Origin of the sequence: Rhizomicrobium electricum (assembly GCF_011762045.1) — a bacterium.
Taxonomy (GTDB): Bacteria; Pseudomonadota; Alphaproteobacteria; order Micropepsales; family Micropepsaceae; genus Rhizomicrobium; species Rhizomicrobium electricum.
Window position 1 is genome coordinate 55,516 of sequence record NZ_JAASQS010000007.1, and the last position, 230,686, is coordinate 286,201.

The following is a 230,686-nucleotide window of genomic DNA, read 5'->3' on the forward strand; positions in this document are numbered from 1 at the left end:
GCACGCCTGCGGCTTTTCTTCGTCGCAGAACATGGCCAAGGCCTTCCGCCTCCACTTCGGCCGGACCCCGACCGCGTATCGCAATAGCAAGATCGGAAACATCTCCAGCAATCCCGAAGACGCGCTCGCCGCCGCCGTCGACTACTCCTCGCGCAATCAACCGATGAGGAGTGACATGAAAGCGGACATTCAAACCCTGCCGGATTACGACGTGGCCTTCGTGCGCAAGCTCGGGCCGTACGGCAAAGAGATTTGCGAAGCGGCGTTCGGCGAACTGATGGCGTGGGCGGGACCGAAAGGTTTGCTCGGGCGCGAAACGATGCTCGGGGTTTACTGGGACAATCCCGAAGTGACGCCGCCGGAGAAGTGCCGCACCGATGCTTGTCTCACCGTGCCCGCCGGTTTCCCGCGCGAGCGCCCGATGAGTTTTCAGCGCATTCCCGGCGGACCGCATGCGGTCTGTCATTTCGAGATCGGGCCGGACGGATTCGGCAAAGCGTGGGAAGATGCCTTCGCCTGGTTCGTCGCCGGCGGCTACGAATGCGCCGACCGCCCGTGTTTCGAACGCTACGGCGCCAGCCCCGAGCACAACGGCGGCCTCTGGTCGCTCGACATCTGCATCCCGCTGAAGCAGAAAGTATAGCAAAATCAGCGTTTTTTTTGCTCCTTCTTTTCTGCCCTCCACGGGCGCAAGGTTTTTCACACCGGCACTAGGACCGTGGGGGGAAGTGTCTGCGAAGCAGACGAAGGGGGGCGCCCTTGCGCGAAGATAATCTCCCCTTTGCTTCGCTTCGCTCAGCACTTCCCCCCGCGTTCTAAGTGCCAACGCAGAAAACTCGTGCGCCCGCGTGGGGCAGAAAAGAGAGAGTCGCATTCACCAATTCATCATTGTGACGCGTTTCATTCGTCCATCTTGCGGAAATTATTGCGGCTGCGTCTCGCAACTAGGTGCAGAAAAATAGTTTTCCTCACGTCTTGAATTGTTGGCACCGCATACCCACATCGAAACGCGGTGTTTGACAATGGAGGACGATCTTCGGCCGATAAGCGCGACCGGAAAAGTGTGAAACGGTTTTCCGATCCGTCGCGTGGCCTAAATTATCTGCGCAAATACAGGAGTATCGCGCCCGCACGCGCTGCAACATCCTTAGTCTCGCGAGGACACGTAAGCCCGCGTAAGACCGCTATGGCGGCAGCGGCCGCGTCACAAGGCGAACGGCTGGGGTGAGCACTCCGCAGAATAAGACCAATGCGCCTGTCGATCGCCGCCTGAAAACGGCCTCCGGAGGCGGCGGCGGGCTTGAGGCTGAAGGCGGAATTTTTCGATTCCGCCTTTGGTATAAGGAGCGCTTCGCCGAAAAGTGGTTTTCCGGTTTTCGGACCACGAAGCGCGACAAGTCAAAACCAGCGCTTCGCCGAAAACCCCGGTTTTCGGATCACGAAGCGCGACAATAAACCAGCGTTCTGCTTTACCGCAGCGAACCCGTCGCCTGGATGCGGTTCGATTGGCCGCCGAGCAGCGCCGTCAGTCCCATCACGGCGGAGAGCACCGGGCTTTGCGGGCAGGCGACCCACAGCGAGGTCTGGCGGCGCAAGGCTTCCACCACCCGCATGTCGGCGGGCACGAAACCGAGATAGGCCGGCGTCGCTTTGAGGAAGCTGCGGGCCGAGGTGGTCAGGGCGTCGGCGGTGCGTTTGGCTTCCGCCGCATTGGTCGCCATGTTGACCACGATGCCGGGGGCGCGGCCGCCGGTGCGCTTGAGCACCAGCTTGATGAAGGCATAGGCGTCGGTCAGCGCCGCCGGATCGGGCGTCATCACCGTCACCACGTCGTCGGAGACCGCGGCGAGCGTCAGCACCGCTTCGCCGATCCCGGCGCCGAGATCGACGATCACCCGGTCGTAGCACGGCACATGCCGCAGCAGGCCGCCGAGGCGTTCCACCGTCGCTTTGTCGGCATCGCCGAGAAAGCCGGTGCCGGCGGGCGCGGCGAGGAGATCGAATTTGGCATGGCCGGCGGCTTCGACCGCGGCGGTGGCCGCCTTCAGCGGCGTGCGTCCGGAAAGATAGCCGGGCAGGTCGCCGCTTTTGGCGAGGCCGAGATGCACGGCGGTGTTCGAGAGACCGAGATCGGCATCGCAGAGCAACACGCGCTCGCCGAGATCGGCGAAGGCCTGGGCCAGCGTCAGCGCGATGAAGGTCTTGCCGGTGCCGCCTTTACCCGACCCGACGGCGGTCAATCGAGGTCCAGCCAGAGTCATTGTGTACCCTCTGCGTTTTCGGTGAGCAGCCGGGCGAGCGCCAGCGGCGTCAGGGTTTCGAGTTCGCCCGCCACGAACGGCGAGCGGGTGACGAAGGCGACGGCAAGATTGGTGGTCATCGCTGCGGACGCCAGCGCGCCGTAGCGCCGTGTCATGTCGGCCTGGGTGATGACGAGACGGCTGGCGCCGATCCGGGCCAGGGCGGCGGCCATTTCACCGGCCTCTTCGCTGTCGGTCAGGCTGGAGATGATGCCGATGGTTTCGACCAGTTCGATATCGGCCAGGGCCGAGAACGCGGCCGCCGAGCGCGGCTGGCGCGGATCGAACCCGGCGGTGTCGATGATGGCCAGTGCCTGGTCGCGCGCCGCATTGCCGAGCACCGCCGCCAGCGCCATCGCCGATTCCGCGGTGACGATCTGGGCGTCGAGGTGATCGGCGAAATCTTTGAGCCGCGCCACCGCGCCGGCGCCGGTGACGTCATGGGCGATGAGGCGCACCACGCGTCCGGCCAGCCGTGCATGGGCACCGAGCTTGGCGGCGACCGCGGTCTTGCCGGCGCCGTTGGGTCCGGCGAGCAGGAACGCCTTGGCGTTCACGAAATCGATCGGCGCCGACAGCATTTTCTGGTCGATGGCGGCGGCGAGCGCCAGCGTCATGTCGGTCAGGCCGGTCTTGGCGGCCGCTTCGGCGAGGGCATGTCCCAGCGCTTCCGGCAGGCGGTTCTTGGCGAAGGACGCGAGCAATTGGGCGCGGTCGAATTTGCGCCGGCCGGGCAGGGAGGTTTTCTTTTCGCGCAGGCGCCGGATCATCGTCTGCTGGAACAGCGTGTCGATGTCTTCGGCTTTGGGCTCGGGCTTCACTTCCGCCGACGGCGGCAGATCGAGCGGAGGCTCCGGTTCTTCGAGCGCGGCCCGCACCATGACGCCGCCGCCTTTGGCCGCCTGGCTCGCCACGATCACCGCATCCGGTCCCATCTCGCTGCGAACCGCAGCGAGGGCCTCTTTCATGTCTTTGGCAAGGAAGGTGCGGAGCTGCATGGCGCGTTACACCTGTCCCAATGTTCGCAGACGGATCGAGGGATGGATTTCGTTCTGGCTCATCACCACGGTCTGGGCGCGGAAGCGTTCGATGATCGAGCGCACGAAGGGACGCGCCTGCGGGCTGGTGAGCAGCACCGGCACGTCGCCCTTGGCGGTGCCTTCCTCGAAGCGGTCGCGTACCTGGGTGATGAACTGCTGCAACTGGCTCGGCGCCATGGCGAGCTGGCGGTCTTCGCCCTGGCCGATGATGCTTTCGGCGAACGCCTGTTCCCAGGCCGGCGACATCGCGATGAGCGGCAGATAGCCGTTGGGCGACATGTTGGCGTTGCAGATCTGGCGGGCCAGTCGGGCGCGGACGTGCTCGGTGATGTAGAGCGCGTTCTTGGTGTGGCCGACCGCTTCGGCAATGCCTTCGAGAATGGCGGGCAGGTCGCGGATCGAGACGCGCTCGCCGAGCAGGGTCTGCAAGACGCGCTGCACGCCGGTGACCGAGATCTGCGACGGAATGAGTTCTTCGACCAGCTTCTTGTGCTCGGCCGGCAGCTCGTCGAGCAGCTTCTTGGTCTCCGCATAGGAGAGCAGCTCGGCCATGTGGGTCTTGAGCACTTCGGTAAGATGCGTGGTGAGCACGGTGCCGGGATCGACCACGGTATAGCCGCGGAACGATGCCTCTTCGCGCAACGACGAGGCCACCCAGGTGGCAGGCAGGCCGAACGCCGGTTCGGTGGTGTGGGTGCCGGGCAGGTCGATGGGAAGCCCGCGCGGATCCATGGCGAGCAGGCTGCCGGGATAAAGCTCGCCGCGGCCGGACTCCACTTCCTTGACCGCGATGCGGTACTCGTTGGCGCCGAGCTGCATGTTGTCGAGGATGCGCACCGCCGGCATGACGAAGCCCATTTCCTGGGCCAACTGGCGGCGCAGTGCCTTGATCTGGTCGGTGATGCGATGGCCCTTGACGTCGTTGATGAGGGTCAGAAGGGCATAGCCGAGTTCGACGCGCAGCATGTCGAGCGCCAGCGCGGCCGAGATCGGCTCTTCCTTGGTGGTCTCGGCCACTTTGATCTGCTCTTCCTCTCTGCGCTCCAGAGCCTCCTCGGCGGCTTTGTGCTTGAAGGCTTTGGTCGACAGATAGCCGACGCCGCCGGACAGCAAGGCGAAGATGATGTGCGGCATGCCGGGCAGGAGCGCCACGATGCCCATCACCGCCGACGCCATGGCAAGGCCCTGCGGGTAATTCGAAAACTGCTTGGCCATGGCCCGGTCGGTCGAGCCTTCGATGCCCGCCTTTGACACCATCAGGCCGGCGGCGATCGAAATGATCAGGGCAGGGAGCTGTGCGACCAAGCCTTCGCCGACCGACAGCAGCGTGAAGGTCTTGGTGGCGTCGCCGAAGCTCATGCCGTGCTGGACGACCGCGACGATGATGCCGCCGATCACGTTGATGCCGACGATCAGCAGGCCGGCGATGGCGTCGCCGCGGACGAACTTCGAGGCGCCGTCCATGGCGCCGAAGAAATTGGATTCCGATTCCAGGTCCTTGCGGCGGCGCCTGGCTTCCTTGTCGTCGATCAGGCCGGCCGAAAGGTCGGCGTCGATCGCCATCTGCTTGCCGGGCATGGCATCCAAGGTGAAGCGCGCCGCGACTTCCGCGATGCGCCCGGAACCCTTTGTGATGACGACGAAGTTCACGATGACGAGGATCGCGAACACGATGAAGCCGATCACGAAGTTGCCTTGCATGATCAGCTTGCCGAACGCCTCGATGACGTGGCCCGCCGCCGTGGTGCCGGTATTGCCGTGCGCGAGAATGAGGCGGGTGGAAGCGAGGTTCAGCGACAGCCGCAGCATCGTGGTGATGAGCAGCACGGCCGGGAACGAGGAGAATTCGAGCGGCCGCCGGATGAACACGGCCGTCATCAGGATCAGGATGGCGAAGCTGAGCGACAGCGCCAGCGCGAAGTCGAGCAATACCGTCGGCAGCGGCAGGATCAGCGTGACCAGGATGGCCATGATGCCGATCGCCAGCATCAGGTCGCTGCGCTTGATGAAATCCAGGATCCCGGCCGGCGTAAGGTTAATCGCCGAGGTCAAGGACGGTGTGGCAGCGCTGGTATCGGCCATCGGAACTCAACTCGCAAAAGTTACGTGTGCACTCAGCCTGCCGCCCGCTGCTCGCCGGGGCCGGGAATCGCCATGCCGGCTTGCGAGTACTCGCGCAGCTTGTTGCGCAAGGTGCGGATCGAAATGCCGAGGATGTTGGCCGCATGGGTGCGGTTGCCGAGGCAATGATCGAGCGTGTCGAGGATGAGATCGCGTTCGACATCGGCGACCGTGCGACCGACCAGTCCGCGTGTCACGGCGGCGGCGGATTCGACGGCATTGCGCACCGGGGCCGGCAGGTCGGTGGCGCCCGCCGCAAAGGTGGCGCTGCCCACCTGCTTGCCGTCCGGCAGGCGGATGGCTTCGGGGCCGATCTCGGTGCCCGACGCGAGCAACACGGCGCGATGCAACGTGTTCTCCAGTTCGCGCACATTGCCCGGCCAGGGATGCTGCACCAGGACCCGTTCGGTCGCCGGTGCGATCGGGCGGAACGCCACGCCGTTCGCTTCGGCGTATTTGCGGGCGAAATGGCGGGCCAGCGCGAGAATATCCTTGGGGCGCTCGCGCAAGGCCGGGATGCGCAGATTGACGACATTGAGCCGGTAGAGAAGGTCTTCGCGGAACGTACCTTTCTTGACGGCTTCGGCGAGGTCGCGGTTGGAGGTCGCGATAATGCGGATGTCGACCTTGACCGGGCGGGTGCCGCCGACCCGGTCGATCTCGCGTTCCTGGATGGCGCGCAGGAGCTTGGCCTGCAGGCGCGCGTCCATCTCGCTGATTTCGTCGAGCAGCAGCGTGCCGGAATTGGCTTCCTCGAACTTGCCGACGCGGCGCGCCACGGCGCCGGTGAAGGCGCCCTTCTCGTGACCGAACAGTTCGGATTCGAGCAGGTTCTCCGGGATCGCCGCACAGTTGACGGAAATGAACGGCTTGTCGGCGCGGTTCGACTTCTTATGGACGTAGCGGGCCAGCACTTCCTTGCCGACGCCGGACTCGCCGGTGAGCAGGATCGAGGCCTCCGAGGGCGCGACCTGATCGGCCATGGTGATCACGGACTGCATCGCTTCGTCCTCGAAGATCATCTGGTGCGATTCGTCGGCGACCGCCGCGAACACCGCTGCGATCAGTTCCGGATCGGGCGGCAGCGGCAGGTATTCCTTGGCGCCGGCGCGGATCGCTTCGACGGCCCGCCGGGCATCGGTACCGACGCCGCAGGCGACCACCGGCGTGCAGATGTGTTCGGCCGCGAGGCCGCGCACCAGGGCCGAGATGTCGAGAACGACGTCGCAGAGGACGAGATCCGATCCCGATCCGCCGCGCAAGGCGGCGAACGCCATTTCAATGTCGGTGGCGTGAGTCACCTTGGCGCCGCGTGCCAGGGCGATCTTGGTGGCAAGTCCGATCTGACCCGAGAGGGAGCCGACGATGAGGAGACGCATGATGAAGGTCCTTATGGTTCAGGTCAGCTTTGGCCGGCCTTGATGATTTCCGTCATGGTGACGCCGAGCCGGTCTTCCACCAGCACGACTTCCCCACGCGCGACCAGCCGGTCGTTGACATAAATATCGATCGCTTCGCCGACCTTGCGGTCGAGCTCGACGATGGTTCCCTTGGCGAGCTTCAGGAGCTGGCTCACTTCCATGGCCGACTTGCCGAGCACGGCCGAAACCGTCACCGGAACGTCGAACACCGCCTCGAGATCCTGGGCACTGTGCTTGACTTCCGCTTCGTTGCCGGCGTCGCCGTGCAGCAACGCCTGCGAAGCGCCTTCGGGTTGCTCGAGCGACAGGTCGGGCAGATCGACATCATCGTTGCCGGCCATGGCTTATCCTTTCTGTGCACTGATTTGCGAGAAGCGACGGGCGATGACTTCGCCGATTGCCTCTGCAAGATGATTCATGCTGCGCTCGGCACCGCCGCCGCGCCATTCGATGCGGCAATCCCCGTCCATCATGCCCGGCTCGGGGCTGGCGACGATGCGGCCTTCGTAGCCGCAATCGCGGGCGAGGTCTTCGAGCTTGTCCTTGATGGCGGCGACGACGTTCGGGGCGGCCCGCAAGACGATACGCGGTTCGGTGATCGCCTGATGGATGGCTTCGTAAACCGCCGCCTCGACGTCGGCTTGCGGCAAGGCGGCCACGGCTTCGGCTGCGAGCTTTCGGGCGCAAACGAGGGCGAGTTGGGCGGCTTCCTGGCGCAGTTCTTCGATCTGGTTCTGGGCCGAGCCCACCGATTGCTGCACCACGGCACAAAGCTGTTCGACCGCCGCGGCGACCTGCTCGGCGGCGCGCACCTGGCCGACCTTCATGCCGTCGTGGCGCGCGCGCGACAGCATGGCGTCGAGTTCCTCTTGGGTGAGGATCTTGCGCTGGCGGGCACGCGCGGCGTTCGAGACCAAGTCGCCTTCGGGGCGGAACTCGACGTCGAACTTGAATTTCTGCGGTTCGGCGCTCATCTCAGTACACCAGCTCGTCTTCGCCCTGCTTGGAGGCGATCATGATCTCACCCTTATTGGCGAGGTCCTTGGCGGTATTGACCATGCGCATTTGCGCTTCGTCGACGTCCTTGAGACGGACCGGGCCCATCGATTCCATGTCTTCGCGCAGGATCTTGCCGGCGCGTTCGCTCATGTTCGAGAAGAAGACGTCGCGCAAGGAGTCGGTGGCGCCCTTCATGGCCAGCGCCAGCTTGTCCTTCTCGACATGGCGCAGCAGCGTCTGGATCGAACCCGGATCGAGCTTGCCGAGATCCTCGAAGGTGAACATCAGGGCCTTGATGCGCTCGGCGGAGTCGCGGTTGCGTTCTTCCAGCGCGGTGACGAAGCGGTTCTCGGTCTGGCGGTCGAAGTTGTTGAAGATTTCGGCCATCATTTCGTGCGCGTCGCGCTTGGCGGTACGGGCGAGATTCGACATGAACTCGACGCGCAAGGTGCGTTCGACCTTGTCGAGAATGTCCTTCTGCACGCTTTCCATCCGCAGCATGCGCTGCACCACTTCGAGGGCGAATTCTTCCGGCAGCGAGGCCAGCACGCGGGCGGCGTGTTCCGGCTTGATCTTCGACAGCACCACCGCGACGGTCTGCGGGTATTCGTTCTTGAGATAGTTGGCCAGCACCGTCTCGTTGACGTTGCCGAGCTTGTCCCACATCGTGCGGCCGGCGGGACCGCGGATTTCCTCCATGATCGCGCCGACACGTTCGGCGGGCATCAGGCGCGACAGCAGCCGTTCGGTGGATTCGTAGGAACCCATCAGCGAACCGGTGCCGGAAAGCTGTCCGACGAAGTCGACCATCAGCTTTTCGACCAAGGCGGCCGAGATCGTGCCCAGATTGGACATGATCTGCGAGACTTCCTTGATCTCGTCGTCGTCCATCATCTGCCAGAGCTTGGCGGAATGTTCTTCGCCGAGCGCCAGCATGAGAATGGCGGTCCGTTCCGCTCCGGTCAGCGAGCGGATGTCGTCCTTGACGGCGGGTTTGACGGCACGTGCCATGGGTTACACCGGTTGATGCAGCCACGACCGGAGGATGGCGAGGGCCTCCTCGGGGTGGGAGCTAACGACTTCGCCGACTTTCTTGACCGACGACTCGCGCACCTGACCTTCGATGCGGCTGATGTCGATCATCGATTCCACGCGGTCCGGCGGCGGAGGCGCTTCGACAGCGGCCTCGGCCTGCGGTGCGGCAAGCTGCGCTGCGCCGGGCGCACCGCCGGGCACGCCGCCCATCATGGCGCCGCCGCCGGGGGCGAGCGGGGCGAACATCCGCTTCACCAGCGGGCGCAGCACGAAAATTCCGATCAACAAAGCGGTGAGGGCGAAGATCGCCGCCTGAATGATCTTGAACCAGGCGCCGCTGTCGAGGCCGAGCAGCGGCTTGGGCGCCTCGGTACCGACCGTGGTGTCGACGCGGGCGAACGGCATATTGACGACCTGGACCTGATCGCCGCGGGCGGCATCGAAGCCGATCGCCGACTTCACCAGACCTTCGATCTGGCTCATCTCCTGCGAGGTGCGCGCGACATATTTGCCGTTCTTCTCGGCGCTATCGACCACCACGGCGACCGACAGCTTCTTCACCGCGCCCTGGTTGACCTCCGAGGTCTTCACCGTCTTGGAGATCTCGTAATTGGTGGTCTCCTCGGTCGAGCCCGAGGTCGACTTGGTCGAGTCGCCGCCGCCGGTCTGCTGCTGCTGGCCGGGAAGCGCATTGGCGACCGACACCGGCGCCGCGCCGCCGTTGGAATCCGAGGCGTTGTGCTCTGTGGTCTGGGTCGAGCGCACGACCTTGGAATCGGGGTCGTAGGTCTCGCTGGTCTCGTTGATGTGGTTGTAATCGACGTTCGCGGTCACCTGGGCGCGGACATGGCCCTGGCCGACCACGGAGGCGACCATGCCTTCGACACGCTGGCGGATGCGGTCTTCGTAATCGGTGGTGTGCTGTTCCTGGGCAGTGGCGGCCCCTTCGGCCCCCTGCAGATCGGTGCCGCCGGCCAGAAGATTGCCCTTGTCGTCGATGATGGCGACGTGGTCGGGCGTCAGCGATGCCACCGAGGCAGCGACGAGATGCTGAATGGCCTGGACCTGGCCCTTGCCGAGAACGCCGCGGGTCTTGATGACGACCGAGGCCGATGGGTTTTGCGCATCGCGCGAGAAGATCTGGCGTTCGGGAACGACCAGATGGACGCGGGTGGATTCGATGCCTTCGATGGTCTGGATCGAACGCGCGAGTTCGCCTTCGACGGCGCGCAGGCGGTTGATGTTCTGGACGAAGGCGGTCGTGCCGAACGCGTCGGCTTTGTCGAAGATTTCATAGCCGACGCCGGCGGCCGGCAGATTCTCCTGGGCCAAGTCCATGCGCAGCTTGGTCACCTGATCGGATGGGACCAGGATGGTGCCGCCATCCTTGATTTCATACGGCGTGTTGGACGCTTCGAGCTTGGCGACCACTGCGGCGGCATCGCGCTGTTCGAGACCGGAGAACAGGATCGACTTCGGCGGAGTCGACAAAACGCCGGCCGTATACAGAAAGAACGCCGTCAGCGCGGCGGCAACACCCGCCATCACGCCGAACCGCGCCGCTCCGATCGCTTTGATGAAATCCGGCAATGCCAACTCCCTACAAAGGGTGCGGGAGGTGGGTCCCGGCCCTGGTAGGCAAACATTGCCGCCTGGGGAGTAAAGGTGTGCTTAACGCGCGGCGGAAACGCCGTAAATCCTTTCGTAAATCCCGCTTAACGGGAAGTTACCTGCTCCCGCTTGTTCTGTCCGCCGCGGGATTATCGGGTCTTTCATTTCCCGGAAAGCGAAACGCCCGGCGGTGCCGGGCGAAACGTCGCGGTCGATGCCTCTGTTATGCCAAGAGGGCCGCGGTGGTCGCGGCCCTCTGCGGATGAGGCGTTAGGCGGACAGGGCGGCCCGCCTGAAACTCAGTTGCGGTACTGCTGCACTCTGGTCGCCCGCAGGCCCGGCATGCCGAAGCGATCGATTGCGCGCTGCCAAGCGAGGAATTCCTCGACCGTCAGTGTGTAGCGGCGGCAGGCTTCATCGAGGCTCAGCAATCCGCCGCGAACGGCGGCAACCACTTCGGCCTTGCGACGGATGACCCAGCGCTTGGTGTTGGGAGGCGGCAAGTCAGCCATGGTCAGCGGGCTTCCATCCGGCCCGATGACGTAGCTCACGCGTCCCCTGCGATCTTCGCCCATGATCATGAACTCCTCACTCCACTACCCGCGCATACGGTAACTGTGCCGCCTTAAAAATTTGGCCACATGAGTGGGTAAGCAAGTGGTGAAAAAGTATTCTTGTTTTTGCCGTCATGCGCGTGGATCCGGCGCTTCTACGAAGTAAAAACGCCGGAAACCTCCGTTAACGTGCCATCTGCAGCAGTTCGTCGAGCATCGTCGATGCGGTGGTGACGATCTTCGATGCGGCCGAGTAAGCGCGCTGCGTGGTGATCAGGTTGGTAAACTCTGTGGCGAGATCGACGGTGGAACCTTCGAGGTTCTTGGCCGAGATCGTGCCGGCGGCGCCCAGATTGGCTTCCGAGATCGTCGGCGAGCCGGACTTGTTGGACGTCGTGTAGGCGTTACCCGAAATCGCCGAAAGACCGTCGGGATTGGCGAAGGTTGCCAGCGGAACCTTGTAGACCTTCTGCGACAAGCCGTTGGAGAACTGGGCCGTGACGATGCCGTCCTTGTCGACGGTGACGCCGGTCAAGCTGCCGAACAAGGCGCCGTTGACGGTCGAAGACGACAGGTTCGAGGCGCTGTCGAACTGGGTCAGACCGACCGACGAATTCAGCGGCCCGAAGTTCATGTTGACGGTCTGCTGCAACAGTCCCGAGTCCTTTTTGGGCGCCGTCACGGTGGAATTGTTGAACGGGATTGTGATGTCGAAGGCGCCGTCGACGGACGGGTTGGGGCTGATGGCGGTGCCGGTGCCGTCGGCCGGCGCAATGCCGGCGAGGGTGCCGTCGGGGTTGAACGTCGCCGTGCCGTTGGCGATCAGCGACGGCACGTTGGCGTTCGGCCCGGTGATCGTGGTTGCGTCGCCTTGATAGGTGACTTCGTATTTCCAGGTGTTCGCGCCCGTCTTGACGAACGACACCTGCAGCGGCTGCTGGCCGCCCTGGCTGTCGTAGACGTTGATGGTGCGCTGGAAGTCCGCGGTGATGGAGCCGTTGGCCATGCAGGTCGGCGGCGTGGCGGAAAGGGAATACGTCCCGGTCTCGGTCGCCGTGGAGCGCTGCAGGTTCAACTGCGCGGTCACCTTCGTCGTCGCCTCGGCCTTGCCGGTCAGCGAGTTGGCGTTGATCAAGGTCATGTTGTTGCGATCGGACGGGACATTGCCGTTGTTATCCAACCGCCAGCCGAGCAGATACATGTTGGCGGAATTCTTGAGATAACCGTTGGCATCGGCAGTGAAGCTGCCCGAGCGCGTATAGGCGCGGGTCGAGGTATCGAGCTGCGACGGCGCCACGACGAAGAAGCCGTTGCCGGAGATCGCGAGGTCGGTGGTCGACGAGGTCGTCTGCAACAGGCCTTGCTGCGACACGTTCTGGCCGGCGCTGGCCATGACGCTGCCCGACGACGTATCGGCGTTCGCCGACGCCGACGCGAGCAGGGTCGAGAAATCGGCGGTGGCGTTCTTGTAGCCGATGGTGTTGACGTTCGCGATATTGGCGGAAGCGACGCTGAGGGAGTTCGAGTAGGCGGAGAGGCCCGCGACGCCCGTCATCATTGCACCGTAGAGACTCATCTTTTACTTCCCTGCCGGGTTGCCAGGCTTCGCTGGGGTTCCGGTCTTCGAGAGGGCGGCCGTTTCTCGGCTGCTAGTTTCGGTTTCGGTTTTCGGTTCGGTGGATTGCGAAATTGCTGTTAGGGGCTTTAGCTGCTGCTGGAGCTGCTGGAGCTGCTGGAACTGGAACTACTGCTGACCGGTAGTGTGACGAGCGATACGCTGGAGAGCGGCACTTCGCCGGTTCCGACGATGAGCTGCGGGCTGGAGCCCGACAGATCGACGCCCGTGACGCCCACGCGCGAAGCGATCGAGGTCTTGATCGAGGTGCCGTCCGCGGCGGTCGAGGAGACGGTCAGCGTGTAGAGGCCGTCGGATGCGGTCTCGCCGTTGTTCTTGGTTCCGTCCCACTTGAAATCGTGCGTCCCGGCCGTGTTGCCGGCGGAGTCGGCCGTCTTGGAGTAGACGACGTTGCCGTTCGAGTCCTTGACCGTCAGCGTGGTCGCCTTGGCTCCGTTGGCGAGACCGTAGGTCCAGTCGGCGCTGCCGCCGTAAAGCTGGCCGGTGCCGTCGGAAAGCACGACGTTCTTGCCGAGATAGCTCATGGCCAGATTGCTGGTCTGGTTGCCGGAGAGCGAGATCAGCGAATCGAGCTTCGAATTGGTGTCGATCTGCTGTTCGACCTGGCTGTACATCACGAGCTGCTGAGTGAACTGATTGGAGTCCATCGGCGAGGTCGGGTCCTGGTTCTGCAGCTGGGTGGTGAGCAGCGTCAGAAAGGTCTGGAAGTTGGACGCCAGCGACTTGCTCGAAGTGGCCGTTTTGGACGCATTCGCCGCGGTCGAATTGGCTGCACTGCTGACGGCATCGGTCATGGTCTTACCTCACACGCGAATATCGAGCCGCACGCTGTTGGGCGCGTAGCTTCCGGACGGAGAACGGGAAGCGGCAGCATTTGCCGCGACGGCGGTATTGACGGACAGTCCACGGCCGCCGCGTGTCTTCTGGGACCCGCCGCCGTTTTGCTGCTGTTGCTGCTCGCGCAGCGAGAAATTGAGGCCGCTGCCGGACAGATTGAGACCGGCGTCGGTGAGGGCGCGGTTGAGTGCCGCGGCGTCGCGCTGCAGGAGTTCCAGGGCCTTCGGATTGTCGACCACCAGATTGGCCTGCGCCTGACCGGAATTGTCGATCGTGAGCTGGACATCGACGCGGCCGAGTTCGACCGGATCGAGACGGATTTCGAACTGATGCAGGCCTTCGATCGACTTGGCGGCGATGGTGACGCCGAGCTTGTCGAACGGGGTCGGCACATCGGCGGTGTGATGCTGGGCCGAGACCTGAACTTCGGTGGCCACGGTTTGCGGCTGCGCAGGCTGCGGTTGCGCGGCCGCGAGTTGGGTGGCGGCATCGTTCGCAGGAGTTTGGTGAGCGGCAGGCTGGGCGTGAGCGGCCGCCGCATGCGCGTTCGATTGCGCGTTCGACTGCGCGGTCTGCTGTTCGTTCGCCTGAAGGACGCGCGGATCGTTCGGCTGCGCCGAAGTGGCTGCGGCGGGCTGATCCGACGAGGCCGCAGCGTTCGCCGCCTGGTCGGTGGTAGCGGTCTTCGCTTTTACCGGCGCCTTGATCTTGGTGTCGCCGGTCGCGGGCTTGGCATCGGCCGAAGCTTGAGGATTGGTCCGCGCTGCCACCAGTACGGCCGCCGCATTCAACGTGGCCGTTTGTTCGGTGCCTTGCTCGGCCCGCTTCGAAGAGGTCGGCTGGCTGGCTGCGGTTTGGGCGGCTTGCTGCTGGGCGGCCTGCTGCTGGGCGGGCGTTGGTTGCGTGTTGGCCGGGGCGGCTGCCTGCTGCGTTGCGGTCTCGCGGAGATCGGGCGACGGCGTGTCTTGCTGCGGCGCCGGCGTCTGCTGGGTTCCGGTCTGCTGCACGGCCGCCGAAGCGTCCTGTTGCGCAGGCTGCGCGTTGGTCGTCGGTGCGGCGCCCTGGGCTGCAGCTAAGGTCGCAGCCGCGTTCTGCCAGGCAATCTGGTCCGCCTGAGGCGCTGCGGGTGCTGCGGTTTTCTTTTCGCTGGAACCCGTATCGTCGTTCGCAGCCGCCAATTCCGCAGCGGGCGTGGTCTCGTCCGGCTTGTCAGTGCTGGAATTTGCAGCGGCAAGCGCCGGAGCGGCGGCGTTCAGCGTGGTAGCCGGTGGAGGTGTGACCGTCGGAGCCGGTTGCGCCACGAACAGCGCCAGCATCGGATCCGTTGCTGTCTTGGCATCGCTGTCTTTGTCGTCGCCGGACTGATCGTCGCTGACGGTCGGAGTGCTATCCGGCGAAGCCGACGACGACGTGTTGGCCGTCGCTGCCGCCATGATGGCAGCAACCACCGTAGGATTCTGGGGTGCGGCCGGAATCTGGGGCTGCGGCACGCTCAAATCCGCTGCGGTATTGCGCGCATCGGTCTGTGCCGAGGTCTTGCCGGTTCCGGTCTGGATCTGGCCGGAGGGAATTTCCACCGCAGCCGGCGCGGCGGAGCCGGGCTGGGAAAGCTGGTCGGTGGCGCTCTGCAACATGCTCGCTGCCATAAAGGACGGCATGTAAGACGTGTTGGGTGGCGCGACCGCGGTGGCGGACGCGTCGGCGCTCATCTGCTGCAGGAGTGCTCCGAACACGGCGTCGATCGTCGCCGGCGTTGCTGCCGTCGTCGGTGCGGTTGCCGAAGTCACTGCCGTTACTGTTGTCACGTCGACCAAGCGCGAAGGTCCGCGAGAGTTGCGACGGGTGTGAAGCAAGGGCCGGACCACATTTCCCCCGGCCGGAAACGCTATGTTTTCCGCGCTACCGGCAGGGCGGGCCAGGTCGGAAGGGAGCGGCACCTTCTGCCGCGGGCGGCAAAAACTGCCGCACAGGGCCGGTCAAAAATCCCGGTTTTCCGCCGCAACCGGCGCCCGGAAACTGGCATGGGGCTTGCGATCAACGAAGCGGCGACAAAGTATTTTCGGGAAACACCCGTGGCCCTGAACGGAATTCTGTCTAGCGCACTGACTGCCATGCAGACCAACACGTCTGCATTGAAGGTGGTGTCGCAGAACATCTCGAACCTCAACACCGCGAACTATGCGCGGCGCGAGGTCAATCTCAGTGCGCTCGGCGCGGCCGGCATTCCCTCCGGCGTGACCATTGAAGATGTCACGCGCGTGACCAACCAGTACCTGACGCAAGAGTGCCTCGCGGCGTCGTCGTCGTCCTCGCAATATGATACGGCGAGTTCCTTCTACGACCAGATCAACGCGCTCCTGGGTTCGCCCGGAGACGGCAACTCTCTGACGTCCAAAATCTCCGATGTGTTGGGCAAGCTCGCCTCGGCGCAGCTTTCGACCAACGTCGGATCGAGCCAGGCAAGCATCGTCAGTTCGCTGAAATCGCTGACGTCGTCGGTTTCGACCATTTCGTCGTCGCTCGACAATATGGCCACGCAGGCCGACTCGCAGTTGGCGACCACGGTGACCGGCGCGTCCACCCTGATCAAGCAGATTTACGACTACAACAATCTGATCAAGGCCGCCACGCTGCAGGGCAACACCGATACCGCGTATCTCGACCAGCGCGACACGGCCTTGAAAAACCTGTCCGCGGACATGGACATCCGGGTCACGCCCCAGTCGGACGGCACCGTTCAGGTCACCACCACCGACGGCATCGGCCTCGTCGGTACCGGCAGCTATTCCGTGCTCTCGTACAAGCCCGGCACCGGCACCGGCTACGGCACCATTTCGGTCCAGGATACCAACGGCAACACCGGCCAGCCGATCGGGACGGTCCAGTCGCTCGACAGCCATCTGACGGCGGGCTCGATGCGGGGCTTGATCGATCTGCGCGACACCACCATCGCCGGTATCCAGAACGAGCTCGGCTCGCTGGCCAAAGGCATGGCCAATGCCTTCAACGAAATCCACAACGAGTCGAGCGCGTATCCGCCGCCGACCGAGCTGACCGGCCACAATACCGGGCTTCTCGCCTCCGACTCGCTCGGGTTCACCGGCAAGTCCGAGTTCGTGCTGACCAACTCGAGCGGCGTCAAGCAGCACACGATCGATTTCAATTTCGACAACTCGCCGCCTTCGCTCTCGGTCGACGGCGGCGCTGCCAGCACCTTCACCGCCACGGTTGGCGGTTTCGCCACGGCGCTCAACGGCGCGCTGTCCGGATTGGGCGGCGGCGGCTCGGCGAGCTTCGCCAACGGCGTCCTGTCGGTCGACGGCGGCAGCTACGGCGTGGTGGTCGGGGATCCCGATTCCACCCATCCGTCCTCGCGCGGCGGCGCCGGCCTATCGCAATTCTTCGGCCTCAACGACGTGCTGACGACCTCGGTCCCGTCGTTATCCAACACCGGCATGTCGGCGTCCGATGCGCTCGGTCTTGCGGCCAACGGCCAGATCAAGTTCACGGTCAAGAACCCCAACGGTTCGGTTGCGACCAGCGCCGCAGTGACGATCACCACCGGCATGACGGTCGGCCAGGCGATCACGGCGATCAATACGAGCCTTGGCGGCTACGCTTCGGTGTCGCTCGATGCCAACGGCGCGATGACGACGACGGTCAATACCAATTACCCCGGCTATTCGCTGCAAGTCACCGACGACTCGACCGCGCGCGGCACCACCGGCATTTCGGTCAGCGATCTGTTCGGGCTCGGCGCCAATGCGATCAGCAGGCTGTCGTCCGGCTTTACGGTCAATGCCGATATCGCTTCGTCGTCGAGCCGGCTGGCGCTCGCTCGGCCCAATCTTTCGCCGACCGCGACCCAGATCGTCGGATCCGGCGACTCGACGGGTTTGCAGGCCCTGCAGGCGCTGGCGAGCAAAGAGGTGTCCTTCGACAAGGTTGCCAATCTCGGCGCGCAGACCACGTCGCTGCAGAATTATGCCGCCGCGCTTTATCAGGACATCGCCACCCAGTCGGCCAACAATACGACGGCCAAGACCACGCAGGACGACCGGCTGACGGAAGCGCAGGCTCGCCTCTCCAACAATTCGGGCGTGAACCTCGATGAAGAGCTGGCGAACATGATCATCTACCAGCGCGCCTACAGCGCCGGCGCCCGGCTGTTGACCACCGTCAACCAGCTTTATGATTCCCTCTTGAGCATCCAGTGAGGTAAGCGATGAGTATCGATCGCGTCGCAACCAATAACCAGACGAGCTACATGCTTTCGCAGATCGCGAAGGCGAACGTGAAGCTGCAGCAATCCGAGTACCAGGTCACCACCGGGAAGAACTCGAGCGATTATGCCGGCATCGGCGACAAGACCGCGGCGCTCGAAGGCGCGCGGGCGGCGGCCGAACGGGCCAAAGGCTATGCCGCCTCGACGCAGCTCGCGATGACCCAGACCGACTTGCAGAATACCCAGCTCACGACCCTGACGGGTCTGGCTTCGCAGTTGCAGAAAGCGGTCCGCTCCGCCGTCTCCAAATCCGACGGCACCGGCCTGATGACGACCGCCAAGAGCATCTTCGATCAGGCGACTGCGATCCTTAACGCCAAGGACTCCAACGGCAACTACATCTATGGCGGCGAGATCTCCGATCAGCCGCCGTTCACCGCGACCAGCCTTTCCGATCTGGTGACCCAGCCTTCGGTGTCGTCGTTTTTCCAGAACGGCACGGTCAAGAAGTCCGTGACGGTGGGCGACGGCCAGACCGAGACGATCGGTGTGCTCGCCTCCGACATCGGCACCGACCTGATGAACGCGCTGAAGGCGTTGTACCAGGAGGATCAGTCGACGTCGCTTTCGGGCTCGATCACCGAAACGCAGATCGGCAATCTCTCGAACAACGTCACGCCGAAGACCGATACCGCCTACAAGAACCTGAACGCGGTGACGGCCCAGAACGGCAACACCTACACGACGCTCAAGAACGACGTGACCAATCAGCAGTCGCTGCAGAACCTCTATACCGGCTTCGTGTCGGACATCGAGGACGCCGATATGGCGACGGCCTTGACCAATCTGTCGAACAACCAGACCGCGTTGCAGGCCGTGCTCACCGTGACGTCCAAGCTGAACGATCTCACCTTGTTGAATTTCCTGCCGGCTTCGGGCTGACGGGACGCCAATCTTGCCCTCGCTGCGGCGAGCCGATAAGACGCGGTCATGATGCCTCATTCTCCAGCGCCGGCCGCCAAGCCGGTCAAGCGGATCGTCGCTGCCATGTCGGGCGGCGTCGATTCTTCGGTGACGGCCGCGCTGTTGCAGCGCGAAGGCTACGAAGTGATCGGCGTCACCTTGCAGCTCTATTCCGGCATGGCCGACCGCAAAGGCGCCTGCTGCGCCGGCAAGGACATCTACGACGCCCGCCGGGTCGCGGATAAGCTCGGCATTGCCCATTACGTGCTCGATTACGAGGACCGCTTTCGCACGTCCGTGATCGACGACTTCGTCGCCGGTTACGCGCGCGGCGAGACCCCCATTCCGTGCATCCGCTGCAACGAGCGGGTGAAGTTCGGCGATCTGATGAAGAGCGCGCGCGATCTCGGCGCCGATGCGCTCGCCACCGGCCATTATGTGCGGCGGATCGCGGGGGCGAATGGCGCCGAACTGCACACGGGCGTCGATGCGGCGCGCGACCAAAGCTATTTCCTGTTCGCCACCACGCGCGAACAGCTCGATTATCTGCGCTTTCCGCTCGGGGGTTTGAGCAAACCCAAGGTGCGCGAGATCGCCGCCGAACTCGGTCTCGTCAACGCCAAAAAGCCCGACAGCCAGGATATCTGCTTTGTGACCGGCGATTACACCGAGGTCGTCAAGCGTCTGAAGCCGGACGCCGGCCGTCCCGGCGACATCGTCGATACGGCAGGACGCGTCCTCGGACGCCACGACGGCGTCATCAATTTCACCATCGGGCAAAGGAAAGGTCTGGGCCTTTCCGGCAACGCGGCGCCCTTGTTCGTGCTTGCGATCGATGCCGAGCGCGCCCAGGTCGTGGTCGGCCCGCGCGAAGCGCTGCAAACACGCCGCATCCATCTCAAGGACGTCAATTGGCTGGCCGACCCCGAACTGGCCCGCGAATGCGTCGCCAAAGTCCGCTCGATGCGCGCGCCGGTTGCCGCCCATGTTGCGGTCACGCCCGACGGGGCGGAGGTGGAACTGCTGGAGCCGGAAATGGGCGTCGCACCCGGCCAGGCCTGCGTATTCTACAAAGACACTCAGGTTCTCGGCGGCGGCTGGATCGCCAAATCCTGAGCCGGGAACACGGAAAATCGCCCCTGCCCGCATCCCCAACAGGAGTTGATGCCGGAGCGGCAAGCAGCTTCTTGACAGCGTTCCGGTGCCCCCCTAAACCCGCGCCTCCGTGGCAGCGTAGCTCAGCGGTAGAGCAGGGGAATCATAATCCCTTGGTCGGGGGTTCAAATCCCTCCGCTGCTACCAGTCTTCTTGCAATAGAAGGCTGTCGTCGAAGTCCGTTCGACGAAGGTGGGCCCCCAGATCGGGCCGGGCCCGCCGGTCATTCCCACTACGATGGCTAATCCTCGCGCGCGGTCTGGCGCGCGCTCCGGTCCCTGATTTCTCGCCATGGCGTCATTTAAGCGTTTGTTTCCGCGAGGGAATTTGCGGCAATTCTGCAACGCATCCGGGTGATTCCGAGTAAATTGAACTGCGACTACGTTGCAATCTCCGCAATGTTTGTTAGCGTTCACAACGAAAACAGTAGGAGATAGCGCTTACCGCGCCAGTCTCCTCGATGAGGAAATGCATACGGGAAAATCATCTTCCCCTTCGTGCGAGCGGAGTTGCGCATACCGCAACTCATAAGTGCGAATGCAGCTTAGTGTGATTTTAAATTAATCGGTCGACGTACCGGCCAAGCAGGAGGGATTACAGGTGAATCGGACACGTACTCATTCGATGGCATGGATCAGGGCCAGCCTTTTCAGTGGCGCGTGCGCGGCTGCGATGCTGCCGGTCCCGGCGACCGCACAGGACCAAAGCACCGGCGAAGTCGTAGTGGTGACCGGCATCCGCGGATCGCTGCAGCGTTCGTTGGACATCAAGCGTGAATCGACGGGTATCGTCGACGCCATCAGTTCCGAGGATATCGGCAAGTTCCCCGATACCAATCTGGCGGAAGCCATGATGCGTATTCCAGGCGTCACTGTCACCCGTGGTCGCGGTACGGCGTCCGGTGGCACGGGCGGTACCTCGTCGAACGGTGAGGCCAGCGAAATCACCGTTCGTGGTTTCGGCCCGACCTTCAACGAAACGCTGTTCGACGGCCGCAGAGTTGCTACGGGTACCGGCGACCGCGCCTTTGACTTCTCGTCGGTCACTTCCGACTATGTCGGTCAGATCGCGATCATGAAGACGCCCGACGCCTCGGTGTCTTCGGGCGCCATCGGCGCGACGATCGACATCAAGTTCCCCAAGCCGTTCGACAAGCCGGGTCTTGTGGCTGCCGCCTCGTTCTCGGGCCAGATATCGCCCGAGCGGGGCAAGTGGTCGCCCAACGGATCGTTCCTGATCAGCGACACCTTCGCCCACGACACCATCGGTATCCTGGTCGCCGGGTCCTATTCGGACACCGAAACCCGCCAGAACCACATCAATATCCAGGGCTGGGAAGGCAAGATGGCCGCCAGCCAGGATACACCGACCAGCCCGATCGTCTCGCGGTATGGCAACTATCCCTCGGTGAATGGCCAAATCCTGGGGCCGCAGCAGGCGCTCACGACGCCGACGTGGTTCATCCAGGATTACGGCATCTATCACGAGCTGGAGCAGGTTGAGCGCAAGCAGGCCCGTGTCGTTCTGCAGTGGCGTCCGACGGACGCGCTGGAAATCACGGTGAACGACAATTTCTCGCGCGATAACGACCATCAGGCGCAGTACGGCTACAGCGTGTGGTTCAACACCGGCAATATGCAGAACGTGCAGCTCGACAAGAACGGCACGGTCGTCAATTTCCAGCAGACCACGCCGACCGACTTCCAGGGCCAGTACAATCCGCAGATTCTGCAGTTCAACGACTACGGCCTCAACATCAAGTGGAACGCCAGCGACAAGCTCACATTCATCCTCGACTACGATCACGCCGACGGCTGGTCGAACCCTGGCGGTGTGGTCGGCGCCGATATGGACGTCGGTTATGGCAACGGCGCGGACAATGCCGTTCTCGGCATCGCCATCCAGAACGGTCATGGCCTGCCGGTTCCGACGTCGTACGGCCCCAACAACGACAAGAGCCAGTTCGTCAATAACGGCCTCATCGGCTCGCACGTGCTGCCGATGACCATGGGCAAGAACCTGGATACGCTCAACCAGGTGAAGCTTGAGGGTATCTGGACCGATAGCGATGCGCTGTCGTTCAAGTTCGGCCTGCAATATGTCGCCGAACATAAGAATCAAGATTCGTACAGCACCTTCGTCAACAACCAATGGCAGGCCTATTCGGGCTACGGCCCGGCGTCGGGCAACTGTCCCAATCCGGCCGATCTGGCCAACTGCCACGGCGTAGCGTTGCCGCAAGATCTGTTCTCCAAGACCTTCAGCACCAAGGACTTCATCAGCGGCTGGACCGGTTCCGAGAATCTGCCGGCGAACATTCTGCAATACGATCCGTGGCCGACCATCTCCTATCTGCAAAGCTTGGGTAATCCGCAGACTACGGTCATACCGGGCGCCAACACCCATTGCTGCGATCTGCCGAAAGACAGTCTCGGCAACACGCTGCCCGCCGCGGCCGGCTTGCCGCAAAATGCCGGCAGACCCTTCACCGGCACATTCATTCCCGCTTTCGATCCGGGCTCCCACCTGGTCCTGCAGGAAAAGACCTACTCCGGCTACATTCAGAGCACGTTCAAGACCGAACTCGCCAAGATGCCGCTGCGGGTCAACTTCGGTGTACGCTATGACATCACGCAGGAGACGATGGCGGGTCTCCAGCGCGTGGTGCAGAGCTTCACCCAGCAGAGCGGCGACTTGACGTCGTGGAATGTCGGTTATGTCACCGATCCCAGTTCCGCGAACGACGTGAGCCCCGTCACCAAGGATCACAGCTATCAGTACCTGTTGCCGAACATCGACATGACCTTGTCGGTCACCGACAACTTGGATCTGCGCTTTAATGCGTCGCGTACCCTCACACGTCCGCCGATCATCAATTTGAATCCGGTGACCAATGTCGGCGCCGGGCGTCTCGGCGACGTCACGGCGAGTTCCGGTAACCCGGATCTTCTGCCGTTCCTTTCCGACAACCTCGATGTCGGCGCCCAGTGGTACTACTCCGAGAACTCCTACCTGTCGGTCGATGCCTTCGTGAAGGCGGTGGACAACTTCGTCATCACCCAGTCGAAGGGGCAGACCTATGGCCCCATCGGCCATTGTATCGACACCCATCCGGCGCCGTGTACCTTTGCCGGTCAGACCGTGGAGGTTCCGTACACGCTTTCGCAGCCGGTTAACGGTCCTGCCGCCAATGTGTACGGCCTCGAAATCGCCTGGCAGCATGTGTTCGGAGATTCCGGCTTCGGCCTCTCGATCAACGGCACCATCGTCGGGACCAACAAGCCTTACGACCAGCACAACCTCAGTGTCAGCGGGTTCTCGGTCACCGGTTTGGCGGACTCGGCGAACTTCATGGTGTTCTACGACAAGGACGGCTTCCAGGCCCGTCTTGCCGCCAACTGGCAGGACACCTACCTCGATCACTTCGGTCAGATCCAGAACGGTTCGGATTTCGGTACCGAGCCGACCTTCGTGAATACCAGCTGGAATCTCGACTTCTCGACCAGCTACGACTTCACGGAACATCTCACCGCGTATTTCTCGGCTGCGAACCTGACCGACGCGACCTACTCCACGCACGGCCGCTTCTCCAATCAGGTGTTGGACGTCGTCGACTATGGCCGCAAGTTCATCGTCGGCGTTCACTACAAACTGTAATTTGTCCTTACGTAAGCTGGCGGGGCCGCTCTTGGCGGCCCCGCTTTCTTTCAGCATGATACTCACCGGGGCAACCGATTGATGGACATGCAGCCAATACAGAACATCGTGATCGTCGGTGGCGGTACCGCGGGCTGGCTTACGGCCGCCGTCATCGCCGCGCGCCACCAGGGACGCATCAAGAAGGGTTCCTTCTCGGTCACACTGGTGGAATCGCCGAACGTGCCGATCATCGGGGTCGGCGAAGGCACTTGGCCGACCATCCGCTCGACATTGGAGAAGATCGGCGTTTCGGAAACCGACTTCTTCCGGGAGTGCGATGCCGCCTTCAAGCAGGGCGGGCGCTTTGCGCGCTGGACCACCGGCGCCGACGACGACGCCTACTACCATCCGCTCGAACTGCCCAAAGGTTTCGCCGACGTCAATCTGGTGCCGCATTGGCTGGCGCATGAAGACGGGACATCGTTCTGCGATGCGGTATGTCCGCAAGGGGCGTTGTGCGACGAGGGGCTCGCGCCCAAGACCATCGCCACGGCGGAATACCGCGGCGCCGCCAACTACGCCTACCATCTCGATGCGGGCAAGTTTGCGCCCTTCGTCCAGCGGCACGCCACATCCAAGCTCGGCGTCCGCCATGTGCAGGCCGACGTGATCAAGGTCAACCAGGCCGAGAGCGGCGACGTCGTCAGTCTCGAAACCCGTCAAGCCGGCACGGTCGAAGGCGATCTCTTCGTCGATTGCTCGGGTTTTGCGGCGCTGTTGCTCGGCCAGACGCTGGGCGTCGCCTTCAAATCGTGTCAGGACGTTCTGTTCTGCGATACCGCGCTCGCCGTGCAAGTGCCGTATCTCACGCCCGATGCGCCGATGGCGTCGCACACCAACGCCACCGCGCAGACCGCCGGCTGGATCTGGGATATCGGCCTGCCGACCCGACGCGGCATCGGCTATGTCTATTCCAGCCGCCACACCACTGGCGATGATGCCTACGAGACGCTGGCCCGCTATGTCGGTCCGCAGATCAAGTCGCTCACGGTGCGCAAGATCCCGATCCGCTCCGGCCATCGCGAGACGTTCTGGAAAAATAACGTCGTCGCGGTGGGGCTGGCCGCCGGCTTCCTTGAGCCGCTCGAATCCTCGGCCATCGTACTCGGCGAACTCTCGGCCAAGCTGATTGCCGAGCAGATGCCGGCGACGCGCGAGGTGATGGACATCGTGGCCGCACGGTTCAACGAGGTCACGACCTATCGCTGGGGCCGCATCATCGATTTCCTCAAGCTGCACTACTGCCTGACCAAGCGCACCGATACGCAGTTCTGGATCGACAATGTCGACCCGGCGGGCATTCCGCAGCGCCTGCAAAATCTGCTCAAACTGTGGAAGACGCGCGCGCCGTGGTTTCTCGATGAGTTCGACCGTCTGGAGGAAGTGTTTCCGGCGGCGTCCTACCAATACGTGCTCTACGGCATGGGCTTCAGGACCGACGTCGATCCCGACGACATCTCGGCCACCAGGGGGATGGCCGATCGCTTGATGCGCGATAATTCGATGACGATCCAGCGGCTGAAGGCGCAGATGCCCACGAACCGCGAGTTGGTGACGAAAATCCATACCTACGGGCTGCAGGCGGTCTAATGGCTAACATCGCGATTCTCAACCGGCAGACCCATCGGACGCTGTGCGTTCAGCCGGCATTTGCTGCGCCGCGCAATTTCGTCGCCGTTGTGGTGGGCGAGTTCGTCCATCTCGTCGCCCATTATCCCATCCTGATCTCGAAGGACAGCGAAACCGGCGCCTTCTATTGCGGCGCCATGCTGGGCATCGATCAGGACGAGAACCTGTTCGCCGGCGTCTCCGGCATTTATCGTCCGCTCGCTCTGCAGCGCGGGCCGTTTTTTGCGGCAGGCAGCGATCTGGCGATCGATCTCGATCATCCTGCCGTAGGCAGCGGCGAGCATCTGTTCTCCGATGCCGGCCAGCCCACGCCCTACCTGCAGTCCATCATGGCGCTGTTCCGCGACCTGGTCCCCGGAAACGAGCAGACCAAAGCGTTTCTTGGCGAGTTGACGCGGCTGAAGCTCATTGTGCCGGTGGATATCAATCTCGGTTTCGACGACGGCAGCGAACGCACCCTGGAAGGTCTTTACACCGTCGATCGCGATGGCCTGCTGCATATCGGCGACGCCGACGCGTTGATGCTGTTCCGCCGCGGCTATCTCGAACTCTGCTACATGATGTTGGCGTCGCTGAAGCAGATTCCGGTGCTGGCGGAACGCAAGAACGCGGCGCTGGTCGAGCGCGGGCGGATGGCGTTCGGCTGATGGCGGCGATTGCCGAACAGCAAGGCTGTACGCCGGAAGCGTTCGACGCGATCAAAGAGGCTTGCCGGCCGGTGGTGCTGCGCAATCTCGTCGCCGATTGGCCGGTGGTGGAGGCGGGCTCGCGTTCGCCGCAATCGCTCTGCGATTATCTTCTGCGGTTCGATACCGGCCGCACGCTGGATGCGTTCTTCGGGGCGCCGGAAATCGCCGGCAAGTACTATTACGGCGAGGACCTCGACGGCTTCAACTTCGAACGCCGCACGGTGCGGTTCGCCGAAGCGCTCGGAGCCATTCTCGACGGGCTGAAGACGCCCGGCTCGCCCACGGTTTACGCGGGTTCGTTGACGGTGGACGACTATCTGCCCGGTTTCGCGCGCGAGAATGTCATGCCGCTGGTGACCGTCGGTGCGCGCCTCTGGCTCGGTCATGCCTCGAACGTGGCGGTGCATTACGATGCGATGGACAACATCGCCTGTGTCGTTGCCGGGCGCCGCCGCTTCACGCTCTACCCGCCCGAAGCGACGGGCAAGCTCTATGTCGGCCCGATCGATCACACCATGGCGGGGCAGCCGGTCAGTCTCGCCGCCTCGTCGCCGCCCGATCCGGCGCGCTATCCTTTGTTCGAAGAGGTGCGCGCCTCCGCGCTCGTTGCCGAGCTCGAACCTGGCGATGCGCTCTATCTGCCCAAACTGTGGTGGCACGGCATCGAAGCGACGGCACCGTTCAACGGTCTCGTCAATTACTGGTGGGACGGCTTCCGCGCCGGCCCCGACGCGCCTTACACGGCGCTGCTCCTATCCATGATCGCCATCGCCGAACGCCCGCCTGCCGAGCGCGCCGCCTGGAAAGCGTATTTCGATCACTACGTCTTCCGCCCCGACGGCCACCCGCTGCGCCATCTGCCGCCCGGCAAGCACGGCATCCTCGGCCCCTTGAAACCCGACAATTACGGCCGCATCCGCGCCTGGGTGATGCATCTGCTGCGGGGCTTCAACGCTTGACAAGGCAACGCTTCACCAAGCCCACGCACGGACAGCCGTGATATTTTTCGTAGACCAGCATGCATGGGCAGTTGAAGAACAGGCCATAGACGAACATCGCCAGCAGAAGCCAGAAAAGGTAATGCGCCGGCGGCCAGATCAACGAAAACGCCCAGACCGCCACCATCATTCCGGATTTGGTGAGGTAGGAAAATCCCACCTTTTCCGGCTTGAGGCTGAAGCCGAGCCAAACATGCAACGCCACCAGCAGCGTGAGCGACGCCGCGGTGATCCCGATCCAAATGCATGTTGCTAGCACAGCGGCGGCCGCCACGCGCACAACAACGCCCGCCGTGCCGGAGAGTTTTGGCGTCAGCATGGGCGTGTTCTGGCGATAGAAGAAGTAGTCCGGATCGGCTTTCTCGAGTTCGGCTTCCTCGTCGCGGGCGCGCCGGATCATCAGCGGCAGCAACACGGCGGTGGTGATGACGAGGCTTGCCCAATTGGCCATCGCGGCGCTCGCCCCCCAGCACCACAGCAACAGCGAGGCGTACATCGGATGCCGCGCCAGCGCGTAAGGGCCTTTCGTGACGAGCGTATGGGCAGCCTTGATCTCGATTCCGTCCGACCACATGCGCCGGATCGCAAACTTGGCGGTAACGTGCCAAACGACCGCCGCTGTCATCATCGCGGCACCGACCGCGAACCAAAGCCGGTAGAAGAGAGGCGTCAGCGGCAACTGGGCGATCGAGTTCAGCCAGAACGGAACGTTGAAGAGGACGACGACGACCATCTCGCGCGTCGAGAAGAAGTGACGGCGGTTTCGCTGCAGCGGCTCGGGATGGCGGGCGTGCTCGAGAAATTTGAATCCGGCGGCGATGAGCAGCGCCAGCCCGGTCAGATAGATATACGCCATTCCGGCGATGAACAGGGCTGGGTCGCCCGCGCGTGCCGCCACCGCGTGAACCAGCTCAGGCATGGGCCGCACTCCGCCGCGCGATGATGGAGACGAACACGGGCAGGAATGCCATCGCCAAGTACTGGTAGATGGTCAGCCCCAAGGCGATGCGGGGTTCGGTCCGCACGAACTCGATCAGGAACCGCATCACCAGATAGGAGGCGAGATAGAGCGGAAACAGAAGGTCGATCCGGCCCGTTCGCTTGTAGAAGATGTATAACGCCGCAGCGGCAGCGAAATTGAAACCGCTTTCGACGAGTTGCACCGGCACGATGAAAACGCCGCCGCAGCAGCCATAGAGCCAGCAGCCGATCTTGCCGAAACCGACGCCAACTGCCAGCGGAATGGCGAACCGCCCGCCGAAAGCGGAGTCTTCCTGCCGGCTCAGGCGTTTATAGATCTGCAAGCCGAGAAATGCCCCCAGCATCGCGCCCATCACCGATTTGCCGTCGACGATCAGCGCGGGATGAAATCCGTACGACAGCCAGACCGGCAGCTTGGCGCCGATGAGAAAGCCCGCCATCGCTGCGACATACACGTCGAGGCGTGTCTTTACCGAAGGCTTCGGCAACGCGAGCGCCTTGGACGTCGCAAACGCGGCGCCCATGCCGGTCAGGGTCATCGCGCTATAGGCGAGGCTGTGAACGTCCATCCTTCGCCTATTTGAAATTAAAGAAAAGATAGATCCCGAACAGAACGACTTCGACCGCTGCCACGATGAAGCCGATGCGATAGCCGGTGCTTTCGGCGTGGTAAGCGAGCGCGGCGCAGCCGCAAACGCCTAGAAAACAGACGCCGCCGATGGCAATCGCCGGATTGGGAACGATCCACGCCAGGATCATGGTCGGAATGCACCCCGCGATCAGCAGCACGGGAACGGCGAAAATCGTCAGCAGCACCGCCGCGACGATGTTTGCGGTCAGGCTGGTCGGCTTGGGCGTGCGGTCGGGATCGAGCATGATGACCTCAATACAGATAGAGTTGAATGCCCCACACCGCGGCGGCGATGGCGGCGACCGCGATCAGGACGATGATGGCCCAACGAATGCCGGGATTTTTGGTACGCACGGCAATGCTGATGGCCGCAGCAATGAACAAGGCCGTGAACGCCAGGATGGCTATCAGAATGTGCGGTCCATTCGATATCAGTCCTATCGGCACGCAGGTTCCGACGAACAGAACCGGCAATCCGATGAGCGTGAGCACGAACGCGATGATCTTCCGGGTCAGCGGCATCTCGCCCATGGCGCATTCTCCTTGAGGGCGTTGTGCAGGCAGAAGGGCACCACCTTGCCGCCGCCGGCGGAAATGCCGGTGCAGCATTTGGTCACCCGTTCGAAATCGAAGCTGTCGGCATCCATGAAATTCTTGGTCAGGATGCGCACGATCTTCATCGCCTTGTGGCGCGAGGTGCCGCCTTCCGAGAACTCCATTAGTTTCTTGAGCAGGAACGAAGACCCCAGCACGGTACCGATGAAGCAATCGCAGATGTCGCGCTTCAGATAGTCCAGCACCGTCTTGTCGAAGGCGATGCGGTTGGAAATCTTGTCTTTGACCGCAGCGAGATCGACGTAATCGCCGAGCGAATAGACCTTGTCCTCGGTGCAGAACAGGAAACCGAGCGAGGTACAGTTCTCGTGGCTGCAGGGCAGGGGGACCATGTCCTTGTACGCCATCATGCCCGACGCGGCGATGGCGCGAAGGATGTCCTCGTGCAGCACGGTGGGAATGGCACTGTCGCGCGCGGTGCCGACCTTGGTCAGACGCTGGAAGGTGATGCCGGAGATATGCGCCGTCCGCGTGGCGAATTCCATGATCGCCGGAATCTGATCGAGATTGCCCTCAAACACCGTCACGGCGAGGCAGATCTTGATCTCCGCCGCGTTGAGCTTGTCGACGATGGCGAGCTTGTCGTTCAGCAGCGCGCGCCCGCGCAGGGTCTCGTAGACGGACTCGGAAAAGCCGTCGAACTGGAGATAGACTTCCACCCGGTCGCGATGGGCGCGCACGGCTTCAAAGGCTTGCGGGTTGCGCAGGAAGCCGAGCCCGTTGCTGTTGACGAGAATGCGGCCGATATCCTCTTTCAGGGCCTCGTCGAGCAGCGCCGGAAATTCGGGGTGGGTCAGGCATTCGCCGCCGGAAATCTGCAGCACTTCGAGCTTGCCGCCTTCGACCTTCAAGAGGGTGTCGAGCCGGGCGCGAAATTCGGCGAGGCTGATGTGATGCTTGCCCTTCGCGCCGAAATAGCAGATTGGGCACGCCAGATCGCAGCAATCGGTCACTTCGATCAGCCCGGTGCAGACATGCTGGCGATGGGCGTCGCACCAGCCGCAGTCGGCTCCGCAGTCGCCCGCGAAGGCCGTCACCGGCTGAAACGGCTTGCCGGGCAGATCGAAGGTCTTGTCGAAAAAGCGACGGGCATCCTTCGCAATTTGGACTGTGAACCGGCCATGTTCGGGACAGGTCTTGTCAAGGAACACGTCCTTGCCCTCGGTCCGCTTGCTCGCGGGAATTTTCCGAAGACATTCGGGACACAGCGACTGCGTACTGTCGGGCATCCGCACCCCCAAGGCCTGACGGAGCCATATTAGTTGAGGTTATGGCCGTTCCCGCTGCGGCATAGCCGCACCCGAATCGCCTTCAACATTGCCGCAAACGAGGGCGTCTCGCGTGCGATGCCCCACTTTTCTGCCCCACTCGGGCGCACCCCATCTGTCATCCCCGGCGGAGCTAGCGCAGCGCAGCGACGGGCGCCATAGCGCCAGCGTATTTGGCGGGACCCAGGTAAAGCCCACGGCACACTGCGCGCGGGCGTCTTCCGATCTTTTCTGCCCCACGCGGGCGCGAAATTTTTTACACCGGCACTAAGACCGTGGGGGGAAGTGGCAGCCGACGCGTAAGCGGCGGATGACGAAGGGGGGCTTATTCAGCGCGCGGACGATCCCCCCTTTGCCTCGCTACGCTCAGCACTTCCCCCCGCGTTCTGAGTGCCAACGCAAAAATCGTCGCGCCCGCGTGGGGCAGAAAAATATGCGTGGTGCAGAAATGAACGACGCGCTCTCTCCGCGTCGTTCACCTGTTCATCATTGTGACGCGTTTCATTCGTCCATCTTGCGGAAATTATTGCGTCTGCGTCGCGCAACTAGGTGCAGAAAAATAGTTTTCCTCACGTCTTGAACTGTTGGCACCGCATACCCACATCGAACTGCGGTGTTTGACAATGGAGGACGATCTTCGGCCGATAAGCGCGACCGGCAAAATGGAAATAGTTTTCCGATCCGTCGCGTGGCCTAAACTATCTGCGCAAATACAGGAGTATCGCGCCCGCACGCGCTGCAAAGGCATGACCCCCGCGAGGACCGCGTAAGCCCGTGTAAGACCGCCAAGGCGGCGTCGGCGGCGTCACAAGGCGGCGGGTTCTGTCAACGCACTCCGCAGAATGAGACCCATGCGCCTGTCGATCGCCGCCTGACAACGGCCTCCGGAGGCGGCGGCGGTGTCGAGGCTGGAGGCGGAATTTTGCGATTCCGCCTTTGGTATATGGGCTAAGTTCTTCAGCGGGAAAACTTCTCCGACAGAATGATGCTCGACACTGTGCGTGCCACGCCGGCGATGCGGCCGATATGGTCGAGCGCGGTATCGAGTTTGGCGGCGGTTTCGGCTTCGACCGTGGCGATCAGGTCCGAGGCGCCGGAGACGGCAGCCAGCGAGCGCACGTCCGGCATCTTCTTCAATTCCGCTTCGACGCGGGCGCCCCATTTGGGATCGGTGGAGATCATCACCACCGCTTTCAGGTGCCGGCTGTCTTCTTCCGCCAGCTTCACCGTATAGCCTTTGATGGCGCCTTCGCGCTCGAGCCGGGCGATGCGGTCCTGCACCGTCGAGCGCGCCAGCCCGAGCTTGCGCGCCAGCGAGGCGGTGGGTTCGCGCGCATTGGCGCGCAAGAGGGCGATCAGCTTGTTGTCGGTAGGGCGCATCGAGGGCATCCGTCGTAACGCCGTCATGATCGGCGGATCGCCGGATCTTAGCGTAGTTTCCGGCGTATTGCCGCCTCTTCGCAGCGCATTCTTTATCGGACACTTCGTGCGCGATAGCGGGAGTGCGCAGCATGAAAAACGTAATGCTCGTCGGCGGCGGCAAGATCGGTGTTGCCATCGCGGAATTCCTCAAGGGAAGCGGCGATTACCGCGTGACGGTGGCCGACCGCGACGGCGATGCGCTGGCGCGCATGCCGGGTGACGTCGAACGGCGCAAAGTGGCGATCGAAGGGGCGGAGGCGTTTGCGCGCGAAATCGCCGGCCACGACATCGTCCTGTCGGCGACGCCCTATTATCTCAACGCCACCATCGCTGCAGCGGCGCGCGCGGCGGGTGCCCATTATCTCGATCTCACCGAGGATGTCGCTTCGACCCGCGCCATCAAGGCGACGGCCGAAAGCGCCGATACCGCCTTCATTCCCCAGTGCGGCCTGGCGCCGGGCTTCATTTCGATCGTCGCCTACGATCTGGCGCGCAAGTTCGACAAGCTGCGCGACGTTTCGATGCGCGTCGGGGCGCTGCCGGTGTTTCCCACCAATGCGCTGAAATACAATCTCACCTGGTCGACCGACGGGTTGATCAATGAATACTGCAATCCGTGCGAGTCGATTCGCGATCATGTGCGCAACGAGGTTCCGGCGCTGGAAGAGATCGAGCATTTCGCGCTCGACGGTACCGCGTACGAGGCCTTCAACACCTCGGGCGGGCTCGGCACGCTGTGCGATACGCTGGAAGGGCGGGTCGAGAATCTCAATTACAAGACCGTGCGCTATCCCGGCCATCGCGACATCGTCAAGATGCTGGTGCGCGACTTGCGCCTCGGGCTTCGCCGCGATGTGCTGAAGGATGTGCTCGAAACCGCCATCCCGGTTACCTATCAGGATGTGGTGCTGATCTTCGTCACGGTGTCGGGTTTGCGCGACGGTCTGCTCACCCAGGAAAGCTTCGCCAAGAAAATCTATGCCCGCGAAATCGCCGGCCGGCTGATGAGCGCGATCCAGATCACCACCGCGGCCGGGATTTGCGCGATGTGCGATCTTCTCGCCACCGGCAAGCTGCCGCAAAAGGGATTCGTGCGGCAGGAAGAATGCCGGCTGGACGATTTCCTCGCCAACCGGTTCGGAGGTCTTTACGCATGAGTATTTCCTCGCGCCACGCCGAACTCATGACCGCATTCGGCATCGACGTGCGCGGCGACCGCTCCGTGCATTCGCCGATCGACGGCACCGAACTGGCGCGCGTGGCGTTCGACGATGCCGCTGCGGTGGATCGCAAGATTGGGGCTGCTGCGGATGCGTTCAAGAGTTGGCGCACGGTGCCGGCGCCCCGGCGCGGCGAACTGGTGAGGCTGTTCGGCGAGGAATTGCGCGCCGGCAAGGACGCGCTCGGCCGCCTCGTCACCGTCGAATGCGGCAAGATCCTCGAGGAAGGCCGCGGCGAAGTGCAGGAGATGATCGACATCTGCGATTTCGCCGTCGGTCTGTCGCGCCAGCTTTACGGGCTGACGATCGCCTCGGAGCGGCCCGGTCATCGCATGATGGAGACCTGGCATCCGGCCGGTCCCGTTGCCGTGATCTCCGCTTTCAACTTCCCGGTCGCGGTGTGGGCATGGAACGCGATGCTGGCGCTGGTGTGCGGCGACAGCGTGATCTGGAAACCGTCGGAGAAGACGCCGCTGACGGCGTTGGCGGTACAGGCGCTGTTCGAGCGCGCCGTCGCCAAGTTCGGCGCCGCGCCGCCGGCGTTGTCGCAGATCGTGCTCGGCGATCGCGCCTGCGGCGAACAGCTGGCACGGGATGCGCGCATTCCCGTCGTCAGCGCCACCGGTTCGACCGCGATGGGCCGTGCGCTGGCGCCGGCGGTGGCGAAGCGTTTCGGCCGCGCCATTCTCGAACTCGGCGGCAACAATGCGATGATCGTCTGCCCCTCGGCGCGGCTCGACCTTGCCGAGCGGGCGATCCTGTTCGCTGCGGTCGGTACCGCCGGGCAGCGCTGCACCACGCTGCGCCGCCTGTTCGTGCACGAGAGCGTTGCGGAAAAGCTGGTCGACCGGCTGACGGCGCATTATGCGCGGCTTGCCATCGGCGATCCGCTCGAAAAAGGCACGCTGATCGGTCCGCTGATCGATCGCGCCGGTTTCGATGGTATGGAACGGGCGCTGGCGCGCGCGGCCGAGGAGGGCGGTCGTGTATTCGGCGGCGGCCGCGTCCTCGCCGACCGCTATCCCGATGCCTGGTATGCCCGCCCTGCTTTGGTGCGGATGCCGCGCCAGACCGCCCTCGTCTGCGAAGAGACGTTCGCGCCGATCCTCTATGTGATGACCTGGACCGATTTCGACGCCGTGCTCGCCGAGCACAATGCCGTGCCGCAGGGCCTTTCCAGTTCGATCTTCACCCGTGATCTCGAAGAAGCCGAACGGTTCCTCGCGGCGGCCGGCTCGGACTGCGGCATCGCCAACGTCAATATCGGTCCGTCGGGAGCCGAAATCGGCGGCGCTTTTGGCGGCGAAAAGGAGACCGGCGGGGGGCGGGAATCCGGCTCGGACGCCTGGAAAGCGTATATGCGGCGGCAGACTACAACTGTAAATTACACCAACGAATTACCGCTGGCCCAGGGAATCGCGTTCGACGTGTGATTCACCTTTCATTACATCGGAGCCGGGTACCATGGATTGTCTGAAGGAGCGCATCCATGCGGATCGAAGCGGGCGACGACGTATTCGTCGATGACGACGAAAATCTCGTCGGCTACGTACGCCGGGCAAATTTGCGCGAGGTCGTCGTGTTCGTCGAGGACTGGGGCGACTTCACGCTGCCGCGCGAGCTCATCAAGACGGCGGTCTCCAATGGCATCGTCCTGCCCTGCCAAAAGCTGCCGCTCAGGATGCGCGCCGCGATCGGCCATCTGCATGGCCTCGAATACGTCGAAGACTGACGTCCCGCCGCTACGCGCGTCACCCCTGGTGACGCACTGTAGCGGAAATTCTTGTCACAGCGCGTCGCCCTGCCCTCGGCTAGGCTCGCGCGATGGACAATCCGCTTCCCCCCATCGAAGAAGGCTACGACGTTTTCGTTCATGACGGAGACGTCAAAGTCGGCGCCGTGCGCGGCGTCGATCGCCGCGAGATCCAGGTCTTTGTCGAGAACGCCGGCGACTTCCTGGTGCCGCGCTCCGCCGTCATGGAGGTGGTGGCGGGCAAGGTGGTGCTGAACTGCGGCCGGCTCGACATGGCTTTGCGGCGCGCCATCGGCCACGCCCACGATTCCGAGGATCCGCGGGCCAGGAGCGGCTGGCCGTCCGACGAAGAGGCCGATTAACCTTTTCTTAAGCATCTTCTTCGCCCCAAAACGGGACGGCGCTAGAGTGGGCGGCATGAAACGGATGCTCGCCCAGCTCGTGCAAGTGCCGAAGTTCGCACAGATCACCGGCATGATCGTGACGTCGATCGTGGTATTCGGCACCGACACCGACGTCCTTTTGGCCGTCCCGCTCGGCATTCTTGCCGGCGGCTTGGCGACGTTTTTTGTGGCGCTGTCGGACGGGCGCGAAGCGAGCCGCTGACTATTCGACTTTCGGGATATTGTTGAGCGCCTCTTCCAGTTCCTGGAAGGTGGGCTGGGCTTCGCTCGGCACGCTGCCGCGGCCGATTTCGACCGAGACTTGCGCCGCGTTGCCGTGCAAGTGGGCGACCAGAATGTCGCGGATGACGTGATAGAACAGCGCTTCCTCGTCGATGATCGATTTGAGGCGGACGCTCAAGGGGCCGACGATGCCGTAGGCCAGGAACACGCCCATGAAGGTACCGACCAGCGCCGAACCGATCATGCGGCCGAGGACTTCCGGCGGCTCCGAGATGGCGCCCATGGTCTTCACCACGCCGAGCACGGCGGCGACGATACCGAGGGCAGGCAGGCCGTCGGCCATGGTCTGCAGGGCGGTGGCGGTTTCGAGCGCTTCGTGATGGTGTTTTTCGAGCTGCTTTTCCATCGCCGCTTCGACCTGGAGCGGATCTTCCAGGCTCATGGTCATCATGCGCAGCGTGTCGCAAATGAAAGCGAGCGCGAAATGGTCCTTGGCGATCTTGGGATAGCGCTTGAAGATCGAGGATTCTTCGGGCTTTTCGATGTGCTGCTCGAGGGCGATCAGGCCCTTCGATTTCATCGTCTTGGCGAGCAGGAACAACAGGCACAACAGATCGCGGAAATCCGACGTCTTCCACTTCGGGCCGGACATGATCTTGGCGAGATCGCCGCCCACCTTTTTCAGCGAATACATCGAGGCGCCGATCAGAAGCCCGGCGAGGGCGCCGCCGCCGATGGTCAGAAGTTCGTGCGGGGCAGCCTCGATCACGACTTCGAGCTTGCCGCCTGAAATCAGGAAGCCCCCGAAGACGCAAACAAAAAGGACGACCAAGCCAATGATCTGAAGCATACGATCCCGCCCAGAATAGACCGCGATTATCGTAGGGAGGGCTTAACGGGGGCTAAATCCGGCCTGCGGCGTCCCGCGGGTTTCCAAGTCGTTAATCCGGAAGCGGACCTTTGTCGTTGTGTTCGCAATCCCGCGCCCCCAAACTCCTGCGGCCTGCAACCGGCGGGAGACTCGGCGCGCAAACGCGATTGGGCGGATAACGAGGGCGGCATGCGACGATTTTTCGAGAGAATGCTGATCGTCTTCGCGGCGCACGTTCGCGCTATGTTGCTGACGCCATGGGATGTCGGGGCGGTGGCGATCGTCGAGCAGGCCGGCCGCGTGCTGCTGGTGCGCCATTCGTACAAATCCGGATGGCTGTTTCCCGGCGGGGCCGTGAAACGCGGCGAGCCGCCGGCCGAGGCCGTAATGCGCGAGCTGAAGGAAGAGATCGGCCTGACGCAGTCGGCGTCGCCGCAACTCCTCGGCATCTACACCCGCCGCTGGCTGTGGGCGGCCAATCTGATCCTCGTTTACCGGGTACGCGATGCGGTGTTCGCGTTTCGGCCGAACTGGGAGGTGCGTGCGGTGCGGCTGATCGATCCGGTCGATCCGCCGGACGGTGTCGGGCCGGCAATCCGCCGTCGGTTGCGCGAGTTGATCGGCGACGCCGTGCCGAACGGCCACTGGTAAACCGGCCAAGCGAAGGGTTGCATTTGCCGGTCGCTGCCGTTAGCGAAAGCGGCATGAGCGACCAGAACTGGCAGATCCGGCCGGAACGCGCCGAAGACGCGCCGTTGGTCGAGCTTTTGAACGCCGTGAGTTTCGGTCCCGGCCGCTACGCCAAATCGGCCTATCGCCTGCGCGACGGCGTCGATCCAGTCGCGAGCCTCAGTTTCGTTGCGGTCGATGGCGCGAATTTGCTCGGTTCGATCCGCTTCTGGCCGGTGGTGATCGGTATGGAGCCTTCGCTGTTGCTGGGGCCGTTGGCGGTGCAGCCGGATTTGCGCGGCCGCGGCATCGGCATCGCCTTGATGAAACACGCCATCGGCGAAGCGCGCGCGCTGGGCTATCCCTCCATCGTTCTGGTCGGCGACGAGCCGTATTACGTTCGCGTCGGTTTTGCCCGGCTGGCGCCGGGACGCATCAAATTCCCCGGCCCCGTCGATCCGGCCCGCGTGCTGGGGCTGTCGCTCGCCCAGCCCAACGCGATGCTGACCATCAAAGGCGAAGTCCGCCGCGCCCGCATCGACCATCCAGTCGCGGCCGACGGCGCCGCCGTGGCTGGCTGATCAGCTGATCGCTACGAGGGCGGTCGCGGGCCCGCGTCCTTCGCGGCAATAGCTGTGTTCGGCGGTGCCGTCGAACCCGGCCGCATCGCCTTCGCCAAGTGCGATGCTGGCGTCGTCGAAGTCGATCCGGATCTGCCCTTTGATGACATAGACGAGTTCGATGCCCGGATGGTGGTGCGGGCGCGAGGCTTCGCCGGTCACCGGGAATTCGGCGAGATAGGTTTCGGTCTTGCGGTTGGTGAGCGGGAAATCGAGGCTCTCGAAGTAATAGGCCGGCGCTTCGGTGCCGGTCTTTTCGGGCAGCCGGACGCGGTCCTGTTTGCGCACCACATGGAGCAGAGGTCCCTTGTCTCCGGCATCGAAGAAGAATTCGAGGCCGACCCCGAAGGCCAGCGCGATGCGCAGCAGCGTCGGCAAGGTCGGGAACATCTGGCCGCGTTCGATCTTGGACAGAAGCGCCGGCGACAGCCCGGTCTGCTCGGCGAGTTGTTTCAGCCCCATGCTTTTCTTCAGCCGCAGGCGGCGCAGTTTGGGGCCGATGCGATAGCGCTCCAGTCCTTGAGTCAGTGTGTCCGACAGCATGAATTTCCTCCGAGGAAAAGGATGGCGGCTGAATTTCGGATCGGGAAAGCGACTTTGTGTTCTGGCCGGAATTATACTCGCAATAAAATAGATTTTCCCCATATGAATTTCGCTATGAACCCAGGGCGACCTGCCCTGGAACCCCAGAAGGAGCGAAGTCATGGGTTTGAAGAGCATTGCGATTGCGGGAGCGCTGGCCCTGGGTCTTGCCGCGGTCCCGTCCTTTGCCGGCGGCACGATCGTCGATACGGCCGTGGCGGCGGGCCAGTTCAAGACGCTTACCACGGCGCTGAAGGCTGCGGGATTGGTCGACACCTTGAAGGGGCCTGGTCCGTTCACCGTCTTTGCACCCGACGATGCGGCATTCGCCAAGCTGCCGGCGGGCACGGTCGAAAATCTGCTCAAGCCGGAAAACAAGGCGAAGCTGACGGCAATCCTCACCTATCACGTGGTGGCGGGGAAGGTGACGGCGGCCGAAGCCCGGAAGCTCTCTGAAGCCAAGACGGTCGAAGGCCAGTCCTTGCATCTGAAAGCCGTCGGAACCGGCCTGACGGTCAACGGCGCACATGTAACGAAGGCCGACATCAGCGCATCCAACGGCGTCATCCACGTCGTCGATACGGTGCTGCTCCCCCCGAACTCCTAATCCATCGAGGCAATGCACATGAAGTTTCTCACCATCATCACCCTCGTTCTCGTGATCGTCGGCGGACTCAACTGGGGTCTTGTCGGCGCGTTCAACGTCGATTTGGTGGCCGCGCTGTTCGGAGCCGGCTCACTGCTGTCGCGCATTGTCTATGTCTTGGTCGGGCTGTCGGCGCTCTGGCAGTTGAAGCCGCTGCTCGACAGCATCCGCGCGGATACGGTCGTTCCCGCAACGCACTGAGGCAAGGCGTTTGGCGGCGGGTTTTTGCGGCCCGCCGCCGTTCTGCCTCGCGTTGCGGAGTCAGTTTTGCGCGGAAGGCGCCGGAGAGGTGATCGGTGCGGGTTCGGCGAAGGCCGCATTCAGCACCGCCGCCAGCCGCAGGCCGCCTTTGGCGAGTTGGGTTGCGGTGATGGTTCCGACGCTGGACGGATAGCTTTCCGGCAGCACGATGGGAGCCAGCGTAGTCCCGGTACCGGGAAACTGCGGATAGATTTTCGTCTTGGCGATCTGGAAGCTCTCGTTCGCCCACAGGTCCGGCGTCCCGGTCGACCATTGCGCCGCCACGTCCGGCGGGATCTTCGCGGACAAGGTTGCGGCGATGTCGGCGGGTTCGGACCCGATGGCGCGGATCACCGCATTGTCCCACACCGCATGTAAATTCGATTTTTTGCCGGCCGCCATGAGGGTGATCCTGTTGCCGCCTTTGTCCTGGTTGTCGGCACAATGCATCGGCTGGTGGATGTCGCCGACGAAATGGATCAGGAATTTGAGCGCCTCGGCCCGCACCGGCTTCAACAGGGATTTGTCCTTTACGATCGCGATTTCCTTGCCGATCTGGGCGACGATGCAATCGTCATCCGGGCAATCGCGGGCCGGATCGTAGCCGTCCGACGTGACCGGGATGTCGACGTAATGCCAGTGCGAGGTGCCGTCGCGGCTGCGGCGGACCCGGTCGGCCCAATCGGCGATATCGGTCATGCCGCTGGTAGCGTCCTTGGCGTCGAACAGATCGGCAACAGCCGTTTGCGCCGCCGGACTGAGATGGCTGGCCGCGATGGTTGCGATCGTCTGATGACCGGTTTGGTCCCATGCCTGCGACGGCACGAAGGCTGCGATAAACGCCAGCGACAGGATGACTTTTCTCGTACGCATACTGGGAGACCCCGGTTCGAAATACGAAGGCCAGCATACGCGAACCGCGGGCAAATCGGCCCTGCGGTGCCTTACCGCCCCTCCTGCCGCCACGCCAGCATCAGGGTGCCGACCAGGACCAGCAGTGCAAGCCATGCGGGCAGGAGCGGGGTTTCGTCAACGCTCGTCACGCGCGAGGTCTGGTTGGCGGCAATCCCCATCCAGCCGTCGCCGGCCATGCGGCGGCTTTTTGCGGTGCGCCGGATTTCCGGCATGCCGTCCGAAAACCATGCCACGCCGCCGCCCGATTGCTCGACCACCGGCGCGAGCAGACGGTCGGTGGCGCGCATATCGGCGACTTCCTTCGGATTCAAGGCACCCGCCGCCGCGACGGCCGAGAGCGTGCCGTCGTTGACGCGATAAAGCCCCAGCGCATCGGCCTTGAGCCGTCCGCGCCACAGCCCGGCTTCGGCTTTGGCGAGCGGCAGAGGCACCTTGCTGCCGTCGGGCTTGGTCACGGTCACCGGTGGCGGCTGATTGGCCATGGTACGGCGCTCGACAACGAGATCGCCGTTGGCGATGGCTGCCGTCAGCCGTTCTTCTTCGAGTTCCGGTTCCTTCATCGACCAGTGCGCGATGCGGCGCAGAAGTTCGGCAATCGGTCCGCCGCCTTCGAAGCCGCGCGCCCACAGCCAGCCTTGATCCGACAGAAGTTCGGCGACGCGTCCCTTGCCGATGCGGTCGAGCACCAAGAGCGGCTTGTCGCCCGGCCCGCTCATCACCACATCGCCCATCACCTTCTGGGCGCCGATCTGACGGAACCAGCGGCCCCAGCTCGGCGGAGTCTTGTCGGTGTTGGCGCCGGGCAGGTCCTTGGTGATCGGATGGGCTTGACCGAGCGCCGTCACCATCGGCTTGAACGGCTTTTCGATCACTTCGCCGGTCGGCTGTGCCGGCAGCACCACCGACAACGGTGTGCGATAGATGCTGGTGTAGGTGGAAAACTCCGGCCCGGCCGAAACCAGAAGCGCGCCGCCTTCGTACACATAGCCCGACAGGTTCTGATAATAGCCGAGCGGCAGGATTCCGCGCTCGCCGTAGCGGTCGAAGATGATGAGATCGAAGCCATCGAGCTTTTCCTGGAACAGCTCGCGCTTGGGAAACTCGATCAGCGCGAGTTCGTCCATCGGCGCCGGTTCGATCTTCTCCGGATCGCGCAGAATGGTGAAATGGACGAGGTCGACGCTCGGATCGCCCTTCAGCAGGCTGCGCCAGACGCGCTCGCCGGCATTGGGTTCGCCCGAGACCAGCAGGACGCGCAGCCGGTCGCGCACGCCGTTGATCGTCACCACGGCGCGATTGTTTTCCAGCGTCAGCTCGTGCGGGCCCGGCGTGGCCTCGAGTTCGACCACGCTTTCGCCTTCGTGGGTGATCGGAATCTCGATCGGCGTGTTGCGGCCGAGCACGATATCGCGGCTGCCGGCATCGGCGCCGTCGATCCGCACCGCCAGACGTGCCAGCCCGCCCTGGCCGCCGCCAAGATCGTCGATGCGCACCACCACGCTCGCATTCTGCCCGACGATGGCGTAGCGCGAGGCATCGCTCACCGTCAGCTTGCGGTCGTTCTCGCCGCGGGTGCCGACGATGATCGCATGCACCGGGCCTTGTTTGGCCTTGGCCGGAATGTCGTGCACTTCGCCGTCGGTGACGAGGAAGGCGCCGGCGACGCGCTCCGGCTGCACATCCGCAAGCGCGGTGTTGAGCGCCGCGAAGAGTTGCGTGCCGGTATCTTCGCCCGCCGGATTGGTGGTGACGGTGACGAGGCGCACGTCGAGATTCTGTTCTTTCTTCAGCCGGTCCTTCAGTGCCGCGGCCGCCTTGTCGGCATCGGCTTTGCGGCTTCCGATCCCCATCGACTGGGAATGATCGACTACGATCGCCGCGACGTCCTTCAGCGGTTCGCGGTTCTCGCGCACCATCAAGGGATTGGCGAGCGCCAGGATCAGCGCCAGGAACGCCAGCCCGCGCGCCCAGGTACCGCGGGCGCCGATAACGAAACCGTAGGTCACGAACAAGACGGCGATGCCGATCAGGACGCCAAGCAGCGCGGCCGGAATGTGCGGGGCGAAGACGATGCTCATCTACTTCCCCAGCCGTTGCAGGATGGCTTTGACGTGGACCTGATCGGTCTTGTAGTTGCCGGTCAGGGCGTACATCACCAGATTGACGCCGAAACGGATCGCCAGTTCGCGCTGGGTCGAGCCGCCCGGCGTTACGTCGGCCAGCGGATGGCCATGGCCGTCGGTGGCCCAGGCTGCGGCCCAGTCGTTGCCGCCGATGATGATCGGCGAAACGCCGTCGCCGCCGCGGATCGGCGCATTGCCGGGCGGCAGAACCTGCGCCCACACCGTGCCGCCGTCCCAGCGGCCGGGGAAGGTCGAGATCAGGTAATAGGATTTGGTCAGCACATGGGCGGGGGGCACCGGTGCCAAAGGCGGCATGTCGAGCTTGCCGAGAAGGCGGCGCAGCGTCAGCTCGCCCGGATTGTTGGGACCGCGCACCGGCCCCAGCGTCAGGTCGCGGGTGTCGATCAGGATGGTGCCGCCGTTGCGCATGTATTCGGCGACTTTCGACACCGCGGCGGCGGAGAGATCCTTTTGGCGTGGATCCATCGGCCAATAGATGAGCGGGAAGAAGGAGAGATCGTCCTTCTCCAGATTGACGCCCATCGGCTCCTGCGGCGCATAGGTCGTGCGTTGCGCCAAGACGGTGCCGAGACCGGTCAGTCCCGCTTTGCTCATGGCATCGACATCGGCGACGCCGGTGACGACATAGGCCAGCCGCGTATCGAGCGCCGCTTTCATCGCGAAGGCATCGTCGGCGCGGGCAACGCCGGTATGCACGAGCAGCAGCAGCGCAGCGGCCGTCCCCAGCCAGCGTTTGACGTTGGGCACATAGCCGCGCAGCACCAGCGAGATCAGGAAATCGATCAGCAGCAGGAACGCGGCGGCGATCAGGAATGGTGTCTTCAGCGGCAGCGCGGCGCGGGCGGCATAGTGTGCGGTGCTGAGATCGAGGCTGTGCATCGGCATCAGCAGGGTTGAATTGTTCGCCGCATTCAGTGCCCGTTCCGCGCCGGGCGCACCGTACAGTCCCGGCGGATGCGCGCGCGACGCCTCGGTCGTGGCGATATCGCGACTCTTGATCGGCTGGGCATCGCCATCGGCGCCAAGCTTTCCGAAGCCGTCGAGCACGGAGGCGGCCGGCAGCATGGCGCCCGCGGAAAGCTCGGCCGGTTCGACGCCGGTCGACAGCGTCATCAGGCGGCGCAGCATGTCGACATAGAGGCCCGACATCGGCAGCGTCGACCAGCTTGGTGCCGCCGCAACATGGAACTGCACGATCCAGCCCTTGCCGCGGGCGGCGGCGGTGACCATCGGCGTGCCGTCCGCAAGCCGCGCCCAGGTGTGCGACGCGAGGGCGACCGAGGGCTCGGCGAGAATCTGGCGCGACACCGTCACGTCTTCGGGAATGGCAAGGCCGCTGAACGGGCTCGTTTCTGGGAAGGTGGCCAGATGCTGCGGCGAGCCCCACGACAATGCGCTGCCCAGCGTGCGTCCGCCGGCGCGCAGCGCCACCGGCACCAGATCGTCGGTGCCGCTCGCGGTATGATCGCCGGCAAAGCGGATCAACAGACCGCCGTCTTCGACGAACTTTTTCACCTGATCGTAGTTGGCGCCGGCGATCTTGCCGACATCCGACAGGATCAGCACCGAAACTTTGCGCGCGATCAGATCGGCGATGGCGCCTTTGTGCAGATCCGCGTATGGCGACAGCGCCCGTTCGAGATAGAATGTGCCCGACAGCAGCGGTTCTTCGCCTTGGGCGCCGGACACCAGGCCCACCGCCCGCCGCGGCGCGCCGCGATCGAGCAGATGCACCGCGCCCGCGCTCTTCTCGCCGAGGATTTCCAGCCGCGCCGTCTGATTGCGCATTTCGAGCGGAATGGCGAGCTTGGCGACCGTCTTGTTCCGGCCGTTCTCGATGCGGAACGGCGCCGTGCCCAAGGTCTGGCCTTGTTCGCCGAGCGCTGCGATCACGCCTTGCGCCGTGCCGTCGTCGCCGGTGCGGATCACAGTGAGTTCGAAACCGGCCGAGGTGTTGGTGGCGTTTGCAATGGCGAGTGGCCCGTTCTCCGACGCGAACAACCGTACGGACCCGAGCCGCTTCAAGCCGTCCGCCGCCTTCGCCGCCAAGCCGTCGTCGACACCGTCCGACAGCCATAGCACTTCGGCGCCGGGCTGCAGTTTGGCGAGCGCTGCGATCGCGTTCTTGCGGCTGGCAAGCCAGGGCCTCGGTTCCAGCGCCGCCGCCGCTTTCGCGGCCCGCCCGGAATCGAGATATTCGCCTTCCGAACGGTCGGCCGTCGCGATGATCGCCACCGGCCGGTTGGCGCGCGTTGCGCTGTCGACGGCTTCACGCACGAGGCCCGCGCGTGCATCCCAATTCGGCGCGGCGGTCCAGCCGTTGTCGACCAGCAGCACCAGTGGTCCGCTGCCCGTCAGTGTCAAAGTGCGTCCGATCTGCGGCTCCGACAATGCGATGATCACCGCCGCCGCCGCGATCAGGCGCAGCAGCATCAGCCACCACGGCGTGCCCGACGGCGTTTCTTCTTCGTCCTTCAAACCGAGCAACAGGCGCAGCGGCGGAAACACCACGCGCTTGGGCAGAGGCGGGGTAACGCGCAGCAGAAACCAGATCACCGGCAGCACGACGAGGCCGAGCAATATCCACGGCGCGCCGAAACTGATGTGCGGGAGAAAATCCATCACCCTGCCATCCGGTGTCCGCCCGAGAGGTCGGCGTAAAGCGCCACCAGGGCGCCTTGCGGCGAACGGTCGGTGCGATGGGCGGTATAGCTCCAGCCGAGTTTGCGCGCGAGCAGTGCCACCGCTTCGGCATGCGCCTTGAACCGGGCGCGGTATTCGCTCGCCACGCCTTCGGCCCGTCCCAGCGTGCGGGTTTGTTCACCGCTGACGGATTCGAAGCGCGTGCGGCCGAGATATGGAAAATCCTCTTCCGCCGGATCGATGATATGCACCAGCCGTCCGCCCGCGTTGGATCGCGTCAGCCGCCGTATGGTGTGCTCGATATCTTCCAGCGGCGCCAGGAAATCGCCGAACCAGACGAACTGGGCGTTGCGCGGCAACGGCGCTTCCGGCGGCAACAGATCGTCGCGTGGCGCCTGTTCGGACAGCGCAAAGCCGATCCGGCGATAGGTGGCGCGCGAATTGGCCGGCGGTTCCTTTTCGCCATAGAGCGCGATGCGTTCGCCGCCGCGCACCAACAGAATGCCGATCGCCAGCGCCAAAAGGCTGGCACGTTCCAGTTTGGTCTCGGCACCCGATCCGAACCGCATCGACGGCGCGCCGTCGCGCCAAAGCCAGACCGATTGCGCCGCCTCCCATTCGCGCTCGCGCACGTAAAGATGCTGGCTCTTGGCCGATTGCCGCCAGTCGATCGCCGTGGAGGCATCGCCGGGGCGATAGTGATGGAATTGCCAGAAGCTTTGGCCGATGCCGGCCTTGCGCCGTCCGTGCATGCCGAGCGTGACCGACGACGCCAGCCGTTCGGCCCGCACCATCAGCGCCGGCAGCGTGGCCGCAAGCGATTCGGCGCTGTCGGTCAGGCGGGTCATGCTAGAGCAGCGTCCGGCACAGCCGGTCGATCACCGTGGTCACCGTCAGTCCTTCCGACCGCGCCGCGAAATTGAGCGCCATGCGATGGCGCAGAACCGGTTGCGCCAGCGCCACCACGTCGTCGGTCGACGGCGCCAGCCGTCCTTCGATCAGGGCGCGGGCGCGGCAGGCCAGCATGAAGGCTTGGCTTGCGCGCGGGCCGGGGCCCCAGGCGATGACGTTGCGCAAGTCCGGCGCGGCGTCCGCTTCGGGACGGGCGGCCCGCACCAGACGCAGGATCGCTTCCACCACGGTGTCGCCGACGGGAATGTGGCGCACGATCGCCTGCGCCGCCATCAGATCCTCGGGCGTGCACACCGGTGCCGCGGCTTTTTCCTGGCCGAACGTGGTGGCCAGCAGCATTTGCTTTTCGGCCTCCTTGTCGGGATAGCCGATATCGATCTGGAGCAGGAAGCGGTCGAGCTGCGCTTCGGGCAAGGGATAGGTGCCTTCCTGCTCGAGCGGATTCTGCGTCGCCAGCACATGGAACGGTTTGGGCAGATCGTAGCGCGTTCCCGCTACCGTCACTTGCCGTTCCTGCATCGATTGGAGCAAAGCGCTCTGGGTGCGCGGCGAGGCGCGGTTGATTTCGTCCGCCATCAAAAGCTGGGTGAACACCGGTCCGTTGATGAAGCGGAAGGCGCGATGGCGGTCGTCGGTCTCTTCCAGCACTTCCGAGCCGATAATGTCGGCCGGCATCAGGTCGGGGGTGAACTGGACCCGCTTGAAGTCCATGCCGAGCACGATGCCCATGGCTTCGACCAGCTTAGTTTTGGCCAGACCCGGCACGCCGATCAAAAGTCCATGACCGCCCGCCAGTAGGGTGATCAAGGCCTGATCGATGACGTCGGTCTGGCCGAAGATGACCTCGCCGATGCCGGCGCGTACCGCTTTGGCGACGGCGGCGGCCCGCTCGGCGCGTTCGACGGCTGGCTGAAGGTTTTCGCCGGTCGTATCGTTCATGGAAGCTGTCCAGGTCTGTTGCAGGAAAGGCTAAGGGTTGCCTATTGTTGGCGTATCGCGCGCGGGCCCCGTTTTGTACCCCGGCGGGCCCAAGGCAACAAGGATAACGCACCGCTCGGATGATGGACGCCGGAGCTTTTCTCAACCTGGAAACATTACGGTCGCGCCTATACGCCGACCCGCCGTCGTCCGAGCCGAAGCGCAGCGACTTTGACCTCAATCCGCATGTGCGCCCGGAAGGCCGCCGGGTCTTGCGGCTTTCCGCCGTGCTGGTACCGATTGTGGCGCGCGCCGAGCCGACGGTCCTCTTCACCCGCCGCAGCATCGCCTTGTCGCGTCACGCCGGACAGGTGAGCTTTCCCGGCGGTGCCGCCGACCCCGTCGATACATCGCCGGCCGCAACCGCCCTGCGCGAGTTGCAGGAGGAAACCGGCATCGATCCGTCGTTTGTCACCGTTGCCGGCTATCTCGACGCCTACGAAACCGTTACGGGGTTTTCGGTCCTGCCGGTGGTGGGGCTGGTGGCCGAGGGTTTCGCACTGGCGCCCGATGCCCGCGAGGTTGACGCGATTTTCGAAGTTCCGCTTGCCTTCCTGCTCGATCCCGCCAACTGCCGTGAAGACAAGGCCGAGTTCAAAGGCAGCACGCGCCGGTTCTACGTCTTCGAGTACGAAAGCCATTATATCTGGGGTGCTACCGCTGCTATGCTGAGGGCTCTTGCCGGACGGCTCCAATGACGCGCCTTTCTCCGCAGCCATTCATGACCAACCCCGAGACCGTGAAGCTGATGGCGGTCCTGGGTGAGGCGCGCTTCGTCGGCGGCGTGGTGCGCAATGCGCTGCTTGGCAAGCCGGTCAGCGACATCGACGTAGCGACGCCGCATCCGCCGGAAAAAGTGCGCGCCTTGCTCGAAGCGGCAGGGCTCAAGGCGGTGCCGACTGGCATCGAGCACGGCACGATTACCGCCGTCGTGAACGGCAAGCCGTTCGAAGTCACCACCTTGCGCCGCGATGTCGAGACCGACGGACGCCGTGCGGTGGTCGCCTTCACCACCGATTGGGCGGAAGATGCTCAGCGGCGCGATTTCACCATGAACGCGCTCTACGCCGATCGCGACGGCGAGGTCTACGATCACGTCGGCGGCGTTGCCGATCTCGAAGCCGGCCGGGTGCGGTTTGTCGGCGATCCCGCGGCGCGCATTCGCGAGGATTACTTGCGCATCCTGCGTCTGTTCCGCTTTCATGCTTGGTATGGCCAAGGCGGGCTCGACGTCGATGCGCTGGTTGCGGTCGAGCAGGAAAAAGCCGGCCTTGCCAAGCTCTCGGGCGAGCGCATCGCCAAGGAGATGCTGAAGCTCCTGGAAGCCGCCAATCCGGTTGCGGTGCTGGTGGCCATGGGCGAGACCGGCGTGCTCGCCGAAGTGCTGCCGGGCGCGCCCGATATCATGCGCCTCAAGCGCCTCGCCGCCGCCGATGCTTCCGCCGCGTTGCCGCCCGACGGCGTTCTGCGTCTCGCGGCCTTGCTGCCGCGCGATAAGGCCGTGGCGCAGGCAGTGGCCAAGCGGTGGAAACTCTCCAACGCGCATACCGACCGCCTGACGGATCTGGCGGAGGCGGGCGAGACGGTGACGCCCTATCTTTCGACTCACGACGTCGCCAAGCTGCTCTACAAGCTCGGGCCCGAGCGGTTCCGCGATCGTGTCCGGCTGGCCTGGGCCGAGGCGCCGCAAGCCTTCGTGCAATGGCGCACCTTCCTCGCCAGCGCCAACGAATGGCAGCGGCCGGTATTTCCGCTCTCGGGCGACGATGTGATGGCGGCGGGCGTGGTCAAAGGTCGGGCGGTCGGGCAGGTGCTTTCCGAGGTCGAATCCTGGTGGATCGAAAACGGCTTTACGGCGGATATCGCGGCGGTGCAGAACGCATTGCGCCGTGCCGTCGAGAAGGTCCGCTGATGCCGTTCGAAGTTATCGAGTCCCTCAGCCTTCCGGGCGATCCGCAAAAGCCGAACGAAGATGCGTTTGCCGCCGAGCCGTTCGCGGCGCTGGTGCTGGATGGCGCCACCATGGTGTCGGAAAACCTGATGCCGGGCCGCAGCGACGCCGCCTGGATCGCGTCGTTCGGCGCCCGCCGGCTGATGGCACATTTGAAAGAGGGGATCTCGCCGCGTGCCGCGTTGCGCCATGCGCTTGCCGATGCCGAGCGATCGTTTGCCGGCCTCAGGCGCCGCGCGCCGCAACAGCCTTGGGAGTATCCGCTCGCCTCGATGACGCTGGCGGTGCCGGAGGACGACGGTTTCGGTCTGCTCTGGTACGGCGATTGCGCCGCGCTGATGCTCACGCCCGATGGCGCCACTTCGGTGGTCGGACCGGCGCTCGAACGCAAAGCGGGAGAAACCTCGGCGGCGCAGCGTTTTCTCGACGAAACCGGCCTCGGCCCGGTCGAGGCCCTCAAGGGCGACACCTACCTGCCGCTGTTCCGCGCCGGGCGTGAGAAGGCCAATACCGCGGCGGGTGAATGGCTGTTTTCGCCGGTGGCGGCGGCCTCCGAGCATGTCTTCCGCGCCCGTTATCGCGCACCGGCCGGTACGCTGGTTCTTCTATGCTCGGACGGTTTTCTGGCGCTGGCCTCGGCCTACAATGCCATGACGGCGGACGAACTGGTTGCGGCGGCGCGCGACGGCGGCCTCAAGGCACTCGGTGAACGCCTGCGCGGCATCGAAGACGGCGACCCCGAGGGCCGCCGCTATCCGCGCTTCAAGAAGAGCGACGATGCCACGGCGGTATTGGTCCGCGTGATTTAGCTCACGCCCATCGCGTGCGCGGCGCCGTCGATCCAGCCGCTGTTGTGCAGGCGTTCGAAGCCTTCCCAGATCATGCGCAGCGCCACGAACAGCACGATGAACACGCCGGCGTAGCTGATCCAGGGATATTTGTGCAGCAGCTTGGCGATCAGGGTCGCGGCCGCGCCCATCAGGGCGATCGACAGCAACAGACCGATGATCAGCACTTCCTTGTGCTCGCGGGCCGCACCGGCCACCGCCAGCACGTTGTCGAGCGACATCGAGACGTCGGCCAGCGCGATCGAAAGGATGGCGCGCCGCACCAGCTTGGCGTGGCATTGCTTGGCTTCCAGCGTACTGCAAGCCGGTTCCGGCACGTCGTGGCCGTTTTCGCCCGCCAGGATCTTCTGGGCGTGGTGTTCCTTGTTGGCCTGCCAGACGTCGCGTCCCAGACGCCAAGTGACCCAGAGTAGGAGGATGCCGCCCAGGATCACCAGCGGCACGAACTGCATCATCTCGATGGCGAAAAAGGCGAGCAGGATGCGCAGCACAACCGCGGTGGCGAGGCCCCAGAAGATCACGGTCTTGCGGTCGGCCTTGGCGACATTGGCCGCGCTCATGCCGATCACGACAGCGTTGTCGCCGGCCAGAACGATGTCGATCAGGAGAACTTGGAGCAGTGCAAAGAGCCCGCCCTGGGTGAAAATGTCCAGCGGGTTGAAGAATTCCAACGGTGATTACCTCGTGCGGGCCAGGGAACTGATGTGGGATGCGCCAGGTCGAATTGCCAGGGCCAATAACGCTTATACGCGAAAACCCTCATTCTTTGCCTTAAGGAAATTGACGCTCAGCGGGTTTGGCGCAAGGCCTCCGACAGGACGATGGCGCCGGCCATGGCGACATTGAGCGAGCGGAGCCCGGCTCGCATCGGGATCAGGAGCCGCGCGTCGGCCGCATCGTGGACCTCGGGCGGCACGCCGGCGCTCTCGCGGCCGAGCAGCAGGATATCGGAGGGCGCAAAGGCGAAATCGAGGTAGGAGACTGCCCCCTTTGTGGTCAGGAGCACCAAACGGGCACCGGTCTGCGCCGCCCGAAAGCGGCCCCAACTCGCGTGGCGCGTGATGTCGGCCTCGCCGAGATAGTCCATGCCGGCGCGTTTGAGCTTGGGCTCGCTCCACAGAAAGCCGCACGGCTCGATGATGTCGACGGGGACGCCGAAACAGGCGCCCAGCCGGATCAACGCACCGGTGTTCTGCGGGATATCGGGTTCGAAAAGCGCTAGTCGCATGCTTCCGTATAGGTAATTGTTGATGGTGCCTGTAGGATAATTTTTCTATGGGTCCTGCGCATAAAAGCGCGGGGCGCCTGAAGATTTATGCGGCATCGTGCCGCAATCCCCTTCATAATCGACTCTCTATTTTGGCCTTTTCCTCCTATGGGCCGCGCTATTTTATCGCGGGGGCCCGCTTAGCCACGACAGACGAGGACACAACCTTGGCGAATGCAACTTCCCCCGAGCCGACGCGGCGTGACTTCCTTTACATCGCGACCGGGGCGGCGGCCACCGTCGGCGTCGGTCTGGCCGCCTGGCCGTTTGTCGATCAGATGAATCCGACCAGCGCCGTGCTGGCGATGGCCTCGATCGAGGTCGACGTGTCCGCGATCCGGCCGGGTCAGCAGGTGATCTTCAAGTGGCGCGGGCATCCCTTGTTCGTGCGCCGCCGCACCGCGAAGGAAGTCGCCGAGGCCCGTGCCGTCCCGCCTTCGGACCTGCCGGACGGGTTGGCGCGCAATGCCAATCTCACCGACACCGCGCCTGCGACCGATGCCAACCGCACCATCAAGCCGGAATGGCTGGTTGTGGTCGGCGTCTGCACCCATCTCGGCTGCACCCCGACGGTGTCGACGCCGCAATCGCCGCAAGGCTCGTACGGCGGCTGGCTGTGCCATTGCCACGGTTCGGAGTACGACACCGCCGGGCGCATCCGCAAAGGTCCGGCGCCGCAGAATCTGGCCGTCCCGCCCTATGCCTTCACCGGCCCCACCAAGATCAAGATCGGCTAAGGGAACCTCACGATGGCGCATCAATCGTCCTATGTTCCCAAGACGGGCTTCACCCGCTGGCTCGACCAGCGTCTGCCGATCATCCGGCTGGTGAACGACTCCTTCGTCACTTATCCGACACCGCGCAATCTGAACTTCTGGTACGTGTTCGGCGGCATTCTTGCCGTCATGCTGGTGGTGCAGATCGTCTCCGGCATCGTGCTGTCCATGCATTATGTGCCCAACGCCGATCTCGCTTTCGGCTCGGTCGAGCAGCGCATCATGCGCGAAGTGAATTACGGCTGGCTGCTCCGCTACATCCACGCCAACGGCGCCTCGATGTTCTTCCTCGCGGTCTATGTCCACATCTTCCGCGGGCTCTATTACGGGTCCTACAAGGCGCCGCGCGAGATCCTCTGGATTCTCGGCGTCTTCATCTACCTTTTGATGATGGCGACGGCGTTCTTCGGTTACGTCCTGCCGTGGGGCCAGATGAGCTTCTGGGGCGCCACCGTCATCACCTCGCTGTTCAGTGCCATCGATCAGGTCATCCCCAATCTCGGCACTGCCATCACCCATTGGCTGTGGGGCGACTTCGCGGTCGGCGACGCCACCCTCAACCGCTTCTTCTCGCTGCACTATCTGTTGCCGTTCGTGATCGCCGGCGTGGTCGGCCTGCACATCTGGGCGCTGCATGTGCCGGGCAACAACAATCCGCTCGGCATCGACGTCAAAGGCCCGCAGGACACCGTGCCGTTCCATCCCTTCTACACGGTGAAGGACGGCTTCTACATGGTGCTGTTCTTCATCGTGTTCCTCGGCTTCGTGTTCTACGCGCCGAACTTCTTCGGCAATCCCGACAACTACATCCAGGCCAATCCGTTGGTGACGCCGCCCGACATTGTGCCGGAATGGTATCTGTTGCCGTTCTACGCGATGCTGCGTGCCATTCCGTCCAAGCTGATCGGCGTCCTGGTGCTGGTCGGTTCGCTGCTGACGCTGCTGGTCGTTCCCTGGCTCGACACTTCCAAGGTGCGCTCGTGCCGGTTCCGGCCGCTGATGAAGCAGCTGTTCTGGGTGTTCGTCGCCGACTGCCTCCTGCTCGGTTATGTCGGTTCGCAGACTGCCGATGCGGCGTGGCATTTCGGCGAGGCCGAGCTGCCGCTGGTCTGGCTGGCGCGGCTCGGCACGCTCTACTACTTCGGCTTCTTCTGGGTGCTTATGCCGTGGATCGGCAAAAAAGAAGTGACGCGGCCGCTGCCCGAGAGCATTGCGCAATCGGTTCTCGCCAAAGGGGGGCATTGATGAAACGGTCGCTTCTTGCGCTTCTCGCCCTCACGGTTCCCGCGTTTGCCGCGGAGGATCTGACCCAGCCGCTGGCGCCGCAGAAACAGGCATGGTCGTTCGACGGCGTGACCGGCGCTTATGACCGCGGCGCGCTGCAACGCGGCTTTCAGATCTACAAAGAGGTCTGCGCCGCCTGTCACAGCCTGAACATGGTGGCCTTCCACGATCTGGCCGCGCCCGGCGGTCCCGGCTTCACCGAAGCGCAAGCCAAGGTGATTGCCGCGTCGTACAAAATTCCCGCCGAACCCAACGACCGCGGCGAAATCTTCGACGAAAAGGGCAACCGGCTGACGCGCCCCGGCATTCTCGCCGATCATTTCCCGCCGCCGTTTGCCAACGAACAGGCCGCGCGCGCGTCCAACGGCGGGGCGTTGCCGCCCGACCTGTCGCTGATCGTCAAGGCGCGCCAGGGCGGGCCGGATTACGTCTATTCGATTATTACCGGCTTCAACCAGAAGCCGCCGCGCGGCTTCGCGGTGCAAGAAGGCAAGTACTACAACCCCTATTTTGCGGGCCGGAACATCTCGATGCCGCCGCCCCTGAACCAGGGCTCCGTGACGTTCAGCGACGGCACGCCGCCGACGGTGGCGAACGAAGCCAAGGCGGTGGTGACGTTCCTTTCCTGGGCCTCCGAACCGCAGCTCGAAGCCCGTCACCGCCTCGGCATGCAGGTGCTGGCCTTCCTCGTTCTCGTCGCCGGACTGCTGTTCCTCAGCTACCGCAAGATCTGGCACGGCAAGCCGGAGGACGAAGGCGTCGCCCACGACCTGCCGGGTTCACCCACCGAAAAGGCGGAGGTGGGTGACCCCGATACGCTGTCGGGCGGCTGATTACTCGACCCGCCAGATCACACTGCCGTGCGCGGGCAGGGCGGCCTTGATGCCGTCCGGCGCCGGCTTCTTCTTGCCGGTGAAGAGATCGCGCAGGGCGCGGCCTTTGACGCCGAGGTCTTTCCAGGTCGCCGTCACGGTCATTGGCTTGTCCGAGAGATTGAACGCGGCGACGTTGGCGACCGGCTTTTCGCGCGATCCCGTCAGCGCCACCCAGATGCGCGCGTCGGTCTGCTTCAGGCCTTCGACCGGATAGCTCTCCCACGCCGTCTGATTGACCGCGATGACGTCCTTGCTGGTGACGAGCGCCTTCAGGCTGGCATCCATCTTGGTGAGATTGGCGCCCAGCATCAGCGGCGAACGGGCGACCGCCCACAGCGTGAACCAGGTGCGGGTTTCGTCGGGCGTCAGGCGCGACGGACGCGGCTCGCCCCAGCCGGGGTGCGGCGTCAGCGATCCGAACGGCAGCATGTCGGCATCGGGCCAGCTACCCGGCTTGGCATAGGCATGCCATTCGGCGAGTTTCCTGAAGCCGGTGAGAATCCCGTTCGGCCAGTCCGCCGGCTTGAAGTCCCAGCCGTCCCACTGGTCGTCGGCGATGCGCCAGAGCTCGGCGTATTGTCCGACTTCGCCGGCATGAATGATGTTGGTCGGTCCGGGCGACAGGCTGAGCACGATATCGCGGCCCGATTTCTTGATCGCGTCGTGCACCTGGCGGATTTCCGCGCCCTTGTAGGGATGGTCGGCGATGCAGTCGATCTTGATGTAATCGACATTCCACGACGCATAGAGCTTCATCGCCGAGTCGTAATAGGCCTGCCCGGCGGCGTTATCCTTGACGCCGTAATAGCCGTCATTCCACGAGCAGGTATCGCCGACATCGGCGGCCTCGCTGGTGCGATAGCTGCTCCCGTCGATCGGCATATTCTTCGCGACGGCCTCTTTGGGGATGCCGCGCATGATGTGAATGCCGAATTTGAGACCCTTGGCGTGGGCCCAGTCGGCCAGCGGCTTGAAGCCGGCACCGTTCGCTGCGGACGGGAACAGATTGACCGCTGGAATGACGCGGCCGTTCGCATCGAGTTGATGGTCCTGGTCGGCGGTCTTTTCGCCCAGGGGCTTTGCCATGTACCAGCCCATGTCGACGATGGCATAGGTCCAGCCGGCGTCTTTGATCTGCGCCAGCACCTCGGCATTGGCCTTGTACTCTGTTTCGGTCAGCGTGAAGCCGTAGGCGTCCCACGAATTCCATCCCATCGGCGGGGTGGGGGCGAGTTTGGCATCGCCGGCAAAGGCGACGGTGGTCAGCGCGACGGCAGCCAGCAAGCTATGACGGAGCATCGGTTTCCTCGTCTTCTTTCTTCTTTTTTCAGTGTGCCAGCAGGACGTCTTTGGTCTCGCCGGTCGAAACGTGCACGCGCTGCATCAACGAGCCGCCGTTCTCGATTCCGAACGTGCGTTCGCGCCATGTCACGGTTGCGACGAGATAGTAATCGCCGTCGGGCAGTTCGCTGAAGGAAAATCGGCCGCGGGCGTCGCAGCGCGTCGTCTTGGCCGTCGCCATGTATCCCGGATCGTCGCCGCCGAAATCGGCCGGCTTGCCGCCGACCAGCGGATTGAAGCCTTCGTTCTCGGATTCGTAGAGATGGCGGATCCGTTCGCGGGCATAGGCCGAAACCGGAAACAGCGTCACCGGCAGGGCGGCGCAGGTTTTCACCTTGCCGGCGGCGCTGCGCAGGATCGCACTGCCGAGGATGGTGTTGGTGCCGCGCACCGAAAACCAGGCGACTTCGTTCGGATCGAAGCGGCTTTGCAGGGTGACCTCGCCCCCGCCGCAACCGGTGAGGACCAAAACCGCCAGAATGGCTACTGCGCGCATTTCACCCCCCGATGAAACCCGCCTGAGGCTACCAGCAGCGCGGGAACCGGTCCACGCCCCGCCGCTTGCCCCCCGGCCCCCGCGTGCTAAAACCCCGGCCGGAAAAGTGAGGGCAAGATGGCCAAGCGCGTTCTGGGAATCATCGGCGGCAGCGGGGTTTACGACATCGACGGGCTCGAATGGGCGGAATGGCAGCGGGTGGTGACCCCGTTCGGCGCCCCCTCCGACGAGTTGTTGTTCGGCCGCTATGCCGGGGTCGACATGGTGTTCCTGCCGCGCCACGGCCGCGGCCATGTCCAGACGCCCTCGACCATCAACTACCGCGCCAATATCGACGCCATGAAGCGCGCCGGCGTCACCGACATCATTTCGATTTCGGCTTGCGGTTCGCTGAAGGAGGAGTTGCCGCCCGGCACCTTCGTGATCGTCGACCAGTTCATCGACCGCACCTTCTTGCGCCAGAACACGTTCTTCGGCCCCGGCCTTGTCGCCCATGTGCCGATGGCCCATCCGGTCTGTCCGGCGCTCGCCACTGCGCTCGAGGAAGCCGCCACGGCCGAGAACATCCGCCATGCCCGCGGCGGCACTTACATCTGCATCGAGGGTCCGCAGTTCTCGACGCTGGCCGAATCCCGCCTCTACCGCCAGTGGGGCTGCTCGGTGATCGGCATGACCGCAGCGACCGAGGCCAAGCTCGCGCGCGAAGCCGAAATCCCCTACGCCCTGGTGGCGATGGTGACCGATTACGATTGCTGGCACCCGGATCACGAGCATGTCACGGTCGATGCGGTGATCAAGGTGCTGCACGAGAACGCCGCCAATGCGCGCAAGATCGTCACTGCCGTGGCCGAGCGCCTGGGTCCGGAGCGCAAGCCGTCGCCGCTGGGTGTGGAGACGGTGCTCGACGTCGCCATCATGACCGCGCCCGACAAGCGCGATCCGAATCTGGTCGCCAAGCTCGACGCCGTCGCCGGACGGGTACTCAAGAAATAGGCTTGCGTGCCCGCCACCACACCGCTGCGACGCCTAGCGCGTACCCGATCGGGTAGGTCCACGGGATTACGTGGAGCCAGTCTTCCGGCATCCAGTAAATATCCCGGACCCAGGCATGGGTACCGGTCAGCGCCTGCGCGGCGTTTTGCAGCGGGCAGGCCATGCCGTTCAGGGCCATTAAGGTCAGATTGGCGAGCGGCCAAGCCAGCGCGAAAACCAGCAGCTTATCGGTCCCCGGCCGGCGGCGGCGCCAGGCGGCCCAGGCAAGGTAGAACAGGCAGGCGGTCGACACCGCTCCGATAAGGGTGTGAACCGCCATCAGAATATGCAATAGAGTGGCGGTCATCGTGCCGGGTACCCTCGGCGGCGGACGTTGCAGCCTGTTTGGGAGCCTAGCACGGGAATGGATTTCAAGCCCTATATCCGCACGATTCCGGACCACCCCAAAAAGGGGATTCAGTTCCGCGATGTCACCACCCTGTTCGGCCATCCGCGCGCCTTCCGCGCTGCGGTCGACGCCCTGGTTCAGCCTTATGCCGGCGTGCAGGTCGACAAGATCGCCGGGATCGAGGCGCGCGGCTTCATCCTGGGCGGCGCGGTGGCCCATCAGCTTTCGACCGGCTTCGTGCCGGTGCGCAAGAAGGGCAAGCTGCCGTGGAAGGTGCTGGCCGAGGAGTACGATCTCGAATACGGCACCGACAAGATCGAAATTCACGTCGATGCCGTGAAGGCCGGCGACCATGTCGTGGTGGTGGACGATCTGATCGCCACCGGCGGCACCGCGTTTGCCGCGATCAAGCTTCTGGAACGGGCCGGCGCCAAGGTGATCGGCTGCTGCTTCCTGGTCGACCTTCCCGATCTCGGCGGCGCCGACAAGATCCGGGCGCTGGGCATGGAAGTGACCACCCTGGTCGCGTTCGAAGGGGACTGACCTCTCACCGGAGTATCCGATGAAACTTTACACCAATCCCGCCTCGCCGTTCGCGCGCAAGGCGCGCATCATCGTGCGTGAATTGAAGCTCGTGGTGGAAGAAATCCAGGTCCCGCGCGAGGGGCTGGGCGATGGCTTCCGTACCATCAATCCGCTCGGCAAGATTCCGGTGCTGGTGCTCGACGACGGCTCGACCTTGTTCGATTCGCCGGTGATTTGCGAATACCTCAACGAAGCCGGCGGCGGACGCTTCTTCCCCGGCAAGTCGCTCCTTCGCGAGAATACCGGTCACTGGCGGGCGCTGACTTTGCAGGCGCTGGGCGACGGCATTTGCGACGCCGCGGTGGCGCGCAACTACGAACGCCTGCGTCCGGCCGAATTGCAGAGCGCGGCCGTCATCGCCAAGTACATGAACGCCGTCAACACAGGGCTCGACGTCCTGGAGCGCACCAAGTTCACCGACAAGGTGACCATCGGCGAGATCACTGTGGCTTGCGCGCTCGGCTATCTCGATTTCCGCATCCCCGAACTCGGCTGGCGGCAAACCCGTCCGAATCTGCGCGACTGGTACGAAAAATTCGCGCAATATCCCTCTATGCAAGCCACCTGGCCGGCGCAGCTGGCCTAAATGGAGACGGACATGCGTGCGATCCTGCTGGGTCTTGCGGCCCTGGCACTGACGACGGCAGCCGATGCGGCGACACCTCCGGCGAAGGCGAGCTTCGAGGTTCGCTTGATCGTCGCATGCAAGCCCGGCGAAGCGACTCTGGCGCTGATCGGCTCCAACGAAGAACTGTGCCTCGCCAAGGACAAGGTTCTCGACGGGTCCGATATCATCCGAGTGGATCGCTATCCGACCGTGCCCAAGGCGGTGATCGAAATCACGCAGGCCGCGGCCGACCGCCTGTTCGAAGTGACCTCCACCGGCGACGGCGAGCAGCGGCTCGGCTTCGTCTTCAACGGCAAACTGATCTTCGCGCCCTATGTCGGCTCGCCGATCAAGATCAAACAGCTTCCGCTCACCCTCAAGAACGATCCGGACGACATCGACGCCCTGGTCGCCGCCTTCCCTGGAGATATGGCCGCGAAATGAAGATCCACGGCAAGCATTACCGCACCATCTGGACCCGCCCCGACGAGACGGTCGAAGTCATCGACCAGATCAAGCTGCCGCATCGTTTCGAGACGGTGGTGCTGAAGTCGGCCGAGGACTGCGCCGAAACGATCCGCAACATGACCGTGCGCGGCGCACCGCTGATCGGCGCCACGGCGGCTTATGGCGTCGCGTTTGCGATGAAGAAAGACCCGTCGTCGAAGGCGCTGATCTCCGCGCTCGATCTCTTGGGGTCGACGCGTCCGACCGCGGTCAATCTCAAATGGGCGTTGAAGCGCATGCACGACGTGCTGCACGCCAAGACCCATGGCGAGCGTTTTGCCGAAGCCTGGGCGGAGGCCGCTGCGATTTGCGACGAAGACGTCGAAGTCTGCCGTGCCATTGGCGCCAACGGCCTCAAGATTTTCCGCGAAGCCGCGGCGAAGAAACAGGGCACGCTCAATGTGTTGACCCATTGCAATGCCGGCTGGCTGGCAACGGTCGACTGGGGTACGGCGCTGGCGCCGATCTACATGGCCTATAACGAAGGCATGGATATCCATGTCTGGGTCGACGAGACGCGTCCGCGCAATCAAGGCGCATCGCTCACGGCATACGAACTCGGCTCCCATGGCGTGCCGCACACCATCATCGCCGACAATGCCGGCGGTCATTACATGCAGCACGGCAAGGTCGATCTCTGCATCGTCGGCACCGACCGCGTCACCCGCAATGGCGACGTCGCCAACAAGATCGGCACCTATCTCAAGGCGCTCGCCGCCAAGGACAACGGCGTGCCGTTCTATGTCGCGCTGCCCGGTTCCACGCTCGACATGAGCCTGGCGCACGGCTCCGACATTCCGATCGAAGAGCGTTCGTCCGACGAACTCCTCAAGATGACCGGCCGCTTGCCCGATGGCGGACTCGCCACGGTGGAGATCGCCGCGCCCGGCTCGCCCGGCGCCAATCCGGCCTTCGACGTCACCCCGGCGCGTCTCGTCACCGCCCTCATCACCGAACGCGGCGTGTGCGAGGCGAGCGAAGCGGGGTTGAAGGGGCTTTACCCCGACCGCTGATCCGTTTTGACGAAGCCGTTGACGGTGCTAGCTTCGCGTCGGATGCGACGCGGGGGCGGTGATGCGTACCGGGTATATCGTTTTGGCTTTGGCGCTGGTTCTGGCTGTGTGGCGGAGCCAGACGCCCACGCCGGCCGCCGTCAATGCGCCGGCGAGCGAGTTTTCCGCCGCGCGCGCCTTCACCGACATCAACGCCATCGCGCAAGCTCCGCATCCGGTCGGCAGCGCCGAGCATGAGCGGGTCCGGGCCTATCTCGCCGCGCGGATGACGGCGCTCGGCCTGTCGCCGCGGTTGCAGTCGGCGCGTTCGACCCAGCGTTTCGGCAACCGCATCGTCTCCGCTCCGGTCACCAACATCATCGGCACGCTCAAGGGCAAGGATTCGACCAAGCCTGCGGTCCTGGTGATGAGCCATTACGACAGTGCGCCGGATTCGCCGGGCGCCGGCGACGACAGTGCCGGGGTCGCCGCGGCGCTCGAAATCGCCCGTGCCATGAAGGCGTCGGGCGTGCCGGACCGCGACGTGATCTTCCTCGTCACCGATGGCGAGGAACTAGGCTTGATGGGCGCGGCCGCGTTTTTCCATCAGGATCCGCTCGCCGCGCATGTCGGCGCCGTGATCAATTTCGAAACCCGCGGCGATTCCGGTCTTGCCGCCATGTTCGAGACCGGCCCCAAGAATGCCGATGCGGTGGCGATGTATGCGGCGCAGGCGCCGCGCCCGTCGGCCAATTCGCTGTCGCGCGTGATCTACAAGAACATGCCGAACGGCACCGATCTTTCCATCGCGCTCGAAAAAGGTCTGCCGGGGCTGAACTTCGCCTTCATCGGCGACGAAGCGGCGTATCACACCCCGCTGGCCACGCCCGCTCATCTCGATCTCGGCAGTGTGCAGCACATGGGCGATCAGGCCTTGGGCGCCGCCCGTGCCTTTGCCGTCCGTCTTCCGGTGCAGGCGTCCGACGCGGTGTATTCCGACGTGCTGGGCTTCTTCTTCATCCAGTATCCCTTGTGGTTCGGCTGGGTGGTGCTGGCGTTGGCCGCCGTGCTGACGCTTTACGGCATCCGGGCCGCCGGCAAGGTGGCGCCGCCGTCCTGGGGTGGCGGGATCATTGCGGCCGTGCTTGTGATTGTCGTGCCGGCTGCGGCGCTGGTCGGCGCCGGTCTGACCTTCGGCGGCCTCAATCATTTCCTGCGCCTGGCGCATTTCGATTTCCTGCTGGCGGGTGCGGGCGCCTTGGCGGTCGGGCTGGCGCTGGCGGTGGCGGTGCCGTTCCTGCAGCGTCCGATCCGTCCGGCGGCACTGTGGCAGGTTCTGCTGCTGCTGCTTTTGGTCTTGGGCACGCTGGCCCAGGCGCTGGTTCCGGAAGCCGCCTTCATGCTGGTGTGGCCGGTTCTGATCGGCGGCGCGATGGCGAGTGTGCGCTTCGGGATCGCTCGCGGCCGCGGCGGTGCCATTTCGCAAGGCGTTTGCGTAGGTCTGGCGCTGGTGCATCTGGCGATGACGGCTGCCGCCGCGATCGCCTTGTTCACGGCGCTCGGTGTCGATTTGCCGGTCGTGCTGATGATGCCGCTCCTCACCGGCTTGCCGATCCTCTTGCTGCTGCCGACCGCCAAGCCGCAACGTTCGCTGCCGCTCGTGATCGTTGTCGCCGGTGTTGCGCTGTTCGCTTACGGCCGCTTCGCTGCGCCGAAGCCGGCCCATCCCGCGCCGACGCAGGTGCGCTACGTCAAGGATCTCGATACCGGCAAAGCCTATCGCGTGGCCTATGCCGGAACGCTCGATCCGTGGGCCCAGAAGGCTCTGGGCGAGGCCCGCAATGCGCCGCTGCCGTGGGCGGGCGGGCGCACCGTGTGGTGGGCTCCCGCCGACGCCGCCAACGTGCCCGATACCGACGTGGTGCTGTTGCGCGACGGCGGCCGCTTGCGGATCGCGGTGCAGCCGCGCCCCGGTGCGTTGTCCGTCGCCGTGACCGTGAAGAGCGAGATACCCTTGGCCGCCTCCACGTTCGATGGCCTCAAACTCGCGTCCGGCACGCGGCAGGAATTCGATATCCATGCGCCCGGCAAGGACGGTTTTTCATGGGCCGTCGACGCGCCGAAAAGCGGCAAGGTGGAGGTCGTGGTCACGACCCGTTATCCCGAGTGGCCCGCGGGTGCGACCCCGCTGCCGGCGCTGCCCAAAGAACGCATGGCGTTCGCCGGCCATGGCTGGACCGAAACGGTCAAGCAACGCACCTGGACGCCCTAAGCCCCGTGCGCGCGGAAGAAGTCGAGCGTGCGGTCGCGCGCGAGGCGCGCCGCTTCGGGATGGTGATGCGTCGGGCGTGACGAATTGAATCCGTGGCCGGCGTCGTAGAGATGGATTTCCACCTCCGGTCGCGCGCGCTTCAGGTGATCGACGCGGTCGAGCGGGATGGACGTATCGAGCCGGCCGAAGTGGCAGACCACCGGGCATTGCGGCACCTCCTCGGCCACGTCGGGGGCCAGCTTGCCGTAATAGCTCGAAACCGCGGAGAGTTCGTCCGAGCGGCAGGCGAGCGCCCAGGCCACCGATCCGCCGTAGCAATAGCCCACCGCATAGACGAGGCCGTTTTTCTTCAGCGCGTGAACGCAGGCTTTTGCGTCGGCAACGGACAGATCGAACGGATGGCGCTTGTAGGCGAGATCGACGCCTTTCTGCATCTCGTCGGCGCTGGCGATGAAGCCGGGTTCCTCGCGATCGAACAGCGACGGCGCCAGCACTTCGTAGCCTTCGCTGCAGAAGGAATCGGCGGTGTCCTTGATATGCTCGGTGAGGCCGAAAATTTCCTGGATCAGAACGAGGCCGCCGCGGCGCACGCCGTACGGCTCGACGTGATAGACGCCGACGCTGGCGCCGTCCGCCATCGTCATTTCGATCATCTTGCCTTTGCACATCGCGCGCCATCCCGGTCCACCGCTATAGCTTCGGCGAGGACCGGAACGGCGTCAATCAGGCGGGCGCTGGCTGCAAGCATGTTGTGCTTGCCAACAAACACGCTGCCCCGAAACGGAACGCTGACAGATTCTCAGGGGAGGCGACTGCCTAATTGTTGAACCGGAAGTGCATCACGTCGCCGTCCTGGACGACGTAGTCCTTGCCTTCGAGGCGGAATTTTCCGGCTTCGCGGGCACCGGCTTCGCCGCCCCCGGCGACGTAATCGGCATAGGCGATGGTTTCGGCGCGGATGAATCCGGCTTCGAAATCGGTGTGGATGACGCCCGCCGCCTGCGGCGCGCGCGAACCCCTGGTGACCGTCCAGGCCTTCGATTCCTTGGGACCGGCGGTGAAGAAGGTAATGAGCCCCAACAGATCGTAGCCGGCGCGGATCAGCCGGTTGAGGCCGGGTTCTTCGAGCCCGAGCGCGCTCAGGAATTCGGTGCGTTCCTCGGCGGCGAGTTGGGCCACTTCCTCTTCGATCCTGCACGAAATCACGATGGCACCGGCGCCCTGGCGCTTGGCCATTGCGGCCACGGCCTCGGAGAATTTGTTGCCGGTCGCGGCCGAACCTTCGTCGACATTGCAGGCATAGAGCACCGGCTTGCCGGTCAGAAGTTGCAACTGGCGGAACGGTTCTTTTTCTTCCGGCGTCAGTTCGACATTGCGGGCCGGCTTGCCGTCGCGCAGAAGGGTCACCGCCTTCATCATCAGTGCCAGCTGTTCCTTGGCTTCCTTCTCGCCGGAGTTGGCTTTCTTCTCGAGCGGCTTGATGCGCTTTTCGAGACTGTCGAGATCGGCCAGCATCAGTTCGGTCTCGACGGTGTCGGCGTCGCTCACCGGATCGATGCGGTTCTCGACATGGGTGATGTCGCCGTCTTCGAAGCAGCGCAGCACATGCACGATGGCATCGACTTCGCGGATGTTGGCGAGGAACTGGTTGCCGAGGCCTTCACCCTTGGAGGCGCCGCGCACCAGACCGGCGATGTCGACGAAAGTGATCCGCGTCGGCACGATCTGGGCCGAGTTGGCGATCTTGGCCAGCGTATCGAGCCGCGCATCCGGCACCGCCACGTCGCCGACATTCGGCTCGATGGTGCAGAAGGGATAATTGGCCGCCTGGGCCGCCGCCGTCTGCGTCAGGGCGTTGAAGAGGGTCGACTTGCCGACATTGGGCAGTCCGACGATGCCGCACTTGAAACCCATCAGGCTGTCTCCGGCTTTCCTCCCGGCCCTTTGGGCGCGGGCTTCGGTTTATGGTCTTGCGGTTTGAGGATCACGCCGACCCGGTTCATGAATCCGATCATGTCTTGGGTCGCGAAATGCGGTGCGGCTTCGGCGACGGCCCCGAGCATCGGGACGAGCCAATCCTCGTCGGCTTTGGAAAAATTCGCCAGCACATGGCCGACCACTTCGCGCTGGCCGCCGGGATGACCGACGCCGATGCGCACGCGATGGTAATCGGGGCCGAGGGTGGCGGTGATCGACCTGAGGCCGTTGTGTCCGGCATCGCCGCCGCCGGTCTTGGCCTTCAGCTTGCCGGCCGCCAGATCGATCTCGTCATGGATGACGACGAGGGCCGATGGCGCCAGCTTGAGGAAGCGCGCCGCCGCGCCGACCGATGCGCCGCTCTCGTTCATGTAGGTCATCGGCTTCAAGAGGTAGGTCTTGCGCCGGCCGAGTTTGCCTTCCGCGATCTGGCCCTGGAATTTGGAGCGCCACGGTCCGAAGCCGTACTCGGCATGGATGGTGTCGACGGCCATGAACCCGACATTGTGCCGGTTGCGGGCGTATTGCGTGCCCGGATTGCCCAGTCCGGCGACGAGAAGCGGGGTATCGGCCATCGGCCACAAGTCCCAAAAATGCGAAAGGCGCGGCAGCACCTTGCGGTACTCCGCGCCCCGCAAATCCCGAAAGGATTACTTCTTTTCCGGAGCCTTGGCAGCCGGGGCCTTGGCGCCAGCGGCCGGGGCCTTGGCACCTGCAGCCGGAGCGGCACCCGCCGCCGGGGCAGCACCAGCGGCCGGAGCAGCAGCGGCTTCGGCAGCCGGAGCGGAAGCCGCGGCGGCAGCGGCAGCGGCCGCGGCGCGGGCTTCTTCGATCACGTGCGTCGGGGCGACGATCGAAGCCAGCGTGATGTCCTTGTCCTTGATCACCGTGTGGGCGCCTTCCGGCAGCGACACATGGGAAACGTGCAGCGAATCGCGGATGTCCATCTCGGACACGTCGCAATCGATGTAGTCCGGAATGTGCTCGGCCGGGCAAACCAGCTCAAGGGTATGGCTGACGACGTTGAGCACGCCGCCGCGCTTCAGGCCGGGCGACTTTTCCTGGCCGTGGAAACGGACCGGGACGGCGATGCGGATGGTGGCGCCTTCGGGCAGACGCATGAAATCGACGTGGATCGGACGGTCGGTGACCGGATCCAGCTGCAGATCGCGCGGAATGACGCGGGTGACCTTGCCGCCGTCTTCTTTGAGACGCAGCAGGGTGGTCAGGAAGGCGCCCTTTTCCAGGGTCAGCTCGAGCGCGTGGCGATCGAGTGCGACGTTTTCGGGCTCCTCGTTGCCGCCATAGACGACAGCCGGGATCAGGCCTTTTTGACGGGTCTGGTAGTTGGGGCCTTTGCCGGTGCCTTGACGCGGCTGAACCGAGAGTTCCTGAATTTCGCGCATATCGGTAAGTCCTTGATTGTACAGCAATTCGCGCGGGAGCCCTAGGTTCTCGCGGCCGCGAAGGGCTGGCTTGTAGCGGAAGGAAGGCGCAAAGGCAACGGCCGCGGCGTCTCGCCCCTGACATGGTACTTTCGGGCGCACCCCGTCAGGGCGCATGCTGCGGGTTCACAGCCGGGGGGCACAAGTATGTGGCGTGCGGGTTTGGCGTTTTTGGTTCTGGCGTCCGGAGCCGCGTTCGGCAGTGCGTCGGGCAATCTCGACGAGGAATTGGGCCTTCTGCAGAGCGGTATCAACCGCGCCCAGGCCAATGACTGCGCCGGCGCCGTACCGCCTCTCAAACAGGCGGTGGATGCGCCCGCGTTCAGCCAGTTGAATGATCGCCAGCAGTACATCGGGGTCCGCATTCTGGCGGTCTGCGCCTTCAGCACGCGCGACAACCCGACGGCGCTCAAGATGTCGCGCATCGCGACGGCCAGCAATTTCGCCGACAAGACCGATTGGTATTTCCGCACGCTGGCGTCCTGGGTCTCCGAGGATAAGGACGACGCCAGCCGGTCGCTCGAACGCTTGGTCACGTGGCCCGACCAGATTTCATTCCTCCAGGTCAGCACGCTCTATTCGATCCTGAACGGCAGCCAGGGCACGCCCGAAGGCGACGCCCGCAACGCCAGGATCGTCAAGGCGCTATATGATGCCAAATGGCGTCCGACGGACGAACCGGAAGACAGTGCCGACGGCCTGTGGCAGCGCCATGCCCGTTATCTTCTGAAAGCCGGCAAGGTCGCCGAGGCGCGCAAGGTGGTGGCCTCGATCACCTGGGCCGGCTTTGTCGTCGATGCGCGGTCCGAAAAGCTGTTCGATCCGCTCGTTGCCGCCGATCCGGCCCGCTACGACATTCGCAAAGCCCATGAAGCGGCGGTGGTGCGCCTCAAGGCGCGCGTGGCGGCGACTCCCGACAAGATCAAGCCGGTGGTGGAGTTGACCTACACGTTTTATCAGCTCGACCGTCCCGAGGAAGGTCTGGCGCTGATCGACGAGAAGCTCGCTGCGATCAAAGCCGGCAAGAAATTCGCCGACCAGGACGAGGAGCTCAATTGGCTCTACGACCGGCGTGCCATGCTGCTCACGGAACTGGGGCGCACCGACGAGGCGATTGCTGCGTTCAAGGCCGGATCGCAGTTCGGCGAAGGTGGCGCCAACGTCAGCCAGACCATCAATCTCGCCGATACCTATTACAGCCTCGGCCGGCCGGCGGAGGCGATCAAGGTTCTCGCGAATTTCGATCCCAAGAACGCCAGTCCGTTCGGCGCCATGGCGGCGCAAGAGGCGCGGGTCTGTGCCTATGCCCAGCTGGGCGACAAACCGGCGCTCGCCAAATCTCTGGAATTTGTCCAGGCCCATGCCGGCGATGCGCCCGGCATAGCGATGCAGGCTCTCTTGTGCGCCGGCGAGGAAAACGAAGCCGCCGCGCTGACGCTCAAATTCCTCGGCGATGAAAAGCACCGCAATGACATGCTGGAACGGCTGCATACCAGTGTCGAGCCGGCCAAGGGCGTGGACATGCCGTTCGCCAAGCTGTTGCGCGAGCGGCGGCTGGCTCTCGCCAAGCGTCCGGAGATCGTCGCGGCGGCCGAAACCTTCGGCCATATCCTCGACCTGCCGCTGGTGACCGCTTGGTAGTTCAGCGCTTGCGGTCTTCGAGCACGTCCTCGATGTAGAGTTTCTGCACCAGGACCCAGACCGCGACCGACAAGGGCGTCGCCAGGATGGCGCCCCAGATGCCGAACAGCGGCGCGAACACCAGGATGGCGAGGAGGTTGAAGATCGCCGGCAGCGACACCGCCCAGCGCTGCAACAGCGGCTGGCTGACATAGGCCTCGATGGTCAACACCACGAGATAGACCATGGCGGCGTAGAGCGCGAGGATCGGCTTGACGCTGAAGGCGAGCAAGAGGCCCGGAATGGTGGCGATCGCCGGCCCGATATAGGGCACGAACACTGCCGCGCCCGACAGCACCGCCAGCGCGAACGGCAGCGGCACGCCGATGGCCCACATGCCGATGAAGGTCATCACGCCCAGAAGCACCATGTCGAGCGTCATGCCGAACAACCAGTTCTTGAGCGCCAGGCCGATGGCGTCGAGCACCTGATGGACCCGCATGCGTTTGCGCGGCGGGATCAGGCGCATCATGCCGTTGACGTAGAGTTGCGGGTCGGCGGCGAAATAGATGCCGACCACGATCATCAACAGCGCTTCGCCGAGGCCGCCGAGGACGCCGCCCGCCCAGGGCAGGGCCGCCATCAGGCGTTCAGCCGGATTGCCGCCGGTGTGGAGCGCTCCCAGGATCTGGCGCCCGAGCAGGGATCCGTTGAGCCAGGTCTGGGCGGTCTCCAGGGTCTGCGGCAGCCGGTCGGCGAGCGACGAGAACTGGTGCCCCGCCATGGCGCCGAAGAAATAGAAGAAGGCGATGGCGACGGCGGTGAGGTTGAGCACCGTGTGCAGCAGCGCCATGCGGTCGGAGATGCGTAAGAGCCGTCCCCAGGGCCCGGCGAGATTGCGCAAGGCGACCGCCACCACGATGCCGCCGAAGGTCAGGATCAGGACCAGCGACACCTGCCACAAGACCAGCATCATGCCGATCACGAAGGCGGCGATCAGGACGCGGCGCAGGAACTGGCCGTCGGCCGAGGGTGGATGCGGGATGCTCCCGCGGGGCGCTTCGAAGTCGTCCATGGAACTCACCGATTCGCTCCCGAAGATACACGTTTTTTGCGACACGGCCGCGCCGTTTCTGGAGGCGGCGCCGTCCGGGCGGCGGCAGACCCGACGAATTGTCAGGGGCGGGTGCAATTGCAGCAAAATGAAGTACGCGTTATGCATATTTAATCGTCGCCGGAGCAACCGGCGCGCAACACGGGAGAGACGGGCATGGACAGTCCCAGGAAATTGTGGACGTGGTTGATCGCGCTGCTGGCCGCATCGTTTGCGGTGCTGCTATGGGTCGGCCGCGACATCGGCATGAACGCGCCGCCGGTTCCCGAACGCGTCGTCTCCGACAGCGGCGAAGTGCTCTACACCCGTGCGGATATCGATCGCGGCCGCGAGGTCTGGCAATCGATGGGCGGCATGGAACTCGGCTCGATCTGGGGGCACGGCGCCTATGTGGCGCCCGACTGGTCGGCCGACGGTCTGCACCGCGAAGTCGTCGCCGTGCTTGACGGCTGGGCCAAGGCGGAGGGTGCCGCCTCCTATGCCGCGCTCGACGAGGAACATCAGCAGGCGCTGCAAGGCCGCCTGCGCGCCCAGATCCGCCGCAACACCTACGATCCCGCCACCGCCACGGTCACGGTGCCGCAATGGCGCGCGAGCGCGATGAAAACCGTGGCCGCCCATTACGAAAGCCTGTTCGGCGACGATCCGGCGACGGAAGTGCTGCGCGAGCACTATGCCATGAAGGACAACACGGTGGCGCAAGCGGAGGATCGCCGCCAGATGGCCGCCTTCTTCTGGTGGACGAGCTGGGCCGCGGTGACCGAGCGCCCCGGTTCCAACCTGACCTATACCAACAACTGGCCGAGCGAGCCCTTGGTCGGCAACCGTCCGCCCGCCACGACCTTCCTGTGGTCGGCGTTTTCGGTGACCTTCCTGCTCGCCGGCATCGCGCTGCTCGGCTGGTATCACGCCCGCACCCATGCGCACGATTCCGAACCCCTGCCGGTGCCCGCCGCCGATCCCTTGCGCAGCGTCGTCATCACGCCGTCGATGCGCGCCACGGCGAAATATTTCTGGGTCGTGCTGGCGCTGTTCCTGACCCAGATCCTGCTCGGCGCCATCACCGCCCATTATCAGGTCGAAGGCCAGCTCGTGTACGGCTACAAGATGGCCAACCTGCTGCCGTATTCGATCACCCGCACCTGGCACACCCAGCTTGCCGTGCTGTGGATCGCCACCGCGTGGCTCGGCACCGGCCTTTACATTGCCCCGGCGATTTCCGGACACGAACCGCGGTTCCAGCGCCTGGGAGTCAATTTCCTTTGGGTCTGCCTTCTCGTTATCGTGGTCGGCGCCTTTGCCGGACAATGGCTGGCGGTGATGCAGAAGATGGGGCTCGAGCTCAACTTCTGGTTCGGCCATCAGGGCTACGAATACGTCGATCTCGGCCGCTTCTGGCAGTGGTTTCTGTTCGTCGGATTGATGCTGTGGCTGCTCCTGGTCGGACGCGCACTGTGGCCGGCCTTGATGCGCAAGTCCGAGAGCCGTTCGATCACCGGCCTGTTCTTCCTCTCCGCGGTGGCGATCGGCTTGTTCTATGCCGCCGGCCTGATGTGGGGCCGTCACACCGCTCTCTCCATCGTCGAGTACTGGCGCTGGTGGGTGGTGCATCTGTGGGTCGAAGGCTTCTTCGAAGTGTTCGCCACCGCGGTGATCGCTTTCCTGTTCACGCGTCTCGGACTGCTCGAAGTGAAGAAGGCGACCGTCGCCGTCCTGTTCTCGACCATCATCTTCATGGCCGGCGGCGTTCTCGGCACGCTGCACCATCTCTATTTCGCCGGCACGCCGGCACCGGTTCTGGCCTTGGGCGCCTCGTTCTCGGCGCTCGAAGTGGTGCCGCTCGCCTATATCGGCTTCGAGGCGTACGACCAGTGGCGGCTGGCGGGAGCGACGCCGTGGATGCGCCGCTATCGCTGGCCGGTGATGTTCTTCCTGGCGGTGTCGTTCTGGAACATGGTCGGCGCCGGCCTGTTCGGCTTCCTCATCAACCCGCCGCTGTCGCTTTACTACATGCAGGGCCTCAACCTCACGCCACTGCACGGCCACACCGCGCTGTTCGGCGTCTACGGCATGCTCGGCGTCGGCCTCGTTCTTTTCTGCCTCCGGGGCATGATGCCGGAGCTGGTGTGGAACGAGAAATTCCTCAAGGCCTCGTTCTGGTGCTTCAACATCGGCCTCGCTTTGATGGCGGTGTGCACGCTGTTGCCGCTCGGCACCTTGCAGCTTCTCGCCGCCATCAATCACGGCTACTGGTACGCGCGGTCGGAATTGTTCATGCAGCAGCCTTTTGTGCCGCTGCTGATCTGGATGCGCGTGCCCGGAGATGTCATCTTCAGCCTGGGCGCCATTGCGCTGGCCTTGTTCGTCGCCGGTCTGTGGGTCCGCCCGAAGCGCGAAACCGGACGCGAGGACTAGTTGGAAGCCTATTACGCCGAAATCCGTCTGGTTCATCTCGGTGCCGTTCTGATGAGCGGCACCCTTTTCTTCCTGCGCGGTTTTGCCGTGACGGTGTTCAAGGCGGCGTGGCCGCACTGGGCGCCGGTGCGCTACCTCACCTACACCGTCGACACCATTCTTCTCACCGCCGCGCTGATGCTGACGACGGTGGTGCATCAGTATCCCTTCATCGACGCTTGGCTGACGATGAAGGTCGTGCTCTTGGTGGTCTATGTCGGGCTCGGCACTTACGCCCTCAAGCGCGGCAAGACGCAAAACATCCGCCTCGGCGCCTTCCTCGCGGCGCTGGCGGTGTTCGCCTTCATCGCCAGCGTGGCGCGGGCCCACAATCCGCTGGGTATCTTCTCTACGCTGTAGTCGCGTAGACGATGCCACTGCGGCGCGGAGCGGTGAGGTCGCTGCGCGGTGGTGTGAAATATTCCGCGGTCGCCCGTTCGGGGGTGAGGAATTCCTGGTTCACGAAGCCATGTTGCGTCAGCTTGGCCGCCATCGCTTCCGGCGTGAAGTCGCTGACATAGGATTCGCCCAGCGAAGCCACCAAATCGCGCATCGCCTTATCGCCCTGGCCTCGGTCCGGTTGCTTGAAGGTCAGCGACACCGACGGGTGGTCCGAGGCGTGTGCCATGGCGTCGAGCGAGGCATCGATTTCCGCTTCGGTCAGATACATGGTGACGCCGAGCCAGGAGAAGAACACCTTTTCGTGTCGTGCGATCTGTTGCCGTCCCAGAATGTCGGCGAGGGATTCGCGGGTGAAATCGGCGGCGGCGAAGGCGAGGTTTTGAGGCTCCGCCCATCCGGCCTTGGCGATCGCTTCGCGCTTCTTCGCTTGCGTTGCCGGATGATCGATTTCGAGGATGCGCAAACCCTTCGCCCAATCGGGCTGGCGTAATGCAAAGGTATCGAGTCCGGCGCCCACCAGCACATAGCGGTCGGCTTCGGCTTGCCGCAGCCGGTCTTCGGTGAAGCGCGAGCGCAGGCAAACGTGCGACCGGAGGCCCCGCCCGTATAAGGTTTGATGCCGCGCGATATGGGCGCGGATCATCGCTTCGGCATCGGGGCCGAGCAGCGCCAGCGCGAGCGGGTCTTCGAACAGGAGCGGCGGGGTGTCGAGAATCTGATGCGCCGCGCGCATAAGAGCGACGCCGAGTGCCGTCTTCGAAGCTTCCTGTTCGAGCATGATACGTCCCGTGCTGGTGTGCTCCATCCTATCGCCATCGGAACGCGCCGCCGCAACACATATCTCTGAACGGCTGGCGTGGATCCTCGTGCGCGGAGCCGGTGTCTGCGCTATTCTCGGCACAAGCACGGCATTCTCTGAACCGGGGGGCGGCAATGAAGGTTTCGGTCTTTGCTCTTTGTGCGTTGATTGCATTGGCTGGCAACGCGGCGGCGGAGATTTGGCAACCGTCCGAGCCGCAAATCCCGCTCTGGCCCGAAAAACTCGCCATCGGCAATCCGCAGGTGCAGGGCGCGGAGACCCTGTACCGGAAAAGCAAGCTGGTCGCCGGCCGTCCTTACGCCGCCATCGTCGATGTCTCGCGGCCGACCATGACGATTTTTCCGGCCAAAGGACGCAATACCGGCGCGGCGCTTCTGGTCTTTCCCGGCGGCGGCTACGGCGCGCTGGCGATCGATATCGAAGGTACGGAAGTCTGCGATTGGGCAACCTCCATCGGCATCACCTGTGCCGTCCTGAAATACCGCGTCCCGCAGGAGCGGCACTTTGCCGACTGCAAGTGCGAGCGCCAGCTGGAGCCCTTCATGGCGTTGCAGGATGCCGAGCGCGCCATGGGCCTGTTGCGCCAGCGCGCGGCGAGCCTCGGAATCGATCCGCACAAGATCGGCGTCGTCGGGTTTTCGGCAGGCGGCCATCTGGTGACGGCGATCAGCAACGCGACGGGCCGCAATTATGCGGCGGTGGACGCCGCCGATAAGGAAAGCGCGCGGCCGGACTTTGCCATTGCGCTCTATCCCGGCCATCTGTGGGGCGGCGAACGGACGGCCCCGTTCGATCCAAACGACCTCAAGCTGATGTCGTTCGATCAAGTGGTAAGTAGCGCGCCGCCGACTCTCATCGTCCAGGCCGAAGACGATCCCATGGACGATGTCCGCAATGCGATTACCTATTTCCTGGCGCTGAAGCAGGCCAAAGTGCCGGTCGAGATTCACCTCTTTTTGCACGGCGGTCACGCGTTCGGCCTGAGGCCCACCGCAATGCCGGTCACGCACTGGCCGGCGCTGGCCGAACAATGGCTGCGCTCGATCGGAATTCTCTCGCCCGCTACCCCGCCTTCTTGAGCGGCCAGTGTTTGGCGATGCGGGGCAGGCTTTCTTCGATCCAATCGGCGAGGGCCGCGACTTTTTCCGCCGCCTCGCGGCCCAGCGGCGTCAGCCGGTAATCGACGTGCGGCGGTACTTCGTGGTGATCGGTGCGCAGCACCATGCCGTCGGTTTCCAGGCCTTGCAGGGTTTCGGCCAGCATGCGCTCGCTGACGCCGCCGATCTTCTTGCGCAGGGCGCTGAAACGATGGGTGCCGGATTGCAGCACGATCAGAACCAGAACGCCCCAGCGGCTGGTCAGATGTTTCAAGACCGCGCGCGAGGGACATTCCTCGGCCATCAGATCGCCGCGCTTGAGTTTCGCCGTTAACGTTGTCATGGCCGTCCGTCCGGAATCTCGAAGCTTACATTTTTGTTGGTACTTACTTTCCGTAATTGTGCCCCTTATATAGCCGGTCGACTTCAGAGAACAAGGAGCTTCGACCATGACCATTGCCGTGACCGGCGCGACCGGCCATCTCGGCCGTTTGGTGATTTCCGCCCTCAAGAAACATGCAGCCGTCGTTGCGCTCGCCCGCGATCCCGCCAAGGGTGCCGATCTCGGCGTTGCGGTGCGCCGTTTCGATTACGATACGCCGGAAACGCTGCCGGAGGCGCTCGCCGGCATCGACAAACTGCTTCTGATTTCCGGCAACGAACTCGGCAAACGCGCGACCCAGCATCGCGCCGTGATCGCGGCCGCCAAAAAAGCGGGCGTTGAGCTGATCGCCTATACGAGTCTGTTGCGGGCCGATACCACGCCGTTGGACCTCGGCCCCGAACATGCCGCCACCGAAACGGCGTTGAAGGCATCGGGCGTGCCGTTCGTGATTTTGCGCAACGGCTGGTACACCGAGAACTACACCGCCTCGATTCCGGTCGCGCTCAAGAACGGGGCCTTTATCGGCAGCGCGCGCGACGGACGGATCGCATCGGCTGCCCGTGCCGATTACGCCGAGGCTGCCGTCGTCGTGTTGACCGGCGAAGGCCATGCGGGCCGCACGTATGAATTGGCGGGCGACACCGCCTATACGCTCGCTGAACTGGCCGCCGAACTGTCGCGGCAGAGCGGCAAGACCATTCCCTATTCCGATCTTCCTCCGGCCGAATTCGCCAAGGCTCTGGAAGGCGCCGGTCTGCCGCCGGTGTGGGCCGAAGCCTACGCCTCGATGGACGTCGCCGCAGCGAAGGGTGCCCTGTTCGACGATGGCCATGTGCTGTCGCGGTTGATCGGCCGTCCGACGACGCCGCTTGGCGACACGATCCGGCAAATCCTGGCTGTTTGATTACGAATGCCGTTTTTCTGCGAGTGCGTCGCGGTTCGCTTTACACACCGGCAGCGAATACCCACATAGAAAATGAGTCTGTTCGTTTGATGCAGCATGACCGCGTTCGCACTCGCCGAAACCCAGGTTCCGTCGCTTCTGATCGAAGCGATGCGCCGCCGCGCGCGCCGTCGGCCCGCAGGAACGCGCGGATTCGATGATGAACGCCGCCGGATAGGGGAGGGGGTACCCCCTCCCCCCGTCCATACCGCGCATAACAATTATGTTGCCGAATCGGCCGCAGGCTCGGCCAAGACCGCACCGGCCGGGCGCCCGAACAAGGTTGGGGCGCCATTTGGCAATCGTAATGCGTTCAAGCCGGAACGGGCGGAAGCGAAGGCATTGCTGAAGAATGTGCGGCTCCACATCGCCCGCATGAAAGCTGCGATTGCCGCTGCCGAAGCGGTTTTGGCGGCGCGCAGAACACTGCCGCCGCGGCGGATCACCTGCCTCATTTATGAATGACGGCGTCACGCGGCGTATCTGTGCCCGCGTCCGCATCAAGGCGAAAGCGTCAGTCGAACAGGCTGGAGACGCTCGATTCCTGGCTGATGCGGTTCATGGCTTCGCCGATCAAGGGCGCGATCGAAATGCGCCGGATGTTCGGGCACTTCATCACGTCGGGCGTCGGGCCGATCGAATCGGTCACCACCATCGATTTCAGAGCCGAACCCTGGATGCGCGCTACCGCGCCGCCCGACAGAACCCCGTGGGTGGCATAGGCGAACACTTCCTTGGCCCCGGCCTTCACCAGCGCTTCGGCGGCATTGCAGATGGTGCCGGCGGAATCGACGATGTCGTCGATCAGGATGCAGGAGCGTCCCGACGGATTGCCGATGATGTTCATCACTTCCGACACGCCGGCGCGTTCGCGGCGTTTGTCGACGATGGCAAGATCGCAGCCGAGACGTTTGGCCAGCGCACGGGCGCGGACCACGCCGCCGACGTCCGGCGAGACCACCATCAGGTGATCGCCCTGGCCGAGTGCGTCCTTCACGTCCTTCACGATCACCGGCATCGCGAACAGGTTGTCGGTCGGGATGTCGAAGAAGCCCTGGATCTGGCCGGCGTGGAGATCGACCGTGAGGACGCGGGATGCGCCCGCTTCGGTGATCAGGTTCGCCACCAGCTTGGCCGAGATCGGCGTGCGGGGACCGGCTTTGCGGTCCTGCCGGGCATAACCGAAATACGGCAGCACCGCCGTGATGCGTCGGGCCGAAGACCGCTTCAGCGCGTCGATGATGATCAAAAGTTCCATCAGGTTGTCGTTGGCGGGAAAGCTCGTCGATTGGATGACGAACATGTCCTCGCCGCGGACGTTTTCCTGGATTTCGACGAAGATCTCCATGTCTGCGAAGCGGCGCACGGCGGCTTTCGTCAGCGGGATCTTGAGATATTGCGAGATTGCGTCTGCCAGGGCGCGATTGGAATTGCCCGCGAGCAGTTTCATGCCGGAAGTCGAATTCGTGTCGACCATGGCCCCGCGCACCCCTTTTGTGACGTCGTGATGACCGGGCTTGTAGCAAGCGAGGGGGGGTGGGTAAACCCGATTCTGTGTCTCGCGCCGCAATCGCCGCAGGGATTTATGCGAGTGTTGCCGCGAATAGCGGTGGGAAGTCGTTTACGGCCGCTGAATCGGACTTCACAAATTGCACGAATCGCGTGCGTGCCCGATTCCCGTCACACTTCCTCTGTGAGCACGATGGCCGAAAGGTTGCGGCCGTAGTCCTTTTCGCCCCGGTGTGTGGCTCGGCGGAAGCTGAAAAAGCTTTGCGAGTCGGCATAGGTGTCGCAGCGGAGCGGGTGGATAACGCTAACACCGGCCGCGGCGAGGCGGCGCACCACATAGGATTCGAGCGCGAAGTGGTAATGGCCGTCGCGGGCGCCTGGCGTGAAGAAGGCGTCATTATCCGCCGCGGCATCCAGGAAGCGCGTCCGGAAGCCGGCATCCACTTCGTACGAGGTTTGCGCGATGCACGGTCCGATGGCGGCGGCGATGCGCGACCGCGTAGCGCCGAGGGTTTCCATGGCGGCGATGACGGCGTCGGTGACGCCGCCGATGGCGCCTTTCCATCCGGCATGGGCGGCGCCGATTACGCCGGCCTCGGCATCGGCCAGCAGCACCGGGGCGCAGTCGGCGGTGAGGATGCCGAGCGCGATATGCGGCACGTTGGTCGCCATGGCGTCGGCGTGCGGGCCGTCGCCGATGTCCCACGGCGCCGTGACGGTCACGGCGATGGCGCTATGGACCTGATAACAGGTGACGAGCGTCGCGCCGCCGAGGGCCTCCATCGCACGGCGCTGGTTCTCGATCACCGCGGCGCGGTCGTCGCCCGAGCCGGGCCCGCAATTGAGCCCGGCATAGAGGCCGGTCGACACGCCGCCCGGCCGGCCGAAGAAGCCGTGAGCAAGACGCGGGGCCTTCAGGTTCTCCGCCTTAAGGACCAGCATCAGCCGAACCCGAATCCCGGCGGCTTGGGGGCGCCTTGGGCGACCAGCACCAGCGCCTTGAAGAGGGCGCCCATCTCGGCCGGATTGACCAGCCGGTCGATGGCGATCGCGATGTCCCTTGCGTCGGTGGGGTTCGACTTGATCAGCCGCTCGCCGCGCTCGCCGATGCCGAGATCGGCCAGGAAGTTGCACTGGGTGGTGGGCCCGTACACCGCCGCACCGCCGGCTGCAGCCGCCCGCGCCAGGGCGAGGAAGTCGACGTGCGCCGACAGATCGCTGTCGCCCGGCTCGTTGAGCACGTCTGCGGGTTTGCCGTTGGCAACCGCCTGCAACGTGTCGCCGAAGCCGGCCGAATCGTAGCCATAGTCCATGATCAGAGCACCGCCGCCCTGCTTGGCGACGGCACGTCCGATCTCTTCCGCCAGGGCAAGTGCTGCCGGCGAGACCTCGTAAACGGCCCCATCCTTGGCGGTGCCGCGGCTCGGCGGCAGCAGCGTCGCGGAATTGGGGACGGGATCGGGATTGAGGGCGAAAGTGAGGGCGCCGTCCTTGTTTCCCACCATCCGCTCGCACCAGCCGCGTTCCGTTTTCACGTACTGATGCACCGGCAGGCAATCGAAGAACTCGTTGGCGATGAGATAAAGCGGCCGGTCGGTGAGAGCGTCGTCGAAGCGTTCGTGCCAGGCAATATCGGCGCTGGTCAGTTTCAGCTTCTCACGTTGCATGGTCATCAGCGCGGGGCTCGCTTCCACCAGCACGATCTCCGCCACGGCAAGGAACTCGGGTGCTGCTGCCGTAATGGCGCGCAGTGCGTCGGCCATCAATGTGCCGCGCCCCGGTCCCATCTCGATCAGGCGGGGATTGGCTGGACGGCCTTGGTCATACCAGGTCTGTGCGACCCACAAGCCCAGCATCTCGCCAAAGGTCTGGCTCACCTCGGGCGAGGTGATGAAATCCCGTCCGATCGTCTGGCGCGCGGTATAGGAACCGCCTTCGGCGTCGAACTGGCAGAGGTTCATGTACTGGGCGACCGAAATCGGGCCTTGGGACTCGATCCAACGGGCAATTTTGGTGGCGAGCGGATTCATGACGGCCTCCTGCCCCATTCGGGCTTTTTGTATGCGATCCAGATAAACAACGCCGCGGCCGCCCACATGGGTATCGAAAGCAGCATGCCCATGCTGAACCAGCCTGCGATCATAGACTCCGAGTCACGGAAGAATTCGGATGAGGCGCGCGCCAACCCGTATCCGGCGAAGAACAGTCCGGTGACGAGGCCGGGACGTTCGTGCAGATGAAACCGCCGGATCGCCCATTGCAGCGCCGCGAACAAGAGGATGCCTTCGGTGAAGGCTTCGATGAGCTGGCTCGGATAGCGCGGCTCCAGTCCAGCCGGGCAACCGCGATAGAGCGCGTACAGGTTGCGGCTGCAGAACACCATGCCGAGCGGCGAGTCGGTGACCTTGCCCCACAGCTCGCCGTTGATGAAATTGGCGATGCGGCCGAAGAACAGCCCGATGGGCGCAACCGAACAGGCGAGATCGCCGATCGCCAGGATGTTGAGTTTGCGGCGGCGGGCGAACAGAACCACCGCGAGCGCGACGCCGATCAGGCCGCCGTGGAACGACATACCCAGAAGGCGCGGCATGTAGATATGGAACGTCTGCCCGAACAGATGGAGCGAACTCGGTTCCCAATAGGCGAGGAGGTTGAGCGGATTGGTAAGGTAGGCCATCGGCAATCCGCCGCAGTCGCGTCCGCCGGGCCAGAAGCCGCAGTAGAAAATGCCGTAGAACAGGTCGTAGCCGAGCCGGCCGCCGATGACGACGCCGAGCGTGGCCCAGACGAACAGATCGCCGATGTCTTCGGCCGTGGCCGGTGGCTTGCCGTCGAAGGGCGCCCGCCGCCACAGCGACTTCTGCGCCAGCATTTTCACGATCAGCCACCAGGCGGAAAGCAGCCCGGCGATATAGGACAGGGCGTACCAGCGGACCGCGAACGGACCAAGCTGGATGGCGACCGGATTGAACTCGGGATAGTCTAGCATTGAGGTTACCACGCGCTGCTTCGCCTTGGTCTGTCAAGAAGGCTTCGGTGAAGCTCCCGTAACAGGGACGCACTAGCAGATATTAGAGTCGGAACAAGGACATATGCCGATGCAGAACGACAATCCCTTCCTCGACGGCCTTGCCAGGCTCTTCACCGATGCTGCCGGTGCGGCGCAAGGGGCAAAAAGCGAATTCGAATCCTTCTTGAAACAACGCTTCGAAAAGCTGATTGCCGACATGGATCTGGTCCGCCGCGACGAATTCGAAGCCGTCAAGGCGATGGCCGCCAAGGCGCGGGAGGAAAATGAAGCCCTGGCCCGCCGCCTCGAAGCGCTGGAGCGGCGCACGACTCCGTGATGTCGCGCCGCGGAGCCGCCGCTGAATCGGTGCCGCCCGAAAACTGTGAATAGCGGAATCCGTCCCATGACGGTTTGAGTCAGACTCTTGTGCTTGCGCAAAATGTTGTGGCAGCTTGGCCCGCAACTGCTTCGTTTTGCGTCGCGCCTGGAGTCTGGTTAATGACGGTCATCCACCAGGAACAATCCATCAGCCGGCCGCATCCGCTCGATCTTCTCGAGCGGACGGTGGAGGAGAACGGCTGGGCGTACGAGCGCGCCGGTGCCGACGAGCTCAATCTATCGGTGGCGGGACGCTGGTCGGACCATCATTTCAGCTTTACCTGGCGCGAAGATCTGGCCTCGCTGCATCTTTCGAGCGCGTTCGACATGCGCGTCAAAGGCGAAACCCGCCTCGTCGATATCGCCGCCCTGTTGATGTACATCAATGCCCGCCTGTGGATCGGCCATTTCGACCTGTGGCCCGAGGACGGCACCATTGTTTTCCGCCACGCGATGATCTTCCCCGAGGCGCACGCCTCGGCTTCGCAGATGGAATGCCTGCTCAATCTGGCGCTGGAGGCCTGCGAGCATTATTACCCGGCGTTCCAGTTCGTGCTCTGGGGCGGCAAGTCGGCCCAAGAGGCCGTGGCCGCTGCCATCCTGGAGTGCCAAGGCCAAGCCTAGCCGGCTCTAGAAGCGTGAATCGGAATCGATCAGAGTGTGCGATCCTCTTCCGTCTGAAGAGGACGATGATTCACGGAGGTTGATATGGGCACGCCAATTCTCATCGTCGGCGCGGGAAAAATGGGCACGGCCCTGATCCGCGGCTGGACACGGGTAGGCCTCGGTCCGATCACTGCCGTCGAGCCCAATCCGTCCGACGCGTTAAAGGAGACTTGCGTCAAGATCGTGCCGGCGCTGGACGCCGTACCGGTCGGCAAATGGCGCGCTGCCGTGGTGGCCCTGAAGCCGCATATCGTCCGCACCGAAGCTGCCAAGCTCGAAACGATCGCGAGCACCGGGACATTGATGATTTCCATCGCCGCCGGCACCGATACCGCATTGCTGCATCGTGCTTGGGGCGAAAACGCGTCCATCGTGCGCGTCATGCCGAACACGCCCGGTGCGATCGGCAAGGGTGTCTCTGGGCTGTACGCCGTCCCTGGCGTATCGGCGGCCGACCGCGAATTTGCTCAGACGCTAATTGCTTCCATCGGTCAGACGGTGTGGCTGGACGAGGAAACCATGATCGATGCGGTCACAGCCGTGTCGGGTTCGGGGCCCGCCTATATTTTCGCTGTTGTTGAGGCCCTGGCCAAAGCGGGCGAAGCGGCCGGGCTGCCGCCGGCGGTTGCGGCCCGTTTGGCACGGGCGACCGTGACCGGAGCGGGGGCCTTGCTCGAGGCCGACACACGCGATGTTGCTGCCCTGATCCGCGATGTCGCCACGCCGGGTGGCACCACGGAAGCGGCATTGAAGCATTTGCAGGCCGCCAACGGTTTGCCGGATGTGATCGCGCGGGCGGTCGCTGCCGCCAAGGCGCGGGCCGAGGAATTGGCACGCGGCTGACCCTCTGCGGAAAATGCGCCGCGGCGCATGTCCGGCGGAGCTCACATCCGGTAGTGCAAGCCGACAGTAATGCGGCGGCCGTAATCGACCACATCGAGGACTTGCTCGGCGAAGCGTCCGCGGGTCGAGTAGGTCGAATTGAGGACGTTCATCACCTCGCAATAGACGTCGATGTTGTCGCTCAGGGCATAGCTGGTCGACATATCGATATTCCAGCTCGTGTCGACAAAGGTGGGTTCGGCACCGAAAGCGGAATAGTTCTGCTGTTGTCCGAAATGATCGAGATAGCTGTCGCGCCAGTTGGCTGCGATGCGAATCTCAAATCCGCCCTTGTCGTAAAATGCGATCAGATTGGCGGAATCGGCCAATCCCGTCACTGCGAACCCGCTGGTGGTAAGGTCGTGCGGATCGTAGGGCTTGTTGGAACCGACCAGCGTGCCGTTGACTTGAAAGCCGAAGCCGGTGTCGCCGAACACGTGCTGCAACGCCACCTCTAGGCCGTAGACATGGGCGGTCGGTCCGTTGATGTAGGATGAGATCCGGAAGATCGCCGGCGCACCGGTTGTCGGGTCGATGACGTTGTTGATCGTCTGGGCTTTGGCGCTCGAGACGATGAAATTGGTCACGTTTTTGAAGAAGCTGTTGATCGAAATGTACGAATTCGGCGCGTAATACCAGTCCGTCGCGAGATCGACGTTATCCGATAGGTATGGCTCCAGGTCCGAATTGCCGCCGGTTGCCACCAGCGAGCCGACACGTTCGGACGCCGTCAGGTTCATGATCGGCGTGAGATAGTTCAGCGGCGGCCTCGTCAGCGTGCGCGAGGCGCTGAGCCGGACATCGACCGCATCACTGAGTTCCAGGGTAAGATCGATATTGGGTAGTATGTAATAATAACTCCGGTGATTGCTGACCGGCTTTTCGTAGTCGTAGGAGACCTGGAAGGCGGTGTGATCCGACGGCATTACCGAAAGCGCAGTAGGCAAGCGCTGGATGCCGTCGGAGGTGACGTCGGTGGACTCGGCGCGCAGGCCGGCGTGATATCGCAGCGACAGCCCTTTCACCGTGGATCTTCCGGTCACCACCAGATAGCCTGCGAAATTATCCTCATGGATGCGCTGATAGTTGGCCGGGTCGAACGCCAGCGAGAATTTGCCCCGATAGGCCGGGCTGCAGCAGCCCCAATTGAATCCCGGAATCGTCGTCGGCGTCACGGGATCGCCCAGGCTTTCGATGTGGCTGATCACCGCCACGGGATCAAAGCTGAGAATGCGCGCCGGCAAGGCGTCCGCCCCGTGCCAGCCCGAGATGAAATTCGCCGTCGAGAAGCTTGCGGTGAACAGGTTTGCTGGCAAAGAGACGCCGGCAGGAAGTCCGGCTGCGCCGCCTGTCGAATAGGTATTGTGGGAAGCGGGACCATAGCCGGAAAACGCCTGCCAATGGTTGTTGGCGAAATCCTGATAGTTCGCCAGCGTCATGTGATTGGAGAGGTGATGGAAACCGGCGGCGATCCGCAGCGGTTCGTCTTCCCAGCTCACTTCGAGTTTGGCCTGATTGACGAGATAGCGGTTGCGCTGGCCGATCATCACGACAACGTGCGACCCCAGCAGACTGGGATCGAGAAAGCGGTCCGCATCACCGTGCGGTCCATACGCCGTATAGTAAGGCAAAACGTGATTGCCGCCGGCCGCCACTGAAATGCCGATATCGCTGCCGTTGATGCCCGTCGGCGTCGAAGGGCCGTATCCGATATTGGCGCTGTACTCGCCGAGCTGTCCGCCCGGATTGAGCGACGACAGTGCGAGATCGACATCGGCGAGAATTGTGAAATGGTCGTCCGGCTGGATGCGCAGGTTGGCGCCGATATCGTAGCTCTGCAGCACCTGTTCGTTGATCTGCGCATCGAAATCGGTCGGCGTGTTGGGACGTACGAAACCGGTAATGGTGCCGTCCTTGGACGTCGTCACGTGCCGCATTTCGGAGGCGTTATTCCAGATGGCGTAGCCGTTCTGCCGTTCCTTGAGGTCGTTGCGCGTGAAGTTGGCGTTGACCGTCGCCTGCACCCGGTCCGATGGCTGCCACTGTAGAACGGCCAGTGCGTTCTCCCGCATCTGCCAGTTTCGGATCTGATAGACGCCGTAGTCCTGAATGTACCAAACCGGCCGCGATGTATCGGGGTTCGGCGTCGGGCCGCAGGTCTGGGTCGCTCCGGCGAACTGGCACGGATCGAGATAAGTGCCCTCCCAGCCCCACACCGAGGCTTCATTGCTGCGGCTCTTGGTTTCGGCATACGCCCCAGCCACAAGCACGCCGAAGCGTCCGCCGGCAAAGGTGTCGCTGATCAGCACGTTGCCGTTGGGCGTGAAGTGCCCAGTTTCCGGCGTGTAGGTGGTCGATGCCGAGGCCACAAGCCGACGGCCCGGCGTATCGAGCGGTTTGGGATAGATGACGTTGATGGTGGCGCCGATGGCACCGGCCGAAAGCGACGGATCGGGACTCTTGAGGATATCGACTTCCTGCACCAGGTCGGAATTGAGTGCGGAGAAGTCGAAGGCGCGATTGGAGACGCCGGACGGGATCTTCCGGCCTTCGAACAGGGTTTCGTTGAAGGTCGGCCCGAAGCCGCGCACGGTGATTTCGGTCGGCTCGCCGGTCGAGGAGTTGATGCCGCTGAGGCTGGTCACGGCACGATTGACCGTCACGCCGGGGACGCGCATCAGCGCGGTGGCGAGATTGGCGTCCGGAAAACGTCCCGTATCTTCGTGCGTTATGGCGTCGATCAGGCCGACTGCGCTGCGCTTGATGGAGAGATTGCGTTCCAGCGAGCCGCGGATGCCGGTCACGATGATGGTTTCGGGCTCGCGAACGGTAGCCGCCCGAGGTGTTTCAGGGAGGGCTTCCGGTGCTTCCGGCTCAGTCGGGCGAACGGCTGGAGCAAGCGGGCGGACGATGAGTCCGCCGATGCCGTCGGATACGACTTCTAGACCGGAGCCGGCGATGGCACTGGAGATCGCATCGATGGCAGACATCTTGCCGTTCACGGCAGCCGCGAGGCGGTCGCGCACGGTTTCGGGCGCGAACAGGACGTTCACCCCCGTTTGATGGGCGATATCCTTGAGCGATTGGGCCAGAGGCTCGGCGGGAACATGAACCTCGCCTGCGCAGGCGAGCGTTCCGCTGGCCGCCAACACCGCTGCCGTCGCCCAGTGTCCTAACCGACGAGGTCCCGGTGTTTTGCCCCCGACCATGTGCCCCCTCGAGACGGACTATCCGCCTGACCTGATTGAGGATCAGTGATGATCAGCATATGCCTCCCCTGCCGTCAGGTTCTATTTGCCGGAGCCGGATACGGCTCAAGCCTGACCTGATCTTTCTCGACTTCCAGTATGACCGGAAGCAGGCTGGCAATGGAATGGGCAAACGCCACATTATCGCCAACCCGATAGACGCCGCTGATCCGCAGTCTCGCTACGGTTGCATCGGTGACGGCCAATTTGACCACCGAATACCGGTTCATCTCCCGGATAGCGTCGGAGATGGCTTCATTGTCGAAGACCACCTGTCCGGTTTGCCAGGCCAGCAGAGGCGCCAGATTGGGCCGGTCGGTGCGGCTGCCATGTTCGCCGGCAATGAAGCGGTCCCCGGCGCGCAACGCATAGTTCTGCCCGGCGCCGTTGGCTGAGACCTCGGCCGCCCCCTGGGTCAGCACCACGCAAACCTCGTTTCCGTCGCGGCGAATGTCGAACGTGCAATGCCGCGCAGTCACCCTATCTGCCGCCGCATCGACTACGAATGGGCGCTTGTCATTCTCCTGCAGGTGGAAATTGCAGCGTCCGCGTTCCAGAGCCACGGTGCGGGTGGTGCTGTCGAAATGGGCGCGGATCTTGGTGTCTGCGTCCAGGAAAACCTGTGTCCCGTCTGGAAGAACAGCATGTTTCTGTTCGCCAATTCCCGTTTCGTACGTGCTGGCCGCCGCTTGCTGCCAGACGGCGACAAGAACGCCGGCAGCCGCCAGCGATCCTACTCCGGCCAGAACCGCGCGCCGGTGGGTACGCCGCGGCAGAGCAATCGGCTCATCCCAAGCCGCTCCTGCAGCTTCCCAGATTTCGGTGACCCTTTCGAACGCGATGGCATGCCGTGTGTCCCTGGCGAGCCAAGCCCGGAACGCCGTCTCGTCGTCGGCGCATTTGTCGTCGGCCCGGAGGCGGGCAAGCCACGCCGCCGCCTCAGCCCTGATTTCGGGGGAAATATCGGTTACCAACGCCATATCACCAATCTCGAGTCCATTCGGTCAAAAACAGCGCCGCTTTCGCAATGTGTTTTTCCACGGCGCTCTGGCTGATTCCGAGATGAATCGCGATCTCGCGGTATTTCATCCCTTGCAGCCGGTGCATCAAAAAAATCTCCCGCGTCCGCGGCGTCAGCCTGGCGAGGCCTTCCTTCACCCTAGCTAGACGTGCGCGGGCCGCGATTACCTCATCTTGCAATGGCGCGTCGTCAGGCCGCTGAACGTCCTGATTGAGGTCGTCCGGCGCCCACAGTCGCTCGTGCCGATGGATATCGATAGCAATATTACTCGCTGTCCGCAGGAGAAAGGCGCTCGGATTATCAACGGCATGACCGGCACGGTACTGCTCCAGGCGGATATAGGCGCTGTGCAGCAAATCTTCCGCGTCGCCGCGGCCGCGGGTGTGACGCATCACCAGCTTAAGCAGCTTGTTCCAATAAGCCCGGTCGGAAGGCTCCTCGGCCATTCTTTCCCCCTGATGGAGCTAACTATATCAGCGGTCCGTGCGGGCTCAGACGTCAAATTTCCACGATGGTAACGAATGGTATCAGGCGCAATCCTCGGACATATCGCGCGTTTTGGAGCGGCGCGTGCGATAAATCCCTGAAATGACGCGAGGGCGCAGCGAGCGCTCTCGCGTCGGTTTACCAACTTCCCCAACCGGTGACGAAAAGACGCGTCACCGGCTGATTTCATTCCGCCGGCGAAACCGCGCCGCCTGGAGCGTCGCGCCGGGCCGGTGATGTCAAACGGACTTCCAGCATTCTGAGCGCCACATAGAACACCGGGGTGAGGAACAGACCGAAGAAGGTCACGCCCAGCATGCCGAAGAACACCGCCACACCCATGGCGTGGCGCATTTCGGCGCCGGCGCCGGTGGAAAGCGCCAGCGGTACCACGCCCATGATGAAGGCGAACGACGTCATCAGGATCGGCCGTAGCCGCAGCCGCGCCGCTTCCACGGCCGCTGCCACGATGCTGCGGCCTTGATGTTCAAGATCGCGGGCAAACTCGACGATCAGAATGGCGTTCTTGGAGGCAAGGCCGATCAGCACGAACAGGCCGATCTGGGTGAAGACGTTGTTGTCCCCGCCGGTGAGCCAGACGCCCATGACGGCCGAGAACAGGCACATCGGGACGATCAGGATAATGGCCAACGGCAGGACCAGACTTTCGTACTGTGCCGCCAGCACCAGGAAAACGAGCAGAACGCACAAAGGAAAGACCAAGAGAGCCGTGTTGCCGGCCAGGATCTGCTGGTAGGTGAGGTCGGTCCATTCGTACCGCATGCCCTTGGGCAGCGTTTCGTCGAGGATTTTCGTGATCGCCGCCTGGGCCTGGCCGCTCGAATAGCCGGGCGCCGGTGCGCCGTTGAGATCGGCGGAACGGAAGCCGTTATAGCGGGTGGCGCTGTCCGGTCCCACCGTCTCCGACAGTCTGATGACCGAACCGAGCGGGACCATCTCGCCCGCGGCGTTCTTGGTGCGGAGCTTCAGGATGTCGTTGGGATTCGACCGGAACGGTGCGTCGGCCTGCGCGATCACCTGATAGGTACGGCCGAATTTGTTGAAGTCGTTGACGTAGATCGAACCCAGATAGATCTGCATGGTGTCGAACACGTCCTGCACCGAAACGCCGAGCTGCAGCGCGCGGGTGCGGTCGAGGTCGGCATCGAGCTGCGGTACGCCGATGTTGAAGTTCGAAAACACGCCGCCAAGCTCCGGCGCCTGACGTGCTTTCATCGCCACGGCTTTCATCGCCGCGTCGAGAGCCTCGTAGCCCTGGTCTGTGCGGTCCTCCACCTGCAGCTTGAAGCCGCCGATCTGGCCGAGGCCCTGGACGGGTGGCGGCGGGAATACGGCAACGATGGCATCCTTGATGCCGAGATACTTCATTTGCAGACTTTGCGAGATCGCCTGTCCCGACAGCTTAGAGCCCGGCCGGTCCGAGAACGGCTTCAGCGTGACGAACACGATGCCGGCCGACGGGCTGGTAATGAAGCCGTTGATGGAAAGGCCGGGGAAGGCCACGGCGCTTTCCACGCCCGGCTCCTTGAGAGCGATATCCGACATCTGCCGGATCACCGCTTCGGTGCGGTTGAGCGTGGCACCCTCCGGCAGCTGCGCGAAGCTGACGAGATACTGTTTGTCCTGCAGCGGCACGAAACCCGGCGGCACGAGCTGGAAGCCGACATAGGTGAGGCCGAGCAGCACCGCATAGACGATGATCGCCCTCGATTTGTGCCGCAGCGTGACGTTCACACCGCGGCTGTAGCGGTCGGAGCCCGAATGGAAAATACGGTTGAAGCCGCGGAACAATGGGCCGCCGAACCGGTCCATCTTGCGGGTCAGCCAATCCTTCGGTGCATGCGGTGATCTGAGCAGCAGTGCCGCCAGGGCAGGCGACAGGGTGAGCGAGTTGAACGCCGAAATGATGGTCGAGAACGCGATGGTGAGCGCGAACTGCCGGTAGAACTCCCCCGTCAATCCGGAGATGAACGCCACCGGCACGAACACTGCGCACAGTACCAGCGCGATGGCGATGATCGGGCGGGTCACCTCCCGCATGGCGCGCAGTGTGGCGTCGCGCGGCGTCAGCCCGTCTTCGATGCCGCGCTGAACGTTCTCCACCACGACGATGGCATCGTCGACCACAATGCCGATGGCGAGAACCAGTCCGAACAGCGACAACGCATTGATCGAGAAGCCGAACAGATACATTGCCGCGAACGTGCCGATGATCGACACCGGAACGGCAAGCAAAGGAATGATCGAGGCGCGCCAGGTTTGCAGGAAGAGGATGACGACGAGGACGACCAGTGCGACCGCTTCAAGCAGCGTGTGCACCACGGCTTCGATCGAGCCGCGCACGAACACGGTCGGATCGTAGACGATACGGTACTCGACGCCGGCCGGGAAATTCTTCGAGAGCTCCGCCATGGTGGCACGGACCTTGTCGGAGATCTGGATGGCGTTGGAGCCTGGCGCCTGGAAAATCGGAATGGCCACCGCAGGCTGATTGTCGAGCAGCGAGCGAAGACCGTACTGGGAGGCGTCGATCTCCACCCGCGCGACGTCCTTCAGGCGCGTGACGACGCCGCCATCCTGCTTGATGATGATATCGGAGAACTGCTCGGGGTCGCTGAGCCGGCCTTGCGCATTGATCGGCAGTTGCAGTTCGCCGCTCTTGCCGTAGGGCGGGCCGTTGATGACGCCGGCCGCGACTTGAACATTCTGCCGCCGTACCGCGGCGACGAGTTCGTCGGCGGTAATGGAGCGCTCGGCCATCTTGTCGGGATTGAGCCAGAGGCGCATGGCGTAGTCGCCCGAGCCGAAGATCTGGACCGAACCGACGCCGTCGATCTTGGCGAGCTGGTCCTTGACGTTCAGCACCGCGTAGTTTCGCAGATACAGAGTGTCGTAGTGTTTGTTGGGCGAGATCAGGTGCACGACCATGGTGAGGTCGGGCGAGCTCTTGGCCGTCGTTACGCCGAGATTGCGCGTCACATCGGGAAGGCGCGGCAATGCCTGGTTGACGCGGTTCTGAACCAGCTGCTGGGCCAGGTTCGGATCGGTGCCGAGCTTGAACGTCACCGTCAGGGTGAGCTGGCCGTCGCTCGCCGCCTGCGAGGACATATAAAGCATGCCCTCGACGCCTTGGATCTGCTCTTCCAGCGGCGTGGCGACGGTTTCCGCGATTACTTTGGGGTTGGCACCGGGAAATTGCGCCCGCACCACGACCGACGGCGGCACGACCTCGGGATATTCCGAGATCGGAAGCTGAAAGAGGGCAATCAATCCGGCGAGGAAGATCGCGACCGAGATGACACCGGCGAAGATCGGCCGGTCGACGAAAAACCGGGACAGGTTCATGACTGCTCTCCAAAAGCGCAACCGGAAAAGTGCAAAGCGGCTTTCAAGTCAGCTGCGCGACAGAAGATGGTGATCGACACGACCGGAAAAATGCGAGGCAGTTTTCCGGTCGTTCTGGTGGCAGAGATGGTGTTCAGCGCGATGCGATTTTGGACTGCACCAAAACCGGCGCGCCCATGGCAACATGCTGCACGCCGTCGACGATGACCTGATCGCCGGTTTTGAGGCCGCTGAGTACGACCCGTTCGCCGTCGTTGGCGGCGCCCAACTGGATCTCGCGCATTTCCGCCTTCTGGCCTTTGCCGACGATATAGACGAACTTCTTGTTGAGGTCGGCAACGATCGCGCGCTCCGGAACGGTAATCGCGTGGCGGTGGTCGCCGGCGCCGAGACGCACCGAAACGAACATGCCTGGAACCAGGCTGCCATCGGCGTTGGCGAACTTGGCCCGCGCCCGGATGGTGCCCGAGCCGGTGTCGATCTTGTTGTCGAAGCTGTAGACCATGCCCTTGTAGGCGTGACCTTCGGTCCCCTGCACGGTCATCTCGACCGGCAGTTGCTGCTCGTCCGCCGCGGTCTCCGCGCGGGCATGCACGGTGCTCAAATAGGTCTGCTCGTCGACTTCGAAATCGGCATAGATGCCGTCATTGGAGACGATCGAGGCAAGCAGCGGGGCGTTCGGCGCGGTCTGCACCAGATTGCCGATTGTCAATTCCGGCCGGCTGATGCGGCCGGTGATCGGCGCCTTTACATACGCGTGGTCGACGTCGACCGCAGCCTGACGCACAGCCGCTTCCGCCACGGCAACGTTGGCGATTGCCACTTGATGGGCATTGACGCGCTGATCGTACATACTGCGCGCGATGGCATTCGCCTTGATGAGTCCGTTGCCGCGTTCGAGTTCCGTCTTGGCCAACGCCGCGTTAGCTCGCGCTGAGGCAAGATCGGCCCTGGCTTTGGCAAGCGTCGCTTCGTAAGGCCTGGGATCGATCACCAGGAGTACTTGTCCGGCTTTGACGATCTGTCCGTCCTTGAAGCGGACCTCGGTGATGCGCCCGCCCACCTCAGGCCGGATCTCGGCGTAATCGACCGCATTGAGGCGGCCCGAAAATTGAGACCACAACTGCACATCGTGCGGTTCGACGCGCGCGACGCCGACCGGCACGGCCTGGGGGGCGCCCTGCGCCGCCTTGGCGGTGGTGCCGACGCCGAAGACGAACGGCAGCGCCAGCAGCGCCCCAAGCGCCGCTGCAAGAAAAACCCTCGGATGTTTGCGGACTATTGCAACCATGATGCCGCTCCACTATTTTGTAATGAACGTCACAGATAAGTTCGTCGCGCGTCTCTTCAAGAGCGTTTCTGTAACAAGTGGTACAAAAATTTTGCATGGGAGGTAGTTGACGAATGGGTCGTCACCGCGAGTTCGATCTCGAAGAGGCCTTAGCCGCCGCCCAAAAGGTGTTTTGGCTCAAAGGCTACGACGGTGCGTCGATCAGCGATTTGACGGAGGCGATGGGCATCAATTCGCCCAGCCTTTACGCAGCGTTCGGTTCCAAGCAGGGCCTGTTCAAGGCCGTGCTCAATCACTACGACGCCTCGCGCGAAAAGGTGATGGCGAAGATTCTTGCCGAAGCCACGGCGAAAGATGTCGCTGCGCGCTATCTTTCGGCACTCGCCGATTATGCGACGGACAAAAAGCATCCGCCGGGCTGTCTGATGATCAAGGCCGGCCTGTCGCCGGGAGAAGGCGAGATCGCCAAACAGCTCGCCCGGCACAAGTCGGCTATGGAGCTGGCGCTGCGCGAGCGCTTCGAGTGTGCCAAACGGCAAGGCGATCTGCCCAAAAGTGCCAATCCCGGTGCGCTGGTCCGCTATCTTCTCGCGATCGGCAGCGGGTTATGTGTGCAGGCGGCTTCGGGAGCAACACGCGAGGAACTGCGCGCCATGGCCGAATTGGCGCTGGTGGGATTTCCGCGATCCGAAAAGAAAAAGGCGGCCGTCAGGAAACTTGCGCCGGCCGCCGTTTAGGAAAATGAAAGCCGTTCAGCCGAGAACGACCTCCACTTTTGCGAGGCTTCCATCCGGCTGCGCGGGTACTTCGCGAACGGGTTCGCCGTTGAGCGCGATCGCCTTCACGCCCTTCGAGACGTGCGCAGGATTGCTGACGGTGATGTCATAGGTGGCGCCGCGCCATTTCCGTGTCACGGAGAATCCGTCCCACTCAGGCGGAATGCAGGGATCGATGAGAAGGCTCGCGAACCCCGGCCGGATGCCGAGAATCCATTTGGTGACGGCAATGTAGTTCCATCCCGCGCTGCCGGTCAGCCAGGGATGACGGGCGCGGCCATGACGGCGGTGTTCGGCGCCGTAGACGAACTGACAATAGGAATAAGGTTCGGCTTCGCGCGTCTCGACCTTGTCGTTCTGATTATATGGCAGCATCGAATCGTAGAACCGCATCGCGCGGGCGCCCTGTCCCAGTTTCGCGGCGGCAATCACCGCCCACGGATTGGGATGGGAGAAAATGGCGCCGTTCTCCTTGATGCCTTTGTAGACGCGGCCCATGAAGCCGATCTCGTCGTTGGGCTTGGAGAACGAAGGCTGCAACAGATGCAGCCCCCACGGCGTAAACAGATGTTCGTCCATGGCGTCGAGGGCGCTTTCCGCGCGGTCGCGGCGTACGGCGCCTGAAATGACGGCCCAGGTGTTGCTTTCGAGAAAGATCTTTGCCTCTTCGCTGGCACGCGTGCCGATCTTGAGGCCCGAAGCCGTGGTGCCGCGGGCATACCACAGGCCGTCCCACAACTCGCGCTCGCAGGCGTCGCGCACGTCTTCGGCTAGTGCTGCGTAGCGGTCGGCATCCTTCTCGCGGCCAAGGAACCTGGCTGCCTCGACGAAATTCGTCAACGCCCAGAAATGCAGGAAGCTGACCATGCCGCTCTCGCCGCCGCCAAGATTCAAGCAATCGTTCCAGTCGGCACGCAGGCCTTTGCAGATGCCGGAAAGGCCCACCTGCCGCGCCGAGAAGTCGAGCCCGGCTTTCATGTGCTGCCACACAGTGCCGATGCCTTCGTCGGCAAACGGCACCAGTTCGTCGAACAGCGCCGTCTCACCGGTCTCCTTCACATACTCGCAGATCGACGGGATCAGCCAGAGATGGTCGTCGGAGCAGGCGTGCTCGATGCCGTGAATATAGGACGATTTCGCCGGCGCGTGCGCAATGGTCGGGCTTTTGAATTCGAGCTTCTTCTGTGGCTTGAACCACGCCGGATCGAACAGGTGTAGCCCATATCCCTCCCGCACCTGGCCGTGCAGCAATTCCTCGATGCGCTGGCGCACTTTCTTCGGATTGGTATGCGGCACCGCCATGATGTCCTGGCTGGTATCGCGATAACCAAGACCGGTGCGCCCGCCAACCTCAATGAAACTGGCGAAGCGGCTCCAATGCACGCAGGTCTCCGCTTGGTACAGCGTCCAAATATTGGCCATAGTATCGAGACCTTCGTGCGGGGTCTTGGCCTCGAAGACGGCGCACTTCTCGTCCCAATAGCGCTTCAGATCGGCGAATGCGGCATCGACGGCGGCAAAGTTGCCGTACTTGGTTTTCTTTTCGACGCCGACGTTGCGGTTGCCGTAACCGGTTACGAACACCAGCCTCCGGGCCTCGCCCGGCTGAAGCGTGATCGTCTTTTGCAGGCTGGCGCAGTGATTGCCGGTGAGTTCCTGGCTGCCGCTGCACCGACCGCTTGCCACCGCCAACGGATCGCGCTCGCTGCGATAATCGCCGATGAAGGCCTCGCGCACGCTGTCGTATCCGTCGGGTTCGAAGGAGGCGGCATGATAGTGATAGGTCCAAGGCTCGTAATAGAAGTCGTACTCGATCACACCCTCCGCATAGCTCGAGCCGGAAGCGTAGAGCGACATCTGCAGGTTCTGGTTGTCGATCTCGATGTGATGGAAACTCCATTCGAGATAGCTGAACACCGCGATTTCGCGCGGAGTCGTGCCCGTATTGGTGATGCGAACGTCCCAGATCTCGACATCGTCTTCGCGGGTGATGAAAACGAGTTGTTCCGCGCGAATGCCTTTGTATTCGGAACTATAGCGTGAATAGCTAAGCCCGTGGCGGCATTCGTACTCGGCTTGGTCCAGCGGCTTGCCGACCGGCTGCCACGACACGCTCCAGAAATCGCCGTCGGCCTGATCGCGCAGATAGATCCAATGCCCCGGCCAGTCCATCGGCACGCCGTTGGGGCGAAACTTGGTGATGCGGCCATGTTCGGCGTCGCGATAAAAGGAATAGCCGCCGGCATTGTGGCTGAGTACGGCACACATGTCGTTGACGCCAATATAATTGGTCCACGACACCGGCACATCGACGCGGTCGATCACGTATTCGCGGTTTTGGTTGTCGAAATATCCGTAACGCATGTCTTCACTCACGCAGAAGCAAACTGTTTCAACCAGGCGATCAGTTCCGCCGCTTTTTCCGGGCTATCGGCTTCGGCCGCGAGCCGCAGTACGGGTTCGGTGCCGGAGAAGCGCAACTGGGCCCAGTTGTCGTTTTCGAGATAGAGTTTGGTGCCGTCGACGTGGCTGATGCGTTCGACGGCATATCCCGCCACGGTCGTGCACGGGTCCTTCTTGAGCCGTTGCGGGATTGCGATCTTCATTTCGGGCGTCGCCGGGAAGTTCTCTTCGGCGCTATAAAGCCGGCCGGTAATCGCCCAGACTTTTTCCTGCAATTCGGAAATCTTCGCCTTCGTGCGCGCCACCATTTCGACCACGATGCCGGAGGCGAAGATGCCGTCCTTGCCCAAGATGTGACCGCGGATGGTCAGGCCGCCCGAGGATTCGCCGCCGAGAAGTGCGTTGTCCGCGACCATGCCGGCCGCGATGTGCTTGAAGCCGACCGGCGTCTCGGTGCACTTCTCGCCGAACGCCTTGGCAAGGCGCTCCAGCAGATGCGTAGTGGAGAGATTGCGCACCACACCGCCCGTCTGGCCGCGCACTTCGTGCAGATACCAGTAAAGCAGCACCAGTACGTCGTTGAACGAGATATAACGGCCGCGATCGTCCAGCAGTGCGATGCGGTCGGCATCGCCGTCCATGGCGAGACCCAGGTCGTAGTGATCCTGCTGCATCATGTTGATGAGATCGCGCATGGCATCGGGATCGGGCGCCGGACTGCGGCCGCCGAACAGCGGGTTGTGGCGATTGTGGATGAAGTGACAGCGGCAGCGCCCTTCGGTCAGTAGCGTCTCCAGCGTCAACTGCCCGACGCCGTACATCGGATCGATCGCCAGCCTGAGCCCCGCCTTGCGGATCGCGTCCATGTCGATCAGGGCTTCCACGGCGTCGATGTACTGGTTGGTGAAATCCTTCACCGCAACGATCCCGGCCTCAATGGCGAGGTCGAGCTCCAGTTTGATGACATCCGCCGTGGTCAGCGCATTGGTCTCGGCCGCAATGACGCGGGTCTCGTCATCCAACAACAGCGAGCCATCACCATGGAAGACTTTCAGGCCGTTCCATTCCGGCGGGTTGTGGCTGGCGGTAAAGGCGAGGCCGAAGCCCGAGCCCAGCATCGCGGTGGCGTAGTTGATCAGTGGGGTTGGTGCGTCTTCGTTGCAGAGGATCGTGGGGATGTTGTTACCGGCAAACACCTCCGAGGCCGCCTCCGCGGCCTGGCGCGACAGGAAGCGCCGGTCATAGCCGACGATCACGCCCTTTTTCTCAAGACCCTTCCGGGTGATCTCGTTGGCAAGCGCTTGGGAAAGGCGGCGCACGTTGTGCATCGTAAAGCCTTCGCCGATGATGGCGCGCCAGCCGCCGGTGCCGAAGGCGACTTCGTTTTCTTCTTCCTGCCGATGCGGTCGGAACAGCCGCTTTTGCAGGATGAACGCGGCGGCTTCGAGATCGCCGGCGTCGTTGATGCCCCGCACTTCGTCGACATCGTAAAGCTGATAGCTGTCCACCTTGAGACCCGAGTGGAGGAGCTGCTTGACGCAGTCGGTCAGGCGGATTTCGCCGCCTTTGGCCGCAACACGTTTCAGAGCATCGAGAATGGTGGCGGCTTTCACGATATAAGCACCGACATTGAGTTCGCGGATGGCTTTGGTTTCGTCGTCGGCTTCGGTTTGCTCGACGATGTCGAGAATTTTTCCGTGCTCGTCGCGTCGCACCCGGCCATAGGGCAGGTCTTGCGGGACATTGGCGGTGAGCAGGGTCAGCGATACGCTCTTGAGCCGATGCCGGTTCAACAAGCCGCGCAAGGAGGCCGGGCGGAGCAACGGCGTGTCGCCGTAAAGAATGAGAAGGTCGCCGTCGAATCCGGCCAGGGCATCGGCCGCCTGCAACACGGCATGGCCGGTACCGAGCGGCGTGTCCTGGATGACGAGCGCCGGCTCCCAGCCGACTTCCATTTGCACCGCCTTGAGGGTGCCCGGCGCGCTCACCACGATGACGTCGCGCGGCGCCACCAAGCCTTTCAGGTTGCGGATCACATGTCCGAGCACGGTGGTGTCGCCCAGCGGCTGGAGTTCGAGAGCGCCGGTTCCGCTCGAAAGCGGCTTCTGTCCGGCGGCGAGAATAAGGGCTTTCAGAGTCATGTCAGTTTGCTCCGGATTGGCGGGGCTCGCCGTCCGTGTTGCGGAAGGGCACCAGCCAGGAAACGAGGAATGAGGGGATGGTGGCGATCATCACCCAGATAAAAAATTCACGATAACCGAGTTTGTCGCTCAGCATGCCTGAGACCGCCGAGGGGATCAGGAAGCCGAGATTCATCACGGAGGTCGCGAACGCGTAGTGTGCGGTGCGGTAAAGGCCGGGCGCGATCTGCTGCATCATGAAGAGTTGCAGGCCGATGAAGCCGAACCCGTAGCCCAGATATTCCAGGCTCACGAGGCTGGTGATCAGCGTCACGTCATGGGGCTGGGTAAGGGCTAGGACGAGATATACCGCGAACGGAATATTGAACCCGGCGCACAACACCAGAAGCGATCTTCTGAGACCCCGCCCGGCGGTGAAGTAGCCGGCGGCGAGCGAACCCAGAATGAAGGTGATCGGCGGAAACACGCCGTACATGACGCCGATGTCCTGGGTGGAAAGTCCGAGGCCGCCCGCGTCCCGCGTGGCCCGCATGAACAGCGGCACGATCTTGATCGCCTGACCTTCGGCGAAGCGGTACAGCACCAGGAACAGAATGCCCCAGAGGATGTATTTCTTTTCGAAGAAGGTGACGACCACATCGAGGACGGTGTGCCAGCCCTTCTTGTCGTCCGGAAGGCGGGCGCCCTGCGGCAGGAAGATCGCATGCCAACCGGCCACGGCGGCGAGCAGAAGGCCGAAACCGCCCATCGCCAGCGTCCACGCCGTCACCGGGCCGTAGTGTTTTTCCAGCCAGCCGGCGATCCAGACGAACCCGCCCTGGCTGAGGATCTTGCCCACATTGTAGAAGGCGCCTTGCCAGCCGACGTAGCGCGCCTGGTCTGTGGCCGACAGCGTGGTGACGTAAACGCCGTCGGCCGCGGTGTCGTGTACCGCCGAATTGATCGCAATCAGCCCGAAGAAGATCAGCGTCCAGGTGAAGAGATCGGGCAGGTGCAGGCTCAGTGCCAGAAGACCGAAGCAAAGGCCGCCGCCTATTTCGGTCGCCAGCACGAAGGCCTTCTTGGTACGGAACATTTCCACCAGCGGCCCCCACAGCGGCTTGATCGCCCAGGGGATGGCGACGAGGCTGGTGAAGAACGCGATCTCGGCATCCTTGAAACCCAGGCTCTTGTACATGAGCACAGCCACGACGTTCACCATCACGTAAGGCAAGCCTTCCGCGGTGTAGAGCGTGGGGACCCAAAGGGCCGGATGTGAAATGCGTGTACTGGTCTTCGACTTGTCCGCTGGCGCTGGCGCCGCGGCGTCGTCAGTGGTCATCGGTATCCTCGGAAAAGGCGGGACTGGCACTGCGCTGCCGGTCGAGCAGGACGCGTGCTGTCAGTTCCAATTCCCGGGGTGAGACGACGACGGGGTGGCCGCAACGGGGCAGTTTCTGGTCTTTCAGAATGTGCCAGAGCATCGCTCCGTCCTGCGGATTGGCGGCGTTCGAAAGCGGCCCGTCTTTAAGGGCGCGTTCGACCGAATAGGGTTTGTTCACCGGATTGCCGAATTGGTCGGCCTTGATCCGCGCGCCGGGGCACACCGCTTTATCGTCGGTGGCCACCAGACGCGCGGGCCCCCAACCTTCGGGAGCAGTTTCGAATCCGATGTTGAGGGTAATGGTCGATGGAACCAGGGCGCGGTAGAGCGACCACGCCTTGACCGGGTCGAATTCGTCGACGCCGGCGTCGTAGCTCATCACATTGATCATCGAGAGCCTGGCGAACAGGCTGTTGTCGGCAAAGACGAGGCGCTCGCGCCCAGTGCGGCCGTCCCAGACGCCGCTCTTGCCGCCGCACGGTGCGGTGCCGGTCGCTTTGGTGCAATCGGCGCCGGTCGACCACGCCGCCAGCGACAGCATTTTTCCTCTCGCGGCATTCGATAGTGCCCGGATGGCGCCGCGATATTCGGCAATCTGCTTGAGGCCGGTGCCGTCGGTTTCGTAATCGACGTCGATACCATCGAGACCCATATCGCTGACGAATCGTGCCAGCGCCGCGGTATTCTTGCCCGGTTTGTCGGCTTCGGCGGCGAGCGGCGCCCAGTTGAGATAAGTTGCTCCGCCGACTGCCAGAACGACCTTGGTACCGCGCGCTTGCAGAGCCGCGATTTGTTTTTTGAGTGCGTCGGGACTGCTGGCGAATTGCAGGCCCGTCCCTGACCAAGTCTTGCCGTTCCAGGCAAAGTCGGGTTTCGCGAAGGCCAGGATCACATGAGTGTAGCCCGTCGGTGTCGCCGAAAGCTTGGCAGCAGTCGCTTCGAACCAGCTCGGATAATAGCCGACCAGAGCGCGGCTATCGCCGGCGTGGGCCGCAACCGCGGTCGACAACAGCAGAGCGGCGAGGCTTGCCTGCAACACGCAGCGATGTAGGCCCCGCGTTTTCATGGCACCCGACCGCCAATGAAGGTTTTCACGACCTCGAAAGCGTCGTTCATCAGCACCAGATCGGCACGGGCGCCGGGCGCGATCACGCCTCTTTCGTTCTCGAGTCCGAGAAATTCCGCCGCGTTGGTGCTGGCAAGGCGCGAGATCGTGGGAAGATCGACACCGAGATACCCGACCGTCTTCCTGACGATCGCGGCCATGTCGGTGGCACTGCCGGCGAGGGTGCCGTCCGGTCCATAACAACAGCCATCTCTGGTGGTGATGGTGCGCCCTTGCAGCACAAATGTCGGATCGCCGCCGACCGGCGGCATGGCGTCGGTCACCAGCATCAGCCTGCGCGACCCGCGGACGGTATAGGCGATCCGCAGCGCTGCGGGATGGACATGATGACCATCGCCGATGATGCCGCACCAACTTTCGCGATCGTCGAGTGCGGCGCCGACCACGCCGGGGGCGCGGTGATTGAACGGCGACATCGCATTATAGAGATGGGTGAAACCGCGCGCCCCGGCCTTTAATGCGGCGTTGGCTTCATCATAGCTGGCGTCGGAATGGCCGATGCAGACGATCACGCCCGCTTGCGACAGCGCCTTGACGTCGGCCGGTGTCGTCACGTCGGGCGCCATCGTCACCATCGTCTTGCCGTGCTTCAGCGACGAGAGAATGGCGATGGCGTCGGCATCGAGCTTGGGAAATTCCTTCGGGTTGTGGATGCCGCGGCGCTTGGGGCTGAGATACGGCCCTTCGATATGGATGCCGATGATGCCCGGTACGCCGGCTGCCACGGCGGCGTCTACCGCCGCAATGCATTTGGCGATGCCGTCGAGACCGGTCGAGATCACGGTCGGCATCAATGCCGTAGTGCCGAAGCGGGCATGCGCCTTGGCGATGGCAGCGAGCCCTTCGACGGTGGGCGTGTCGTTGAAGAGGACGCCGCCGCCGCCGTTGACCTGCACATCGATGAAACCGGGAATCAGTGTGCTGCCCTCGAGATCGACGGTTTCGGCCCCCTGGGGTACTGCCTTTTCGGGGACGATCGCGATGATGCGTCCGTTGTCGCACAACAGCGCTTTGTCCGAATGAATTCCTTCGGGCGTCAGGATGCGGCCATGGACGAATGCGATAGTCATCAAAGGGTCTCGGTCACTTTGTTGAGCAGCGGTGGATTGTCGGGATTCATGCCGCGGGCGCGCGAAAGCTGCTCGGCCATGCGGTAGAAGCTTTGCAGCATCAGGATCGGCTGCAACGCCGGATGGGCATCGACGGTCGGCAGAACCAACGCCCGCGGATCGTCGAAGCCGGCCAGAAGAATGTCGGCGCCGCTTTGTGCCAGCGCTGCAATCAGGTCCTCCACGCCGGCACGGGTTTCGTCGTCCTGACTGAGGATGAAGGCGGGAAAGCCGTCCTTGGCCAGCGCCATCGGGCCGTGGCGTACTTCGGCTGCGCTGAAGGCTTCGGCATGAAGACCGCAGGTTTCCTTGAATTTGAGGGCTGCTTCCTGTGCCGCGCCGAAGCCGACGCCGCGCCCGATCACATACAGGTCCCGCGCGCCCGCCAGATTTTCCGCTGCCTTGGACCAATCGAGATCCCAGGCCTGGACCATTCTCGCCGGCAGCTCGTTCAGGGCGTTGGTGAGCGAAGAGTCGCCGGCCCATGCTGCCACGAGGTGGGCGATTCCTGCGACTGTGGCGAGGTAGGATTTGGTCGCTGCCACGCTCTTTTCCGGCCCGGCATGCAGCGGAATGGCGACATCGGCTTCGGTCGCAAGCGGCGAATCGATGACATTGACGAACGCGACGGTGAAGGCGCCCGCCTGTTTGGCCGCCTGAAGAGCCGTGACGATGTCGGGACTTTTGCCGCTCTGCGAGGTTCCGATCAGCACCGTGCCTTTGAGATTGGCCTTGGCGCTATAGACCGAGCTGACCGAGGGCGCCGCCGACGAGGTCAGGATGCCGAGCCGCGTTTCGATCAGGTATTTGGCGTAGGTGGCCGCGTTATCGGAGCTGCCGCGCGCCAGCGTCACCACCGCATGCGGTGCCAGTGTCTTCAATCGCGCAGCCGTTGCGGCGATCAGGGCGGCATTGACGGCGCTCTGGCGTGCAATCACGTCAGGGGCTTCCGCCGCTTCACGAAACATCAGGGTCTGAACGTCAAGCACGCGTTACTCCGAAGCGTTGAGTTCGGCGACGAAGTCGTAGGTGTCGCCGCAATAGTAGGATTGCGAAAATTCGACGATGCGACCGTCGCCGAGAAAGCCGCGGCGCTCGACCAAAAGACCGGCGTCTCCTTCCTTGCCGTGCAACAATTCCGTCTGCTGTGCCGTTAAAAGCACAGCGCGCAAGCGCTGCAGCGCCCGTTGCGGCCGGTAACCTGCCTTATCCAAGGCGTCGTACAACGAGGCCTGCACGGCATCGATCGACGGCAGCACGAAGGTCGGAAGAGTGCAGAATTCCAACGACATCGGGGTGTCGTCGGCATAGCGCAAGCGGTTGAAGTGGTAGACCGGCGTGCCCGGCGCGAAGCCCGTTGCCATCGCCTCCTCGGGCGATACGACGCCCTGGCTCTTCTTCAGCCAGACCGAATGCGGACTTTTCCCGCGGCTGGTCATGTCCTCGGTGAAGCTCGACAGCTTGGAAAAGCTCTTCTCGACGCGCGTCGCGACGAAGGTGCCGGAGCCTTGGCGGCGGGTCAGAAGTCCTTCCGAAACAAGCCCATCCAGCGCTTTGCGGACCGTGATGCGGGAGACTGCAAACTCCTCGGCCAGGTCGCGTTCCGGCGGCAGCGCGTCTTCCGGGGCCAGGAGCTTCATCTCGATGGCGCGCCGAAGCCCCCGCTGGAGCTGTTGGTAAAGCGGCAGGCTGTGGTCCTCGTCGAGGTTGCCGATCAAGGCCGAAAGGGAAGTCACCGGTGTCTCCGTAAATGGTCTCAAGAGGGCCGGAATTTGTGGGACCCGACCTAATACCAATGCAATACCACGAAGCCCCTATACGTCGTCAATCTAAAAAAGCGGCATATTTGACGCGTCCATTGCCGCATTATCGGGCATAAATTGGTTCTTGACAGGGCCGCCCAATTTGAGAATGGTATTGCATTGGATATCAATTGGGCGATCCAGACGGGGGCCGCCCAGGATCCAAATGGGGGCGGCGAAGGGCAGTTCGGCGCACTCTGGGGACAAAAACAGAGAGGATTGAGCCATGAAGTTGAGGAGAGTGTTTGCAGGGTCCGTAAGCGTATTGGCCTTGGCGAGTCTGGCCGCGCCGGCCCTGGCCCAGGATACGGTGGAGACCGTGGTCGTGACGGGCATTCGCGCGTCGATGCAGCGCGCCATGGACATCAAGCGGGAGGCCACCACGATCGTGGATGCGGTGTCGGCGGAAGACATCGGCAAATTCCCGGACAAGAACGTCGCCGACGCGTTGCAGCGCGTTCCGGGCATCAATACGGTTTCGGCGGCATCGGGCGAGGGCGGTTTCGACGAAAACGACCGTGTGTCGACCCGTGGCACCAGCGCGAGCCTCACTCAGACACTTGTCAACGGCCACGGCGTGTCGACCGGCGACTGGTTCATCCTCGATCAGTATCAGGACATCGGGCGTAGCGTGTCGTATTCGCTGTTCCCGGCGGAAATCGTGTCGAGCGTGAAAGTCTACAAGAGCCAGCAGGCCGACTTGGTGGAAGGCGGCGTTGCCGGTTCGGTCGACATCATCACGCGCAAACCGCTCGACTTCAAAGATAACATTACATTAGAGGCAAGTGCCGAGGCCGCCTACACCACGCTGCGTGGCGATACCACGCCGCAGTTCAACGCCTTGGCGGCATGGCAGAACGATACCCATTCCTTCGGCGTCATGCTGCAGGGATTCTATGAGCAGCGAAACATTCGCCGCGACGGCCAGGAATTCCTCGGTTACTCGGCGTTCCAGCAGTACGTTCCGGCTCACACCGATGCGGGCGGCAATGCCGTTGCTGCCAGTGGCGATCTGGCGACCAGGGACCATCCCGATCTCGTCGGCGTCAATTATCCGACCCTGATCGGCTCGGCCTATTTCGAGCAGGAACGCATTCGCCAGGGCGGCGATGTGGCGGTCCAGTTCCGTCCTTCGAACAGCCTCGAATTCAATTTCGACGCCTTCTATTCGCATATGGGAGCCTCGAACAAGAACAACAACTACATGTTCTGGGGTTCGAAACAGTTTGCGGGTCCGACGGCCAACGTTCCCACCTCCTACTCGATCGTGAATAACACGCTGGTTGCGGCCTCTCTCCCGGCGAAAGCCGGTCTCGCTCCGATCGTTGCCGACTTCATCATGCGGCCGCATTCGATGAGCGATGCCTACTATTTCAACGGCGAAGTAACCTGGAATCCGACCGAGACGACGACGGTCAAGCTGAAGGCAGGCTATACGCGCGGCGCAGGTACGACACCGCAACAGGCGGCGTGGGAAGGCATGGTGGCGGCAGGCACAGGTGCGCCTTCAAGCTATGATTTCTCGAGCGGCGTCGCCAAGGTCGGCGTCACGGGCGTCGATCTGTCCAATCCGGGCGTGCTGGTGAATGACTGGGCTTGGGGTGCGGTGTCGAAGGCATCGGATCGCGAATTCTATTTCCAGGGCGACGTCGAACAGGAAGTAAAGTTTGGGCCGTTCCAAACCCTGAAGGCGGGCGTGCGCTATGCCAATCATAAGCACAAGTCGGATATCTGGGACGGCGGCGTCTCCTACGGTCCTGGACTTGGCTATACGGGCTCGGATGTCTCGAGCGACAACTATCCTTCGGACTTCGCCGACGCATTCAGGATCAGCGGCATGCTGACCAATGTCCCGAAGGGCGACATGTCCAAGATCGTCAACGTGCTCAGCACCGTCAAGAGTTGGCGTACCTATACCCAGTCGGCAGCCGACGTTACGCGCGGTTCGCGCTATATGTGGTCGGGTTCGACCGACGTGCGTGAGCAGACCTTCGCCGGCTACGCCATGGCTGTGATCGGGGGCGAGCGCTGGAAGGGCAACTTCGGCCTGCGCGTAGTCAGCACGTCCGAGAAGATCATCCAGCCGGTGAACGGCACGGCGGCCGTTGGCGGGGTCTGCCCGGCGGCGGGCGATATCTACAGCGACTTCGGCTGCTTCCACTACAATTCGCTGGAGAAGACCTATTGGGACATCCTGCCCAGCGCCAATCTCTCCTTCAATATCACCGATAATCAGACACTGCGCTTTGCGGCGGCTGAAACGATGGCCCGTCCGGACTATTCGGCGTTGGGCGGCGCGGTCAATCTCACAGACCTTACGCACGTCGGTTCGGGCGGCAATCCGCAGCTGATGCCGGTCCGCTCCGCGAACTATAACCTCAGCTACGAATGGTACTATGCACCGCAGGCGATGGTGTCGCTCGGGGTCTTCTACATGGACCTGTCGTCCTATGTGACCAAGGGCGTGACCAAGGGAACCTATCTCGACATGCTGCTAACCGGCCAGGGTGCGCCGGTGTACTCGGTCTACGACATCACCGCGCCGTACAATACGTCCGGTCATGACGAAGGTATCGAGTTCCAGCTGCAGCAGCCGATCTGGGGCGGCTTCGGTGTGATCGCGAACTACACCTATACCACCGGTGCCGAAACCGGCGGTGGCGCGTTGGTCGGCAACGCCAAGAACACCGCGAACCTCAGCGGCTATTACGAAAACGACTGGCTCAGCGCGCGCGTGTCCTACACTTATTCCTCGGCGATGCTGGTCGGCATGGACCGGTCCGCACAGGAATTCCAGAACGCTTACGGGCGGGTCGATGCCTCGGTGAACGTCTCGGTGACCGACAATCTCACCGTTACGTTCAATGGTCTCAATCTCACCAACCAAACGCTGAAGTATTACGCTAAGAACGCGACTATGCCGCGCGCGTTGTACTCGAACGGCAGCCAGCTCTACGCCGGCATTCGTTTCAAGTACTGAGAGAGATACCGTCCCGGGCACCGCGCCCGGGACGGTTCCTCGGCGGTACCTCTTCCCGAGATTGCCATCGTCTTCGCGGAGCGGCTTTGCCCTCCGCGTTTCTTTTAGTCTAGAGCTTGCAATAGCGGACCGAGCCAGTGTTCGTAGCGCCGCCAGCGTCCGATCGAACTCGTATAAATGGGGCGGCGCACCTGAAATTCGCTTTTGGTTCTGACCGCGCGTCGTGTTTCGTAAAACCTCAGACACGCCTCGTTCCAGTCCAGTCCGCAAAAGGCGACAAGCCGGCGGGCTTCGGTCTCAAAATCGGCGATCAGACGTTCATAGCGGATCTGCAAGAGCGACTCGCCCGGCAAGACGGTGCGCCAGTGAGACATCAACGCCTCGGCAGCTCGATAATACCGTCCCAGCTCGCCAAGGTCGTAGGCGTAGTTGAGACCGCTGGCGAAGAGCTGCGTGTAACAGGAAAAGCAAGTGTCGCACGCATCGCGCACGACATGGATGAGCCGCGCCCGCGGCATCGCCAGATGCAACAGCCCCAAATGGCGGAAATTGGCCGGCAGCTTGTCGACGATGCGCTTTGCCCCAGGTGCCAGCGCCGCCAACCTGACGGCGTAATAGCCGCCGAAACGCCTGAGGCCTTCCCTGCCCAGCTCGGCCAACCCGGCGGGATAATCGGGGCCGGCGAAATCGCCATCAATCAGGTCCCGCACATATTGCAGCTCGCCGGCGCCGTGCACGTCGGGATGGCTGGCGAGAATCTGCTCTACCAGCGTCGTTCCCGAGCGCGGCATGCCGACCACGAATATCGGGACCTCGCTCGGGTGGCCCGCGCCCGCGAACGGCGTCATTGCCTTGGCCGTATAGGTCTCTTTCAAGCCGCGAAAAAACGCATTGACCCCGTTTTCCTCATACGGCACCAGCGCGCGATAGATCCGGTTTCCTTCCGCCAGATGTGCGAAGGCTTCGTCGCACCTTTCCAGCTCGTCATAGGCCTTGAACAGCGCGAAATGGAGCTCGGCACGCTGGCGGCCGGAGAAATGCTGCTCATCACGCGTCAGTGCTTCCAAGGCGATCAATCGCGTGTCGTTGGCCGTAAAGCGGGCGCTCTCGGCCAGCATGTAATGGAATGTCGGATTTCCCGGATTGAGCGCAACGGCACGGATAAGCGCCTCGCGGGATTCGTCGAAGCGTCCGACCTGCTTCAGGAGGCGGCCGTATACGAAGTGCACCGCTGCGTTGTGCGGTTCTGCTTCGATAAACTGTTCAAGTCTCCCGATCGCCGCCTGCTGGCGACCGCTGGCCTCCAAAGCTTCGGCAAGCCCTATCAATGCACCGGCATGGCCGGGACGGGCGGCAAGCACCTGTTCGAACCGATAGGCCGCTTCGTCTGCCCGCCCGGTCTGGCTGCAAATGTGCCCCAGTCCGTACAGAACGTCCGGCTCGTTCGGGAACGCTACCAGCGCGGCACGATAATGGTGCTCGGCTTCGTCCAGGCGTCCCTGCCGGTGCAGTGCGACGGCGGCTTGGAAGTCATTCATCCGGTAGTGCTCGTGCTCGTACACTGTGCACTATCCGATGTTTTTGTGAGACGGGCGAGTGCTTTATGCGCTGGCATGCGGTTTTTGCGCTTTGCAGCCTTGGAGGGCGCCGATAGAGTGCCTTCTGTTTCGACGCGGCCCGCCAAAATGCTTTTTCGCTTGCGATTGACGGCAGTCGTTCTTGCCGTGCTGCCGTTCGTAGGTGCCCCGGCTGCCGATTTGAGCTTGATCCCCTGGCCGCGCGCGCTGACGCGGGAGCCGGGCACGTTCCGTCTTGCGGCGGCGACGCCGATCGTCTGTACCGGGACGAATGATGCAGGTTGTGCTGCCGCTGCCGACAGGCTGCGGGCTTGGATCGCCAAGAGCCGCGGCTTGACGCTATCGCAAGCTGCCTCCGGTCCTGCCATCGTGTTTCGGCGTACCGTGGCGCCGGCGGGCGAGGGTTATCGCCTCACCGTCACGCCCTCGAATATCACCATCGAAGCGGCGAGAGATGCCGGATTTCTCTACGGCGCGGCGACGCTATTCCAACTGGCGACGCAGCAGGCGGGCGCCACAGGCGAGATCGATATTCCCGCCGTGACCATCGACGACGCCCCGCGCTTTGCTTGGCGCGGACTGATGCTCGATTCCGTCCGTCACTTTCAGCCGCCCGCCGCCGTCAAGACGCTCCTCGACGCGATGGCGTGGCATAAACTGAATGTGCTGCATTGGCATCTGGCCGACGATCAGGGTTGGCGGATCGAGATCAAGAGGTATCCTCGCCTGACCCAGGTCGGCGCATACCGGTTCAACAGCCGTGAAGGCCGTTATGGCGGCTATTATACGCAAGCCGAAATCCGTGACATCGTGGCCTATGCGAAAGCGCGCAACATCACCGTCGTGCCGGAAATCGAGATGCCCGGCCATGCGCTGGCAGCGATCGCTGCCTATCCGCGGCTCGGGTCGGTCAAGCGCGTCTCCAAAGGTCCCTCGGGCGATTGGGGCGTCTTTCCCTATCTCTACAACGTGAACGACACGACCTTCGCGTTTCTCGAGAATGTTCTTTCCGAAGTGATGGCGCTGTTCCCGTCGCCTTACATTCACATCGGCGGCGACGAAGCTCCCAAGGATCAATGGGACGCTTCACCGGAAGTACAGAAGCGGATGCGGGCGCTCGGCATATCGGACACCAAGGCCTTGCAAGGCTATTTCACCGACCGCATCGGCAAATTCCTGCTGGCCCATGGCCGACGTCCGATCGGCTGGGACGAGATTATCGAAGGCCACCCGTCGCCCGACGCGGCCGTGATGAGCTGGCGCACGGTCGAAAGCGCCAGCGAGGCGGCCAACCTCGGCCATGACGTCGTGCTGTCGCCGGCACCGACCTACTATCTCGATTATTGTCAGGCGCAGCGCCTGGGCGAACCGACCTGCCGTGGCCCGGAAATTCCGCTGCGTGAGGTTTACGCCTTCGATCCTGCGCCGAAGGGGGCGCTGGAGAAGCATCTCATCGGCGTGCAGGCGAACGCCTGGACCGAACACATGCCGACGCCGCAGGCGATGTTCCGGGCTGTGTTCCCGCGCGCCGCCGCCCTCGCCGAAACCGGCTGGTCGACGGAGCACGACTGGAACAGATTTGTTGGAGCACTGCCGGCTCAGTTTGACCGCTACGCCGCGTTCGATTTGCCGTATGCGCCGGTCGTGTTTGCGGTCGATGTCGGGGCGGAGCCGTCGCCGGCCGGCGCCCGCATAACGCTCACCAATCAGGCCAAGTTCGGGGCACTTCGCTACACGCTGGACGGCTCCGAGCCGGGACCGAATTCGCCTCTCTACACGGCGCCGTTCGAAACCGCGATGCCGGTAACGCTGGAGGCGGCCACCTTTTCCGATGGACAGCGAATCGGTCCGGTCACGTCGAAACGCCTCGATGCGTCGTCGATTTTGCGCCGTAGTTCGTGGACAATGAATCAGTGCACCAATGACCTGCCGCTGGCCCAGAGAAGCCGCGACGGCAAGGTGTCCATGGTCAATGTGATGCATCCGTGCTGGATCTACCGGCACGCCGATCTTGGCGCTCTCAAGGGGCTCGATGTCTCTGTGGCGCCGCTTCCGTTCAATTTCCAGCTGATGCACGACATCACCAAAATCCCGCTCGATCCGAAGGCGGCGCGCAGCGGCCAACTCGAAATCCGGCGTGACGATTGCGCGGGCCCGGTACTGGCGATCGTGAAACTGCCGAAGACGCGCGGCTATCGGACGATCCGCACGACGTGGGCGTCGCAGGCCGGTGTCCACGACATCTGCCTCAATTTTGCACGCCGCAAGGTCGATCCGGTCTGGGCGATCGATTGGGTTCAGCCCTTGCGCAAGGAGTAATCATGGTCACGGTGCTGGCGCCGATGACCGGATGGGTGGCCCCGCTGGGCGAGGTGCCCGATCCGGTATTTGCCGACAAGATTATGGGCGACGGCGTCGCTATCGACCCTACCGATGGACGGATCGTGGCGCCGTGCAATGGCGTGATCGCGACGCTTGCCGCACACGCTTTCACCATTCGTGCTGCCAGTGGTATCGAGATTCTCACCCATGTCGGTCTCGATACCGTTGCGCTCAAAGGCGAGGGCTTCAAGGCCTTGGCGCGTGAAGGTCAGGTGGTCAAGGCGGGCGATCCGGTCTTGATGGCCGATCTCGATTTCCTTGCCCGCAACGCCAAAAGCCTGATCTCGCCCGTGATCGTCGTTGGCGGCGAAGGCCTGCGCATCCTTCGCCGGGCGGAGAATTGTGAAGTCGTAGCTGGTGCATTTCTGCTGGAAATCGCCGCGCTCGGCACTGCGCCCGAGGCCGCCAGCGGTACCGCGACCGTGACAGCCAAGGCGGTCGTCGCCAGCGAACATGGTCTGCATGCCCGTCCGTCGGCGTTGATCGCCACTACGGCCAAACGCTTTGCCGGCGAGATAACGCTTACCTGTCGCGGCCGCAGTGCCAACGCCAAGAGCGCGACCGCCATCATGAGCCTTGGCGTGCACCAGGGCGACGAAGTCGCGATTAGCGCTCCCTCGCGCGCCGCCACCGATGCCATCGTCGCGGTCGTGGCCGCCGTGGGCGAGCGGGAGCATCGTGTGCTGGCGCCGGCCCTTGCTCCGCGTGCGCTGCCGTCCAACACAGCAACACGGATTCACGGCATTGCTGCCGCGCCCGGCCGGGCTGTCGGCGTTGCCGTGCAGATGAGCGGGCGCGAGATCGCGGTGGTGGAAGCGGGGCGCGGCATCGCCGCCGAAACCAAGGCGTTGCGGGAAGCTATTGCCCAATTGCGCGCGCGTTTGGAGCGGACGGCGACTTCGGGGGATCGCGTCCGTCGCGAAATCCTGTCGGCGCATGTGGCGCTTCTTGATGATCCCGATCTTGTTGCGGCGGCCGAAAAGAAGATCGGCGAGGGCAAGAGTGCGGCGTTCGCCTTCCGCAGCACGGTTCGCGTTTCCGCGGAGCGCTTGCGGACGATGGACGACATGCGGATGCGCGAGCGGGCCGGCGATCTCGTCGATCTCGAGCGTCAGGTGCTGGCGCTTCTCACGGGGGCGACGGCCGCGCCAGAACGCGCTTTGCCGCCGGGCGCCATCCTGATCGCCGAAGAAATCCTTCCCTCCGATCTGAAGTCCGGCATTGCAGGTTTTGTTTCGTCCGGCGGCGGACCGACCTCTCATGCTGCGATACTTGCTGCGGGCATGAACATCCCCGCTCTGGTCGGCGCCGGGCCGCAGGTGCTGGCGATCCGGGAGGGTGGCGAACTTCTTCTCAATGCGGATGATGGTTTCGTCGATCTAGCGCCTGATGCGGCCGCGGTCGCCGACACCAGACAGCGCGTCGCGGCGGCAGCGGCTCGCCGCCAGCGGGAACAGTCCGAAGCGGTGTCCGATTGCGTCACGGCCGACGGCGTGCGGGTGGAAGTCTTCGCCAATCTCGGCAAGGGCGCCGCCGAAGCGGCGGAAGCGGTGGGGCTCGGCGCCGAAGGCTGCGGCGTGCTCAGGACCGAGTTTCTGTTCATGGATCGCGAGACCCCGCCGAGCGAAGACGAGCAGTTTGCCGCCTATCAAGGCATCGCCGACGCGCTCGCCGGCCGTCCTTTCATCATCCGCACCTTCGATATCGGTGCCGACAAGCCGGTGCCGTATTTGCACTTCCCGCCGGAAGACAATCCGCAACTCGGTCTTCGTGGCGTACGCACGGCGAGCGTCTGGCCTGAACTTCTGACGACCCAGCTCAAGGCGGCCGCGCGCGTCAAAGGGCAGGTGAGGATCATGCTGCCGATGATCACCGCGCCGCACGAAATCCGTGCAATCCGCACTGTGCTCGCCGGGATGGGCGCGTCGCTGCCGCTCGGTGCGATGGTGGAGACGCCGTCCGCCGGTCTGCTGGCTGACCAGTTGGTGGCGGACGCCGACTTTCTTTCCATCGGCACCAACGACCTCACGCAATACGTATTGGCCATCGATCGCGGGCATCGCGCCTTGTCGGGGCAGCTCGATGCGCTGCATCCGGCCGTGCTGCGCCTGATCGCCCGTGCGTCCGACGCGGCCAATGCCGTGCACAAGTCCGCTGCGGTGTGTGGCGGCCTCGCTGCCGACCTGGTGGCCGCGCCGATCCTGATCGGACTCGGCATTTCCGAACTGTCGGTGCCGCCGCCGGTGGTCCCGAGGCTGAAAGCGGCCATCCGCCGATTGAATAGCGACGCCTGCCGCACCGCCGCGCGCGCCGCACTGGAGCTCGAAACGCCCGAGGCTGTGCGCGCCCTGGTCAAAGCCAACTTCGTCGAGGAGGACCGCTGATGAAATCCGTCTTCGAGGTCCTGCAGCCTCTGGGCCGCGCCTTGATGCTGCCGATCGCCGTCCTGCCGGCGGCGGGCATTCTGTTGCGCATCGGTCAACCGGATCTGCTCAACGTCGCCTTCATCACCGAGGCAGGCAACGCGATTTTCGCCAATCTCGGTCTTTTGTTCGCGGCCGGTGTCGCGGTGGGTCTGGCCAAGGAAAACCACGGCGCGGCCGCCATCGCCGGCGTGGTGTGTTACGTGGTGGCGACCTACGCCGCCAAGGCCTTGATGGTTGTCCCACCGTCGGAACTTTCCAGCTACAGCGGCAAGGCGGCGGAGTGGGCTGCCTCCGCGTTCAAGGATCAAACCATCAAGCATCTCAGCGTGCCGACCGGCATCGTGTCCGGCCTTGTCGCGGGCTGGCTCTATAATCGCTATCACGCCATCAAACTGCCGGAGTATCTCGCCTTCTTCGGCGGCCGCCGCTTCGTGCCGATTGCGGCGGGGTTCTCGGCGTTGCTGCTCGCGTTCGTCATCGGCACGTCCGGATTCGCCATCGAGCATGCGATGGACGTGTTCAGTCATGGCGTCGTCCAGCTCGGCGCGTTGGGATTGTTCATCTACGGCGCGCTCAACCGGCTTTTGATCGTCACCGGACTGCACCACATCCTGAACTCGCTGGTGTGGTTCAACCTCGGCAGCTTTCACGGCGTGACCGGCGATTTGAATCGCTTCGCTGCGGGCGACCCCAGTGCCGGTGCCTTCATGTCGGGATTTTTCCCGGTAATGATGTTCGGCCTGCCGGCGGCGTGTCTGGCGATGTATCACACCGCCCGCCCCGACCGGAAAAAGGAGGTCGGCGGCATGCTGGCCTCGATGGCGCTCACGGCTTTTCTCACCGGCGTCACCGAGCCGATCGAATTCTCTTTCATGTTCCTGGCCCCGCCGCTTTACGCCCTTCATGCCGTCCTCACCGGCTTTTCGATGGTGGTGATGAGCCTCCTGAATGTGCATTTGGGTTTTGGCTTCTCGGCCGGATTTTTCGATTACGTGATCAACTTCAACAAGGCGCAGCATCCCTGGCTGCTGGTCCCGGTCGGGATGGCCTATTTTGCGATCTATTACGGTCTGTTCCGTCTGGCGATCCGCGTGTTCAATCTCAAGACGCTGGGTCGCGAAGAGCCGAGCGCGGCCACCGCTCCGGCCAAGGTCGTCGATGCCGCCGGGCGGGGGCAGGCTTATCTTGCTGCTCTCGGCGGCACCGAGAATATCGCCAGTGTCGATGCCTGCACCACACGGCTGCGGCTGATCGTGAATTCGAATGCCGCGGTCGACGAACCCAAGCTGAAGGCTCTCGGCGCCAAAGGATTTGTGCGGCCATCGGCCAATGCCTTGCAGGTGGTGGTAGGACCGGTCGCCGATCAGGTGGCGAGTGAAATCCGCGCGGCGATGAATAGGCCGCTTGCTGCGGCGCCGTCTGCGCGCCCTGTGGAAACAGCGAAAGCAAAGCCGATCCCGCTCGGAGCGGCAGCCGCCTACCTGAAGGCCTTGGGCGGTATCGTCAATATCGGGCGGGTATCGCGTTGCGCCAGCCGGCTGGTCGTCGATCTCAAGGACCCGAATGCCGCCGATGAGGCCGCTCTGCGGGGTGCCGGTGTCCGGAGCCTCGTGCGTTTTGGCGGCAGCGTGCATTTGATCCTTGGGCCCGACGCCGACAAGGTCGAAGCCGGATTGGTCGCCGCCTTGGGAACGCGGTAGTTACGGAATCAGCACCGCCGCGCCGGTGAGCCGTCCGTCGCGCAAGTCGGCCAGAGCCCGATTGGCGTCGGCGAGGGGATACGTCACCGTCGTGGTGTGCAGTTTGTGTGTTGCACAGAACGCCAGGAACTCCTCGCCGTCGGCGCGGGTGAGATTGGCGACCGATTTGATCTGCCGTTCGCGCCACAGGATCTCGTACGGGAACGACGGGATGTCGCTCATGTGAATGCCGCCGCATACCACTGTGCCGCCGGGCCGGATGGCACGTAAGGCCGCGGGCACCAATTCTCCGGCAGGTGCGAATAGAATCGCGGCGTCGAGCGGTTCGGGGGCGGCCTTGTCGGAATCGCCGGCCCATTCGGCGCCCATGGAAAGCGCAAAGGCCTTGGCGGTGTCGTCGCCGGGTTTGACGAAGGCGAACACGCGATCCCCGCGCGCTTTGGCAACCTGAATGACGATATGCGCCGCCGCACCGAAGCCATAGAGCCCTAGCCGCGGTGCCGGTCCGGCCATCTTCAGGCAGCGCCAGCCGATCAGTCCGGCGCACATCAAAGGCGCAGCTTCCGCATCGCTGTAATTGTCCGGCATAGGGAAAACGAAGCGGACATCGGCGATGCATTCGTCGGCATAGCCGCCGTCGATCTGGTAGCCGGTGAAGCGCGCGAAGGGGCAGAGGTTTTCCTCGCCGCGCAAGCAATACTCGCAGCGTCCGCAGGCCCAGCCCAGCCATGGCACGCCGACGCGGGTGCCGACCGCGGGGCCTGCAATTCCGTCACCAAGCTCGACGATACGGCCGATGATCTCGTGTCCGGGCACGATCGGCAGTTTGGGTTCGGTCAGTTCGCCGTCGACGACATGCAGATCGGTACGGCAGACGGCACAGGCACTGACCGCGATCCGCACTTGTCCCGGTCCGGGCTTCAGCGGTCCGGATTGTCTGGGAACCAGCGGTGTTCCCGCTTTTTCGAGGATCATGGCGTGCATGGACGGACTCTAGCGCGCTCGCCGCGCCCGTCCAAGCATCAGCGAAGTCCCTTGCTGCGCAGGAACTGGCAGTACTTTTTGTCTTCCGCCATGATGTGCCCGAGCAGCCAATAACGCAGGAACGTAATCAGTTCGAGCGACATTTCGATGCCGCCCTTGGCCAGAAGCGTGTCGCGATACTCCAGCACCTGCTGGCGCAGCTCTTCATGCGCGATGCGATGGGCGGCCTTGTCGGGATAGTCAAACTTATCGAACAGCTCTTCCTCATGCCCGAAGTGCCGCACCGTGTAGTCCACGAGCTCGTCCAGCGCGCGCTGGGCGACGCTGCGATCGACGCCGTGTTCGAACGAGTCGTGCAGCCCGTTGATGATGGCAATGAGCTTCTTGTGTTCGTCGTCGAACATCTCGACGCCGACGCTGTACTGGCTGCTCCATTCGATGAGGGGCATGGTTCTCTTTCGGTAGTTGTTGCGCAGGTCCTACCGGAGACCCTTGCGGATGAGGAAGTCGCCGTATTTGCGGTCTTCGACCAGGATGTGCTGAACCAGCCAGTCGCGCAGGAATACGGCGAGTTCCTGCGCCAGTTCGCTGCTGTCCTTTTCCATGATCTGCTTGCGATATTCGAAGACCTGCTGGCGCAGCTTGGTGTGAATGGAGATGTGCTCGGCGGCGTCGGGGTAGGCCCAGTCGTCGAAATACATTTCTTCGTGGCGGAAATGCATGAGCACGTATTCGACGAGGCTGTCGGAAATGCGCTGCAGCGCCAGCCGGTCGACGCCGGCTTCGACCGTCTCGTGGAGCTGGTTGATGATGGCGATCAGCTTCTTGTGTTCTTCGTCGAAGATCGCGATCCCGACGCTGTAGCCCTTGTTCCATTCCATGAAGTTCATGGGCGCGCCCTTGCCTGTTGTTCTATTTTGTATGGCCGGTGCCGATCAAAAGCTCGTGCCGGGCCGGTTGCAAGTCAGTGAATCCCGCTGATCCATGCCCCAAAGGTCTTGTCTTCGCCGGTGATGTGGTGGGCCAGCCAATCGGTGATCAGCTTGGTTCCGTCCACCGCATTATTACCGGTAATATCGCGCCGGAACGCAGCGACTCGCTCTTTGAGCTTGGCGTGCATGCGGCGGTGTTCTTCGGCCCGCGGATAGCCCTCGAAGCGGGCCTCCTCGTGGTCGAAATGGGTGACGGTGTGGGCCATCAACCGGTCGCAGGTGGCGGCGAGCTGTTCGGATGGCGCACCGGCCATGGCCTGATCGTGCAGCGCATTGATGATGTCGAGCAGGTCCTGGTGCTCCGCATCGAACATCGGCACGCCGATGCTGAACTCATCCTTCCAAACCACAAGCGGCATGGCGTCCTCGAGGCATAATCAACCTTGCCAGCGTAGCGCGAACGACCGCCTCACCAAGGCGCGGCAAGATGTCCAAGCGGCGCTAGCGGTAAAGTTCCGCCAACCCCGGAAGAACCATGCGGGAAGCGCTTGACTCTGAGGGCCTATCAAGCGAACTGTAAGCGCTGTCAGAAGTTCAGGGAAAGACATGACAAGCGCAGTCGCAGCGGCACCCGCCAAAGGGGTCGCGCGGTCGCCTCGGGATTGGTCGTCGCGGGTTCGCGCCGAACTGGTGGGCAATATCCTGCCGTTCTGGCCGCGCCATGCCATCGATCGTGCCGGTGGCGGCTTTTTCGGTGAGATCGCCGACGATTTGACGGTCCGCCCCCACGCCGTGCGCGCGTCCGTCGTGAATACCCGCATCTTATGGACGTTCGCCACGGCGGCGCGCGTCATCGGACCGGAATGGCGCGAAACCGCCGATTGGGCGTTCGAGACCGTGACCGGCCGCTTCTGGGACATCCAGTCGGGCGGGCTGTTCTGGTGGCTGGATTGGCAAAGCAAGCCGCTCGCATTGCGCAAGCAGACCTACGCGCAGGCGTTCGGGATTTATGCCCTCAGTGAGTATTATCGGCTGACCGGCAACGCCACGGCCTTGGACCTCGCCAAGCGGCTATATCAGCTGGTCGAGCAGCACTGTTTCGATCCTCGCCGCGGCGGTTATATCGAGGCGCTCGACCGCGATTGGAAAGCGCTGGCAGACATGCGGCTGTCCGACAAGGACCTCAACAGTCCCAAGTCGATGAACACGCACCTGCACGTCCTGGAAGGCTACACCAATCTCTTGCGGGTCTGGCCCGACGAAGGATTGCGGCAACGCCAGAAGGCGCTGATCGAAATCATGCTCAATCGCATCGTCGATCCGGTAACCGGTCACTTCAGGCTTTTCTTCGACGAGGACTGGACTTCGCTGATCGATAACGTGTCCTTCGGTCATGACATTGAAGGAAGCTGGCTGTTTGTCGAAGCCGCCGAGGTTGTCGGCGACGCGGCCTTGATCGCCCGCACGCGGGCGGTTGCGCTTCGGATGGCCGGTGCCTGTCTGGCTCAAGGTCTCGATGTCGACGGCTCCATGTTCTTCGAGGCTGACGGGCAGGGGAACATCCGCGATGCCGACAAGCACTGGTGGGTCCAGGCCGAAGCGGTGGTCGGATTCTACAATGCCTATCAGTTATCGGGCGACGCACGGTTCCGCGATGCGGCGCGGTGCGTCTGGGACTACATCGAAAACCATGTCGTCGACCGTGAACACGGCGAATGGCACGCCAAGCTGACACGCGACGGCACACCGGTGCGCGGCTTCGAAGATGCGGATGCCGTGCTGGTCGGTCCCTGGAAGTGTCCTTACCACAACGCCCGAGTTTGTTTCGAAATGCTGAACCGCTTGGGGAATGAGAAAGAAACGCCATGAAATACGGCCATTTCGACGATCAGACGCGGGAATACGTCATCACCCGTCCCGACACTCCGATGCCGTGGATCAACTATATCGGGTGTGAGAACTATTTCGGCATCCTGTCGGCGACTGCCGGCGGCTACTCCTATTACAAGGATGCGCGCCTCAGGCGTCTCACCCGCGGCCGTTACAACAACGTGCCGATGGATTTCGGCGGCCGTTACATCTACGTGCGCGACAACGCATCGGGCGCATTCTTCTCGCCGTCGTGGATGCCGGTGCGCGGCAAGCTCGATGCCTACGAATGCCGCCACGGCATGGGTTATTCGATCATTTCGGGCAAGAAGGACGGCATCGCCGCCTCGACCCGCTATTTCGTGCCGGTCGGCGAGAACCTCGAGATCTGGGACGTCACCGTCACCAACGAGCGCGCGGCTGCCGCCGATCTGTCGCTGTTCTCCGTGGCCGAATTCTGTCTGTGGGATGCCCAGGACGACGCCACCAACTTCCAGCGCAATTTCTCGACCGGCGAAGTCGAAGTGGTGGACGAAGTCATCTACCACAAGACCGAATACCGCGAGCGGCGCAACCATTTCGCGTTCTTCGCCTCGTCGGAAAAGCTCGCCGGCTTCGATACCCAGCGTGAAGCGTTCCTCGGTCCCTGGCGCGGCTGGGACGATCCCAAGGCGGTGGCCGAAGGCAAGTCCTCCGCTTCGATCGCCCATGGCTGGCAGCCGATCGCGTCGAACCACGTGAAGCTCAGCCTCAAGCCGGGCGAAAGCCGTCGCATCGTGTTCTTCCTCGGTTATCACGAGAACCCGAAGGACCAGAAATTCGATCCGCCGGGCAGCCAGACCGTCAACAAGGCGGGCGTTCTGCCGACCATCGCCAAGTTCCGCGATCCCAAGAACGTCGATGCCGCGTTCGCCGCGCTGAAAGTGTTCTGGGACGGCCTCTTGGCCAAGTGCCAGGTCTCGACGCCCGACATTCACACCGACCGGATGGTCAATGTGTGGAACGCCTATCAGTGCATGGCGACCTTCAACATGTCGCGTTCGGCGTCCACTTTCGAATCCGGCATCGGTCGCGGCCTCGGCTTCCGCGATTCCAACCAGGACCTGCTGGGCTTCGTGCACATGGTGCCGGAACGCGCCCGCCAGCGCATTCTGGATCTCGCGGCGACCCAGTTCGCGTCCGGTGGTGCCTATCACCAGTACCAGCCGATGACCAAGAAGGGGAACAACGACATCGGTGGCGGCTTCAACGACGATCCGCATTGGCTGATCATCGGCGTTTCGCAGTATCTGAAGGAAACCGGCGATTTCTCGATTCTCGACGAGGCGGTGCCGTTCGACACCACGCCGGGCACCGAAGTTCCGCTTTACGATCATCTGAAGCGCTCGATCCAGTACGCCCTCGATAATATCGGCCCGCACGGACTGCCTCTGATCGGCCAAGCCGACTGGAACGACTGCCTCAACCTCAACTGCTTCTCCGACGAGCCCGGCCAGTCGTTCCAATGCCTGAAAGGCAAGGACGGCAAGCGCGCCGAGTCGGTGTTCATCGGCGGGTTGATGGTCCATTCGGCCAAGGAATTGTCCGCTCTGGCGCGCGAACACGGCCGTCCCGCGGACGAGGAATTCTACGCCGGCGTGGCCCGCGACATGGAAGAGGTGGTCAAGAAGCACGGCTGGGACGGCGAATGGTTCCTGCGCGCCTATGACGATTTCGGCCACAAGGTCGGCTCCAAGGAGTGCGACGAGGGTAAGATCTTCATCGAGCCGCAAGGCTACTGCGTCATCGCCGGCATCGGCCTTGGCGACGGCCGCGCCCGTCAGGCGCTCGACTCCGTCAAGAAGTATCTCGCCACGCCGCACGGCATCGTGCTGCAGCAGCCGGCCTATTCGCGTTACCGCATCGAGCTCGGCGAAATTTCCTCCTATCCGCCGGGCTATAAGGAAAACGCCGGCATCTTCTGCCACAACAATCCGTGGGTGATTATCGGCGAGACCATTCTCGGCAACGGCGATCAGGCGCACGATTACTACAGCCGCATCTGCCCGTCGGCGCGCGAGGAGATTTCCGATCTCCATAAGAACGAGCCGTACGTGTTCTCGCAGATGATCGCCGGCCGCGATGCGCCGACGCACGGCGAAGCCAAGAATTCCTGGCTGACCGGCACGGCCGCCTGGACGTATTACGCCGCCACCCAGTGGATTCTGGGCATCCGTCCGGAATACCGCGGCCTTCGCGTTGCGCCGGTGATTCCGAAGACGTGGGACGGCTTCACGGCCACCCGCATCTATCGCGGCGTGACCTACGACATCACCGTCAAGCGTGCCGGCCAGGGCAATCGCATCGCGCTCACCGTCGACGGCAAAACCATCGACGGCTCGGTGGTTCCGCCACCGCCCGCGGGCGTCAAGTCCGTCAAGGTCGAGGCGGTATTGAGCTAAAGCCGGGGGGCAAACGAAAAGGGGCCGGATTTCTCCGGCCCCTTTTTTTCATGTCGTCAGCGGTGTGCTACCAGCGCGCCGCCATTTCGGCGATCGCCCGCGAGGCGATATGGCCGCGGAATCCCTTGATCCAGCGTTCGTACTCGGTAGTGCCTTCGTCGTATGGGCAACCGTTCTGCTTGCCGAAGCGGATGGCGAGAATGGCCGACTTGTAGCCTTCGACGAAGGGGCGGCGGCCTTCGGCCACCGGAATGCTGATCGGTTTCTTGGCCACGGCCGCGACCGGACCGCGGAAACCCTTCCACCAGCGTTCGTATTCCGGCGTGCCTTCCTCGTAGGGGCAAACGGTATTGCGGCCGAACCGGGTGGCAAGGATCGCCGACCGATAGCCTTCCACGAACGGACGTCGGCCCTCGGCCGAGGTCGAGAAGGGGCATCCCGCTTTCTTCGTTGCCAGCTTGGCAACCGGCTTGCCGCCGAAGCCGCGGCACCAGCGCTCGTGATCGCCCGAACCCTCGACATAAGGGCACGGCTCTATCTTGCCGGTGATGGTGGCGATGTAGCCTTCGAGGAACGGATTGTTGTCGGGCATCATGATGGTCGGGCTCGCGTATGACTGCGTTTTGATTTTTCCGATGGACCAAATGCACCGCGAAAACAGGCAGCAATTTGACAGCTTAAGCTTTTGTCGCAGATGAGCGCGGTTTCGCCACAGCGCCTGCGCAATTGATGATCCCGTTTGCTTTCGCTGCTCGCTTCAAGCGTGCGGTGGTGCCGAATGTTTGGGCAGCGATCGCGGGAAATTAACGCGGGACGCAAACAAAAAGGGCCGGTATGAACCGGCCCTTTTCGCAACAATTTGAAATGTCGTTTACTCGGCAGGCACCGCTTCCTTGGCCGCGGCGAGTTCCGAATCCGGATACGCCTTGTTGAGGTGCCGGAACCAAGTGATGTAGAGCGTCACGCTGGTGACCGTGACGATGCCGAGTGCGATTTCGGCGCGCTGGTATTCGCGGATGACGAAGTAGATCGGCATCGCCACCAGCGAGGTCTGCCACACGATGCCGACCACGATATTGAACATATCGCGGAAGAAGTCCGGGTTCGGTTTGAACGACGGATCGGCCGCCTGGACCTTCTTCAGCACCGGGCCCCAGAAGCCCCACGGACGGGTCTTCTTGTAGAAGTTCATCAGGACTTCGTCGTCTTCGGCCTTGGACAGAAGCGAGCCCGCGAAGCAGCCGACGAGCGAGATGCCGAGAATGACCGGGAAGCAGACCAGAGCGGTCGGCAGGGTGAGAAAATCGCGCAGCAACTGCGGCAGCGCCGGGTTGGCCTGCCAGGCGGCCTGCAACTCGGCCGGCAGCAGGAACGGCAGGATCAGCGCCGACAGGATGCCGGTCATCATGCCCCAGAAATACCCGTAACCGTTGAAGCGCCACCAATACCACTTGATGAGGTTGGACGCCGCATAGCCGCCCCACAGCGCCGAGGTGATCCAGCCCACCACGTTGTTGATCGAGGTGATGAACCAGCCGATGCAGATGCCGATCACCACGATGGCGAGCGACGATGCGATGGACAGGCGCACGCAGGTCTTTTCCGACGCGTTCGGATTGATAAAGCGGCGGTAGATGTCGTTGACGATATAGGGCGGGGCCGCATTCACGGTCGCCGCGAAGTTGGACATGAACGCCGCCAGGAGGCCCGCCACGGTGATGCCGAGAAGGCCGGTCGGAACCTGGGAGAACAGAGCGTCGGGAAGGATCTTCTCGAAGTCCATCGCCGTGCCCATGGCGTTGATCTGGGTCTTGTAGAGAACCAGCGCCAGGATGGTGAGGCCCGCCACCATGAAATAGCGCGGCACGTTGAGCACGACGTTGACGACCGCGCTCATCTTGCAGGCGTCGCGGGCGTTGCGGGTGGAGAGGACGCGCTGCATGTCGTAGTTCGGCGCCGGGCCCGCGGCCGACACCAGGATGCCCTTCGACAGGTACATCAGGAACAACAGGCCGAACAGCGAAGAGCCGTCCTCCAATATCTTCATGTTGGCCGCCGGCACCGTCTTGGACCAGTCGAGCCCCGTCTGCCAGCCGAAGAAGATGTTGTCCCAGCCGGCCGGAATGGCGGCTTTGATCGCATCGGGCGCGATCGTGTTCATGGCGATGATACCGATGGCGACCGAGGCGATCGACAGAAGCGCGAATTGCAGCACCTCCGTGATGACCACCGAGAACATGCCGCCCTTGACCACATAGAATGCCGTCAGGCCCATCAGGATCAGCGCGTAAAGATTGGCGTTCTGGATCGGATCGCCCGAAAGCTGCCAAGGCAGGAATTCGGTGGCGAACTTGCCGATGCCCTTGAAGCCGTAGGTGAAGAAGCTGATCACGCCGACCAGGGCGAAGACCACAACGATGATATGCGAGAGCTGGGCGCCCTTGTTGTCGCCGAAGCGGAACTTGATCCATTCGGCACCGGTCGTAACGCCGGAACGGCGCAGCCAGCCCGACAGATAGACCATCAGGAAAATCTGGTTGAAGACCGGCCACATCCACGGAATCCAGATGCTTTTCAGCCCGTAGATGAACATCCAGTAGACGAGCAGCATGGTGCCCGCCACGTCGAACATGCCCGAGGCGTTGGACACGCCGAGCACCCACCAAGGCAGCACGTTGCCGCCGAGGAAGTAGTTTTTCGTGCTCTTGGCGGCGCGATGCGACACCCAGTAGCCGACGATCACGCTCGTCGCGAGAAAGGCGAGAATGATGGCAATATCGATGACGTGTAGGTTCACGGCGGTCCCCCTGTCAGACCTGTCCTTATTGTGGTGGCGCAGACCTTCCGGCATCGCCCGGACAGTGTCAAGTAAGCGCTGTCACAAGCGCCTGCCGGGATCAGCGACCAATTGTGCCGACAGCGGAATTAACCGTGCCCGCTGCGACAGCTTGTCATGAGGAGACAGCGAGGCTCGCTTTAGTGAGGCTCCGCCGGCGGGGGAACGACTTCGATATGGTCGTCATCCGTCAGCACCACATGCGTTTGGTAATAGTATTTCGCGGTCGGCATTCCGTTGCAGGTGAACACGATCTTCACCCGCTTGGCTTCGCCGGTGACCGCAATCGTCTTGCCGGTGAAATAGACATCGGGCAGCGCGCCGAACTTCTTGAGAAGCATGGCTGAGACCAGGGGCGGCACGACGACGGTCAGATTGCGCTGGTCGCGATAGTCGTTTTCCGAATTGAGGAAAATGTTGCTGTCTTCGCGGCCGGTCGCGCGGACGGTCATGACGAACTTACCCGCAACGCCGGCCGGCGCGGCATCGGCTGCCATTTCGATGGCCCGGCGCGGTGTGATGGTTTCCTGCCCGAAGGCGCCGACGGTCGCCGCACAAAGAGCGACGGTCAGCGCAGCAAAACGGAAAATCGACATGATGTCCCCCCAATACGAATGACGTCTACCGATTGCGACGCAGCAGCAGAAACACCACCAATCCGGCGATGATGGAGAGTACCGCCGCGCCGCCGCCGGCAAACCACCAGCGGTGATGCGATACATAGGTCCGCGCTTCGCGGATCATCAGCTTGCGTTCCATTTGGATGGCCCCCTTGAAATCCGGTGCCGGACATTTGACGCCGAACGTCGTGGCGAACGGCACCCGTGCACCCTGTTTGACATAGCGCAGCCACAGCGCCTTGGCACGCGCCGGATCGCGGCCCGACCACTCCGTCGCATGGCATAGCAGGGCCGCAAAGGCCTGGCTCCTTGCCGGCACCAGACCGGCGGCGGTTGCGGCCTCTCCGATAGCGACATAGCGGTAATGGAAGCGCTGGTCCGGCATGGCCTTGCTGGCGGCAAAGCGGTCCCGTTCGCCTTGCGTGATGAACGGACCGTTCAGCGTGTTGCGGCCGAGGCCGAGTTCGAAATCGCCCTGCGTGAAGTACTCGTCGGGCGGCCCTTCGGTGCCCATGATCTCCATGCCCGACTGGCGCGCGATGGTCGCCGCTTGGAACAGCGCTTCGGCTTGATCGACCTTGCCCCACGCATGGTCCGCACGCTTCAAGGCGGCGGCATAGGCCTTGGCGGCTTCGCGCACCTTGTCGGTGGAGAAATAGGCCAGCGCTTCGTCATAGCGTTTCTCGCGCATCAGCCGCCGCGCCAGGAGGTCTCGCAGCGTGACCCGGCTGTCGAACGGCGTGCCGTAAGGTGCGGGCTTGCCATCCATCACCGGCGTCTTTCCGGGCGGCACATGGGCATCGACGAAGGTTTTCAACTCGTCGACCGTCAGCACGCGTTCGGACAGATAGGCGACGTCGGACCAATAGGTGCCCGACGCCGACCACAGCTTGGCGAGCGCGTCGACATACTCCCCACGCGCCAGCGCCACCACGCCGGATTCGCCGAGTATCAGTTTCCGGCCGTCCTCTTCGAGGGCGGTCGATGCCGGAAAACCGTGTACCGCCTGGGCATAGAACTTCGCCGCGGCGGCGAGATCGCCTCGCTGGGTAGCGAGTTTGGCTTCGACCCAGGCTGCCAGCGGGCTCCCCGATTTTCTGGCGAAATCCGCCGCACAGGCCCAGTCGCCGCGGCTGTAGCACAGCGCGGCGATGCGGTCGGCTCCGGCCGGACGGGTTTGTGTTTTCAACACCGCGATCAGATCGGCGAACACATCCGTCTTGCGCTCGGCCGACAGTTGGTTGTTGAGCTGAATGGTGTTGGGAACGGTATAGCCGGTGTCGTGGCTGTGATCGTAGGTATTGTTCTCGACCAGCCGCAACGCATACGCCACCATCAGCCGCTGCACTTGCGGTTCGCGCGCCACGGCCGCGATGCGGTCGCTGCGGTCGAGCAGGAATTCGGCGACGATGCGCAAGGACTGCATCCCGCTTCCCGAGCCGCGGGCCGCCTGTTCGGCATAAAGCGAAACCGCTTCGGCGATTTCCTTGCGGAACGGCTCGCTCTGGCGTTCCGGCAGCACGCTGCCGGAGTATTTGTTGGCTTCGGAGTCGATCGACCCTTGGCCGCCCGAGACCGTCTTGCCGCCTGCTTCCAGCAGAGCTTCCGCGGCGTAGAGATGCACGCGTGCCTCTTCGCCGTAGCTTGCCACCGCCAGGCCGAGCGGATCGGGCACGCCTTTCCGCGCCATGTCGCGTGCCCAATGAAAACCGCTCGCGGTGCCCGGCGCGTCGCGGTTCTCCGCCGCAATCCGTCCGAGCATGTAGGCCGCCCATACGGCCCGCGGCTTGCGGAGGTTTTCCGGCAGGCGCAGCACGGTCTCGAACTGGGCCTTGGCGAACGTTTCATCGCCCTTGTGCCAGGCGACCGCGCCCGCGGTGTAGTGCAGAACGGCGAGCGGCAGGCCTTTGCCCTTCTCCAGCGCCTCGGGTCCGCTCGCGGCCGCGCGCGCCGTGCGCAGGAGGATCACCTCGTTGGTCGACAGGCCCGCAGTTTCCGCTTCTCCGAGTTCGCGGGCGGCGTTTTCCGCCTGCTGGTCCTTCATTTGCGAAGCCCAGCTGAAATCGAAGCTTTCGACCGGCTTCAGTTTGTCGGCAGGGGCGGGAGCGAGATGTTTCGCCTCGAAGCCGAAGCTGTTGACCGGCGTCGCCTTCAGGGTCTGGGCGCGTTCGTCGAGAAGCTGCCAAGGGAAGAATGGTCCGCAGGCGATCGCGGCCGCGCCGCATCCGGCCGCCAGCACCGCTGCCGTCGCGATCTTACGGTTCCACATGAAATTCCCCCTGGCCCGCGTTGCAGCGTGCCCAGCCGATCACCCGCACATGATGGGCGCGGATCAGCACGTTTTGAAGACGGATGAGGGTGTTTTTTTGCGCGTCGTAACGGTAGCCGCCGACCCCGTCGGCCGGTGTGCAGCGCGCCGGCAGATGCACTGCGCGCGGCGAGGGCGCGTCGGTGTCGCCGTCGTTGGTAAGAAGGAGGTCGAGACTGCCCGCGGCAAGGCCTGTACGGACCGCGATGCCGACCTTCGCCGCCAGCGGTTTTCCCTGAATGACGGCCGCCAGGGTCGGAAGGCTCCAGATGCGGGCATCGCCCTTTACCGGCAGCCGGAACCAGACGATTCCCGTGAGGTGGCGCGGCGGGCGGCGGTTCAGGTCGATGAGAAGGGCCGCCACCGCTTCCGGCGTCGCGGTGAGTTCCTCGGCACTGGCGCCGCCGATCAGTTTCGGCGCTTCGCTCTCCATGGCGATCACGGCGCCGCCTTCGGACCGGATCACGCGGGTGCCGTAATCGGGCAGAGCGACACGGAACGGTTTGCCGAGACGGTCGAAGCCGTCGATCCAGCGCCGCGCCAGCCGGACGTCGAACAAGTCCCGCGACGGGGCTTGCACCGCGTGGACTTGCAGCACGGTTTCGTCGGTTTGCGCCAGCAGTGCCGGAAGGGCAGCGGAATCGAGCCACGCCGGCAAGGCGGTGATCGACAGCCGCGCCGGTTTCAGCGCCCGCACCTGTTTGAGGAAGGCGGCATACGCCGGAAGCGAAGCGGTACCGCAGTCGTAGTCGATTTCGAGACCGATCCGCCGCGGCCAGCGCGCTTTCAGCGCCGCCAATTCCCGCAGCAGCATTTTAGCATCGAACCGCCGCAGCGTGCCGTCGATCCGCACCACCGCCGTGTCCGCTTTGGTCCAGTCGACGGCGAAGGATTGCAGATGGCCGTTGCGATCGGTCTCGGCCGCCAGCACGCGATAGCCTGCGAACAATCCCGCTGCATCGTGCATCGCCGAGCGCACATCGGGCGTCCACAGCCGCTGCCAGACATAGGCTTCATGCGGCAACGGTCCGGCGGAAGCCGCCGCCGTCATCAGCATGACCGCAATCCACCGCATCGCCCGCCCTCGTATCGCGCGGACGAGTCTATACGTGCCGGAACGCCATTCCTACGGCGTACAGTCGAACCCGGTGCCGTCGGCGCGCGGCGTACAGCGGCCCCAGGCCGGGCGAGACAGCGATACTTGGCCGTAGGGGCATATGAGTGTGCCGCCATCGGCGCGCGGCGATCCTTCGAGCCGCAAAACCGTGGTGCGATCGGTGGCCGACCAGCCCTGCAGCGATTTCGGGTCCACCGTCAGGCGGACGGATATCTCGCGCGGGCAATAGAGCGACGCGGCCGGTTGGTTCGCGACCGTCGTGACGGGAGGCGGTGGAGCAGAGGGCGGGCTCGCGGGAGCCGGTGATGCGGCGTGCGCGGCATAGTCGTGTGCTTTCCAGCGGCGATAATCGTCGCGATCCTTCCAGGCGAGCCATTCCTGGCGGCTGCGGAACATGAACTCGCCGTCGATGTACGGCTTGGGACTCCAGTTGCCGAGCAGTTCGGCCATGCAGCGGACCGGTACCGGCAGGCGCTGCACGACGTAAATCCGGCAGTTGCGGTCCGGATCGTAGCCGTCATTGCTCTGAGCCAAGGCGGGTCCGGCACAAACGGCGGCGATCAGAAACCCGCGCGCAGTCTTGTTCATCGAAAGCCCCCGAGTTCGTCTCTGCGCCTGCATGGTACGCCGCGCCGCATCGGGATGCGCCGCAGACGGAGGATGAATACGAATGCAGGAATGGGAGCGTTATCGGCCGGTTTTCGCGTCAGCCCAGTTCGGCGAGAAGGCTGGCGGCGAAGGTCGAAAGCGTATCGTCGCGCGCGCCCATCACCACGATCCGGTCGCCCGGCTTGGCCAGCGCAAGCAGCTTGTCGCCGCATTTTTCGCGCGTCGGATAAGCCGTGGCGTGCCGTCCCGTCGCCGCGATTCCGGCCACGATCTCGCCGCTCGACACGCTACGGTCGACGGTGCCGCCGAAATAGACCGGCTCCGGCATCACCAGCACGTCGTCGGGGCTCAGCATCCGCGCGAACACATCGATGAAGCCGTCCCGCATCAGTTTCAACGGTCCGAACCCATGCGGCTGGAAGCAGATGAGCAGTCGTCCGGGGAAGTCGTGCAAGGTCGACAGTGTGGCGGCGATCTTGTCGGGGTTGTGGGCGAAGTCGTCATAGACGGTGATGCCGCCCGCGGTGCCGACCAGTTCCATCCGCCGCTTGACGCCGGCAAAGCCTTCGAGCGCTTCGGCCGCTTCGCCGAGCGGCACGCCGACGGCCCGCGCGGCGCCCAGCGCGGCAAGTCCGTTGGCCACGTTGTGGCGTCCCGGCACGTTCAGCTTCAGGCGCACCGTCTGGCCGCCTTCGCGCACGGCGAAGGCGATGCCGTCCTGGGCGGGCTGAAGGTCGAATCCGTAAAGCGCCGCATCGACGTCGGCGAGGCTGAAGCCGACGGCATTGGCGCCCATCAGGGCGGCGGCCTCCTCGTTGTCGCAATTGACGACGGCCGTCGCCGCTTTGGCGAGGAAGTCGCGGAACAAGACGCGCAATTCGTCCATCGATTTGTGGTCGTGGGCGATGTTGTTGAGGACGGCGATCTGCGGCCGGTAGAGCGCGATCGAACCGTCGCTCTCGTCGACTTCCGAAACGAACGTCTCGCCTTTGCCGACGCGGGCGCTGGCGAACGGGGCATCGCTGCGGACGAAGTTCTTCATCACCGCGCCGTTCATGATGGTGGGATCGCGTCCGGTGGCGGAAAGGATCCATCCCAGCATGCCGGTGGTGGTGGACTTGCCGGAGGTTCCGGCAATGCCGATCGGCGCCTTGGCGCTGTTGAAGAGGTGCGCCAGCAATTGGGCGCGGGTTTCGATCGGCGCTCCGATACGATGGGCGGCTGCGACGTCGGGCACCGAGGCCTCGACGGCGGTGGACACCACCACCGTGGTTGCCGGATCGGTGACGCCGGAGCCGTCTTGCGGGAACAGGGCGGCGCCATGCGCCGTGAGATAGGCGAATTTTTCGGGATTGCGCCCTTGATCGCGGGCGCGGTCCGAGCCGGCGATGTGGGCGCCGCGACCGGCGACGATCATGGCCAGAGGCAGCATGCCGCTGCCGCCGATCCCGCAGAAGAAATAGCGTCTATCCAGAGTCATGCCCCGAGCTTATAAAGCCGTCATCCCGAAGGGAAAAGGCGTATGCGCATCAAATTGGTCGGCATTGTCGCGCCATCGGCCCGGCTCGATCCGGTAGTGGCCCAGCAAGTGCGCCTGATCGCGGGCGATATGGAGAACGGACCGCACCTTCTCGTTCACCCCCAATGCCACCTTTCCGACGGTCATTTTGCCGGCGACGACGAGGCGCGCGAGCGGGCTTTTCTGGATATCGCCAACGATCCCCATTTCGATGCGGTGTGGTTCGCCCGCGGCGGCTACGGGTCCTGCCGCATCGCCGAGCGGGTGCTGGACCAGCTCAACGATTACGCCCGCCAGAAAATTTATCTCGGCTACAGCGACGCCGGGTTCCTGCTCGCCGGTCTCTATGCCAAGGGCTGCCATGTGGCGCACGGCCCCATGCCGGCCGATCTGGTCCGCGAAGGCGGCGATGCGGCGGTGCAGCGCGCGCTCGATTGGCTGAATACCGCCGACGCCATCACTCTGGAGCCGTCGCTCGTGCCCGGTGTGAAGACGGTTGCCTTCAACATGGTCGTCCTCAGCCATCTGCTCGGCACGCCGCTCGAACCCGATCTCGCCGACCATGTGCTGATGCTGGAGGAGGTGTCGGAGCATCTCTATGCCATCGACCGGCTGATGTTCCATTTGACCTCGCAACCGGCGATCCGCCGCGTGGCCGGCATCCGGCTGGGACGGGTCAGCGATATTCCGCCCAACGATCCCGAGTTCGGCCATACCCCGGAGGAGATCGTCCGGGATTGGTGCCGGCGCAGCGGCATCGCCTATCTCGGCCGCGCCGACATCGGCCATGACGCGGCCAACAAGATCGTGCCGTTCGGGGGGATTTCAGGCGCGACGAGACACTAAAGCAACGGACTTTAGATTCGCTTCATGCCGATGGCAGGACCGGGGTGAATTTAAAATCCAATGCTTTAGGCGGTTTTTTTAGTTCCGCCGTCGGTCGGACGCGACGTTTCGGGAATCATGGCGTTGAGCGCCTTGGTGGCATCGTCGAGCGCCCGTTCGGTCTCGGCATCGAGCCCGCGCCCACCGGCCAGGGCTTCGAGACGGCCAAGCAGCATGGCGGGCTGTATCGGCTTGGCGATGTAGTCGTCCATGCCGGCACCAAGATATTCTTCGCGCTGGCCCAGCATGGCATTGGCGGTCATCGCGATGATCGGAATGCGCGCCTTGGTGCCCTTGAGCTTGCGGATGCGCGAGGTCGCCGCGACGCCGTCGAGCTCCGGCATCTGGATGTCCATCAGCACGACGTCGTAGTTTTTCTTCATCACCGCTTCGACCGCCTTGAGGCCGGTGTCGACGACGTCGACGGCGTACCCGGTCTTTTCCAACAGGGCGAGCACGAATTTCTGGTTGATGCGATTGTCCTCGGCGAGGAGGACGCGCAGCGGCGACCGTGACGCTTCCGGGGCGCTCGCCGTTTCGGTGGTACGGGGTGCTTCGGACTCGTCGTGGGTGGCGAGGATCGACAGCAGGCAGTCGTGCAGGAATTGCTGGCGCAGCGGCTTTTCGAGCACATAGTCGAAGCGGACGTTCTCGCCTTCGAGCGCCTGCCGCCCGGCCGAGGTGACCAGCACCAGCTTCACGTCGGCGAACTGGGCGTCGGCGCGGATGTCGCGCGCCAGTTCGACGCCGGTTTTTCCCGGCATCATGTGATCGAGGAAGATGATGTCGTAGGGCCTGCCGCGGTGCCAGGCGTTTTCCATCTCGCTCATGGCGGCGAAGGCGTCGGAGCTGGCGGCAGTTTCCATGCCGAGCATGCGCAGGTTGCGGCCGAGCAGTTCCAGATTGGTTGGAATGTCGTCGACCATCAGGGCGCGCAGGGTTTTGGCGTGCGCCGGCAGACCCTCGGAGGGCGCCGCCGCGATACGCAATTGCGGCAGGGTCAATTCGAACCAGAAGGTGGAGCCTTTGCCGGGCGTCGACTGGACCCCGATATGGCCGCCCATCAGTTCGACGAGCTGCTTGCAGATGGCCAGCCCAAGCCCGGTGCCGCCATGCCGGCGCGTTGCCGAGGCATCGACCTGGGAGAACTTCTGGAACAGGCGGATGTGTTCGGCCGCCGGAATGCCGATGCCGGTATCGGTGACCTCGAAGCGCAGCGGGATGTCGGTACCGGGCAGCGCCGACGTGCGCCGCACCAGGATCGAGACCGCGCCCTTGTCGGTGAATTTGATGGCGTTGCTCATCAGGTTGAGCAGCACCTGGCGGATACGCATGGAATCGCCGAGATAGACGCCGCGCGCATGCGGTTCGACGAAGACGACGAGATCGAGGCTCTTTTCCCGCGCCTTGCCGGCCATCACCGCCACGGTCCGCTCGACCGTGCTATTGAGATCGAACTCGCTGGCGTCGATCTCGAGCTTGCCTGCTTCCATCTTCGACAAGTCGAGGATGTCGTTGACGACGGTGAGCATGGCTTCGCCGGATTCGTGGATCACTTCGGCAAAGCGGCGCTGTTCCGGATTGAGTTCGGTCGCCAGCAGCAATTCGCTCATGCCGAGGACGCCGTTCATCGGCGTGCGCACCTCGTGGCTCATGTTGGCGAGGAATTCCGATTTGGCCTTGTTGCCGGCTTCGGCCTGTTCCTTGGCGGCGAGAACGGCCGTTTCCGCCGCTTCACGCTTGCGCAGCTGCAAGATCAGGACGGAGCCGAGAAGCAGCATCAGGATGGTGATGGCGGTAAGCGCTCCGCCTTCGATCTGGGCGCCCCACCGCCAGGGCGCCAGCGCCGAGGCGATCGGCCTTGTGGCGAGGACGACCAATCCGCTGCGTTCGGCTTGGGCCGCCATGGAACTGCGGGGAACGGCCGGACTTTTGGCGCCGGCAGGCCGGATTTCGAGAGTCGTGTCTTCCGGCAGGTTCATGTCGAGCCGGTAGCGGGTGAGGAGCTTGGAGGAAAAGACGAGATCGACATTTTCCGGACGTTCGTCGCTGGCAACGCCGAAGGGGATGTTCATCTCGAAGGTGGCGAGCATCGCCGCGTAATCGGCATAAGCGCGGGCCGCGGTCGCAAGGTCGCCGCGTTCTTCGGCGATGCGATCTTTGTATTCGCTGATCGTCAGCCAGACGTACCCGCTCCAGGAAATGGTAAGCAGCGTCAGGATCGTGATAGCGACCAAGACGCTCGGACGGGCAGCACGGGTTCGAATGAAGCGGAACATGGCAGCCTTCGCGAGTGCCCGCGAAAGCCCCCCGCGCGCACGGTTCGCAAGCCTGGGCCGGTACAGCTAATGCTTGGTAAATGACGCGGTAAGCAAAAATACGTAGGCGGTGTCTGCGGGGCTCAGTACACGGGGTGGTTGTCTGTTTCCGGCTTGACTTTTGTTCCCACTTTGTTCTAGTATTTGGCTTTCCGCCATGCCCCCTCAGGCGCGCACCCCGTGACCGGAGACAGGAGAACTATGTCTTTGAAGGACCAAAAAATTATGGCCTTGCGCGCCGCCCTCGCGGCGGTCGAGCCGCACGGCGTTCGGGTCGAACTGGGGGTGCCGCGGCTGGACCAGGCTTTGGCGGGCGGGCTGATGCGGGGCGCCTTGCATGAGGTATTTGCGAGCCCGTCGCATGAGGCGTCGGCCGCGGGGTTCGTGGCGGGGCTTTGCGGGCGTCTGGGCGGGCCGCTCCTTTGGATCCGCCAGGATTATGCCGGTCTCGAATGCGGCGAGCTGACCGCCACCGGGCTGTTCGAATTGGGTCTCGATCCCGCCCGGCTCCTTTTATTGCGGGTACCGGATGCGGCGGATGCTCTCAAAGCGGCGTCCGATGCGCTCACATGCGCCGCTCTCGGGGCGGTGGTGATCGAAGTGATGGGATCGCCCAAGCAGCTCGATCTGGTTGCCTATCGGCGGCTGGCGCTGGCGGCGGGTGAGAGTGGGGTGACGGCCGTTTTGCTGCGCCAGGCCGCGACTTCGTCCGGCATCGGTGGTGCCGAAACCCGCTGGCTGGTCCGCGCCGCATCGTCGGAAGACGACATCAATTGGGGCCAGCCGGCCTTCGATGTGGATTTGCAGCGGAACCGGCATGGGCCGGCGGGGCATTGGGTCATCCAGTGGAGTTGTGACGATGGTGTCTTCCGCCCGACGGATCGCGGCGCTGTGGTTTCCGCGCCTTCCGACCGACCGTTTGCGGCGCCGGTGGCTGAGGCATCCGCCGCCTGATTGGGGGCTGCCTCTCGTCATCGTCGCCAAACAAGACAACGCGATGCGGCTCACCGCGGTGGACCGCAGGGCGGCGGACCTCGGGCTTGCTCCGGGGATGGCGCTTGCCAGCGCACGGGCCATGGTGCCTGCCGTGAAGGTGATGGCGGCCAATGCGCCGGCGGATCTGCGGCTCTTGGAAAAGATCGCCGACTGGTGCGACAGCTTCACCCCGCTGGTGGCGCTCGATGCGCCCTGCGGTCTTTTGCTCGACGTCACCGGTGCATCCCACCTGTTCGATGGTGAACAGGCGATGCTGGACCGGTTGCGTCGGGCTCTGAAGAAGCAGGGCTTTGCCGTCGCTGGGGCGCTCGCCGGAACCGCATTGGCAGCGCGGGCCTTGGCCCGGTATCGCGATGGGACGGTAGTGCCGCCGGGCCGGGACAGCGAAGCCGTATCCACGTTACCGGTCGAAGCGCTGGACCTCGATCCCGTCACCGTTCACGCCTTCCGCCGTGCCGGTTTGAAGACCGTGGGGCAGGTGGCCGGCCGCCGCCGTGCCGAACTCACGGCCCGGTTCGGCTCCGGCATGGTGTTCGCGCTCGATACCGCTCTCGGCCGTGCCGACCTGCCGATCTCGCCGCGTCTGCCGCTGCCCGATTACCGCGCCGAACGCCGCTTTGCCGAGCCGGTCACGGACGAAAAGACGATGCTCGCCACGTTGAATCTGCTGGCGGGCCGGCTGGGGAAAAATCTCGAGGAACGCGGTGAAGGCGCTCGCGCCTTGCAGGCGGTGTTTTTCCGCGCCGACGGCAGCATCCGCCGGTTGGCTGTCCAGACCGGTGCGCCCACCCGCGAACCGGCGCTGATCGAACGACTGTTCCGGGAAAAGCTGGATGCGTTGGCCGATCCGCTCGATCCCGGTTTCGGCTTCGACCTCATCCGCCTGGAAGCGGATCGCACCGAACCGTGCCGGGACGAAGCCGCCGCGCTCGGCAGTGAGACGGTGCCGCAAAAGGAAATCCGCGCCCTGGTGGATCGCCTGACGGCCCGCTTCGGGGCTCATCGGGTGCTGTCGTTCGAACCGCGGGATACCCATATTCCCGAGAACGCGTTCGCTGCGGTTCCGGCGCAATATGCGAGGGCGGGCCGGCTCGGCTGGGAGAAGATGCGATCTGCCGGCGAAGCGCCGTGCCGGCCATTACGGCTTCTGGCGCCCGAGCCGGTCAGTCTGATCGGCGGCGAAGCCTTCCGCTGGCGCCATGTCACCCACAGGATCCGCAAACTCGAAGGCCCCGAGCGCATCGCCATGGAATGGTGGCGCGATGCGGCTCCGGATCGCGATTATTACCGCGCCGAAGACGAGAATGGCCGTCGCTTCTGGCTTTATCGCGAGCAGGGTTTGCACTGGTTCCTGCATGGAGTGTTCGCATGACCGGAGCGTTTTCCCGAAAAGTGGGTAGCGGTTTTCGGCCGGAAAACGCGACCACCAGATATGCGGAAATCGCTGCGGCGACGAATTTCTCTTTTCTGCATGGGGCATCGCATCCCAAGGAGGTGATCGCGGCGGCGACGCTTCTCGGTTATGCCGCGATCGGGATCGCCGACCGTAATTCGCTCGCCGGGGTGGTACGGGCCTATGCTGCCTGGGAGCAGATTGAAGGCGACAAGCCGAAGCTTCTGGTCGGCGCCCGCTTGGTGTTCGCCGACGGCACGCCGGATATTCTGGCGTATCCTTCCGACCGCGCCGCTTATGGCCGGCTCTGCCGGCTGTTGAGCCAGGGCAAACTGCGTGCCCCCAAAGGCGATTGCATTCTGACGCTGAAAGACCTGCAGGAATGGCAGGGTGGGATGCTTCTCACGGTCATGGCCCCGCGGCCGGGCCGCCGCAGCGAGCCCGTCTCTTTCAAACCTGCCTGGAACACCGAGACCGACGCGGTTCTTCCGGCTCCCGTTGCAACGGACGAGGCCGCCATCCGAGACCTGTTGGCGATGCTCGCGGACATGGCGCCGGGGCGGGTCTGGCTCGGTGTCTCGATGCCGCTTCATGGCGATGACTTTCGCCGGTTGCGCCGCTGGCAGACTGTGGCGCAGGACGCTGGCGTGCCGCTGATTGCCACCAACGATGCTCTTTATCACGCGCCCGACCGCCACCCTTTGCAGGATGTGATCACTTGCATTCGCGAGCATGTGACGCTGGATACGGCAGGACGCCTTCTCGAAGCCAATGCCGAACGGCATCTGAAAGACCCGGAAGAAATGGCGGAGTTGTTTGCCGCCGCGCCCGAGGCCGTGGCCGAAACGCTCCGCTTTGCCGATCGCGTCGGCTTCACGCTCGATCAGATCAAGTACAATTATCCCGCCGATCCGGTCCCGGCCGGCAAGACGGCGCAGCAGCATCTGGAAGATCTCACCTGGGCCGGTGCGCACGCGCATTACCACGGCAACATTCCGGATAAGGTGCGGGCGGTCCTCGAAAAAGAACTGCATCTTATCGGCAAGATGCAGATCGCGCCGTATTTCCTGACGGTCTATGACATCGTCAGTTTTGCCAAAAGCGAAGATATTCTTTGTCAGGGGCGTGGCTCTGCCGCCAATTCCGCCGTCTGTTTCGTGCTCGGCATTACTGCCGTCGATCCCACCGAGGTCGATCTGTTGTTCGAACGCTTTGTTTCGGAGGAGCGCAAGGAACCGCCCGACATCGATGTCGATTTCGAACACGAACGCCGGGAAGAGGTGATCCAGAACGTTTACGACCGTTACGGCCGTCATCGCGCGGCATTGACGGGCACCGTCATCTGCTATCGCCCGCGCAGTGCAATCCGCGAAGTCGGCAAGGTCTTTGGGCTCACGGAAGACGTCACCACCGCGCTGGCCTCCGGTGTCTGGGGCAGTTGGGGCTCCCGCCTCAAAGACAGCGAGGTGCGGCAGGGACTGCTCGATCCGCAAAACTTGGTCATCGCCCAAGCGGTCCGGCTCGCCAATGTCCTGATCGGATTTCCGCGTCATCTGTCTCAGCACGTCGGCGGCTTCGTGCTGACGGAGGATCGTCTCGACGAAATCGTGCCGGTCGGTCCTGCCACCATGAAGGACCGCTGGTTCATCGAATGGGACAAAGACGATCTCGATACCTTGCGGATGATGAAGGTCGACGTTCTCGCGCTCGGCATGCTGACCTGCATCCGCAAGGCGTTCGATCTCATCCGGGTGCACGAGCGAAAGCCATACAGGCTCGCCACCATTCCGCGCGAGGACCCGGCCGTCTACGCGATGCTGCAAAACGCCGATGCCATCGGTGTGTTCCAGGTGGAAAGCCGGGCGCAGATGAACATGCTGCCGCGGCTGAGGCCGAAGAAATTCTACGACCTCGTCATCGAGGTGGCGATCGTCCGCCCCGGCCCGATCCAGGGCGACATGGTTCATCCCTACCTCAGACGGCGCAATCACCAGGAGGACGTCACTTATCCCTCGCCATCTCCCGAGCACGGCCCGCCCGATGAACTCCATCAGGTTCTCAGCAAGACGATGGGTGTGCCGCTGTTTCAGGAGCAGGCGATGAAGCTTGCCATCGTCGCCGCCAAGTTCTCGGCCGAAGAAGCCAACGGCTTGCGGCGGGCCATGGCGACCTTCCGCAATGTCGGCACCATCGACACCTTCAAAGCCAAATTTGTCGGCCGCATGGTCGAGCGCGGTTACGACCCCGACTATGCCGAACGCTGCTTCCGCCAGATCGAAGGGTTCGGGTCCTACGGCTTTCCCGAAAGCCATGCCGCCAGCTTTGCCCACCTTGTCTATGTGTCGGCCTACATCAAGAAGCATCATCCCGCCGCGTTCTGCTGCGCATTGCTCAATTCACAGCCGATGGGCTTCTACGCTCCGGCCGAGATCGTGCGGGATGCCCGCGAGCATGGGGTGGAGGTCCGCCCCATCGACGTGAATTTTTCCGAATGGGACAACATCCTCGAGCCGGGGCCGGACGGCCCGGCGGTCCGGCTTGGCCTGCGGCAGGTCGAAGGTTTTCGTCAAGATTGGGCCGGAACGCTGGTCTCGCGCCGCGGCAATGGCTATCGGGCGGTCGAAAGCTTGGCCAAACGGACCGATTTGCCGCGGCGAGCTTTGATTATCCTGGCCGAGGCCGATTCCTTCCAGTCGATCGCCATCGACCGCCGCGAAATCCTCTGGGCGGTCCGCCGGATCGCCGACCCCGCCGGCCTGCCGTTATTCGATGCCCAATACGTAGATATCCAGGAACCCGAAGAGATCGCGCCCCTGCCGGTCATGCCGCAGTCGGAGCATGTCCTGGCCGATTACCAGATGTTGCGGCTGTCACTGCGCGCCCACCTGATGCAATTCCTGCGCGATGTATTCCGCGGCGAAGGCGTGAAGAGCTGTGCCGAGATCGCTGCGGGCCGGGACGGGGAGGCGGTTTCGGTCGCCGGTATCGTCCTAGTCCGCCAGATGCCGGGCGAGGCGGGCGTTGTCTTCATTACCCTGAGCGATGAGACCGGTATCGCCAACGTCGTGGTATGGCCGCGGCTGGTCGAGACGTTCCGGCGCGAGATCATGGGCGCCCGCCTCCTGCTCGTGCAGGGCCGGATCCAGCGCAGCCCTGAGAATGTGATCCATCTTGTCGCAGAACGTGTGATAGACCGTAGCACCGAGCTGGAGCGCCTCTCCGAGGATTCGGCCGAGGCTCCCCCGTTCCGCTCCCAGGCGGCGGTGCACTTGCACCGGCATCCGCGCAACGTGCGTATTGTGCCGAAATCGCGCGATTTCCATTAAATGTGCCATCAAAATGTCGAATTTGACATTCCGCAAAAGAAGGGCTGTTTGTCGCGATTGGCCGAATCCGGGCAATTCCCTATGTATCCGGCCGCGCTCCAACGCTAAGCAGCAGCCGTTAAAAAGAGAGGCCCACCGGTGCGGGCACCCGGGTTCGCGTCCGGCGAGAGGTCTCCTGCCTTTCACGAGCAGGGAACTGAAATATGGCACATATCGTCTACGGCGTCTGGAACGGAGCCGTTCACGACTACCGCGATCCGAGCAAGCCCAATCCTGAGAACGCCGTTGCCCTTCGCGGCCTCGACGTCTTCAACGAGGGCAACCCGATCAGGGCCTTCGTCGGTGATCGCGGCTTCTTCGTCCTCGACAAGGGCGTAAGCCTCATCGACACCTTCTGGCGCTACATGGACAAGGCCGCCGAGCAATCGTGCGGCAAGTGTACGCCGTGCCGGATGGGCACCGTCCTGGTCCGCGATGCGCTCAACGATCTGCGTCAAGGCAAGCAGTCGGCGCTCGATCTCGACGACATCACCGCGCTGGCGCGCCAGATGACCGACACCTCGCTGTGCGGTCTCGGCATGACCTGCGGCCGTGCGCTGCTCGATGCGCTCGAGAACTTCCGCGACGAGTTCGAAGCGGAAATCGAAGAAGGCAAGCAGCCCGAGCAGGAAGGCATGATCTACGTGACCGCCCCCTGTATCGAGGCCTGCCCGTCCAAGATCAACGTGCCGCAGTACATCGATTACATCCGCGACGGCAAACCCTCGCACTCCCTCGGCGTGATCCTGCAGAAATACCCGATGGCCGCCACGTGCGGCCGCGTCTGCGTGCGGTTCTGCGAAATGGCTTGCCGCCGCAACCTCGTCGACGAAGCCGTCGGCATCAAAACCCTGAAGCGCTACGTCGCCGACTACCAGAACCAGACCGGCGCGCTGACCTTCTCCAAGAGCATGATCAGCGAGCCGCTGCCGCCGTCGATGCGCGTAGCGGTCGTCGGTGCCGGCCCGGCCGGCGTTTCCTGCGCCTACCACCTCTTGCTGCATGGGTATCACGTCGATATCTACGAAGCTCAGGAACAAGCTGGCGGCATGGCTGCCATCGGCATCCCGAGCTATCGCCTGCCGAAAGACGTGCTGCAGTCCGAAATGGACATCATCACCCAGCTCGGCGGCCGCTTCCTGTTCAACCAGAAGCTCGGTCGCGACTATTCGGTCAACGACCTGTTCGGCAAAGGCTACCGCGCGGTGTTCCTCGGCCTCGGCTGCCAGGAAGGCACCAAGATGGGTGTCGCCAACGAAGACACCAGCCTGGTCGGCTACGAATCCGGCATCGGTTTCCTGCTCAAGGTCCATGACCATGTCGCAGGCACCAAGCCGGTCAAGCTCGATGGCGATGTGGTCGTCGTCGGTGGCGGCAACGTGGCGATGGACTGCGTCCGGTCGGCGATCCGCATGGGCGCCCGCACGGTGCACTTGGTCTACCGCCGTACCCGCGAGGATATGCCGGCCGACAAGGAAGAAATCACGGCGGCGGAAGCCGAAGGCATCGTGATGCACTTCCTGACCAACCCGACCGAGATCATTTCGAAGGACGGCAAGGTCGTCGGCGTCAAGCTGGTGCACATGCGCCAGACCGAAAAGGACGCGCGCGGCCGCCGCAATGTCGAACCGATCCCCGGTTCCGAGCGTGAATTGCACTGCACGACGATCATCGCGGCCATCGGTCAGCAGGTTCAGTCGGGCGCCATCACCGAACCCGACGGCGTCAAGCTCAACAAGTGGAAGACCATCGAGGTCAACAAGGCGACGCTGGAAACCTCGCGCGAAGGCGTGTTTGCCGGCGGCGATGCCGAGACCGGTCCCGCCACGCTGATCCATGCCATGGCGGCCGGCCTCAAGGCGGCGCGCGCCATCGACGACTGGGTGCGGCTCGGCGAAGTGCGGTTCTTCCCGCGTTCGCGCATGCGTCAGATCCTGCGCGAGAACAAGCTGCTCGCTTCCGATGTGGCCGAAATCCCGGTCAAGTCGGAATACCGCGTCCATCACCCCGAGCTCGATCCCAACATCCGCCGTCAGATGTTCGAGGAAGTCGAGCGGCCGATCAGCCAGGAGGCGGCCTATCACGAGGCCAAGCGTTGCCTCAGGTGCTATCGCGTCTATTCGGTCATCACGGCTCAGGCCGTGCCTGAATCCCACAATTAAGGAGCGCCCCCAACATGGAAAATGAACTTCCCGAGGGCGAAGAGAAGAAGATCGTCCACGCCACCATCAACGGCATGGCCATTGAGGCGGAAGAGAACGAAACCATCCTGCATGCGGCCCGCCGCTACGGCATCTACATTCCGACGCTGTGCGAGCTGGATGACATCGACCACACGCCCGGTACCTGCCGCGTCTGTCTGGTCGAGTTCCAGCTTCCCGGCGCGGCCTCGCCGAAGCTTGCCACCTCCTGCAATACGCCGGTGGTGGAAGGCATGACCGTGCAGACCCGCTCCCCGCGGGCCCGCGAGTCGCAGCGGCTCCAGGTCGAACTCCTGCTCGCCGATCACGATCAGGATTGCGCCACCTGCGTGCGTCACGGCAATTGCGAACTGCAAGACGTCGCCCAGTTCGTCGGCCTGCGCGAGAACCGTTTCTACGATCCCAAGTTCATCGAAGAGCGCGAGATCGACGATTCCTCGCCGGCGATGATCCGCGACATGACCAAGTGCATTCGCTGCCAGCGTTGCATCGCGATCTGCCGCGACGGGCAGGGCGTTGACGCCCTGGTCCAGGTCGGCATCGGCCAGGACAAGGCGGTCGGCCTCAAGTACGGCCTGTCGCAAAAGGAATCGACCTGCGTCACCTGCGGCCAGTGCGTGCTGGTCTGCCCGACGGGTGCGCTCGGCGAACGCGACGAGACCGACAAGGTCCTCGAGATGATCTACGATCCCGAGATCGTCACCGTGTTCCAGTTCGCTCCGGCCGTGCGCGTTGCGTTCGGCGAGGAGTTCGGTCTGCCGCCGGGCGCCAACGTCCAGGGCCAGATCATCACCGCCCTGAAGCGCATCGGTGCCGACATCGTGCTCGACACCAACTTCGCCGCCGACCTCGTCATCATGGAGGAAAGCGCCGAACTCCTGAAGCGCCTCGGCGCCGGCAAACGGCCGACCTTCACGTCGTGCTGCCCGGCCTGGATCAACTTCGCCGAAATCCACTATCCGCAGATCCTGCCCTATCTCAGCTCGACCAAATCGCCGATGCAGTCGATGGGCGTGATCTGCAAGACCTATCTGCCGGAGAAGATGGGCATCGATCCGAAGAAGATCCGCACCATCGCCATCATGCCGTGCACGGCCAAAAAGGACGAAGCCTCGCGCAAGCAGCTCGAACTGGAAGGCATGGCGGAAATCGACGTCGTGCTGACCACCCGCGAACTCGCCCGACTCCTGCGCCGCGAAGGCATCAACCTCGCCAAGCTCGAGCCGTCGGGATTCGATAATCCGTATGCGTCCGAGTTCTCCGGCGCCGGCGCCATCTTCGGCACCACCGGCGGCGTCATGGAAGCGGCCGTGCGCACCATGTACTACGTCGCCAATGGCACCGAATACGATCGTATCGAGTTCGAGCAGCTCCGCGGCTTCGAAGGCGTGCGTTCGGCGACCGTCGACATGGGCGGCAAGATCGGCGTCGTGAAGGTCGCCATGTGCCACGGCCTCAAGCCGGCGCGCGCGATCGTCGAGCAGGTTCTGGCCGGCCAAGCGGATTTCGATTTCATCGAAATCATGGCTTGCCCCGGCGGCTGCGTCGACGGCGGCGGCAACCTTCGCTCCAAGAAGGCCTATATGCCGAACGCTCTCAAGCGCCGCGCCACGCTGTACAACGTGGACCGCGCTCAGAAGGTGCGCCAGTCGCACAACAATGAGCAGATCCAGGCGCTTTACCGCGACTTCCTCGAGAAGCCGTATTCGGACAAGGCCCACCACCTCCTGCACACCATGTACAACGACCGCAAGCTGACGCTGACGCGGACGGTCAAGGAGATCTGGCAGGACCTGACCATGAGTACGTTGGTCTACTGATCGGGCAAAAGGGGCGCGACGGCGCCCCTAAGCTCTTGTGAATCTTAATCGCGATCCGGGCTGCAGGCTCTTCCAATGGGCCGGCAGCCCGGATTTTTTGTTTGTTGATCTTTCACAATGAAACAGCCCGCTTTCCGGCCTTTATGGACGCTAAGTCGTGAGTATTCAGTCGCGGAGGTGTGTTGTGCATCACGTCCGTCCGGCGAACGTGAATGCCAAGCTTGAACCTGCCGGATGCAGCGGAATTCCGGCTTTCTTCGACGACGCTTCGCTGCTCAAACTGAAATCTTCTGAATTGTTTCGTGAACGTTCGATTGGCCATTCGCCGTCGAGCGATGTGTGGAGGTGCGTACGCGTATAAATGTCGCAAGTGCGACGATCGCAAATCAACGGCGCCCCGGAAGAGGAGGGCGCCGTGATGCAACAACAAAACGGGGCCGGTTCTTTCGAATGTGTGCCCGAGTTTGTGTGAAGGGCATGTGTTCGTAAGCCGCTCGTCCCCGGCAGGGAGGAGATCGGAATGGATGCTCAACAAACCTTACGGACGGAGGTGGAACAACTCGTCCGCGTTCACGGCCGCACGCGAACGGCCCTTATGCCCATCCTTCAGGATCTCAACCGGGCACACAGCTATATCTCCGAAGACGCCATGCTGGCGGTTTCCGATGCGCTGAACGTGCCGCGTGCCGAAGTCTACGGCGTCGCCACCTTCTACAGCTATTTCTCGGTCAAGCCGCGCGGCACCTATGTGATCCGCATCTGTCGTACGATTTCCTGCGCCAAGCAGGGCGACTATCACCCGGCCATCGCCGCGTTGTTCGACGAACTCGGGATCGGCATGGGTGAAACCACGTCCGACGGCATGTTCACCATCGAGCAGACCAACTGCATCGGCATGTGTGACCAGGGCCCGGCGATGATGGTCAACGAGATTCCCCATATCAAGCTCACCGAGGCGTCCGTCCGCTCCATTCTCAACGAATACCGTCACGCCGCCTTGGCGGCGAAAAAAGCGCAGTAGGGGGAGAAAACACATGGACCCGAAAGCAGTACACGGCTTCGTCGGCAACAAGCTCTCCTTCTCCGAAGTGACGCCGAGGGACGGCATCCGCATGGCGGCCGAAATGGCGCCCGAGGACGTCGTCGCGATCATCGGTGCGTCCGGCCTCAGAGGCCGCGGCGGCGCGGGATTTCCGACCGGCAAGAAATGGGAATTCGCCCGCGGCCAGGAAGGTTCGCCGAAATACATCATCTGCAACGCCGACGAAGGCGAACCGGGCACGTTCAAGGATCGTCTGATCCTTACCGACTTCCCGGAACTGGTGTTCGCCGGCATGGCGATCGCCGGCCGCGCGGTCGGCGCCGAGTTCGGCATTCTGTATCTGCGCGCCGAATACGGCTGGCTGCGCGAGCATCTCGATGCCGCCCTGGAGCGCTGCCGAGTCGCCAATACCCTCGGCAACAACATTCTGGGCGCCAGCGACTTCTCGTTCGACATCTCGATCCGCATGGGCTCCGGCGCCTATGTTTGCGGCGAGGAAACCGCACTGCTCGAATCGCTCGAAGGCCGTCGCGGCGACGCCCGCAACCGCATTCCGTTCCCGGTGCAGGCCGGCTATCTCGGCAAGCCGACCGTCGTGAACAACGTCGAGACGCTCGCTTGGGTGCCGTGCATCATGGTCAAGGGCCCGTCGTGGTTCGCCGCCATGGGCACGCGCAAAGCGCCGGGCGCCTGGTTGTTCTGCGTCTCGGGCGACTGCAAACGCCCCGGCATCTACGAATATCCGTTCGGCACGTCGCTGCGCCAGATCCTGTCCGATGTCGGCGCCGAGAACGCCAAGGCGGTGCAGGTTGGCGGCGCTTCCGGCACCTGCGTGCCACCGGCCCAGTTCGATCGCACCATGACCCCTGGCGATCTCGCCACCGGCGGTTCGATCATTGTGTTCGGGCCTGGGCAGGACATGTTCGCGGTGGCCGAGAACTTCCAGCACTTCTTCTGCGATGAATCCTGCGGCCAGTGCATTCCCTGCCGGCTCGGCAATCAGCGGATGCTGGAGGCGATCGGCAGGATGCGCAAGGACGGGCTCACCGTCGACGGCGAACGCAATGTCCGCCAGTTGGCGCAGACCATGACGGTGGCGTCGAAGTGCGGCCTCGGCCAGATGAGCGCACGCGCGTTCCTGTCGATCCTGAACAATTTCTCCGGCGAATTGCCCGGCCACGTCTGAGCCCGGCAACTCGAGGGAACAACAGAACATTAAGGGGCACGTTATGGACTCCGAATTGATCACCGTCACCATCGATGGCAAGGAAGTTAAAGTCATCCCCGGCACGACGGTTCTTGAGGCGGCTCGTACCGCCGGCATCCACATTCCGACACTCTGTCATCACGACGATCTTTGCTCCGAGGCGCTGTACCAGCAGACCGCCTCGACCCCGCACCAGGGCGAGCACAGCCACCAGCACGAGGAAAGCGCCATGCTGTCGACGCCCTCGAGCTGCCGCATCTGCCTCGTTGAGGTGGAAGGCCTGCCCAAACTGCACGCCTCCTGCGCGCTGCCGATCCACAACGCCATGACCGTTCGCACCACGTCGACGGCCATCCGGCATGCGCGTCGCGACATCCTCGAACTGATGATGAGCGAGCACTACGGCGACTGCTTCGCCTGTGCCCGCAACGGTACCTGCGAATTGCAGAAGCTATGCGCCGATTACGGCGTCACGTCCGAACGGTTCGGGCGTCCGCACGAGCCGTTGTTCGAGAAAGCCGAGATCGGCAACATCATCGTCCGCGACCAGAACAAGTGCATCTTGTGCCGGCGCTGCGTGCGCATGTGCGCTCTCTATCAAGGTGTCTACGCGCTCACTACCGAAGGCCGTGGCGATCACAGCCGTATCGCGACCTTCATGGGCAAGGAGATGAAGGACGCCACTTGCATCAACTGCGGCCAGTGCATCAACCGTTGCCCGACGGGTGCCTTGACCGAACGCGACGACACCGATGCGGTCTGGCATGCGATCGAAGATCCCGACAAGATGGTGGTGATCCAGACCGCACCGGCGCCGCGCGCGGCGATCGGCGAAATGTTCGGCTGCGAGCCCGGCACTCCGCTGACCTTCCAGATGAACACGGCCTTGAAGCGCGTCGGCTTCGACAAGGTGTTCGACACCAACTTCTCCGCCGACCTCACCATCCTCGAGGAAGGTTCGGAGCTGATCTCGCGTCTCTACAAGGCGCTTGTTCTCAAGGACAACACCGCGGCGCTGCCGCAGTTCACTTCCTGCTCGCCGGGCTGGATCAAGTTCATCGAGCATTTCTACCCGAAATACCTGCCCAACCTTTCCTCGGCCAAGAGCCCGCAACAGATGATGGGCGCGGTCCTGAAGACCTACTTCGCCGAGAAGAACGGCTGGGATCCGAGCAAAATCGTTTCGGTTTCGCTGATGCCGTGCACCGCCAAGAAGTTCGAGGCGGCGCGGCCGGAAATGGACGCCTCCGGCTATCGTGACGTCGATTACGCGCTGACGACCCGCGAACTGGGCCGCATGTTCAAGCAGGCCGGCATCGAACTGCCCAAGCTGGACAAGACCCCGTTCGACGATCCGTTCGGCACGCCCACGGGTTCGGGCGTCATCTTCGGCGCCACCGGCGGCGTCATGGAGGCGGCGCTGCGGACGGTGTTCGAAATCGTCACCGGCGAAAAGGTGGAGAGCGTGTTCGATCACGCCGACATCAAACCGGTGCGCGGCTTCGACGGCGTGCGCATGGCCGAATTGACGATTTCCAAGGTGGGACCGGTTCCGGAAATCCTGTCGCACCTGGTTCCCGACTTCGAATGGCTGAAGGGCGCCACGCTGCGCGTCGGATTGGCACACGGGACCGTCAACGCCATCCGGGTGATGAAGGACATCGAGGAAGGCGGCCCGCTTTCCCAGTGCCATTTCATCGAATTCATGGCCTGTCCGGGCGGATGCCTGGGCGGCGGCGGCCAGCCGATCCCGACCGACCGGGAAATCCGGGCGGCCCGTGCGAAAGCCATCTATAGCGAGGACGCGACGTACGTGGTACGGAAGTCCCACGAAAACGAGGATGTCTTGCGCATCTATCGCGAGTTCTTCAAGGAAGGGCCCTGCAGCCACAAGAGCCATGAACTCTTGCACACCCACTACAAGGAACGGGTCTAGGCCGTTCGACGAAGAATACGCCCGTCTGGCGGCTCAGAAGGAACTGGGCCGCCGAGACCTCGTAAAACTACTGAGTGCGAGTACACCGGAACAAATCGAAGCCGTCCGCGCCGAGGCCGAGCGGGTCCTGCTCGCCCATTGCGGGGACGGCGTTTTTTTGCGCGGACTGGTGGAAGCCTCCAACGCCTGCGCCTGCGATTGCCTCTATTGCGGCATCCGCAAGTCCAACCGCGACGTCAACCGCTACACGCTTTCGCTCGAGGACATTCTCGCCTGCGCCCGCCAGTGCGCCGATTACGGCTACGGCTCGATGGTGATCCAGTCGGGCGAGCGCGCCGATAAGAAATTCGTCGACCTGGTGGCCGAAGCGGTCGCCCGCATCAAGACCGAGACCCGCACCGACAAGCAGCCCGACGGGCTCGGCATCACGCTGTGCATCGGCCAGCAGTCCTATGAGACCTACAAGCGGCTCTACGACGCCGGGGCGCACCGGTATCTCCTTCGGATCGAGACCACCAATCCCGCGTTGTTCGCCAAAATCCACCCGGCCGACCAGACCTTCGAATCGCGCGTCGCGTGCCTGAAGATGCTGCGCGATATCGGCTATCAGGTCGGCACCGGCGTGATGATCGGCTTGCCGGGCCAGACGCTCGAAGATCTCGCCGACGACATCCTGTTCTTCTCCAAAATGGACATCGACATGATCGGCATGGGGCCGTTCATCCCCCATCCCGACACCCCCTTGTGGGGCGAGCCGGTGGCCGATGTGCCCGCGCGCGTCCAACTGGCGCTGTTGATGATCGCGGCGACCCGGTTGAAGCTGAGGGACGTGAATATCGCTTCAACCACAGCTTTGCAGGCCCTCGACCCGGTCGGACGCGAGAAGGGCTTGAAATTCGGCGCCAATGTCATCATGCCTCAGATGTCGCCGACCGACGTGCGGGCCGATTACCAGCTTTATCCCGGCAAGCCGTGTCTCGACGAGAACGCCAAGGAATGCCAATCCTGCCTCAACATGCGGATCGAATTTGCCGGACGGAAGATCGGCCTTTACGCCTGGGGCGATTCCCAACACGCCGTGAAGCGGCTGAAGAGTGATGAACAACCCGATTGAACGATCCCGCCGCGAACGTGACGGCCTTGGCGAACTCGACATCCAGGCCGGCGCGCTGTGGGGCATCCATACCCAGCGGGCGCTCGCCAATTTTCCGGCGACCGGCCGGCGCGTGCCGCCTCTGCTGATCGGCTCGATCGCGGTCGTCAAGCATGCCGCGGCGGTGACCAATGCCGAACTCGGCTTTCTGGCGCCCGATCTCGCCAAGGCGATCGTCAGGGGCTGCGCCAAGATCTGCGAAGGTGGGCCGCAGATCGACCAGCATTTCCCGCTCGATGCCTTGCAGGGCGGGGCCGGCACCTCGACCAACATGAACGTCAACGAGGTGATCGCCAACTTGGCGCTGATCGAGCTCGGACTGAAGCCGGGCGACTATGCCCACGTCCATCCGCTGCATCACGTCAATCTGCACCAGTCGACCAACGACGTTTATCCGACGGCACTGCGCATTGCGGCGATCGCGGGCGTGCGCAATCTCGCCGATTCCTTCGCCAAGCTGCAGGGCGCCTTCCAGGCCAAGGAAACCGAGTTCCAAGCCATCGCCAAAATGGGCCGCACCGAGCTGCAGGCCGCGGTGCCGATGACCTTGGGCCAGGAATTTTCCGCGTTCGCCGAAGCCATCGCCCGCGACCGCTGGCGCACCTTCAAATGCGAGGAGCGTCTCAGGCTCTGCAATATCGGCGGCACCGCCATCGGTACCGGCCTGACGGCGCCGCGCGCCTTCATCTTCCGCATCATCGAAGTCTTGCGCGGACTGACCGGCATGGGTCTGTCGCGCAATGAGAACGTGATCGACGCCACCGCCAATGCCGACGCCTTCGTCGAGGTCTCCGGCATCCTGAAGGCGTCCGCCGCCAATCTCGCCAAGATCGCCGGCGATCTGCGGCTGCTGCATTTCCTCGGCGAAATCCGTCTGCCGCCGCTCCAGGCCGGCTCGTCGATCATGCCGGGCAAGATCAATCCGGTGATGACCGAGGCGGTGATGCAGGTGGCGATGACCGCCCGCGCCAATGACGGCATCGTTACCGAGTGCGCCGCGCATGGCACGTTGCAGATCAACGAATTCATGCCGTTGATCGCCTATGCGCTGCTCGACACCATCGCCATGCTGGAGACAACCGCCCGCGCCTTGATGCGCCACATCGAAGGCATCACGGCCAACGCGACCCGCTGCGCCGAGTATATGGCGGACAGCCCGACGCTGCTCACGGCCTTCCTGCCGAAGATCGGCTATGAGCGCGCCGAACAGCTCTCCAAGGAATTCGCTGTCGCCCGCGAGCAGAACGCCGCGCTTACCTTGCGCGCCTTCCTGGTGCTGAAGCTCGGCGAGGCGATGGTGGCCGAGGTGCTGGCAGCGCCCAATCTGATCAAGCTGGGCCATACGGAATCCTGACATGTCCGATCTTCCTTCCGCTCCTAAAGCATCACGCCTCCACATCGGCATTGCCGGGCGGGTCAATGTCGGCAAGTCGTCGTTCCTCAACACGCTGGCGGGGCAGGACGTCGCCATCACCTCGGCGGTGCCCGGCACCACCACCGACGTGGTCGAAAAGACCATGGAACTCTTGCCGCTCGGGCCGGTGACGCTGATCGACACCGCCGGCATCGACGACGCGTCCGCGCTCGGCGCACAGCGCATCGAGATGACAAAAAAGGCGCTGCGCCGCGCCGACATCCTTGCCATCGTGGTGACCGCCGACGCCTGGAGCGAATACGAGGACGGACTCATCAACGCCGCCCATGATGCGCATGTGCCGGTGCTGATCGTCATCAACAAGACCGATCTGAAGGAACCGTCCGCCGATTTCCTGTCGCTGATCGACGTCAAGCGGCTCAGTTGGATTTCCGGATCCGCAATCGGCGGGGCCGGCGAACGCGAAACGTTCCGCGACGCCTTCAAGGATGCCGTGCGCGGTCTGCTGCCGAAACTCTTCACCGCGCCGCCGACGCTGCTCGGCGATCTGATGCCGGCCGGCGGCATGGCGGTAATGGTGGTGCCGATCGATCTCGGCGCTCCGGCCGGCCGCCTGATCGTGCCGCAAGTGCAATCGCTTCGCGATCTCCTCGACAACGACGCCAGCGCCCTGGTGGTCAAGGATCGCGAATACGCCGCCACGCTGCAGCGGCTGGCGACGCCGCCCGATCTCGTGGTGTGCGACAGCCAGGTCGTGGCCCGCGTCGTCGCCGATACGCCGCCGAACGTTGCGCTCACCACATTCTCCATCCTGTTTGCCCGATTCAAAGGCGAACTCAACGCATTGGCGCGCGGCGCCGGCGTGCTCAATCGCCTCAAGCCGGGCGACCGCATCCTGATCGCCGAAGGCTGTTCCCATCATCCGCTCGAAGACGATATCGGCCGGGTGAAGATCCCGCGCTGGCTCAGGCAGTTCGCCGGTTGCGAACTCGATATCGCGTCCTGCGCCGGCCACGATCTTCCGGCCGATCTCGGCGCCTACCGGCTGGTGATCCATTGCGGCGGCTGTGTCATGACCCGCCAGGAAATGCTGTCGCGCATGGGCGAGGCCGAGCGGCACGCAACGCCGATGACCAATTACGGACTGGCGATCTCGGTTCTTCAGGGTGTTCTGGAGCGGGCGTTGTCGCCGTTCCCGGATGCGCTCGCTGCCTATCGCCAGGGTTAAGGTGCGGTAAGTATTTTGGTAATTCGGTTCAGTAACCGGGTCAGTTAAGCTGGCGAGCCGGTCGGGAAGGCTATTTTTCGCCGGACTGTCGCGAAAATATTCCGGAGTGTCGCGAAAGCAGACGAAAATTGATTGCTCCCAACAGATTGATTGGCAATTGGCGGGAACAATCCTATGTAAGCGCCAATCCATGAGCCGGGTGGCGATTGCCGCCTAGTTTTTTTATGTCCTCCACCTTTCCGGCGTTGTCGTCGGAAACTTGCCGACGCCCCTGCACGAGACTGACGATGAACCAGCAAAACGACAATTCGAGATGGCAGCGGGCCAGCGTGGCGGCCCAGCGGGCGATGCCCGGCTCCGTCGGACGCTTCTTCACCAAGCGCATGATCATCATGTTGTCGATCGTGCTCGGCCTTTTGGTGCTGGTGTTCGGCTACATCATCGGCATGCAGATGATCGTGGCGGGCTTCATGGCCAACATGAAGCAGGTCACGACCGTGGCGACGACCCACGCCCAGCCGACGGTGTGGCAGTCCCAACTGAAGGCGGTCGGCACGCTCCATGCGATCGAAGGCGCCGACCTGTCGTCCGAACTGGCGGGCATCGTCACCAAAGTCAATTTCGAGCCCGGCCAGGACATCAAGAAAGGCATGGTGCTGGTTCAGCTGCGCGACGACTCCGACCGTGCCACGCTGGCGGCCAATCGCGCCTCTGCCGATCAGGCGCTGCGCACCTACAAGCGGTACGTCGAACTGATCAAGACCCAGGCCATCAGCCAGACCAACTACGATCAGGCTTTGGCGTCGATGCTCTCGACCAAGGCCGCGGTGGAAGCCCAGGCGGCGACCGTCGACAAGAAGGCGATCCGCGCTCCGTTCGACGGCCGCGTCGGCATCCGCCAGGTCGATGTCGGCCAGTATGTCGGCGCCGGCACCACGGTGGTGACGCTGCAGCGGCTCGATCCGATCTATGTCGATTTCTCCATTGCCCAGCAGCAGATTCCCAGCGTGAAGGCGGGCGATCGCGTGGTCCTTACCAGCGACACCTTCCCCGGACGGACTTTCAGCGGCAAAATCACCGCGCTCGATCCCAAGGTCGACACCGCGACCCGCACCGTGCGGGTGCGCGCCGAAGTCGCCAATCCCGAAAAGCTTCTTCTGCCCGGCATGTTCGCCTCGGTGATGATCGATACCGGCGCGCCGCAGAAGCCGCTGACCCTGCCGCAGACCGCCATCACCTACAACACCTACGGCAACATCGTGTTCGTGGTGCAGCACGGCAAAGACAAGGACGGCAAGGACCAGCTGATCGCCCAGCAACGTTTCGTCACCACCGGCGAAGCACGCGGCAACCAGGTCATCGTGCTCGGCGGCATCACGTCTCGGGACGAAGTGGTCTCCGCAGGCGCCAACAAGCTGAAGAACGGTACGGTGATTACGATCAACAACCAGATCACCCTGCCCAACGACGCCAATTCGCATCCGACGGAGCAATAGGCCCAAGGCCATGAGCTTTACCGACATCTTCATTCGGCGGCCGGTTCTGGCCATCGTCGTGAGCCTCGTCATTCTGGTGCTGGGCCTCAAGGCCTTCACCTCGATGACGGTGCGCCAGTACCCGTTGACGCAGAACGCGGTGGTCACCATCACCACCGCGTATCCCGGCGCCTCGCCGGAAACCATTGCCGGCTTCATCACCACGCCGATCGAGAAGGCCGTGGCCCAGGCCAGCGGCATCGACTACATGACCTCGTCGAGTTCGCTCGGCGTGTCGCAGATCTTCGCCAACCTGCGCCTCAACCAGGACACCTCCAAGTCGCTGGCCGAAATCATCACCCAGGTGAACTCGGTCCGTAACCAGATGCCGACGGAATCGCAGGCCTCGGTGATCAGCCTGTCGGTGGGCGAGACCTTCGGCTCGGTGATCATCGCCTTCACCTCGAAGGACCTTCCGGCCAACAAGATCAGCGATTACCTGATCCGCGTGGTGCAGCCGCAGATCCAGGCGGTGGAAGGCGTCCAGCAGGCCCAGATCATGGGCGAGAAGCGTTTCGCCGTCCGCGTCTGGCTGAAGCCCGAAAAGCTCGCCGCCTACGGACTGTCGGCGCGCGACGTCTCGTCGGTTCTGGTCGCCAACAACTACCTTTCCGCCCTCGGCCAGACCAAGGGCGAGATGGTGCAGCTCAACCTGCTCGCCTCCACCAATATGGAGTCGATCGACGAGTTCAAGCGGCTCATCATCCGCGAGAGCAAGGGCGGCTATGTGCGTCTGTCGGATGTCGCCGACGTCGAACTCGGGGCCGAGAACTATACGGCCCGCGTGCTCTACGACGGCGAATACGCCGTCATCGTCAGCGTTCAGGTGGCGCCGTCGGCCAACGTGCTCGATGTCGCCAACCGCGTCAAAGCGTTGTTGCCGCAGCTCCAGAAGCAGCTGCCCGAGGGTCTCTCGGCCAACATCGCCTACGACGCCTCCAAGTACATCAACAATTCGATCGAGGAAGTCGAATCCACCCTGGCGGAATCGATCCTGATCGTGGTGCTGGTGATCTTCGCCTTCCTGGGATCGCCGCGGGCCGTGTTCATTCCGGTCATCACCATTCCGTTGTCGCTGATCGGTACCGGCATCTTCATGCTGATGTTCGGCTTCACCATCAACATCCTGACCCTGCTGGCCCTGGTGCTGGCCATCGGCCTGGTGGTCGACGACGCCATTATCGTGGTCGAAAACGTCAGCCGCCACTTGGAGGAGGGCAAGACGCCCTTGGAGGCGGCGCTGCAAGGCGCCCGCGAACTCGCCAATCCGATCATCGCCATGACGCTGGTGCTGGTCGCCGTGTTCGTGCCGATCGGGTTCATGGGCGGTCTCACCGGTGCGCTGTTTACCGAATTCGCCTTCACCCTGGTGGGTGCGGTGGTGATCTCGGCCATCAACGCCTTGACCCTTTCGCCGATGATGGCGAGCCGCATGCTGCGCTCGCATCACGACACCAAGGCGAACTGGGAACGCAAGGTCGTCTCCTATATCGACGAGAAATTCGACTGGCTCCACTCCCGCTACCAGCGGGTGCTGCATGCGACGTTGAACGAACTCGCCGTCGTGGTGGTGTTTGCGGCCATCATTCTCGGCTCCATCTACGGCCTGTTCGTCTACTCCAAGTCGGAATTGGCGCCCCAAGAGGACCAGGGCTTCATCATCGGCGTGTTCACGCCGTCGCCGACCGCGACCCTCGACCAGAACCTGTTGTGGCTGAACCAGGCCTACGGCATCGCCCGGACCTTCCCGGAAGTGGAGCACATCTTCCAGGTCGCTTCGCCGGGCCAGACCTTCGCCGGCATGGTGTTGAAGCCGTGGGCGGATCGCTCCAAGACCGCCACCCAACTGCAGCAGCCGCTGCAGCAGAAGTTCGCCGGAATCGCGGGCGTCAAGGGCGCCGCCTTCCAGCCGTCCTCGCTGCCGGGTCCGCGCGGCCTTGGCGTGCAGTTCGCGGTGCTCACCACCGAGCCGTTCGAGAAGCTGAACGTCGTGCAGCAGCAGATCATGGACGAAGCGCTGAAGTCGGGTCTGTTCATGTTCATGGACTCCGACCTCAAGTTCGACCAGCCGCAGGTCCGCATGAAGCTCGATCGCGACAAGATCGCGAGCTACGGCCTCACCATGAGCGACGTCGGCGGCGCCATGTCGTCGATGCTCGGCGGCGGCTATGTCAACTACTTCAGTCTGTCCGGCCGCGCCTATCAGGTGGTGCCGCAGGTCGAGCGCGACGCGCGCCAGAACTTCGGCCAGCTCAGCGACTTCTACATCAAGAACGCGAGCGGAACCGCCATCCCGCTGTCGGCGGTCGCCACCTTCAAGACCGAAGTGGTGCCGGAATCCCTCAACCACTTCCAGCAGCAGAATGCGGCGACCATCAACGCCATTCCGCGGCCCGGCGTCACCTCGGGCGAGGCGCTGACCAAGCTGCAGCAAATCGCCACCAAAGTGATGCCGTCCGGCTATCGCCTCGACTACGGCGGCATGACGCGCCAGCAGGTGCAGGAGTCCTCGTCGCTGACGCAGACCTTCTTCTTCGCGCTCATCATCATCTTCCTGACGCTGGCGGCGCTGTTCGAGAGCTTCCGCGATCCTCTGACCATTCTCATCTCCGTGCCGATGTCGATCTTCGGCGCGCTTCTGTTCATCACCCTCGGGGTGGGCGGGGCGTCGCTCAACATCTACACCGAGGTGGGCCTCGTCACCCTGATCGGCCTGATCTCCAAGCACGGCATTCTGATCGTGCGGTTTGCCAACGATCTTCAGGCGCAAGGCCTTGCCAAGCGCCAGGCGATCGAAGAGGCCGCCGCGATCCGCTTGCGCCCGATCCTGATGACCACCGCCGCCATGGTCTTGGGCGTGGTGCCGCTGATCATGGCCTCGGGCGCCGGCGCCGCCGCGCGCTTCAACCTCGGCCTCGTGATCGCTTCCGGCTTGTCGATCGGCACGCTGTTCACGCTGTTCGTGGTGCCGTCGGTCTATCTGTTGATCGGTCAGGACCACAACAAGGCGCCGGTGGTGGACGAACCGCCGGGCTGAGTTAGTCTCCCCGTTAGAAATGCGAAAGGCCGCCTTCATGGGCGGCCTTTTTCGTATGATGTGAAGCCCTGGGCAGACGCGCATCTGCCCCGGCGGGGGTTCGCTTACAAATATTCGGATATAGAAGAAATGGGGAAACTACCCGCCTTCTTCAAGGGGAGTTTTTGGGGGTGCGGCACAAACGCATTCGCGCAGGCGGCACCACGACTTAGATCGTGAAAGTTCGGCGGATGCCTGCGAACGCTTCGCGTTTGCTCCACTCTGCCACAATGACGCATGTGGAGCTTGAGGTAACACTACGTACGGAAAGAGGCGGGGGATTTGAAGATGGGAAGCCTGAGCATCTGGCACTTGGCAATTGTCTCTGTGTTTTTGGTCGCTCTGCTTGGCGTCTATCTGCTTCCGACGTGGATTGCGTTCGGGCAAAAGCACCATAGCCGCGGAGCTATCCTCGCTCTGAATCTGCTGTTGGGCTGGACGTTGTTAGGGTGGATTGGCGCGCTCGTTTGGTCGCTGACACCGCCGCGGAGACCAGCAATTCATCCGAATTGAGCGACCATTTCCACGTCGACTTCGGTTGCTCAAAGAAAAAGGCCGCCGAGGGGTGGCGGCCTTCGAGTTGGCAGGGAAAGGTACTAGTTCTTACCAATTAGTCATGGCGCCGCCTTGTTCGAGCCGGTTCACCGGCAGATAGGCGCGCTTGTAGGGATATTTGGCGGCTTCCTTTTCGTCGATGTCGACGCCGTGGCCGGGCGCTTCGCCGGGATGCATGAAGCCGTCTTCGAAGGTGTAGCCAATCTTGAAGATGCTCTCCATCAACTCGGAATGGGGCATGTGCTCCTGGATGCCGAAATTGTGGATCGCCATGTCGAAGTGCAGGGCGCATGCCATGGTGATCGGCGACAGGTCGGTGGCGCCGTGGAAGCCGGTCTTGACGTTGAACAAGTCGGCGAAGTGCGCGATCTGGCGCAAATGGGTGATGCCGCCGGTGTGCACGATGGTCGAGCGGATGTAGTCGATCAACTGCTCCTGGATCAGGGTCTTCATGTCCCACACCGAATTGAAGATCTCGCCGATGGCGAGCGGGGTGGTGGTGTGCCGGCGGATGATGCGGAAGTTTTCCTGATTGTCGTCGTCGACCGAGTCTTCCAGCCAGAACAGGCGATAAGGCTCGAGATCCTTGCCGAGGCGCGCCGCCTCGATCGGGGTCAAGCGATGATGGACGTCATGCAAGAGGTGAATGTCGTCGCCGAGCGCCTGGCGGCCCGCTTCGAACAGCTTGGGGCAGGAGCGCATGTATTTTTCGGTCGACCATAGATTCTCGGTCGGAATGTCGGCATCGGCCGGTTCGTAGGCTTCCTTGCCTTTGGGCACGCCATAAGTCGATTTCAGTCCCGGCACGCCGGCTTGCAGGCGGATCGCCTTGTAGCCCATCTCCTTGTGCTTCAAGGCATCTTCGATGGTTTCTTCGACCGTCTTGCCGTTGGCGTGGCAATAGACCAGCACGTTGTCGCGGGCGGCGCCGCCGAGCAGCTGGTAGAGCGGCAAGCCCGCCACCTTGGCTTTGATGTCCCACAGCGCCATGTCGACGGCGGCGATGGCGCTCATCGTCACCGGCCCGCGCCGCCAATAGGCGCCGCGATAGAAGAACTGCCAGATGTCCTCGATGCGATGGGCGTCACGGCCGATCAGGCAGGGGACGATGTGATCTTGCAGATAGCTCGCGACCGCCAGTTCGCGGCCGTTGAGGGTGGCGTCGCCGATGCCATAGACGCCCTCATTGGTCTCGATCTTGAGGGTAACGAAGTTGCGCCCTGGGCTCGAGACGATGACGCGCGCGGATTCGATCTTCAGCATGGGGGCCCTCTTCCTTTAATGAGACCGTTTTGCATGCTGAGCCGAGCCTTGCGGACATGCGAGGGGGCCGCCTCAGCGGTACCGGTACCACTTTATGATACCGGTACCACAAAGCCGCGGTCGCCACAACTGGGTTCAAGCCTTAGCCTGCGGCTTGGTTGCCAGGGGCGGGGTCATGGCGCAGGGTTCAAGACGCTGATATGGTAGCGCAACCATTGCAGGGGGCTCGAGGCCAGCGGCCTCGATACGCCGGCAGCCGCGATGTCGCGTCGCATCGAACACAGCCCGGCACCAAGCCGGCACCAGGGAGGAGAATAACAATGGCTCACAAGTTGGCCTTTAGTGAGAAGGTCGGGTACGCGCTCGGCGACCTTGCCGCGAATTTCGTCTTCCAGTTCATGATCACCCTGCAGGTGACGTTCTACGTCGACGTGTTCGGGCTGCCCCCCGATAAGGCGGCATTCATGTTCCTGGTGATCGGCATCGCGGTCGCCTTCATCAATCCGATCATGGGCGTGATCGCGGACCGCACCGTCACCAAGTGGGGCAAGTTCCGTCCCTGGCTGATCTGGACCGCGCTGCCGTTCGGCATCATCGGCGTCTTGACCTTCACCACGCCGGAAATCTCTCCCGCCGCCAAGCTGATCTACGCCTGGGTCACCTACGCCCTGCTGCGCACGATCTACACCGTGAACAACGTGCCGTATGCCTCGATCAACGCGGTGATGACCGACGATCCCGACGAGCGCAACAGCGCGGCGCAGTACCGTCAGATCGCCGCCAACTCGGCCGGCTTCATCGTCGCTTCGCTGGTGGTGCCGCTGATCAACATCTTCGCGCACGGCTCCAAGGACCCGGCCGATCTCGCCCGCGGCTACCAGTACACCATGGGCATCCTGATGCTGGTCGCGATGGTGATGTTCGTGATCTGCTTCCTCTCGACCAAGGAACGCATCCTGCCCGATCCCAAGCAGAAGAGTTCGCTGTCGCAGGACCTCGGCGATCTGTTCCGCAACCGGCCGTGGGCGATCCTGTTCCTGGTGACGCTGTTCTATTTCGCCGCGCTCTGCATCCGCGGCAACGCCATGCTGCCCTACTGCAAACTGTTCCAGGGCGACGAGAACCTGTTCTCGTGGATGAACGGCTTCGGCCTCGCTTCGCTGATCATCGGCGTAGCCTGCTCCAACGCCATCTCGGTCCGCATCGGCAAGCGCCTCTTGTTCCTCATCAGCATGGTCCTGACCGGCGTGTTCACGCTAGGCCTGATCGTCATTCCGGTGCACAGCAACTATGTCGTGATCGGCACCGAAGTGCTGCGCCAGTTCTCGTTCGGCATCTCCGGCCCGGTGTTGTGGTCGATGATGGGCGACGTCGCCGACTTCGGCGAATGGAAGACCGGCCGTCGCGCCTCCGGCATCATCACCTCGGCGGTGGTGTTCGCGCTGTGGATCGGCCTCACGCTCGGCCAGGCGGCGGTCGGCGGCCTGTTCTCGGCCTACGGCTATGTCGCCAAGGCGACCACCCAGACGCCGGAAGCCATTCATGGCGTGGTGCTGACCGGCGGTCTTTATGCCGGTGTCTGCTTCCTGATCGCGGCGGCGCTGCTTCTGATCTATCCGCTCAATCGCGCGGAGAACAAGAAGATCGCCGACGAACTGATCGCCCGCCGCCAGGCGCGTCAGGCCTGATCGGCGCAGTAATAAGGTCGCGGGACTTGGCAGGATTATCCAATCGTGCCGGTCCCGCGCCCGCCATACTTGAGCAAGAACAATAACTCTCCCGCGAGGAACCCATGACCCCGATGTCCGGTCCCATTACGTTCAACGCCCAGCATTCTCCGATGGGCGCCTTCATGAGCTTCACCTGCGGCAATCCCGGCACGCGCGGCGGTATCGGCCTGCAGATCGGATCGCCCGGCGACCAGGAAGTCTTCATCGGCGTGATCGACGGCGACCGTTATGCCGACGCCCCCTTGAAGTGCCTGCCGTTCTATATCGGCGCCGCCTCCACCGCGATGGAAGCCTTCACCGCCGAAACCGCCGGCCCGTCGGAAGCCAATGTGCGCCCCGACGCCGTGACCTTCAGCCCCGACGAAATCAAGCGCTTCTATTCCTGGGCGACGGACTCCTGGGTTGCCGACGACATGGCCTTCACGGTCTATACCCCGTTCGGCGCCATTCCCGATCCGGCCAAGGCCTCGGACAAAGAGATGCGTGACGCCCTGCGTCCGGCGGTGGTCGCGCGCCTCGTCGTCGACAACACCAAGGGCACCAAGCCGAAGACGGGCATCTTCGCCCTCAACCATGCCCGCACCGGTCCGCGCATGATCGTCGACGATCTCGGCGGCAAGACCCGCGTCGGCTTCGCGTTCCGCCGTGAGGCGGGCGTGGCCGCGGAAGTGGTCGACATCACCGGCGCCGGCAAGGCCGATCATCCCGAAGCGTTCGGTTTCATGCGCTGGTCGGCGACCGACGGCATCCGCGAGAAATACAATCCGGTGCACCTGTTGGGTTCGTGCCCCGGCATCGGTTTCGAAGTGCCGGCCGGCAAGAAGTATTGCCTCGTGCTGGCGATCGGCTCCTATCTCGAAGCTCCGGTCACCACCGGCATTTCCGGCAAATATCTCTACACCCGCTATTTCACCGATCTGACCGACGTGCTGAAGTCGACACTCGATTCCGCCGGCAAGATGGCGGACGAGGCCGAGGCTCTTTCGGCCAAGCTGGAAGCGACGGCGCTCTCCGCCGACCAGAAGTTCCTCATCAGCCACGCCACGCATTCCTATTACGGTTCGACCCAGCTCCTGGACGTCGACAAGCAGCCGTTCTGGGTGGTGAACGAAGGCGAGTACTGCATGATGAACACCCTCGACCTTTCGGTCGACCATGTGTTCTGGGAACTCGACCGCAATCCGTGGGTGGTCAAGAACCTCCTGGACAACTTCGTCGCCCATTACAGCTACACCGACGAGGTCAAGGTCTATAAGGACGAGTTCAAGGGCGCGCACGGATTCGATCACGATCCGAGCCAGCCGCCGCCGCCGCCGGATGCCGCGCAGCTTGCGCGTCCCTATGACAAGAAGCCGGGCGGCATTTCCTTCTGTCACGACATGGGCGCCCACAACAACTTCGCGCCCAAGGGCCGTTCGTCCTACGAACTCGCCAACCTCACTTCGACCTTCAGCTATATGACGGTCGAACAGCTGTGCAACTGGACGCTGACGGCGGGCTGCTATGTCGCCAAGACGCGCGACACCGCCTGGCTCAAGAAGAGCAAGAAGATCGTCGCCGAAATTCTCGAATCGATGATCAACCGCGGCGGCGAGGTCGGTTTCGCGCAATACGACTCGACCAAGACCGCAGGCGGCCAGGAAATCACCACCTACGACAGTCTCGACCACAGCCTCGCCCAGACGCGCAACAACGTCTACATGGCGGTCAAGAGCTGGGCGACCTATCGCACCTTGGCGTTGTTGTTCCGCGATCTCGGCGACAAGAAGTCGGCCGAAAAGTCGCTCGAACTGGCCAAGAAGGTGGCGGGCTTCGTTGCCGATCAGGCGGTCGACGGCGTCTTGCCGGCGATCTTCGAGAAGGACAATCCCGGCTATGCTTCGCGCATTCTGCCGGCGACCGAAGGCTGCGCCTATCCGCTCTACTATGTGAAGACCGGCTATGCCGGCGAGACTCTCGAGCAGGTTTTTGCGAGCCCCTCCGAGAAGCGCATGTACGACGCGCTCAAGGAGCATACCCGCAAATTGCTGACCGATCCGCAGGGGCGCAACACCTTTGCCGACGGCGGCATCAAGCTCTCGTCGACGTCGAACAATTCGTGGATGAGCAAGATCTCGATCTTCATGCACGTCACCCGCAAGGTGTTCGGTCTCGACAAGGACCCGGCCGTGGCCGAGGTCTTCAAGAAGGCCGATGCCGCGCATACGAAGTGGCAGACCGTCGGCAGCGCTTATTGGGCCTGCTGCGATCAGATCGTGTCGGGCGAAGGCAAGGCCAGCCGCTATTATCCGAGAATCATCACTTCGGCACTCTGGATCGACTGATCTCGTACGTCATCTAGACAACGGTAGAGAACGGCCGGGTCAACCCCGGCCGTTCGCACAAGAGGGAGGAAGTGGCATGACCTATACGAAAGCTCTGGCGCTCGCCGCCGTGCTGGCTGCGACGACCGCGGCCGCATCCGCCGATCCGGCATTGAAGGACGCCTACAAAGGCGCCTTCGTGATCGGCGCGGCGATGGATACGGCCCAGATCACCGGCCGCGACGCCAAGGCCCAGGACGTGGTGCTGGCGAACTTCAGCTCGATCACGCCGGGCAACGATCTCAAATGGGAACGCGTGCATCCGCGCTTGGGCGAATACGATTTCCGTCTCGGCGACGAATACGTCGCGTTCGGCCAGAAGCACAATCTCTTCACCGTCGGCCATGTGCTGGTCTGGCATCAGCAGACCCCGGCCTGGGTGTTCGCGCACCCCAACGGCACGCCGCTTTCGAAGGACGAACTGTTGGCGCGTCTCAAGGATCACATCTTCACCGTGGTCGGCCGCTACAAAGGCAAGATCAAGGCCTGGGACGTGGTCAACGAAGCGGTGGGCGACGACGGCCAGATGCGCCAGACGCCGTGGTACCAGATCTGCGGCGAGGAGTTCATCGTCAAGGCGTTCCAATGGGCGCACGAGGCCGATCCCAATGCGGAACTGCTCTACAACGACTACAATATCGAATATCCGCAGAAGCGGGCCGGGGCGCTGGCGCTGCTCAAGCGGCTGAAGGCGGCGGGCGCGCCGGTCACCACGGTCGGCATCCAGGCGCATTACATGATCGGCGAGCCCGATCTGCAGCTCCTTGACGACGCCATCGCCGACTACGCCAAGCTGGGCTTCAAGATTGCGCTGACCGAACTCGATGTCGACGTGCTGCCGCGTCCGGGTGCGGGCGTCACTGCCGATATCGCTCTCAGCCTCGCGGCCGATCCCAAGTACAATCCCTATGTGAAGGGCTTGCCGGACGACGTGCAGCAGAAGCTCACCGAGCGCTATGCGCGGGTCTTCGCCATCGCTCTGAAGCACAAGGATGTGGTCGATCGCGTCACCCTGTGGGGCGTCACCGACAACGACACCTGGCACAACGGCTGGCCGATCCGCGGCCGCACCGCCTATTCGCTGCTGTTCGACCGCGCTTATCAGCCGAAGCCCGCGGTCGCGGCGATCATCAAGGAAGCGGTGCAGTAAGCCGCGCCTTGGCGAAGGCGAGAAACGCGGTCCAATTGGGCTGCATGGTATGACCGAAGGGGTGTTGGCGCCACGCCAGCGCCCCTTTTGTCACTTCGGTGCCGACCGGCGGCATGGTCTCGGTGCCGAGATCGCTGGCGCCGAGCAAGCGATAGACCGGTCCGGCCGCAACGGTCGCGAGGAACATGCCGCGCTGATCGGTCCAGCCGTCTTCCATCGGCTTGGTGCCGTCGCCGATCCCCGCGCTGAGAAACAGCGGCCGCGGCGCGGCCAGCGCGATCAATTCGTGGGCATCGACCGGCAGATCGTTTGCCGTGAGCGGCCCGGCGTAGCGGACGAAGTTGCCTGCCATCCAATGATGTTCGCCTTCGCCGGCGAGGTTTTCGAGTTGCTCGCCGTAATTGCGCCGGAGCAGTTTGGCCCCGCCCGCGCCCGACGACGAGATGTAACCGATGGCGAGCCGCGGCTCGAACGCCATCGCCACCAGCGCCGCCTTGCCATAGCGCGAATGCCCGGCGACGCCGATCCGGTGGGCGTCGATGCGTTTGTCGGCGGCCAAGAGATCGATGACCCGGCTGACGCCCCAAGCCCAGGCGCGCAAGGCGCCCCATTGATCGAGCGGCCGCGGCGCGCCGTTGTTGACGAGGCCGATGATGCCTTCGTTGAGCTTCTTGGGATCGTCCGGCTGCACGGTGGTCGGCACGTATTCGGCATAGCCCCATCCGGCCGCGAGCACCTGGTCGCGCCAGTCCGCGCCTTGGCCCGGCGGCACCGGGGCATTGTCCCAAGGCCCATGCCAGGTCAGCACGATCATCACCGGCACCGGTTTGTCGCGGCCCGCGGGCAGGGTCAGGTCCATCGCGATATCGACCTTGCGGGTGGGATCGCTCCGATTGTCGACATGGCCGACAAAATGGGTGGTGACCGCTTGGACGGCGCGGTTCGAAGGCACCTCGGCGCCCGTCGCCTCCCAGCGCACCGCCGGAATGTTGGCGGGCAGGCGGCCGTAGACTTCGGATTCGAACTCAGCGGCGATTTCCGGCCGCCGTTTGGTCCACCAACTATCGGGCGTTGTAACCGCCGTGCCGTTCGCCAAACGGAGCGGATCGGGCAGGGTGTAGCGGCCGACGCGCGCTTCGTCGAAATTGGCGAAGTTGGGGGCCTTGGGATTCATCCCGTCGGCGCCACCTCGCAAAGATGTGATATGAAGTCGGGCCAGCAGATTTTGGTATTCGTCGTCGGCTTGCGTGGCACCCATCAGCAAAACGGCCAGTGCTGCGACGGCAAATCGTTTCATGGTCAGCCTTCCCCCGTTGTCGGCCTTCGGCTTCAGTGGTACCGGTATCACCCGCGACTATGCCCGAAGAGGCAGGCGCGTTTCCAGGAGAGGTTGCCATGAAAACGGTGGTTCTGTCGCTCGTTATTGCCGGTCTGGCGGTTGCGGCACCGGCCGAGGCCGAACTGGCGTTGTACGAGGGCGGCTCCACCGCGACCATCGTCCATGCCGAGGGCACACCGCTCACCAAAGCCGCCGAACTTCTGGCGCACGATCTCGGCGCGCTGTCCGGGCACAAAGTGACGGTCGCCGCGGCGCTTCCCGCCAAGGGACCTGCGGTTCTGATCGGCCGGATCGACCAGCCCGAAATCGCCGCGCTGCTCAAAGCGAACAACATCGATACCGCTGCGGTGGCGGGCAAATGGGAGACCTATGGCCGTGCCGTCGTCGACCACAACGGCCGCAAAGTGCTGGTGATTTTTGGCTCCGATACTCGCGGCGCGGTCTGGGGCGCGATCGATCTTTCCCGCGAAATGGGTGTGTCGCCGTGGGAATGGTGGGCCGACGTCAAGATCGCCAAGAAAACGCGCGTCGCGGTCAACGATGCGCCGTTCACCTCCAAGGAGCCGACCGTCAAATATCGCGGCATTTTCCTCAACGACGAGGAATACGGCCTGTTCCCGTGGGCGGCGAAAACCTACGACAAGAAATTCGGCAATCTCGGTCCCAAGACCTACGCCCGCATCTACGAACTGATGTGGCGGCTCAGGGCCAACACGATCTGGCCTGCGATGCACACCGTCAGCGAAGCCTTCAACAAGGTTCCCGGCAATCCCGAAATGGCGGGCGATTACGCCATCGTCCACGGCACATCCCATGTCGAGATGATGCTGCGCTCGAACCCGCACGAGTGGGATTCGAAGACCATGGGCGACTACAATTTCGTCGCCAACCGCCAGCGCATGATCGATTACTGGGATGGCGCGGTGAAGGATTTCGGCAAGTACGACAACGTCTATACCGTCGGCCTGCGCGGCGCCGACGATTATCCCATGGCGGGGGCCGACACGCCGCAAGGCATGGCGAAAATCCTCGAAGACGTGTTCGCGGCGCAGCGCGAGATTCTGGAAAAGCGCCTCGGCAAACCGGCGAACCAGATTCCGCAGGTATTCACGCCGTACAAGGAAGTGCTGCCCGCCTATGACGCCGGACTGAAAGTGTCGGACGATGTCACGCTGGTCTGGCCCGACGACAATTTCGGCTACATCCGCCGCCTTTCCAATGCCGAGGAGCGGGCGCGCTCGGGCGGAGCGGGCGTCTATTACCACATCTCCTATTGGGGCGGGCCGATGAGCTATTTGTGGCTTGCCTCGACCCATCCGGCGCTGATGTGGGAAGAGATGGACAAGGCGGTCAAATTCAACGCCCGCAATTACTGGATCTTGAATGTCGGCGACATCAAGCCGGGCGAGTATCTGACCCAGCTCTTCATGGACATCGGTTTCGATGCCGGCCGCTTCCCCGATGTCGCGTCGGTCAAGGCGCATCTGAAGGCGTTCGCGGCGGAGAATTTCGGTGCCGCCAAAGCCGATGCTGTCGCCGACATCCTGTGGGGCTATTACAATCTCGCCTTCGTCCGCAATCCCGAATTCATGGCGTGGTCGAACGCGTTCCCCGAAACGGCGGTCAGCCAGACCGAATTCAACATGCTGGCCTACGGCGACGAGAACGCCCGCCGCATGGACGCTTATCGCGCTCTGATGGCCAAGGCCAAGAAACTGATGGCGACCATGCCGGCGGACCAGAAGCCGGCGTTCTTCCAGTTGGTGCAGTATCCGGTCAATGCCGCGGCGCTGACCAATATCCGCCAGCTTTCGATCGACAAGACCATCACCTACGGCCTGCAGCGCCGGATCAGCGCCAATCAGTATTCCGCCGATGCCCGCGCCGCGCAGAAGCAGATCGATGCCGATGCCCGCACTTACAACGACACCATGCTGAACGGAAAATGGCGCGGCATGATGGGCATTCATCCGCACGACCTGCCGGCCTACGACGCCCCGCATCTGCCGAAATGGGATCACGCGGCAGACAAGGGCTGCGGCTGGCAGACCGAGGACGGCGGTTATTTCGCGGGCGGCGGCTGGCCGCAGCGGCTGACCAATTTCCAGCGCGTGCTGCCGCGCCAGCGCTATCTCGACTTCTTCCTCACTGGCCCCACCACCGCCACATGGAGTCTCAAACCGACCAAGCCGTGGATTACGCTCAGCGCCACCTCCGGCACGCTCGATGCCAAGCATCCCGAACAGCGCGTCTGGATCGGCATCGACTGGTCGAAGGCGCCGGACGGCGCCACGGCCGGAATCCTGGCGCAGTGCGGATCGATTTCCGCCGACAGCGCCAAGTCTGGTGCGAAGCTGGAAGGCAAGGCGATGCCGATCACCATCCGCACCGCACCCGCCAATCCGGCGGTCAAGGATGTGTCGTTCGTCGAGGACGACAATGTGGTGTCGATCTATGCCAGCCATGCCGACGAGAAGTCGCCCGGCTGGGAAGTGCTCGACGGTCTCGGTCACACCGGCGCTTCGCTGAGGAGCCTTATCACCCAGGAGACGATCACGCCGGAAGCGGCGCTCGCGCGCGCCCCGCACGCCAGCTACCGTTTCGCCACCGCGACCAAGCGCGGCTACGATCTGGTGCAGGACGAGGGCGCAACGCTGAAAGTCATCGCTCTGCCGGTGCAGCCGCTCACCTCGAAGAACGGCATGCGGGCGGCGGTGTCGATCGACGGCGGGCCGCTGACGGTGATCGATTTCTTCGCCGCCGAGTTCACCGAAAGCTGGCGCCAGCATGTCCTCTCCAACACCGCTGTCGCCAAGATTCACGGCCTGAAACTCAAGCCTGGTGCCCATACGCTGACGGTTTACGCTCTCGATCCGGGCCTGATTCTCGATCGCTTCGAGATCGCGTTCGACGAGGCGCCGAAGAGCTATGGTCCTATTCCTGAGACCCGCATCGAAAGGACTTCGCCATGACGAAATTCTCCCGGCGTGATTGCATGGCTCTCGGTATGGCCGCGGCCTTGCCGCTCGATCCGGCGTTCGCCGCCAAATCTGCTGCCAAGTCTGCAGCCAAGGCGGGCAGCGCGCCCGGCACCCTCAATGCGCTGGCGGCGTCGAAAGGCATGATGTTCGGCAGCGCCATCGGTCTCGATTCGACCAAGGAGGGCCTCGCCCTGTTGCCGCCCGAAGTGCTGGCACGGCCGCGGCGGCCGATCTCGTTCGACGATCCCGACAATCGCGCCCTCATCATTCGCGAGTGCGGGGCGGTGGTGCACGAGAACGAACTCAAATGGTATGTCGTGCGCCCCGACGCCAAAACCTTCGATTTCACCCGCGCCGACAAGATCGTGCGCTGGGCCCGCGCCAACGGGCTCAAGGTGCGCGGCCATAATCTGCTCTGGAATGCGATGCGCTGGACGCCGCGCTGGGTCTCGACCCTCGATTTCGGTTCGCGCCCGGCCACGGCCGCCGAGAAGATGCTGAAGGAGCACATCTTCAAGGTGTGCAAGCGCTACGGCAAAGACATATTCAGTTACGACGTCATCAACGAGACCATCGATCCCAAGACCGGTCAGTTCGAGGATACGCCGTTCACGAAATACCTCGGCTGGAATGTGGTCGACATCTGCTACCACGCCGCCAAGGAGGCCGCGCCGCACGCCGAGCTGGTCTACAACGATTTTCCGAGCTGGAACCCCGACGGCACCCATCGCGCCGCGATCCTCAAGCTCTTGGAATACTGCAAGAAGAAAAACCTGCCGGTCGACGCGCTGGGCGTGCAGGCCCATATCGGTTTTCCCAATACCGGCGGCATCGCCGCTTCGCGCGACGAGAAGGCCTGGGTGAAGTTCCTCGACGATGTGGCGGGGATGGGCTACGGCCTGATGATCACCGAGTTCGATATCAACGACAAGCCGCTGCCGACCGACATCAAAGAGCGCGACCGCGCTGTGGCCGATCTCGGCAAGGCCTTTTTCGACATCATGCTGGCCAACAAGGCGACCCGGTACGTTATGGCCTGGGGTCTGGTCGACAAGCATTCCTGGCTGCAGGAATTCGTGCTGCGCGCCGACGGCCTGCCGCAGCGCTGCGCGCCTTACGACGATCACTACCTTGCCAAGCCGTTGCGCGAGGCCTTTGCGGCGGCGTTTGCGGCGGCTCCCAACCGCCCTGCCGCGACGCCGTCATAATCGTCCCATACTTAAGTCGCGGGTCGCGGGCTTGGACGGAACAGGGTTGCGGCGTTACCGTTGGCGGGGAGGACGAATGCCATGAGTCGATTGTCGCGCCGGGATTGGATGAGCCAGAGCCTTGCTTGGGCCGCGGTGGGAGCGCTCGCCGCAGACGGCGCCTTTGCCGGTGCGCCCAAGCGCGACAAGAAGCATGGCCGCGGCCGGATCCACCATCATCGCAACTACCCCAAGGCGGGGACGGCGCCGGATTCGCTCAACGGCCTCGCCTACGAGAAAGGCCTGGCGTTCGGCTCCTGCCTCGGCACCGGCCCCGGCAAGTCGGCATCGACGGCGCCGGGCATGAAGCAATTCGCCAAGCTCAAGGCCGGCTTCGACGATCCGCAGATGCGCGCGCTCCTGGTGGCGCAGTGCGGCATTCTGGTGCCGGAAAACGAACTCAAGCTCTACGCCCTGCGGCCGACGCCGAAGGGGTTCGATTTCTCCCGCGCCGATCTCCTGATGCATTTCGCCGAGCAGTATGCGTTGCCGGTGCGCGGTCACACGCTGTTGTGGAACCGCGGCCGCTGGCTGCCCGAATGGGTGAACAAGCTCGATTTCGGTTCCAAGCCCGCCGCGGCGGCGGAAAAGTTCCTGCGCGAGCACATCAAGACGGTGTGCAGCCGCTATGCCGAGCGGATTTTCTCCTACGACGTGGTCAACGAGTCGATCGCGCCCGCCACCGGCGAAATGGAAGAGTCGCCTTTCACCAAGGCGATGGGCCCGGAAGTGATCGACTTCTGCTTCCGCGCCGCGCGCGAGGCCGCGCCCAAGGCCCAGCTCGTCTACAACGACTACATGAGCTGGTCGCCCAAGGACGCCACCCACCGCGCCGGCGTGCTGAAACTGCTCGAGCGGCTCAAGAAAGCGAACGTGCCGGTCGACGCGCTCGGCATCCAGGCCCATATCGGTTCCAACGGCATGGGCGCCTCCACCGGATTGCTCGGTGACGCCGATGTCGTCGAGTGGCGGAAGTTCCTCGACGCCGTGACGGGCATGGGGCTCGATCTGGTCGTCACCGAATTCGACGTCAACGACAAGACCGTTCCCGGCACGCTCGTCGAGCGCGACAAGGTCGTGGCCGAGTATGCCAAGGCCTATCTCGACATCGTGCTCAGCTATCCGCAGACGCGCTACGTCATGGCCTGGGGGCTTTGCGACAAGTACTCCTGGCTCCAGAACACTTCGCCGCGGCCGGACGGACTGCCTAAGCGGCCGCTGCCATACGACGACGAGTTCCAGCCGAAGCCGCTGCGTCGGGCCATCGTCGATGCCATCGCCGCGGCGCCGTCCCGACCGTTATTGCCGATGACCCCTGCCTAGGAGACCATCCCATGACCAGCCGGCGTGAAGTTCTTGGCGGCGCGGCCGCCGCAACCTTCCTCAGTTCCGGCTGGAGCGCCTATGCGGCACCGAAACCCTGGCGCGTCGGCCTGATCGGTTCGGCCTGGATGGGGCGCTGCAACCTGTTCGCGCTGATGCAGGTCGCCCCGGTCGACGTGGTGGCGTTGTGCGACGTCGATCGCCTGATGCTCGCGGATATGGCCGCCCGCATCGCAGCGTTCCCGGATTCGATGGTGCGCCAGACCCGCAAGCCCGAGTTCTACGGCGACTATCGCCAGATGCTGAAAAAGCATCAGTTCGACATCGTGATCGTCGCCACGCCCGATCACTGGCATGCGCTTCCGGCCATCGCCGCGCTCAAAGCAGGCGCGCACGTTTATCTCGAAAAGCCGGTGACGGTCGATGTCGCCGAAGGCAAGGCGGTGCTCGAAGCCGCGCGGGCTGCCAATAGAGTGGTGCAGGTCGGTACCCAGCGTCGCGCTTCGCCGCCGCACATCGAAGCGCGCGACCGTATCGTCAAAGAGGGACGGCTGGGCAAGATCGGCCATGTCGAACTTTACGGGCTCTATCACCAGCGCCAAGCCTCATTCCCGCCGGTGACGATCCCGCCCAAGACGCTCGACTGGAACACGTATGTCGGCCCGGCGCCGTTCGTGGACTACCGGCCCAACATCCATCCCATCAACTGGCGGTCCTTCCGCGAATTCGGCAACGGCTATATCGCCGATCTCGGCGTGCATTTCATGGATACGGTGCGCTGGATGCTGGATCTGCGCTGGCCGAAACGGATTTCCTCGGTCGGCGGCACCTATGTCGACAAGAATTCCCCGGCCACGGTGGTCGATACCCAGACGGCGCAATGGGAATTCGACGATCTCTTGATGAGCTGGACCAATCGCGAATGGGCGGAGATTCCGGACGGTCCCGCCGGAGCCTGGGGCGCCAAGCTTTACGGCGACAAAGGCACGCTGACGCTCGGCTCGGTGAACTACGAATTCGTGCCGGTCGGCGGCGGCGACAAGCTCAGCGGCGATCTCACGGCCGAGATGAAGAAGTTCCCCAACGACGCCAAACTCCTGCCGATGGACCGTCAGCTCGTGCCGCTGACCCGGCCAAACATGCGCGACTTCATTGCCGCGATCGAACAGAAGCGCCGCCCGGTCGCCGATATCGAAGAGGGCTACATCTCCACCTCCAGCGTCATTCTCGCCAACATGGCGATGGATCTCGGCCGCCCGATCCGCTGGGACGGCAAAGCCGAACGCGTTATCGGCGACGAAGAAGCGCAAAGGCGGTTGGCGCGGCCCTATCGGGGGCCGTGGAAGCACCCGGCGTTGGTTTGAAGGAAGCTCTCATGTCGTTGCGCAAACTGCTGATGGCAGCCACGGCCTTGGTTGTGCTTTCGGGGTGCGCCTCGCTGCAGGAGCCGCGGGCCGCCGCGCCGGGAGTGCCTAATCCCGCGCATGTCGATCAGGTCCTGAAAGGCTTCACCGACACCGGCAAGCTGGTCGGCGTCTCGGCGTTGGTCACCGAAAACGGCAAGGAAGTCTATTTCGGAGCCTTCGGTGCCGCCGACCGCGAAGCCGGGCGCAAGATGGCGCGCGATACCATCGTGTCGATCTATTCGATGACCAAGCCGATCACCGGCGTGGCGCTGATGTCATTGTGGGAAGAGGGCAAGTTCCGCCTCGACGATCCGGTCGCCAAATACATTCCGGAACTCGCCAACGTGAAAGTCTATGCCGGCACCGATGCGTCGGGCGCTCCCATTCTGACGGCGCCGAACCGGCCGATGACCATCCGCGATGTCGCCCGCCACACCGCCGGGCTCACCTATTGCAGCAAGGACAATCTGCCGGAACTGAAGGCCGGATGCGACGCCGCCAATCCCTTGGCGCTCAGCCATTCGCTTGACGACTTCGCCAAAGCGCTCGGCTCGCTGCCGCTCGAATATCAGCCCGGCGAGAAATGGCGTTACAGTTTCGGCGTCGATGTCCAGGCTTTGCTGGTGCAGCGCATTTCCGGCAAGCCGTTCGCGCAATATGTACAGGAGAAAATCCTCACGCCGTTGCACATGACCGACACCGGCTTCTTCGTGCCGCCGGAAAAGCGCGACCGCCTCGCGGCGATCTACGAACGCGACGAAGACGGCACCTTCACGCGCAAGATTGACGATACTTCGATCACGCTCAACACCGGGCACTGGGCGATGACGCCGGGCGGCTTCGGCCTGACCTCGACGCTCGACGATTACTCCCGCTTCGCCCGCATGCTGGCGGGGGGCGGCGAACTCGACGGCGTGCGCATTCTGAAGCCCGCCACCGTCAAGCTGATGAGCACCAGCGTGCTCGATCCGGCGGTCACCGAGCGGTCGTGGCTGCCGTCGAAAGGCACGGTCGGCTTCGGCATCGACTTCGCCGTGCGCACCGATCCGCCCCAGACCGCTGACGAAGCGGCGGGCGAAGTCGGCGAGTTTTTCTGGGATGGCGCCGCCTATACGCTGTTCTGGGTCGATCCCAAGAACAAGCTGACGGCCGTTTTCTTCACCCAATACCAGCCGTTCGGCAAAGTGCCGGCGCACAAAGCCTTCCGCGATGCGGTTTATGCAGGCGTCGATCCGTCCGCCCTGCCGCCCCAATGACGACAAGAGGAATGTTATGAGATTTCTGTCCCTGATAGCGCTCGCTGCCGCCACGATGATTTCCGCAGCGCATGCGGAAGACGGTTACGATTTGTGGCTGCGTTACCGTCCGGTCGAGAAGCAGGCGCTGGTGCGCTATCGCGCGGCGGCGACCGAAGTGGTGAGCGCCAGCCATTCGGCGACCGCCAAGGTTACCTCCGACGAACTCGTGCGCGGCCTGTCGGGTCTTTTGGCGAAAAAAATTGCGACCGGTACCACAATCCACGGCAACGGCGCGGTGCTGTTCGGCACGCCGGCGAACTCGAAGACCATCGCCGGCCTCAAGCTGCCGCTCGCCGGTCTCGGCCCCGAAGGCTATGTCATCAAGAGCGCGACCGCGAACGGTCGCAAGATCACCGTCATCGCCGGCAATTCCGATGTCGGCGCTCTCTACGGCGCCTTCCGCTTCCTGAAAGAGATTCAGGCGCGTGCGCCGGTCGACCGGCTCGCCATCGTGTCGGCGCCCAAAGTGAAACTGCGCTTGCTCAACCATTGGGACAATCTCGACGCCACCATCGAGCGCGGTTATGCCGGCGGCTCGATCTTCAATTGGTGGACGCTGCCCGAGCATGTGCCGCCGCGGCTCGTCGATTACGCCCGCGCCAATGCCTCGCTCGGCATCAACGGCACCGTACTCATCAACGTGAACGCGTCGTCGCTGATCCTGACGCCCGGCTATATCGCCAAGGTCGCCCGCATTGCCGATACGTTCCGGCCTTACGGCATCAAGGTCTATCTGGTGGCGCGGTTCTCCGCCCCGATGGAGATCGGCCGCCTGACCACCGCCGATCCACTCGATCCCAAAGTGCGCGCCTGGTGGCGCAACAAAGCGGACGAGATCTATCACGCCATCCCCGATTTCGGCGGCTTCCTGGTCAAGGCCAATTCCGAAGGCCAGCCCGGTCCGCAGGATTACGGCCGCAACCACGCCGACGGCGCCAATATGCTGGCCGAAGCGCTGGCGCCGCACGGCGGCGTCGTGATGTGGCGTGCTTTCGTCTACAGCCACGAGGTGCCCGACGACCGCATCAAGCAGGCCTACAACGAGTTCAAGCCGTTCGACGGCAAGTTCGCCGACAACGTCATCCTGCAGGTGAAGAACGGCGCCCTCGACTTCCAGCCGCGCGAACCGTTCTCCGCGCTGTTCGGCGCCACGCCCAGGACCAACACCGGCATGGAGCTGCAGATCACCAAGGAATATCTCGGCTTCAACACCCATCTCGTCTATCTCGGTTCGATGTGGCAGGAAGTGTTCCAGTCCGACACCTATGCCAAGGGCGCCGGATCGACGGTCGCCAAGGTGATCGTGTTCAACAACAAACTGACTTTGATGGCGGGCGTCTCCAATATCGGCGCTGATCGGAACTGGTGCGGCTCGATCTTCGATCAAGCCAACTGGTATGCCTTCGGGCGGTTGGCTTGGGACCCGGACGCCAAGGCCGATGCCATCGCCGCCGATTGGGTCAAGCTGACCTTCAATGCCAACCCGGCGTTCGACCAGCCGGTCGTCGCCATGATGATGGGTTCGCGCGAGACAGCGGTGAACTATATGACCCCGCTCGGGCTGGCGCATCAGATGGGAACCTCGGGCCATTACGGTCCGGGGCCGTGGGTCGACGATGCCGGACGGCAGGATTGGAACCCGGTTTATTATCATCGCGCCGGCAAGGACGGCATCGGCTTCGACCGCACCGCCACGGGCTCGAATGCGGTGGCGCAGTATTTCCCGCCTGTGGCGGAGAAATTCTCGCGCGTCGAAACGACGCCGGAAAATCTCTTGCTGTGGTTCCACCATCTGCCGTGGGACTACAAAATGGCCTCCGGCCGCACGCTGTGGGATGAGCTCGTCACCCGCTACGGCGAGGGCGAAGACGCCGTGCATGCGATGGGCGCCGAATGGGCGAAGCTGAAGCCGTATGTCGACGACGAACGCTTTGCGATCACCGCCGATTATCTGCGCATTCAGGCGCGCGATGCCAAGCTGTGGCGCGACGCTTCGGTCGCCTATTTCCAGAGCATGTCGGGCTTGCCGTTGCCGTCCGGCATGCGGGCGCCGGCGCATAGCCTTTCCTATTACAAGCAGCTGTCGTGGCCGTATGCGCCGGGGCAGGGCTCGCCGGGACGCAAGGTGACGCCGCCGCCGGAGGAAGAAACGCAACCCTGAGCTTCGCGCCGGGCTGTCGAGGAGGGAACGATGAAGTGGGCATTGCTAGCTTTGTGCGCCGCGATGGTGCTGACGCCCGCGCGCGCCGATGATGGCTATCAGCTGTGGCTGCGCTATGCACCCCTCGACAAGGCGGCTTCGGCCCGCGCTGGCGATATCGGCAGCGAGGTCGTTACGGCCAGCCGTTCGCCCACCGCAAAAATCACCGCCGAGGAATTGACGCGCGGCCTCTCCGGCCTGTTGGCGAAGAAGGTTGCAAGCGGCGATGCGATCCGCAGCAATGGCGCGGTGCTGTTCGGTACGCCCAAAGACTCGCCCTCCATCGCGGGGCTGGCTCTGCCGCTCGAGCGCGTCGGCAGCGACGGCTTTGTCATCAAAAGCGCTGTCGTCAAGGGCAAGCGCGTGACCGTCATCGCCGGCAACACCGATGTCGGCGCGCTGCACGGCGCGTTTGCCTTCCTGCGCCTCGTTCAGACCGGCGCGGCGCTCGACGCGCTCGATGTGGTCGAGGCGCCCAAGGTCAAGCTCCGGATGATCGACCATTGGGACAATCTCGACCGCACCATGGAGCGCGGCTTTTCGGGATTTTCGATCTTCAACTGGTGGGAGTTGCCCGGCCATGTCGATCCGCAGCTGGTCGATTACGCCCGTGCCGAAGCCTCGCTCGGCATCAACGGCATCGTGCTGACCAATCCTTCGGGATTGACGACGGCGGTGAGTCTGACCGAGCCGTGGCTGAAGAAAGCTGCTGCGCTCGCCGATCTGTTCCGGCCCTACGGCATCAAGATTTATCTGTCGGCGCGCTTTTCCTGTCCGCAGGAACTCGGCGGGCTCAAGACCGGCGATCCGCTTGATCCGCAAGTGCGCGCCTGGTGGAAAGCCAAGGCCGACGAGATCTATCGCATCATTCCCGATTTCGGCGGCTTCCTGGTGAAAGCCAATTCCGAAGGCCAGCCCGGCCCGCAGGACTTCGGCCGCAGCCATGCCGACGGCGCCAATATGATGGCCGAAGCGCTCGCCCCGCACGGCGGCATCGTGATCTGGCGCGCTTTCGTCTATTCGCCCAAGCCCGAGGACCGGGTCAAACAGGCCTATAACGAATTTAAGCCGTTCGACGGCCAGTTCGCCGACAATGTGGTGATCCAGGTCAAGAATGGGCCGCTCGATTTTCAGCCGCGCGAGCCGTTCAGTCCTTTGTTCGGCGGCCTGGAGAAAACGCCGGCCGGAATCGAACTGCAGATCACCAAGGAATATCTCGGCTTCGAAATCCATCTCGTCTATCTCGGCACGCTGTGGCAGGAGGTGCTGCAAAGCGACACCTATGCCAAAGGTTCCGGCTCGACGGTGGCGCACGCCATCGATGGTTCGCTGTTCCATAACAAACTGAGCCTGATCGCCGGCGCGTCCAACGTCGGTACCGCGCGCAACTGGTCGGGTTCGATCTTCGATCAGGCCAATTGGAACGCTTACGGGCGGCTGGCATGGAATCCCGACGCTGATGCGCGCGCGATTGCCGAGGACTGGGTACGCATGACCTTCACGTCCGATCCGGCCTTCGTAAAGCCGGTGATCGACATGATGATGCAAAGCCGCGAAACCGCGGTCGATACCATGACGCCGCTGGGCCTCGCCCATCAGATGGCGACCGGCCATCATTACGGTCCCGGTCCGTGGATCGACAATGTCGGGCGTCCCGATTGGAACCCGACCTATTACAACGGCGCCGACAAGAGCGGCATCGGCTTCGACCGCACGCCGACCGGCTCGAACGCCGTGGCGCAATATCATGCCCCGCTCGCCGCCATCTTCGCCGATCCGAACAAGACACCCGAGCCGCTGCTGTTGTGGTTCCACCATCTGCCGTGGGATCACAAAATGGTCTCGGGCCGGACGCTATGGGACGAACTCGCGCTGCATTACGCGCGCGGCGTCGAGAACGTGAAGGCGATGCAGGCGACTTGGGCCAGGATGAAGCCTTACGTCGATGCGGAGCGCTGGCAGATCACCGCCGACTTCCTCGCCATGCAGTACGACAGCGCGGTGGAATGGCGCGATGCCTCGATCGCTTATTTCCAATCGCTTTCCGGCCGGCCGTTGCCGCACGGCGTTCCCGCACCGGCGCACGACCTCGATTGGTACAAGGCCAAAAGGCTGCCGTTTGCACCGGGCAATCCGGGCAAAACCGCATCGCCGTTCCGCGAGGATTGAGCCTGCGGGGTGATGGTAAGTAGCAACAACCATGTGCCCTCCTTCCACGGCCGGAGGAGAGGTTGCCATGATTTTGCCTTATTAGTTTAGATTACGATACCGATAACAAATATATAGCGAAAGCGACGGGTTAGGACAGAAGTTAGAGTTGTTCCACATTAGCGATGAATAATTTTGATGCTTAGCACATCATTTTGTTTGTTATTTCCGTCACTTAGGTTGGTGTTGTACCAGCAACACCCAAAATCATTCGTAGCGGTAATGTCCATTGTTACCTTGACGGTACATATGGCCTAGCATAATCCTATGCGTGTTACCGCTAACATCAACTGCTTAGTATGTGAGCCGGTGTGTGTGAAACGAGAAGGGGATCTGTCTTAGCGCAATCCAAGTGATCACATCCGGCGATCGGGTCATCGAACCCTAGAAAACGACGCCCAAAGGGGAGGAAAAGCATGAAGTCGAATTTGCACAACCGTGCCCGACTGCTCGGCACGACGGTTCTCGCAGGTGTAGGCCTGCTGCTCGCAACGGCACCTGCCGTTGCACAAGAAATGGAAACCGTGACGGTCACTGGCTATCGCGCCAGCTTGGCCTCATCGACAAACGCCAAGCGCGAGTCGGTCAATTTCTCGGATTCGGTCTTTGCCGAAGATATCGGCAAGTTCCCGGACACCAACATCGCCGAAGCTTTTAACCGTATTCCGGGCATCACGATCAGCCGTGAAAACGACGGTTCGGGCATGCGCGTCGCCATCCGCGGTCTCGATACCAACCACGTCAAGATCACGCTGAACGGTGCGAACGTCGCGACGGCCTCGACCGGCAACACCGACGCCAACGGCGCCAACCGCGAAGTCGACCTCAACATCTTCCCGATCGAACTGTTCTCGCAGTTGTCGGTCAGCAAGACCTCCAGCGCGGACCAGCTGGAAGGCGGCGCCTCGGGCGTGGTCGCCATGCGCAGCATCCGTCCGTTCGACAATCCGGGCATGCACCTTTCGTACAGCGCTCAGCTGAGCGATTACGAAAACAACGGCACCCCCGGCCACCGCGGCCACTTGATCGGCAGCTACACCAACGGTCCGTTCGGCGTCCTCCTCGGACTCTCCGGCCAGGTCAACCGCATCATGGTCACGGGCTATGAAGGCGCCTTCAACAACCTGACGGTGCCGAGCCTGAGCGACAAGCAGTTCTATTCGCCTGCTCAGATTGCGGCGATGGAAGCGGCAGCCGGCGTTGCGCCGGGATATTATCCGCTCAAGAATCCTTCTCAGCCCTACAACGCCAGCACCAATCCTTACGCGTTCACGAGCTGGTGTAATGCGCCCGCGAACGTGTCGACAGTCACGTCGCCCAACACGACTAGCACGGCCAGCATTTCGCAATGTAATCCGATCGGCGGCCTCAACGGCTGGGGTATTCCGACCGAAAGCCTCGCTATCTCCAATACGGGCGTTATCACCCGTAGCGGCGGCACTTTCCCGAATACCGGCGTGCCCAATTCCTATGTGGGCTTGCCGATCAATCAAGCCAATCTGCTGGCTCTCAACCCCGGCCTGAGCATTGCCCAGATCGGCAGCGCGATCATTCCGCGTACCGGCCGTCCGATGTTCGAACGCGGCACGCGTGACCGTTACAACGGCATCCTGTCGTTTGAATATCGTCCGACCGACGAAATGCACTTCTACTTCGACAGCATTCTCGGCGTGATCGAGAACAATCTCGACCGCGAAGACCTCATGATGATCGGCCGCAGCGGTAACGCCATCCCGATGAACATGACGGTCGACAAGAACAACGTCGTCACGTCGGCCGACTTCGCCAATGCCCAGATGGCTCTGGAAGCCCGTCCCTACAAGGAAAAGTCGGACTACATCAGCCTCAATCCGGGCATGGATTGGCAGGTCACGGATCTGTTGAACGTCAAGGCGCAGATCAACTACAGCCGCGCCCACTTCTTCCGCGACTCGCCGACCTTCATGCCTTCGACGCCGCTTTCCGTCGTCCACATGGACAACACTGGCGCCACCCCGGTCTATTCGATGCCGACTCTGCCGGGTGCCGGCCTGCAGGATCCGAACAACTACGGCTGGTATTCTCAGTCGGCGGTGCGTCTGCAGCAGGAACGCCGCTACGTCTACACCAAGGGCGCCCACCTCGACGCGTCCTATGGCGGCGACAAGTTCAAGGTCTCGGCCGGCTTGGCGTGGGACGAATGGTATCGTCTGGTGCGCGGCTACGACAACGGCACCTGGTTCGCCGAAGCGGCTTGCGGCTTCAACCCGTCGACCTTCCTGCCCGGACCCAACACGACCTCTGGCTGTTCGAACGCTTCGAGCTTCAGCATTCCGTCGGCGTGGACGACCAACTGGGGTACCGGTTATTCGGCCGGTCTCGGCTCCGTGCCGACCGCGCAAGGGCCGCTGGTTCCGAGTTCGGCGGTGCCGGGTTACCTCTCGGCGGGCCCGAACGGCTTCGTGAAGGTGAACTACAACGGCCTGAAGGCAGCCACGAATTACGACTTCTTCGCCACGCATCCGGCGAACGGCGCTGCTGAAAATCTCCAGGATCCCGGCCGTACCGGCTTCAGCGCCGGCACGAACACCAATATCTCGTCGAGCATCATCCACGAGAAGACCTGGGGCATCTACGGCAAGATCGAAGGCACGCTGCATCGCGGCGAGCAGAAGATCCGCTACAACCTCGGCGCCCGCTTCATTCGTACCCAGCAGGCGGTCACCGGCTACACCTCGGTTGTCGATGCGCGTAACGCCGGTGCGACCAGCGCTTCGTCCGACGATCTGCCGGATGGTGCGCGGTATCCGAACTACATCGTTCCGGCGACCATGACCGGCTCGTATTCGGCCTTCCTGCCGTCGGCGAACGTGGTGTGGGAAATCTACGACGACTTCCAGCTCCGCGGCGCGGTCTCGCGCACGATGACCCGGCCGAATCCGAACAGCATGCTGCCGCAGCTCGGTGGCGGCGGCTCGGGCGCCGATGCCTACACGCTCGGCAATCCGCAGTTGAAGCCGTTCTACTCGACCAATATCGACCTCGGCGCCGAACTGTTCACCGGCGGCGAAGGTTATCTCAGCCTCGGCGTCTTCAAGAAGATGATCACGGGCTTCCCGAGCAACTACACCTCGGTGCAGAAGTTCCCGTGGCTGGCGCAGTTCGGCACCGTGTTTGCCAACTTTGCCAACGGCTCGTCGCAGTACACGAACCTCTATAATTTGGCGAACGCTGGCGGTTGCTGGAATGCCACCGGGCCCCAGACGCTTGATTGCGTCAACGTCAACATCACCCAGCAGCGCAATGCCACTGGTCTGCAGACGATCAAGGGCATGGAGTTCAACTGGGTCCAGCCGTTCGACTTCGCGCTCGAGGAATACGGTCTGAAGGGCTTCGGTTTGGTGGCCAACGTCACGGCCATCAGCACCAAGACGACGCCCAACAGCGCCGCTCCGTCGGTCGTGCTGAACGTGTCGCCGCTGCAGTACAACGGTACCGTCTACTACGATAACGACGGCATCATGGTGAAGGTGTCGTACGCGTTCACTCGCGGCACGATCACCAACTCGAACGTCTATGGCATCATCTCGGGTATCCCGGCCTTCACCGAAGAGCGTTCGATGGACTATGCCCAGGTCGACCTGTCGTCGAGCCTGAAGCTGTCCAAGATCTTCGGCGAACTGCCGAGCGATCCGGAACTGACCTTCGACGTCCAGAACCTGTTCCATGCGCTCAATGGGCGTTCGTACAAGCAGTACAAGAACCTGATGAACTACTCGTACAACGGCGGCTCGATGTTCCTCATCGGCATCCGCGGTAGTCTGTAAGTCTCCCTCCCTTCGCCGGCCCTCTCTTCCGGGGGCCGGCGGCTTTGGGCGAAACAAGGCTTGGCGGCGCATCTCACGGTGCGCCGCTTTTTTATGGCCCCGGCCTATCGGCGTGAAACAATCCGTCGCACCGGACTGAATGCTTGGTTTTGAGCGGTTTCGCTCAAAAAAAATCATGTTAGCGGCACCAGGCCGCTGCCCTAAGGCGTGGCCGCGGGCGGTGCTGCTGGTGTAAAAGAACCGCCCATGAGCCCGAATCCCGCCTCCGCGCCCCGCCTTTCGACCCAGACCCTGTCCCAAGCCAAGCCCGGCGTCGTTCTGCCCAAGTACGACCGCAGCAAGGTAACCGTCGGAATCGTGCATTTTGGCCCCGGCGCGTTCCACCGCGGCCATCAGGCTTGCTATTACGACTCGCTCTTGCCCAAGGACCCACGCTGGGGCGTTTGCGGCGCCGAGCTGATGCCGAACGGCCTGATGGAAAACGCGGCGGTTCAGGACAATCTCTATATGGTCGCCGAGCTCGACGCGCAGATCCGCTACCGGGTCGTCGGCTCGCACATCGAATATCTGAAGGCCCACGGTCAGGCCGACAAGATCTTCGCCCGTCTCAACGATCCGCGGGTCAAGCTCGTCACCTCGACGGTGACCGAGAAGGGCTATTACCTCGACGGCAAAGGCGAACTCGATCTCGACAACCCGGCGATCAAGGCCGACCTCGAACATCCCACCACGCCGGGCACGCTGATCGGCTGGATCACCGAAGGTCTCGCCCGCCGCAAGGCCGCCGGCATGGTCCCGTTCGTACCGGTCTCCTGCGATAATATGGTGATGAACGGCCACAAGCTGCACGGCGCCGTCCTCAAGTTCGCCGCCGCGCGCGGCGACAAGGACCTGCTCGCCTGGATCACCGACAAGGTCACCTTCCCCTCGACCATGGTGGATTCGATCACCCCGGCGGCGACGCCGGAACTGGTCGAGCGCATCGAACGCGAAACCGGTCTGCGCTGCGAAGCGCCGGTGCAGCGCGAGGCCTTCCTGCAATGGGTGGTCGAAGACGCGCTGGGCGAAGGTGCGCCCGATCTGGCCTCGGTCGGCGTTCAGCTGACCAAGGACGTTGCGGCGTACGAATTCGCCAAGCTGCGCCTCTTGAACGGCGCCCATTCGACGCTCGCGTATGCCGGTCTGATGCGCGGCCGCGATTCGGTCGGCGAAGCGATGGCCGACGCCAAGCTCAGCCATGCCGTCGAACTGATGATGCGCGAAGACATCGTGCCGACGCTGCACAAGACGCCGGGCCTCAATTTCAATGCCTACATCTCCGATCTGCTCGACCGCTTCCGCAATCCGGCGCTGACCCACAAGTTGATCCAGATCGCATCCGACGGCTCGCAGAAGCTGCCCTATCGCATCCTCGGCTCGCTGCAGGATGCGCTGAAGGGTGGCCGTCCGATCCGCCGCTTCACCATTTCGCTGGGCGCCTGGATGCGCTTCATCGAGCGTCAGGCCAAGGCCGGCATTGCCTTGCAGGACCCGCTCAACGACAAGCTGTCGGCGATCGGCCGCGAATGCACCGGCGATGCGGCGGCGGATCTGCCGAAGTTCCTCGCGGTGCGCGAGGTGTTCCCGGCGGACCTCGTCGAGAACCCCACGTTCAAGGCCGCGATGCTCGCCGCCTACGCGAATTTCGAAGCCCAGCTCGACTGAAAAACCGGGGACTTTCGCCTTCCGGCGTTGATATGACAAAATAGGGCAGGGAGCGCTATTTTGTCTGTTGGCGTTGGCGTGTTCCGGTGTATGATAACGCTACCAAGTAATCCGACAAGCGTACTCAGATAATCCCGACGGGACAAACCGGTCGGCATGGAGGAGCAACAGGAACGATGTATCTTGGCATCGACATAGGCACATCGAGTGTCAAAGCCGTCCTGATGGACGATGAGGGCCAGCTTTTTGCGCAAGGCTCGGCGCCGCTGACGGTCGAACGGCCGCAGCCGCTGTGGTCGGAGCAGAACCCCGATGCATGGTGGCGCGCCACCGTCGCAGCCGTGCGGGCATTGCCCGAAAAGGGCCGTCAGGCGGTGAAAGGTATCGGCCTTTCCGGCCAGATGCACGGCGCCACGCTGCTCGATGCGGCCGACAAGCCGCTGCGTCCCGCGATTTTGTGGAACGACGGCCGTTCTGAAGCCGAATGCGCCGAGCTCGAAAAGCTCCAGCCGCGTTCGCGCGCCATCACCGGCAATATCGCGATGCCGGGCTTCACGGCGCCGAAGCTGCTCTGGGTCAAGCATCATGAACCCGACGTCTTCGCCAAGGTGAAGACGGTGCTGCTGCCGAAGGATTATGTCCGCTTGAAGCTGACCGGCGAGAAGGCCGGCGACATGAGCGACAATGCCGGCACGCTCTGGCTCGACGTGGCCAAGCGCGACTGGTCCGACGACATGCTGAAGGCGACCGATCTCACGCGCGAGAACATGCCGAAAGCGGTCGAAGGCACTGCCCCGACCGGCAAGCTCACGGCGGAAGCCGCCGAAGAACTCGGGCTGCCCCAGGTCGTAGTGGCCGGCGGCGGCGGCGACAATGCCGCCAGCGCGGTCGGCGTCGGCGTTGTGGCGCCGGGGCAGGCGTTCCTGTCGCTCGGCACCTCGGGCGTGCTGTTCGTCGTCAACGACAAGTTCCGTCCCAATCCGGAGAAGGCGGCGCACGCGTTCTGCCACTGCATTCCGGGCGTCTGGCACCAGATGGCGGTGATCCTGACGGCGGCGTCGGCGATCGACTGGATCGCCAATCTCACCGGCATCAATGACGTGGTCGAGACCGTGGCCGGCGCCGAGAAGCGCGGCCTTAGGAAACAGACCCCGATCTTCCTGCCGTATCTCTCCGGCGAGCGCACCCCGCACAACGATCCCTATGCGCGCGGCGTGTTCTTCGGCCTCGGCGCCGATACCACCCAGGCCGATCTCGCTTATGCGGTGCTCGAAGGCGTCGCGTTTGCCTTCGCCGACGGTATCGACGTTTTGCGCGAAGCCGGCTCGACCATCGGTGACACCACCGTCGTCGGCGGCGCCTCGCGTCTGAAGTTCTGGGGCCCGATGCTCGCATCGGCGCTCGATATTCCGCTCACCTACCGCGAAGGCGGCGAAGTGGGCGGTGCCTTCGGTGCAGCCCGCCTTGGCAGGCTCGCCGATACCGGAGAAGATCCGGTGAAAGTGTGTACGGCACCGAAGGTGTCGCGTGTCGTTGAACCTGTGGCCGCGTTGAAGGAGCAGATGGCACCTCGGCGGGCCCAGTTCGTGGACCTGTACAAAAACCTCAAATCCTCTTTCAGGGAGTTTGGAAGATGAGCATTTTCTCGGAAGTCGGGCCGATCAAATATGAAGGTCCCGATAGCACCAATCCGCTGGCGTACAAGGTCTATGACAAGGACCGCGTCGTTCTCGGCAAGAAGCTGGGCGACTGGCTGCGTTTGACGGTTGCCTACTGGCACTCGTTCTCCTCGTTCGGCTCCGACATGTTCGGCGGCGGCACCTGGAATCGTCCGTGGTCGGGCAAGGTCACGCAGGAGCAGGCGGAAGCCCGCGCCGATGCGGCGTTCGATTTCTTCACCCGTCTCGGCACGCCCTATTTCGCGTTCCATGATGCCGACGTGATCGCCGATGCGTCCTCGCTCCCCGAGCACATCGACAACCTCAAGAAGATGGAAGACATCTTCGCCAAGAAGATGTCCCAGACCGGCGTGAAGCTGCTGTGGGGCACGGCGAATGCCTTCTCGCATCCGCGTTATGCCGCCGGCGCCGCCACCAATCCGGATCCGGAAGTGTTCGCCTATGCCGCCGGCCAGGTCCGCGCCATCATGGAAACCACCCATCGTCTGGGCGGCGAGAACTACGTCTTGTGGGGCGGCCGTGAAGGCTACGACACCCTGCTCAACACCGACCTCAAGGCGGAACTGGCCCACTTCGGCCGCTTCCTCAACATGGTTGTCGAGCACAAGCACAAGATCGGCTTCAAGGGCACGATCCTGATCGAGCCGAAGCCGTTCGAGCCGACCAAGCATCAGTATGACCGCGACACCGCCACCGTCTTCGGCTTCCTGCAGAAGAACGGCCTGGAAAAGGAAGTAAAGGTCAACATCGAAGTGAACCACGCCACGCTGGCGAACCTCGACTTCGAGCATGAAGTCGAGATGGCCTACGCGCTCGGCATCATGGGTTCGCTCGACATCAACCGCGGCGATCCGCGTTCGGGCTGGGATACCGACCAGTTCCCGAACAACGCCCAGGACCTGTCGGTCGCGTTCCTGCCGATCCTCGAGAACGGCGGCCTCGGCACCGGCGGCTGCAACTTCGACGCCAAGCTGCGCCGTCAGTCGGTCGACGTGAACGATCTCTATATCGCCCACGTTGCCGGCATCGACACTCTGGCCCGCGCCGTGATCTCGGCCGAAGCCATGATCAAGGACAAGCGCTTGGCCGATGCCAAGGCCGCCCGCTATGCCGGCTGGTCGACTCCGTTCGGCAAGGACATCATGGAGGGCAAGTACTCGCTCGCCGATCTCGCCGACGTCGCGCTCAAGAAGAACCTCAATCCGAAGCCGGTTTCCGGCAAGCAGGAACTGCTGGAGAGCGTCGTCGCTCAGTGCCAGAAGATTTCCTGATCGGATTTTTACTGCGTATGAAAGCCTCCCTCCGCATCGCGCGGGGGGAGGTTTTTTATTGGGACGACCGGAACGCGGGGAGGGCCGGTCATGACGATGTCGTTTGGTGGCTTTCGTCAGCCTCAGCGAGGAGATCGGCCGCGTCGTCCAACCCTCGCTTGCGGGCGGCATCCGCGGGCGTTTGGCCGAGCGGATTGCGAGCCCTGGGGTTGGCACCAAACGACAGCAACAACTCGGCCATCTCAAGCGCTCGTTCTTCGTCGTCGGGCAGGCAGAACAGCGCGGGTTCGCCCGGACGATCCTCGCGGTTGGCCGAGTTCGGGTCTTCCTTCAGCAACGCGCGCACCCGATCGATCGCGCCGGCAAAACAAAGAGCCCGGAAATTCCGGCTGATCGGCGTCAGCAGCGCAACCACCTCGGAGCGCCGGTGGTAGTTGGCATGGCTCAATGGCGAGCCGCCATAGCGGGTCTCGAACGGATCGATCTCCGCGCCTTGATCGATCAAGAGCTTGGCGATTTCCACCGCGCCGCAATCGGCGGCGTGATGCAGGGCGCGATAGTTCTGGGCATCGCCGATGTCGGGCGACATGCCGAGATCGAGCAGAAGGTTCACGACTTCCAACTGCCGGCGGTGAATCGCGGCGATCATCGCGTGCGGTTGGCGCAGGAGACCGGGATGCGTTGTGGTCCGCTCGCGAACGCCAGCGAGATCGCCTTGCGCCGCCGCTGCGACGAACGCTTCTTCATCGCTCAACCGGGGTGCGGGCGCGCCGTGGTCGATCAGAAGATCGACAATATCCTGCCGTCCTGCGATGGCGGCATGCGTGATAACGGGCAGCTTCGTGTACGCGTTCACGGTATTGGCGTCGGCGCCATGCGCCAGGAGCCATGCCGTCCGCGTCACATGCAGGTTGGCGACCGCATTGCCGAGGAGGTAATCGAGGGGCCGGCCGGTCAGGTTCGGATTGGGTTCGCTCCAGCGCACCGTTTGGCCGCGCTTTGCGGTTTCCGCCCACATGAAATCGAGCCAGACCGTGACATCGCCGCCGAGGGACGTGTTGTAGAGCGCTTGTCCGTCCAGCGGATCGGCGCCGCGGGCAACAAGGAGCCGCGCAAGACTCTCCGCCAAGGGATGCGGCGATTGTCCGGCTTCGCCTTCGCCGATCACACCGGTCAAGGCGGTGAAGCCCCCGGTATGATCGAAACAGCCGGCGTTCGGATCGGCCCCGGCGTCGAGCAGCAGGGTGGCAATGGCTATGGCATTGCGTTCCACGGCCTCGATCGGCAAACGGGCGTAGGCCAAGCGCAACAACGGCGTCCAGCCGTCGAACGGGTGCTGGTCATTGGCCAGCCGCGGGTCTTTGGTCAAAAAGGTATGCACCGCATCGAGATCGTGGGCCGCAACGGCCGTGTGAATATCCTGGCGCCCGATTTCGGGATGACGCGCCAGAAGGCGGGCCGCCAGCGCGCCGCGCGCCGGTCCGTCCGGCTCGTAATCGCCCCATTTGCCGGTGTTTGGATCGGTGCCGTAGCGGTGCACGGATTTCTCCAGGAACAAGCGCACCCGTTCTTCGTGACTGCGGTTTCTGTCTTCGATCTCCTGTTTCAACGCCGCCCAACTGGCAAAGCCGTATTCGCGCGCGATCGTATGCTGGGCTTGGCGCAGACCGACCGTCGGATCGTTCTTGGGGAACGCAAGCCGAAAGCGGGTGATCGCGTCCGGCTCACCCGCGGCAACGGCTTTGCGCAAACGCTTGGCTTCCTTGCGGAGCGCTTCGAGATTTGTCTGGTGCGCGATGCTTCGGGGCATGGGACCTTCCTTCCGAAAATCGCCTGGCGTCCGCTCAGCAGGCCGGAAGAAGGGCTGATGTGTACAACGGAAGAACCGTGTGGGTGGGAGCTTGCTCCCTTGCCGCGGACAGGTGGCGCCCCAAGCGCTCTGTAAGTGACCCTGCCGGGCTACGGGATGTCTGTCAACTCGAACGGCCTCGGCTCTGTCATCTGTGCAATTGAACGGCGGTGTTAGCTGGAGGCCGGCCGGTTATCGCGCAAGCAGCCATCCGAGGCGGGTCCGTTAAGTCACCGTCGCTAAGCGCGCGAAGATGCCCGAACAATGTATTCTGTTCGAACACCGTTCGGATCCATTCGCTTTTCCTCCCCGCCAGGTGCTTCTCCGCGTTGTTGCGAGCAGGAGGCTGCTTTTTTGGGCATCGGGCTAGGCAGTCTGCCCGTTAACAACTCGTTTACCCTTTAAGTCCAGGTTTTCTGCGGAATTTGCCTTGTCTCGCGGATATTCTTTAACAAGAATCGGAGAGTATTCCGTCGGGGCTGGAATTGGCTCGCCCCGTTCGCCACGCTGTCGCGACAGGACCTTTCGGAAAGCTCATCATGGTCACCATCCCTCTTCTCGAACTGCCCAGTGAAATCGCCGCGTTGCAGCAGATCGCGCTCGACCTGCGCTGGACCTGGAGTCACGAAGGCGACGCCCTGTGGGGCCACATCGACGAGAAGCTGTGGGAGCGCACGCTCAATCCCTGGACTGTCTTGCAGGGCGCCTCTCGCGAGCGCCTCAAGCAGCTGTCGCAGGATCAAAAGTTCCTCGACAAGCTCAACGGCTTCGTCAATGCCCGCAACGAATACCTCAACACGCCCGGCTGGTTCCGTGACACCGATCGCGGCAACCAGCTTGGCGGCGTCGCCTATTTCTCGATGGAATTCGGTCTCGGCTCGGCGCTGCCGATTTATGCCGGCGGCCTCGGCATTCTGGCCGGCGACGTGCTCAAATCGGCCTCCGACCTCGACATCCCGGTGATCGGCATCGGCCTTCTTTATCAGGAAGGCTATTTCCGCCAACTGATCGACGGCCGCGGAATGCAGCAGGAGTTCTATCCCTACAACGAGCCTTCGGCGCTGCCGGTCGAGCCGGTGATCCTGCCGGAAGACGGCTGGCTCAAGATCGGTCTCGAAATGCCGGGCCGCGTGGTGCAGTTGCGCGTCTGGAAGGCGACGGTCGGCCGCGTCACGCTCTATCTGCTCGACTCCAACGATCCCATCAACAGCCCGCTCGATCGCGGTATCACCGCCAAGCTTTACGGCGGCGGTCCGGAACTGCGCCTGATGCAGGAAATCGTGCTCGGCGTCGGCGGCTGGCGCGTGGTGGAAGCGCTCCATCCCGAAGTCGAGATCTGCCACGTCAACGAAGGCCACGCGGCCTTCGCCATCATCGAGCGCGCCCGTCAATTGGCGCTGAAATCCAACCTCGATTTCTGGGAAGCCTTGTGGGCGACCCGCGCCGGCAACGTCTTCACCACCCATACGCCGGTCGCCGCGGGTTTCGACCGCTTCCCGGCCGAACTCTTGCGCAAGTATTTGCCGTATGTGGAAGGCGCCTTGCATGGACGGGGCGTCAAGCTCGAACACGTGCTGGCGCTCGGCCGCGCCGACCAGAGCAATTCCGACGAGCCGTTCAACATGGCGTTCCTGGCCCAGCGCGGCTCGGCCATCACCATCGGCGTTTCGCGTCTGCACGGCGAAGTCAGCCGGCGCATCTTCCAGCCGCTGTTCGCGCGCTGGCCGTCTTGCGAAGTGCCGATCGGCTACGTCACCAACGGCGTTCATATTCCGACCTGGGATTCGGCCGGTTCCGACCGCGTCTGGAACAAGATCCTCGGCAAGGGGCGGTGGCGCACGCCGACCGGCAAGGATCGCATGCCAATTCCGGATTCCGTCAGCGACGAGGATCTGTGGGCGATGCGCGGCGAAGGCCGTCAGCGCCTGGTGCGCTATGCCCGCTATCATCTCGGCCGTCAGCTCCGGGAAGGCGGTTTCGATCTCGAACAGGTGCAGAAGGCCGAAACGGTCCTCGACCCCAACGTTCTGACGCTCGGTTTTGCCCGCCGCTTTACCGAATACAAGCGCCCGAACCTGTTGCTGCGCGATCTCGCCCGTCTCGACAAGCTGCTGCACAATCCGATGTATCCGGTGCAGATCGTGGTCGCCGGCAAGGCCCATCCGGCCGACACCGTCGGCAAGGGCATGATCCAGGAATGGATCAACCTGGCGCGCAATCCGCGCTATCGCAATCACGTCGTCTTCCTCGAGGACTACGACATCAGCCTCGCCCAGGAGATGACCCAGGGCGTCGACGTCTGGATCAACACCCCGCGGCGGCCATGGGAAGCGTGCGGCACGTCCGGAATGAAGGTGCTGGTCAACGGCGGCATCAACTGCTCGACGCTCGACGGCTGGTGGGACGAGGCCTACACCGACGAAGTCGGCTGGTCGATCGGCGACGGATCGGGCGGCACGGCGGAAGGTGTCGATGCCATCGACATCCAGAGCCTCTACGACGTGCTCGAGAACAAGGTTATCCCCGAATACTACGACCGTGACGGCCTCGGCCTGCCGCGGCGCTGGCTGCAGCGTATCCGCCATTCGATGGGACGCCTGACGCCGGAATTCTCAGGCGCCCGCATGATGACCGATTACGTCGAGATCGCTTATCTGCCGCTGGCCAAGGCGATCCGCGAGCGTATGCGCGACCGCTGCGCCCCGGCGCGCATGTTGAACCAGTGGTCGCGGACGCTGTATTCGCGTTGGAACGGCCTGCATATCGGCAATCCGGTGGTGAACCAGTCGGAAGCGGCCACCAATGTGGTGGTGCCGGTCTATCTCGGCGAACTGACGCCCAACGCCGTGCGGGTCGAGATGTTCGCCGACCAGACGCCGGAACACGCGCCCGAAGTCATCATGCTGCACCAGGAGAATGCGATCCCCGGATCGACCAACGGCTACATCTTTGCGGGCGCCATTCCGCCGAGCCGCCGGATGGAGGACTACACGGTGCGCGTGGTGCCGTATCATCCCAACGCGTTCCTGCCGGCCGAGTTGCCGCTCATCACCTGGCAGAAATAGCGCCGGTCCAACGATCCGGAAAAAGCAAAACCCCCGCGGCACCGTCGCGGGGGTTGTTTTTTAGGCGTTCGGAAACGGCAAGAGCCCGTCCGTCGCGGCCGGGACCAGATCAGCTCGCCGCTTTCAATTCGGCATCTTCGTCGCGCAGTTTGCCCGATACGGTTTTGACCGGCGGTGTCGCGATCGGCAGCACCGGCAATACGAAGGCGGTGGTTTCGCCTTCCATCGAGGCGGCCGTCCAATTGGCTTCGAGTTCGGCCTCGAGTTCGGCTTTGGCGCGCAGCCAGTATTCGTGCGATTTGCCGTCCTGGCAGCCTTCGCGCTCCCAGAGCAGATAGCTGCGGGTGCGGATTTCGTCTTCGGAAGGGGTGGGCTTCGGGTCGTTGGGCATGACGTTCTCTCCTGCCCGTCCATCGTCATTCGCTGGTCCGGCTGTCGCGCCCGGGCGGTGCGACGCAGCCGGTTCGAAGCATATTACGCGCTCAACTCGCGGCTTGTCTTGTCGTTTGTACCGCGGATCGATCCGCAATCTGAACGCCGAAGTCGATGGGCATGCCGCTGGCGGCGCTGTAGAGGGCGGCATACTGCATGGCGCTCGAGGTCCAGGAATAATCTTGCGCCATGGCCTGAAGCTGTAACCGGCGCCAGATCAAAGGCTCGCGATAGAGCGACAGGGCGCGGGTCACTGCGTCGGTCAGATGCTCGGTGGTCGGATCGTCGAACACGAAGCCCGTGGCGCTGCGGTCGGCGATCGAGGTTGCGGTGGCGTCGACCACGGTGTCGGCCAATCCGCCGGTGCGCCGGACCACCGGCAAGGTGCCGTAGCGCAGGGCGTAGAGCTGAGTCAGGCCGCACGGCTCGAACCGGGCCGGGGCCAGAAGGATGTCGCATCCGGCCTGGAGTTTGTGGGCGAGCGGCTCGTCGTAGCCGACGATCACCGCGATGTTGCCGGCGAAGCGCTCGCGCGCCTCTTCGAAGGCTGCTTCCATGGCCGGATCGCCTTCGCCGACGGCCACGAACTGGGCGCCTTGGTCGACCAGCCACGGCAGCAGCTCGAGGACGGTATCGGCCATCTTCTGATGGGTGAGGCGGCTGACGAAGCCCAACACCGGGGTTTCGGGACTGGCGTTCAGTCCGAACTCGGCCTGCAGGGCCGCTTTGCAGGCGCGCTTTCCCGAAATGTCGGTTTCGCGGTAAGGGCGCGGCAGCACCGGGTCGGCGGACGGATTCCACAGGGTCTCGTCGATGCCGTTGAGGATACCGCTGAAATCTTCGCCACGTTCGGTCAACACGCCTTCCATGCCGCAACCGAAAGCCGGGGTGAGTATTTCTCTCGCATAGGTCGGGCTGACCGTCGTCACCCGGTCGGCATATCTGAGGCCTGCCTTGAGGAAAGAAATGTGACCATAGAACTCCACGCCGCCCGGACAAAACAATGCCGGCGGTATTTCGAGCTGCCGCAGCCGATCGGCCGGGAAGTTGCCCTGGAAGGCCATGTTGTGGGTCGTGAAGACGGTCGCCGGACGCGGCTCGCGTTCCAGCGACAGATAGAGCGGCAACAGCCCGGCATGCCAGTCGTTGGCGTGCACGAGGTCGGGCTTGAAATCGAGGCCGAGGCGGCCCATCGCGATTTCGCGGCCGACATGGGCGAGGAAGGCGAACCGCAATGGATTGTCGGGCCATTCCTTACCGGTTTCGTCTTGATAAAGGCCGCCGTTGCGGCGGAACAGGCTGGGGCTGTCGATCAGATAGACCGGCAGATCGGCATCGGGAAATTTGCCCGCGATCAGGGTCGCGTCGTCCACGCCCAAGGCCGGCGCGATCGGGGCCACAAACCGGGCATTCTCGACCCTGAGAAGGGCTCTGGGATAGGCCGGCATCAACAGGCGGACGTCGACACCGAGGCGGCGGAGGGCTACCGGAAGGGCACGGGAAACGTCGGCGAGGCCTCCGGTTTTGGCCAGAGGATAAGCTTCTGCCGTCGCAAATAGGACCTGCATCTATGCCCCTCGCGGCCGGAATTCTTAAAGCCTGCCGCCCGCCGTATTGGTTCGGAAACCATAAAACTCTAATCTGGTAAAAGTCTTATTACCGTAGCGAATCAAATGCCCCAAATAGGGTACCTCCAATCCCACAAATTTCCGCACAAAAACGATGGATATCGGATAACTCAGACCGGAACGGACGATGGTAAACCCAGTAAAAGTTGCACCAGGTGAGAAGATGAATCGCTCTGAGCGTTTCGGGCAGTCCGATAGGCGTATGCAAGCCGTTGTCGCCGGCGACGATCGCGACCCCTTCTCGTATCTGGGCATGCACAAAGAGGGCGGAGCCGTCGTCGTTCGGGTTTTCCATCCCGGCGCAACATCCGTCGAAGTCTTGCAGTATGCGAGCGGAGAGGTGCTTGCGGGCCTTACGCGCGTACACGAGGCCGGCCTTTTCGCCGGCACGGTGGGGACGGAGATGCAAGCCTATCGCTTGCGGGTCACGGGCAACGGCTGGAGCTTCGATATCGAGGACCCTTATCGTTTCGGTCCGGTGCTGGGCGAGCTTGATCTCTACCTTCATGCCGAAGGCAATTTCCTCAGAAGCTTCGAGAAGATGGGCGCCCATCCGACCGTCAAGGACGGGGTGGACGGAACCAACTTCGCCGTTTGGGCTCCAAGCGCGCGGCGCGTTTCGGTGGTTGGCGACTTCAACGGATGGGACGGGCGCTTCCATGTCATGCGCCTCAATCCGGGCGCGGGCATCTGGGAGATTTTTCTGCCCAATGTCGGTCCCGGCGCCGCCTACAAGTTCGAGATCAAGACCCAGAGCGGTGCCATCCTGTTGAAGGCCGATCCGTTCGCCTTCCAGGCCGAGTTGCCGCCCAAGACCGCTTCGGTCGTCGCCGCCGATGCGCGTCTCGGCATCGAACGGGAAGCCGTGGGCAAGGGTCCGCATGCCGACCGCCGCTCGCCGGTTTCCGTCTACGAGGTGCATCTCGGCTCATGGCGGCGCGTGACGGAAGACGGCAACCGGTCGCTGTCCTATCGCGAACTGGCCGAGACCCTGGTGCCGTACGTCAAGGACATGGGCTTCACCCATATCGAGTTGATGCCGATCAATGAGCATCCGTTCGGCGGCTCGTGGGGTTATCAGCCCACCGCGTTGTTCGCCCCCACATCCCGCTACGGTTCGCCGGAGGACTTCCGCCATTTCATCAAGGCCTGCCATGAGGCCGGCATCGGCGTGCTGCTCGATTGGGCGGCGGGGCATTTTCCTTCCGATGCCCACGGCCTGCACACCTTCGACGGCACCCATCTTTACGAGCACGCCGATCCGAAAGAGGGCTATCACCCCGATTGGAACAGCTACATCTACAATTTCGGCCGCAACGAAGTGCGCGGCTTCCTGCTCTCCAACGCGCTGTTCTGGCTGGCCCGTTACGGCATCGACGGCTTGCGTGTCGATGCGGTGGCCTCGATGCTCTATCGCAACTACTCGCGTAAGGACGGTGAGTGGGTGCCCAACATTCACGGCGGCGTCGAGAATCTCGAAGCGGTCGACTTCCTCAGGCGGATGAACGAACTCGTCTACGGCAATCACCCGGATGCCATCACGGTGGCCGAGGAATCGACCTCGTGGCCGATGGTGTCGCGCCCGGTCTGGCTCGGCGGTCTCGGTTTCGGTTTCAAGTGGAACATGGGCTGGATGCACGACACCCTGCAATACATGTCGAAGGAGCCGATCCACCGCAAGTTCCACCACAACAACCTGACCTTCGGCCTGCTCTATGCGTTCAGCGAGAACTTCATCCTGCCTCTGAGCCATGACGAAGTGGTCCACGGCAAAGGCTCGCTCCTCACCAAGATGCCGGGCGATCTGTGGCAGAAGTTCGCCAACCTGCGCGCCTACTACACCTTCATGTACACGATGCCGGGCAAGAAGCTGCTCTTCATGGGCGGCGAGTTCGGCCAGTGGAACGAATGGAACCACGATACCAGCCTCGATTGGCATCTGCTCGAATACAAGGAACATGCCGGCCTCAAGAACGCGCTCAAGGATCTCAACTGGCTTTATCGTTCGCGCACGGCGCTGCACGTCCGCGATTGCGAGCCGGAAGGCTTTGCCTGGATCGACTGCAACGACACCGAAGCGAGCGTGATCTCCTATATCCGCCGCGGCGCCGATCCGGACGATTTCGTCGTGGTGGTGTGCAATTTCACGCCGGTGGTGCGGCGCGATTATCGCATCGGCGTGCCGAAGAGCGGGCGTTACTACGAGGCGTTCAATTCCGACAGCGAGTTCTACGGCGGTAGCAATGTCGGCAACGGCGGCTGCCTTGAAACGCTGGGATGCCCGATGCACGGCCAGCCCGACAGCCTGTCGGTGACGCTGCCGCCGCTCGGTGCGTTCGTGCTGGTACCGGAAGGCAGATAGAGCGCGTCACCGGAAAGTGGGCACCGGTTTTCGGCAATGAAGCACGACACGAAAGTAAGGGGCATGGGGTTGTGACGACTGGATTGCGGCTGAGCCAAGGTCGCCCGTTTCCCTTGGGCGCGACGTTCGACGGCGAGGGCGTGAATTTCGCCTTGTTCTCCGCCAACGCAACGCGGATCGAACTCTGCCTGTTCGACGATCAGGAGCGCGAATACGGACGCGTCGATCTGCCGGAGAAATCCGAAGACGTCTGGTTCGGCTATTTGAAGGGTGCCAAGCCCGGCCAGCTTTACGGCTATCGCGTGCACGGACCGTACGAACCGCTGGCCGGCCATCGCTTCAATCCCAACAAGCTTCTGATCGATCCGTACGCCAAGGAACTGACCCGGCCGATCGCCTACGACCAGCGCCATTGCGGTTTCGATCCCACCGACCAGCGCTTCGACCTGTCGTTCGATACCCGCGATTCCGCCCCGGCGGTCCCCAAATGCCGCGTGCTGGCCGAGGATTTCGATTGGACCGGCGATCCGCTGCTGCGCACGCCGCGTTCGCATTCGGTCCTCTACGAGCTCAATCTGCGCGGCTACACCATGCGCCATCCCGGCATCGATGCGGGGATGCGCGGGAGCGCAGCGGCGCTCGCCTCGCCCGAGGTGATCCGCTACCTCAAAGAGCTCGGCATCACGGCGGTCGAGCTTCTGCCGATCCATCCCTTCACCACCACCTCGGTGCAGGACAAATACGGCCTCAGGGAATTCTGGGGCTACAATTCGGTCAACTTCTTCGCCGTCGAGCCGCGCTATCTCGCGTCCGGCGGCCGGGCTGAATTCCAGCGGATGGTCCGCGTCTTCCACGATGCCGGCATCGAAGTGATCCTCGATGTGGTGTTCAACCATTCCGGCGAAGGCAACGAACTGGGGCCGACGCTGTCGTTCCGCGGCATCGACAACGCCTCCTACTACTGGCTGGCCGACAACAAGTCCCGCTATCGCGATCTCACCGGCACCGGCAACACGCTCAATCTCGCCCATCCGCGCGTGTTGCAGATGGTGATGGACTCGCTTCGCTATTTCGTCGAGCACTGCCACGTCGACGGCTTCCGCTTCGATCTGGCGGTGAGCCTGGCGCGCGACAAGGGCGAGTTCGATCCGCAATCGGCGTTCTTCGCCTGCGTGCTGCAGGATCCGGTGCTGGTCAAGACCAAGATGATTGCCGAGCCGTGGGATCTCGGTCCCGGCGGCTATCGTCTCGGTGGATTTCCGTCGCGCTGGAGCGAATGGAACGACCGCTTCCGCAACGATGTGCGCCGGTTCTGGCGCGGCGATGCGCGCATCGGCGATCTCGCGGTGCGGCTGGCTGGATCGAGCGACGTGTTCTGTCCGCCGCGGCGCCGTCCCACCGCGGGCGTCAATTTCGTCACCGCCCACGACGGTTTCACGCTGGAAGATCTCGTCAGCTACAATTTCAAGCACAATGCCGCCAACCGCGAGAACAACCGCGACGGCACCGACGAGAACTTTTCCTGGAATTGCGGCGTCGAAGGCCCCACGACCAATCTCAATATCCAGGCCCGGCGCGAACGGCAGAAGCGCAATCTCTTGGCGACGCTGCTGCTGTCCCAGGGCATTCCGATGCTGCTGGCCGGCGACGAGTTCGGCCGTACCCAGGGCGGCAACAACAACGCCTATTGCCAGGACAACGAAACCAGCTGGGTCGATTGGCAGAAGCTGGAGGAGAACCGCGATCTCGTCGCCTTCGTGCGGCGGCTGATCTGGCTGAGACGCGATCATCCGGTGTTCCGCCGCTCGTTCTTCTTCCTCGGCGATCCGATCGACGATTCCGGTATCAAGGACATCGTCTGGCTCAGCCCCGACGGCCGCGAAATGGCCGATGCCGACTGGCACCGTCCCCATGCCAAGGTCCTGGGCGTACGCTTTGCCGCCACCGGCGAAATGGACGTGACGAGCTACACCCGGCGGCTCGATCCCCACTCCTTCCTGCTGCTCGTTAATGCCGGGGAAGAGCCCGTTAACTTTGTTCTGCCTAAAGTTCCCGTCGACAAGCGCTGGCACTGGATTCTGGATACGGCGGCAAGCGACGGCGAAGCCTCGGGACGGTTCGCTGCCGGCACGACTTTCCAACTCCAGGCGCACGCGTTGGCCCTGTTCGAAGGCGACGTGTAAATGGATGCGGACAACGTCCTGAAACTTGCCGATGCCGCCGGGATCGAGACCTATTACTGGGACAATCACGGCACCCGGCACGATGCTTCGCACGAGACCATCCGCGGTCTCTTGCAGGCGTTCGGGATCGCGGCCGAAACCGATGCCGAAGTCTGGGCCAGCCTGACCCATTTCTGGCGCGCGCCGTGGATGCAGTTGCTGACGCCGGTGCTGACGCTGAAGGAAGACGAGCCCGTCGCCATTCCCTTGCGCGCCTGGGAAGAACAGAGCGGGCGCATCGTCCAATGGGAACTCGTTCTCGAAGACGGCGACAAGCGCACCGGCAGTTGCCGTCTCGGCGACCTCAAGCACGACGACATCGCGTTTTTCGACGGCCGCCGCATCTTTCAGTATCGCCTGCCGCTCGAAGCGCTGCCGCTCGGCTATCACACCTTCCGCGTCGACGGTGAAGAAACGGCGACCCGGCTGATCGTGGCGCCGCGGCGTTGCCATATGCCCGAAGGGCTGACGCGCGCCTGGGGCTTGATGATCCAGCTCTATGCCCTCAAGTCGCGCAAGGATTGGGGCATCGGCGATTTCACGGCGCTGGAAGCGCTGGTCGATCAGGTGGCCGAGGCGGGCGGAGCGGCGATCGGGTTGAACCCGCTGCACGCGCTGTTTCTCAACACGCCGGAAAACGCCAGCCCCTATTCGCCGTGTTCGCGCCTGTTCCGCAATCCGTTGTATCTCGATGTTGCGACGCTGCCCGATTTCCTGGCCTGTCCGGAAGCGCAGGCGATTGCCGCCATGCCCGAGTTCCGGCATGTGCTGCAGTCGGCGCACGACAATACGTTCGTGCCGTATCGCGCCGTGGCGTCGCTGAAGCTGCCGGTGCTCGAACGCTGCTATACGCATTTCGTCGCCGAGCATCTCACGAAGAACACCGAACGGGCGCGCGCCTTCCGCAGTTTCGTCGCCGTCCAGGGCCGCGAGCTCGAGGACTTCGCCACCTTCCAGGCGCTGGCCGAGCATTATCGCGCGCTCGACTGGTCGCATTGGGCAACGCATCACCAGGATGCCAAGTCCGATGCCGTCGCCGCGTTCCGCGCCACGCGCGCCGACCGCATCGGCTTCTATCAGTATCTGCAATGGTGCGCCGACAATGCGTTCGCGCGCGCCGCCGGCCGCGCCAAAGCCAAGGGCATGGCGGTCGGCCTTTACAACGATCTCGCCGTGAGCGTCGATGCCTCGAGTGCCGATTATTGGATGCATCGCCAGCAATTCGCCGGCGGTGCGCGGGTCGGAGCGCCGCCCGATCCGTTCAACGAAATGGGCCAGGATTGGGGTCTGGTGCCGCTCAATCCGATGCGGCTGCGCGAGACCGGCTATTCCTATTACCGGGCGCTGCTGGCGGCCAATATGCGCCACGCCGGCGCCTTGCGCATCGACCATGTGATGGGCCTGACCCGGCTCTATCTCATTCCGGCCGGCATGAAGCCGACCGAAGGCGCCTACGTCCGTTTCCCGCTCAACGATCTCATCGCCGTCGCCACGCTCGAAAGCCGGCGCAACGGCTGCATGGTGATCGGCGAGGATCTGGGAACGGTGCCGGCCGGCTTCCGCGAAAAGCTTTCCGACGCCAGCATCCTGTCCAGCCGCGTGCTCTATTTCGAGCGCAACCGCGCCGCTTTCCGGCCGCCGGAAGTCTATCCGCGGCTTGCGGCAGTGTCGGTGTCGACCCACGATCTCGCGACGCTCGGCGGCTTCTGGCAAGGCGAAGACCTGAAGGCCAAGGCGCAGATCGGGCTGTTCAAGAGCGCCGACGAAGAGGCCGCGGCGATGGCGGGACGGACCGAGGACAAACGCGAGCTGTTGGCGGCACTGGAGGAGGAGCATCTGCTGCCGGACGGCATCGTGCCGGCGGATGCCGGTCATCTGGCCTGGACCCCGGCGCTGACCGCGGCGGTGCATGCCTATCTCGCCCGTTCGCCGTCGCAGTTGATGATGGTGCAGCTCGACGATCTCGTCGGCCAGACCCATCAGGCCAATCTGCCGGGATCCGTTACCGAGTATCCCAATTGGCGCCGCCGGCTGGCGGTGGCGCTGGAAGACCTCGGCGCCGATCCGGCCTTCCGCAAAGCCTTGGCGGGAATCGGAACGGCCAGGGCCTAGCATTGCGGCCGTTCGGGATTGTAAGCTCCGGTGCGGTATCAGCGGGAGTGGTGGGCATGGAAGATCTCGAACGGATCGTGCGCGAGCATTCCTTCTTTACCGGCATGAAACACGACTACACCGCGGTCGTCGCCGGCTGTGCCAAGAACGTGCGCTTCGAGCCGGGCGAATATCTGTTCCGTGAAGGCGAGGTCGCCGACCAGCTATATCTCCTGCGCTCGGGTCGCGTGGTGCTCGAAGTCGACACCGACGACGGACAAGTGGCGCTGCAGACCGTCGGCGAAAGCGAGATCGTCGGCGCGTCGTGGCTGGTGCCGCCGTACCGGCGTGGGCTGTCGGCCAAGGCGCTGGAGCTGACGCGTGCCATCGCGCTCGATGCGGCGTGCCTTCGCGGCAAGTGCGAGGACAATCACGATCTCGGCTACGAGATGATGAAACGCTTCATGCCGATCCTGATCCAGCGCCTGCGCGCCGCGCGGCTGCAGATTCTGGACGACCGCCGGGAAGAATAGGGACTTACGCCTTCGGCGCCGGTTTCTTCGCTTTGACCGTCTTCTTTGTTTTGACCGCCTTGGCGGCGACCGCAGCCTTGACCGGTTCGGCCGGCTTGTCGGCCTTGACCGGTTTCACCGGCTTCACCGGTTCGGCTTTGGCCGGTTTGGCGTTGCCGTTGGCCTTCGCTTTCGCCGGCGGTGCCTTCGGCACACGCTGCTCGCTCAAAATTTCGGCTTGAGCCAAGGCCCAGTGTTCCTGCTCGCGGCCTTGGGGACGGCCTTCGCGCTCCCAGATGTAGTAGGCGCGCAGCGCGATTTCCTTCTGGCTGTCGTCTGAAATCGAATTCTTCGTTTTCATAGCCACCTCCGGTAGACCAGACATACGACAGCAGCCTGCAATTTTGAAACCAAGATTTTTTGACGAATCACTTTTGAGCAAAGAAAAACGCCGGCCCGTCGTATGACGGACCGGCGCTCTCAAGTTCTAGGCGGAAAGTTTACAGGCCGTGCTTCACGCGGCTCTCGGCTTCCTGCTCCTTGAATTGATTGAAGCGGGGCAGGAATTTGTCCCAGTCGATGATGTGGGCGTCGAGTTCCGGGCCGTCGATGCAAGCGTGCTTGCGCACCATCTTGCCGTCGATCTGGACCGGGACCATGCAGGCGCCGCACATGCCGGTGGCGTCCACCATGATCGAGTTGAGGCTGACCACGGTCGGAACTTCGTACTTCTTGGTCAGTTCCGACACCGCCTTCATCATCAGCGGCGGGCCGATCGCGATCACTTCGGCGATCTTGCGGCCATTGACGGACTTCTTGTCGTCCAACCAGCGTTGCAGCGGGGTGGTGACAAAGCCCTTCTCGCCGAAGGTGCCGTCGTTGGTGCAATAGACCACGTCGAGGAGGTCGCCGAACTCGGCCTTGATCGCGTCGACGCGCTCGCCTTCACCGACCCAGAACAGGGCGCCCTGGGTACGATAGCCGGCGATGAGCGTGACGTGATTGCCCATGCGAAGGTGCTCGCGCGCGATCGGGAAGACCGGCGGGAGACCGACGCCACCGGCGCAGAACACCACCGTTTCCTTTTTGGGATCGTAGTGGTGCAGATGCGACGGCAGACCAAGCGGGCCCGCGATGCCTTCCAGGTATTCGCCCGGCTGCATCTTGTTGATCAGGATCGAGGAGGCGCCGACGCCCTGGATCACCAGGGTGATGGTGCCCGCCTTGGCATCCCAATCGGCCAGGGTGAGCGGGATCAGCTCGCCCTTCGCAGACGGCAGGACGCGGACGAACTGTCCGGCCTGGGCCGACTTGGCCACCATCGGAGCCTTCACCGTGATCTCGACGATATTGTCGGCGATCTCACGACGCAGGACGATCCGGTGTGCGGTCTGGGCTTTGGCGGTATAGGCCGCCGCGCGTTCGACCCGCGCCTTGATCTCGGCTGCGGTGAAGGGGATCTCCTGGGCGATCTGGATGGCCGCCGACTTGCCGTCGCCGGCCGCATTGACCGCCGTGGAGCCGCCGCGGGTGGCGTCGCCGCCCGAGTAGACGTCCTTCAGCGTGGTCTCCGCCCCGTTCTCGACGATCAGAGTGCCCCACTTCGACGTTTTGATGCGGGGTTCCGAGTCCTTGATGATCGGGTTGGAGTCGTTGCCGAGCGCCATGATGACGAGATCGACCGGGATGGTCTCGGTCTTGCCCGTCGGCTCCGGCTTCCTGCGGCCGGAGGCGTCGGGAGCGCCGAGTTCCATGATGTCGAGCTTGGCATGGCAGACCTTGTGGTCGCCGCCCGAGATGAACTCGCTCGGCGAACGCAGGACCGACAACGCAATGCCTTCCTCGAGGGCGTGTGCCAGCTCTTCGACACGGGCCGGCATTTCCTTCTTGGTACGGCGATAGACGATCGTGACGTTGGCACCCAGACGCTTGGACGTGCGCGCCGCATCCATCGCGGTGTTGCCGCCGCCGATGATGATGACGTTCTTGTCCTTCACGACCGGGAGCGGGGTCTCGTATTCGTCCAGCCGCGCCTGCATGAGATTGACGCGGGTGAGAAACTCATTGGCGCTCATCACGCCGTTGAGGTGCTCGCCCGGAATGTTCATGAAGCGCGGCAGGCCCGCACCGGTGCCGACGAAGATCTTGTAGAAGCCGGCGTCCTTGAGGTCCTGAAGCGTGGCCGTCTTGCCGACGACGAAGTTCTTGACGAACTTGCCGCCGAGACGGTCGATCTTGCCGACCACGTTGTCGATCAGCGCGTTGGGCAGACGGAATTCGGGAATTCCGTAGCGCAGCACGCCGCCGAGATTGTGGAAGGCTTCGAACACCGTCACCGGATAGCCTTCGACCGAAAGCAGATAGGCGTTGATGAGGCCGGCCGGGCCCGAACCGACGACCGCGATCGGCGGCTTCTCGGCTTTGGCCCACGGCGTCACGTAATCCGTCCACTCCGCTTCGTCGATGCCGTTCTGCTCTTCTTCCAGGCGCTGGCGCTCGGGCAGGTACCATTCGATCTGGCCGATTTCGATCGGCCGTCCCGAGATGTTGCACACGCCCTGGCACTGATGCTCCTGCGGACAGACGCGACCCGTCACGTTCGGCAACGGGTTGAGCTGTTCGATGAGCTTCAGCGCCTGCTTCAGCTTGCCTTGGCCCATCAGGTTCAGAAGATCCGGAACCTTGATGACCAGCGGGCAGCCGCCCTTCTTGCGGCCCTTGGCGTCGAGGCAGCCCTTTTCGCAAGGACGGTCTTCGCACTGCTTGTCGCGCAGCACTTCCAGCCACACGAACAGGTCGACCTCGCGCATGGAGTAACCCAGTGCGCGATAGCCGAGATAGCCCGTGGTGACCAGTTCGAAGTCGCTTTTGCGCTCTTCGGCGGGACGGACGTACGGGTGGATGAAGTTCCCGCTCGGCCAGTCCTTCGACAGCCCCTTGAACATCGGATAGCGGTCGCCGAGATGCTGGTCGATCGCCTCGATGAACTTGCGCTTGAACTTGAGCGGAGCCGCCCAGACGAAGCGCTGCAGGATGGTCGCCATTTCGTCGCCGCGGAGAAGAATGTTCCACAGCGCCTTGGTGAATTCGGCACCGAGTTCCGGCTGCTTGAATTCCCAGGCGATCGCCGCCGTACCGTCTTCAATGAACACCTGACGCAGCGACTTGGGATCGTTGAGCAGGCGCTTGCGCAGAAGCTGTAGCTGCTTCTGGAAGACCTGGAAGGCTTCTGTGCCTTCCAGTTCCTCGATCTGCGCTTCCGTCGTTTCGAGGGCGTTCGCTACCTGACGGTAGCGCGCGAGATCCTCGCCGACGTTGTTCTTGGTTGCCTCACTGCTCATGAACGATCTCCGCATCGCAGTTCGCCGCAACGCGCGCCACTTTGCTCTTCAGTTCCGCCGTCGGCTTCACCTTGGCGGCCGCGCCCGGAATCAGGTGCGCGACTTCCTTCGGCGAACCGTCGACGACGATCTTGGTCTTCTCGAAGAGCTCGGGAAGCTGCGTGTAGCAGGTCTTGCAGTTGGTGCACTTGGCCATGTTGGCTTCGTCGAAGCCGACCACCGCGTCGCCGTTCGCCGCCGGAGCCGCCGCAGCGGGAGCCGCCGCGGGAGCTGCGCCGCCGAGGGCGAGACCGATGCCGCCGGCCGCCGGAGCCTTGGAGGACGCCGCCAGTTCGCTCATCGCACGCGCGATGGAGTCGATGGCGTTCTCGCGGCTGTCGACCGCTTCCTTGTACTTGGTTTCGAGCGCTTCCACCTCGGCCTTGTGGCTGGCGTCGATCATCTCGACGTTGATGCCGGCGAGGTATTGCAGGGTCCGCCAGTACTTGCGGCGTTCCTCGACCAGAGCCACCAGAGTCGGCGACACCGCCAGCTTGATCAGCTCCTTCTTGTCGTTGGTCGAGTAGATGAACGGCACCTTGCCGTTGCGTTCGCCGGTCGGGAGCGCCACGTAGTCGGCGATCGGCATGGCGTCGGCGTCGGCCGGCAGCTTCTTGAATTGCTTCTTGAAGCGGGTTTCGCCCTTGGCGAAGTCGGCCGGGGTGTACGGCACTTCGAGCAGCTTCATCTCGCCGTTCTCGACGTACTCGATGGTGGTGTTGGCCCAGTCCTTGGTCGGTTCCGGGTTGCCTTCGAGCGAGAAGCGGGCGTGCAGGTCGGTCCCCTTCGCCGGATCGTGGACGAACAGCGGGCTGATGCGGCTGTCGACCGACAGGCGCGCATGTTCCGCCGAAGCGTTGTCCGCGATGCCCTGCTCACCCTGGCACGGCGTGTAGACGTCGAGGAGGGCGGGCGACGAGTTGTGGTTGATGTAGGCGAGCACCGACTTCAGGAAATGGCCCTGAACGGCGGTGTTCGACTGGACCACGAACACGTTGGGATGGAACGCGGCGATCAGGCCGAGTTCCTTGCGGCTGTCCTGCTTGCCGGCATGGGCGGCGCCGAAGCGCGACAGGTCGGCGTCCTGACCCGTCATCGAGGCCGTGGAAGCCTGGCCGCCGGTGTTGGAATAGGCACCGGTGTTCAGAACCATGGTCTTGATCGGGGTGGTGGTCGACATGACACGCGACAGCGAGCCGAAGCCGATGTCGTAGGTGGCGCCGTCGCCGCCGATGCAGAATACGGTCGGCATCAACGCGAGTTCTTCCTGGCTGAAGTCGGCCCAGGCAAAGGTCTTGAAGAACTTGTCGTGGACGGCCGCATCGTACTCGTCGTCGAGTTCGAGCTTGGCGGTGCGCAGGGCGATGATGTCCTGCACCGTTTCCGCCGCCAGACCTTCGAAGATGCCCTTGGCAACCGCGGGATGATCCTGGAACAGGCTGTTCACCCACGGGCTGTTGTAGGGGTTGAAGGGGAAGGTCGAGGCGTAGACGCTCGAGCAGCCGGTGGCGTTGGCGACGACCGCCGCAGCCGGGCCCTTGCCGGACGGACCGGACTCGAACATGTACAGGCGCTTCTCGAGGGTCTTGATCGTCTTCTCGATGCGCGCCGCGCGGGCCGCGTCGCTCACCTTGGCGAGCTTGGCGGTCAGCTTCTCGAGCAGGCCTTCCAGTTCCTTGATGTGGGCCTTGCGGCGGACATCATGGACGGCGGTGTTGGCGCTGGTGACGAGACGGATCGCAGTGACTTCGCCGCAACCGCGGCAGCCGCCATGGCCGCCCGTCGTGGCGTAGTAGTTGTTGCGGTCCAGCATGAAGCGCTTGATGTCGCCGTCGGGGGCGGTGGCGCCTTCGACGAAGCGGGCCGGCGTATTGGCCGTACGCGACAGGAATTCGAAGCGGGTCTGCAGGACTTCCAGCAGAGGTTCGTCCTGTTCGCGGCGGCCGAGTGCGCCGGAGCCGCAGACTGCGACGCATTCCATGCAGCCCGAGCACTTCCACGGATCGACGGTCACGGAATAGAGGCCGCCCGAACCGGGGTTCGCCTTTTCCATGGCATCGAAGAAGGGCTTGGTCTTGGCGACCGGGAAGATCGACAGCGCGGCCGCAGCCTTGCCGATGTTCTTCTTGAGGATCGCGTTGTCGCCGGCGACGGCATCGGCCACGGAAGCGACCACGTCGGCGAGAACCGGCGAGTCCTTGGTGGCGCGATAGGCGGCGCGAACGGCATCGGCGAGGGCCGGAACGGTCTCCTTCAGGGCGTTGATCTGCGCCGGAGCGAGATCAAGCTGGCTGATGGCGACGTTCAGGAGATCGCGGATGTCGTGAACCGTATTCGGGATCGCGGCGTCCGGGCAGACCAGGGTGCATTCCATGCAGCCCGTGCACAGGTCCGGCTTGTATTCCGGAACGGTGCGGCGGAAGAGGCCCTTGTCCTTGTTGGCGGCGGTGGCGGCAGGCATGAACAAGCCGGTGCCGGGCATGACCGGGGATTCGCCGATCGTGCCTTCGCGGAACGGCTTGGCGACGATTTCGTCGAAGTAGTCGGAATCGCCGAAGTTGGCCGACGCATCCGGACGGATGAGATGGCACATCGAGGCGGAGACGGCGTTGGTCAGGCCGGAGGTCTTCGGCGCAGCCTTGTCGGCTTCGACGTATTCCGGCGCGTCGTAGTTCACCTTCTGGGTGGCTTCGAAAGCTTCCTTGATGACGGTGAGGTTGCCTTCGACGACGGCCGCGCCCTTGGCGCCGAACTTCTTGTTGAGGTCGTAGCGGATCTTCTCCAGCATGGCCTCATGCGTGGCGCCGCCGACGATGCGGTCGACGTGGCCGCAGATGGCGCCGATGAAGGCGATGCCCATCATGCGGGTTTCGAGTTCCGGCGTCGGGGCGTGGGGCTTGGCAACCTTGAAGCCGTCGAGCACGAAGAACTTGATCTTCTTGTCGCGGATGGTCTTGCGGGCCGCCAGCGGGATCGACTTCCAGACTTCGAGCGGGCCTTCCATGCTCTGCATGATGAAGGTGCCGCCTTCGACGATGCCCTTCAGCGGATTGGTGTGCGCGAACACCTTGTGGTCCGGCGAAACGACGATTTCGACGTCCTCGATTTCGGCGTTCGACTGCAGCACCGTCTCGGGCGAGAGGGTGATGTAGTAGTTGGTCGGCGCACCCGACTTTTCCGAGCCGTACTTCGGAGCGGCCTTGGAATGCAGCTCGAGAACGTTGGCGAGGATGTCGGTCAGGAGCTTGCCGGTGGCCATCGTGCCGTAGCCGCCCACCGAGTGGAAGCGGATGCGGAACGCGCCCTTCGGCAAGAGCGTCGGGTTGGCTTCGGTCTCGAGACCCATCAGTTCGGTCTCGGGATAGGCCGCCTTCAGCTTGGCCTGCAGTTCGGCCATGCGGGGCGACGGGTTCTTGGAGAAGAACTGCGTGCCGAGATAGACCAGCGGCGCATTCTTCGTTTCCATGTTCTTGTAGGCGGCGATGAGGTGGCGCGGCTGCAGGTCGTGCGCGCCGAGGCCGAAGATCGCCGTGGTCAGCTTGGGCAGCTTGTCGAGCGCCGGGATGCCTTCGTTGTGGCCGCCCTGCGCATTGGCAATGCCCTTGAGCAGCGCGGTGTTGACGAAGGTGGTCAGCGCGGTGACGTCGGAGCGTTCGAGGACCGTGACGGCCTTCTTGCCCTTCAGTGCCGCAACGACTTCGGCGTCCGGGAACGGCTGCAGAAGGTTGATGGAGATGACGCCGACCTTCTTGCCCTGGCCGCGCAGATACTTGCAGACCGCGAGCGCGTCGTCGGTGACCGAACCCATGCCGAGCAGCACGGTTTCGGCGTCGTCGCAATAATGAGTTTTGATCGGGCCGTATTCGCGGCCGGTGAGCTTGGAGTACTCGGCCATCGCTTCGCGGACGAACTTCGGCACGTCGCGCACGAAGTGGGTGCGATGGTCGGCAGCGCCGGCCTGGAAGTCGGGCTGGTTCTGCACCGGGCCGGTGAGGCCGGGGTTGTTGACGTCGACGAGCGCGGGAACGCGCTGGCGGGTGCCCTTCTCGTAGGCGTTCAGCCACTGGCGCTTGAAGGCGCCGGCGAGTTCTTCCGGAACGAAGCCCGCCACCTTGGCGATGAGCTTGCCGTCGTTGTCCTTCTCGACCGCATCGGCGTTCTTGTCGAGGAATTCGACCAGCTTCTTGTAGCCGTCGACGGCGAAGTCGCCTTCACGGCTCGCGAGATAGCGCTTGAGCTGATAGACACGGCCTTTGGCGCCGAACAGCATTTCCTGCGCCACGGTCGGGCACGGAATGCGGTCGCTGGGATCGCCGAGGAACTCTTTCAGGAGTTCTTTTTCCGGCATCAGCGCTTCGCTCATCATGTGCGACGTGGTGAAGCCGTCGAAGGCGTTGGCGACGGGGATCAGGCTCATGGCGCTGATCTTGTAGGAGATCGCGGCGAGGTCGGCGGCTTCCTGCGGGTTCGATCCGAACAGGATCGTGTAGCCCGCGGTCAAGAGCGCGTAGACGTCGTCATGGCCGGCCATGACGTTCAGCGAGTGCTTGGAGACCACGCGTGCGGCGACCTGCAAAACAAAACCGCCGGCGCGGTGGCCGACGGTGACGTAGTGCGATTCGATGCCGTAGAGGATGCCCTGGCTCGACGAGGCGTTGGAGATGTACTTGCCGCCCGTCAGCGTGGCGCCGAGTGCGCCGGACTGGGCGGAGTGTTCGCCTTCCGGTTCGAAGAAGAAGGGATGCTTGCCCCAGACGTTGACGCCGCCCTGGGCACGGAAGGCTTCGTACAGCTCCGAAATTTCAGTGGACGGAGTGATCGGGTACCCGATGACGCCGCCGCATACATTTCCCATGACTTCGGCTACGGCGCCGTTACCGTGGATTACCGTAGGAATACCTGGATATTTTACGTTCATTTTTTTCCGCCCGTTGTTGTGTCTTCAGGGTTGCGCCGGTTTGGCGCACTCTTTTTGTTGGCTTTTGGCTAAAGCCGCACCTGCGCGAAGACGCACAAATGCGCTTCGCAACTAGCATTCTGGCAACGCCCCCGAACATGATTAGAATCAAGTTTCCTCCTGGGACGCCGACGCTTTTTACTTGTGCGGCAAGCCGTGCGCATAAACCTGTCCCGATTATTCGCAATGCTACGTATTAGCGCGGCGGTGAGACGCAAAGGCGCACCGGTTTGCGCCATCTCCAGAGTGCCTTCTATTGCGGCAAAAGCGGCCGGGAACTGGGAAAAATGCGATGCCGGGCGCTGTCGTTGCCGGGTTCTGTAAGTGTGCTTCATTCGCATTTTATTGACCAAGTCGTGTTTGGCCGGGCCAAAAGAAAACGGCGGCGAAGGCTATCCTGCCTTCACCGCCGCTCCCGGCCGCCAGAAAAGGTTGCGCCTACGCCTGTGGCGCGAATTTGAGCGGCGGACTCGCCTGAATTTCGACTTTGGTCTCGCCGGGAGGGGCGACACGATATGCGGCTGCAATCACCAGATCGTCGCGTTCGCGCCAAAGAGTGAGCCCGCGTTCGCGTGCAATCGTCGACCGCCGCGACTGGCTGACGCGCAGCTTCGTCCTCGGGGTGCCTTCGCGGAAAATCACTCGAATCAACGTACCCATATCAGCTCACGAACGCTTGTGTTTCGTGAGAGGGATCAAACGCCATGGCATGGGCTCACGAAATTCGGATTGGTACCTATTCCGTGGCGGTATGTGGAAGATGCGGATGCGCGTTTGGTCGCAGCGGTGCGGTTTGTGTCAAAACTGCGGCGTACAAACTGCAGCGGGCCGTGGCGGCTCTCTATAGTGGGACACTCTTGGGTAAAAGGACGATCACCATGACTGCGAAATCCGGGCTTTTTGCACTCGCCCTCGTGATGGTCGCGGCGGTTGCCGCGAAGGCCGATCCCAGCGGCGGCGGCGGCACGGCGATTTATCCGGTGATGAGTCTGTGGGCGCAGGATTATCGCGTCCGCACCGGCTTGAAAGTGAACTATCAGCCGATCGGATCGGGCGGCGGCATCCGTCAGTCGCTGTCGCGCACCATCGATTTCGGCAACACCGATTTGCCGCTGTCGACCGCCGATCTCGCCAAAGGCAAGCTGGTTCAGTTCCCCGTCCTGTTCATCGCGATTGTGCCGGTTGTGAACCTGCCGGGAATCGCGCCCGGCGCGCTGGTGCTCGACGGTCCGACGCTGGCCGACATCTATCTCGGCCGCATCCGGCGCTGGGATGCCGCTCCGATCGCCCGCTTGAACCCCAAACTGCACCTGCCGGGGCTGCCGATCATCGTGATCCACCGCTCTGACGCCTCCGGCACCACGGCGCATTTCACGGCCTATCTCGCAGCGACCTCGCAGAATTGGGCCAAAGAGGTCGGCACCGGACCGGCCGTCGCTTGGCCCACCGGCTCGGCGGGGAAGGGCAATGCCGGCGTCGTCGCCACCTTGCAGCAGACCAAAGGAGGCATCGGCTACGTCGAATACGCCTATGCCCAGCAGAACCGCTTGAGCTTCACGGCCCTCATCAATCGCGCCGGCGCCGCCGTCGAACCCACCTTGCAAAGCTTCCAGGCAGCGGCCCGGACGGCCGATTTTCGCCGCAACAACAACCCCATACCCGCCGATCCGTTGGGGCGGGAAAGCTGGCCGCTGACCGCTGCCACCTACATGCTGCTGCACGCCGACGCCTCGCCGGACCTCAACCGGCAGATCGTCGGTTTCCTGCGCTATGCCCTTCATGAAGGGCGTCCCCAGGCCGAGTCGCTGCATTACGTGCCTTTGCCGCAGCCGGTGGTCGCCGAGGTCGAGGCGGCCTGGGCCAAGATGCTGAAACCGTAACCATCCCTTCGGCAAATCTGGACTTTTCCGCACCGACGCCGCTTCACAGGCGGCGGCGAACGGTTCTAGGTTGCCTCTTTCCATGGAGTTCCCTGCATGAGCGCATTCGAACGGACGCGAGCCCTGATCGCGGCCGCGCTGGTCATCGTGGCGGTCGGCAACCCGGCCGAAGCCCGCCATCGTCATCACCATCGCGCTGCCGCACCTGCTGCCGTCGCTCCGAGCGGGGACTTGGCCGTTCTCAGGGCCCGGCTGCCGAACGGATTGCGTGTCATTATCGTTCGCAACACTTTGGCGCCGGTGGTGGCGACTTCGGTCAATTATCTGGTCGGCTCCGACGACACGCCGGCCGGCTTTCCCGGCTCCGCCCATGCTCTCGAGCACATGATGTTCCGCGGCAGTCCGGGGCTTTCGGCCGACCAGCTCGCCAATATCGGCGCGCTGATGGGCGGCGATTTCAACGCCAACACCCGCGGCAGCCTCACCCAGTACCTCTATACGGTGCCGGCCGAAGACGTCGACGTGGCGCTCAACATCGAGGCGCTCAGGATGAAGGGCCTCGATTCCACCGAAGCGGAATGGGCCAAGGAGCGCGGCGCCATCGAACAGGAAGTGGCGCAGGACCAGTCGGCGCCCGGCTACAAGCTGTACGAGCGGCTGCGGTCGGAACTGTTCGCCGGCACGCCCTACGAACATGACGCGCTCGGCACCCGGCCGTCGTTCGAAAAGACCAGCGGCGCCGATCTCAAGGCGTTCCACGCCAAATGGTACGCACCGAACAACGCCATTCTGGTGCTGGTCGGCAATGTCGATCCCAAGGCGACGCTGGCGAAGATCAAGACGCTGTTCGGGGCGATTCCGTCGCGTGCATTGCCGGCGCGGGCGAAGTTCGCCTTCAAGCCGGTGAAGCCCGCGATCTTCACCATCGACTCCGATTATCCCAACTACACGCGCGTCATCGCGATGCGCTTTCCCGGCCTGAAATCGAAGGATTTTCCGGCCCTCGAAGTGCTCGCCGACGTGCTGTCCAGCCGCCGCTTCGAACTCTACGGACTGGTCGCGGCCGGCAAGGCGCTCGGCACCGAATTCTCGCTCGAACCGCAGGAAAAGGCGTCGATCGCCTATGCCGCGGTGAGTTACGCGCCCGGCGCCGACGGCAATGCGCTGGAAGCGCGCGTGCGCGAAATCCTCGAGAAAGTGGCGCGCGACGGCGTTCCGGCGGACCTGGTCGAAGCGGCCAAACTGCAGGAACGGCGCAGCAGCGAATTGCAGAAGAACTCGATCGCCGATCTCGCCTCGGTGTGGTCCGACGCGGTAGCGCTTTACGGCCTCAAATCGCCCGACGAAGACCTCAAGCGGATCGAGAAGGTCACGGTCGAAGATGTCAACCGGGTGGCGCGCGAGTATCTGAAACTCGATGCGTCTATCTCGGGTCTGTTGCTGCCCAAGGGGTCGGGCAAGCCGGTGGCGTCGAGCACTCCGACCGGCGGCATGGAGACGATCAATCTCGGCGAAGCCAAGCCGGTGCCGCTGCCGGATTGGGCCAACGCCGCAATGAACCGGCTCGACGTGCCCGAAACCACGCTGGCGCCGGTGGATACGGTGCTGCCCAACGGGCTTCGCCTGATCGTCCAGCCGACCAAGGTCTCGGATACGGTCAATGTCTACGGTCATATCCGCAACCGGGCGGAGACGCAGATGCCGCCGGGCAAGGACGGCGTGAACATCCTGCTCGGTTCGCTGTTCAACTTCGGCACCGAAAAACTCGACCGCCTCGCTTTCGAGAAGGAACTTGACGCCATCGGCGCGCAGGAACGCGGCGGCGCCGATTTTTCGCTGCACGTTCTGGCGCAGGATTTCGACCGCGGCGTCGAACTTCTCGCCCAGCACCAGCTTCAGCCGGCATTGCCGCAGGAGGCACTCACCGCGATCCTGCCGCAGATCGCCCAGTCGGTGGAATCGCGCAATCACACGCCGGGCTACCTGGCGCAGCGTGCGATGGTCGAAGCGCTGTTCGCGCCCGACGATCCGTCGCGGCGTGAAGCCACCGGCGCCACCGTGATCGGTCTCAAGCGTGCCGACGTGCTGGCCTACTATAAAACCGTCTTCCGGCCCGACATGACGACCATCGTGGTGATCGGCAACGTCACGCCCGAGAAGGCCAAAGAGGTCATCGCCAAGCATTTCGGGGCCTGGACGGCGGAGGGTCCCAAGCCGCCGGTCGATCTGCCGGTGCCGCCCGCCAACAAGCCGGCACAAGTGGCGGTGCCCGACGACAGCCGGGTGCAGGACAGCGTGCTTCTCGCCCAGAATCTGGCGCCGAAGCGCACCGATGCCGACTACTACGCACTTTCGCTCGGCAATGAGGTGCTCGGCGGCGGCTTCTATTCGACCCGCCTGTCGATCGACCTCAGGAAGAACGCGGGCCTCGTCTACTCGGTGGGTTCGTCGCTACAATCGGGGCGCACGCGCGGCAACTACTTCGTCCAATACGCCTGCGATCCCGAGAACGTGACCAAGGCGGCGGCCATCGTGGTGCAGAACCTCAAGACGATGCAGGAAAAGCCTGTGCCGCAGGAGGAACTCGATCGCGTCAAGGCGATGGTGCTGCGCCAGTTGCCGCTCGGCGAGGCCAGCGTCGACGACATCGCCCGCGGCTTCCTCGACCGCACCGAATACGACCTGCCGCTCGACGAACCGACGCTCGCCGCCAAGAAATACGTGGCGACGACCGCAGCGGAAGTGCAGGCCGCCTTCGCCAAGTGGATCCGCCCGAACGATCTCGTGCGTATCACGCAAGGCCCGGCGCCGAAGTAGAGGTGGCGAATACCGTAGCGAACAGGGGCTTGACCGGGTGCTCCCGTCAGGCCCCTTTTCTATTCGCTATTCCCGCACGTTCACCGTCGCGCCCGATTTTCCCGCTTCGAGCATCGCCTCGATCAGGCGATGGACTTTCAGCGCTTCGCGGGCGGTGATGCGGGGCGCGCGCTTATGCGCGATGGCATCGAAGAAATCGGCCCAGACCGCCCGGTGCAGATCGTGCGGGAAGGCCATCGGATCGGCACCGCCGCCGCCGGCCGTAGGCGGCGGGGTGAAGCCGTCCTCGGAACCGTCATGGAACCGTGCCGAAAAGCCGTAGCCGGAGAGGGTCGCCGTGCCTTCGGTGCCGATGAAATCGATGCGTTCGACATCGCCGGGATAACGCGCCGTCGTGGCTTCGATGACGCCGAGCGCACCACCCGCGAACCGCACCGCCGACGCGGCGTAGTCCTCGGTTTCCATGCGATGCACGGCGGTTGTCGCGGTGAAGCCGCAGACGTCGGTGAGGCGGCCGGCCACCGGTTCGGCCAGGCTCAGCATCAGATCGAGAGTATGAATGGCCTGGCTGATGAGGACCCCGCCGCCGTCGCGGGCAAAGCTGCCGCGGCCCGGCTCGTCGTAATAGCTTTGCGGCCGCCACCACGGAATGCGGGTCGAGCAGGACACGATTTTGCCCAGCCGGCCGCTGGCCAGCAGCGCCGCCAGTTTTTCCGCCGCCGGTTTGAAGCGGTGCTGCAGCACCACCGCAATGGTGACGCCGTGCTTTTCGCCCGCCGCCACGACCGCCTCGGCGCGCGCCGGCGTGATATCGAGCGGCTTTTCGAGAAGAATGTGTTTGCCCGCCGCGGCGAAGGTCTCGATCAGTTCGAGATGGGTATTGGGCGGGGTGAGAAGGCCGACCGCTTCGATGCTCTTGTCGGCGGCGATGGCATTTAGATCGCCGGTGGTGGGGAAGGGGAAGCGCGCGGCGAACGCCTGACGGCGGCTTTCGCTCGGGCTCATCGCCACCACGTCGGCGCCGAGGTCGACAAGACTTTTGGCATGGGGCGTGACCGCCATGCCGAGACCGATCAGGGCGATACGGCTCATTTTGCCTTCATGAAGCCCATCAGGAAGGACCGCAGTTTCGGCACCGCGCCGACGGCAAAGCCGACCGCCAGAGCGCCGATCAGCACCTGGACGGGGTTTTTGCCGATGTAGCCGGCGGCGCTTTCACCCAGGATGCGGCCGAGTTCGAGGCCGATCTTGGCGGTGGCGGGACCTTTCTTTTGGGCTTCCAGACGCGCCTTGCGTTCCGCCGCCCGCGCGATGGCCGAGCCGATGGCGAGGACGATTCCCGACAAAAACATCAGGATTGCCGCCGTCGCCAAAGCCGCCAGTGCCGGAACCGGCACCACCAGTTTCAGACCCTCATAGAGCGCCACGCAGAGGAACGCGCCGGTCGCGATGAGGAAGACCGCGGCAACCAGCGCCACCGCGGCCATGATCGCGATGCGAATGAAGCTCGCTTTCATCTAAGCTTAGCGGCGGCCGAACAGGATACCGACCAGCAGGCCGATGCCGAAAGCGGCCACCACGGCCGTGACCGGATCTTCGTGGATCTTCTGCTTGACGCCCTCGAACTTCTCCTTGGCTTCCGCCCAGGTGTCTTCGGCAGTGGCTTCGAGCCGGGCTTTGGCTTCCTGGCCGCGCTGACGCACCAGATCCGACAGGGTTTCGGCGATCCGCGTGAAGCCGGCCTTCAACTCGCCCACGTCATCCGACAGCTTCTTCACGTCTTCGTTTGCCATGGCAGTTCCATCCTAAAGTTGCACCCACCTAAGATATGGGGCCGGGTCGCACACCCGCATGAATTCCTATTGCTACACTGTGGCAGCATATTGCCGCAGGGCAAGACCCCGGACGAATTCGCCTGTGGGCAGTGCCCGAGGTATGCCCCTTCCTCATACGGGAATTCGGGTCTCAAATACAGGAAGAACCGTATGTATTTCTGCCCCTTGGGCGGGTGTATTTTTGACATTGCGCAATGCGTTCGCCGTCGCACGCCCGCACAACAGGGCGCCTAGCCCCGCTATGCCGAGGGAACCCGCCATGCAGCATGCCCTGATCGTCGCCCACCCCAATCCCCGCAGTTTCGTCTCCTCGCTGGCGATGGCCTATGCCGAGGCTGCCGAGGCGCTGGGACATAAAACAATCATGCGCGACCTCTATGGCATGGCGTTCGATCCTTGCCTGAAGGCCGACGAGATTCCGTCCGCCGCCGGCTTCGCGCCGCGGCCCGATGTGGTTGCAGAGCGCCTCCTGCTCGCGGACGTCGATGTGTTTGCTCTTTTTTATCCGTTCTGGCTCAACGCTCCGCCGGCGATGCTGAAGGGCTATCTCGATCGCGTTTTTGGTTTTGGATTTGCTTACGGCAACGGTCGCGCCGGCAACGAGCCGTTGCTGACGGGCCGCAAGCTGATCAGTTTCACGGCGTCCGGCAAACCGAGCGAATGGGTCCGTAAAACCGGAGCCTGGGAAGCGGTGCGGACGCTGTTCGACGAACACGTGTCGGCGGTTTGTGGTCTCTCCGTCGTCGATCACGTTCATTTTGGCAGTGTCGTTCCGGGGATTCGTGGCGATGTTGTGGCACGCCACCAGGACTCCGTGCGCGAAGCCGTGGCGAGACAATTCGGCCCACACTGACTGTCTGGCAATCGTTCGGACAGAGGTTTAACAGGCCGCCAAACCTAAAGAGGCGCGATGCATGTCGATACGCAACCTTGATGCCTTGTTCCATCCCAAGAGCATTGCTCTGATCGGTGCCAGCACGAAGCCGAAGTCGATCGGTGCGGTGTTGGCCGAGAACCTTCTCACCGGCGGCTTCAAAGGCCCGATCATGCCGGTCAATCCGAAGGCGCAAGCGATCAACGGCGTGCTCGCCTACAAGGACGTCGCCAGCCTGCCGATCACGCCCGACATGGCGTGCATCGCCACGCCTCCCGCCACCATCCCCGGCATCATCGACCAGCTCGGCGCTCGCGGCACGCGCGGCGCAGTGGTGATCACCGCCGGTCTGCGCGACATGCTGGCCCCCGACGGCCAGACGCTCGAATATCACATGCTCGCGAACGCCAAGAAGCACGGCCTTCGCATTGCCGGTCCGAACTGCATCGGCATCATTTCGACTCCGGCCGGCGTCAATGCCTCGTTCGCCGAAGCCAAGCCGAAGAAGGGCCGCGTCGCGTTCGTGGCGCAGTCCGGTGCGCTCGTCGCCACCATGCTCGACTGGGCGCTGAACAAGGGCGTCGGCTTCAGCCATCTGGTTTCGATGGGCGACCAAGCCGACTCCGATTTCGGCGACATGCTCGATTACATGGCGCAGGACCCCGATACCGATGCGGTCGTGCTCTATGTCGAAGCGGCCGGTCACAAGCACGGCTTCAGCCCGCGCAAGTTCATCTCGGCGGCCCGTTCGATCGCCCGCATCAAGCCCGTCATCGCCATCAAGGCCGGCCGTTCGGCGGCTGCCGCCAAGGCGGCGTCCTCGCATACCGGCGCGCTCGCCGGTGCCGACGGCGTCTATGATGCGGTGTTCAATCGTTGCGGCATTCTGCGCGCCCGCGACCTCGACGAAATCTTCGACGCCATCGAGACGTTGTCGAAGCCCGGCCGTGTCACCGGCGACCGTCTGCTCATCGTCACCAACGGCGGCGGCGCCGGCGTGATGGCGGTGGACAAGCTGTCGGATCTCGGCGGCAACCTGATCGACATTTCGGAAGAGACGATCAAGAAGATCGACGTCGTCTGCCCGCCGACCTGGTCGCGCGGCAATCCGGTCGACATCATCGGCGACGCCCCCGGCAAGCGCTTCTACGACACCATGAAGATCTGCAACGAGGTTCCCGATGCCGACGGCACCGTGGTCCTCTATTGCCCGACCGCCGTGGCGTCGAGCCTGGAAGGCGCCGAGGCCGTGGTCGAAGCCGTCAAGGGCACGACCCGTCCGATCTTCACCAACTGGCTCGGTTCGTCGGAAGAAACCCAGAAGGCCCGCGATGCGTTCCGCGCCGCCAACATTCCGACCTATGAGACGCCGGAAAAGGCGATCCGCGCCTTCATGCATCTGGCGCACTTCAGCCGCATCCAGAACCTGTTGATGGAAGTGCCTCCGTCCAAGGGCGAGAACGTCGTTCCGGACGAAAAGAAGGCCAAGTCGATTATCGACAAGGCGATGGGCGAAAAGCAGCTCTGGCTCGATGCCGTGTCGCTGTCCGACCTCTTCGCCTGCTACCAGATCCCGATCGCCCGCTCGAAGGCCGCCAAGACGCCGGCCGACGTCGCCGCGATTTCGGCCGACTGGAAGGCGCCGATCGTGATCAAGATCATGTCGCCCGAGATTACCCACAAGTCGGATGTCGGCGGCGTGAAGCTGAACCTCGAAACGCCGGAAGAAGCCAAGGCCGCGGCCGAGCAGATGCTCGTCACCGTCGGCAAGAACTGCCCCAAGGCCAAGCTCGACGGCTTCCTGGTGCAGGAAATGATCAAGCGTCCGCGCGCCTACGAACTGATCTGCGGCGTCGCGGTCGACAACACCTTCGGCCCCTACCTGTTGTTCGGTCAGGGCGGCGTGTCGGTGGAAGTGGTGGCGGACTCCAGCCTGGCGCTGGCGCCGATCAACACCACGCTCGCCATGGACATGATCACCCACACCCGCATCTACAAGCAGCTGAAGGGCTTCCGCGATCGTCCGCCGGCAGCCATCAACGATGTTGCCGACGTGCTGGTGCGCGTGTCGAAGCTGATCTGCGACTTCCCGGAGATCAAGGAACTCGACATCAACCCGCTGCTCTGCGACGAGAAGGGCGTGATCGCGGTCGATGCCCGCATCAAGCTCGGCGTGGCCGGCGAAGGTGCTCGCGATGCGCGTCTGGCCATCAAGCCCTATCCGAAGGAGCTTGAAGCCCACGAAGCGGTTTCGGGTGCCGGCGAATTCTTCGTCCGTCCGGTCCGTCCCGAAGACTACAAGGTGTTCACCGAGTTCTTCGCCAAGCTGGCGGCGGAAGACGTCCGCCTGCGTTTCTTCTCGCCGCTGCGCACGCTGCCGACCAGCCTGCTCAGTCGCCTGACGCATATCGACTATGATCGCGACATGGCGTTCGTCATGTTCAACGACAAGAACGAGCTTGTTGGCGTCGGCAACTTCTCGTCCGATCCGAACAAGGAAAAGGGCGAATATGCGGTGCTGGTACGCTCCGACCTCAAGGGCCACGGCCTCGGCACGGCGCTGATGAAGCGCATCGTCGAGTACGCAAAGGCCTACGGCGTCAAGGAAATCCACGGCGACGTGCTGACCGAGAACTCGATGATGCTGGCGCTGTGTAAGGATCTCGGCTTCACCGTGACCGCCATTCCGGGTTCGCCCGAAATGGTCGTGACCTCGCTGAAGCTGTAAGAAAAAAACCGCAAATTCCTTACGGGATTTTCGGAAATTACCTAGAGGGGGTGGCTCTTTACACGGAGCCGCCCCCTCGCGCTATTCTGGAGGTCGGCAGCGTCACACGTGTCGCCGAAAGTGAGTCCTGGTGCAGCGCAGACTGGCAGAGAGTGCAATCGATACGCCCGGCGATTCCGCCAAGCCGGCAGCTTGCGAACATGGCTGCCGCTTTTTCGCCGATACCGGCTGCATTTCGAAATCCGACATGGAAGCCCACGGCGTGACCGTGCACTTCGCGCGCAACGAGACGATCTACGCCAAAGGCGACGAAGCGCGCTTTTCCTATCGCGTGGTGGAAGGCGCCGTGCGGCTGTCGCGCATCTTCGCCGACGGGCGGCGCCAGATCGTGAACTTCTTCCTGCCCGACGAGAGTTTCGGCATCGAGCTGGCGCACGACTACTCCGCCACCGCCGAGGCGGTCGGCGACGTGGTGGCGTTGCGCTGCCCGCGTCTCTGCATCTCGGCGCTGACCGAGGGCGATCCCGACATCAGCCAGAAGCGGCTTGCGATGTTCTCCAAGTCGCTCGCCGCCGCCGAACGGCACGTCGCCATGCTCGGCCATCAGAGCGCCAAGGAGCGGGTCGCCTCGTTCTTCATGGCCCTGGAGATGCAGCGCCGGACCGACGATTCCCACACCCTCGACCTGCCGCTCAGCCGCCAGGACATCGCCGATTATCTCGGCCTCACCATCGAGACCACCTGCCGGGCGCTGTCGGAACTGAAGCGCCAGAACATCATCGCGACCCCCAGCCGCCGCCGCATCGTGATCCGCGATCTCGCCGGCCTTACCGCCATCGCCGAGGGCGGCGGGGAGTAGTTTCCGTGCCCGCTCCCGCGGGGCACAGAGGCGCGGCAGCAGAAAGCCCGTTTCACCGGCCAACTTACAATTTGACAACTCTCAATGCCTTGGCGGCCCGGAGGGGCTTTGCTGCACAAGGGGCTAGCCGGGAGAGTGGTCATGGCGTTCGTCAAGATTCTGGTGCCGGTCGCCGGCGTTGCGCGCGATCGTTTCGCACTGGCGACGGCGTTTGCCGCCGCGGCGCCGTTCAACGCCCACGTGGTGGCGATGTTCGTCCATGCCGACCCGCGCGAGACCGTGCCCTACGGCGAGCTGCCGCTGTCGCCCGACATCGTCCAGGATTTGATCGACACCGCGGCCGATCTCGAAAAAGCCTCGTCCAAGGCGGCGCGCTCGACGCTGGCCTCGATGGCGGCGGAGGCCGGGCTTCGCATCGTCGCCAAGCCGGAACGGATCGACACCGTTACGGTGTCTTACGAAGAAATTCGCGAGCACCTGCCGCGGGCGCTCGACAAGGAAGCGCGGCTTTGCGATCTCGTCGTCTTCCCGCCGATCCGCGAGACCGACGAACCCGAAGTGCAGGATGCGTTCATCCGTACCCTGACCAAGGTCGGCCGCCCGGTGCTGCTGTCCGCCGAACACATGCCGGAAAGCGTCGGCAAGCGCATCGCCGTCGCCTGGGACGGCTCGATCGTGTCGAGCCACGCGCTGACAGCGGCGCTGCCGTTCCTCACCCGCGCCGACAAGATCGAGATCCTGACGGTGCAGAACGGCGTCTTGCCGGGCAACGGCTCCGACGTCGCCGCCTATCTCGCGTTGCACGGCCTCAAATGCGAGACCCGCATCGTGCCGCGCGGCGACGCCTCGACGGCCGAGGTCCTGCTCGACACCGCCGCCAACCAGGGCTTCGATCTTCTTGTTTGCGGCGGTTACGGCCACAGCCAGATGGTGGAATCGATCTTCGGCGGCGTGACCGAGCACATCGTCTCCCACCCGATGATCCCGGTGCTGATGATGCATTGACCCCTCGTCCCGTTTGGGAAGAGGGCGCGAAATCGAGGGTTGCGCCGATGTCCGGTTCTCTGCCGAGAACGGGCATTGCCGGTCGTCAGCCCAACATACGGCTGGTGCCGCAATACGGCATTCTTCCCGCCTTCGGATCGACGCCAGCCCGGCAACGCCGCCGCTCATGCCGCGAAGGACCTTCGCCGCCGCCCAATGTCCGAAGACCTCGATCATCCGTACCTCGAGCAATGGACGGAGGGGCATTCCCATGGGATAATATCCGCATGAAATTTGCCGAAGTTATTCCCGTCAGCGAACTGCAAGCTTTGTGCGAGAGCTTCTCCTCGCTGACCGGCGCGGTAACGGCCGTGCTCGACCTGGAGGGAAATGTCCTGGTCGCTGCCGGGTGGCATGACATCTGCACTCAGTTTCATCGCCGACATGCGGCGACGGCCTTGCGTTGCCGGGAAAGCGATACCGCCCTGGCCGGGCAGTTGCAGGCCGGCGAACGATACAACGTCTATCGCTGCAAGAACGGACTGGTCGACGTCGCCGTACCGATCATCATCTGCGGGGAACACGTCGGCAACTTCTTCACCGGACAGTTCTTTTTCAAGGAACCCAATGAGGCCGATTTTGCGCGGCAGGCCGAGGAATTCGGCTTCGACAAGGCGCGCTACATGCGGGCACTCGGCAAAGTCCCCGTCTTCAGCGAGGCCGAAGTCCGGTTGATGATGGAGTTCTTCACCCGCCTCGCCCAGTTGATCGGCGAGATGGGGCTCGCCCGGGCCAACAAGGAAGAGGCCAACCGGGAACTGCGCGAGTCCCGCCATCTCCTGCAGACCATCATCGATACGGCCCCCATCCGGGTGTTCTGGAAAGACCGGAACCTGCGCTATCTCGGCTGCAATCCCGTGTTCGCTGCCGATGCCGGGAAATGCTGCCCGGACGAAGTGGTAGGCCAGGACGACTCGCAGATGGCGTGGGCCGATCAGGCGGAGGCCTACCGCCAAGACGATCGCGCCGTCATCGACAGCGGTGTGGCCAAGCTGTCCTACGACGAACCCATTACCACCTCCGACGGCCGCACGACCTGGATTCGCACCGCCAAGGTCCCGCTGCGCAATCAGGACAACGAGATCATCGGGGTGCTGGGCACCTATGACGACATCACCGCACGCCACCAAGCCGAGGAGGACCTGCGCCGCTACAAGGACCAGCTAGAGGAAACGGTGCGGAGCCGTACCGCCGAGCTGATGCTGGTGCGTGATGCGGCGGAAGCGGCCAACAAGGCCAAGAGCACGTTCCTCGCCGCCGCCTCCCACGACCTGCGCCAGCCTTTGCAAGCCTCGCTCGCTTATCTCTCGGCCCTGTCGCGCAAGGTTGAGCGCAAAGACCTTGAGGACTTGTGCGACAAGATCCGGCAACCGTTGAAGGCGATGGGCGACATTCTCGAGGCGTTGCTCGACATCTCGGACCTCGAAAGCGGGCATCTGCAGCCCCGCTTGCGGGACTTCGCGCTCAACGACCTTCTCGTGCGGGTCGTCGCCTGCGCCGAGCCCCTGGCGCGGCACAAGGGGCTCATTCTGTCGAGCCTGCCGACCGACCTGATGGTGCACAGCGACCCCAAGATGCTCGAGCGCATCGTGTCGAACTTCCTTACCAACGCCATCCGCTATACCGACAAGGGAGTGATCGGCGTCTATTGCGTAGAGATGGGCGACAAGATCTGCCTATCCGTCACGGACACCGGCATCGGCATTCCCGCGGGCGCGCTCGCCACGATATTCGATGACCATGTGCAGCTCGGCAATCCGGCGCGCGACCGCCGCAAAGGACTGGGGCTGGGGCTTTCGATCGCCAAGCGCATTGCCGACACGCTCGGCCACCGCATTTCGGTGCGGTCGGAATTAGGCTCGGGCTCGTCGTTCTCGATCGAACTGCCGCAAGCCCACAACGCCGCCGCGCCGGTCGAAACGGAAACGCCTCCTCCAAAAGTTGCGCAGGAACACCCCGTCGTGCTGCTGATCGACGACGACCAGGATGTCGCCGACGCGGTGCAGATGATGCTGTCGTCCTACAGCATCGAGACCTACATGGCGCACAGCCGCGATGCGGCGCTGCGGATGCTGGAAACGGGTCTCAATCCGGGATTGGTGTTGTGCGATTACCGCTTGCCGGACGTCAACGGCATCGACCTGATCCGCCAGGTGCGCAAGGTGCTCGACACCGAAGTTCCGGCGGTGCTTGTGACCGGCGACATGGGTGTCACGGAGATCCCGGCCGATCTCGCAAAGTGCGCGCTGCTGCACAAGCCGGTGGATATCGAGGCTTTCCTCTCCGTAATAAGCACGCTAACGGTCTGACGCCGCCCCGACCGAACGATGCGATGCGGCAATGGCCCTTGTCTTTATCGCGGGAGAGGGCGCGAAATTTTGCAACTAGCCGATGCCGGAGAATCCGCCGCAGCCATCATTCCGGCTTGCAGGCAGCGCGCCCCGCATTCTTGTTGATCGCATCCGCCAAGGCATCCGCTTTCGCCCGTTCGAGCGGACCGACGAGAAAGCCGTCGAACTGAATCGGGTCGAGGATCTTGGCCGTCTTGATGACCTCGCCGTCTGCGATGAACGCAATTTTCGTTCCGACGTTATTCTTGCTGAACTGCCGAATGCGTTGGGCGCCGTCGCGATCGAGGTCGACGTTCAAAACGATCTGGTTCTCCGTCAGGGTTACGTTCGCTCCGGTAAAGTCGCGCATCGTGAGGAGCGGCGCTGCCTTGAGATGCAGGACTTTTCCGTTCGGCTCGGCGATCGTGCGCGGGCCGTGATCGTCAACAACGACGAATTCCATTCGCGGGCACGCCGGTTCGGCATTTGCGGAATGGGTGACGCATAGGCAGCCCGCCATCAGTCCCGCAAAAAGGATCCTTTTCGGGAAACGGCTTTCGAGCATCTTCGTCTCCACTCAGCGCATCGCACGGGCATATAGGTAGCGAAAACTGAGGCGACAAGTAGCGCTCTGGAATCGCGACAGCGTGCGTGTTCGAGCATCTTCGCCTCCGCCATCGGACCGCGGCGTAGCGACATCGTCCGCCGCCGCACTTGCCCGCACGTTTGAGTAGTTTCCGAGCCTATCTCGCAAAATCCTATCACGACTAGGGTTGTTGCCATGGACTGGTCGCGCGGGTTCCGTCCGAACGTGGGGCGCGTGGCCGTTGAGGAAGGGGAGTAACATGCTCGATAGCGCTGCCGCTTCAGTGAGGCCGGATCGGAAATCTCCGGACAATGTGCGCGACGAAATTTCGTTGGCGGGCAAGGCTGCGGCGCATCCGTGGTCGATGGCTGGTTCTTCGAAGCAATCGCCGACCCACATCATAAATGGTGTCGCGTACTCGCAGGATCGCAGCTACATCGATAGCCTGATTTCGTTCCTCGTCATTGCACGCGCCTATGGATGTCTTCGCGATCCATCTGGGCCGCTGCAGTAGAGCATCCCGCATACGTAATGCTGCACCGGGGCTCTCGTGCCCGGTTTCACACCCCCTCACGTCACCTTGTAGACCCGCACCCGCACGGCGTCGCCTTTCGGCTCGACCGTCACGGTGCCGACGAAGAGGGCTTTGTTCAGCCAGTCGTGCTTTCCGATCGGGGCTTCGAACACCGGGGCGCACCGCAGGTAATAGTCCGGCGTGCCCGGCTTGCCGCTGACCACGGCGTGGTTGTGGACGTGGATCAGGGTGCCGTCGTCGGCCTGGATCATGTAGTCGGCTTCGAGGGTCACCGCGCCGTCGCTGCGGACGAGCTGCCAATCGGCGCCGCCCGGCAGCACCTTGCCTTTGATAGCCGGCCCTTCGAAATGGCCGCCGGTGATCGGGATGCGGTTGCGGCCGCCGAACGGCGTCGGGCCGGGGGTTTCGGCCGCACCGATCGTGACATAGGCCTCGAACGCGAAGGCGATGCCGGGCGTTTCCGGTTCGGCCGCGCGGGCCATGACCCCGGCGGCGCCCGCCGCCACGGCACCGGCCATGACGGTCCGGCGGTTCATCTTCCTCATCTATCCCTCCCGACCCCAAAGACGGTCGTCACCATAATCGAGATGCCGCCCCGGACCAGCCGCTTTTGGGCTTGAACCGCCGCCGACAGCTCCCCACATCTAAAGAGCTGTTTGGTCGCGACGACGTTTGAGAGTTGCGACGCATTTGCAATGTGTTCCGTCTCTTGTTTAGAGCGTTTCGAATTCGATTCGGGACAGCCGGCGCGCACCACCCCCCCTCCCCCGGTGTGGGTGCCGATTCCGCAAATCAAAGATCAAGATCGTGGGTTAGGGGCGGTAAGCCCGGCCATTTCTGGTACCATCGGTCGGCCGTTCGCTCCCGCCGTCCGGCAAATCCGAACAGCGGTGCCGTTTTTTGTTGCGTTGCGGTATAACGACGGGCTTTGTTTCCATTCTAAAGTTCACACCCAAAACCGACAGCCCCCTATGCCCCCCAGCCTGCAACTCGACAGTCATGAAACCATCCGCCGCCTCGGGCGGATTCTCGGCATCGTCATCAAGGAACAGTACGGCCTCGGCGAAGCCGAGCTGAAGCGGGGGCAGCACGACCTCGATCTGGTCGAACAGATCCGCCGCCAGTCGGTCGGCGAGCACCGCAGCGGGGCGGGCGACGTGCCGCTCGACAAGCGGCTCACCGAACTCGATCCGCGCGAAGTGGCGCTCCTGATCCGCGGTTTTTCGATCTTTTCCCAGCTTGCCAACATCGCCGACGACCATTGGGTGCGGTCGGAGAAGGGGCCGGGCCCGCTGCAGCAGCTCGAGCACCACATGCGGGTCACCGCCAAGCAGGCCAGCGCCTATCTCAGTCAGGCGCTGATTTCGCCGGTGATCACCGCCCACCCGACCGAGGTGCGGCGCAAATCGATCCTCGACCGCGAGGCCGACATCGCGCTTTTGCTGGAGCAATTCGACGACGCCAACCGCCACGAGGGCGAAGACTCCGAGATCGAGGCGCAGCTCAAGCGCGAGATCCGCACCTTGTGGCAGACGCGCATGTTCCGGGCGGTGCGCATCCACGTCACCGACGAGATCGAGAACGCCATCGCAGTGTTCGCGCGCACTTTCCTCACCCAGCTGCCGCTGGCCAAGCGCCGCATCGCCAAGCTCTACGGCCTCAACGGCGCGACGATGCCGTACATCAAGCCCGGCTCCTGGGTCGGCGGCGACCGCGACGGCAATCCCTTCGTCACCGCCCAGACGCTGGATTACGCAGTGCGGCGCCAATGCGAGGTGGTGCTCGATCACTACCTCAACGAGGTCAACGTGCTTGGCAGCGAGCTGTCGCTGGCGGAGGAATTCACCGGCACCAGCGTGGCGCTGCAGGCGTTGGCGGCCAGCCCCGAGCATGTCTCGCGCCACCAGATCGACGAGCCTTACCGCCGGGCACTGATCACCTGCTATTCGCGGCTTGCCGCCACCCGCAAAGCCTTGTGTGGCCACAGCCCGGCGCTGAAGGCACGATGGGCGGCCGAGGCTTACGAAAAGCCGGAAGAATTCGCCGCCGATCTGACGGTGATCGTCGAATCCTTGCGGGAGAATGGCGACGGCGATCTCGCCGACGGCCGGCTCCTGACCTTGCGCGAAGCGGTCGGCGCCTTCGGCTTCCATCTGGCCACCATGGATTTGCGCCAGAACTCCGTCGTGCACGAGCACGTCGTCGACGAGCTTCTGGTGAGCGCCGGCGTGGTCCCGTCCTATCGCGCCTTGAAGGAAAAAGAGCGCGTCGCGCTCTTGATGCAGGAACTGTCCTCGCCGCGACTCTTGCGCTCGCCTTACCGCAGCTATTCCGAGCAGACCGCCAGCGAGCTCGAGATCGGCGACAAGGCGGCCGAGATTCTGCGTCGGTATGGCAGCGGCGCGATCAGCAATTACGTCATCTCGCACACCGAAAGCGTTTCGGACTTCCTCGAGACCGCGCTTCTGATGAAGGAAACCGGTCTGTTCGTGCCGGACGAGAAGCCGCGCGGGTCGCTCAGGATCGTGCCGCTGTTCGAAACCATCCCCGACTTGCGCGCCTCCGACGAGATCATGCGCGCCTGGCTCGACATGCCGTTCGTGCGCGCGCTCCTCGACGGGCAGGGCTCCGTCCAGGAAGTGATGATCGGCTATTCCGATTCCAACAAGGACGGCGGCTATCTCACCTCGAACTGGGAAATCCGCACCTCGATCGCGCGCCTCACCTATCTGGCCGCCGCGCGCGGCGTCAGGATGCGGTTCTTCCACGGTCGTGGCGGTGCGGTCGGTCGCGGTGGCGGGTCTTCGTTCGACGCCATCCGGGCGCTGCCGTGCAATGCGTCGGCGTCCGGCATCCGGATTACCGAGCAGGGCGAGGTGGTCGCGTCGAAGTACGGCGATCCCGAGATCGGCCGTCGCAGCCTCGAAACCATCATCGTCGCCGCCATGCTGTCGGAGCTGAATCACGAGACCGACGCGGCCGACGGCGAGGCGGCCATCCTCCTCTCGATGATGAGCGAAGTGGCATTCAAGGCCTACCGCGCGCTCGTCTACGACACCGAGGGGTTCGTCACCTATTTCCGCGAATCGACCCCGTTGCCGGAAATCTCCGATCTCAAGATCGGCTCGCGACCGGCCTCACGCTCATCATCGGCGCGGATCGAGGATTTGCGCGCCATTCCGTGGGTGTTCTCGTGGAGCCAGGCGCGCGTGATGCTGCCCGGCTGGTACGGCTTCGGCACCGCCGTGCGCGAGATGGGGATGGAGCACTTGCGACCGCTCTACAAGACCTCGCCGTTCTTCCGCACCACCGTCTCCAACATGGAAATGGTGCTGGCGAAATCGTCGCTGCCGATCGCCCGGCGCTATTCCGAACTGGTGGAAGACAAGGATCTGGCGCGCGCTATTTTTGCGAGCATCGAAAAGGAATGGCACGCCACGGTCGAGGCGATCCTCGCACTCACCGAGCAACGGGCATTACTGGAACGCAGCCCGAAGCTCTTGAGTTCGATCCGGCTGAGACTGCCTTACATCGACGCCCTCAACCATTTGCAGGTCGATCTGTTGCGCCGCCGCAGAGCCGGTGACGACAGTGAAGGCACGTCGCGTGCCATTCACATGTCGATCAACGGCATTTCCGCGGGCCTGCGCAATTCCGGGTGATGCCGTCGCGTGTCAGGCGACGGTTTCCTCGTCGATTCCGTACAACTCGTCCGCCTTGCCCTCGGCCAGTTGCTTGGCAAGGTTGAGGATGGCGCGACGATGCTTGGGCTGGGTGATCGAGGCGTAGGCATCCAGCAGATCGGTGGCGCCCGGTTCGTTGAGGCTCGCCAGGTGGCGCGAAAAGGCGCTCGTCTCGCCCGGCTTGTCGAGATCGCCGACGATGTCCGAGACGCCGCAATGAAGCGCCTGGGCAATTTCGACGAGTCGCGAGAAGCTCACGCGATTGGTGCCGTGCTCGTACTTTTGCACCTGCTGAAAGGTGATGCCGACTTCGCGCGCCAGCTGTTCCTGGGAATAACCCAGTTCACGGCGACGTAGGCGAATACGGGATCCAAGGGCTATATCAAGCGGGTGCGGAGATCCGTTCTCCGTGGTCTTTGTCATCAGTGTGCCTTCTATCCATCGGTTGAAGCACCCCTACCACTTGTTTACTGCCCCGTACTTTTTCCGCGCGTCCCCACGCGCAAGCCAAGGGTTCTACCGTGTCCCCAGCGGAATGCATCCGTAATTGCGACCGAGGGTTAATCAGCCATTGTGGCGCAAGTATAGCGGAAAATGTTCATTCGTAGAGCGAATAGTCCGTACTCTGCAATTCTTCAGTCCTCAGCGCAGGTTGAGTGGAAGTGGATTTGGCAACCGCAATGAGTCCCTGCGCAAATTTGTTTTGATTTTAACCATTTACTGTATCGCGCCGGGACGGCGTTTCCCCGGTGCTAGTGCGGCGATGCCGCAATTGGACACACAGCCGTCGCGAATCGAGACATTCCGGTGCCTCAGGATTGGCCCCGCTCATGCAACGGGATGGCCGAAGCCATTAGCCGGGCAGAGCCGTGAACGCGCATTCCAAGACCGCCATCGTTCTTACGAACGCCGAAGCCATCGGCGAGGCGATTGCGGCATTGCCGTCGCCGATCGCTTTCCTGTCGGCGGATCGCGCCGCCGCGCTCGTGCCGGTGAATACCAACGACGACTGGTCCGTCAGCAAAGGCAAGCGGATGCTCGATCTCGCTCTGGCGATTCCGGCCGTTCTGCTGCTGTCGCCGCTGCTTCTGCTCATCGCGCTTCTGATCACGATCGACTCGACCGGTCCGGTATTTTTCCGCCAGCAGCGCACCGGTGCCTGCGGCCGGACCTTCGAAATCCTGAAATTCCGCACCATGCATGTGATGGAGAACGGTGCCGACGTGAGACAAGCCGTCGCCGACGATCCGCGCACCACCCGCATCGGCCGGTTCCTGCGTCGCTATTCGCTCGACGAACTGCCGCAGCTCCTCAATGTCGTGAACGGCGATATGTCGCTGGTCGGTCCGCGCCCGCATGCTAAGGCGCATGACGCCTATTACGGCGAGCACATCGCCGGCTACGGCTGCCGCTTCGCCGTCAAGCCGGGCATGACCGGCTGGGCCCAGATCAACGGCCATCGTGGCCCCACGCCCACCCTCGGCGTGATGGAAGCCCGCATCGATCACGACGTCTGGTACGTCAAAAACGCCAGCTTCGCGCTCGATCTCAAGATTCTCTTCAAGACCCCGTTCGCCATTATCAGCCCGAGGAACGCCGTCTGATGAGCGCCCATCCTGCCTGCGAACGCCGCTCCGGATCACGCGTTTACAGTCGTGTGACGGTCGGTGGCCTCGACACCGCCTGCGTATCGCGCCGCCAGCTCGGCGGCCTGATGGTCGGCGATTGTCTGGCGGCCCGCGGCGGCCGGCGCGCACCGCGTCTTGTTTTCGCGTCCAACGGTCACGCTATTGCCATGGCGGCCCTCGACCGCAAATTCCGCGAGACCTTCGCCAAGGCGGACCTGATCCACGCCGACGGCGAGCCGGTCGTCGCCGCGTCCAAACTGCTGTCGGACACGCCGGTGCCGGAGCGCAGCGCCACCACCGATTTCCTGTTCGATGCGGCGAAGGATGCCGCCGCGCACGGCCTCACCTTTTTCCTTCTCGGCTCGACCGAAGACATCAACGCCCGCGCCACCGCCAAAGTCGAACAGGCCGGCGTGAAGGTCGTCGGCCGCCGCAACGGCTATTTCTCCCGCGACGAAGAGGCTGCCGTTGTCGAGGCGATCAACGCCTCCGGTGCCGACGTCTTGTGGGTGGGTCTCGGTGTCCCGTTCGAGTACGAGTTCTGCCTGCGCAACAAGTCCCGTCTCAAAGTGGGATGGGTCGTGACCTGTGGCGGCTGTTTCAATTTTGCCGCCGGCGACTACCAGCGTGCGCCGGTCTGGATGCAGAAAAACGGCCTGGAGTGGCTGTTCCGGCTGTGGCGGGAGCCGCGCCGGCTATTCTGGCGCTATCTGGTGACCAACCCCGTCGCGATCGCGATGCTCCTGCTCAAAACCGGCGTGAAACCTGCAAGCTGACGGCTTTATGTCAGCAATGGGACAACGCGCGGATGTGGAAAGCTGGACGGCCGCCGTCTGGCGGTCCGCCTATCGCTATGGCCTGACTTCGCTTGGGCCGGTGGCGGTGTCGGGGGCCCATTTCGTCGCCTCGCTGCTGTTCCTGCGCCTGCTCCCGCCCGCCGATTTCGGGCATTTCTCCTTTTTGATGATCGTGGTGCCGTTCTGTCTGTCGGCGACCGGCGCGATGCTGGGCGCCCCGGCGGCCATGACCCGCGGCAAACCGGCGGACGAGGCCGATGCCGAGCTGAAGACCCTGCTCAATATGGCCGTTCTGGTGTCGGCGCTGGCATTCCTGGCGGTCGCCGCCATGATGGCGTCGACGGGCGCCGGCCTGGTTGCGGCGCTGGTGTTCGGCTTATACGCCGCCGTTTTCACCGCCCGCTCGTTTGCCCGGTCGTTTGCCAACGTCATGGGCGCGATCGAGCGTGTGGCCGCTTCGGACATCGTCTACTCCCTGGCCGTGATGGCTGGGTTGGCCGGGCTGGCCGCCATCGGCCGGTTCTCCTTGATCAATGCCGCCATTGCGCTGGTGGTAGCGAGCCTGGGCGCCTTGCCGCTGTTCGGCCGTGACTTCGCCCGCCGGCTGATTGGTGCTCTCGCCTTGCCGCAGATCGCCGCCTACCGCCCGATGTGGCGGGATGTGACCCGCTGGTCGCTGCTCGGGGTGGTCCTGACCGAACTGGCGTCCAACTGCCACGCTTACCTCGTCACCTTCATTTCCGGTCCCGGCGCCTTCGGACTTCTGGCCTTGGGGGCCTTGTTCATGCGACCGGCCAGCTTGGTCTTGAGCGCGCTGCCCGACATCGATCAGCCGGTGATGACCCGGAAAATCGCCGCCGGGGACCTGAAAGGCGCCTTCGCCGTGGTTAACGAATTTCGAACGGCGGCCGGTGCAGTCTTGGCGGGAACCGTCTTGCTGGCGCTGGTCCTCGTGTTCTGGTTTCCGCACCTCCTGCTCAAGAACTATCAGGTGAACGACGTCCTCGTCGTGCTCGCCTTCTGGACCGCGATTACCGCTCTGCGAGCCGTGCGCACGCCGGAGGCGGTGTTCATCATGGCGACGGGCGGCTACTCCAAGCTCGCCTGGGTCAGCGGCGTATCGAGTGTCGTAGCCTTGCTGCTGACACTGGTCCTGCTGGTGGTCGTCGGTCCGTTATGGTCGCTCGGCGGCGTTCTGGCGGGCGAGGTCGTGATGGTGGCGATGCTGTTCCCGCTCACCAACCAATGGAGGCGGCAGATTGGCTGAAATCGTCGTCGCCATTCCCACCTTCAAGCGTCCGGTGGCGCTGGCACGCCTTCTGGCGGCGCTGGAGAAGCTCGACACCGACGACAAGGTGATGGTCATCGTGGCCGACAACGATGCCGAAGGCCACGCCGGTTATGATCTTTGCCGTTCGCTGGCTGCCCACTATCGCTGGCCGCTCGATCCGGTGATCGCCGAGGACCGCGGCATCGCCCAGGTGCGCAACGTGCTGGTCGCCCGCGCGCTCGCGTATCCGCATGTCGCGTTCGTCGCGATGATCGACGACGACGAATGGCCGTCGCCGCAATGGTTGCGTGGGCTTTTGACGGTTCAGCGCGACACCGGGGCAGACGTCGTGGAAGGCTCGATCCTGTTCGAAGGCGGCGGCCAAGACGGCTTCGATGGCGTCTCCGACATGCGCCGTCCCACCGGTCCGGTCGCGATGCTGGAAGGCGCAGGCAATATCCTCATCACCCGCACATGCCTCGAGGCGTTGCAGGCACCATGGTTCGATCCCGCCTTTGCCTTCACCGGCGGCGAGGACCGCGATTTCTTCGCTCGCGTGAAAGCGGCGGGAGGGCGTTTCGCCTGGGCCGACGAAGGCCTTGCCTACACCAAGGTGCCGGAGCGCCGTCAGTCGCTTGCGTGGCTGTTCCGCCGTGCCTACGGCATCGGCAATTCGGAAATGCACGTCTTCCTGAAATACCGGCCGAGCCTTTGCGGGCGTCTGCGCGAATTTGCGAAAGTCGCCGGCGCTCTGGTGGTGACGCCGTTTGCGGGATTGCTGCTGGCGCTGTCGCCGCGGCGCGCCGCCGACGCCTGGCGCCGTTTTTTCCGCAATGCCGGCAAGCTCGCTGCCGTACTGGGTCAGCGCTATCAGCCCTATGCGGTGCCCCATGTCGATTGAGGCGGCCGGCATCGCAGTTCCCGCGCGTCGCTGGATCGACGAGGCGGTGTTCCTGGTCTTCCTGCTGCTCGCCTTTATCGGGCTGACGCCGTTCCATGCGCCCGATCCGATGATCGCTCAGCTCGGGGCTGCGGTGCAGACCGGTGCGGGCGACGCCATGCGCCAGGTCGCCTATATCGCCGCGTTTGCCGCCATCGTGTTCGTTGCGATGCGCCGCCAAGGGGCAGGTGCGTTTTCATCGCTTCCGCTGGTTTTGTTAGGGTTACTGACGTGGTGCGTGGTCAGCGCTCTGTGGTCGCCGGAGCCGGCGGTCACCATCCGCCGTGCCGGGCTCGCCATCGTGCTGGTTGTCTCCGCGATGATGAGTGTCGAGACCCTGGGCGCCGAGAAGGCGATGCGGCTGTGGCGCTGGGTGCTGTTGGCCGTGCTCGTCATCAACATCGCGTCCGCCAAGTTTGTCGCCAACGCCGTCCATCCGGTGGGCGAGGCCGACCCGGCGCTGGTCGGCAATTGGCGCGGCGTCTACGTCCACAAGAATATCGCCGGTGCGGTCGGGGCGATGACGGCGCTGATGTTCCTCTTCACGCCGCGCGAGAAGGCTTGGCACAAGCTCGGCGATCTCGCCGTGGTGGCGCTGGCACTGTTCTTCACGGTAATGACCCACTCCAAATCCTCCATGGGCCTTCTGGTGATTGCAGCGTTGGCCGGTGCCGTTTATCGAATCGCCTGGAGGCGGGAGATCGACCGCACCATCGCTTTGGTGGCAACCGGTCTTGCGGTTGTTGCGGGCGTCGTATTCTTTTTCTCCGATCAGGCTCTGTTTGCGCGCTTGTTCTCGGACCCGCAGCAATTCACCGGTCGCACCCAGATCTGGAACGCGGAAATCGCCTATATCAGGGACCATCCGCTGTTCGGCGCCGGCTTCGGCACATTTGCCGGCACCGGAGGCGTGTCGCCGCTTGCCCGTTATGTCGGCGGTTGGGTGTCGAGTGAAGCGGCCAACGGCCACAACGGTTATCTCCAGTTGCTGGTGACGGTCGGCGGCATCGGCTTCGCGCTGGCCATGGTGGGACTGATCGTTCTTCCTGCCATCCAGTTCTGGCGCCACGGCGCGCTGGCGGAAAAATCGGTGCTGTTTGCGCTGTTCGTGTTCCTGGCGCTGCATAACCTGATGGAAACGGATTTTCTCGAAGGCGACGGCGTTGCCTGGGTGGCCTATCTGTTGATGCTTGCCGTGCTCGGCACCATGCGGAGGGCTGAGGCATGACTCCGTTCTTCTCGGTGGTGATCCCGGTCTACAACCGCGCCCACCTGCTTTCCGATACGTTGAAATCGGTGCTCACACAGACCGAGCAGGATTTCGAAGTCATTGTCGTCGATGACGGCTCCAAGGACGATCCCGAAGCCGTGGTGAAATCGTTCGCCGATCCGCGCCTCGTCTTCATCCGCCAGGAGAACGGCGGTGGTGGCAAAGCCCGCAACATCGGCATCGATGCCGCCAGGGGCCGTTTCGTCGCGTTTTTGGATTCCGACGATCAGTTCCTGCCGCATCATCTTGCTGCCATGCGCGTGTTGCTTGAGGGCACCACCAGGACTGGCGCCTATGCTCGCTTCATTGTCGACCGCGGCAACGGACGCACCATCTTCAAGCCGCACCGTGCCGTGCGCGACGACGAAGACATGGCGATGTACCTTTTGTGCGATCGCGGCTTCATTGCGACGTCGGTGATCGTGGTGCCGGCGGAACTCGCCCGCGCGATCCGCTTCAACGAAAACCTGCCGGCCGCCGAGGACACCGATTTTCTCATCCGGGCGGCGCTCGCCGGAACCAAATTCAAGATGGCGGAAACGCCGTCACTTTACTGGCGCGATTTCTACGATCCGAACCGGCTTTCCATTGGGCGGCGCTGCGCTTCGATGAAGGACTGGATCGAATCGCTGCGCGGCCGGATTCCCGAAAAGGCCTATTACGGCTGCCTCGGTTGGGCCTACGCCAAATACGTCGCGATGGATCGGCCCTGGGCTGCATTCCGCCTCTGGCTCGCGGCCGTGGTGCGCGGCTGTTATCGTCCTTCGGTGGCGATGATCGTGTTTTTGCAGATATTCCTGGGCGACAAGGGCTACCGGCATCTCGCCGATACGGCCATCGGCTGGCTCGGGCCTTTATGGAACCGCAAGGCCAAGGCTTAATGCGCGTTAACGTGTCGACCGTTCACTCTGCATTGACGCGCGCGCCTGTATTCTGACCGGCATGAAGAAGAAGGTACTCCTGGTCACAACGGTCCCGTATTCGTCCGCGGCCCGCTTGGCCGGCGCGTTCTCGGCTCTCGGTGCGACGGTGGAAGCGGTGTTTCCGCGCGAGGCACCGATCGCGGTCAGCCGCTATCTCGACCGGGCATATCGC

Annotated in this window: 176 protein-coding genes and 1 tRNA gene (2 of these 177 running past the window's edge); 96 read left to right on the forward strand and 81 right to left on the reverse strand. The window is 63.4% G+C overall.

Annotated features, from left to right (window positions below; all coding sequences use genetic code 11):
• A protein-coding gene (locus FHS84_RS14510) for an AraC family transcriptional regulator (RefSeq protein ID WP_166935564.1) crosses the window boundary here: on the forward strand, window positions 1–643 show its 3' portion. The gene continues 257 nt to the left of window position 1, outside the view; the window shows 643 of its 900 coding nt (coding positions 258–900); its start codon lies off the left edge, out of view; its stop codon occupies window positions 641–643.
• 826 nt (window positions 644–1,469) lie between these two features.
• Here the strand turns inward: FHS84_RS14510 and FHS84_RS14515 are convergent.
• From FHS84_RS14515 to FHS84_RS14570, 12 genes are all read right to left on the reverse strand, one after another.
• Window positions 1,470–2,261: a nucleotide-binding protein gene (locus tag FHS84_RS14515; protein WP_166935566.1), complete on the reverse strand. Its 792-nt coding sequence runs from the start codon at window positions 2,259–2,261 to the stop codon at window positions 1,470–1,472.
• Window positions 2,258–3,298: a flagellar biosynthesis protein FlhF gene (locus tag FHS84_RS14520; RefSeq protein WP_166935568.1), complete on the reverse strand. Its 1,041-nt coding sequence runs from the start codon at window positions 3,296–3,298 to the stop codon at window positions 2,258–2,260. The genes FHS84_RS14515 and FHS84_RS14520 overlap by 4 nt, the downstream gene beginning before the upstream one ends.
• Before the next feature lie 6 nt (window positions 3,299–3,304).
• The gene (gene flhA / locus FHS84_RS14525; protein WP_166935570.1) at window positions 3,305–5,422 is read right to left on the reverse strand and encodes a flagellar biosynthesis protein FlhA; all 2,118 of its coding nucleotides are present in this window, start codon (window positions 5,420–5,422) and stop codon (window positions 3,305–3,307) included.
• A gap of 32 nt (window positions 5,423–5,454) precedes the next feature.
• Window positions 5,455–6,840, reverse strand: coding sequence for a sigma-54-dependent transcriptional regulator FlbD (gene flbD / locus FHS84_RS14530; RefSeq protein ID WP_166935572.1), 1,386 nt, complete (start codon window positions 6,838–6,840; stop codon window positions 5,455–5,457).
• Between the two features lie 23 nt (window positions 6,841–6,863).
• Window positions 6,864–7,223: a flagellar motor switch protein FliN gene (gene fliN / locus FHS84_RS14535; RefSeq protein WP_166935575.1), complete on the reverse strand. Its 360-nt coding sequence runs from the start codon at window positions 7,221–7,223 to the stop codon at window positions 6,864–6,866.
• Window positions 7,224–7,226: 3 nt separating this feature from the next.
• On the reverse strand, window positions 7,227–7,856 hold the full coding sequence (locus FHS84_RS14540) for a FliH/SctL family protein (protein WP_166935577.1): 630 nt from the start codon (window positions 7,854–7,856) through the stop codon (window positions 7,227–7,229).
• Window position 7,857: 1 nt separating this feature from the next.
• A complete protein-coding gene (fliG, locus tag FHS84_RS14545; protein WP_166935579.1) occupies window positions 7,858–8,892 on the reverse strand; it encodes a flagellar motor switch protein FliG in 1,035 nt (344 codons plus the stop codon).
• A gap of 3 nt (window positions 8,893–8,895) precedes the next feature.
• Entirely contained in the window at window positions 8,896–10,506 is a 1,611-nt protein-coding gene (fliF, locus tag FHS84_RS14550; protein WP_166935581.1) for a flagellar basal-body MS-ring/collar protein FliF, read from the reverse strand.
• A gap of 320 nt (window positions 10,507–10,826) precedes the next feature.
• Window positions 10,827–11,102 carry a CtrA inhibitor SciP gene (gene sciP / locus FHS84_RS14555; protein ID WP_166935998.1) on the reverse strand — a complete coding sequence of 92 codons (276 nt, stop codon included), beginning with the start codon at window positions 11,100–11,102 and terminating at the stop codon, window positions 10,827–10,829.
• 163 nt (window positions 11,103–11,265) lie between these two features.
• Complete coding sequence (locus tag FHS84_RS14560) at window positions 11,266–12,657, reverse strand: flagellar hook protein FlgE (RefSeq protein ID WP_166935583.1); 1,392 nt, start codon at window positions 12,655–12,657, stop codon at window positions 11,266–11,268.
• Window positions 12,658–12,785: 128 nt separating this feature from the next.
• On the reverse strand, window positions 12,786–13,511 hold the full coding sequence (locus FHS84_RS14565) for a flagellar hook assembly protein FlgD (protein ID WP_166935585.1): 726 nt from the start codon (window positions 13,509–13,511) through the stop codon (window positions 12,786–12,788).
• A 9-nt stretch (window positions 13,512–13,520) separates the two neighbouring features.
• Window positions 13,521–15,359, reverse strand: coding sequence for a flagellar hook-length control protein FliK (locus FHS84_RS14570; RefSeq protein WP_341801837.1), 1,839 nt, complete (start codon window positions 15,357–15,359; stop codon window positions 13,521–13,523).
• Between the two features lie 267 nt (window positions 15,360–15,626).
• Between FHS84_RS14570 and flgK the strand changes: the two genes are divergently transcribed.
• The 8 genes from flgK to FHS84_RS14610 all read left to right on the forward strand — a co-directional run bounded on the left by flgK (window position 15,627) and on the right by FHS84_RS14610 (window position 26,873).
• Window positions 15,627–17,771, forward strand: a complete 2,145-nt coding sequence (gene flgK / locus FHS84_RS14575; RefSeq protein ID WP_166935589.1) for a flagellar hook-associated protein FlgK — start codon at window positions 15,627–15,629, stop codon at window positions 17,769–17,771.
• A gap of 8 nt (window positions 17,772–17,779) precedes the next feature.
• Window positions 17,780–18,721, forward strand: a complete 942-nt coding sequence (locus FHS84_RS14580; RefSeq protein WP_166935591.1) for a flagellin — start codon at window positions 17,780–17,782, stop codon at window positions 18,719–18,721.
• A 48-nt stretch (window positions 18,722–18,769) separates the two neighbouring features.
• The gene (gene mnmA, locus FHS84_RS14585; RefSeq protein WP_208393887.1) at window positions 18,770–19,858 is read left to right on the forward strand and encodes a tRNA 2-thiouridine(34) synthase MnmA; all 1,089 of its coding nucleotides are present in this window, start codon (window positions 18,770–18,772) and stop codon (window positions 19,856–19,858) included.
• A 111-nt stretch (window positions 19,859–19,969) separates the two neighbouring features.
• A tRNA-Met gene (locus FHS84_RS14590) sits at window positions 19,970–20,044 on the forward strand.
• Between the two features lie 477 nt (window positions 20,045–20,521).
• The gene (locus FHS84_RS14595; protein ID WP_166935593.1) at window positions 20,522–23,554 is read left to right on the forward strand and encodes a TonB-dependent receptor; all 3,033 of its coding nucleotides are present in this window, start codon (window positions 20,522–20,524) and stop codon (window positions 23,552–23,554) included.
• A gap of 87 nt (window positions 23,555–23,641) precedes the next feature.
• Entirely contained in the window at window positions 23,642–25,186 is a 1,545-nt protein-coding gene (locus FHS84_RS14600) for a tryptophan 7-halogenase (RefSeq protein WP_166936002.1), read from the forward strand.
• Complete coding sequence (locus tag FHS84_RS14605; RefSeq protein WP_166935595.1) at window positions 25,186–25,872, forward strand: SapC family protein; 687 nt, start codon at window positions 25,186–25,188, stop codon at window positions 25,870–25,872. Before FHS84_RS14600 ends, FHS84_RS14605 begins: the two co-directional genes overlap by 1 nt.
• Complete coding sequence (locus FHS84_RS14610) at window positions 25,872–26,873, forward strand: cupin-like domain-containing protein (protein ID WP_166935598.1); 1,002 nt, start codon at window positions 25,872–25,874, stop codon at window positions 26,871–26,873. Before FHS84_RS14605 ends, FHS84_RS14610 begins: the two co-directional genes overlap by 1 nt.
• On the opposite strand, the gene FHS84_RS14615 is transcribed toward FHS84_RS14610, so the two are convergent.
• The 6 genes from FHS84_RS14615 to FHS84_RS14640 form a co-directional block, all read right to left on the reverse strand.
• Complete coding sequence (locus FHS84_RS14615) at window positions 26,863–27,831, reverse strand: methyltransferase family protein (RefSeq protein WP_166935600.1); 969 nt, start codon at window positions 27,829–27,831, stop codon at window positions 26,863–26,865. The genes FHS84_RS14610 and FHS84_RS14615 overlap by 11 nt on opposite strands.
• Window positions 27,824–28,462, reverse strand: coding sequence for a prolipoprotein diacylglyceryl transferase family protein (locus FHS84_RS14620; protein ID WP_166935602.1), 639 nt, complete (start codon window positions 28,460–28,462; stop codon window positions 27,824–27,826). The genes FHS84_RS14615 and FHS84_RS14620 overlap by 8 nt, the downstream gene beginning before the upstream one ends.
• Window positions 28,463–28,469: 7 nt before the next feature.
• Complete coding sequence (locus FHS84_RS14625; protein WP_166935604.1) at window positions 28,470–28,769, reverse strand: hypothetical protein; 300 nt, start codon at window positions 28,767–28,769, stop codon at window positions 28,470–28,472.
• A gap of 7 nt (window positions 28,770–28,776) precedes the next feature.
• Complete coding sequence (locus FHS84_RS14630; protein WP_166935606.1) at window positions 28,777–29,055, reverse strand: hypothetical protein; 279 nt, start codon at window positions 29,053–29,055, stop codon at window positions 28,777–28,779.
• On the reverse strand, window positions 29,037–30,368 hold the full coding sequence (locus tag FHS84_RS14635) for a radical SAM protein (protein ID WP_166935608.1): 1,332 nt from the start codon (window positions 30,366–30,368) through the stop codon (window positions 29,037–29,039). The genes FHS84_RS14630 and FHS84_RS14635 overlap by 19 nt, the downstream gene beginning before the upstream one ends.
• A gap of 996 nt (window positions 30,369–31,364) precedes the next feature.
• Complete coding sequence (locus FHS84_RS14640; protein ID WP_166935610.1) at window positions 31,365–31,787, reverse strand: Lrp/AsnC family transcriptional regulator; 423 nt, start codon at window positions 31,785–31,787, stop codon at window positions 31,365–31,367.
• A 131-nt stretch (window positions 31,788–31,918) separates the two neighbouring features.
• On the opposite strand from FHS84_RS14640, the gene FHS84_RS14645 reads away from it, so the two are divergent.
• The 5 genes from FHS84_RS14645 to FHS84_RS14665 all read left to right on the forward strand — a co-directional run bounded on the left by FHS84_RS14645 (window position 31,919) and on the right by FHS84_RS14665 (window position 35,408).
• Window positions 31,919–32,986, forward strand: coding sequence for a saccharopine dehydrogenase family protein (locus FHS84_RS14645; RefSeq protein WP_166935612.1), 1,068 nt, complete (start codon window positions 31,919–31,921; stop codon window positions 32,984–32,986).
• Between the two features lie 26 nt (window positions 32,987–33,012).
• Window positions 33,013–34,482: an L-piperidine-6-carboxylate dehydrogenase gene (amaB, locus tag FHS84_RS14650; RefSeq protein WP_344469919.1), complete on the forward strand. Its 1,470-nt coding sequence runs from the start codon at window positions 33,013–33,015 to the stop codon at window positions 34,480–34,482.
• Between the two features lie 56 nt (window positions 34,483–34,538).
• Entirely contained in the window at window positions 34,539–34,781 is a 243-nt protein-coding gene (locus FHS84_RS14655) for a hypothetical protein (RefSeq protein ID WP_166935616.1), read from the forward strand.
• 92 nt (window positions 34,782–34,873) lie between these two features.
• Window positions 34,874–35,164 (forward strand): hypothetical protein, encoded by a 291-nt coding sequence (locus tag FHS84_RS14660; protein WP_166935618.1) that lies wholly within the window; start codon window positions 34,874–34,876, stop codon window positions 35,162–35,164.
• A 55-nt stretch (window positions 35,165–35,219) separates the two neighbouring features.
• Window positions 35,220–35,408, forward strand: a complete 189-nt coding sequence (locus tag FHS84_RS14665) for a hypothetical protein (protein WP_166935620.1) — start codon at window positions 35,220–35,222, stop codon at window positions 35,406–35,408.
• On the opposite strand, the gene motA is transcribed toward FHS84_RS14665, so the two are convergent.
• Window positions 35,409–36,278, reverse strand: a complete 870-nt coding sequence (gene motA / locus FHS84_RS14670; protein ID WP_166935622.1) for a flagellar motor stator protein MotA — start codon at window positions 36,276–36,278, stop codon at window positions 35,409–35,411.
• A 210-nt stretch (window positions 36,279–36,488) separates the two neighbouring features.
• Here motA and FHS84_RS14675 point away from each other — a divergent pair, with 210 nt between their 5' ends.
• A complete protein-coding gene (locus tag FHS84_RS14675; RefSeq protein ID WP_166935624.1) occupies window positions 36,489–36,950 on the forward strand; it encodes an NUDIX domain-containing protein in 462 nt (153 codons plus the stop codon).
• Between the two features lie 53 nt (window positions 36,951–37,003).
• Entirely contained in the window at window positions 37,004–37,549 is a 546-nt protein-coding gene (locus FHS84_RS14680) for a GNAT family N-acetyltransferase (RefSeq protein WP_166935626.1), read from the forward strand.
• On the opposite strand, the gene FHS84_RS14685 is transcribed toward FHS84_RS14680, so the two are convergent.
• Window positions 37,550–38,131 (reverse strand): helix-turn-helix domain-containing protein, encoded by a 582-nt coding sequence (locus FHS84_RS14685; protein ID WP_166935628.1) that lies wholly within the window; start codon window positions 38,129–38,131, stop codon window positions 37,550–37,552. It lies immediately after the preceding gene.
• 160 nt (window positions 38,132–38,291) lie between these two features.
• Here FHS84_RS14685 and FHS84_RS14690 point away from each other — a divergent pair, with 160 nt between their 5' ends.
• Together FHS84_RS14690 and FHS84_RS14695 are read left to right on the forward strand one after the other, a co-directional pair.
• Window positions 38,292–38,777 (forward strand): fasciclin domain-containing protein, encoded by a 486-nt coding sequence (locus FHS84_RS14690; protein WP_166935630.1) that lies wholly within the window; start codon window positions 38,292–38,294, stop codon window positions 38,775–38,777.
• An 18-nt stretch (window positions 38,778–38,795) separates the two neighbouring features.
• Window positions 38,796–39,017: a DUF378 domain-containing protein gene (locus FHS84_RS14695; protein WP_166935632.1), complete on the forward strand. Its 222-nt coding sequence runs from the start codon at window positions 38,796–38,798 to the stop codon at window positions 39,015–39,017.
• 60 nt (window positions 39,018–39,077) lie between these two features.
• Here FHS84_RS14695 and FHS84_RS14700 read toward each other — a convergent pair whose 3' ends face one another.
• From FHS84_RS14700 to FHS84_RS14720, 5 genes are all read right to left on the reverse strand, one after another.
• Window positions 39,078–39,929 (reverse strand): S1/P1 nuclease, encoded by an 852-nt coding sequence (locus tag FHS84_RS14700; protein ID WP_166935634.1) that lies wholly within the window; start codon window positions 39,927–39,929, stop codon window positions 39,078–39,080.
• 71 nt (window positions 39,930–40,000) lie between these two features.
• Window positions 40,001–42,049, reverse strand: coding sequence for a hypothetical protein (locus FHS84_RS14705; RefSeq protein ID WP_166935636.1), 2,049 nt, complete (start codon window positions 42,047–42,049; stop codon window positions 40,001–40,003).
• Window positions 42,050–44,737: a DUF4159 domain-containing protein gene (locus FHS84_RS14710; protein ID WP_166935638.1), complete on the reverse strand. Its 2,688-nt coding sequence runs from the start codon at window positions 44,735–44,737 to the stop codon at window positions 42,050–42,052.
• On the reverse strand, window positions 44,737–45,606 hold the full coding sequence (locus FHS84_RS14715) for a DUF58 domain-containing protein (protein ID WP_166935640.1): 870 nt from the start codon (window positions 45,604–45,606) through the stop codon (window positions 44,737–44,739). The genes FHS84_RS14710 and FHS84_RS14715 overlap by 1 nt, the downstream gene beginning before the upstream one ends.
• Before the next feature lies 1 nt (window position 45,607).
• Window positions 45,608–46,609, reverse strand: coding sequence for an AAA family ATPase (locus tag FHS84_RS14720; protein WP_166935642.1), 1,002 nt, complete (start codon window positions 46,607–46,609; stop codon window positions 45,608–45,610).
• Between the two features lie 119 nt (window positions 46,610–46,728).
• Here FHS84_RS14720 and FHS84_RS14725 point away from each other — a divergent pair, with 119 nt between their 5' ends.
• From FHS84_RS14725 to FHS84_RS14735, 3 genes are read left to right on the forward strand one after another with little or no spacing between them, the layout of a single operon-like run.
• Window positions 46,729–47,346: a CoA pyrophosphatase gene (locus FHS84_RS14725; protein ID WP_166935644.1), complete on the forward strand. Its 618-nt coding sequence runs from the start codon at window positions 46,729–46,731 to the stop codon at window positions 47,344–47,346.
• Window positions 47,343–48,560, forward strand: coding sequence for a CCA tRNA nucleotidyltransferase (locus FHS84_RS14730; RefSeq protein ID WP_166935646.1), 1,218 nt, complete (start codon window positions 47,343–47,345; stop codon window positions 48,558–48,560). The genes FHS84_RS14725 and FHS84_RS14730 overlap by 4 nt, the downstream gene beginning before the upstream one ends.
• The gene (locus tag FHS84_RS14735; RefSeq protein ID WP_166935648.1) at window positions 48,560–49,408 is read left to right on the forward strand and encodes a protein phosphatase 2C domain-containing protein; all 849 of its coding nucleotides are present in this window, start codon (window positions 48,560–48,562) and stop codon (window positions 49,406–49,408) included. The genes FHS84_RS14730 and FHS84_RS14735 overlap by 1 nt, the downstream gene beginning before the upstream one ends.
• On the opposite strand, the gene FHS84_RS14740 is transcribed toward FHS84_RS14735, so the two are convergent.
• Together FHS84_RS14740 and FHS84_RS14745 are read right to left on the reverse strand one after the other, a co-directional pair.
• On the reverse strand, window positions 49,405–50,118 hold the full coding sequence (locus FHS84_RS14740; RefSeq protein WP_208393889.1) for a YjbE family putative metal transport protein: 714 nt from the start codon (window positions 50,116–50,118) through the stop codon (window positions 49,405–49,407). The two genes, FHS84_RS14735 and FHS84_RS14740, sit on opposite strands and share 4 nt — an antisense overlap.
• Window positions 50,119–50,234: 116 nt before the next feature.
• Window positions 50,235–50,675, reverse strand: a complete 441-nt coding sequence (locus tag FHS84_RS14745; protein WP_166935650.1) for a tRNA (cytidine(34)-2'-O)-methyltransferase — start codon at window positions 50,673–50,675, stop codon at window positions 50,235–50,237.
• Window positions 50,676–50,881: 206 nt separating this feature from the next.
• Here FHS84_RS14745 and petA point away from each other — a divergent pair, with 206 nt between their 5' ends.
• Genes petA through FHS84_RS14760 form a run of 3 tightly spaced genes read left to right on the forward strand, consistent with a single transcriptional unit; the run spans window position 50,882 to window position 53,607 of the window.
• Window positions 50,882–51,451, forward strand: a complete 570-nt coding sequence (petA, locus tag FHS84_RS14750) for a ubiquinol-cytochrome c reductase iron-sulfur subunit (RefSeq protein ID WP_166935652.1) — start codon at window positions 50,882–50,884, stop codon at window positions 51,449–51,451.
• Window positions 51,452–51,463: 12 nt separating this feature from the next.
• The gene (locus FHS84_RS14755) at window positions 51,464–52,735 is read left to right on the forward strand and encodes a cytochrome b (RefSeq protein ID WP_166935654.1); all 1,272 of its coding nucleotides are present in this window, start codon (window positions 51,464–51,466) and stop codon (window positions 52,733–52,735) included.
• Entirely contained in the window at window positions 52,735–53,607 is an 873-nt protein-coding gene (locus tag FHS84_RS14760) for a cytochrome c1 (RefSeq protein WP_166935656.1), read from the forward strand. The genes FHS84_RS14755 and FHS84_RS14760 overlap by 1 nt, the downstream gene beginning before the upstream one ends.
• On the opposite strand, the gene FHS84_RS14765 is transcribed toward FHS84_RS14760, so the two are convergent.
• Both FHS84_RS14765 and FHS84_RS14770 read right to left on the reverse strand, forming a co-directional pair.
• Window positions 53,608–54,948, reverse strand: a complete 1,341-nt coding sequence (locus FHS84_RS14765; RefSeq protein ID WP_166935659.1) for a glycoside hydrolase family 27 protein — start codon at window positions 54,946–54,948, stop codon at window positions 53,608–53,610.
• A 28-nt stretch (window positions 54,949–54,976) separates the two neighbouring features.
• Window positions 54,977–55,486: a hypothetical protein gene (locus FHS84_RS14770; RefSeq protein ID WP_166935661.1), complete on the reverse strand. Its 510-nt coding sequence runs from the start codon at window positions 55,484–55,486 to the stop codon at window positions 54,977–54,979.
• A gap of 117 nt (window positions 55,487–55,603) precedes the next feature.
• On the opposite strand from FHS84_RS14770, the gene FHS84_RS14775 reads away from it, so the two are divergent.
• The gene (locus tag FHS84_RS14775; protein WP_166935663.1) at window positions 55,604–56,479 is read left to right on the forward strand and encodes an S-methyl-5'-thioadenosine phosphorylase; all 876 of its coding nucleotides are present in this window, start codon (window positions 55,604–55,606) and stop codon (window positions 56,477–56,479) included.
• Here FHS84_RS14775 and FHS84_RS14780 read toward each other — a convergent pair.
• Window positions 56,469–56,825, reverse strand: coding sequence for a hypothetical protein (locus FHS84_RS14780; RefSeq protein ID WP_166935665.1), 357 nt, complete (start codon window positions 56,823–56,825; stop codon window positions 56,469–56,471). The two genes, FHS84_RS14775 and FHS84_RS14780, sit on opposite strands and share 11 nt — an antisense overlap.
• A 57-nt stretch (window positions 56,826–56,882) precedes the next feature.
• Between FHS84_RS14780 and FHS84_RS14785 the strand changes: the two genes are divergently transcribed.
• The 5 genes from FHS84_RS14785 to FHS84_RS14805 all read left to right on the forward strand — a co-directional run bounded on the left by FHS84_RS14785 (window position 56,883) and on the right by FHS84_RS14805 (window position 61,830).
• On the forward strand, window positions 56,883–57,410 hold the full coding sequence (locus tag FHS84_RS14785; protein ID WP_166935667.1) for an adenine phosphoribosyltransferase: 528 nt from the start codon (window positions 56,883–56,885) through the stop codon (window positions 57,408–57,410).
• Window positions 57,411–57,429: 19 nt separating this feature from the next.
• Complete coding sequence (locus FHS84_RS14790) at window positions 57,430–58,038, forward strand: glutathione S-transferase family protein (protein WP_166935669.1); 609 nt, start codon at window positions 57,430–57,432, stop codon at window positions 58,036–58,038.
• 12 nt (window positions 58,039–58,050) lie between these two features.
• Entirely contained in the window at window positions 58,051–58,503 is a 453-nt protein-coding gene (locus FHS84_RS14795) for a hypothetical protein (RefSeq protein ID WP_166935671.1), read from the forward strand.
• Window positions 58,500–59,579 (forward strand): S-methyl-5-thioribose-1-phosphate isomerase, encoded by a 1,080-nt coding sequence (gene mtnA, locus FHS84_RS14800; RefSeq protein WP_166935673.1) that lies wholly within the window; start codon window positions 58,500–58,502, stop codon window positions 59,577–59,579. The genes FHS84_RS14795 and mtnA overlap by 4 nt, the downstream gene beginning before the upstream one ends.
• Window positions 59,580–59,640: 61 nt before the next feature.
• Window positions 59,641–61,830, forward strand: coding sequence for a M20/M25/M40 family metallo-hydrolase (locus FHS84_RS14805; protein ID WP_166935675.1), 2,190 nt, complete (start codon window positions 59,641–59,643; stop codon window positions 61,828–61,830).
• Here FHS84_RS14805 and FHS84_RS14810 read toward each other — a convergent pair.
• The 4 genes from FHS84_RS14810 to FHS84_RS14825 all read right to left on the reverse strand — a co-directional run bounded on the left by FHS84_RS14810 (window position 61,827) and on the right by FHS84_RS14825 (window position 65,213).
• A complete protein-coding gene (locus FHS84_RS14810) occupies window positions 61,827–62,498 on the reverse strand; it encodes a dienelactone hydrolase family protein (protein ID WP_166935677.1) in 672 nt (223 codons plus the stop codon). The genes FHS84_RS14805 and FHS84_RS14810 overlap by 4 nt on opposite strands.
• A gap of 148 nt (window positions 62,499–62,646) precedes the next feature.
• Window positions 62,647–63,744, reverse strand: a complete 1,098-nt coding sequence (gene ychF / locus FHS84_RS14815; protein WP_166935679.1) for a redox-regulated ATPase YchF — start codon at window positions 63,742–63,744, stop codon at window positions 62,647–62,649.
• Entirely contained in the window at window positions 63,744–64,382 is a 639-nt protein-coding gene (gene pth, locus FHS84_RS14820) for an aminoacyl-tRNA hydrolase (RefSeq protein ID WP_166935681.1), read from the reverse strand. Before pth ends, ychF begins: the two co-directional genes overlap by 1 nt.
• Window positions 64,383–64,457: 75 nt before the next feature.
• Complete coding sequence (locus FHS84_RS14825) at window positions 64,458–65,213, reverse strand: 50S ribosomal protein L25/general stress protein Ctc (RefSeq protein ID WP_166935683.1); 756 nt, start codon at window positions 65,211–65,213, stop codon at window positions 64,458–64,460.
• 186 nt (window positions 65,214–65,399) lie between these two features.
• On the opposite strand from FHS84_RS14825, the gene FHS84_RS14830 reads away from it, so the two are divergent.
• Entirely contained in the window at window positions 65,400–66,893 is a 1,494-nt protein-coding gene (locus tag FHS84_RS14830) for a tetratricopeptide repeat protein (protein ID WP_166935685.1), read from the forward strand.
• A 1-nt stretch (window position 66,894) separates the two neighbouring features.
• On the opposite strand, the gene FHS84_RS14835 is transcribed toward FHS84_RS14830, so the two are convergent.
• Window positions 66,895–67,947, reverse strand: a complete 1,053-nt coding sequence (locus tag FHS84_RS14835; RefSeq protein WP_243851113.1) for an AI-2E family transporter — start codon at window positions 67,945–67,947, stop codon at window positions 66,895–66,897.
• A gap of 195 nt (window positions 67,948–68,142) precedes the next feature.
• On the opposite strand from FHS84_RS14835, the gene FHS84_RS14840 reads away from it, so the two are divergent.
• Window positions 68,143–70,401 carry a nitric-oxide reductase large subunit gene (locus tag FHS84_RS14840; RefSeq protein ID WP_166935689.1) on the forward strand — a complete coding sequence of 753 codons (2,259 nt, stop codon included), beginning with the start codon at window positions 68,143–68,145 and terminating at the stop codon, window positions 70,399–70,401.
• Window positions 70,402–70,800, forward strand: a complete 399-nt coding sequence (locus FHS84_RS14845) for a SirB2 family protein (RefSeq protein WP_166935691.1) — start codon at window positions 70,402–70,404, stop codon at window positions 70,798–70,800.
• Here the strand turns inward: FHS84_RS14845 and FHS84_RS14850 are convergent.
• Entirely contained in the window at window positions 70,790–71,620 is an 831-nt protein-coding gene (locus FHS84_RS14850) for a class I SAM-dependent methyltransferase (protein WP_166935693.1), read from the reverse strand. The two genes, FHS84_RS14845 and FHS84_RS14850, sit on opposite strands and share 11 nt — an antisense overlap.
• Window positions 71,621–71,775: 155 nt before the next feature.
• Between FHS84_RS14850 and FHS84_RS14855 the strand changes: the two genes are divergently transcribed.
• Complete coding sequence (locus FHS84_RS14855) at window positions 71,776–72,741, forward strand: alpha/beta hydrolase (protein ID WP_166935695.1); 966 nt, start codon at window positions 71,776–71,778, stop codon at window positions 72,739–72,741.
• Here the strand turns inward: FHS84_RS14855 and FHS84_RS14860 are convergent.
• A complete protein-coding gene (locus FHS84_RS14860) occupies window positions 72,725–73,102 on the reverse strand; it encodes a winged helix-turn-helix transcriptional regulator (protein WP_166935697.1) in 378 nt (125 codons plus the stop codon). The genes FHS84_RS14855 and FHS84_RS14860 overlap by 17 nt on opposite strands.
• A 106-nt stretch (window positions 73,103–73,208) precedes the next feature.
• On the opposite strand from FHS84_RS14860, the gene FHS84_RS14865 reads away from it, so the two are divergent.
• Both FHS84_RS14865 and FHS84_RS14870 read left to right on the forward strand, forming a co-directional pair.
• Window positions 73,209–74,048 carry an SDR family oxidoreductase gene (locus FHS84_RS14865; protein ID WP_166935699.1) on the forward strand — a complete coding sequence of 280 codons (840 nt, stop codon included), beginning with the start codon at window positions 73,209–73,211 and terminating at the stop codon, window positions 74,046–74,048.
• Window positions 74,049–74,144: 96 nt separating this feature from the next.
• Window positions 74,145–74,552 (forward strand): hypothetical protein, encoded by a 408-nt coding sequence (locus FHS84_RS14870; RefSeq protein WP_166935701.1) that lies wholly within the window; start codon window positions 74,145–74,147, stop codon window positions 74,550–74,552.
• Between the two features lie 49 nt (window positions 74,553–74,601).
• On the opposite strand, the gene FHS84_RS14875 is transcribed toward FHS84_RS14870, so the two are convergent.
• From FHS84_RS14875 to lgt, 4 genes are all read right to left on the reverse strand, one after another.
• Window positions 74,602–75,537, reverse strand: coding sequence for a ribose-phosphate diphosphokinase (locus FHS84_RS14875; RefSeq protein WP_166936007.1), 936 nt, complete (start codon window positions 75,535–75,537; stop codon window positions 74,602–74,604).
• 230 nt (window positions 75,538–75,767) lie between these two features.
• Window positions 75,768–76,538, reverse strand: a complete 771-nt coding sequence (pgeF, locus tag FHS84_RS14880; RefSeq protein WP_166935703.1) for a peptidoglycan editing factor PgeF — start codon at window positions 76,536–76,538, stop codon at window positions 75,768–75,770.
• On the reverse strand, window positions 76,538–77,626 hold the full coding sequence (locus FHS84_RS14885) for a class I SAM-dependent methyltransferase (RefSeq protein ID WP_166935705.1): 1,089 nt from the start codon (window positions 77,624–77,626) through the stop codon (window positions 76,538–76,540). The genes pgeF and FHS84_RS14885 overlap by 1 nt, the downstream gene beginning before the upstream one ends.
• Window positions 77,623–78,585: a prolipoprotein diacylglyceryl transferase gene (gene lgt, locus FHS84_RS14890; RefSeq protein ID WP_166935707.1), complete on the reverse strand. Its 963-nt coding sequence runs from the start codon at window positions 78,583–78,585 to the stop codon at window positions 77,623–77,625. Before lgt ends, FHS84_RS14885 begins: the two co-directional genes overlap by 4 nt.
• Before the next feature lie 109 nt (window positions 78,586–78,694).
• Here lgt and FHS84_RS14895 point away from each other — a divergent pair, with 109 nt between their 5' ends.
• The 3 genes from FHS84_RS14895 to proC all read left to right on the forward strand — a co-directional run bounded on the left by FHS84_RS14895 (window position 78,695) and on the right by proC (window position 80,493).
• Complete coding sequence (locus tag FHS84_RS14895; RefSeq protein WP_166935709.1) at window positions 78,695–78,943, forward strand: accessory factor UbiK family protein; 249 nt, start codon at window positions 78,695–78,697, stop codon at window positions 78,941–78,943.
• A gap of 161 nt (window positions 78,944–79,104) precedes the next feature.
• Window positions 79,105–79,608: a type III secretion system chaperone family protein gene (locus tag FHS84_RS14900; RefSeq protein ID WP_166935711.1), complete on the forward strand. Its 504-nt coding sequence runs from the start codon at window positions 79,105–79,107 to the stop codon at window positions 79,606–79,608.
• 84 nt (window positions 79,609–79,692) lie between these two features.
• Window positions 79,693–80,493, forward strand: a complete 801-nt coding sequence (gene proC, locus FHS84_RS14905) for a pyrroline-5-carboxylate reductase (RefSeq protein WP_166935713.1) — start codon at window positions 79,693–79,695, stop codon at window positions 80,491–80,493.
• Window positions 80,494–80,534: 41 nt separating this feature from the next.
• Here the strand turns inward: proC and FHS84_RS14910 are convergent, their stop codons facing one another.
• From FHS84_RS14910 to FHS84_RS14930, 5 genes are all read right to left on the reverse strand, one after another.
• Window positions 80,535–83,741 carry a TonB-dependent receptor gene (locus tag FHS84_RS14910; RefSeq protein WP_166935715.1) on the reverse strand — a complete coding sequence of 1,069 codons (3,207 nt, stop codon included), beginning with the start codon at window positions 83,739–83,741 and terminating at the stop codon, window positions 80,535–80,537.
• A 74-nt stretch (window positions 83,742–83,815) separates the two neighbouring features.
• Window positions 83,816–84,760, reverse strand: coding sequence for a FecR family protein (locus FHS84_RS14915; RefSeq protein ID WP_166935717.1), 945 nt, complete (start codon window positions 84,758–84,760; stop codon window positions 83,816–83,818).
• 1 nt (window position 84,761) lies between these two features.
• Window positions 84,762–85,247, reverse strand: a complete 486-nt coding sequence (locus FHS84_RS14920; RefSeq protein ID WP_166935719.1) for an RNA polymerase sigma factor — start codon at window positions 85,245–85,247, stop codon at window positions 84,762–84,764.
• 226 nt (window positions 85,248–85,473) lie between these two features.
• The gene (locus FHS84_RS14925) at window positions 85,474–88,653 is read right to left on the reverse strand and encodes an efflux RND transporter permease subunit (RefSeq protein WP_166935721.1); all 3,180 of its coding nucleotides are present in this window, start codon (window positions 88,651–88,653) and stop codon (window positions 85,474–85,476) included.
• A 133-nt stretch (window positions 88,654–88,786) separates the two neighbouring features.
• Window positions 88,787–89,944, reverse strand: coding sequence for an efflux RND transporter periplasmic adaptor subunit (locus FHS84_RS14930; RefSeq protein WP_166935723.1), 1,158 nt, complete (start codon window positions 89,942–89,944; stop codon window positions 88,787–88,789).
• Between the two features lie 113 nt (window positions 89,945–90,057).
• Here FHS84_RS14930 and FHS84_RS14935 point away from each other — a divergent pair, with 113 nt between their 5' ends.
• The gene (locus FHS84_RS14935) at window positions 90,058–90,681 is read left to right on the forward strand and encodes a TetR/AcrR family transcriptional regulator (protein ID WP_166935725.1); all 624 of its coding nucleotides are present in this window, start codon (window positions 90,058–90,060) and stop codon (window positions 90,679–90,681) included.
• A gap of 15 nt (window positions 90,682–90,696) precedes the next feature.
• Here the strand turns inward: FHS84_RS14935 and FHS84_RS14940 are convergent, their stop codons facing one another.
• The 7 genes from FHS84_RS14940 to FHS84_RS14970 are packed head-to-tail and all read right to left on the reverse strand — an operon-like array spanning window position 90,697 to window position 100,598.
• Window positions 90,697–93,084: a glycoside hydrolase family 94 protein gene (locus FHS84_RS14940; protein ID WP_166935728.1), complete on the reverse strand. Its 2,388-nt coding sequence runs from the start codon at window positions 93,082–93,084 to the stop codon at window positions 90,697–90,699.
• An 8-nt stretch (window positions 93,085–93,092) separates the two neighbouring features.
• Window positions 93,093–95,264: an NTP transferase domain-containing protein gene (locus FHS84_RS14945; protein WP_166935730.1), complete on the reverse strand. Its 2,172-nt coding sequence runs from the start codon at window positions 95,262–95,264 to the stop codon at window positions 93,093–93,095.
• Between the two features lies 1 nt (window position 95,265).
• Window positions 95,266–96,585 carry an MFS transporter gene (locus tag FHS84_RS14950; protein ID WP_166935732.1) on the reverse strand — a complete coding sequence of 440 codons (1,320 nt, stop codon included), beginning with the start codon at window positions 96,583–96,585 and terminating at the stop codon, window positions 95,266–95,268.
• Window positions 96,575–97,693 (reverse strand): glycoside hydrolase family 18 protein, encoded by a 1,119-nt coding sequence (locus tag FHS84_RS14955; protein WP_166935734.1) that lies wholly within the window; start codon window positions 97,691–97,693, stop codon window positions 96,575–96,577. Before FHS84_RS14955 ends, FHS84_RS14950 begins: the two co-directional genes overlap by 11 nt.
• Window positions 97,690–98,823, reverse strand: coding sequence for an N-acetylglucosamine-6-phosphate deacetylase (nagA, locus tag FHS84_RS14960; RefSeq protein ID WP_166935737.1), 1,134 nt, complete (start codon window positions 98,821–98,823; stop codon window positions 97,690–97,692). Before nagA ends, FHS84_RS14955 begins: the two co-directional genes overlap by 4 nt.
• A complete protein-coding gene (locus FHS84_RS14965) occupies window positions 98,823–99,830 on the reverse strand; it encodes an SIS domain-containing protein (RefSeq protein WP_166936009.1) in 1,008 nt (335 codons plus the stop codon). Before FHS84_RS14965 ends, nagA begins: the two co-directional genes overlap by 1 nt.
• Before the next feature lie 24 nt (window positions 99,831–99,854).
• Entirely contained in the window at window positions 99,855–100,598 is a 744-nt protein-coding gene (locus tag FHS84_RS14970; protein ID WP_166935739.1) for a UTRA domain-containing protein, read from the reverse strand.
• Window positions 100,599–100,890: 292 nt separating this feature from the next.
• On the opposite strand from FHS84_RS14970, the gene FHS84_RS14975 reads away from it, so the two are divergent.
• Entirely contained in the window at window positions 100,891–103,644 is a 2,754-nt protein-coding gene (locus tag FHS84_RS14975) for a TonB-dependent receptor (protein ID WP_166935741.1), read from the forward strand.
• A gap of 104 nt (window positions 103,645–103,748) precedes the next feature.
• Here FHS84_RS14975 and FHS84_RS14980 read toward each other — a convergent pair whose 3' ends face one another.
• The gene (locus FHS84_RS14980; RefSeq protein ID WP_166935743.1) at window positions 103,749–105,206 is read right to left on the reverse strand and encodes a sulfotransferase; all 1,458 of its coding nucleotides are present in this window, start codon (window positions 105,204–105,206) and stop codon (window positions 103,749–103,751) included.
• Between the two features lie 123 nt (window positions 105,207–105,329).
• Between FHS84_RS14980 and FHS84_RS14985 the strand changes: the two genes are divergently transcribed.
• From FHS84_RS14985 to nagE, 3 genes are read left to right on the forward strand one after another with little or no spacing between them, the layout of a single operon-like run.
• Window positions 105,330–107,540 (forward strand): family 20 glycosylhydrolase, encoded by a 2,211-nt coding sequence (locus FHS84_RS14985; RefSeq protein ID WP_166935745.1) that lies wholly within the window; start codon window positions 105,330–105,332, stop codon window positions 107,538–107,540.
• 2 nt (window positions 107,541–107,542) lie between these two features.
• Window positions 107,543–109,987 carry a phosphoenolpyruvate--protein phosphotransferase gene (gene ptsP, locus FHS84_RS14990; protein ID WP_166935747.1) on the forward strand — a complete coding sequence of 815 codons (2,445 nt, stop codon included), beginning with the start codon at window positions 107,543–107,545 and terminating at the stop codon, window positions 109,985–109,987.
• The gene (nagE, locus tag FHS84_RS14995; RefSeq protein ID WP_166935750.1) at window positions 109,987–111,729 is read left to right on the forward strand and encodes an N-acetylglucosamine-specific PTS transporter subunit IIBC; all 1,743 of its coding nucleotides are present in this window, start codon (window positions 109,987–109,989) and stop codon (window positions 111,727–111,729) included. Before ptsP ends, nagE begins: the two co-directional genes overlap by 1 nt.
• Here the strand turns inward: nagE and FHS84_RS15000 are convergent, their stop codons facing one another.
• The 4 genes from FHS84_RS15000 to FHS84_RS15015 form a co-directional block, all read right to left on the reverse strand.
• A complete protein-coding gene (locus FHS84_RS15000; protein WP_166935752.1) occupies window positions 111,730–112,713 on the reverse strand; it encodes a zinc-dependent alcohol dehydrogenase family protein in 984 nt (327 codons plus the stop codon). It lies immediately after the preceding gene.
• Between the two features lie 38 nt (window positions 112,714–112,751).
• Window positions 112,752–113,162 (reverse strand): bacteriohemerythrin, encoded by a 411-nt coding sequence (locus FHS84_RS15005; protein ID WP_166935754.1) that lies wholly within the window; start codon window positions 113,160–113,162, stop codon window positions 112,752–112,754.
• Window positions 113,163–113,192: 30 nt separating this feature from the next.
• Window positions 113,193–113,603, reverse strand: coding sequence for a bacteriohemerythrin (locus FHS84_RS15010; RefSeq protein WP_166935756.1), 411 nt, complete (start codon window positions 113,601–113,603; stop codon window positions 113,193–113,195).
• Window positions 113,604–113,677: 74 nt separating this feature from the next.
• Entirely contained in the window at window positions 113,678–114,064 is a 387-nt protein-coding gene (locus FHS84_RS15015; protein ID WP_166935758.1) for a bacteriohemerythrin, read from the reverse strand.
• Between the two features lie 187 nt (window positions 114,065–114,251).
• On the opposite strand from FHS84_RS15015, the gene FHS84_RS15020 reads away from it, so the two are divergent.
• Window positions 114,252–115,514: an AGE family epimerase/isomerase gene (locus tag FHS84_RS15020; RefSeq protein ID WP_166935760.1), complete on the forward strand. Its 1,263-nt coding sequence runs from the start codon at window positions 114,252–114,254 to the stop codon at window positions 115,512–115,514.
• A complete protein-coding gene (locus tag FHS84_RS15025; protein ID WP_166935762.1) occupies window positions 115,511–117,955 on the forward strand; it encodes a glycoside hydrolase family 94 protein in 2,445 nt (814 codons plus the stop codon). The genes FHS84_RS15020 and FHS84_RS15025 overlap by 4 nt, the downstream gene beginning before the upstream one ends.
• A gap of 67 nt (window positions 117,956–118,022) precedes the next feature.
• Here FHS84_RS15025 and FHS84_RS15030 read toward each other — a convergent pair whose 3' ends face one another.
• From FHS84_RS15030 to FHS84_RS15060, 7 genes are all read right to left on the reverse strand, one after another.
• Entirely contained in the window at window positions 118,023–118,550 is a 528-nt protein-coding gene (locus tag FHS84_RS15030) for a hypothetical protein (RefSeq protein ID WP_166935764.1), read from the reverse strand.
• Window positions 118,551–118,826: 276 nt separating this feature from the next.
• Window positions 118,827–120,752 carry a sodium:solute symporter family transporter gene (locus tag FHS84_RS15035; RefSeq protein ID WP_166935766.1) on the reverse strand — a complete coding sequence of 642 codons (1,926 nt, stop codon included), beginning with the start codon at window positions 120,750–120,752 and terminating at the stop codon, window positions 118,827–118,829.
• A 179-nt stretch (window positions 120,753–120,931) separates the two neighbouring features.
• Window positions 120,932–121,387, reverse strand: coding sequence for a hypothetical protein (locus FHS84_RS15040; RefSeq protein WP_166935769.1), 456 nt, complete (start codon window positions 121,385–121,387; stop codon window positions 120,932–120,934).
• Window positions 121,388–121,412: 25 nt separating this feature from the next.
• Complete coding sequence (locus FHS84_RS15045; RefSeq protein WP_166935771.1) at window positions 121,413–123,680, reverse strand: hypothetical protein; 2,268 nt, start codon at window positions 123,678–123,680, stop codon at window positions 121,413–121,415.
• Window positions 123,667–124,794, reverse strand: a complete 1,128-nt coding sequence (locus tag FHS84_RS15050) for a DUF3142 domain-containing protein (protein ID WP_166935773.1) — start codon at window positions 124,792–124,794, stop codon at window positions 123,667–123,669. The genes FHS84_RS15045 and FHS84_RS15050 overlap by 14 nt, the downstream gene beginning before the upstream one ends.
• A gap of 51 nt (window positions 124,795–124,845) precedes the next feature.
• The gene (locus tag FHS84_RS15055; protein WP_166935775.1) at window positions 124,846–125,424 is read right to left on the reverse strand and encodes a hypothetical protein; all 579 of its coding nucleotides are present in this window, start codon (window positions 125,422–125,424) and stop codon (window positions 124,846–124,848) included.
• 118 nt (window positions 125,425–125,542) lie between these two features.
• Window positions 125,543–126,925: a glutamate ligase domain-containing protein gene (locus tag FHS84_RS15060; protein ID WP_166935777.1), complete on the reverse strand. Its 1,383-nt coding sequence runs from the start codon at window positions 126,923–126,925 to the stop codon at window positions 125,543–125,545.
• A 42-nt stretch (window positions 126,926–126,967) separates the two neighbouring features.
• Between FHS84_RS15060 and FHS84_RS15065 the strand changes: the two genes are divergently transcribed.
• Window positions 126,968–127,810, forward strand: a complete 843-nt coding sequence (locus tag FHS84_RS15065; RefSeq protein ID WP_166935779.1) for an LD-carboxypeptidase — start codon at window positions 126,968–126,970, stop codon at window positions 127,808–127,810.
• Between the two features lie 65 nt (window positions 127,811–127,875).
• On the opposite strand, the gene FHS84_RS15070 is transcribed toward FHS84_RS15065, so the two are convergent.
• The gene (locus FHS84_RS15070) at window positions 127,876–130,128 is read right to left on the reverse strand and encodes a response regulator (protein WP_166935781.1); all 2,253 of its coding nucleotides are present in this window, start codon (window positions 130,126–130,128) and stop codon (window positions 127,876–127,878) included.
• Window positions 130,129–130,374: 246 nt separating this feature from the next.
• On the opposite strand from FHS84_RS15070, the gene FHS84_RS15075 reads away from it, so the two are divergent.
• The 14 genes from FHS84_RS15075 to FHS84_RS23110 all read left to right on the forward strand — a co-directional run bounded on the left by FHS84_RS15075 (window position 130,375) and on the right by FHS84_RS23110 (window position 153,007).
• Window positions 130,375–131,121, forward strand: coding sequence for an ImuA family protein (locus tag FHS84_RS15075; protein WP_208393892.1), 747 nt, complete (start codon window positions 130,375–130,377; stop codon window positions 131,119–131,121).
• Window positions 131,027–132,535: a Y-family DNA polymerase gene (locus FHS84_RS15080; RefSeq protein WP_166935785.1), complete on the forward strand. Its 1,509-nt coding sequence runs from the start codon at window positions 131,027–131,029 to the stop codon at window positions 132,533–132,535. Before FHS84_RS15075 ends, FHS84_RS15080 begins: the two co-directional genes overlap by 95 nt.
• Window positions 132,532–135,882, forward strand: coding sequence for an error-prone DNA polymerase (locus FHS84_RS15085; RefSeq protein ID WP_166935787.1), 3,351 nt, complete (start codon window positions 132,532–132,534; stop codon window positions 135,880–135,882). The genes FHS84_RS15080 and FHS84_RS15085 overlap by 4 nt, the downstream gene beginning before the upstream one ends.
• Window positions 135,883–136,085: 203 nt before the next feature.
• Window positions 136,086–138,083, forward strand: coding sequence for an FAD-dependent oxidoreductase (locus tag FHS84_RS15090; protein WP_166935789.1), 1,998 nt, complete (start codon window positions 136,086–136,088; stop codon window positions 138,081–138,083).
• A 14-nt stretch (window positions 138,084–138,097) separates the two neighbouring features.
• Complete coding sequence (locus FHS84_RS15095; RefSeq protein WP_166935791.1) at window positions 138,098–139,942, forward strand: [FeFe] hydrogenase, group A; 1,845 nt, start codon at window positions 138,098–138,100, stop codon at window positions 139,940–139,942.
• Between the two features lie 595 nt (window positions 139,943–140,537).
• Window positions 140,538–140,963: an NADH-quinone oxidoreductase subunit NuoE family protein gene (locus FHS84_RS15100; protein WP_243851096.1), complete on the forward strand. Its 426-nt coding sequence runs from the start codon at window positions 140,538–140,540 to the stop codon at window positions 140,961–140,963.
• Window positions 140,964–140,976: 13 nt separating this feature from the next.
• Window positions 140,977–142,170 carry a complex I 51 kDa subunit family protein gene (locus tag FHS84_RS15105; RefSeq protein ID WP_166935795.1) on the forward strand — a complete coding sequence of 398 codons (1,194 nt, stop codon included), beginning with the start codon at window positions 140,977–140,979 and terminating at the stop codon, window positions 142,168–142,170.
• A 43-nt stretch (window positions 142,171–142,213) separates the two neighbouring features.
• Entirely contained in the window at window positions 142,214–144,127 is a 1,914-nt protein-coding gene (locus FHS84_RS15110) for an NADH-dependent [FeFe] hydrogenase, group A6 (RefSeq protein ID WP_166935797.1), read from the forward strand.
• Entirely contained in the window at window positions 144,090–145,241 is a 1,152-nt protein-coding gene (hydE, locus tag FHS84_RS15115; RefSeq protein WP_166935799.1) for a [FeFe] hydrogenase H-cluster radical SAM maturase HydE, read from the forward strand. The genes FHS84_RS15110 and hydE overlap by 38 nt, the downstream gene beginning before the upstream one ends.
• Complete coding sequence (locus FHS84_RS15120) at window positions 145,225–146,634, forward strand: aspartate ammonia-lyase (RefSeq protein ID WP_166935801.1); 1,410 nt, start codon at window positions 145,225–145,227, stop codon at window positions 146,632–146,634. The genes hydE and FHS84_RS15120 overlap by 17 nt, the downstream gene beginning before the upstream one ends.
• A gap of 1 nt (window position 146,635) precedes the next feature.
• Window positions 146,636–147,883 (forward strand): [FeFe] hydrogenase H-cluster maturation GTPase HydF, encoded by a 1,248-nt coding sequence (gene hydF, locus FHS84_RS15125; RefSeq protein WP_166935803.1) that lies wholly within the window; start codon window positions 146,636–146,638, stop codon window positions 147,881–147,883.
• Window positions 147,884–148,170: 287 nt separating this feature from the next.
• On the forward strand, window positions 148,171–149,379 hold the full coding sequence (locus FHS84_RS15130; RefSeq protein WP_208393894.1) for an efflux RND transporter periplasmic adaptor subunit: 1,209 nt from the start codon (window positions 148,171–148,173) through the stop codon (window positions 149,377–149,379).
• Window positions 149,380–149,389: 10 nt separating this feature from the next.
• Window positions 149,390–152,455 (forward strand): efflux RND transporter permease subunit, encoded by a 3,066-nt coding sequence (locus tag FHS84_RS15135; protein ID WP_166935805.1) that lies wholly within the window; start codon window positions 149,390–149,392, stop codon window positions 152,453–152,455.
• 327 nt (window positions 152,456–152,782) lie between these two features.
• The gene (locus FHS84_RS23110) at window positions 152,783–153,007 is read left to right on the forward strand and encodes a superinfection immunity protein (RefSeq protein WP_166935807.1); all 225 of its coding nucleotides are present in this window, start codon (window positions 152,783–152,785) and stop codon (window positions 153,005–153,007) included.
• Window positions 153,008–153,097: 90 nt separating this feature from the next.
• Here the strand turns inward: FHS84_RS23110 and manD are convergent, their stop codons facing one another.
• Window positions 153,098–154,312 (reverse strand): D-mannonate dehydratase ManD, encoded by a 1,215-nt coding sequence (manD, locus tag FHS84_RS15145; RefSeq protein ID WP_208393895.1) that lies wholly within the window; start codon window positions 154,310–154,312, stop codon window positions 153,098–153,100.
• A gap of 320 nt (window positions 154,313–154,632) precedes the next feature.
• Between manD and FHS84_RS15150 the strand changes: the two genes are divergently transcribed.
• From FHS84_RS15150 to FHS84_RS15160, 3 genes are all read left to right on the forward strand, one after another.
• Window positions 154,633–156,000, forward strand: a complete 1,368-nt coding sequence (locus FHS84_RS15150) for an MFS transporter (protein WP_166935809.1) — start codon at window positions 154,633–154,635, stop codon at window positions 155,998–156,000.
• A 104-nt stretch (window positions 156,001–156,104) separates the two neighbouring features.
• The gene (locus tag FHS84_RS15155) at window positions 156,105–158,366 is read left to right on the forward strand and encodes a glycoside hydrolase family 52 protein (protein ID WP_166935811.1); all 2,262 of its coding nucleotides are present in this window, start codon (window positions 156,105–156,107) and stop codon (window positions 158,364–158,366) included.
• A 76-nt stretch (window positions 158,367–158,442) separates the two neighbouring features.
• Window positions 158,443–159,555, forward strand: a complete 1,113-nt coding sequence (locus FHS84_RS15160) for an endo-1,4-beta-xylanase (RefSeq protein ID WP_166935813.1) — start codon at window positions 158,443–158,445, stop codon at window positions 159,553–159,555.
• Here FHS84_RS15160 and FHS84_RS15165 read toward each other — a convergent pair.
• On the reverse strand, window positions 159,536–160,852 hold the full coding sequence (locus tag FHS84_RS15165) for an alpha/beta hydrolase family protein (protein ID WP_208393896.1): 1,317 nt from the start codon (window positions 160,850–160,852) through the stop codon (window positions 159,536–159,538). The two genes, FHS84_RS15160 and FHS84_RS15165, sit on opposite strands and share 20 nt — an antisense overlap.
• A gap of 98 nt (window positions 160,853–160,950) precedes the next feature.
• Here FHS84_RS15165 and FHS84_RS15170 point away from each other — a divergent pair, with 98 nt between their 5' ends.
• From FHS84_RS15170 to xylA, 11 genes are all read left to right on the forward strand, one after another.
• The gene (locus tag FHS84_RS15170; RefSeq protein ID WP_166935815.1) at window positions 160,951–163,866 is read left to right on the forward strand and encodes a glycosyl hydrolase 115 family protein; all 2,916 of its coding nucleotides are present in this window, start codon (window positions 160,951–160,953) and stop codon (window positions 163,864–163,866) included.
• A complete protein-coding gene (locus tag FHS84_RS15175) occupies window positions 163,863–165,083 on the forward strand; it encodes an endo-1,4-beta-xylanase (protein ID WP_166935817.1) in 1,221 nt (406 codons plus the stop codon). Before FHS84_RS15170 ends, FHS84_RS15175 begins: the two co-directional genes overlap by 4 nt.
• A gap of 81 nt (window positions 165,084–165,164) precedes the next feature.
• Window positions 165,165–166,445: an endo-1,4-beta-xylanase gene (locus FHS84_RS15180; RefSeq protein ID WP_208393897.1), complete on the forward strand. Its 1,281-nt coding sequence runs from the start codon at window positions 165,165–165,167 to the stop codon at window positions 166,443–166,445.
• An 11-nt stretch (window positions 166,446–166,456) separates the two neighbouring features.
• Window positions 166,457–167,809 (forward strand): Gfo/Idh/MocA family protein, encoded by a 1,353-nt coding sequence (locus tag FHS84_RS15185; protein WP_166935819.1) that lies wholly within the window; start codon window positions 166,457–166,459, stop codon window positions 167,807–167,809.
• Window positions 167,810–167,820: 11 nt separating this feature from the next.
• Window positions 167,821–169,107 carry a serine hydrolase domain-containing protein gene (locus tag FHS84_RS15190; RefSeq protein WP_166935821.1) on the forward strand — a complete coding sequence of 429 codons (1,287 nt, stop codon included), beginning with the start codon at window positions 167,821–167,823 and terminating at the stop codon, window positions 169,105–169,107.
• A 16-nt stretch (window positions 169,108–169,123) separates the two neighbouring features.
• On the forward strand, window positions 169,124–171,310 hold the full coding sequence (locus FHS84_RS15195) for an alpha-glucuronidase family glycosyl hydrolase (RefSeq protein ID WP_166935822.1): 2,187 nt from the start codon (window positions 169,124–169,126) through the stop codon (window positions 171,308–171,310).
• Window positions 171,311–171,340: 30 nt separating this feature from the next.
• On the forward strand, window positions 171,341–173,518 hold the full coding sequence (locus FHS84_RS15200) for an alpha-glucuronidase family glycosyl hydrolase (RefSeq protein ID WP_166935824.1): 2,178 nt from the start codon (window positions 171,341–171,343) through the stop codon (window positions 173,516–173,518).
• Between the two features lie 455 nt (window positions 173,519–173,973).
• Window positions 173,974–177,363 carry a TonB-dependent receptor domain-containing protein gene (locus tag FHS84_RS15205; protein ID WP_166935827.1) on the forward strand — a complete coding sequence of 1,130 codons (3,390 nt, stop codon included), beginning with the start codon at window positions 173,974–173,976 and terminating at the stop codon, window positions 177,361–177,363.
• A 246-nt stretch (window positions 177,364–177,609) separates the two neighbouring features.
• Window positions 177,610–179,067, forward strand: a complete 1,458-nt coding sequence (locus FHS84_RS15210; RefSeq protein WP_166935829.1) for a mannitol dehydrogenase family protein — start codon at window positions 177,610–177,612, stop codon at window positions 179,065–179,067.
• A gap of 176 nt (window positions 179,068–179,243) precedes the next feature.
• On the forward strand, window positions 179,244–180,704 hold the full coding sequence (gene xylB, locus FHS84_RS15215; protein ID WP_166935831.1) for a xylulokinase: 1,461 nt from the start codon (window positions 179,244–179,246) through the stop codon (window positions 180,702–180,704).
• The gene (gene xylA, locus FHS84_RS15220; RefSeq protein ID WP_166935833.1) at window positions 180,701–182,017 is read left to right on the forward strand and encodes a xylose isomerase; all 1,317 of its coding nucleotides are present in this window, start codon (window positions 180,701–180,703) and stop codon (window positions 182,015–182,017) included. The genes xylB and xylA overlap by 4 nt, the downstream gene beginning before the upstream one ends.
• Window positions 182,018–182,105: 88 nt before the next feature.
• Here the strand turns inward: xylA and FHS84_RS15225 are convergent, their stop codons facing one another.
• Entirely contained in the window at window positions 182,106–183,827 is a 1,722-nt protein-coding gene (locus FHS84_RS15225; protein WP_166935835.1) for an ankyrin repeat domain-containing protein, read from the reverse strand.
• Between the two features lie 578 nt (window positions 183,828–184,405).
• On the opposite strand from FHS84_RS15225, the gene glgP reads away from it, so the two are divergent.
• Window positions 184,406–186,931: an alpha-glucan family phosphorylase gene (glgP, locus tag FHS84_RS15230; RefSeq protein WP_166935837.1), complete on the forward strand. Its 2,526-nt coding sequence runs from the start codon at window positions 184,406–184,408 to the stop codon at window positions 186,929–186,931.
• 109 nt (window positions 186,932–187,040) lie between these two features.
• On the opposite strand, the gene FHS84_RS15235 is transcribed toward glgP, so the two are convergent.
• Together FHS84_RS15235 and glgA are read right to left on the reverse strand one after the other, a co-directional pair.
• Window positions 187,041–187,322 carry a DUF2934 domain-containing protein gene (locus FHS84_RS15235; protein ID WP_166935839.1) on the reverse strand — a complete coding sequence of 94 codons (282 nt, stop codon included), beginning with the start codon at window positions 187,320–187,322 and terminating at the stop codon, window positions 187,041–187,043.
• A gap of 91 nt (window positions 187,323–187,413) precedes the next feature.
• Window positions 187,414–188,931 (reverse strand): glycogen synthase GlgA, encoded by a 1,518-nt coding sequence (gene glgA, locus FHS84_RS15240; protein WP_166935841.1) that lies wholly within the window; start codon window positions 188,929–188,931, stop codon window positions 187,414–187,416.
• Between the two features lie 262 nt (window positions 188,932–189,193).
• Here glgA and glgB point away from each other — a divergent pair, with 262 nt between their 5' ends.
• From glgB to FHS84_RS15260, 4 genes are all read left to right on the forward strand, one after another.
• On the forward strand, window positions 189,194–191,353 hold the full coding sequence (glgB, locus tag FHS84_RS15245) for a 1,4-alpha-glucan branching protein GlgB (RefSeq protein ID WP_208393898.1): 2,160 nt from the start codon (window positions 189,194–189,196) through the stop codon (window positions 191,351–191,353).
• Between the two features lie 71 nt (window positions 191,354–191,424).
• Window positions 191,425–193,536: a glycogen debranching protein GlgX gene (glgX, locus tag FHS84_RS15250; RefSeq protein WP_208393899.1), complete on the forward strand. Its 2,112-nt coding sequence runs from the start codon at window positions 191,425–191,427 to the stop codon at window positions 193,534–193,536.
• Window positions 193,537–195,687 (forward strand): 4-alpha-glucanotransferase, encoded by a 2,151-nt coding sequence (gene malQ, locus FHS84_RS15255; RefSeq protein WP_166935847.1) that lies wholly within the window; start codon window positions 193,537–193,539, stop codon window positions 195,685–195,687. It begins immediately after the preceding gene.
• 56 nt (window positions 195,688–195,743) lie between these two features.
• Window positions 195,744–196,199 (forward strand): Crp/Fnr family transcriptional regulator, encoded by a 456-nt coding sequence (locus FHS84_RS15260; protein ID WP_166935849.1) that lies wholly within the window; start codon window positions 195,744–195,746, stop codon window positions 196,197–196,199.
• A gap of 4 nt (window positions 196,200–196,203) precedes the next feature.
• Here the strand turns inward: FHS84_RS15260 and FHS84_RS15265 are convergent, their stop codons facing one another.
• The 4 genes from FHS84_RS15265 to FHS84_RS15280 all read right to left on the reverse strand — a co-directional run bounded on the left by FHS84_RS15265 (window position 196,204) and on the right by FHS84_RS15280 (window position 205,175).
• Entirely contained in the window at window positions 196,204–196,539 is a 336-nt protein-coding gene (locus FHS84_RS15265) for a DUF2934 domain-containing protein (protein ID WP_166935851.1), read from the reverse strand.
• Window positions 196,540–196,678: 139 nt separating this feature from the next.
• Window positions 196,679–199,519, reverse strand: coding sequence for a sulfide/dihydroorotate dehydrogenase-like FAD/NAD-binding protein (locus FHS84_RS15270; protein WP_166935853.1), 2,841 nt, complete (start codon window positions 199,517–199,519; stop codon window positions 196,679–196,681).
• Window positions 199,509–204,476: a 2-oxoacid:acceptor oxidoreductase family protein gene (locus FHS84_RS15275; protein WP_166935855.1), complete on the reverse strand. Its 4,968-nt coding sequence runs from the start codon at window positions 204,474–204,476 to the stop codon at window positions 199,509–199,511. Before FHS84_RS15275 ends, FHS84_RS15270 begins: the two co-directional genes overlap by 11 nt.
• 477 nt (window positions 204,477–204,953) lie before the next feature.
• Window positions 204,954–205,175, reverse strand: a complete 222-nt coding sequence (locus FHS84_RS15280; RefSeq protein ID WP_166935857.1) for a hypothetical protein — start codon at window positions 205,173–205,175, stop codon at window positions 204,954–204,956.
• Between the two features lie 218 nt (window positions 205,176–205,393).
• On the opposite strand from FHS84_RS15280, the gene pstS reads away from it, so the two are divergent.
• Window positions 205,394–206,395: a phosphate ABC transporter substrate-binding protein PstS gene (gene pstS, locus FHS84_RS15285; protein WP_166935859.1), complete on the forward strand. Its 1,002-nt coding sequence runs from the start codon at window positions 205,394–205,396 to the stop codon at window positions 206,393–206,395.
• Window positions 206,396–206,491: 96 nt separating this feature from the next.
• The gene (locus FHS84_RS15290) at window positions 206,492–209,212 is read left to right on the forward strand and encodes a M16 family metallopeptidase (protein ID WP_166935861.1); all 2,721 of its coding nucleotides are present in this window, start codon (window positions 206,492–206,494) and stop codon (window positions 209,210–209,212) included.
• Window positions 209,213–209,278: 66 nt separating this feature from the next.
• Here the strand turns inward: FHS84_RS15290 and FHS84_RS15295 are convergent, their stop codons facing one another.
• The 3 genes from FHS84_RS15295 to FHS84_RS15305 are packed head-to-tail and all read right to left on the reverse strand — an operon-like array spanning window position 209,279 to window position 211,005.
• Complete coding sequence (locus FHS84_RS15295; protein ID WP_166935863.1) at window positions 209,279–210,304, reverse strand: Gfo/Idh/MocA family protein; 1,026 nt, start codon at window positions 210,302–210,304, stop codon at window positions 209,279–209,281.
• On the reverse strand, window positions 210,301–210,729 hold the full coding sequence (locus tag FHS84_RS15300) for a hypothetical protein (protein ID WP_166935865.1): 429 nt from the start codon (window positions 210,727–210,729) through the stop codon (window positions 210,301–210,303). Before FHS84_RS15300 ends, FHS84_RS15295 begins: the two co-directional genes overlap by 4 nt.
• Before the next feature lie 6 nt (window positions 210,730–210,735).
• Window positions 210,736–211,005: an ElaB/YgaM/YqjD family protein gene (locus tag FHS84_RS15305; RefSeq protein WP_166935867.1), complete on the reverse strand. Its 270-nt coding sequence runs from the start codon at window positions 211,003–211,005 to the stop codon at window positions 210,736–210,738.
• A gap of 301 nt (window positions 211,006–211,306) precedes the next feature.
• On the opposite strand from FHS84_RS15305, the gene FHS84_RS15310 reads away from it, so the two are divergent.
• The 5 genes from FHS84_RS15310 (at window position 211,307) to FHS84_RS15330 (ending at window position 218,861) form a co-directional block, all read left to right on the forward strand.
• Window positions 211,307–211,900 carry an NAD(P)H-dependent oxidoreductase gene (locus tag FHS84_RS15310; RefSeq protein ID WP_166935869.1) on the forward strand — a complete coding sequence of 198 codons (594 nt, stop codon included), beginning with the start codon at window positions 211,307–211,309 and terminating at the stop codon, window positions 211,898–211,900.
• 61 nt (window positions 211,901–211,961) lie between these two features.
• Complete coding sequence (locus tag FHS84_RS15315; protein ID WP_166935871.1) at window positions 211,962–214,649, forward strand: bifunctional acetate--CoA ligase family protein/GNAT family N-acetyltransferase; 2,688 nt, start codon at window positions 211,962–211,964, stop codon at window positions 214,647–214,649.
• Window positions 214,650–214,779: 130 nt separating this feature from the next.
• Window positions 214,780–215,508, forward strand: a complete 729-nt coding sequence (locus tag FHS84_RS15320; RefSeq protein WP_166935873.1) for a helix-turn-helix domain-containing protein — start codon at window positions 214,780–214,782, stop codon at window positions 215,506–215,508.
• 141 nt (window positions 215,509–215,649) lie between these two features.
• Window positions 215,650–216,513 carry a universal stress protein gene (locus tag FHS84_RS15325; protein WP_166935875.1) on the forward strand — a complete coding sequence of 288 codons (864 nt, stop codon included), beginning with the start codon at window positions 215,650–215,652 and terminating at the stop codon, window positions 216,511–216,513.
• A gap of 266 nt (window positions 216,514–216,779) precedes the next feature.
• Complete coding sequence (locus FHS84_RS15330) at window positions 216,780–218,861, forward strand: PocR ligand-binding domain-containing protein (protein WP_166935877.1); 2,082 nt, start codon at window positions 216,780–216,782, stop codon at window positions 218,859–218,861.
• 106 nt (window positions 218,862–218,967) lie between these two features.
• Here the strand turns inward: FHS84_RS15330 and FHS84_RS15335 are convergent, their stop codons facing one another.
• The gene (locus tag FHS84_RS15335; protein WP_166935879.1) at window positions 218,968–219,345 is read right to left on the reverse strand and encodes a SecDF P1 head subdomain-containing protein; all 378 of its coding nucleotides are present in this window, start codon (window positions 219,343–219,345) and stop codon (window positions 218,968–218,970) included.
• Window positions 219,346–219,727: 382 nt separating this feature from the next.
• Between FHS84_RS15335 and FHS84_RS15340 the strand changes: the two genes are divergently transcribed.
• On the forward strand, window positions 219,728–219,982 hold the full coding sequence (locus FHS84_RS15340; RefSeq protein WP_166935881.1) for a hypothetical protein: 255 nt from the start codon (window positions 219,728–219,730) through the stop codon (window positions 219,980–219,982).
• A 56-nt stretch (window positions 219,983–220,038) separates the two neighbouring features.
• Here the strand turns inward: FHS84_RS15340 and FHS84_RS15345 are convergent, their stop codons facing one another.
• Window positions 220,039–220,548, reverse strand: a complete 510-nt coding sequence (locus tag FHS84_RS15345) for a DUF3237 domain-containing protein (RefSeq protein ID WP_166935883.1) — start codon at window positions 220,546–220,548, stop codon at window positions 220,039–220,041.
• A 426-nt stretch (window positions 220,549–220,974) separates the two neighbouring features.
• Here FHS84_RS15345 and ppc point away from each other — a divergent pair, with 426 nt between their 5' ends.
• On the forward strand, window positions 220,975–223,665 hold the full coding sequence (ppc, locus tag FHS84_RS15350; RefSeq protein WP_166935885.1) for a phosphoenolpyruvate carboxylase: 2,691 nt from the start codon (window positions 220,975–220,977) through the stop codon (window positions 223,663–223,665).
• A gap of 12 nt (window positions 223,666–223,677) precedes the next feature.
• On the opposite strand, the gene FHS84_RS15355 is transcribed toward ppc, so the two are convergent.
• Window positions 223,678–224,109, reverse strand: coding sequence for a helix-turn-helix domain-containing protein (locus tag FHS84_RS15355; RefSeq protein ID WP_166935887.1), 432 nt, complete (start codon window positions 224,107–224,109; stop codon window positions 223,678–223,680).
• 446 nt (window positions 224,110–224,555) lie between these two features.
• Between FHS84_RS15355 and FHS84_RS15360 the strand changes: the two genes are divergently transcribed.
• The 7 genes from FHS84_RS15360 to FHS84_RS15390 form a co-directional block, all read left to right on the forward strand.
• Window positions 224,556–225,290, forward strand: a complete 735-nt coding sequence (locus FHS84_RS15360) for an exopolysaccharide biosynthesis polyprenyl glycosylphosphotransferase (protein ID WP_341801833.1) — start codon at window positions 224,556–224,558, stop codon at window positions 225,288–225,290.
• A complete protein-coding gene (locus FHS84_RS15365) occupies window positions 225,290–226,090 on the forward strand; it encodes a WecB/TagA/CpsF family glycosyltransferase (RefSeq protein WP_166935890.1) in 801 nt (266 codons plus the stop codon). The genes FHS84_RS15360 and FHS84_RS15365 overlap by 1 nt, the downstream gene beginning before the upstream one ends.
• Window positions 226,091–226,106: 16 nt before the next feature.
• The gene (locus FHS84_RS15370) at window positions 226,107–227,378 is read left to right on the forward strand and encodes a hypothetical protein (RefSeq protein WP_166935892.1); all 1,272 of its coding nucleotides are present in this window, start codon (window positions 226,107–226,109) and stop codon (window positions 227,376–227,378) included.
• Window positions 227,371–228,282: a glycosyltransferase family 2 protein gene (locus FHS84_RS15375; RefSeq protein ID WP_166935894.1), complete on the forward strand. Its 912-nt coding sequence runs from the start codon at window positions 227,371–227,373 to the stop codon at window positions 228,280–228,282. The genes FHS84_RS15370 and FHS84_RS15375 overlap by 8 nt, the downstream gene beginning before the upstream one ends.
• Complete coding sequence (locus FHS84_RS15380; RefSeq protein ID WP_166935896.1) at window positions 228,272–229,549, forward strand: O-antigen ligase family protein; 1,278 nt, start codon at window positions 228,272–228,274, stop codon at window positions 229,547–229,549. Before FHS84_RS15375 ends, FHS84_RS15380 begins: the two co-directional genes overlap by 11 nt.
• The gene (locus FHS84_RS15385) at window positions 229,546–230,472 is read left to right on the forward strand and encodes a glycosyltransferase family 2 protein (RefSeq protein ID WP_166935898.1); all 927 of its coding nucleotides are present in this window, start codon (window positions 229,546–229,548) and stop codon (window positions 230,470–230,472) included. Before FHS84_RS15380 ends, FHS84_RS15385 begins: the two co-directional genes overlap by 4 nt.
• Before the next feature lie 115 nt (window positions 230,473–230,587).
• Window positions 230,588–230,686, forward strand: the 5' end (the start) of a protein-coding gene (locus FHS84_RS15390) for an ATP-grasp domain-containing protein (RefSeq protein ID WP_166935900.1). Its footprint extends 1,029 nt past the window's final position; the window shows 99 of its 1,128 coding nt (coding positions 1–99); it begins with the start codon at window positions 230,588–230,590; its stop codon lies beyond the right edge, outside the window.

Bases quoted from the DNA above. Each gene is read 5' to 3' on its own strand.
- FHS84_RS14515 (WP_166935566.1), bottom strand. From the start codon at position 2,261: ATGACTCTGGCTGGACCTCGATTGACCGCCGTCGGGTCGGGTAAAGGC.
- FHS84_RS14520 (WP_166935568.1), bottom strand. From the start codon at position 3,298: ATGCAGCTCCGCACCTTCCTTGCCAAAGACATGAAAGAGGCCCTCGCT.
- flhA (WP_166935570.1), bottom strand. From the start codon at position 5,422: ATGGCCGATACCAGCGCTGCCACACCGTCCTTGACCTCGGCGATTAAC.
- flbD (WP_166935572.1), bottom strand. From the start codon at position 6,840: ATGCGTCTCCTCATCGTCGGCTCCCTCTCGGGTCAGATCGGACTTGCC.
- fliN (WP_166935575.1), bottom strand. From the start codon at position 7,223: ATGGCCGGCAACGATGATGTCGATCTGCCCGACCTGTCGCTCGAGCAA.
- FHS84_RS14540 (WP_166935577.1), bottom strand. From the start codon at position 7,856: ATGAGCGCCGAACCGCAGAAATTCAAGTTCGACGTCGAGTTCCGCCCC.
- fliG (WP_166935579.1), bottom strand. From the start codon at position 8,892: ATGGCACGTGCCGTCAAACCCGCCGTCAAGGACGACATCCGCTCGCTG.
- sciP (WP_166935998.1), bottom strand. From the start codon at position 11,102: ATGGGCGAAGATCGCAGGGGACGCGTGAGCTACGTCATCGGGCCGGAT.
- FHS84_RS14560 (WP_166935583.1), bottom strand. From the start codon at position 12,657: ATGAGTCTCTACGGTGCAATGATGACGGGCGTCGCGGGCCTCTCCGCC.
- FHS84_RS14565 (WP_166935585.1), bottom strand. From the start codon at position 13,511: ATGACCGATGCCGTCAGCAGTGCAGCCAATTCGACCGCGGCGAATGCG.
- FHS84_RS14580 (WP_166935591.1), top strand. From the start codon at position 17,780: ATGAGTATCGATCGCGTCGCAACCAATAACCAGACGAGCTACATGCTT.
- mnmA (WP_208393887.1), top strand. From the start codon at position 18,770: ATGATGCCTCATTCTCCAGCGCCGGCCGCCAAGCCGGTCAAGCGGATC.
- FHS84_RS14595 (WP_166935593.1), top strand. From the start codon at position 20,522: ATGGCATGGATCAGGGCCAGCCTTTTCAGTGGCGCGTGCGCGGCTGCG.
- FHS84_RS14600 (WP_166936002.1), top strand. From the start codon at position 23,642: ATGCAGCCAATACAGAACATCGTGATCGTCGGTGGCGGTACCGCGGGC.
- FHS84_RS14605 (WP_166935595.1), top strand. From the start codon at position 25,186: ATGGCTAACATCGCGATTCTCAACCGGCAGACCCATCGGACGCTGTGC.
- FHS84_RS14610 (WP_166935598.1), top strand. From the start codon at position 25,872: ATGGCGGCGATTGCCGAACAGCAAGGCTGTACGCCGGAAGCGTTCGAC.
- FHS84_RS14615 (WP_166935600.1), bottom strand. From the start codon at position 27,831: ATGCCTGAGCTGGTTCACGCGGTGGCGGCACGCGCGGGCGACCCAGCC.
- FHS84_RS14620 (WP_166935602.1), bottom strand. From the start codon at position 28,462: ATGGACGTTCACAGCCTCGCCTATAGCGCGATGACCCTGACCGGCATG.
- FHS84_RS14625 (WP_166935604.1), bottom strand. From the start codon at position 28,769: ATGCTCGATCCCGACCGCACGCCCAAGCCGACCAGCCTGACCGCAAAC.
- FHS84_RS14630 (WP_166935606.1), bottom strand. From the start codon at position 29,055: ATGGGCGAGATGCCGCTGACCCGGAAGATCATCGCGTTCGTGCTCACG.
- FHS84_RS14635 (WP_166935608.1), bottom strand. From the start codon at position 30,368: ATGCCCGACAGTACGCAGTCGCTGTGTCCCGAATGTCTTCGGAAAATT.
- FHS84_RS14640 (WP_166935610.1), bottom strand. From the start codon at position 31,787: ATGCGCCCTACCGACAACAAGCTGATCGCCCTCTTGCGCGCCAATGCG.
- FHS84_RS14645 (WP_166935612.1), top strand. From the start codon at position 31,919: ATGAAAAACGTAATGCTCGTCGGCGGCGGCAAGATCGGTGTTGCCATC.
- amaB (WP_344469919.1), top strand. From the start codon at position 33,013: ATGACCGCATTCGGCATCGACGTGCGCGGCGACCGCTCCGTGCATTCG.
- FHS84_RS14655 (WP_166935616.1), top strand. From the start codon at position 34,539: ATGCGGATCGAAGCGGGCGACGACGTATTCGTCGATGACGACGAAAAT.
- FHS84_RS14660 (WP_166935618.1), top strand. From the start codon at position 34,874: ATGGACAATCCGCTTCCCCCCATCGAAGAAGGCTACGACGTTTTCGTT.
- FHS84_RS14665 (WP_166935620.1), top strand. From the start codon at position 35,220: ATGAAACGGATGCTCGCCCAGCTCGTGCAAGTGCCGAAGTTCGCACAG.
- motA (WP_166935622.1), bottom strand. From the start codon at position 36,278: ATGCTTCAGATCATTGGCTTGGTCGTCCTTTTTGTTTGCGTCTTCGGG.
- FHS84_RS14675 (WP_166935624.1), top strand. From the start codon at position 36,489: ATGCGACGATTTTTCGAGAGAATGCTGATCGTCTTCGCGGCGCACGTT.
- FHS84_RS14680 (WP_166935626.1), top strand. From the start codon at position 37,004: ATGAGCGACCAGAACTGGCAGATCCGGCCGGAACGCGCCGAAGACGCG.
- FHS84_RS14685 (WP_166935628.1), bottom strand. From the start codon at position 38,131: ATGCTGTCGGACACACTGACTCAAGGACTGGAGCGCTATCGCATCGGC.
- FHS84_RS14690 (WP_166935630.1), top strand. From the start codon at position 38,292: ATGGGTTTGAAGAGCATTGCGATTGCGGGAGCGCTGGCCCTGGGTCTT.
- FHS84_RS14695 (WP_166935632.1), top strand. From the start codon at position 38,796: ATGAAGTTTCTCACCATCATCACCCTCGTTCTCGTGATCGTCGGCGGA.
- FHS84_RS14700 (WP_166935634.1), bottom strand. From the start codon at position 39,929: ATGCGTACGAGAAAAGTCATCCTGTCGCTGGCGTTTATCGCAGCCTTC.
- FHS84_RS14705 (WP_166935636.1), bottom strand. From the start codon at position 42,049: ATGAGCATCGTCTTCGCCCCGCACATTCCGGCCGCGCTGCTTGGCGTC.
- FHS84_RS14710 (WP_166935638.1), bottom strand. From the start codon at position 44,737: ATGGATTTTCTCCCGCACATCAGTTTCGGCGCGCCGTGGATATTGCTC.
- FHS84_RS14715 (WP_166935640.1), bottom strand. From the start codon at position 45,606: ATGACCCGCCTGACCGACAGCGCCGAATCGCTTGCGGCCACGCTGCCG.
- FHS84_RS14720 (WP_166935642.1), bottom strand. From the start codon at position 46,609: ATGAACGATACGACCGGCGAAAACCTTCAGCCAGCCGTCGAACGCGCC.
- FHS84_RS14725 (WP_166935644.1), top strand. From the start codon at position 46,729: ATGATGGACGCCGGAGCTTTTCTCAACCTGGAAACATTACGGTCGCGC.
- FHS84_RS14730 (WP_166935646.1), top strand. From the start codon at position 47,343: ATGACGCGCCTTTCTCCGCAGCCATTCATGACCAACCCCGAGACCGTG.
- FHS84_RS14735 (WP_166935648.1), top strand. From the start codon at position 48,560: ATGCCGTTCGAAGTTATCGAGTCCCTCAGCCTTCCGGGCGATCCGCAA.
- FHS84_RS14745 (WP_166935650.1), bottom strand. From the start codon at position 50,675: ATGCGACTAGCGCTTTTCGAACCCGATATCCCGCAGAACACCGGTGCG.
- FHS84_RS14755 (WP_166935654.1), top strand. From the start codon at position 51,464: ATGGCGCATCAATCGTCCTATGTTCCCAAGACGGGCTTCACCCGCTGG.
- FHS84_RS14760 (WP_166935656.1), top strand. From the start codon at position 52,735: ATGAAACGGTCGCTTCTTGCGCTTCTCGCCCTCACGGTTCCCGCGTTT.
- FHS84_RS14765 (WP_166935659.1), bottom strand. From the start codon at position 54,948: ATGCTCCGTCATAGCTTGCTGGCTGCCGTCGCGCTGACCACCGTCGCC.
- FHS84_RS14770 (WP_166935661.1), bottom strand. From the start codon at position 55,486: ATGCGCGCAGTAGCCATTCTGGCGGTTTTGGTCCTCACCGGTTGCGGC.
- FHS84_RS14775 (WP_166935663.1), top strand. From the start codon at position 55,604: ATGGCCAAGCGCGTTCTGGGAATCATCGGCGGCAGCGGGGTTTACGAC.
- FHS84_RS14780 (WP_166935665.1), bottom strand. From the start codon at position 56,825: ATGACCGCCACTCTATTGCATATTCTGATGGCGGTTCACACCCTTATC.
- FHS84_RS14785 (WP_166935667.1), top strand. From the start codon at position 56,883: ATGGATTTCAAGCCCTATATCCGCACGATTCCGGACCACCCCAAAAAG.
- FHS84_RS14790 (WP_166935669.1), top strand. From the start codon at position 57,430: ATGAAACTTTACACCAATCCCGCCTCGCCGTTCGCGCGCAAGGCGCGC.
- FHS84_RS14795 (WP_166935671.1), top strand. From the start codon at position 58,051: ATGCGTGCGATCCTGCTGGGTCTTGCGGCCCTGGCACTGACGACGGCA.
- mtnA (WP_166935673.1), top strand. From the start codon at position 58,500: ATGAAGATCCACGGCAAGCATTACCGCACCATCTGGACCCGCCCCGAC.
- FHS84_RS14805 (WP_166935675.1), top strand. From the start codon at position 59,641: ATGCGTACCGGGTATATCGTTTTGGCTTTGGCGCTGGTTCTGGCTGTG.
- FHS84_RS14810 (WP_166935677.1), bottom strand. From the start codon at position 62,498: ATGTGCAAAGGCAAGATGATCGAAATGACGATGGCGGACGGCGCCAGC.
- ychF (WP_166935679.1), bottom strand. From the start codon at position 63,744: ATGGGTTTCAAGTGCGGCATCGTCGGACTGCCCAATGTCGGCAAGTCG.
- pth (WP_166935681.1), bottom strand. From the start codon at position 64,382: ATGGCCGATACCCCGCTTCTCGTCGCCGGACTGGGCAATCCGGGCACG.
- FHS84_RS14825 (WP_166935683.1), bottom strand. From the start codon at position 65,213: ATGCGCGAAATTCAGGAACTCTCGGTTCAGCCGCGTCAAGGCACCGGC.
- FHS84_RS14830 (WP_166935685.1), top strand. From the start codon at position 65,400: ATGTGGCGTGCGGGTTTGGCGTTTTTGGTTCTGGCGTCCGGAGCCGCG.
- FHS84_RS14835 (WP_243851113.1), bottom strand. From the start codon at position 67,947: ATGGACGACTTCGAAGCGCCCCGCGGGAGCATCCCGCATCCACCCTCG.
- FHS84_RS14840 (WP_166935689.1), top strand. From the start codon at position 68,143: ATGGACAGTCCCAGGAAATTGTGGACGTGGTTGATCGCGCTGCTGGCC.
- FHS84_RS14850 (WP_166935693.1), bottom strand. From the start codon at position 71,620: ATGCTCGAACAGGAAGCTTCGAAGACGGCACTCGGCGTCGCTCTTATG.
- FHS84_RS14855 (WP_166935695.1), top strand. From the start codon at position 71,776: ATGAAGGTTTCGGTCTTTGCTCTTTGTGCGTTGATTGCATTGGCTGGC.
- FHS84_RS14860 (WP_166935697.1), bottom strand. From the start codon at position 73,102: ATGACAACGTTAACGGCGAAACTCAAGCGCGGCGATCTGATGGCCGAG.
- FHS84_RS14865 (WP_166935699.1), top strand. From the start codon at position 73,209: ATGACCATTGCCGTGACCGGCGCGACCGGCCATCTCGGCCGTTTGGTG.
- FHS84_RS14870 (WP_166935701.1), top strand. From the start codon at position 74,145: ATGACCGCGTTCGCACTCGCCGAAACCCAGGTTCCGTCGCTTCTGATC.
- FHS84_RS14875 (WP_166936007.1), bottom strand. From the start codon at position 75,537: ATGAAACTGCTCGCGGGCAATTCCAATCGCGCCCTGGCAGACGCAATC.
- pgeF (WP_166935703.1), bottom strand. From the start codon at position 76,538: ATGCTGGTCCTTAAGGCGGAGAACCTGAAGGCCCCGCGTCTTGCTCAC.
- FHS84_RS14885 (WP_166935705.1), bottom strand. From the start codon at position 77,626: ATGAATCCGCTCGCCACCAAAATTGCCCGTTGGATCGAGTCCCAAGGC.
- lgt (WP_166935707.1), bottom strand. From the start codon at position 78,585: ATGCTAGACTATCCCGAGTTCAATCCGGTCGCCATCCAGCTTGGTCCG.
- FHS84_RS14895 (WP_166935709.1), top strand. From the start codon at position 78,695: ATGCAGAACGACAATCCCTTCCTCGACGGCCTTGCCAGGCTCTTCACC.
- FHS84_RS14900 (WP_166935711.1), top strand. From the start codon at position 79,105: ATGACGGTCATCCACCAGGAACAATCCATCAGCCGGCCGCATCCGCTC.
- proC (WP_166935713.1), top strand. From the start codon at position 79,693: ATGGGCACGCCAATTCTCATCGTCGGCGCGGGAAAAATGGGCACGGCC.
- FHS84_RS14910 (WP_166935715.1), bottom strand. From the start codon at position 83,741: ATGGTCGGGGGCAAAACACCGGGACCTCGTCGGTTAGGACACTGGGCG.
- FHS84_RS14915 (WP_166935717.1), bottom strand. From the start codon at position 84,760: ATGGCGTTGGTAACCGATATTTCCCCCGAAATCAGGGCTGAGGCGGCG.
- FHS84_RS14920 (WP_166935719.1), bottom strand. From the start codon at position 85,247: ATGGCCGAGGAGCCTTCCGACCGGGCTTATTGGAACAAGCTGCTTAAG.
- FHS84_RS14925 (WP_166935721.1), bottom strand. From the start codon at position 88,653: ATGAACCTGTCCCGGTTTTTCGTCGACCGGCCGATCTTCGCCGGTGTC.
- FHS84_RS14930 (WP_166935723.1), bottom strand. From the start codon at position 89,944: ATGGTTGCAATAGTCCGCAAACATCCGAGGGTTTTTCTTGCAGCGGCG.
- FHS84_RS14935 (WP_166935725.1), top strand. From the start codon at position 90,058: ATGGGTCGTCACCGCGAGTTCGATCTCGAAGAGGCCTTAGCCGCCGCC.
- FHS84_RS14940 (WP_166935728.1), bottom strand. From the start codon at position 93,084: ATGCGTTACGGATATTTCGACAACCAAAACCGCGAATACGTGATCGAC.
- FHS84_RS14945 (WP_166935730.1), bottom strand. From the start codon at position 95,264: ATGACTCTGAAAGCCCTTATTCTCGCCGCCGGACAGAAGCCGCTTTCG.
- FHS84_RS14950 (WP_166935732.1), bottom strand. From the start codon at position 96,585: ATGACCACTGACGACGCCGCGGCGCCAGCGCCAGCGGACAAGTCGAAG.
- FHS84_RS14955 (WP_166935734.1), bottom strand. From the start codon at position 97,693: ATGAAAACGCGGGGCCTACATCGCTGCGTGTTGCAGGCAAGCCTCGCC.
- nagA (WP_166935737.1), bottom strand. From the start codon at position 98,823: ATGACTATCGCATTCGTCCATGGCCGCATCCTGACGCCCGAAGGAATT.
- FHS84_RS14965 (WP_166936009.1), bottom strand. From the start codon at position 99,830: ATGTTTCGTGAAGCGGCGGAAGCCCCTGACGTGATTGCACGCCAGAGC.
- FHS84_RS14975 (WP_166935741.1), top strand. From the start codon at position 100,891: ATGAAGTTGAGGAGAGTGTTTGCAGGGTCCGTAAGCGTATTGGCCTTG.
- FHS84_RS14985 (WP_166935745.1), top strand. From the start codon at position 105,330: ATGCTTTTTCGCTTGCGATTGACGGCAGTCGTTCTTGCCGTGCTGCCG.
- ptsP (WP_166935747.1), top strand. From the start codon at position 107,543: ATGGTCACGGTGCTGGCGCCGATGACCGGATGGGTGGCCCCGCTGGGC.
- nagE (WP_166935750.1), top strand. From the start codon at position 109,987: ATGAAATCCGTCTTCGAGGTCCTGCAGCCTCTGGGCCGCGCCTTGATG.
- FHS84_RS15000 (WP_166935752.1), bottom strand. From the start codon at position 112,713: ATGCACGCCATGATCCTCGAAAAAGCGGGAACACCGCTGGTTCCCAGA.
- FHS84_RS15005 (WP_166935754.1), bottom strand. From the start codon at position 113,162: ATGCCCCTCATCGAATGGAGCAGCCAGTACAGCGTCGGCGTCGAGATG.
- FHS84_RS15010 (WP_166935756.1), bottom strand. From the start codon at position 113,603: ATGAACTTCATGGAATGGAACAAGGGCTACAGCGTCGGGATCGCGATC.
- FHS84_RS15015 (WP_166935758.1), bottom strand. From the start codon at position 114,064: ATGCCGCTTGTGGTTTGGAAGGATGAGTTCAGCATCGGCGTGCCGATG.
- FHS84_RS15020 (WP_166935760.1), top strand. From the start codon at position 114,252: ATGACAAGCGCAGTCGCAGCGGCACCCGCCAAAGGGGTCGCGCGGTCG.
- FHS84_RS15025 (WP_166935762.1), top strand. From the start codon at position 115,511: ATGAAATACGGCCATTTCGACGATCAGACGCGGGAATACGTCATCACC.
- FHS84_RS15030 (WP_166935764.1), bottom strand. From the start codon at position 118,550: ATGATGCCCGACAACAATCCGTTCCTCGAAGGCTACATCGCCACCATC.
- FHS84_RS15040 (WP_166935769.1), bottom strand. From the start codon at position 121,387: ATGTCGATTTTCCGTTTTGCTGCGCTGACCGTCGCTCTTTGTGCGGCG.
- FHS84_RS15045 (WP_166935771.1), bottom strand. From the start codon at position 123,680: ATGTGGAACCGTAAGATCGCGACGGCAGCGGTGCTGGCGGCCGGATGC.
- FHS84_RS15050 (WP_166935773.1), bottom strand. From the start codon at position 124,794: ATGCGGTGGATTGCGGTCATGCTGATGACGGCGGCGGCTTCCGCCGGA.
- FHS84_RS15055 (WP_166935775.1), bottom strand. From the start codon at position 125,424: ATGAACAAGACTGCGCGCGGGTTTCTGATCGCCGCCGTTTGTGCCGGA.
- FHS84_RS15060 (WP_166935777.1), bottom strand. From the start codon at position 126,925: ATGACTCTGGATAGACGCTATTTCTTCTGCGGGATCGGCGGCAGCGGC.
- FHS84_RS15065 (WP_166935779.1), top strand. From the start codon at position 126,968: ATGCGCATCAAATTGGTCGGCATTGTCGCGCCATCGGCCCGGCTCGAT.
- FHS84_RS15070 (WP_166935781.1), bottom strand. From the start codon at position 130,128: ATGTTCCGCTTCATTCGAACCCGTGCTGCCCGTCCGAGCGTCTTGGTC.
- FHS84_RS15080 (WP_166935785.1), top strand. From the start codon at position 131,027: ATGGTGTCTTCCGCCCGACGGATCGCGGCGCTGTGGTTTCCGCGCCTT.
- FHS84_RS15085 (WP_166935787.1), top strand. From the start codon at position 132,532: ATGACCGGAGCGTTTTCCCGAAAAGTGGGTAGCGGTTTTCGGCCGGAA.
- FHS84_RS15090 (WP_166935789.1), top strand. From the start codon at position 136,086: ATGGCACATATCGTCTACGGCGTCTGGAACGGAGCCGTTCACGACTAC.
- FHS84_RS15095 (WP_166935791.1), top strand. From the start codon at position 138,098: ATGGAAAATGAACTTCCCGAGGGCGAAGAGAAGAAGATCGTCCACGCC.
- FHS84_RS15100 (WP_243851096.1), top strand. From the start codon at position 140,538: ATGCCCATCCTTCAGGATCTCAACCGGGCACACAGCTATATCTCCGAA.
- FHS84_RS15105 (WP_166935795.1), top strand. From the start codon at position 140,977: ATGGACCCGAAAGCAGTACACGGCTTCGTCGGCAACAAGCTCTCCTTC.
- FHS84_RS15110 (WP_166935797.1), top strand. From the start codon at position 142,214: ATGGACTCCGAATTGATCACCGTCACCATCGATGGCAAGGAAGTTAAA.
- hydE (WP_166935799.1), top strand. From the start codon at position 144,090: ATGAACTCTTGCACACCCACTACAAGGAACGGGTCTAGGCCGTTCGAC.
- FHS84_RS15120 (WP_166935801.1), top strand. From the start codon at position 145,225: ATGAACAACCCGATTGAACGATCCCGCCGCGAACGTGACGGCCTTGGC.
- hydF (WP_166935803.1), top strand. From the start codon at position 146,636: ATGTCCGATCTTCCTTCCGCTCCTAAAGCATCACGCCTCCACATCGGC.
- FHS84_RS15130 (WP_208393894.1), top strand. From the start codon at position 148,171: ATGAACCAGCAAAACGACAATTCGAGATGGCAGCGGGCCAGCGTGGCG.
- FHS84_RS15135 (WP_166935805.1), top strand. From the start codon at position 149,390: ATGAGCTTTACCGACATCTTCATTCGGCGGCCGGTTCTGGCCATCGTC.
- FHS84_RS23110 (WP_166935807.1), top strand. From the start codon at position 152,783: ATGGGAAGCCTGAGCATCTGGCACTTGGCAATTGTCTCTGTGTTTTTG.
- manD (WP_208393895.1), bottom strand. From the start codon at position 154,312: ATGCTGAAGATCGAATCCGCGCGCGTCATCGTCTCGAGCCCAGGGCGC.
- FHS84_RS15150 (WP_166935809.1), top strand. From the start codon at position 154,633: ATGGCTCACAAGTTGGCCTTTAGTGAGAAGGTCGGGTACGCGCTCGGC.
- FHS84_RS15155 (WP_166935811.1), top strand. From the start codon at position 156,105: ATGACCCCGATGTCCGGTCCCATTACGTTCAACGCCCAGCATTCTCCG.
- FHS84_RS15160 (WP_166935813.1), top strand. From the start codon at position 158,443: ATGACCTATACGAAAGCTCTGGCGCTCGCCGCCGTGCTGGCTGCGACG.
- FHS84_RS15165 (WP_208393896.1), bottom strand. From the start codon at position 160,852: ATGAAACGATTTGCCGTCGCAGCACTGGCCGTTTTGCTGATGGGTGCC.
- FHS84_RS15170 (WP_166935815.1), top strand. From the start codon at position 160,951: ATGAAAACGGTGGTTCTGTCGCTCGTTATTGCCGGTCTGGCGGTTGCG.
- FHS84_RS15175 (WP_166935817.1), top strand. From the start codon at position 163,863: ATGACGAAATTCTCCCGGCGTGATTGCATGGCTCTCGGTATGGCCGCG.
- FHS84_RS15180 (WP_208393897.1), top strand. From the start codon at position 165,165: ATGAGTCGATTGTCGCGCCGGGATTGGATGAGCCAGAGCCTTGCTTGG.
- FHS84_RS15185 (WP_166935819.1), top strand. From the start codon at position 166,457: ATGACCAGCCGGCGTGAAGTTCTTGGCGGCGCGGCCGCCGCAACCTTC.
- FHS84_RS15190 (WP_166935821.1), top strand. From the start codon at position 167,821: ATGTCGTTGCGCAAACTGCTGATGGCAGCCACGGCCTTGGTTGTGCTT.
- FHS84_RS15195 (WP_166935822.1), top strand. From the start codon at position 169,124: ATGAGATTTCTGTCCCTGATAGCGCTCGCTGCCGCCACGATGATTTCC.
- FHS84_RS15200 (WP_166935824.1), top strand. From the start codon at position 171,341: ATGAAGTGGGCATTGCTAGCTTTGTGCGCCGCGATGGTGCTGACGCCC.
- FHS84_RS15205 (WP_166935827.1), top strand. From the start codon at position 173,974: ATGAAGTCGAATTTGCACAACCGTGCCCGACTGCTCGGCACGACGGTT.
- FHS84_RS15210 (WP_166935829.1), top strand. From the start codon at position 177,610: ATGAGCCCGAATCCCGCCTCCGCGCCCCGCCTTTCGACCCAGACCCTG.
- xylB (WP_166935831.1), top strand. From the start codon at position 179,244: ATGTATCTTGGCATCGACATAGGCACATCGAGTGTCAAAGCCGTCCTG.
- xylA (WP_166935833.1), top strand. From the start codon at position 180,701: ATGAGCATTTTCTCGGAAGTCGGGCCGATCAAATATGAAGGTCCCGAT.
- FHS84_RS15225 (WP_166935835.1), bottom strand. From the start codon at position 183,827: ATGCCCCGAAGCATCGCGCACCAGACAAATCTCGAAGCGCTCCGCAAG.
- glgP (WP_166935837.1), top strand. From the start codon at position 184,406: ATGGTCACCATCCCTCTTCTCGAACTGCCCAGTGAAATCGCCGCGTTG.
- FHS84_RS15235 (WP_166935839.1), bottom strand. From the start codon at position 187,322: ATGCCCAACGACCCGAAGCCCACCCCTTCCGAAGACGAAATCCGCACC.
- glgA (WP_166935841.1), bottom strand. From the start codon at position 188,931: ATGCAGGTCCTATTTGCGACGGCAGAAGCTTATCCTCTGGCCAAAACC.
- glgB (WP_208393898.1), top strand. From the start codon at position 189,194: ATGCAAGCCGTTGTCGCCGGCGACGATCGCGACCCCTTCTCGTATCTG.
- malQ (WP_166935847.1), top strand. From the start codon at position 193,537: ATGGATGCGGACAACGTCCTGAAACTTGCCGATGCCGCCGGGATCGAG.
- FHS84_RS15260 (WP_166935849.1), top strand. From the start codon at position 195,744: ATGGAAGATCTCGAACGGATCGTGCGCGAGCATTCCTTCTTTACCGGC.
- FHS84_RS15265 (WP_166935851.1), bottom strand. From the start codon at position 196,539: ATGAAAACGAAGAATTCGATTTCAGACGACAGCCAGAAGGAAATCGCG.
- FHS84_RS15270 (WP_166935853.1), bottom strand. From the start codon at position 199,519: ATGAGCAGTGAGGCAACCAAGAACAACGTCGGCGAGGATCTCGCGCGC.
- FHS84_RS15275 (WP_166935855.1), bottom strand. From the start codon at position 204,476: ATGAACGTAAAATATCCAGGTATTCCTACGGTAATCCACGGTAACGGC.
- FHS84_RS15280 (WP_166935857.1), bottom strand. From the start codon at position 205,175: ATGGGTACGTTGATTCGAGTGATTTTCCGCGAAGGCACCCCGAGGACG.
- pstS (WP_166935859.1), top strand. From the start codon at position 205,394: ATGACTGCGAAATCCGGGCTTTTTGCACTCGCCCTCGTGATGGTCGCG.
- FHS84_RS15290 (WP_166935861.1), top strand. From the start codon at position 206,492: ATGAGCGCATTCGAACGGACGCGAGCCCTGATCGCGGCCGCGCTGGTC.
- FHS84_RS15295 (WP_166935863.1), bottom strand. From the start codon at position 210,304: ATGAGCCGTATCGCCCTGATCGGTCTCGGCATGGCGGTCACGCCCCAT.
- FHS84_RS15300 (WP_166935865.1), bottom strand. From the start codon at position 210,729: ATGAAAGCGAGCTTCATTCGCATCGCGATCATGGCCGCGGTGGCGCTG.
- FHS84_RS15305 (WP_166935867.1), bottom strand. From the start codon at position 211,005: ATGGCAAACGAAGACGTGAAGAAGCTGTCGGATGACGTGGGCGAGTTG.
- FHS84_RS15310 (WP_166935869.1), top strand. From the start codon at position 211,307: ATGCAGCATGCCCTGATCGTCGCCCACCCCAATCCCCGCAGTTTCGTC.
- FHS84_RS15315 (WP_166935871.1), top strand. From the start codon at position 211,962: ATGTCGATACGCAACCTTGATGCCTTGTTCCATCCCAAGAGCATTGCT.
- FHS84_RS15325 (WP_166935875.1), top strand. From the start codon at position 215,650: ATGGCGTTCGTCAAGATTCTGGTGCCGGTCGCCGGCGTTGCGCGCGAT.
- FHS84_RS15330 (WP_166935877.1), top strand. From the start codon at position 216,780: ATGAAATTTGCCGAAGTTATTCCCGTCAGCGAACTGCAAGCTTTGTGC.
- FHS84_RS15335 (WP_166935879.1), bottom strand. From the start codon at position 219,345: ATGGAATTCGTCGTTGTTGACGATCACGGCCCGCGCACGATCGCCGAG.
- FHS84_RS15340 (WP_166935881.1), top strand. From the start codon at position 219,728: ATGCTCGATAGCGCTGCCGCTTCAGTGAGGCCGGATCGGAAATCTCCG.
- FHS84_RS15345 (WP_166935883.1), bottom strand. From the start codon at position 220,548: ATGAGGAAGATGAACCGCCGGACCGTCATGGCCGGTGCCGTGGCGGCG.
- ppc (WP_166935885.1), top strand. From the start codon at position 220,975: ATGCCCCCCAGCCTGCAACTCGACAGTCATGAAACCATCCGCCGCCTC.
- FHS84_RS15355 (WP_166935887.1), bottom strand. From the start codon at position 224,109: ATGACAAAGACCACGGAGAACGGATCTCCGCACCCGCTTGATATAGCC.
- FHS84_RS15365 (WP_166935890.1), top strand. From the start codon at position 225,290: ATGAGCGCCCATCCTGCCTGCGAACGCCGCTCCGGATCACGCGTTTAC.
- FHS84_RS15370 (WP_166935892.1), top strand. From the start codon at position 226,107: ATGGGACAACGCGCGGATGTGGAAAGCTGGACGGCCGCCGTCTGGCGG.
- FHS84_RS15380 (WP_166935896.1), top strand. From the start codon at position 228,272: ATGTCGATTGAGGCGGCCGGCATCGCAGTTCCCGCGCGTCGCTGGATC.
- FHS84_RS15385 (WP_166935898.1), top strand. From the start codon at position 229,546: ATGACTCCGTTCTTCTCGGTGGTGATCCCGGTCTACAACCGCGCCCAC.